This is a genomic window from Pseudomonas lactucae (assembly GCF_036688725.1).
GTDB classification, from domain to species: Bacteria; Pseudomonadota; Gammaproteobacteria; order Pseudomonadales; family Pseudomonadaceae; genus Aquipseudomonas; species Aquipseudomonas lactucae.
In genome coordinates this window covers 57,672-288,357 of sequence record NZ_JAQQPT010000001.1, presented here as the reverse complement: position 1 = coordinate 288,357, position 230,686 = coordinate 57,672, and the positions used below count along the sequence as shown (strand labels likewise).

General features: G+C 61.8%; 199 protein-coding genes, 2 tRNA genes, 1 pseudogene and 1 riboswitch (2 of these 203 only partly in view). Of the genes and pseudogenes, 108 read left to right on the top strand and 94 right to left on the bottom strand.

The window, feature by feature from the left end:
* The 3 genes from V6M90_RS01250 to V6M90_RS01240 all read right to left on the bottom strand — a co-directional run.
* On the bottom strand, positions 1-227 hold the beginning of the coding sequence (locus V6M90_RS01250; RefSeq protein ID WP_078731217.1) for an SPOR domain-containing protein. It extends 475 nt beyond the left edge of the window; the window shows 227 of its 702 coding nt (coding positions 1-227); the start codon lies at positions 225-227; its stop codon lies beyond the left edge, outside the window.
* A 1-nt stretch (position 228) separates the two neighbouring features.
* Positions 229-1,965: an arginine--tRNA ligase gene (gene argS, locus V6M90_RS01245; RefSeq protein WP_141063074.1), complete on the bottom strand. Its 1,737-nt coding sequence runs from the start codon at positions 1,963-1,965 to the stop codon at positions 229-231.
* A gap of 217 nt (positions 1,966-2,182) precedes the next feature.
* Positions 2,183-4,402: a primosomal protein N' gene (locus V6M90_RS01240; RefSeq protein ID WP_003171212.1), complete on the bottom strand. Its 2,220-nt coding sequence runs from the start codon at positions 4,400-4,402 to the stop codon at positions 2,183-2,185.
* Between the two features lie 227 nt (positions 4,403-4,629).
* On the opposite strand from V6M90_RS01240, the gene rpmE reads away from it, so the two are divergent.
* The 3 genes from rpmE to V6M90_RS01225 all read left to right on the top strand — a co-directional run bounded on the left by rpmE (position 4,630) and on the right by V6M90_RS01225 (position 7,137).
* Entirely contained in the window at positions 4,630-4,866 is a 237-nt protein-coding gene (gene rpmE, locus V6M90_RS01235; RefSeq protein WP_003237330.1) for a 50S ribosomal protein L31, read from the top strand.
* A 14-nt stretch (positions 4,867-4,880) separates the two neighbouring features.
* The gene (locus tag V6M90_RS01230; RefSeq protein WP_332845971.1) at positions 4,881-5,690 is read left to right on the top strand and encodes a thermonuclease family protein; all 810 of its coding nucleotides are present in this window, start codon (positions 4,881-4,883) and stop codon (positions 5,688-5,690) included.
* A gap of 178 nt (positions 5,691-5,868) precedes the next feature.
* Positions 5,869-7,137, top strand: coding sequence for a malic enzyme-like NAD(P)-binding protein (locus tag V6M90_RS01225; RefSeq protein WP_027605010.1), 1,269 nt, complete (start codon positions 5,869-5,871; stop codon positions 7,135-7,137).
* Positions 7,138-7,272: 135 nt separating this feature from the next.
* On the opposite strand, the gene V6M90_RS01220 is transcribed toward V6M90_RS01225, so the two are convergent.
* Entirely contained in the window at positions 7,273-9,732 is a 2,460-nt protein-coding gene (locus V6M90_RS01220; RefSeq protein ID WP_370694840.1) for a penicillin-binding protein 1A, read from the bottom strand.
* Between the two features lie 219 nt (positions 9,733-9,951).
* On the opposite strand from V6M90_RS01220, the gene pilM reads away from it, so the two are divergent.
* The 10 genes and pseudogenes from pilM to hemE all read left to right on the top strand — a co-directional run bounded on the left by pilM (position 9,952) and on the right by hemE (position 24,406).
* Positions 9,952-10,605, top strand: a complete 654-nt coding sequence (gene pilM, locus V6M90_RS01215) for a type IV pilus biogenesis protein PilM (protein ID WP_332845970.1) — start codon at positions 9,952-9,954, stop codon at positions 10,603-10,605.
* Positions 10,602-11,156, top strand: a complete 555-nt coding sequence (locus tag V6M90_RS01210; protein WP_042944063.1) for a PilN domain-containing protein — start codon at positions 10,602-10,604, stop codon at positions 11,154-11,156. The genes pilM and V6M90_RS01210 overlap by 4 nt, the downstream gene beginning before the upstream one ends.
* Positions 11,153-12,124: a pilus assembly protein PilP gene (locus V6M90_RS01205; RefSeq protein WP_332845969.1), complete on the top strand. Its 972-nt coding sequence runs from the start codon at positions 11,153-11,155 to the stop codon at positions 12,122-12,124. Before V6M90_RS01210 ends, V6M90_RS01205 begins: the two co-directional genes overlap by 4 nt.
* Before the next feature lie 148 nt (positions 12,125-12,272).
* Positions 12,273-13,520: pseudogene (locus V6M90_RS01200) on the top strand (type IV pilus secretin PilQ); the annotation flags it as partial.
* Between the two features lie 4 nt (positions 13,521-13,524).
* Entirely contained in the window at positions 13,525-14,043 is a 519-nt protein-coding gene (gene aroK, locus V6M90_RS01195) for a shikimate kinase AroK (protein WP_003171222.1), read from the top strand.
* A 115-nt stretch (positions 14,044-14,158) separates the two neighbouring features.
* Positions 14,159-15,259, top strand: a complete 1,101-nt coding sequence (aroB, locus tag V6M90_RS01190; protein ID WP_003171223.1) for a 3-dehydroquinate synthase — start codon at positions 14,159-14,161, stop codon at positions 15,257-15,259.
* Between the two features lie 10 nt (positions 15,260-15,269).
* On the top strand, positions 15,270-16,832 hold the full coding sequence (locus V6M90_RS01185) for an SPOR domain-containing protein (protein ID WP_003171224.1): 1,563 nt from the start codon (positions 15,270-15,272) through the stop codon (positions 16,830-16,832).
* 354 nt (positions 16,833-17,186) lie between these two features.
* A complete protein-coding gene (gene gltB / locus V6M90_RS01180; protein ID WP_332845968.1) occupies positions 17,187-21,632 on the top strand; it encodes a glutamate synthase large subunit in 4,446 nt (1,481 codons plus the stop codon).
* A gap of 32 nt (positions 21,633-21,664) precedes the next feature.
* Complete coding sequence (locus V6M90_RS01175; protein ID WP_003171228.1) at positions 21,665-23,083, top strand: FAD-dependent oxidoreductase; 1,419 nt, start codon at positions 21,665-21,667, stop codon at positions 23,081-23,083.
* A 255-nt stretch (positions 23,084-23,338) separates the two neighbouring features.
* Positions 23,339-24,406, top strand: coding sequence for a uroporphyrinogen decarboxylase (hemE, locus tag V6M90_RS01170; RefSeq protein WP_003171229.1), 1,068 nt, complete (start codon positions 23,339-23,341; stop codon positions 24,404-24,406).
* 59 nt (positions 24,407-24,465) lie between these two features.
* Here the strand turns inward: hemE and V6M90_RS01165 are convergent, their stop codons facing one another.
* Positions 24,466-25,692 carry an MFS transporter gene (locus V6M90_RS01165; protein ID WP_408637266.1) on the bottom strand — a complete coding sequence of 409 codons (1,227 nt, stop codon included), beginning with the start codon at positions 25,690-25,692 and terminating at the stop codon, positions 24,466-24,468.
* A 170-nt stretch (positions 25,693-25,862) separates the two neighbouring features.
* On the opposite strand from V6M90_RS01165, the gene V6M90_RS01160 reads away from it, so the two are divergent.
* Positions 25,863-26,756, top strand: coding sequence for a LysR family transcriptional regulator (locus tag V6M90_RS01160; RefSeq protein ID WP_141063068.1), 894 nt, complete (start codon positions 25,863-25,865; stop codon positions 26,754-26,756).
* An 87-nt stretch (positions 26,757-26,843) separates the two neighbouring features.
* On the top strand, positions 26,844-27,227 hold the full coding sequence (locus V6M90_RS01155; RefSeq protein WP_332845966.1) for a type II toxin-antitoxin system PemK/MazF family toxin: 384 nt from the start codon (positions 26,844-26,846) through the stop codon (positions 27,225-27,227).
* Positions 27,228-27,443: 216 nt separating this feature from the next.
* Here the strand turns inward: V6M90_RS01155 and V6M90_RS01150 are convergent, their stop codons facing one another.
* From V6M90_RS01150 to V6M90_RS01055, 20 genes are all read right to left on the bottom strand, one after another.
* The gene (locus V6M90_RS01150; RefSeq protein WP_141063066.1) at positions 27,444-27,896 is read right to left on the bottom strand and encodes a hypothetical protein; all 453 of its coding nucleotides are present in this window, start codon (positions 27,894-27,896) and stop codon (positions 27,444-27,446) included.
* Between the two features lie 26 nt (positions 27,897-27,922).
* Positions 27,923-29,149 carry a beta-ketoacyl-ACP synthase gene (locus tag V6M90_RS01145; RefSeq protein ID WP_141063065.1) on the bottom strand — a complete coding sequence of 409 codons (1,227 nt, stop codon included), beginning with the start codon at positions 29,147-29,149 and terminating at the stop codon, positions 27,923-27,925.
* On the bottom strand, positions 29,149-29,877 hold the full coding sequence (locus V6M90_RS01140) for a 3-ketoacyl-ACP reductase FabG2 (RefSeq protein WP_003171236.1): 729 nt from the start codon (positions 29,875-29,877) through the stop codon (positions 29,149-29,151). The genes V6M90_RS01145 and V6M90_RS01140 overlap by 1 nt, the downstream gene beginning before the upstream one ends.
* A complete protein-coding gene (locus V6M90_RS01135; RefSeq protein ID WP_003171237.1) occupies positions 29,874-30,335 on the bottom strand; it encodes an ApeP family dehydratase in 462 nt (153 codons plus the stop codon). Before V6M90_RS01135 ends, V6M90_RS01140 begins: the two co-directional genes overlap by 4 nt.
* Entirely contained in the window at positions 30,332-31,498 is a 1,167-nt protein-coding gene (locus V6M90_RS01130; RefSeq protein ID WP_003171238.1) for a beta-ketoacyl-[acyl-carrier-protein] synthase family protein, read from the bottom strand. Before V6M90_RS01130 ends, V6M90_RS01135 begins: the two co-directional genes overlap by 4 nt.
* Positions 31,495-31,977, bottom strand: coding sequence for a hypothetical protein (locus V6M90_RS01125; RefSeq protein WP_003171239.1), 483 nt, complete (start codon positions 31,975-31,977; stop codon positions 31,495-31,497). Before V6M90_RS01125 ends, V6M90_RS01130 begins: the two co-directional genes overlap by 4 nt.
* A complete protein-coding gene (locus tag V6M90_RS01120) occupies positions 31,974-32,708 on the bottom strand; it encodes a class I SAM-dependent methyltransferase (RefSeq protein ID WP_332845965.1) in 735 nt (244 codons plus the stop codon). The genes V6M90_RS01125 and V6M90_RS01120 overlap by 4 nt, the downstream gene beginning before the upstream one ends.
* Entirely contained in the window at positions 32,705-33,952 is a 1,248-nt protein-coding gene (locus V6M90_RS01115) for an NAD(P)/FAD-dependent oxidoreductase (protein ID WP_078823001.1), read from the bottom strand. Before V6M90_RS01115 ends, V6M90_RS01120 begins: the two co-directional genes overlap by 4 nt.
* Positions 33,953-33,985: 33 nt before the next feature.
* Complete coding sequence (locus V6M90_RS01110) at positions 33,986-36,298, bottom strand: MMPL family transporter (RefSeq protein WP_042944071.1); 2,313 nt, start codon at positions 36,296-36,298, stop codon at positions 33,986-33,988.
* Complete coding sequence (locus tag V6M90_RS01105; protein ID WP_003171243.1) at positions 36,288-36,878, bottom strand: outer membrane lipoprotein carrier protein LolA; 591 nt, start codon at positions 36,876-36,878, stop codon at positions 36,288-36,290. The genes V6M90_RS01110 and V6M90_RS01105 overlap by 11 nt, the downstream gene beginning before the upstream one ends.
* Positions 36,875-37,300, bottom strand: coding sequence for an acyl-CoA thioesterase (locus V6M90_RS01100; RefSeq protein WP_003171244.1), 426 nt, complete (start codon positions 37,298-37,300; stop codon positions 36,875-36,877). The genes V6M90_RS01105 and V6M90_RS01100 overlap by 4 nt, the downstream gene beginning before the upstream one ends.
* A complete protein-coding gene (locus V6M90_RS01095; RefSeq protein ID WP_332845964.1) occupies positions 37,293-38,834 on the bottom strand; it encodes an HAL/PAL/TAL family ammonia-lyase in 1,542 nt (513 codons plus the stop codon). The genes V6M90_RS01100 and V6M90_RS01095 overlap by 8 nt, the downstream gene beginning before the upstream one ends.
* Positions 38,818-39,753 (bottom strand): LpxL/LpxP family acyltransferase, encoded by a 936-nt coding sequence (locus tag V6M90_RS01090; RefSeq protein ID WP_305428302.1) that lies wholly within the window; start codon positions 39,751-39,753, stop codon positions 38,818-38,820. Before V6M90_RS01090 ends, V6M90_RS01095 begins: the two co-directional genes overlap by 17 nt.
* Entirely contained in the window at positions 39,750-40,484 is a 735-nt protein-coding gene (locus V6M90_RS01085; protein ID WP_332845963.1) for a glycosyltransferase family 2 protein, read from the bottom strand. Before V6M90_RS01085 ends, V6M90_RS01090 begins: the two co-directional genes overlap by 4 nt.
* Before the next feature lie 167 nt (positions 40,485-40,651).
* On the bottom strand, positions 40,652-42,322 hold the full coding sequence (locus V6M90_RS01080; RefSeq protein WP_003171250.1) for an acyl-CoA synthetase family protein: 1,671 nt from the start codon (positions 42,320-42,322) through the stop codon (positions 40,652-40,654).
* Positions 42,319-42,864, bottom strand: a complete 546-nt coding sequence (locus tag V6M90_RS01075) for a COG4648 family protein (protein ID WP_003171251.1) — start codon at positions 42,862-42,864, stop codon at positions 42,319-42,321. The genes V6M90_RS01080 and V6M90_RS01075 overlap by 4 nt, the downstream gene beginning before the upstream one ends.
* Positions 42,861-43,115: an acyl carrier protein gene (locus V6M90_RS01070; protein WP_003171252.1), complete on the bottom strand. Its 255-nt coding sequence runs from the start codon at positions 43,113-43,115 to the stop codon at positions 42,861-42,863. The genes V6M90_RS01075 and V6M90_RS01070 overlap by 4 nt, the downstream gene beginning before the upstream one ends.
* 9 nt (positions 43,116-43,124) lie before the next feature.
* Entirely contained in the window at positions 43,125-43,400 is a 276-nt protein-coding gene (locus V6M90_RS01065; RefSeq protein WP_141063061.1) for a phosphopantetheine-binding protein, read from the bottom strand.
* Positions 43,378-44,190, bottom strand: coding sequence for a lysophospholipid acyltransferase family protein (locus tag V6M90_RS01060; RefSeq protein ID WP_003171254.1), 813 nt, complete (start codon positions 44,188-44,190; stop codon positions 43,378-43,380). Before V6M90_RS01060 ends, V6M90_RS01065 begins: the two co-directional genes overlap by 23 nt.
* A complete protein-coding gene (locus V6M90_RS01055; RefSeq protein WP_003171255.1) occupies positions 44,166-44,885 on the bottom strand; it encodes a beta-ketoacyl synthase chain length factor in 720 nt (239 codons plus the stop codon). The genes V6M90_RS01060 and V6M90_RS01055 overlap by 25 nt, the downstream gene beginning before the upstream one ends.
* Positions 44,886-45,212: 327 nt before the next feature.
* On the opposite strand from V6M90_RS01055, the gene V6M90_RS01050 reads away from it, so the two are divergent.
* A complete protein-coding gene (locus V6M90_RS01050; RefSeq protein ID WP_003171256.1) occupies positions 45,213-45,983 on the top strand; it encodes a ParA family protein in 771 nt (256 codons plus the stop codon).
* Positions 45,984-46,336: 353 nt separating this feature from the next.
* Positions 46,337-46,570 carry a DUF6124 family protein gene (locus V6M90_RS01045; RefSeq protein ID WP_332845962.1) on the top strand — a complete coding sequence of 78 codons (234 nt, stop codon included), beginning with the start codon at positions 46,337-46,339 and terminating at the stop codon, positions 46,568-46,570.
* Between the two features lie 119 nt (positions 46,571-46,689).
* Here the strand turns inward: V6M90_RS01045 and trxC are convergent, their stop codons facing one another.
* On the bottom strand, positions 46,690-47,124 hold the full coding sequence (gene trxC, locus V6M90_RS01040; RefSeq protein ID WP_003171258.1) for a thioredoxin TrxC: 435 nt from the start codon (positions 47,122-47,124) through the stop codon (positions 46,690-46,692).
* Positions 47,125-47,205: 81 nt separating this feature from the next.
* Here trxC and V6M90_RS01035 point away from each other — a divergent pair, with 81 nt between their 5' ends.
* Entirely contained in the window at positions 47,206-47,607 is a 402-nt protein-coding gene (locus V6M90_RS01035; protein WP_332845961.1) for a helix-turn-helix domain-containing protein, read from the top strand.
* Between the two features lie 86 nt (positions 47,608-47,693).
* Here the strand turns inward: V6M90_RS01035 and V6M90_RS01030 are convergent, their stop codons facing one another.
* The 6 genes from V6M90_RS01030 to V6M90_RS01005 all read right to left on the bottom strand — a co-directional run bounded on the left by V6M90_RS01030 (position 47,694) and on the right by V6M90_RS01005 (position 56,211).
* Positions 47,694-47,930, bottom strand: coding sequence for a hypothetical protein (locus V6M90_RS01030; protein WP_305428306.1), 237 nt, complete (start codon positions 47,928-47,930; stop codon positions 47,694-47,696).
* Positions 47,927-49,090 (bottom strand): MFS transporter, encoded by a 1,164-nt coding sequence (locus V6M90_RS01025; protein WP_332845960.1) that lies wholly within the window; start codon positions 49,088-49,090, stop codon positions 47,927-47,929. The genes V6M90_RS01030 and V6M90_RS01025 overlap by 4 nt, the downstream gene beginning before the upstream one ends.
* Positions 49,091-49,121: 31 nt before the next feature.
* Complete coding sequence (locus V6M90_RS01020) at positions 49,122-49,397, bottom strand: hypothetical protein (protein WP_141063058.1); 276 nt, start codon at positions 49,395-49,397, stop codon at positions 49,122-49,124.
* Positions 49,398-49,520: 123 nt separating this feature from the next.
* A complete protein-coding gene (gene selO / locus V6M90_RS01015) occupies positions 49,521-50,984 on the bottom strand; it encodes a protein adenylyltransferase SelO (RefSeq protein WP_332845959.1) in 1,464 nt (487 codons plus the stop codon).
* 48 nt (positions 50,985-51,032) lie between these two features.
* A complete protein-coding gene (mscK, locus tag V6M90_RS01010) occupies positions 51,033-54,416 on the bottom strand; it encodes a mechanosensitive channel MscK (protein WP_141063056.1) in 3,384 nt (1,127 codons plus the stop codon).
* A gap of 52 nt (positions 54,417-54,468) precedes the next feature.
* Entirely contained in the window at positions 54,469-56,211 is a 1,743-nt protein-coding gene (locus tag V6M90_RS01005) for a potassium/proton antiporter (RefSeq protein WP_078823016.1), read from the bottom strand.
* Positions 56,212-56,570: 359 nt separating this feature from the next.
* Here V6M90_RS01005 and V6M90_RS01000 point away from each other — a divergent pair, with 359 nt between their 5' ends.
* Together V6M90_RS01000 and V6M90_RS00995 are read left to right on the top strand one after the other, a co-directional pair.
* On the top strand, positions 56,571-56,801 hold the full coding sequence (locus V6M90_RS01000; protein WP_042944076.1) for a hypothetical protein: 231 nt from the start codon (positions 56,571-56,573) through the stop codon (positions 56,799-56,801).
* On the top strand, positions 56,798-57,088 hold the full coding sequence (locus V6M90_RS00995; RefSeq protein ID WP_003171269.1) for a cell division protein ZapA: 291 nt from the start codon (positions 56,798-56,800) through the stop codon (positions 57,086-57,088). The genes V6M90_RS01000 and V6M90_RS00995 overlap by 4 nt, the downstream gene beginning before the upstream one ends.
* On the opposite strand, the gene V6M90_RS00990 is transcribed toward V6M90_RS00995, so the two are convergent.
* A complete protein-coding gene (locus tag V6M90_RS00990; protein ID WP_003171270.1) occupies positions 57,085-58,887 on the bottom strand; it encodes an acyl-CoA dehydrogenase in 1,803 nt (600 codons plus the stop codon). The two genes, V6M90_RS00995 and V6M90_RS00990, sit on opposite strands and share 4 nt — an antisense overlap.
* A gap of 166 nt (positions 58,888-59,053) precedes the next feature.
* Positions 59,054-63,007, bottom strand: coding sequence for a trifunctional transcriptional regulator/proline dehydrogenase/L-glutamate gamma-semialdehyde dehydrogenase (putA, locus tag V6M90_RS00985; protein ID WP_141063054.1), 3,954 nt, complete (start codon positions 63,005-63,007; stop codon positions 59,054-59,056).
* A gap of 29 nt (positions 63,008-63,036) precedes the next feature.
* Here putA and V6M90_RS00980 point away from each other — a divergent pair, with 29 nt between their 5' ends.
* The 4 genes from V6M90_RS00980 to V6M90_RS00965 all read left to right on the top strand — a co-directional run bounded on the left by V6M90_RS00980 (position 63,037) and on the right by V6M90_RS00965 (position 67,917).
* Positions 63,037-63,378 (top strand): hypothetical protein, encoded by a 342-nt coding sequence (locus V6M90_RS00980; protein ID WP_332845958.1) that lies wholly within the window; start codon positions 63,037-63,039, stop codon positions 63,376-63,378.
* 93 nt (positions 63,379-63,471) lie between these two features.
* Positions 63,472-64,956 carry a sodium/proline symporter PutP gene (gene putP, locus V6M90_RS00975; protein WP_003171272.1) on the top strand — a complete coding sequence of 495 codons (1,485 nt, stop codon included), beginning with the start codon at positions 63,472-63,474 and terminating at the stop codon, positions 64,954-64,956.
* Positions 64,957-65,160: 204 nt separating this feature from the next.
* Positions 65,161-67,176: a type VI secretion system Vgr family protein gene (locus tag V6M90_RS00970; RefSeq protein WP_003171273.1), complete on the top strand. Its 2,016-nt coding sequence runs from the start codon at positions 65,161-65,163 to the stop codon at positions 67,174-67,176.
* Positions 67,177-67,191: 15 nt separating this feature from the next.
* Positions 67,192-67,917, top strand: a complete 726-nt coding sequence (locus V6M90_RS00965) for a DUF4123 domain-containing protein (RefSeq protein WP_332845957.1) — start codon at positions 67,192-67,194, stop codon at positions 67,915-67,917.
* On the opposite strand, the gene V6M90_RS00960 is transcribed toward V6M90_RS00965, so the two are convergent.
* Positions 67,903-69,180 (bottom strand): O-acetylhomoserine aminocarboxypropyltransferase/cysteine synthase family protein, encoded by a 1,278-nt coding sequence (locus V6M90_RS00960; RefSeq protein WP_003171275.1) that lies wholly within the window; start codon positions 69,178-69,180, stop codon positions 67,903-67,905. The two genes, V6M90_RS00965 and V6M90_RS00960, sit on opposite strands and share 15 nt — an antisense overlap.
* 174 nt (positions 69,181-69,354) lie before the next feature.
* Here V6M90_RS00960 and V6M90_RS00955 point away from each other — a divergent pair, with 174 nt between their 5' ends.
* The gene (locus V6M90_RS00955; protein ID WP_141063051.1) at positions 69,355-70,191 is read left to right on the top strand and encodes a 23S rRNA (adenine(2030)-N(6))-methyltransferase RlmJ; all 837 of its coding nucleotides are present in this window, start codon (positions 69,355-69,357) and stop codon (positions 70,189-70,191) included.
* A gap of 38 nt (positions 70,192-70,229) precedes the next feature.
* Here the strand turns inward: V6M90_RS00955 and msrA are convergent, their stop codons facing one another.
* The 4 genes from msrA to aceE all read right to left on the bottom strand — a co-directional run bounded on the left by msrA (position 70,230) and on the right by aceE (position 78,249).
* Positions 70,230-70,877: a peptide-methionine (S)-S-oxide reductase MsrA gene (gene msrA / locus V6M90_RS00950; RefSeq protein WP_003171278.1), complete on the bottom strand. Its 648-nt coding sequence runs from the start codon at positions 70,875-70,877 to the stop codon at positions 70,230-70,232.
* 72 nt (positions 70,878-70,949) lie between these two features.
* Complete coding sequence (locus V6M90_RS00945) at positions 70,950-73,643, bottom strand: putative bifunctional diguanylate cyclase/phosphodiesterase (RefSeq protein WP_003171279.1); 2,694 nt, start codon at positions 73,641-73,643, stop codon at positions 70,950-70,952.
* 317 nt (positions 73,644-73,960) lie between these two features.
* Positions 73,961-75,592, bottom strand: a complete 1,632-nt coding sequence (gene aceF, locus V6M90_RS00940) for a dihydrolipoyllysine-residue acetyltransferase (protein ID WP_003171280.1) — start codon at positions 75,590-75,592, stop codon at positions 73,961-73,963.
* Positions 75,593-75,603: 11 nt separating this feature from the next.
* Positions 75,604-78,249, bottom strand: coding sequence for a pyruvate dehydrogenase (acetyl-transferring), homodimeric type (gene aceE / locus V6M90_RS00935; RefSeq protein ID WP_003171281.1), 2,646 nt, complete (start codon positions 78,247-78,249; stop codon positions 75,604-75,606).
* A gap of 383 nt (positions 78,250-78,632) precedes the next feature.
* Between aceE and glnE the strand changes: the two genes are divergently transcribed.
* From glnE to V6M90_RS00860, 16 genes are all read left to right on the top strand, one after another.
* Positions 78,633-81,572 carry a bifunctional [glutamate--ammonia ligase]-adenylyl-L-tyrosine phosphorylase/[glutamate--ammonia-ligase] adenylyltransferase gene (gene glnE, locus V6M90_RS00930; protein ID WP_332845956.1) on the top strand — a complete coding sequence of 980 codons (2,940 nt, stop codon included), beginning with the start codon at positions 78,633-78,635 and terminating at the stop codon, positions 81,570-81,572.
* A 54-nt stretch (positions 81,573-81,626) separates the two neighbouring features.
* On the top strand, positions 81,627-82,661 hold the full coding sequence (gene waaF / locus V6M90_RS00925; RefSeq protein WP_141063048.1) for a lipopolysaccharide heptosyltransferase II: 1,035 nt from the start codon (positions 81,627-81,629) through the stop codon (positions 82,659-82,661).
* A 1-nt stretch (position 82,662) separates the two neighbouring features.
* Positions 82,663-83,724: a lipopolysaccharide heptosyltransferase I gene (gene waaC / locus V6M90_RS00920; protein ID WP_003171285.1), complete on the top strand. Its 1,062-nt coding sequence runs from the start codon at positions 82,663-82,665 to the stop codon at positions 83,722-83,724.
* Positions 83,724-84,848: a glycosyltransferase family 4 protein gene (locus tag V6M90_RS00915; protein WP_003171286.1), complete on the top strand. Its 1,125-nt coding sequence runs from the start codon at positions 83,724-83,726 to the stop codon at positions 84,846-84,848. Before waaC ends, V6M90_RS00915 begins: the two co-directional genes overlap by 1 nt.
* Entirely contained in the window at positions 84,845-85,651 is an 807-nt protein-coding gene (gene rfaP, locus V6M90_RS00910; RefSeq protein ID WP_078731283.1) for a lipopolysaccharide core heptose(I) kinase RfaP, read from the top strand. The genes V6M90_RS00915 and rfaP overlap by 4 nt, the downstream gene beginning before the upstream one ends.
* Entirely contained in the window at positions 85,651-86,385 is a 735-nt protein-coding gene (locus tag V6M90_RS00905; protein WP_003171289.1) for a lipopolysaccharide kinase InaA family protein, read from the top strand. The genes rfaP and V6M90_RS00905 overlap by 1 nt, the downstream gene beginning before the upstream one ends.
* Complete coding sequence (locus V6M90_RS00900; RefSeq protein WP_003171290.1) at positions 86,382-87,134, top strand: lipopolysaccharide kinase InaA family protein; 753 nt, start codon at positions 86,382-86,384, stop codon at positions 87,132-87,134. The genes V6M90_RS00905 and V6M90_RS00900 overlap by 4 nt, the downstream gene beginning before the upstream one ends.
* Complete coding sequence (locus V6M90_RS00895) at positions 87,134-88,573, top strand: lipopolysaccharide kinase InaA family protein (RefSeq protein WP_332845955.1); 1,440 nt, start codon at positions 87,134-87,136, stop codon at positions 88,571-88,573. Before V6M90_RS00900 ends, V6M90_RS00895 begins: the two co-directional genes overlap by 1 nt.
* Positions 88,574-88,660: 87 nt before the next feature.
* On the top strand, positions 88,661-88,768 hold the full coding sequence (locus V6M90_RS30030; RefSeq protein WP_408637264.1) for a YceK/YidQ family lipoprotein: 108 nt from the start codon (positions 88,661-88,663) through the stop codon (positions 88,766-88,768).
* Between the two features lie 147 nt (positions 88,769-88,915).
* Positions 88,916-90,673 carry a carbamoyltransferase family protein gene (locus V6M90_RS00890; protein ID WP_141063045.1) on the top strand — a complete coding sequence of 586 codons (1,758 nt, stop codon included), beginning with the start codon at positions 88,916-88,918 and terminating at the stop codon, positions 90,671-90,673.
* Positions 90,657-91,787 carry a glycosyltransferase gene (locus V6M90_RS00885; RefSeq protein WP_003171294.1) on the top strand — a complete coding sequence of 377 codons (1,131 nt, stop codon included), beginning with the start codon at positions 90,657-90,659 and terminating at the stop codon, positions 91,785-91,787. Before V6M90_RS00890 ends, V6M90_RS00885 begins: the two co-directional genes overlap by 17 nt.
* Complete coding sequence (locus tag V6M90_RS00880; protein ID WP_003171296.1) at positions 91,787-92,683, top strand: GNAT family N-acetyltransferase; 897 nt, start codon at positions 91,787-91,789, stop codon at positions 92,681-92,683. Before V6M90_RS00885 ends, V6M90_RS00880 begins: the two co-directional genes overlap by 1 nt.
* Positions 92,680-94,077 carry a PIG-L deacetylase family protein gene (locus V6M90_RS00875; RefSeq protein WP_305428315.1) on the top strand — a complete coding sequence of 466 codons (1,398 nt, stop codon included), beginning with the start codon at positions 92,680-92,682 and terminating at the stop codon, positions 94,075-94,077. Before V6M90_RS00880 ends, V6M90_RS00875 begins: the two co-directional genes overlap by 4 nt.
* A gap of 11 nt (positions 94,078-94,088) precedes the next feature.
* On the top strand, positions 94,089-95,045 hold the full coding sequence (locus V6M90_RS00870; RefSeq protein WP_332845954.1) for a glycosyltransferase family protein: 957 nt from the start codon (positions 94,089-94,091) through the stop codon (positions 95,043-95,045).
* A 41-nt stretch (positions 95,046-95,086) separates the two neighbouring features.
* The gene (locus V6M90_RS00865) at positions 95,087-95,851 is read left to right on the top strand and encodes a glycosyltransferase family 2 protein (RefSeq protein ID WP_332845953.1); all 765 of its coding nucleotides are present in this window, start codon (positions 95,087-95,089) and stop codon (positions 95,849-95,851) included.
* Between the two features lie 39 nt (positions 95,852-95,890).
* Entirely contained in the window at positions 95,891-96,988 is a 1,098-nt protein-coding gene (locus tag V6M90_RS00860; RefSeq protein WP_003171301.1) for a glycosyltransferase, read from the top strand.
* Here V6M90_RS00860 and V6M90_RS00855 read toward each other — a convergent pair.
* Entirely contained in the window at positions 96,977-97,543 is a 567-nt protein-coding gene (locus V6M90_RS00855; RefSeq protein ID WP_003171302.1) for a BUD32 family EKC/KEOPS complex subunit, read from the bottom strand. The genes V6M90_RS00860 and V6M90_RS00855 overlap by 12 nt on opposite strands.
* Positions 97,544-97,691: 148 nt before the next feature.
* On the opposite strand from V6M90_RS00855, the gene V6M90_RS00850 reads away from it, so the two are divergent.
* From V6M90_RS00850 to V6M90_RS00835, 4 genes are all read left to right on the top strand, one after another.
* A complete protein-coding gene (locus tag V6M90_RS00850) occupies positions 97,692-98,870 on the top strand; it encodes an O-antigen ligase family protein (protein WP_141063041.1) in 1,179 nt (392 codons plus the stop codon).
* Positions 98,871-98,878: 8 nt separating this feature from the next.
* A complete protein-coding gene (gene msbA, locus V6M90_RS00845) occupies positions 98,879-100,687 on the top strand; it encodes a lipid A export permease/ATP-binding protein MsbA (RefSeq protein WP_332845952.1) in 1,809 nt (602 codons plus the stop codon).
* 120 nt (positions 100,688-100,807) lie between these two features.
* Positions 100,808-102,232 (top strand): bifunctional D-glycero-beta-D-manno-heptose-7-phosphate kinase/D-glycero-beta-D-manno-heptose 1-phosphate adenylyltransferase HldE, encoded by a 1,425-nt coding sequence (gene hldE / locus V6M90_RS00840; protein WP_078823040.1) that lies wholly within the window; start codon positions 100,808-100,810, stop codon positions 102,230-102,232.
* Entirely contained in the window at positions 102,225-103,160 is a 936-nt protein-coding gene (locus tag V6M90_RS00835; protein WP_003171311.1) for an NAD-dependent epimerase/dehydratase family protein, read from the top strand. The genes hldE and V6M90_RS00835 overlap by 8 nt, the downstream gene beginning before the upstream one ends.
* 62 nt (positions 103,161-103,222) lie before the next feature.
* Here the strand turns inward: V6M90_RS00835 and V6M90_RS00830 are convergent, their stop codons facing one another.
* From V6M90_RS00830 to V6M90_RS00815, 4 genes are read right to left on the bottom strand one after another with little or no spacing between them, the layout of a single operon-like run.
* Positions 103,223-104,182 (bottom strand): metal ABC transporter ATPase, encoded by a 960-nt coding sequence (locus V6M90_RS00830; protein ID WP_332845951.1) that lies wholly within the window; start codon positions 104,180-104,182, stop codon positions 103,223-103,225.
* A 41-nt stretch (positions 104,183-104,223) separates the two neighbouring features.
* Positions 104,224-105,036 carry an aldo/keto reductase gene (locus V6M90_RS00825; RefSeq protein ID WP_078823042.1) on the bottom strand — a complete coding sequence of 271 codons (813 nt, stop codon included), beginning with the start codon at positions 105,034-105,036 and terminating at the stop codon, positions 104,224-104,226.
* Entirely contained in the window at positions 105,033-106,202 is a 1,170-nt protein-coding gene (locus tag V6M90_RS00820) for an NAD(P)/FAD-dependent oxidoreductase (protein WP_003171316.1), read from the bottom strand. The genes V6M90_RS00825 and V6M90_RS00820 overlap by 4 nt, the downstream gene beginning before the upstream one ends.
* A gap of 54 nt (positions 106,203-106,256) precedes the next feature.
* Positions 106,257-106,592, bottom strand: coding sequence for a DMT family transporter (locus V6M90_RS00815; RefSeq protein WP_003171317.1), 336 nt, complete (start codon positions 106,590-106,592; stop codon positions 106,257-106,259).
* A gap of 103 nt (positions 106,593-106,695) precedes the next feature.
* Between V6M90_RS00815 and V6M90_RS00810 the strand changes: the two genes are divergently transcribed.
* Both V6M90_RS00810 and waaA read left to right on the top strand, forming a co-directional pair.
* On the top strand, positions 106,696-107,586 hold the full coding sequence (locus V6M90_RS00810; RefSeq protein ID WP_003171318.1) for a LysR family transcriptional regulator: 891 nt from the start codon (positions 106,696-106,698) through the stop codon (positions 107,584-107,586).
* 23 nt (positions 107,587-107,609) lie between these two features.
* Positions 107,610-108,887 (top strand): lipid IV(A) 3-deoxy-D-manno-octulosonic acid transferase, encoded by a 1,278-nt coding sequence (gene waaA, locus V6M90_RS00805; RefSeq protein WP_042944083.1) that lies wholly within the window; start codon positions 107,610-107,612, stop codon positions 108,885-108,887.
* A 14-nt stretch (positions 108,888-108,901) separates the two neighbouring features.
* Here the strand turns inward: waaA and V6M90_RS00800 are convergent, their stop codons facing one another.
* Positions 108,902-110,341, bottom strand: a complete 1,440-nt coding sequence (locus tag V6M90_RS00800) for a TolC family outer membrane protein (protein WP_078731301.1) — start codon at positions 110,339-110,341, stop codon at positions 108,902-108,904.
* A gap of 196 nt (positions 110,342-110,537) precedes the next feature.
* Positions 110,538-110,643, top strand: a riboswitch (TPP riboswitch).
* A 149-nt stretch (positions 110,644-110,792) separates the two neighbouring features.
* On the opposite strand from V6M90_RS00800, the gene thiC reads away from it, so the two are divergent.
* Together thiC and cytX are read left to right on the top strand one after the other, a co-directional pair.
* Positions 110,793-112,682 (top strand): phosphomethylpyrimidine synthase ThiC, encoded by a 1,890-nt coding sequence (gene thiC, locus V6M90_RS00795; RefSeq protein WP_141063036.1) that lies wholly within the window; start codon positions 110,793-110,795, stop codon positions 112,680-112,682.
* A 160-nt stretch (positions 112,683-112,842) separates the two neighbouring features.
* The gene (cytX, locus tag V6M90_RS00790; protein WP_305428320.1) at positions 112,843-114,132 is read left to right on the top strand and encodes a putative hydroxymethylpyrimidine transporter CytX; all 1,290 of its coding nucleotides are present in this window, start codon (positions 112,843-112,845) and stop codon (positions 114,130-114,132) included.
* Here the strand turns inward: cytX and V6M90_RS00785 are convergent.
* Positions 114,101-114,838 (bottom strand): RsiV family protein, encoded by a 738-nt coding sequence (locus V6M90_RS00785; RefSeq protein WP_078823049.1) that lies wholly within the window; start codon positions 114,836-114,838, stop codon positions 114,101-114,103. The genes cytX and V6M90_RS00785 overlap by 32 nt on opposite strands.
* A 192-nt stretch (positions 114,839-115,030) precedes the next feature.
* On the opposite strand from V6M90_RS00785, the gene V6M90_RS00780 reads away from it, so the two are divergent.
* The 8 genes from V6M90_RS00780 (at position 115,031) to V6M90_RS00745 (ending at position 123,883) form a co-directional block, all read left to right on the top strand.
* The gene (locus V6M90_RS00780) at positions 115,031-115,648 is read left to right on the top strand and encodes an NUDIX domain-containing protein (RefSeq protein ID WP_003171322.1); all 618 of its coding nucleotides are present in this window, start codon (positions 115,031-115,033) and stop codon (positions 115,646-115,648) included.
* Complete coding sequence (locus V6M90_RS00775; RefSeq protein WP_332845950.1) at positions 115,639-116,088, top strand: DUF1249 domain-containing protein; 450 nt, start codon at positions 115,639-115,641, stop codon at positions 116,086-116,088. Before V6M90_RS00780 ends, V6M90_RS00775 begins: the two co-directional genes overlap by 10 nt.
* 97 nt (positions 116,089-116,185) lie before the next feature.
* Entirely contained in the window at positions 116,186-117,001 is an 816-nt protein-coding gene (cpdA, locus tag V6M90_RS00770; RefSeq protein WP_003171324.1) for a 3',5'-cyclic-AMP phosphodiesterase, read from the top strand.
* Between the two features lie 97 nt (positions 117,002-117,098).
* Positions 117,099-117,707: a YqiA/YcfP family alpha/beta fold hydrolase gene (locus V6M90_RS00765; RefSeq protein WP_003171325.1), complete on the top strand. Its 609-nt coding sequence runs from the start codon at positions 117,099-117,101 to the stop codon at positions 117,705-117,707.
* 54 nt (positions 117,708-117,761) lie between these two features.
* Positions 117,762-119,666 (top strand): DNA topoisomerase IV subunit B, encoded by a 1,905-nt coding sequence (gene parE / locus V6M90_RS00760; protein WP_003171326.1) that lies wholly within the window; start codon positions 117,762-117,764, stop codon positions 119,664-119,666.
* The gene (locus tag V6M90_RS00755; protein ID WP_332845949.1) at positions 119,666-120,661 is read left to right on the top strand and encodes an esterase-like activity of phytase family protein; all 996 of its coding nucleotides are present in this window, start codon (positions 119,666-119,668) and stop codon (positions 120,659-120,661) included. Before parE ends, V6M90_RS00755 begins: the two co-directional genes overlap by 1 nt.
* Before the next feature lie 73 nt (positions 120,662-120,734).
* Positions 120,735-122,999 (top strand): DNA topoisomerase IV subunit A, encoded by a 2,265-nt coding sequence (parC, locus tag V6M90_RS00750; protein ID WP_003171328.1) that lies wholly within the window; start codon positions 120,735-120,737, stop codon positions 122,997-122,999.
* 176 nt (positions 123,000-123,175) lie between these two features.
* Positions 123,176-123,883 carry a PqiC family protein gene (locus V6M90_RS00745; RefSeq protein WP_078731308.1) on the top strand — a complete coding sequence of 236 codons (708 nt, stop codon included), beginning with the start codon at positions 123,176-123,178 and terminating at the stop codon, positions 123,881-123,883.
* Between the two features lie 145 nt (positions 123,884-124,028).
* Here the strand turns inward: V6M90_RS00745 and V6M90_RS00740 are convergent, their stop codons facing one another.
* The gene (locus V6M90_RS00740; RefSeq protein ID WP_003171330.1) at positions 124,029-125,525 is read right to left on the bottom strand and encodes an AhpA/YtjB family protein; all 1,497 of its coding nucleotides are present in this window, start codon (positions 125,523-125,525) and stop codon (positions 124,029-124,031) included.
* A gap of 133 nt (positions 125,526-125,658) precedes the next feature.
* On the opposite strand from V6M90_RS00740, the gene serB reads away from it, so the two are divergent.
* Positions 125,659-126,873, top strand: coding sequence for a phosphoserine phosphatase SerB (serB, locus tag V6M90_RS00735; protein ID WP_003171331.1), 1,215 nt, complete (start codon positions 125,659-125,661; stop codon positions 126,871-126,873).
* A gap of 68 nt (positions 126,874-126,941) precedes the next feature.
* Here the strand turns inward: serB and asd are convergent, their stop codons facing one another.
* Genes asd through V6M90_RS00720 form a run of 3 tightly spaced genes read right to left on the bottom strand, consistent with a single transcriptional unit; the run spans position 126,942 to position 130,226 of the window.
* Complete coding sequence (asd, locus tag V6M90_RS00730; protein ID WP_003171334.1) at positions 126,942-127,802, bottom strand: archaetidylserine decarboxylase; 861 nt, start codon at positions 127,800-127,802, stop codon at positions 126,942-126,944.
* A gap of 15 nt (positions 127,803-127,817) precedes the next feature.
* Positions 127,818-128,633: a rhodanese-like domain-containing protein gene (locus tag V6M90_RS00725; protein ID WP_141063035.1), complete on the bottom strand. Its 816-nt coding sequence runs from the start codon at positions 128,631-128,633 to the stop codon at positions 127,818-127,820.
* A gap of 57 nt (positions 128,634-128,690) precedes the next feature.
* Positions 128,691-130,226, bottom strand: a complete 1,536-nt coding sequence (locus V6M90_RS00720; RefSeq protein WP_332845948.1) for an HDOD domain-containing protein — start codon at positions 130,224-130,226, stop codon at positions 128,691-128,693.
* A gap of 167 nt (positions 130,227-130,393) precedes the next feature.
* Between V6M90_RS00720 and motA the strand changes: the two genes are divergently transcribed.
* Together motA and motB are read left to right on the top strand one after the other, a co-directional pair.
* Entirely contained in the window at positions 130,394-131,245 is an 852-nt protein-coding gene (motA, locus tag V6M90_RS00715; protein ID WP_003171338.1) for a flagellar motor stator protein MotA, read from the top strand.
* Positions 131,246-131,248: 3 nt separating this feature from the next.
* A complete protein-coding gene (gene motB / locus V6M90_RS00710) occupies positions 131,249-132,268 on the top strand; it encodes a flagellar motor protein MotB (protein WP_003171339.1) in 1,020 nt (339 codons plus the stop codon).
* A gap of 60 nt (positions 132,269-132,328) precedes the next feature.
* On the opposite strand, the gene V6M90_RS00705 is transcribed toward motB, so the two are convergent.
* Both V6M90_RS00705 and rsgA read right to left on the bottom strand, forming a co-directional pair.
* Entirely contained in the window at positions 132,329-132,724 is a 396-nt protein-coding gene (locus tag V6M90_RS00705; RefSeq protein ID WP_042945566.1) for a type II toxin-antitoxin system PemK/MazF family toxin, read from the bottom strand.
* 286 nt (positions 132,725-133,010) lie between these two features.
* Entirely contained in the window at positions 133,011-134,042 is a 1,032-nt protein-coding gene (rsgA, locus tag V6M90_RS00700; protein WP_003171340.1) for a small ribosomal subunit biogenesis GTPase RsgA, read from the bottom strand.
* 109 nt (positions 134,043-134,151) lie between these two features.
* Between rsgA and orn the strand changes: the two genes are divergently transcribed.
* Positions 134,152-134,694, top strand: coding sequence for an oligoribonuclease (gene orn, locus V6M90_RS00695; RefSeq protein ID WP_003171343.1), 543 nt, complete (start codon positions 134,152-134,154; stop codon positions 134,692-134,694).
* A 172-nt stretch (positions 134,695-134,866) separates the two neighbouring features.
* Entirely contained in the window at positions 134,867-135,484 is a 618-nt protein-coding gene (locus V6M90_RS00690) for a trimeric intracellular cation channel family protein (protein ID WP_175404229.1), read from the top strand.
* Here the strand turns inward: V6M90_RS00690 and queG are convergent.
* Positions 135,481-136,545, bottom strand: a complete 1,065-nt coding sequence (gene queG, locus V6M90_RS00685) for a tRNA epoxyqueuosine(34) reductase QueG (protein ID WP_332845947.1) — start codon at positions 136,543-136,545, stop codon at positions 135,481-135,483. The genes V6M90_RS00690 and queG overlap by 4 nt on opposite strands.
* 63 nt (positions 136,546-136,608) lie before the next feature.
* On the opposite strand from queG, the gene V6M90_RS00680 reads away from it, so the two are divergent.
* The 12 genes from V6M90_RS00680 to V6M90_RS00625 all read left to right on the top strand — a co-directional run bounded on the left by V6M90_RS00680 (position 136,609) and on the right by V6M90_RS00625 (position 150,960).
* A complete protein-coding gene (locus V6M90_RS00680; RefSeq protein ID WP_003171348.1) occupies positions 136,609-137,469 on the top strand; it encodes an NAD(P)H-hydrate dehydratase in 861 nt (286 codons plus the stop codon).
* Positions 137,457-137,927, top strand: a complete 471-nt coding sequence (tsaE, locus tag V6M90_RS00675) for a tRNA (adenosine(37)-N6)-threonylcarbamoyltransferase complex ATPase subunit type 1 TsaE (RefSeq protein WP_003171349.1) — start codon at positions 137,457-137,459, stop codon at positions 137,925-137,927. The genes V6M90_RS00680 and tsaE overlap by 13 nt, the downstream gene beginning before the upstream one ends.
* A gap of 15 nt (positions 137,928-137,942) precedes the next feature.
* Positions 137,943-139,364: an N-acetylmuramoyl-L-alanine amidase gene (locus V6M90_RS00670; RefSeq protein WP_003171350.1), complete on the top strand. Its 1,422-nt coding sequence runs from the start codon at positions 137,943-137,945 to the stop codon at positions 139,362-139,364.
* A complete protein-coding gene (gene mutL / locus V6M90_RS00665) occupies positions 139,364-141,283 on the top strand; it encodes a DNA mismatch repair endonuclease MutL (protein WP_141063031.1) in 1,920 nt (639 codons plus the stop codon). The genes V6M90_RS00670 and mutL overlap by 1 nt, the downstream gene beginning before the upstream one ends.
* Positions 141,283-142,254: a tRNA (adenosine(37)-N6)-dimethylallyltransferase MiaA gene (gene miaA, locus V6M90_RS00660; RefSeq protein WP_305428322.1), complete on the top strand. Its 972-nt coding sequence runs from the start codon at positions 141,283-141,285 to the stop codon at positions 142,252-142,254. Before mutL ends, miaA begins: the two co-directional genes overlap by 1 nt.
* A 94-nt stretch (positions 142,255-142,348) precedes the next feature.
* On the top strand, positions 142,349-142,609 hold the full coding sequence (hfq, locus tag V6M90_RS00655) for an RNA chaperone Hfq (protein ID WP_003171355.1): 261 nt from the start codon (positions 142,349-142,351) through the stop codon (positions 142,607-142,609).
* A 12-nt stretch (positions 142,610-142,621) separates the two neighbouring features.
* Positions 142,622-143,923 (top strand): ribosome rescue GTPase HflX, encoded by a 1,302-nt coding sequence (gene hflX / locus V6M90_RS00650; RefSeq protein WP_332845946.1) that lies wholly within the window; start codon positions 142,622-142,624, stop codon positions 143,921-143,923.
* Between the two features lie 96 nt (positions 143,924-144,019).
* Positions 144,020-145,195, top strand: a complete 1,176-nt coding sequence (gene hflK, locus V6M90_RS00645; RefSeq protein ID WP_003171357.1) for an FtsH protease activity modulator HflK — start codon at positions 144,020-144,022, stop codon at positions 145,193-145,195.
* A complete protein-coding gene (gene hflC / locus V6M90_RS00640; RefSeq protein ID WP_003171359.1) occupies positions 145,195-146,061 on the top strand; it encodes a protease modulator HflC in 867 nt (288 codons plus the stop codon). Before hflK ends, hflC begins: the two co-directional genes overlap by 1 nt.
* A 293-nt stretch (positions 146,062-146,354) precedes the next feature.
* Positions 146,355-147,542, top strand: coding sequence for an ATP phosphoribosyltransferase regulatory subunit (locus V6M90_RS00635; protein ID WP_003171360.1), 1,188 nt, complete (start codon positions 146,355-146,357; stop codon positions 147,540-147,542).
* Positions 147,543-147,596: 54 nt separating this feature from the next.
* Positions 147,597-148,886, top strand: a complete 1,290-nt coding sequence (locus V6M90_RS00630; protein ID WP_003171362.1) for an adenylosuccinate synthase — start codon at positions 147,597-147,599, stop codon at positions 148,884-148,886.
* 139 nt (positions 148,887-149,025) lie between these two features.
* The gene (locus V6M90_RS00625; protein WP_305428323.1) at positions 149,026-150,960 is read left to right on the top strand and encodes a methyl-accepting chemotaxis protein; all 1,935 of its coding nucleotides are present in this window, start codon (positions 149,026-149,028) and stop codon (positions 150,958-150,960) included.
* A 75-nt stretch (positions 150,961-151,035) separates the two neighbouring features.
* Here V6M90_RS00625 and V6M90_RS00620 read toward each other — a convergent pair whose 3' ends face one another.
* The 4 genes from V6M90_RS00620 to V6M90_RS00605 form a co-directional block, all read right to left on the bottom strand.
* Entirely contained in the window at positions 151,036-152,601 is a 1,566-nt protein-coding gene (locus V6M90_RS00620) for an ABC transporter permease (RefSeq protein WP_332845945.1), read from the bottom strand.
* Positions 152,601-153,626, bottom strand: coding sequence for an iron ABC transporter substrate-binding protein (locus V6M90_RS00615; protein ID WP_332845944.1), 1,026 nt, complete (start codon positions 153,624-153,626; stop codon positions 152,601-152,603). Before V6M90_RS00615 ends, V6M90_RS00620 begins: the two co-directional genes overlap by 1 nt.
* A gap of 145 nt (positions 153,627-153,771) precedes the next feature.
* Positions 153,772-153,858 (bottom strand) — tRNA-Leu (locus V6M90_RS00610).
* 153 nt (positions 153,859-154,011) lie between these two features.
* Positions 154,012-154,098, bottom strand: a tRNA-Leu gene (locus V6M90_RS00605).
* A gap of 224 nt (positions 154,099-154,322) precedes the next feature.
* Between V6M90_RS00605 and rnr the strand changes: the two genes are divergently transcribed.
* From rnr to dnaB, 7 genes are all read left to right on the top strand, one after another.
* Entirely contained in the window at positions 154,323-156,953 is a 2,631-nt protein-coding gene (rnr, locus tag V6M90_RS00600; protein ID WP_332845943.1) for a ribonuclease R, read from the top strand.
* The gene (rlmB, locus tag V6M90_RS00595; protein ID WP_332845942.1) at positions 156,950-157,711 is read left to right on the top strand and encodes a 23S rRNA (guanosine(2251)-2'-O)-methyltransferase RlmB; all 762 of its coding nucleotides are present in this window, start codon (positions 156,950-156,952) and stop codon (positions 157,709-157,711) included. Before rnr ends, rlmB begins: the two co-directional genes overlap by 4 nt.
* A 309-nt stretch (positions 157,712-158,020) precedes the next feature.
* The gene (rpsF, locus tag V6M90_RS00590; RefSeq protein ID WP_003171371.1) at positions 158,021-158,443 is read left to right on the top strand and encodes a 30S ribosomal protein S6; all 423 of its coding nucleotides are present in this window, start codon (positions 158,021-158,023) and stop codon (positions 158,441-158,443) included.
* A 29-nt stretch (positions 158,444-158,472) separates the two neighbouring features.
* Positions 158,473-158,703, top strand: coding sequence for a 30S ribosomal protein S18 (gene rpsR, locus V6M90_RS00585; RefSeq protein ID WP_003171373.1), 231 nt, complete (start codon positions 158,473-158,475; stop codon positions 158,701-158,703).
* Positions 158,704-158,739: 36 nt separating this feature from the next.
* Complete coding sequence (locus tag V6M90_RS00580; protein WP_003171374.1) at positions 158,740-159,633, top strand: YybS family protein; 894 nt, start codon at positions 158,740-158,742, stop codon at positions 159,631-159,633.
* An 18-nt stretch (positions 159,634-159,651) separates the two neighbouring features.
* Entirely contained in the window at positions 159,652-160,098 is a 447-nt protein-coding gene (gene rplI, locus V6M90_RS00575; RefSeq protein WP_003171376.1) for a 50S ribosomal protein L9, read from the top strand.
* 110 nt (positions 160,099-160,208) lie between these two features.
* Positions 160,209-161,606 carry a replicative DNA helicase gene (gene dnaB / locus V6M90_RS00570; protein ID WP_042944101.1) on the top strand — a complete coding sequence of 466 codons (1,398 nt, stop codon included), beginning with the start codon at positions 160,209-160,211 and terminating at the stop codon, positions 161,604-161,606.
* Between the two features lie 5 nt (positions 161,607-161,611).
* On the opposite strand, the gene V6M90_RS00565 is transcribed toward dnaB, so the two are convergent.
* Positions 161,612-165,613, bottom strand: a complete 4,002-nt coding sequence (locus V6M90_RS00565; RefSeq protein WP_332845941.1) for a dermonecrotic toxin domain-containing protein — start codon at positions 165,611-165,613, stop codon at positions 161,612-161,614.
* Between the two features lie 182 nt (positions 165,614-165,795).
* Here V6M90_RS00565 and V6M90_RS00560 point away from each other — a divergent pair, with 182 nt between their 5' ends.
* The 6 genes from V6M90_RS00560 (at position 165,796) to V6M90_RS00535 (ending at position 176,617) form a co-directional block, all read left to right on the top strand.
* Positions 165,796-168,099 carry a YgiQ family radical SAM protein gene (locus V6M90_RS00560; protein ID WP_078823065.1) on the top strand — a complete coding sequence of 768 codons (2,304 nt, stop codon included), beginning with the start codon at positions 165,796-165,798 and terminating at the stop codon, positions 168,097-168,099.
* 160 nt (positions 168,100-168,259) lie between these two features.
* Positions 168,260-169,183 carry an NAD synthetase gene (locus tag V6M90_RS00555; RefSeq protein WP_141063025.1) on the top strand — a complete coding sequence of 308 codons (924 nt, stop codon included), beginning with the start codon at positions 168,260-168,262 and terminating at the stop codon, positions 169,181-169,183.
* Positions 169,176-169,625 (top strand): hypothetical protein, encoded by a 450-nt coding sequence (locus tag V6M90_RS00550; RefSeq protein ID WP_141063024.1) that lies wholly within the window; start codon positions 169,176-169,178, stop codon positions 169,623-169,625. Before V6M90_RS00555 ends, V6M90_RS00550 begins: the two co-directional genes overlap by 8 nt.
* 176 nt (positions 169,626-169,801) lie before the next feature.
* Entirely contained in the window at positions 169,802-173,092 is a 3,291-nt protein-coding gene (locus V6M90_RS00545) for a transglutaminase family protein (RefSeq protein ID WP_141063023.1), read from the top strand.
* Between the two features lie 148 nt (positions 173,093-173,240).
* Positions 173,241-175,727: a circularly permuted type 2 ATP-grasp protein gene (locus tag V6M90_RS00540; protein WP_003171383.1), complete on the top strand. Its 2,487-nt coding sequence runs from the start codon at positions 173,241-173,243 to the stop codon at positions 175,725-175,727.
* Positions 175,727-176,617, top strand: a complete 891-nt coding sequence (locus tag V6M90_RS00535) for a transglutaminase family protein (RefSeq protein ID WP_003171384.1) — start codon at positions 175,727-175,729, stop codon at positions 176,615-176,617. The genes V6M90_RS00540 and V6M90_RS00535 overlap by 1 nt, the downstream gene beginning before the upstream one ends.
* A 46-nt stretch (positions 176,618-176,663) precedes the next feature.
* Here V6M90_RS00535 and V6M90_RS00530 read toward each other — a convergent pair whose 3' ends face one another.
* Positions 176,664-176,846 (bottom strand): hypothetical protein, encoded by a 183-nt coding sequence (locus V6M90_RS00530; protein WP_003171385.1) that lies wholly within the window; start codon positions 176,844-176,846, stop codon positions 176,664-176,666.
* A 332-nt stretch (positions 176,847-177,178) separates the two neighbouring features.
* Between V6M90_RS00530 and azu the strand changes: the two genes are divergently transcribed.
* Entirely contained in the window at positions 177,179-177,625 is a 447-nt protein-coding gene (azu, locus tag V6M90_RS00525) for an azurin (protein WP_332845940.1), read from the top strand.
* Positions 177,626-177,699: 74 nt separating this feature from the next.
* Here azu and nadE read toward each other — a convergent pair whose 3' ends face one another.
* The 3 genes from nadE to V6M90_RS00510 form a co-directional block, all read right to left on the bottom strand.
* On the bottom strand, positions 177,700-178,527 hold the full coding sequence (gene nadE / locus V6M90_RS00520) for an ammonia-dependent NAD(+) synthetase (RefSeq protein WP_003171387.1): 828 nt from the start codon (positions 178,525-178,527) through the stop codon (positions 177,700-177,702).
* Positions 178,528-178,530: 3 nt separating this feature from the next.
* On the bottom strand, positions 178,531-179,745 hold the full coding sequence (pncB, locus tag V6M90_RS00515; protein ID WP_003171388.1) for a nicotinate phosphoribosyltransferase: 1,215 nt from the start codon (positions 179,743-179,745) through the stop codon (positions 178,531-178,533).
* 131 nt (positions 179,746-179,876) lie between these two features.
* Positions 179,877-180,767: a LysR family transcriptional regulator gene (locus V6M90_RS00510; protein WP_003171390.1), complete on the bottom strand. Its 891-nt coding sequence runs from the start codon at positions 180,765-180,767 to the stop codon at positions 179,877-179,879.
* 154 nt (positions 180,768-180,921) lie between these two features.
* Between V6M90_RS00510 and amaB the strand changes: the two genes are divergently transcribed.
* From amaB to V6M90_RS00470, 8 genes are all read left to right on the top strand, one after another.
* The gene (gene amaB, locus V6M90_RS00505) at positions 180,922-182,412 is read left to right on the top strand and encodes an L-piperidine-6-carboxylate dehydrogenase (RefSeq protein ID WP_078731334.1); all 1,491 of its coding nucleotides are present in this window, start codon (positions 180,922-180,924) and stop codon (positions 182,410-182,412) included.
* Between the two features lie 124 nt (positions 182,413-182,536).
* A complete protein-coding gene (gene amaA / locus V6M90_RS00500) occupies positions 182,537-183,820 on the top strand; it encodes an L-pipecolate oxidase (protein WP_332845939.1) in 1,284 nt (427 codons plus the stop codon).
* Between the two features lie 374 nt (positions 183,821-184,194).
* A complete protein-coding gene (locus V6M90_RS00495; protein WP_003171394.1) occupies positions 184,195-185,331 on the top strand; it encodes a branched-chain amino acid ABC transporter substrate-binding protein in 1,137 nt (378 codons plus the stop codon).
* A gap of 140 nt (positions 185,332-185,471) precedes the next feature.
* Complete coding sequence (locus V6M90_RS00490; RefSeq protein ID WP_010213575.1) at positions 185,472-186,386, top strand: ABC transporter permease subunit; 915 nt, start codon at positions 185,472-185,474, stop codon at positions 186,384-186,386.
* A gap of 3 nt (positions 186,387-186,389) precedes the next feature.
* Positions 186,390-187,667: a high-affinity branched-chain amino acid ABC transporter permease LivM gene (gene livM, locus V6M90_RS00485; RefSeq protein WP_003171396.1), complete on the top strand. Its 1,278-nt coding sequence runs from the start codon at positions 186,390-186,392 to the stop codon at positions 187,665-187,667.
* Entirely contained in the window at positions 187,664-188,539 is an 876-nt protein-coding gene (locus V6M90_RS00480; RefSeq protein ID WP_003171398.1) for an ABC transporter ATP-binding protein, read from the top strand. The genes livM and V6M90_RS00480 overlap by 4 nt, the downstream gene beginning before the upstream one ends.
* Positions 188,536-189,252 carry an ABC transporter ATP-binding protein gene (locus tag V6M90_RS00475; protein ID WP_003171400.1) on the top strand — a complete coding sequence of 239 codons (717 nt, stop codon included), beginning with the start codon at positions 188,536-188,538 and terminating at the stop codon, positions 189,250-189,252. Before V6M90_RS00480 ends, V6M90_RS00475 begins: the two co-directional genes overlap by 4 nt.
* Positions 189,253-189,965: 713 nt before the next feature.
* A complete protein-coding gene (locus tag V6M90_RS00470) occupies positions 189,966-190,730 on the top strand; it encodes an SDR family oxidoreductase (RefSeq protein ID WP_003171401.1) in 765 nt (254 codons plus the stop codon).
* A 55-nt stretch (positions 190,731-190,785) separates the two neighbouring features.
* On the opposite strand, the gene V6M90_RS00465 is transcribed toward V6M90_RS00470, so the two are convergent.
* The 5 genes from V6M90_RS00465 to ureE all read right to left on the bottom strand — a co-directional run bounded on the left by V6M90_RS00465 (position 190,786) and on the right by ureE (position 194,469).
* A complete protein-coding gene (locus tag V6M90_RS00465; RefSeq protein ID WP_332845938.1) occupies positions 190,786-191,895 on the bottom strand; it encodes an AGE family epimerase/isomerase in 1,110 nt (369 codons plus the stop codon).
* Positions 191,896-192,067: 172 nt separating this feature from the next.
* Positions 192,068-192,640 (bottom strand): HupE/UreJ family protein, encoded by a 573-nt coding sequence (locus V6M90_RS00460; protein WP_003171405.1) that lies wholly within the window; start codon positions 192,638-192,640, stop codon positions 192,068-192,070.
* A gap of 23 nt (positions 192,641-192,663) precedes the next feature.
* Positions 192,664-193,278: an urease accessory protein UreG gene (ureG, locus tag V6M90_RS00455; RefSeq protein WP_017526387.1), complete on the bottom strand. Its 615-nt coding sequence runs from the start codon at positions 193,276-193,278 to the stop codon at positions 192,664-192,666.
* 19 nt (positions 193,279-193,297) lie between these two features.
* Positions 193,298-193,972 carry an urease accessory protein UreF gene (locus V6M90_RS00450; protein ID WP_141063021.1) on the bottom strand — a complete coding sequence of 225 codons (675 nt, stop codon included), beginning with the start codon at positions 193,970-193,972 and terminating at the stop codon, positions 193,298-193,300.
* Complete coding sequence (ureE, locus tag V6M90_RS00445) at positions 193,969-194,469, bottom strand: urease accessory protein UreE (protein ID WP_332845937.1); 501 nt, start codon at positions 194,467-194,469, stop codon at positions 193,969-193,971. The genes V6M90_RS00450 and ureE overlap by 4 nt, the downstream gene beginning before the upstream one ends.
* Before the next feature lie 275 nt (positions 194,470-194,744).
* On the opposite strand from ureE, the gene V6M90_RS00440 reads away from it, so the two are divergent.
* Entirely contained in the window at positions 194,745-195,251 is a 507-nt protein-coding gene (locus V6M90_RS00440; RefSeq protein WP_003171414.1) for a C40 family peptidase, read from the top strand.
* A 4-nt stretch (positions 195,252-195,255) separates the two neighbouring features.
* Here the strand turns inward: V6M90_RS00440 and V6M90_RS00435 are convergent, their stop codons facing one another.
* Both V6M90_RS00435 and V6M90_RS00430 read right to left on the bottom strand, forming a co-directional pair.
* Positions 195,256-195,888, bottom strand: coding sequence for a TetR family transcriptional regulator (locus tag V6M90_RS00435; RefSeq protein WP_003171415.1), 633 nt, complete (start codon positions 195,886-195,888; stop codon positions 195,256-195,258).
* A gap of 150 nt (positions 195,889-196,038) precedes the next feature.
* A complete protein-coding gene (locus V6M90_RS00430; protein WP_305428331.1) occupies positions 196,039-196,527 on the bottom strand; it encodes a hypothetical protein in 489 nt (162 codons plus the stop codon).
* Positions 196,528-196,873: 346 nt separating this feature from the next.
* Here V6M90_RS00430 and V6M90_RS00425 point away from each other — a divergent pair, with 346 nt between their 5' ends.
* Positions 196,874-198,943: an AsmA family protein gene (locus tag V6M90_RS00425; protein ID WP_332845936.1), complete on the top strand. Its 2,070-nt coding sequence runs from the start codon at positions 196,874-196,876 to the stop codon at positions 198,941-198,943.
* A gap of 55 nt (positions 198,944-198,998) precedes the next feature.
* Here the strand turns inward: V6M90_RS00425 and V6M90_RS00420 are convergent, their stop codons facing one another.
* Positions 198,999-199,529, bottom strand: a complete 531-nt coding sequence (locus tag V6M90_RS00420; RefSeq protein WP_003171419.1) for a ferritin-like domain-containing protein — start codon at positions 199,527-199,529, stop codon at positions 198,999-199,001.
* Between the two features lie 176 nt (positions 199,530-199,705).
* On the opposite strand from V6M90_RS00420, the gene V6M90_RS00415 reads away from it, so the two are divergent.
* Positions 199,706-200,596 (top strand): esterase/lipase family protein, encoded by an 891-nt coding sequence (locus V6M90_RS00415; protein WP_332845935.1) that lies wholly within the window; start codon positions 199,706-199,708, stop codon positions 200,594-200,596.
* Between the two features lie 16 nt (positions 200,597-200,612).
* Here V6M90_RS00415 and V6M90_RS00410 read toward each other — a convergent pair whose 3' ends face one another.
* Positions 200,613-201,509: a DMT family transporter gene (locus V6M90_RS00410; RefSeq protein WP_141063018.1), complete on the bottom strand. Its 897-nt coding sequence runs from the start codon at positions 201,507-201,509 to the stop codon at positions 200,613-200,615.
* 119 nt (positions 201,510-201,628) lie between these two features.
* On the opposite strand from V6M90_RS00410, the gene V6M90_RS00405 reads away from it, so the two are divergent.
* Both V6M90_RS00405 and V6M90_RS00400 read left to right on the top strand, forming a co-directional pair.
* Positions 201,629-201,928 carry a PsiF family protein gene (locus V6M90_RS00405; protein WP_003171425.1) on the top strand — a complete coding sequence of 100 codons (300 nt, stop codon included), beginning with the start codon at positions 201,629-201,631 and terminating at the stop codon, positions 201,926-201,928.
* 162 nt (positions 201,929-202,090) lie between these two features.
* Positions 202,091-203,104 carry an AI-2E family transporter gene (locus V6M90_RS00400; protein WP_003171426.1) on the top strand — a complete coding sequence of 338 codons (1,014 nt, stop codon included), beginning with the start codon at positions 202,091-202,093 and terminating at the stop codon, positions 203,102-203,104.
* A 42-nt stretch (positions 203,105-203,146) separates the two neighbouring features.
* Here V6M90_RS00400 and V6M90_RS00395 read toward each other — a convergent pair whose 3' ends face one another.
* Positions 203,147-203,416, bottom strand: coding sequence for a hypothetical protein (locus V6M90_RS00395; protein WP_198140471.1), 270 nt, complete (start codon positions 203,414-203,416; stop codon positions 203,147-203,149).
* Between the two features lie 458 nt (positions 203,417-203,874).
* A complete protein-coding gene (locus tag V6M90_RS00390) occupies positions 203,875-205,143 on the bottom strand; it encodes an Hsp70 family protein (protein WP_003171428.1) in 1,269 nt (422 codons plus the stop codon).
* A gap of 240 nt (positions 205,144-205,383) precedes the next feature.
* On the opposite strand from V6M90_RS00390, the gene V6M90_RS00385 reads away from it, so the two are divergent.
* Positions 205,384-206,328: a DnaJ C-terminal domain-containing protein gene (locus V6M90_RS00385; RefSeq protein WP_078823085.1), complete on the top strand. Its 945-nt coding sequence runs from the start codon at positions 205,384-205,386 to the stop codon at positions 206,326-206,328.
* Between the two features lie 82 nt (positions 206,329-206,410).
* Here the strand turns inward: V6M90_RS00385 and ureC are convergent, their stop codons facing one another.
* The 18 genes from ureC to V6M90_RS00295 form a co-directional block, all read right to left on the bottom strand.
* Complete coding sequence (gene ureC / locus V6M90_RS00380; RefSeq protein ID WP_003171431.1) at positions 206,411-208,111, bottom strand: urease subunit alpha; 1,701 nt, start codon at positions 208,109-208,111, stop codon at positions 206,411-206,413.
* Between the two features lie 116 nt (positions 208,112-208,227).
* On the bottom strand, positions 208,228-208,533 hold the full coding sequence (locus V6M90_RS00375; RefSeq protein WP_003171432.1) for an urease subunit beta: 306 nt from the start codon (positions 208,531-208,533) through the stop codon (positions 208,228-208,230).
* Entirely contained in the window at positions 208,530-209,063 is a 534-nt protein-coding gene (locus V6M90_RS00370) for a GNAT family N-acetyltransferase (RefSeq protein WP_332845934.1), read from the bottom strand. Before V6M90_RS00370 ends, V6M90_RS00375 begins: the two co-directional genes overlap by 4 nt.
* Positions 209,064-209,068: 5 nt before the next feature.
* Complete coding sequence (locus tag V6M90_RS00365; protein ID WP_332845933.1) at positions 209,069-209,581, bottom strand: GNAT family N-acetyltransferase; 513 nt, start codon at positions 209,579-209,581, stop codon at positions 209,069-209,071.
* A 9-nt stretch (positions 209,582-209,590) separates the two neighbouring features.
* Positions 209,591-209,893 carry an urease subunit gamma gene (ureA, locus tag V6M90_RS00360; protein WP_003171437.1) on the bottom strand — a complete coding sequence of 101 codons (303 nt, stop codon included), beginning with the start codon at positions 209,891-209,893 and terminating at the stop codon, positions 209,591-209,593.
* Positions 209,894-209,974: 81 nt separating this feature from the next.
* Positions 209,975-210,814, bottom strand: a complete 840-nt coding sequence (locus tag V6M90_RS00355; protein WP_332845932.1) for an urease accessory protein UreD — start codon at positions 210,812-210,814, stop codon at positions 209,975-209,977.
* 31 nt (positions 210,815-210,845) lie between these two features.
* On the bottom strand, positions 210,846-211,544 hold the full coding sequence (gene urtE / locus V6M90_RS00350; protein WP_003171441.1) for an urea ABC transporter ATP-binding subunit UrtE: 699 nt from the start codon (positions 211,542-211,544) through the stop codon (positions 210,846-210,848).
* A 111-nt stretch (positions 211,545-211,655) separates the two neighbouring features.
* Positions 211,656-212,489 carry an urea ABC transporter ATP-binding protein UrtD gene (urtD, locus tag V6M90_RS00345; protein WP_176156592.1) on the bottom strand — a complete coding sequence of 278 codons (834 nt, stop codon included), beginning with the start codon at positions 212,487-212,489 and terminating at the stop codon, positions 211,656-211,658.
* The gene (gene urtC, locus V6M90_RS00340; protein ID WP_305428335.1) at positions 212,486-213,553 is read right to left on the bottom strand and encodes an urea ABC transporter permease subunit UrtC; all 1,068 of its coding nucleotides are present in this window, start codon (positions 213,551-213,553) and stop codon (positions 212,486-212,488) included. Before urtC ends, urtD begins: the two co-directional genes overlap by 4 nt.
* Positions 213,553-215,055 carry an urea ABC transporter permease subunit UrtB gene (gene urtB, locus V6M90_RS00335; RefSeq protein ID WP_332845931.1) on the bottom strand — a complete coding sequence of 501 codons (1,503 nt, stop codon included), beginning with the start codon at positions 215,053-215,055 and terminating at the stop codon, positions 213,553-213,555. The genes urtC and urtB overlap by 1 nt, the downstream gene beginning before the upstream one ends.
* Before the next feature lie 155 nt (positions 215,056-215,210).
* Positions 215,211-216,476, bottom strand: coding sequence for an urea ABC transporter substrate-binding protein (urtA, locus tag V6M90_RS00330; RefSeq protein WP_003171445.1), 1,266 nt, complete (start codon positions 216,474-216,476; stop codon positions 215,211-215,213).
* 212 nt (positions 216,477-216,688) lie between these two features.
* Positions 216,689-218,065, bottom strand: a complete 1,377-nt coding sequence (locus V6M90_RS00325; protein WP_141063013.1) for a PepSY-associated TM helix domain-containing protein — start codon at positions 218,063-218,065, stop codon at positions 216,689-216,691.
* A gap of 138 nt (positions 218,066-218,203) precedes the next feature.
* Entirely contained in the window at positions 218,204-220,270 is a 2,067-nt protein-coding gene (locus tag V6M90_RS00320; protein WP_332845930.1) for a TonB-dependent copper receptor, read from the bottom strand.
* 93 nt (positions 220,271-220,363) lie between these two features.
* Positions 220,364-220,771, bottom strand: coding sequence for a DUF2946 domain-containing protein (locus tag V6M90_RS00315; protein ID WP_003171451.1), 408 nt, complete (start codon positions 220,769-220,771; stop codon positions 220,364-220,366).
* 11 nt (positions 220,772-220,782) lie between these two features.
* Positions 220,783-221,265, bottom strand: coding sequence for a copper chaperone PCu(A)C (locus V6M90_RS00310; protein ID WP_003171453.1), 483 nt, complete (start codon positions 221,263-221,265; stop codon positions 220,783-220,785).
* Positions 221,266-221,312: 47 nt separating this feature from the next.
* Positions 221,313-221,708 (bottom strand): DUF2946 domain-containing protein, encoded by a 396-nt coding sequence (locus V6M90_RS00305; protein WP_003171455.1) that lies wholly within the window; start codon positions 221,706-221,708, stop codon positions 221,313-221,315.
* A 96-nt stretch (positions 221,709-221,804) separates the two neighbouring features.
* Positions 221,805-222,092, bottom strand: a complete 288-nt coding sequence (locus V6M90_RS00300) for an addiction module antidote protein (protein WP_078823097.1) — start codon at positions 222,090-222,092, stop codon at positions 221,805-221,807.
* Positions 222,093-222,095: 3 nt separating this feature from the next.
* Positions 222,096-222,398: a type II toxin-antitoxin system RelE/ParE family toxin gene (locus tag V6M90_RS00295; protein ID WP_003171457.1), complete on the bottom strand. Its 303-nt coding sequence runs from the start codon at positions 222,396-222,398 to the stop codon at positions 222,096-222,098.
* Positions 222,399-222,917: 519 nt separating this feature from the next.
* Here V6M90_RS00295 and V6M90_RS00290 point away from each other — a divergent pair.
* On the top strand, positions 222,918-223,169 hold the full coding sequence (locus V6M90_RS00290) for a DUF6124 family protein (protein ID WP_332845929.1): 252 nt from the start codon (positions 222,918-222,920) through the stop codon (positions 223,167-223,169).
* A gap of 128 nt (positions 223,170-223,297) precedes the next feature.
* Here V6M90_RS00290 and V6M90_RS00285 read toward each other — a convergent pair whose 3' ends face one another.
* On the bottom strand, positions 223,298-224,017 hold the full coding sequence (locus tag V6M90_RS00285) for a cobalt-precorrin-6A reductase (RefSeq protein ID WP_332845928.1): 720 nt from the start codon (positions 224,015-224,017) through the stop codon (positions 223,298-223,300).
* Positions 224,014-225,219: a precorrin-6y C5,15-methyltransferase (decarboxylating) subunit CbiE gene (gene cbiE, locus V6M90_RS00280; protein ID WP_332845927.1), complete on the bottom strand. Its 1,206-nt coding sequence runs from the start codon at positions 225,217-225,219 to the stop codon at positions 224,014-224,016. Before cbiE ends, V6M90_RS00285 begins: the two co-directional genes overlap by 4 nt.
* A gap of 38 nt (positions 225,220-225,257) precedes the next feature.
* Between cbiE and cobG the strand changes: the two genes are divergently transcribed.
* From cobG to V6M90_RS00255, 5 genes are all read left to right on the top strand, one after another.
* Complete coding sequence (gene cobG, locus V6M90_RS00275) at positions 225,258-226,604, top strand: precorrin-3B synthase (RefSeq protein WP_141063009.1); 1,347 nt, start codon at positions 225,258-225,260, stop codon at positions 226,602-226,604.
* Positions 226,597-227,223 (top strand): precorrin-8X methylmutase, encoded by a 627-nt coding sequence (locus V6M90_RS00270; protein ID WP_078731372.1) that lies wholly within the window; start codon positions 226,597-226,599, stop codon positions 227,221-227,223. Before cobG ends, V6M90_RS00270 begins: the two co-directional genes overlap by 8 nt.
* Positions 227,223-227,954, top strand: a complete 732-nt coding sequence (locus V6M90_RS00265; RefSeq protein WP_141063008.1) for a precorrin-2 C(20)-methyltransferase — start codon at positions 227,223-227,225, stop codon at positions 227,952-227,954. Before V6M90_RS00270 ends, V6M90_RS00265 begins: the two co-directional genes overlap by 1 nt.
* Positions 227,954-229,591 carry a precorrin-3B C(17)-methyltransferase gene (gene cobJ, locus V6M90_RS00260; RefSeq protein WP_332845926.1) on the top strand — a complete coding sequence of 546 codons (1,638 nt, stop codon included), beginning with the start codon at positions 227,954-227,956 and terminating at the stop codon, positions 229,589-229,591. Before V6M90_RS00265 ends, cobJ begins: the two co-directional genes overlap by 1 nt.
* Before the next feature lie 236 nt (positions 229,592-229,827).
* Positions 229,828-230,595, top strand: coding sequence for a hypothetical protein (locus V6M90_RS00255; RefSeq protein WP_141063006.1), 768 nt, complete (start codon positions 229,828-229,830; stop codon positions 230,593-230,595).
* On the opposite strand, the gene V6M90_RS00250 is transcribed toward V6M90_RS00255, so the two are convergent.
* Positions 230,592-230,686, bottom strand: partial view of a MarC family protein gene (locus V6M90_RS00250; protein ID WP_003171467.1) — the end only. 502 nt of this gene lie beyond the right edge of the window; 95 of the gene's 597 nt are visible here — the last part of the coding sequence; its start codon lies beyond the right edge, outside the window — the gene reads right to left on this strand; the stop codon is at positions 230,592-230,594. The genes V6M90_RS00255 and V6M90_RS00250 overlap by 4 nt on opposite strands.

Here is a 230,686-nt window from a genome sequence, read left to right as displayed (position 1 = left end):
CTTGGCGCAGTCTTGTTGGCTTCGGCAATTTTGCTGGCTTTCTGCTGTTCCTGCTTGACCCGTTTGACGTCATCGCCCTGGCCCGGATCCAGCTTCATCAGAAACACCACAAACGCACCGACCGTGAGGCCGATAGCCATCCACAACCAGCCTGGGATCGGCTTCTTCGCCGGGGCCTGGTAGCGGCTGGCGCCGCGCTTGGGTGCAGGTTTTTTCTTGGCAGCCAACTTACATACGCTCCAGAGTTTCCAGGCCCAACAGTTCCAGGCCTTGCTTGAGGGTCCGTCCGGCCAGTGCGGCGAGGCGCAGGCGACTCTGCTTTTGGGCTTCGTCGTCGGCGGTGAGGATCGGGCAGTTCTCGTAGAAGCTGGAGAACAGGCCGGCGACTTCATACAGGTAGGTGCACAGGATATGCGGCGTGCCTTTCTCGCCGACGCTGTTCAACACTTCGCCCAATTGCGCCAGTTTGGCGGCCAATTCCTGTTCGTGGGGCGCATCCAGCACGATCCGGCCTTCGACTTCGCTGAAGTCCTTGCCCAGCTTGCGGAACACACCGGCCACGCGGGTGTAGGCGTACAGCAGGTACGGCGCGGTGTTGCCTTCGAAGTTGAGCATCAGTTCGAAGTTGAAGCTGTAGTCGCTGGTGCGGTGCTTGGACAGGTCAGCGTATTTGACTGCGCCGATGCCCACCACGCGGGCGATGTTGCGCAGGTCGGCCTCGGCCAGTTCCGGGTTCTTTTCCTTCACCAGGTTGTAGGCGCGGTCCTGGGCTTCGTTGAGCAGGTCGATCAGTTTGACCGTGCCACCGTCGCGGGTCTTGAACGGGCGGCCGTCGGCGCCGTTCATGGTGCCGAAGCCCATGTGCTCCATGTGCATCGGGTGGGTGACGAAGCCCGCACGGCGCGCCACTTCGAACACTTGCTGGAAGTGCAGGGCCTGGCGCTGGTCGACGAAGTACAACGCACGATCGGCCTTGAGCACGCCGCTGCGGTAACGCACGGCGGCCAGGTCGGTGGTGGCGTAGAGGTAGCCGCCATCGGCCTTGACGATGATCACCGGCAGCGGTTCGCCGTCGGCGGTCTTGAATTCTTCGAGGAACACGCACTGCGCGCCGTTGCTCTCGACCAGCAGGCCCTTGGCCTTGAGGTCGTTGACCACATTGATCAGGTCGTCGTTGTAGGCGCTTTCGCCCATTACGTCGGCCATGGTCAATTTAACGTTGAGCAGCTCGTAGATTTCCTGGCAATGGGACAGCGAGATATCGCGGAAGCGGTTCCACAGCGCCAGGCATTCGGCGTCGCCGGCTTGCAGCTTGACCACCAGGCCACGGGCGCGGTCGGCGAAGTCTTCGGATTCGTCAAAGCGCTTCTTGGCGGCGCGGTAGAAGTTCTCCAGGTCCGACAGCTCGTTGCTGGTGATCGGGTTCTCTTGCAGGTACGCCATCAGCATGCCGAACTGGGTGCCCCAGTCGCCGACGTGGTTCTGGCGGATCACGCTGTCGCCGAGAAACTCCAGCACCCGCGCCACGCCGTCGCCGATGATGGTGGAACGCAGGTGACCCACGTGCATCTCTTTGGCCAGGTTCGGCGCCGACAGGTCGACGACCACGCGCTGCGCTTCGCCGGCCTTGCGCGCGCCGATTTTGGCGTCGGCCAGGGCGGCGTCCAGGCGCGACGCCAGGGCCTGGGTGTTCTGGAAGAAGTTGATAAAGCCAGGGCCGGCGATTTCGGCCTTGGTCACACTCTCGTCGGCCGGCAGTGCGGCAATGATTTTTTCCGCCAGGTCGCGCGGCTTCATGCCGGCCGGCTTGGACAGCATCATCGCGATATTGCTGGCGAAGTCACCGTGGGTCTTGTCGCGGGTGTTTTCCACCTGGATCGCCGGCGTCAGGCCTTCAGGCAACACACCTTCGTTGACGAGATGGGTGAGGGCTTGTTGGATCAGCTGGCGAATGGTGTCTTTCATGGTGTTCTCTTTCGACCGCAAGCGGCGGCGCGCGATGCGCAGGTGGAAAAACTGGGCATTATCCGTGGCGAGGGCGGGCTTGCCAACCTTCGTCGGATCTCTACAGACGATTAACCTGTGGCGAGGGAGCTTGCTCCCGCTGGAGTGCGAAGCGCTCCCAAAAACTTGGGGCCGCTACGCAGCCCAGCGGGAGCAAGCTCCCTCGCCACAGGGAAATTCAATACAAATCTACCGGGTCCACATCCAACGACCATCGCACCTGTCGCCCGCTGGGCATTTGCTCCAGAGCAAGCAACCAGCTACTTAATAACCGATGCAGCGGCGCACGCGAGGTGGCTTGTAAAAGTAGCTGAGCGCGGTACCGCCCGGCGCGGCGTTCCATGGGCGCGGGTACCGGGCCGAGGAGTTCGATGCCGCTCAGACCCAGTTCGCCGAGCAAACGTTCGGCGGCGCTGCATGCTTCATCCAGGAACGCTTCGGCCTGCCCGGGTTTATGGGCTTCGGCGCGCAGCAAGGCCAGGTGGGAAAAGGGTGGCAGGCCCGCGGCACGGCGTTCGCTCAATGCCTGTTCGGCGAAGGCAAAGTAGCCCTGTTCGGTCAGTTGGATCAGCAGCGGGTGGTCGGCCAGGTGCGTCTGGATAATCACCTTGCCCGGCTCTTCGGCACGCCCGGCACGCCCGGCGACTTGCACGATCAACTGCGCCATGCGCTCGCTGGCGCGGAAGTCGCCGGAGAACAGGCCGCCGTCGGCATCCAGGATCGACACCAGCGTCACCCGGGGAAAGTGGTGCCCTTTGGCGAGCATCTGCGTGCCCACCAATATGCACGGTTGGCCTTTCTGGATAGTGGCGAACAGTTGGTTCATCGCATCCTTGCGCGAAGTGCTGTCGCGGTCGACCCGCAGCACCGGGTAATCCGGAAACAGAATGCCCAGGCGCTCTTCGGCGCGCTCGGTGCCCGCGCCAACCGGGCGCAGGTCGACCTTGCCGCACTGCGGGCAGTGGCGGGGCACGCGCTCCACATGGCCACAGTGATGGCAGCGTAACTCGCCGTAGCGTTGGTGCACGGTCATGCGCGCGTCGCAGCGCTCGCATTCGGACATCCAGCCACAGTCATGGCACAGCAGCGTCGGCGCAAAGCCGCGACGGTTGAGAAATACCAGGACTTGCTGGCCGGCGGCGAGGGTCTGGCCGATGGCCTGTTGCATCGGCCCGGAAATACCGCTGTCCAGCGGACGGCTTTTTACGTCCAGGCGCAGGAAGCGAGGTTGTTTGGCGCCGCCGGCGCGCTCATTCAGGCGTAGGAGCCCGTAACGGCCGGTGTAGGCGTTGTGCAGGCTCTCCAGGGATGGCGTGGCCGAGCCCAGCACAATCGGAATGTCTTCCTGGCGGGCGCGCACCAGCGCCAGGTCGCGGGCATGGTAGCGCAGGCCTTCCTGCTGCTTATAAGAACCGTCGTGTTCTTCATCGATGATGATCAGCCCGGGATTTTTCATCGGGGTGAACAGCGCCGAGCGGGTGCCGATAATAATGTCGGCCTCGCCATCGCGTGCCGCCAACCACGACTCCAGGCGCTCGCGGTCGTTGACCGCCGAGTGCACCAGCGCGATGCGCGCATTGAAGCGCTGCTCGAAGCGCGCCAGGGTTTGCGGGCCGAGGTTGATCTCGGGGATCAGCACCAGCGCCTGTTTGCCGGCCTGCAAGGTTTCGCGGATCAACTGCAAATACACTTCGGTCTTGCCGCTGCCGGTGACGCCCGCCAGCAGGAACGCGTGGAAACTGTCGAAACCTGCGCGAATCGCCTCATACGCAGCGCGTTGCTCGGGGTTCAGCGGTAACTCCGGCTGGGCCAGCCAATGTTCGTGGCGCGGATCGGGAGCATGCTTGCGAATTTCAACCTGTACCAAGCCCTTGGCCAGCAGCAGGTCGAGGCTGTCTTTGCTCAGCATCAGCTTGCTCAACAGCTGATGCGCCACGCCGTGAGGGTGCTGGGCCAGGGTGGCCAGGGCTTCACGCTGGCGCGGGGCACGGGCGATGCGCGGGTCATCGAGGCTGGCGCCGGGCACGCTCGACCAGAACCGTTCCTGACGCGCTTCGGCCAGCTCGCCCTGGCGCAGCAGTACCGGCAGGGCCCAGCTCAAGGTGTCGCCGAGGCTGTGCTGGTAATACTGAGCCGTCCACAGGCACAGCTTGAACAGCGCGGGCGGCAGGGGGGGCGTGGCGTCGAGCATGGCCAGGGCGGGCTTGAGTTTATCGGCGGGCACTTCGCTGTGGTCGGCGACTTCGATCAGGATGCCGATCATTTCCCGTCGGCCAAACGGCACGCGCACGCGCATGCCCGGCTGCAATTGCGCCCGCAGCACGCCGGCCGGGGCCCGGTAATCGAACAGGCGGCGCAGGGGCGAAGGCAGGGCTAGGCGCAAAATGGCGTCGGGCACGCGGGGAGATCTCATAGTAAAGACAGGGGTGGCGCAGGGGCGCGAGACTAGCAGACGAGGGGAGTGTTGGGTATGCCACGGTTTTCTGATGAAAGGTGCTTTTATGTGGATACGAGAGAGGTGTCGCCGCTTGCGCGATTGAAAAGGTCTGGTAGAATCCGCGGCCTAATTACGTGCGGTATTCGACAATAGTGTCGAGTGGCGGCACGCTAGCCCGAGGAAGTGCCATGAAAGCCGATATCCATCCAGCGTACGAAACCATCGAAGTTACCTGCAGCTGCGGCAACAAGTTCGAAACTCGCTCGAACCTGTGCAAGCCACTGGGTACTGACGTATGCAACGAGTGCCACCCGTTCTACACCGGTAAGCAGAAGACTCTGGACACCGGCGGCCGCGTACAGCGCTTCGCAGATCGCTTCGGTGCTTTCGGCAAGAAGCCGGCTGCTGCTACTCCAGCAGAGTAAGGCTCGAAAGCCTTATGGGCTTTTGCCAGCTGTTAAAAAAGGCGTCCCTTGCGGGCGCCTTTTTTGTGCCCGCGATTTGGCTGTCGGCCGCCCAGGCCGAAGTATTTTGCCCCGCGCCTGCTGGCCTGGCCCAGGTCGAGGTGCAGCGGGTGGTGGATGGCGACACGGTGCGCCTCAAGGATGGCCGCAGTGTGCGCATGATCGGGCTCAATGCGCCGGAAACCGGCAAGAAAGGCCGTACCGACGAGCCTTTTGCCGTCGCCGCCCGCCAGCGTCTGCAGGCGTTGGTGCAGGCCAGCGGCGGTCGCGTGGGATTGTTGCCGGGGCGGGAGCGTCAGGATCACTACGGGCGCACCCTGGCCCACCTTTATGGCGCCGATGGCGAGAACCTGGAGGCGCAATTGCTGGCCGAAGGCCTGGGATTCCAGGTCGGCGTCGCTCCCAATGTCGACCTCGCCACCTGCCAGCAGGCCGCTGAAGACAGCGCCCGCTCGGCGCGCCTGGGCGTATGGCGGCAATCGCCGGTGCAATCCGTGGCGCAGCTGCGCCAGTCCGGCTTTGCCCTGGTCAGCGGCCGTGTGAGCCGTATCGAACGTAATCGCGGCGGAATCTGGATCGAATTGCAGGGCGCAGTGGTATTGCGCATTGCGCCCGACCTGGCCCGTCAATTCGACAGCGGCCTGCTCAATGGTCTGCAAGGCAAGAAAGTCGAGGCGCGTGGCTGGGTGCAAGATCGCGCCAAACGCGGTGGCCGCAAAAGCGACCAGGCGCGTTGGTTGCTGCCGCTGACGGATCCCGGCATGCTCAAATCGATAGATGAATAAAAAATTGTAGACATTTTTTTATTCGATTGTGAACAGTTAAGCCCTTGTATCCCGTGGCCTTAGACCAAAGTACGGCGCTGCGGGGCCTTGACACCTGTGACTGCCCAGTCTTGTAGGGGCTTTACGACACGCGTATCCTCGGCGGTCCGTCGACCAACAGTAAAAGCGGAATGCCGATATGTCTGATTTGAAAACTGCCGCTCTCGAATATCATGCCCATCCTCGTCCAGGTAAGCTGAGTGTAGAGCTCACCAAAGCCACTGCCACTGCTCGCGACCTGTCGCTGGCCTACAGCCCTGGTGTTGCCGAGCCCGTACGCGAAATCGCCCGCGATCCAGAACTGGCGTACAAGTACACCGGCAAAGGCAACCTGGTTGCAGTGATTTCCGATGGCACCGCGATTCTCGGCCTGGGCAACCTCGGCCCATTGGCGTCCAAGCCAGTCATGGAAGGTAAAGGCGTGCTGTTCAAGCGCTTCGCCGGCATTGACGTTTTCGACATCGAAGTCGACTCCGAAAGCCCACAGGCTTTCATCGACACCGTCAAGCGCATCTCCATCACCTTCGGTGGCATCAACCTGGAAGACATCAAGGCACCTGAGTGCTTTGAGATCGAAAAGGCCCTGATCGAGCAGTGCGACATTCCGGTATTCCACGATGACCAGCACGGTACTGCAATCGTTACCGCCGCCGGCATGATCAACGCACTGGAAATCGCCGGCAAAACCCTGGCTGACGCCAAGATCGTCTGCCTGGGCGCCGGTGCTGCCGCGATCTCCTGCATGAAGCTGATCGTGAGCATGGGCGCCAAGCTTGAGAACATCTACATGGTCGACAGCAAGGGCGTGATCCAGTCCGAGCGTACCGATCTGAACCAGTACAAGGCGATGTTTGCCCACCCGTCGTCCAAGCGCACCCTGGCTGATGCCCTCAACGGTGCAGACGTGTTCGTCGGCCTGTCCGGCCCGAACCTGCTCAGCGCCGAAGGCCTGAAGTCCATGGCGGCCAACCCGATCGTGTTCGCCTGCTCCAACCCTGATCCGGAAATCGCCCCGGAACTGGCCCACGCCACCCGCGACGACGTGATCATGGCCACCGGCCGCTCGGACTACCCGAACCAGGTCAACAACGTTTTGGGCTTCCCGTTCATCTTCCGTGGTGCCCTGGACGTTCGCGCCAAGCGTATCAACGAAGAGATGAAAGTCGCTGCCGCCAATGCCCTGCGCGAACTGGCCAAGCTGCCGGTGCCACAGGACGTGTGCGACGCCTACGGTGGCGCCAAGCTGGAATTCGGTCGTGAGTACATTATTCCGAAACCGATGGATAAGCGCCTGATCACCCTGATCTCCGACGCCGTGGCCAAAGCCGCGATCGAGACCGGTGTGGCCACCCTGCCGTATCCGAAGAACTACCCGCTGCAAAGCGTGGATGATGTGTTCAACGGCTAAGCCGTAGACCCATAAAAAAACCCGGCTCGGAACGCCGGGTTTTTTTATGGGGAGTTTCAAGCTGCAAACGGCAAGTTCAAGAGCAGCACATCACCGTTCTCAACTCGCCGCTTGTAGCTGACAGCTTGCCGCTCTCTAAAAGAGATCGATCGGCGCGGCCTCGTCCGCCGGCAACGGGCTGCCCGGTACCGCGCCATTGCCCAATTCATTGACCGACGGCGGCGTGTCTTCGCTCTTGAACAGTTCGAAGTACGCGTTCGGCGTGCTTGGAGAGGCTGCACGGCCACTCACCGGGTCGATTCGCAGGCTGAGGATGCCTTCCGGCTCCGGCTGAGTGTGCAGCGGCTTGTCCTTCAGGGCTGCGCCCATGTAGCTCATCCAGATCGGCAGTGCGACGGTGCCACCGAATTCACGGCGGCCGAGGCTTTCCGGCTGGTCGTAACCGGTCCACACGGTGGTCACGTAGTCGGCGTTGTAGCCAGAGAACCAGGCGTCCTTGGATTCGTTGGTGGTACCGGTCTTGCCTGCGATATCCGCGCGGCCAAGGGCCAGGGCGCGGCGGCCGGTGCCTTTCTTGATCACGTCTTCAAGGATGCTGTTGAGGATATACGTCGTGCGGCCATCCACAATGCGCTCGGCAACGGCCGGTGCTTGCGGTTCGGTCGGGGCGGCCGCTGTGGTCGGCGCGGTACCTGGCGTCGGCTCAATGGTAATGCCGCCATTGCTCGGCGCCGCCAGGCCATCGGTGGCCGCCATGCCGTTGACCACATCGCCCGGCACCCGTGGCGGGTTGGCGGTGAACAGGGTATCGCCGTTGCGGCTTTCGATCTTGTCGATCAGGTACGGCGAGATCTTGTAGCCGCCGTTGGCAAAGGTGCTCCAGCCGGTGGCGATTTCCATCGGCGTGAGCGTCGCGGTGCCCAGGGCCAGCGACAGGTTCGGCGGCAGGTCCGACTTGGCGAAGCCAAAGCGCGTGATGTAGTCGATGGTCTTGCCTACGCCCATCGCTTGCAGCAGGCGGATCGACACCAGGTTACGCGACTTGTACAGCGCCTCGCGGATGCGGATCGGGCCGAGGAAGGTGTTGGTGTCGTTCTTCGGACGCCAGACCTTGTCCAGGTACTCATCGACAAACACGATGGGTGCATCGTTGACCAGGCTGGCGGCGGTGTAGCCGTTATCCAGCGCCGCGCTGTAAATGAACGGCTTGAAGCTCGAACCCGGCTGGCGCTTGGCCTGGGTGGCGCGGTTGTAGTTGCTCTGCTCGAAAGCGAAGCCGCCGACCAGGGCACGGATCGCACCATTTTGCGGGTCGAGGGAGACCAGTGCGCTCTGGGCCATTGGCACCTGGCTGAATTTGAGGCTGTCGTCCTTCTGGCGTTGCACGCGGATCAAGTCACCCACTTGGGCGACGTCAGCCGGCTGCTTGGGCATCGGGCCCATGCTGTTGGTGTTCAGGAAGGGGCGGGCCCACTTCATGCTGTCCCAGGCCACACGGGCTTCGCCGGTGCGGGTGAGTACTTGCACGCCGTCTTTGTTCACCTGGGTCACGATGGCCGGCTCCAGGCCACTGATTGCGCGCTGCTTGCCCAGTTCGGCGGTCCAGGCGCTGAGGGTCTTGCCCGGCAGGCGTGATTCCGGGCCGCGATAACCGTGACGCTGATCGTAGGCGATCAGGCCGGAATGCACCGATTCATTGGCGATTTCCTGCAGGTTGCTCGGAACGGTGGTGGTCACACGGAAGCCTTCGGTGTAGGCGTCGCTGCCATAGCGGCCGACCATTTCGGCGCGGGCCATTTCAGCGATATACGGCGCGTTCACTTCCGGCGTCGGAACGTGATAGCTGGCATTCAACGGCTCGGCCACGGCACTTTCATAGGCGGCCTGGTCGATCTTGCCCAGCTTGTACATGCGCCCCAGGATCCAGTCGCGCCGCTCTTTGCTGCGCGCCGGGTTGGCCAGGGGGTTGAAGCGCGAAGGGGCCTTGGGCAGGCCGGCGATCATCGCCATCTGCGCCAGGCTGGCGTCGCGAATGGACTTGCCGTAGTACACCTGGGATGCGGCTTCGATGCCATAGGCGCGGTTACCCAGGTAGATCTTGTTGACGTACAGCTCAAGGATCTCGTCCTTGGTCAGCTGGCGTTCGATCTGCAGGGCCAGCAGGATCTCGGTGGCTTTGCGCGAAAAACTGCGCTCGCTGGTGAGGAAGAAGTTCTTCGCCACCTGCATGGTGATGGTGCTGCCACCGGACTGGATGTGTCCGCTCTTTACCAACTGCGTGGCGGCGCGCACCAGGCTGCTGGGGTCGACGCCATAGTGGTTGGCGAAATTATCATCTTCGGCCGACAGCAGGGCGCTGATGAAATTGGGCGGAATGTCGGCAAAACGGATCGGTGTGCGGCGCATTTCGCCGAACTCCGCGATCAGCTTTTCATCGCTGCTGTAGACCCGCAAAGGAATCTGCAACTGGATACTTCTAAGGGCCTCTACCGAGGGCAAACCCGGACTAAGGTAGAGGTAGGCCCCGCTGAGCACGAGCAGCAGCCCGCAGACGATGGCGACAATGGAGTACCCGAAAAACTTCAGCAGACGAATCAAGGCTTTTGGATTTCCAGAGAAAAGAATGGGTTAGGCGTCGGGGCATGCATGGCGAACGATGGATCAACCCGAGCTGCAGATAAAAAGCGGGAAAAAACGCTGGGCATTAAAGCATTTTCGGCTCGGGGCGTCATGCATGGCTCCCCGACATGTCGACCGAATGCACGGTGCCGGCGGCAATCAGGCGGTATGACAGGGAAAGGGTTAGGGAGTTTTATGGTAAAGGGATTTTTCAGGCGAAAAGCCGATACCTTGCTGGGTATCGACATCAATGACACCAGCCTCAAACTGGTCGAACTCGGGCGTTCAGCTGCGGGTTACAGCATCCAGGCCTATGCGACGCAGGATCTGCCGGCCCATTCGGTGGTCGACGGCGCAGTGCTCGACATCGACGGGGTGGCGCGCGCGCTGACCGCTGCTTTGTCGAGGCTGCAAAGCCCGGCGCGTGGTGCGGCGGTAGCGGTAACGGGGCCTTCGGTCATCACGCGAGTGGTCGAACTGCAGGCTGGGCTCAATGACGACGAGATGGCCTGGGTGATCCAGATGGAGGCTGAGCAATACATTCCTTACGCGTTGGATGACGTGGCCATCGACTTCCAGGTACAAGGACGCTGCGCCCAAAACCCGGCGCGGGTCGAGGTATTGCTGGCGGCCTGCCTGAAGGCACAGGTCGAATCCCGCGAGGCGGTTTTGGCGCTGGCGGGGCTGGTGCCGCGGGTGGTCGACATTGAAGCGTTTGCATTGGCGCGCGCGAGCGGTCAGGATTTCGTCAGCTTCACGCCGGGCCGTCGAGTTGATAGCGCACAGTGGGCCGTGGATATACAAGGGATGGGAGTTGCGTGCGGGCTGGCCCTGAGGAGTTTCGCTTGAAGACACGAATCAATCTTTTGCCCTGGCGCCAGGCGCTGGCGGAGCGGCGGCGCAAGTACTTTCTGGCGTTGTTGCTGGCGTTCGCCTGTGTGGCGCTGGCGGCGGTGTGGCTGGCGGACCAGGTGATCGATCGGGCGATTGACCGGCAAGTGACGCGCAACGACCATTTGGACAGAGGGGTCGCCACGCAGGACCAGCGCATCAAGACCATCGATGACTTGCAGGAGCAGAGCCAGCAACTGGCCGAGCGCATGAAGGTCGTGCAGGATCTGCACGATGCCCGTTCCTCCGGTGCCCAGCTGTTGGATCAATTGGCGCGAGCGGTACCCGATGGCGTGCATCTGCACGAAGTGGTGGCCAAGGGCGACACGCTGAGTATCAGCGGCAGTGCCGAATCCAGCCAGGATATCGCGCAGCTGATGCGCCGCCTGGAAACTGCGCAGGGGCCAGGTGCCGCCCAGCTGCGGCATGTCCGAACCGAAGCGGCGCGCGGCGGCAATGAATTCCAACTGATGGTGCGCCATGGAGAATCCGCCGAGGCCCAGCCATGAGCCTGCCCAGGCTCTACTTTTCCGCGCTTGCTCACAACGCTTCACAATGGCCCTTGCCCGGCAAGGTTCTGGCCGGCTGTGCGCTGGCCGGCCTGGTGCTGCTGGTGGGTGATCTGGCGTACCTGAGCCCTGCGCGCGAGCGCTTGCACCAGGCACAAGCGCGGGAAATGACGCTGCAGCGCCAACTCGCGGAAAAAACGCTCCAGGCGGCGGGTCTGGAGGCGCTGGCTCGTCAGCTACAGCTGATGCAGGGCAAGTCCGACGGGCTGTTGCAGCAGTTGCCCGGCAGGTCCGAAATGCCTCGTCTGCTCGAAGACATCGCGCGGTTGGCGTTGGCCAATGGCGTAGTGGTCGAAAGTGTCACGCCGCTGGATGAGCAGCCTCGGGCGCTGTACGTCGAGCAACCCGTGCAGGTCAACGCTAGCGGCGCCTATCACGACCTGGCAATGTTCGTCAGCGGCCTGGGTGGTCTTTCCCGGATCGCCACGGTGCATGACGTTGCCCTGCGCACTGAGGGCACGTTGCTTCGGCTTGAACTGGTGACCAAGACCTATTGGCATACGCAACCGGTTGCCCGGCTGGGCGAGCCGGCCATGCAGGGGCAGCGCTTTGTCTATGCGGCTGGCGGTCTGCGTGACCCGTTCCAGCCACTTGCCCTGCAGGTGGTGCATGCCCTTGGGCGGCCGGCCCGCGCGCCGGACCTCTCGCGTACGCGTGGAGCCCTGGAAAACCTGGCGGTGGACCGTTTCCAAATGGTCGGCACGCTGTCACGTGGGGCGCGCGCCTATGCACTGTTGCGCGCGGCATCAACGGTACACCGCCTGGCGGTCGGTGATTATCTGGGGCCTGATCATGGCCGCGTCACCGCCATTCATGATGGCCATATCGAACTGGTCGAATCGTTTCCCGATGAACAGGGCGCATGGCTGGAGCGCTCGCGAATCCTCGTGTTAAACGTCAACTCTTAACGGAATCAAGCAAATGAAAAGGACTTTCCTGTCCTTCGGTGTGGCGCTATGGATAGCGTTCACGGCACCGATGGCTGCCGCTGTGCCCAATCGTGTGGATCTGATCCAACTGCCGGCCCCCGGCCGTGCGATGTCGGACGGCTATGCCGGCGACACATTGAATCTCAATTTCCAGAACATCGAGTTGCGCGCCGTATTGCAACAGATTGCCGATGTCGCGGGCCTCAACCTGGTGGCCAGCGATGATGTGCAGGGGACGATCACCTTGCGTCTGAAGGACGTGCCCTGGGACCAGGCGCTGGATCTGGTGCTGCAGGCCAAGGGCCTGGATAAACGGGTGAAGGCCGGTGTCTTGCTGGTGGCGCCCGCCGAGGAACTGGCCGCTCGCGAACTGCTGACATTGGAAGCACGCAAGCAGATGGCCGACCTGGCGCCGTTGCGCCGGGAGCTGTTGCAGGTCAACTACGCCAAGGCGGCGGACCTGGCCAAGCTGTTTCAGTCGATGACAGGGTTTGAAGGCGCCACCGACGAACGCGGCTCGGTGGCGGTGGATGACCGCACCAACAACATCATCGCCTACCAGACCAGTGAGCGGCTTGAGGAGCTGCGGCGGATAGTGGCGCAACTGGATATCCCCGTGCGCCAGGTGATGATCGAGGCGCGGATCGTCGAGGCCAATGTCGACTATGACAAAAGCCTGGGCGCACGCTGGGGCGGCGCGATCAACCGTGGCAACTGGGCCGCCGGCGGTATCCGCAAGCCTGTGCCGGACGGTGAGGCGCCGCCGGAAAACCTGCCCAGCTCGCCGTTTGTCGACCTGGGTTCGCTCACCGGCACCTCCGGCCTGGGCATTGCCTACATCACTGACAACCTGCTGCTGGACTTGGAACTGACGGCCATGGAGAAAACCGGCAACGGTGAAATCGTCTCGCAGCCCAAGGTGGTCACCTCCGACAAGGAGACCGCACGCATCCTCAAGGGCACCGAAATTCCCTATCAGGAGTCCACCTCCCAGGGCGCCACCTCCGTGTCGTTCAAGGAGGCCTCGCTGTCCCTGGAGGTTACCCCGCAAATCACCCCAGACAACCATGTGATCATGGTGGTCAAAGTCACCAAGGATGAGCCTGACTACCTGAACAAACTCAACGATGTGCCGCCGATCAAGAAAAACGAGGTCAACGCCAAGGTGCTGGTCAAGGATGGCGAAACCATCGTCATCGGCGGGGTTTTCTCCAATACCCAGAGCAAAGTGGTAGATAAAGTGCCATTTTTGGGCGATGTGCCGTATCTTGGCCGCCTTTTCCGGCGCGATGTGCTGGCGGAGAAAAAATCCGAGCTGCTGGTATTCCTGACTCCGCGTATCATGAATAACCAGGCGATTGCTGTGAGTCGTTGATTCTGTGCGAAATTTGATTCTTGTAGGGCCGATGGGGGCTGGAAAAAGCACCATCGGCCGTTTGCTGGCCAAAGAGTTGCGCCTGCCGTTCAAAGATTCCGACAAGGAAATTGAATTGCGCACGGGTGCCAATATCCCATGGATCTTCGATAAAGAAGGCGAACTGGGCTTTCGTGACCGCGAGCAGGCGATGATCGCCGAGCTGTGCGGCTGCGACGGCGTGGTATTGGCCACTGGCGGTGGCGCGGTAATGCGCGATGAAAACCGTCGGGCGCTGCATGCCGGCGGACGGGTGGTCTACCTGCATGCGTCGGTCGAACAACAGGTGGGCCGCACCGCCCGTGATCGCAATCGCCCGTTGTTGCGCACGGCCAACCCGGAAAAAACCTTGCGCGACCTGCTGGCGTTGCGCGATCCGCTGTATCGGGAAATCGCCGATCTGGTGGTGGAAACCGATGAGCGGCCGCCCCGGATGGTGGTTCTCGATATCCTCGAGCGTCTGCAACGGCTGCCACCCCGTTAAAGCCAGGCCCGAAATGCGCTATTCTCGGCGGCGCGCCATGACCCTGTGAGGTGTGGCGTAGAGCCATCAGGCAGCGGACGTTGCCGACCGTCAACTATCTCTAACGCGGGGACACATGCAGACACTTAAGGTCGATCTAGGCGAGCGTAGCTACCCGATCCACATTGGCGAAGGTCTGCTGGACCAGCCCGAGTTGTTGGCGCCGCACATTGCCGGGCGACAAGTGGCGATCATTTCCAATGAAACGGTCGCGCCACTGTATCTTGAGCGTTTGAGTCGCAGCCTGGCGGCCTACTCGGTGATCTCCGTGATTTTGCCCGACGGCGAAGCCCACAAGAACTGGGAAACCCTGCAACTGATTTTTGATGGCCTGCTGACGGCACGTCATGACCGGCGTACCACTGTGATCGCCCTGGGCGGCGGTGTGATCGGCGACATGGCCGGTTTTGCGGCGGCTTGCTACCAGCGTGGCGTAGACTTTATCCAGGTGCCGACCACCCTGCTGTCCCAGGTCGATTCGTCGGTGGGCGGCAAGACCGGCATCAACCACCCGCTGGGCAAGAACATGGTCGGTGCGTTCTACCAGCCGCAGGCCGTGCTGATCGACACCGCGACCCTCAACACCCTGCCACCGCGCGAGCTGTCGGCCGGTCTGGCGGAAGTCATCAAGTACGGGCTGATCTGCGATGAGCCGTTCCTGACCTGGCTCGAAGAGCACGTGGATGCGCTGCGCAACCTCGACCAGGCGGCGCTGACCGAAGCCATTTCCCGCTCCTGCGCCGCCAAGGCGCTGGTGGTGAATGCAGACGAACGGGAGTCCGGCGTACGGGCTACCCTGAACCTGGGGCATACCTTCGGCCATGCGATCGAAACGCACATGGGCTATGGTGTGTGGTTGCATGGTGAGGCCGTGGCGGCTGGCACGGTGATGGCATTGGAGATGTCGCACCGCCTGGGCTGGATCAGTGCCCAGGAGCGTGATCGTGGTATCCGCCTGTTCCAGCGCGCCGGCTTGCCGGTTATTCCGCCGCAGGAGATGACCGAGGCGGACTTCCTCGAGCATATGGCGATAGACAAGAAAGTGATCGACGGTCGACTGCGACTGGTGTTGCTGCGCCACATGGGCGAAGCGGTGGTGACCGACGATTATCCGAAAGAGATTTTACAGGCCACGCTGGGAGCGGATTACCGCGCCCTGGCCCAGCTTAAAGGTTAATAAGATCGCGATGACTAGTTTGCATGCCGACGAGGCGTTCCTCGGCCATTACCACCTGAGCCACGACCCTTTTGCGCCACGGGTGCCTGGCTTCAAATTTTTCCCGGCCCAGCGCAAGCCAGTGCTGGGGCAACTGCATCACCTGGCGCGCTACAGCCAATTGCTGCTGGTTGTGACCGGTCCGCTGGGCAGCGGCAAGACCTTGCTGCGCCAGGCCCTGGTGGCCAGCACCAACAAGCAGTCAGTACAGAGCGTGGTGGTGTCGGCCCGTGGCGTCGGTGATGCGGCGGGCGTATTGGGCCAGGTTGCCCAGGCTCTGGATGTGGCCAATGCCGAGCCGAATGCGATCCTCAAGCAAGTGGTGCAACTGGGCCTGACCGGCCAGGAAGTCTACCTGCTGGTGGATGACGCCGAGCAGCTCGACGAATCGGCCCTGGAAGCGCTGCTGGCGCTGGCGGCGGGTACGCCCGAAGGCCGTCCGCACGTATTCCTGTTCGGTGAATCATCGCTGATCGCCGATCTTGAGCAATTGAGCGGCGATCAGGAGCTGTTCCACGTCATCGAATTGCAGCCGTACGAAGAGGACGAAACCCGCGAATACCTGGCTCAACGCCTCGAAGGCGCCGGGGCCGGTATCGAACTTTTCTCCGCTCAACAGATCTCTGATATTCACGACAGCGCAGGCGGCTGGCCCGGCACCATCAACCAGGTTGCCCGCGATGCGATGATCGAAGCCATGATTGCCAGCCGCTCTGCGGTCAAGCGTCCAAAGATGGGGTTCACTATGCCTAAGAAGCACGTATTGGCGATTTCCGCTGTTGTCGTGGTCGCTGTAGCCGCTGCCTGGTTGATCCCGGGTCGCAACAAGGCACCGACCACCGCCGGCGCGCCAACCGAACAGGCGCAGTTGCCACTGGGCAAGCCTACTCCTAACGTTGAGTTCGCCAACTCCGGCCAACCCACCAACCTGCCAATGGTCGGCCAGCCGGTGATGCGCGGCCCGCTCGCCGAAGAAGCCGGTGGCATCGCCGAGGGCGACGACGGCGTGCCGGTGGAAGGCTCCAGCGCCACCCCGCCGACCGTGACCACCACCGCGCCGCCTGCGGGCGTGCCAGCGGGTCAACCGGCCGCCAAGCCAGTGCCGGCGCAGACACCTGCACCGACGGTCGCGACCGCCAAGCCGGCACCGGTTGCCAAGCCTGTGGCACCGGCTCCCGCCGCCAAACCGGCGCCTGCGGCCAAGCCTGCGGAAAAACCGGTCACCGTCGCCAAGGCCGGCGCTGCTGGCGGTAGCTGGTACGCCAGCCAGCCAAGCGGCAACTTCGTGGTGCAGATCCTCGGCACCAGCTCCGAAGCCAACGCCCAGGCGTTCGTGAAAGAGCAGGGCGGCGAGTACCGTTATTTCAAGAAAGTGCTCAACGGCAAGCCTCTCTACGTGATCACCTACGGCAACTTCGCAAGCCGCGCCGCCGCCGATTCTGCGATCAAAGCCTTGCCAGCGAAGGTTCAGGCTGGTAAACCTTGGCCTCGCACTGTCGCCAGCGTTCAACAAGAACTCGCGACAACTCGCTGAAGATCCGGCGGCCTTACCCAGGCCGCCCTCCCGGCACCTCAAAATTAAAACCGCAAGTGCGTGCGACCTCTACAGGCCGCGCGCTTTGTGGTGTCTGCGTCATAGTAGCTTTTGAGTCGTAGCGGTCAGAATTAAAAAAGTTTTGACTAGCACAGCATATCGCTTTAAACCTTTCATAAATGCGACATAGATTTGCGACATTTCGTCGCTAAATTTGTGAGCCTCTGTGTCGGTGTGTACAATGACCTCCCTTTTGCCCCCGCTAAGCCGGCGTACGTTCGGCGTGGAAGGTAACCGGTTGAATTGAAAAGAAATTTGCCTCGTTATAAGAGGCAGCCTGGTGAGAAAGTGTCTATGAAAGCAGGTCTGTACCAACCCGATGAATTCAAGGATAACTGCGGTTTCGGCCTGATAGCCCATATGCAGGGCGAGCCCAGTCATACCCTTTTGCAAACGGCCATCGAGGCCCTGACCTGCATGACCCACCGCGGTGGGATCAACGCCGACGGCAAGACCGGTGATGGCTGCGGCTTGCTGATTCAAAAGCCCGACCTGTTCCTGCGCGCAGTCGCCAAAGAGCATTTCGCGATCGACCTGCCCAAGCAGTACGCCGTGGGCATGGTGTTTTTCAACCAGGACCCGGTCAAGGCCGAAGCCGCTCGCGAGAACATGAACCGCGAGATCATCGCTGCCGGCCTGCAACTCGTCGGCTGGCGCAAAGTGCCGATCGACACCAGCGTCCTCGGCCGCCTGGCCCTGGAGCGCCTGCCGCAGATCGAACAAGTGTTCATCGCGGGCGACGGCCTGAGCGATCAGGACATGGCGATCAAGCTGTTCACTTCGCGTCGTCGCTCGTCCGTGGCCAACGCCGCCGACACCGACCACTACATCTGCAGCTTTTCCCACAAGACCATCATTTACAAAGGCCTGATGATGCCGGCGGACCTCACCGCCTTCTATCCGGACCTGAGCGATGAGCGCCTGCAAACCGCGATCTGCGTGTTCCACCAGCGCTTCTCCACCAATACCCTGCCGAAATGGCCGCTGGCCCAGCCGTTCCGCTTCCTCGCCCACAACGGCGAGATCAACACCATCACCGGCAACCGCAACTGGGCCGTGGCCCGTCGCACCAAGTTCGCCAACGATCTGATGGACCTGGAAGAGCTCGGCCCGCTGGTCAACCGCGTGGGTTCCGACTCCTCCAGCATGGACAACATGCTCGAACTGATGGTCACCGGCGGCATCGACCTGTTCCGTGGCGTGCGCATGATCATTCCGCCTGCGTGGCAGAACGTCGAGACCATGGACCCGGACCTGCGTGCCTTCTACGAGTACAACTCGATGCACATGGAGCCGTGGGACGGCCCGGCCGGCGTGGTCATGACCGACGGTCGCTACGCGGTGTGCCTGCTCGACCGTAACGGCCTGCGCCCGGCGAGATGGGTCACCACCACCAACGGCTTCATCACCCTCGCGTCGGAAATCGGCGTGTGGAACTACCAGCCCGAAGACGTGATTGCCAAAGGCCGTGTCGGCCCAGGCCAGATCCTTGCCGTGGACACCGAAACCGGGCAGATCCTCGACACCGACGCCATCGACAACCGTTTGAAGTCACGTCACCCGTACAAGCAATGGCTGCGCAAGAACGCCCTGCGCATCCAGGCAACCATGGAAGACAACGACCACGGTTCGGCCTTCTACGACATCGACCAGCTCAAGCAGTACATGAAGATGTACCAGGTCACGTTCGAAGAGCGCGACCAGGTGCTGCGTCCGCTTGGCGAGCAAGGCTACGAGGCGGTCGGCTCCATGGGCGACGACACGCCGATGGCCGTGCTGTCCCAGCGCGTGCGCACGCCGTACGACTATTTCCGCCAGCAGTTCGCCCAGGTGACCAACCCACCGATCGACCCGCTGCGCGAAGCCATCGTGATGTCCCTGGAAGTGTGCCTCGGTGCCGAGCGCAACATCTTCCAGGAATCGCCTGAGCATGCTTCCCGCGTGATCCTCAGCTCGCCAGTGGTTTCCCCGGCCAAGTGGCGCTCGTTGATGAACCTGGATCGCCCAGGCTTCGACCGCCAGATCATCGACCTGAACTACGACGAGAGCCTCGGCCTTGAGGCCGCGGTGCGCAACGTCGCCGACCAGGCCGAAGAAGCCGTGCGCGCCGGGCGTACCCAGATCGTGCTGACCGACCGCCACATCGCGCCGGGCAAGCTGCCGATCCACGCCTCGCTCGCCACTGGCGCGGTGCACCACCGCCTGACCGAAAAAGGCCTGCGCTGCGACTCCAACATCCTCGTCGAAACCGCCACCGTCCGCGACCCGCACCACTTTGCGGTGTTGATCGGCTTCGGCGCTTCGGCGGTGTACCCGTTCCTCGCGTACGAAGTGCTGGGTGACCTGATCCGTACCGGTGAAGTACTGGGCGACCTCTACGAGGTGTTCAAGAACTACCGCAAGGGCATCACCAAGGGCCTGCTGAAGATCCTGTCGAAGATGGGCATCTCTACCGTTACCTCGTATCGCGGTGCGCAACTGTTCGAAGCCATCGGCCTGTCCGAAGAAGTCTGCGACCTGAGCTTCCGTGGCGTGCCAAGCCGCATCAAGGGCGCGCGTTTCGTCGACATCGAAGCCGAACAGAAAGCCCTGGCAGCCGAAGCCTGGAGCGCGCGCAAGCCGATCCAGCAAGGCGGCCTGCTCAAATTCGTGCACGGTGGCGAATACCACGCCTACAACCCGGATGTGGTCAGCACCCTGCAAGCCGCTGTGCAGCAGGGCGACTACGCCAAATTCAAGGCCTACACCGCGCTGGTGGATAACCGCCCGGTGTCGATGATCCGCGACCTGTTCAAGGTCAAGACCTTGGACACACCGTTGGCCATCAGCGAAATCGAACCGCTGGAATCGATCCTCAAGCGCTTCGACTCCGCCGGTATTTCCCTGGGCGCCCTGTCGCCGGAGGCACACGAAGCCCTGGCCGAAGCCATGAACCGCCTGGGTGCGCGTTCCAACTCCGGCGAAGGCGGCGAAGACCCCGCGCGCTACGGCACCATCAAGAGCTCGAAAATCAAGCAGGTCGCCACCGGTCGTTTCGGTGTGACCCCGGAATACCTGGTCAACGCCGAAGTGCTGCAGATCAAGGTCGCCCAGGGCGCCAAGCCCGGTGAAGGCGGCCAGCTGCCAGGCGGCAAGGTCAACGGCCTGATCGCCAAGCTGCGTTATGCGGTGCCGGGCGTGACCCTGATTTCGCCACCGCCGCACCACGACATCTATTCGATCGAAGACTTGTCGCAGCTGATTTTCGACCTCAAGCAAGTCAACCCGCAGGCGCTGGTCTCGGTGAAACTGGTGGCGGAAGCCGGCGTGGGCACCATTGCCGCCGGTGTGGCCAAGGCCTATGCCGACCTGATCACTATCTCCGGCTACGACGGCGGCACCGGCGCTTCGCCGCTGACCTCGATCAAGTACGCCGGTGCGCCATGGGAACTCGGCCTGGCCGAGACCCACCAGACCCTGCGCGGCAACGACCTGCGCGGCAAGGTGCGGGTACAGACCGACGGCGGCCTGAAAACCGGCCTCGACGTGATCAAGGCTGCGATCCTCGGCGCCGAAAGCTTCGGCTTCGGCACCGCGCCGATGATTGCCCTGGGCTGCAAATACCTGCGCATCTGCCACCTGAACAACTGCGCCACCGGCGTCGCGACCCAGAACGAGAAGCTGCGCAAGGATCACTACATCGGTACCGTCGACATGGTGGTGAATTTCTTCACCTACGTCGCCGAAGAGACCCGTGAGTGGCTGGCCAAGCTGGGTGTGCGTTCCCTCGAAGAGCTGATCGGGCGTACCGATCTGCTGGAAATCCTCGAAGGCCAGACCGCCAAGCAGCATCACCTGGACCTGACGCCGCTGTTGGGCAGCGATCACATCCCTGCCGACAAGCCGCAGTTCTGTGGCGTTGAGCGCAACCCGCCGTTCGACAAAGGCCTGCTGGCCGAGAAGATGGTCTCGATGGCCGGTTCCTCGATCAGCGACGCCAGCGGTGGTGAATTCGCCCTGGATATCTGCAACTGCGACCGTTCCATCGGCGCACGCGTCTCCGGCGAAATCGCGCGCAAGCACGGTAACCAAGGCATGGCCAAGGCACCGATCACCTTCCGCTTCAAGGGCACTGCGGGCCAGAGCTTTGGCGTGTGGAACGCCGGCGGCCTGCACATGTACCTGGAAGGCGACGCCAACGACTACGTGGGCAAGGGCATGACCGGCGGCAAGCTGGTGATCGTTCCGCCTAAAGGCAGCGTGTACAAGACCCAGGACAGTGCCATCATCGGCAACACCTGCCTGTACGGCGCCACCGGCGGCAAGCTGTTCGCCGCCGGTACCGCCGGTGAGCGTTTCGCCGTGCGTAACTCCGGTGCCCACACCGTGGTGGAAGGCACTGGCGATCACTGCTGCGAGTACATGACCGGGGGCTTTGTCGCGGTACTGGGCAAGACCGGCTACAACTTCGGCTCGGGCATGACCGGCGGTTTCGCCTACGTGCTCGACCAGGACAACACCTTCGTCGACAAGGTCAACCACGAGTTGGTCGAGATCCAGCGCATCAGCGGCGAAGCCATGGAGTCCTACCGGAACCACTTGCAGCACGTGCTGGACGAGTACGTCGAGGAAACCGGCAGCGAATGGGGTCGTAACCTCGCCGAGAACCTCGATGATTACCTGCGTCGTTTCTGGCTGGTCAAGCCCAAGGCTGCCAACCTGAAATCGTTGCTTTCCAGCATCCGTGCCAACCCGCAGTGATATGCGCCTGAAGAGTTTGATGAGGTTTTAACATGGCTGAACGTCTGAATAACGACTTCCAGTTCATCGATGTCGGGCGCAAAGATCCGAAGAAGAAACTGTTGCGTCAACGCAAGAAAGAGTTCGTGGAAATCTACGAACCCTTCAAACCCCAGCACTCGGCCGACCAGGCCCACCGCTGCCTGGGGTGCGGTAACCCGTATTGCGAATGGAAGTGCCCGGTGCACAACTTCATTCCCAACTGGCTCAAGTTGGTGGCCGAGGGCAACATCCTCGCGGCCGCCGAGCTGTCGCACCAGACCAACACCCTGCCGGAAGTCTGCGGCAGGGTTTGTCCCCAGGACCGTCTGTGCGAGGGTGCGTGCACCCTCAACGACGGCTTCGGCGCGGTGACCATCGGTTCGGTGGAGAAGTACATCACCGACACCGCGTTCGCCATGGGCTGGCGCCCGGACATGTCCAAGGTCAAACCGACCGGCAAGCGTGTCGCAATCATCGGCGCAGGCCCTGCCGGCCTGGGTTGTGCCGACGTGCTGGTGCGCGGCGGCGTGACCCCGGTGGTGTTCGACAAGAACCCGGAAATCGGCGGCCTGCTGACCTTCGGCATCCCCGAGTTCAAGCTGGAAAAAACCGTACTGAGCAACCGTCGTGAAGTGTTCACCGGCATGGGTATCGAGTTCCGTCTCAATACCGAAATCGGCAAGGACATCACCATGGAGCAACTGCTCGCCGAATACGATGCCGTGTTCATGGGCATGGGCACCTACACCTACATGAAAGGCGGTTTTGCCGGTGAGGACCTGCCGGGCGTGTATGACGCGCTCGACTTCCTGATCGCCAACGTCAATCGCAACCTGGGCTTTGAAAAGTCGCCGGAAGATTTCGTCGACATGAAAGGCAAGAAGGTCGTGGTGCTCGGCGGTGGCGACACCGCGATGGACTGCAACCGCACCTCGATCCGCCAGGGTGCCAAGTCGGTGACCTGTGCCTACCGTCGTGACGAAGCCAACATGCCCGGCTCGCGTAAAGAGGTGAAGAACGCCAAGGAAGAAGGCGTGAAATTCCTCTACAACCGCCAGCCGATCGCGATTGTGGGTGAAGACCGCGTCGAAGGCGTGAAGGTGGTCGAGACCCGTCTCGGCGAACCGGATGCCCGTGGCCGTCGCAGCCCCGAGCCGATCCCGGGTTCCGAAGAGATCATCCCGGCCGACGCCGTGGTCATCGCCTTCGGTTTCCGCCCAAGCCCGGCGCCGTGGTTCGAGCAATTCGAAATCCAGACCGACAGCCAGGGCCGCGTCGTCGCCCCGGAACAAGGCCAGTACAAGCACCAGACCAGCAACCCGAAAATCTTCGCCGGTGGCGACATGGTGCGCGGCTCTGACCTGGTGGTGACGGCGATCTTCGAAGGCCGCAATGCCGCCGAAGGGATCCTGGACTATCTGCAAGTCTGACCCCGATCCCGGGTTGAAATGGGTTTAAAGTGTGGGAGGGGGCTTGGCCCGATAGCGGTGGTTCAGTTAAAGATACTGAGACTGACACACTGCAATCGGGGGCAAGTCGAATCGTCGCACCGCCCCTCCCACATTTGATTTGCAGCGCTTTCATGTCCGCGACAAATTGACCCGATAGACAAAAGGCACGGCTCACTCCGTGCCTTTTGCGTCGCGCTCTGAGAAAATGCCCGCACTTTTTTTGCGGATGCCGACATGACTGCCCTCAAGAACGACCGTTTCCTTCGTGCCCTGCTCAAGCAACCCGTAGACGTCACGCCCGTATGGATGATGCGTCAGGCCGGTCGCTACCTGCCGGAATACCGCGCCAGTCGCGCCCACGCCGGCGATTTCATGAGCCTGTGCATGAATCCGGAGTTCGCCTGCGAAGTCACCCTGCAGCCGCTGGACCGCTACCCGCAGCTGGACGCGGCCATCCTCTTCTCCGATATCCTCACCATCCCTGACGCCATGGGCCAAGGCCTGTACTTCGAGACCGGCGAAGGCCCGCGTTTCAAGAAGGTCGTCAGCACCCTGGCCGATATCGAAGCCCTGCCGATTCCCGATCCGCACAAAGACCTCGGCTACGTGATGGACGCCGTGAGCACCATTCGCCGCGAGCTGAACGGCCGCGTGCCGCTGATCGGTTTCTCCGGCAGCCCCTGGACCCTGGCCACCTACATGGTCGAAGGCGGCTCGTCGAAAGACTTCCGCAAGACCAAGGCCATGCTCTACGACAACCCCCAAGCCATGCACCTGCTGCTCGACAAACTGGCCCAGTCGGTCACCGCTTACCTCAACGGCCAGATCATGGCCGGCGCGCAAGCCGTGCAGATATTCGACACCTGGGGCGGCAACCTGTCGGCGGCAGCGTACCAGGAGTTTTCCCTGGCCTACATGCGCAAGATCGTCAGCGGCCTGATCCGCGAACACGAAGGCCGCAAAGTGCCGGTCATCCTGTTCACCAAGGGCGGTGGCCTGTGGCTGGAGAGCATTGCCGACGCGGGTGCCGATGCACTGGGCCTGGATTGGACCTGCGATCTGGGTGAGGCCCGCCGTCGTGTCGGCAACCAGGTTGCGCTACAAGGCAACATGGACCCGACCGTGCTCTACGCCAAGCCGGAAGCGATCCGCGCCGAAGTCGGGCGCATCCTGGCCAGCTATGGCAAGGGCACCGGGCATGTGTTCAACCTGGGTCATGGCATTACGCCGGAAGTGAACCCGGAGCATGCGGGCGCGTTCCTGCGTGCGGTGCACGAACTGTCCGCGCAATATCACGAATAAAACACTGATCAAAAATGTGGGAGGGACTTGCCCCCTCCCACATCAAAAGCAAAATCGCGTCAGGCCTTCACATGCCCCAACGGCGGCAACTTCGCCAGTCTCAACGCCACCATCAGCGCGCCAATCAACAACGCCACGATAAACCCGCCAATCCCATTCCACCCGGCCAAGTGCCAGAAAAATCCGCCCGCCGTCCCGGCAATACTCGACCCCGCGTAATAGCTGAACAGGTACAACGATGACGCCTGCCCCTTGGCTTTCAGCGCACGGCGGCCGATCCAGCTGCTGGCTACCGAGTGGGCGCCGAAGAAGCCGAAGGTGAACACCAGCATGCCGGGTATCACCAGCCACAACGGCGTGAAGAGGGTCAGCGCCATACCGCAGAGCATCAGCACGATGGTCGCCCACAGCACGCGACGGCGGCCTAGGCGGTCGGCGAGGGAGCCGATCTTGGCTGAGCTGTAGATGCCCGACAGGTACACCAACGACAGCAGGCCGACCGCGGCCTGGCTCAGGTCGTAGGGGGCGGCCAACAGGCGATAGCCGATGTAGTTGAACAGGGTCACGAACGCGCCCATCAGCAGGAAGGCTTCGAGGAACAGCCACGGCAGGCCCGCGTCCTTGAAGTGCATGACAAAGCCGTCCAGCAGGCTGCGCGGCTTGAGGCTGCGAGCGCGGAAGTTGCGCGATTCGGGGAGGATCTTCCAGAACACCGTGGCCGCGATCAGCGCCAGCGCGCCGATGATCAGCATTGCGGTGTGCCAGCTGACGAAGTCGATCAATACACCGATGATCAGGCGGCCGCTCATGCCGCCAATCGCGTTGCCGCCGATGTACAGGCCCATGGCCAGGCCGATGTGTTGCGGGTGGATCTCTTCGCTGAGATAGGTCATCGCCACGGCAGCCAGGCCGCTGAGCGACAGGCCCACCAGTGCACGCATCAGCAGGATTCCTTCCCAGGACGGCATCAGGCCGCTGGCAATCGTGGCCAGCGCTGCGCAGAACAGCGCAGCGACCATCACCGGTTTGCGCCCCAAGGTGTCGGAAATCGGCCCGGTGATCAGCAAGCCCAGGGCCAGCATCGCAGTAGCCACCGACAGAATCAGGCTGCTTTGCGCCGCATTGATGGCAAACTCGTGGGACAGCGCGGGCATCATCGGCTGCACGCAATACAGCAGGGCAAAGGTGGCAAAACCGCCGGAGAACAGCGCCAGCACGGTACGCATGAACATCGGCGTGCCTTTTTCGATGAACTCGTCATTGAGCTGAGCCACCACCTCATCCAGTGCGGTGGGCGGGACTTCTTGAGCAAGTGAAGCGGCGGCAGATTTCACGGGGACCTCGGGAGCAAAGCCTGGCAGGGCTGGCAATGCAAAAAAGAATATAGCTGGCTAATGATTCTTTCCAATATATTGTTCGACCTGTTTGATAGCTTTTGCGACCTAATGGGGTTTACATGGAATTGCGTCATCTGCGGTACTTCATCGCCGTCGCCGAAGAGCTGCACTTTGGTCGCGCCGCGCAGGTGCTGGGCATTTCGCAACCGCCACTGAGCCAGCAGATCCAGGCGCTGGAGCAGGAGGTGGGTGCGCGGTTGTTCGAGCGTACCAATCGTCGGGTTGAGCTGAGTGAGGCAGGGCGCCTGTTCCTGCACGAAGCGCGGTTGGTGCTGGCCCAAGTGGATAAGGCGTCGGATGTAGCGCGGCGCGCACAGTTGGGTGAGTTGGGGGAGTTGAAGATTGGCTTCACCTCTTCCGCACCGTTCAACGCCAGTATTCCCCAGGCGATCTTTGCGTTTCGCCAGGCCTTCCCGGCGGTGCACCTGAACCTTCAGGAAATGAGCAGCACCCAAGTGGCTGAGTCGCTGGTGGATGAGTCGATCCAGGTGGGGTTGATGCGGCCATTGCCGCTGCCGGATTCGTTAAGTGTGATCGAGCTGATGCGCGAACCCTTGGTCGCCGTATTGAACGCCGGTCACCCGCTGGTGGAAGGCAGCGACGGTGGCCTGTGTCTGCGGCAGTTGGCTGACGAGCCTTTTGTGTTTTTCCCACGTAGCTACGGTAGCGGCCTTTATGCCCAACTGCTCAGCCTGTGCCGCGACGCTGGCTTCAGCCCGCACTTCGCCCAGGAAGCAGGAGAGGCGATGACTATCATCGGCCTGGTGGCGGCGGGGCTGGGCGTGTCGGTGCTGCCGGCCTCTTACCAGCGCATTCGTATTGATGGGGTGGTGTATCGTACTTTGCTGGACCCGGAGGCGGTGACCTCGGTGTGGCTGGTACAGCGCAAGGGCGTTCAGACGCCGATGGCGAAGGCGTTTGTGGAGTTGTTGACGCGTAAGGCAGGGGTGTAGGCATCGTCACATATCAGGTAACGCAACCGGCTTAGTTATTCGCTGGAAACTTGCGCAAAATCGCCTTTTTACAAGCGAGTGATATGGATGGCACTTCTGTATCAGCCCAAGGAGGGCAGCGTGTCGATTTGTGATTTCCGAGGCTATGAGGTCCCGGAAATCATCAAGATCCGGCCGGTTATTGTGATACGTAAGCACCGAACCAATAAGTTGCTGGTGACGGTTGTTCCTCTGAGTACGACTGCTCCGCAAACGGTGCTGGCGCATCATTTACAGCTCGACAGTCATCTTCAAGGCGCGAGCCCGATCTGTTGGGCGAAATGCGACATCGTAGCGACCGTTAGTCTGGGGCGACTCGATAGAATTAAAAGCAAAGACCGGCAGGGCAAACGAACTTACAAAATTGCGGAGCTTTCCCATGAGCAGTTTTCAGCCGTAAAGGTGGCAGTACGTAGTGCTTTGGGGGTGTGATGAGCTGAGCGGTGCACGAACGGCACTTTGCCACGTGTTGCAGGAGAGCTGATTTCAGGCATACTGCCCGAGTTCCCGAAAGGGGCTTGTGAGACTCTGAGGATCCTGGGCAACCAGCCGTCGCAGAGCCAGGCAGGAGGCGGCGATGACAAGCCAACCTGTTTGTGAAGAGGGCGCCGAAAGGCGCCCTTTGTCGTTTCTGAAGGATTGAACGCCTCAGTTCTGCTTGGACGTCCCGGTCTGCTCAAACAATTGCGCCGCCGAGCCCTGCTCGCCACTCACGCCATTGCTGCGCAAGCCGGCCATGATGTCGCTGTCCAGGTTGTTCACCCAGCGGTTGTAGTTGCGATGGATCTTGCCGTCCTTGTAGCCCAGCGCACGGCTGTCGCGGTAGGTGATGGCATAGCTGTTGCGGGTATAGCGGATGTCGATGGCCGCGTAGTACTGGTTACGCACGGTGATTTCGGCCTGCACCAGTTGCGGGCTCAGGCGCTGTACGGTCCACTCGCGTTTTTGCAGGGCGTTGACGATGACCTGTTTCATTTTTTCTTCGCTGACCTGGGTGTCGGCCTGCAGGTCGTGCTGGGTGTTGAGCACGGGTTTGCTGGTGCAACCGGCTGCGGTCAGCAGGGCCAGGGTGATCAGGGTGGCGCGTAGCAAGGAAGACATTCCGTATTCTCCAATCGATTAAAAAGTCAGGACCAGCGGCGGAAAATCAACGAGGTGTTGACGCCGCCAAAGGCAAAGTTGTTGTTCATCACGTAATCGTGGTGCATCTGGCGAAACCCACCTTGCAGGTAATCCAGCTCACCGCATTGCGGGTCGACTGAATCCAGGTTGAAGGTGTGCACGTACTGGTCGCGGTTCATCATCTCGATGCTGAACCACGACTCCAACGCCCCGCATGCGCCCAGGGTGTGGCCGAGGAAACTTTTTTGCGAGCTGATCGGCATATGGGGGCCGAACAGACTGCTGGTGGCCAGGGTTTCGGCGATGTCGCCCTGGTCGGTGGCGGTGCCGTGGCCATTCACGTAGCCGATGGCGGACGGCTCAAGCCCGGCATCTTCGAGGGCCAGCTCCATGGCGCGGCGCATGGTTTTCTGTTCCGGACGGGTGGTGTGTTGGCCATCGGCGTTGCTGCCGAAGCCGACAAGCTCTGCGTGGATATGCGCACCACGGGCCAGGGCATGCTCCAACTCTTCCAGCACCAGCATGCCGCCGCCTTCGCCGATCACCAGGCCATCGCGGCCGCTGTCGTAGGGGCGTGGGCTGGTCTGCGGTGCGTCGTTTTTCAGGCTGGTGGCGTAGAGCGCGTCGAACACCATGGCTTCGGTGGGGCACAGTTCCTCGGCGCCACCGGCGAGCATCAGCGGCAGGCGGCCGAACTTGATCGCCTCGTAGGCGTAACCGATGCCCTGGCTGCCGCTGGTGCAGGCGCTGGAGGTGGGGATCAAACGTCCGGTCAGGCCAAAAAAGATGCTGATATTCGCCGCCGTGGTGTGCGGCATCATGCGCACATACGAGTTGGCGTTGAGCCCCTCGGCCACCGAGTTGAGCAACATATTGCCGAAGGCCTTGATCTCGTCGGTGCTGCCGGTGGACGAACCACAGGCCACGCCCATGCGCCCGTCCTTGATCGACTCGTCACCGAGCAAGCCGGCGTCCTGCAACGCCCGCTCCGCCGCCCACACCGCCAGGCGCGAGACACGGCCCATGCTGCGCAGTTGCTTGCGCGTCCAGTGCGCCGGCACCACGAAATCATCGATCGGCCCGGCCAGGCGCGTGTTCAGTTCGGTAAACCGATCCCACTCGTCCATGCGCCGAATGCCGCTGCGGTTGGCGCGAAAGTTGGCCGAGATGGTGGCCCAATCGCCGCCCAGGGAGGTGATGCCGGCCATGCCGGTGACGACTACGCGCTTCATCAGCACAGGCCCCCATTCACCGCCAACACCTGGCGAGTGATATAGCCGGCTTCGGCCGACATCAGGAAATTCACCGCACCGGCGACTTCTTCCGGGGTGCCCATGCGCTGCGCCGGGATCATCTTCATCAGTTCTTCCACCGGTACGTTTTCATCCAGCATCGCGGTATCGATCAAGCCGGGTGCTACGCAGTTGACGGTGATCTTGCGCTTGCCCAGTTCGATGGCCAGGGCCTTGGCGGCGCCGATCAGGCCGGCTTTGGAGGCGCTGTAGTTGACCTGGCCACGGTTGCCGATCAGCCCGGAAACCGACGTGATGCACACGATACGCCCTGCGGCACGACGCCGAATCATCGGCATCATCACCGGGTGCAGTACGTTGTAGAAACCGTCCAGGTTGGTGCGCATCACCACGTCCCAATCGTCGTCCGACAAGGCCGGGAACGCGCCGTCGCGGGTCAGGCCGGCGTTGAGCACTACGCCGTAGTAGGCGCCATGTTGCTCCACATCAGCCTCAAGGATTTCTCTGCAAAGGGCGCGATCCGCCACGTCGAATTGCAGCACCCGCGCCTGGCGTCCCAGGGCCTCGATTTCGACCTGTACCGCGTCGGCTTCGGCGCGCCCACTGCGGCAGTGCAGCACGATGTCATGCCCGGCCTGGGCCAGGCGCAGTGCGATGGCGCGGCCGATGCCACGGCTGGAGCCGGTGACCAGTACGGATTCAGTCATGACGTTTGGTCCTTCGATTCAGCTAAATAGTTGGCCGCCTGGGGCGGTCGAAATACGTTCAAGCGCGCACTGGCCTGGATACCGCTGCCGGTGAGGTGGCATTCGAACACACCCATGCCGTTGTCGTCTTCCAGGGAGCGCAGGCCGTGGATGGTCAGCTCGGCGCCGGCGGGAAAGTGCGCCACGTTGCACTCGAACTTGCGGGTGCCCAGCAGGAAGCCCAGTGCCACGGCTTCGCCTTTGCGGCGCGCATGGCAACCGGCGTAGGCGGCGACACTTTGCGCCATCAACTCGATGCCGACCCATGCCGGCAGGCTGCCGTCGGCGGCGTTGAACAGGCCGCCGGGCTTGATGGTGGTGCGGGTGCGGATCTGCTCTTCATCGAACGACAGCACCTGGTCGATCAGGATCATGTCGCCCGCATGGGGCAGCAGTTCGGCGAGTGGCCAATCGATCATGGGGCCTCTCCGATAATCAGGCTGACATTATTGCCGCCGAAGGCAAACGAGTTGCTCATCAGGCAGGGTTTTTCCAGGGTGTCGCCCAGGCGCGCCCAGTGCAAGGCGGGCAGCGCGGGGTCGGGCTCGCCGTCCCACACGTGGGGCGGCACCCGGCCGTGGGCCAGGCTCAGCCAGCAGAACGCCGCCTCCAAGGCACCGGCCGCGCCCAGGGTATGGCCGCTCATGGGTTTGGTCGATGAGCAGGCCACGCCGTCGGGGAACAGGCTGGCGACGGCCAGGCTTTCCATGGCGTCGTTGTGCTGGGTGGCGGTACCGTGCAGGTTCAGGTAGCCGATCTGCCCAGGCACCCGGTTCGCGCAGGCCAAGGCCTTGCGCATCGCCTGCAACGCGCCCTTGCCGGTGGGCTCGGGCGCGGAAATATGGTGAGCGTCACAGCTGGCGCCACCGCCCAGCAAGGCCACGGGCGCCGGCTCGCGGCTCATCAGAAACAGGACCGCCGCTTCGCCGATATTGATGCCATCGCGGTTCGCCGAAAATGGATTGCAGCGCGTGTTAGAGACCGCATCCAGTGCGGTAAACCCGTTCAGCGTGAGCTTGCACAGGCTGTCGACGCCGCCGCAGATCACCGCGTCGCACACGCCCAGGTCGAGCAGGCGCTGGGCGCTCATCAAGGCACGGGCGCTGGAGGTGCAGGCGGTGGAGATCACATAGGCCGGACCGCTCAGTTGCAGCCAGTCGGCGAGGAAGTTCGCCGGGGCGCTGAGTTCCTGTTGCTGGTAATCGTAGCCGCCAGGGAACCGCTGTTCCCGCAGGTACTGGGCGATGCCGCGACTGGCTTCGTCGATGCCCGAGGTGCTGGTGCCCAATACGACGCCGACCCGCGAGGCACCGTAGGTGTGGATGGCCTGGCGAATCTGGCCCTCGATCTGCAGCGCAGCCTCCAGCAGCAACTGGTTATTGCGGCTGCTCTGCTGGCCAAGCTCCGGCGGGATGGTCGCCAGTTTGCCGTGCACGCCGGCCACCGGCAGTACGCGCTCCGGCACCCAGCCACTTTCGGCGCGCATGCCCGAGCAATCGCCGGCAAACAGGCTGCGGCTGACATCCGCCTGGCCACGGCCGAGTGCGCAGATCACCCCAAGGGCATTGAGGTACGCGGTCATCGGCTGGCCCCAAGCGGTGTAATGCGATAACGCAAGGGCTGCCCGGTCATGTTCACGCTGAACACTTCTGAGGATTGGTAAACGATCTGCCAATGGCCCGGCAACGTACGCGTCAGGTCCATCGCCTGGGCGCTGGGGTAAAGCGCGCGTACCTCATCCGCCGAGGTCAGGGCAAACAGCAGCGCGGCGAACAGCTCGCGTGCCTGGGGGTTGGGCGGCAGCAAACCGTCTGCTTGCCACTGGCCATCGACCAGCTTCTGCCGGGCCTGGGGGATGCCCAACGGGTCCATCATCGACCAGCGGACCGCGCCATCTTCGCGCTGGATCACCAGCAGCCAGTCCTGGCTCTGGCCGTCCGCCAGGCGCTGCACATGCAATTGCATCGGCAAGGCCAGGGCCGGTGTTCTTTGCGGCAGAGGCGGCTGGCTGGCGCAGGCGCTCAGCAGCAACAGGCAACCGAGCAGCAACCCGCGAGTCATGGTGCGGCGCTCCGCAGGGGTTTGCGCGCTACGCAGTTGACCAGGGTTTCCTCACGCTGGCCCACCGGTTTTGGCTGACGCAGGCCCCAGCGCTCGAGCAGGCCGAAATCGGTGGCGCGGCTCCACCACAGATACGGGTATGAGACGTTCTGCGCGGCGAACTCAAAGCCCTGCTCGCGAAGCATCTGCAGGTACGCTTCGGCGCTTTTCTGCACATGCATGGGGTGACGGAACAGCCAGCGAATCACCCAGGTGTCGATATAGGCTTCGGTGGACTCGGCAAACAGCAAGTAGCCGCCGGGCTTGAGCACCCGGTAGAACTCCTGCAATGCGCGGTGCTGCTCGACCAGGTGGTGGAAGGTCTGGTGACAGAACACAATGTCGACGCTGGCATCGGGCAGGTCCAAGGTGGCGCAATCGCTGCCGATCAGCTCGACGGCCAGGTGTTGGCGGGTCGCTTCCTCCCGGCTCATCTCCAGGCTGTGCGGGTCGGCGTCCACGCCGATCAGGCGCCCAGGCGCGAACACCTGCTGCAGCAGCTTGAAGGACTTGCCCTGGCCGCATCCGGCGTCCAGCAGCGCCGGCGCGTCTGGCAGGGGCTCGCTGAACAGGCTGCGCAGGTCGTTGATCGCCACGCGCAACACATGATGCTGCCAGGTGTGGCTGCGCAGGAACCAGAAGCCGAATCGGGTTTCTTCGACGTAGTTTTTACTCAGGTACCGGGACGTCATACCGGTTCACTCGCACAAATCTGCGACAACATCCGCAGCCGCCGCTTGGGCTCGCTGACGAACGGATTGCGTTCGTCCCAGGCGTAGCCGGCGAGGATCGAGCTGATCATGGTCTTGATCTCTGGCGAGCCGCCTATATGGAAAATCACGTCCTGGAAGGTGCCCGCGTACCAGCCTTCGACGTAGCAGCGGAAGGTGTCGACGCCGCGTTTCAACGGCTCGGCAAACTCGGTTTGCCAGTCCACGGTTTCGCCTTTGAGCTGACGGTCCAGCAGGCCCGCGGCCATGCTCGCCGAACGCATGGCGATGGTCACGCCGGACGAGAACACCGGGTCGAGGAATTCCGCCGCATTGCCCAGCAGCGCGAAGCCCGGGCCATGCAGGGTTTTGACGTTGGCCGAGTAGCCGCCGATGGTGCGCGCCGGGGTGTCCCACACAGCATTTTGCAGCACGCCGGCCAGGCTCGGGGTTTCGTCGATAAAACCGCGCAGGCAGGCGTCGAGGTCGGTGTCACGACCGTCGAAATGCTCCTTGGCCGCGACCACCCCCACCGAGCAGCGGCCGTTGCTGAACGGGATGGTCCAGAACCAGATATCGCGCTTCGTCGGGTGAGTGGTGACAAGAATCTTGCTGCGATCGAAGCCCGGGTGTTCGATGCGGTCTTCAATGTGGGTGAACACCGCCTGGCGTACCGGGAAGTTCGACGGCGCTTCCAGGTCCAGCAGGCGCGGCAGCACGCGGCCGTAACCGCTGGCGTCGAGCACGAACTTGGCCTTGAGGTGGTACTCGCTGCCGTTCTCACGGCGCACGTGCAGGTAGCGGGTTTCGCCCTTGAGGTCCACGCCGACGATGGTCTGGCCGTAGCGAATCTCCACGCCTTGCAGCGCGGCCTGGTCGGCCAGCAACTTGTCGAACTCACCGCGCTGCACCTGGAAGGTCGTCGGCTTGCCGTTACTGAAGGTGTCGCTGAAATCAAAGGCGTTGTAACGCTCGCCCCAGGCGAACGCCGCGCCGGTTTTTACCTGGAAGCCCGCCGCCTGCACAGCGTCGAGCATGCCCGCTTCTTCGATAAAGTCGATGCAGTGGGACAGCAGGCTTTCGCCGATCGAGAAGCGCGGGAAATGCTGGCGCTCGATGATCAATACATCATGCCCTTTACGCTTGAGCAGCGCGGCGGCGATGGCGCCGGACGGACCGGCACCGATCACCACGACCTGGCGGCGTTCCATTTCAACTATGGGCACGAGGGCTCCTTGCCGCATGGGCGATAATCAGATTCATAAGGCGTGTTTGCGATGACCGGCCCAGGGCGCCAGCATAAAGCTGAACGCCAGGCCCAGGCTCACCGATAAACCGAAGTTACTCACCGCCGGGGTAGTGGACACCGCCAGCAGGCCGAACGACAACCACGTCGTCAGCGCCGCCAGCAGCGTCCCCAACAGGCTGACAGCAGCGCCGCCAATCTGTTCACGCATCAGGATCGCGTAGTCGACGCTGATCGCCGTGACCAGCAGTAAACCGAACAGGCTGAACAACGTCAGCGGCTGGCCCAGCCAACCCAGGCTCGCCAGGCTGCACAGCGCGGCCAGCAAGGGCAGGGCAACGATGCGCAAGGCGCCGCTGAAGCCAAACGGCAGAATCAACAGCAGCACGATCAACCCACACGACATCAGTTTCAATTCGGCGGCGCTGATCTGCGTGGCGGCGAAGACGCGGTTCAAATCACCGAGGCGATCGACCAACTGCACGCCGGGCAAGTCCACCGCCTGCACGCGCAGCAGCGCCGGGTTGTTCAAACCTTGCAGGCTGACCATTGCCGCCACGCCGCCGTCCACCGGGCCGAGCCACAGCGTGCGCCAGGGTTCGGCCAACGGACCTGCCAGCGCGGCGTCGATGTCTTCGGTGGGCAACGCTTGCAGATGTGCGACTTCGGCTTGCAGGGCGCTGGCCGGTACGCCGAGGTCCAGCAACGGCTGCCAATGCGGCGCGAGTGTGTTCAGGGCATCGCGCAGCTGTTGCTGCTCGGCCGGCAGGTTGACCAGTTGAGTGAGCGCCAGGTAACCCTGGAGCTTATCCATGTTCACCAATTGATCCAGGCGCTGGCCCAAGGCACGTTGGCGCTCCAGCAACTGTTGCGGGTTCTCGGCGCGCACCAGGAAGAACTGGCTGGTGGGCTGGAACCCGGTAATGCGCGCCACGGCCTGGGCTTCTTGCAGCAATTGCGGCGGTGCGCCGATCCACTGGCGGATATCGTTTTTGCTGTTCAACTGCCACAGGCCACCGGCGCAGAACAGCAGCACCAGCGCCAGCAACACCGGGCTGGGGACGCGCTTGAGTAAGGCCTCACGCAGCAACCACAGGCATTCGGCGATACGCAACGGCCATTGTGCCGGGCGCAGTTCGACACCCTTGAGCAGCGCCGGCAACAGGCACACGGCGCACAGGTAGGCACCGGCCAGGCCGGCGGCGGAGAACACGGCGATTTGTGTCAGCGCCGGGAACGGCGTCCAGGCCAGCGCCAGGTAACCGATGCAACTGGTGGCCAGGCTCAGGCTCAGCCCCGGCAGGGTCAGGCGCAACGCCGGCCAACTGCGCCACGGCTTGAGGCTCCAGCTTTTCGACAGGTAGTGCAGCGGGTAATCCACCGCCACGCCGATCAGGCTGGAACCCAGCACCAGGGTCATCACATGCATATGGCCGAACAGCGCCACGCAGGCCACCGCGCCAAACAGCATGCCCACCAGCACCGGCACGAAGGCCAGCAACACCCGCCAGCGGCGGAACGCCAGCAGCAGCAATACCAGGATGCCCACGGTCGCGCCGCCGCCGACCCAGGTCATTTCCCGGGTCGCCTGCCGCTGACCGTTGGCCGCGTAGAGCAAACCGCTGGCCGCCAGCAGCTGTGCGCCTTGCTGGCCGGCTTGTTCGCGACTGGCCTGAAGCAAATCCGCCACCTGCAGCGGCAGTTTCATATCGAAGGCATTGCCGGTGGTGCGCGCGCGCAACAGCACCCAGCTTTTGCCGTCGGCATCGGCGATCAATGCACCGCTGCCGATATCCAACTGCACCGCGCCGCGTTGCGGCTGGCTGTTCTGGATGCGCCCGGTCAGGCCCAGCCAGTCCTCCTGGCTCGGCACCAGGCTGAAGCCGGTGAAGGGGTCGAACAATGACTGTACGCGTTGCTGGATAAACGCGTCGGGCTGTTCGATCAGTTGCTCGCGGTCCTTGGCCGAGAGCATTGCCAGGCGGCCGCGCAGCAATTGTTCGCGCAGTGCCGGCAGGTCGGCCTGCAGGTTCCACTGCACCTTTTCAAACACGCCACTGGCCTGCCAGCGCTCACCCAGTTGTTGCGCCACGGCCACCGCTTGCTGGCGGTCGGTGTGCCCCACCAGCACCAGCATCTCGCGGTTGAGCGGCTCCTGCATGCGCTGTTCGGCCAGCAGCTCCAGGGCATCCGGCGTGCTGCCCGGCACCAGCTCCATCAGGTTGGCCGACAGCGGCGCGCCATGGCGCCATTGCCAGCCGGCCAGGGCCAGCACCGCCACCAGCAGGATCAGGAACAGGCGCGGCAACAAGCGCTCACTGGGCAAAGTCGTGTTGCTCCGCTTCACTTAACGGTTGCTCGGCGGTGCTGTCCTGCATGCGCAACAGGGTGCTGTCGCCCTGGGTTTCCAGCAGTTCGATACTGTGCACCAGCGCGCCACCGTCGATATTGATCTGGTTGAACACCTGTTTGAGCAACATCGAACGCGGGATCAGCGTGAGCTTCCACTGCGTGGCCTCGCCCTGCAGTTGCAGTTCGAAGTCACGCTGCAAGCCGCTGCTGTCGCCCTGCAGCACGGCGAGGAACAAACGATTCTGCTCGGCCCCGGCGCTCTTGTTCGGCAGCAGTTGCCAGCCGTTGGCGTCACGGCGGGCGATACCCTGGGCGCTGATGCGGTAGTCCTGTTGCAACGGGGTCTTGAGCAACCACAGCAGGCCGTGGTCCTTGGCGAGGACAAAGGTGCCCTTGCTGACCAGCGGCTGCGGTAGCGCGCGCAGGTGTTTTTCCTGGGTGAAGCTGCCGTGGATGACGCTGGGTTTGGCTAACTGGTCGCTCAGTTGTTGCAGGTCGAAGGCCTGGGCTTGAAGTGACAGCAGCAGTGCGCCGAGGAAGGTGATCAGTTTCATGACAAGGCCCTTTCGACGGCATCGATGAACACTTTGGGCGAGGCCAACTGCATCTCGCGGCTGGCGATCTCGACCGCCACTTGCACGGTGCTGGCGCGTGTCAAGCGTTCGCCGCTGGCCAGGTCCGTAATCAGGTAGTTGACCTTCAAGCGGTTCTCCCACTCCACCAGACTGGCGCGCACGTTGATCGTCTGGCCGAAGGTGGCGCCGCGCACGTAGCGCAGTTGCATGTCGATCACCGGCCAGGCGTAGCCGGCTTCGAGCATCGCCGTGTAGTTGTGGCCGATCTTGTCCAGCAGCGCGCAGCGCGCCACTTCCAGGTATTTCACGTAATGCCCGTGCCACACCACGTTCATGGTGTCGATATCAAAAAACGGCACGAGGATTTCGGTGTCGCTGTGCAATACGCCTTGGCTACGCATGCAGCCTCCAGTGTTGGTCGGCGATGCGTTGCAGGCACAGGCGCAGTTCGCCTTCCAGGGCGCGGTCTTCGATCACCGGTGGGAAATCCTTGGCCAGTGCTGCGTGCATTGCGGCCAGTGCGGGCGGTAACGGGCGCGGGTCCTCGGCCTGGGCGCGTAGCCACACACCCTGGTTGGCGGCGAGCAAGGTGGCGGCGGCGACCTGCTCGGTCAACTCCAGCACGCGGATCGCATCGCGGGCGGCGATGGTGCCCATGCTGACTTTGTCCTGGTTATGGCACTCGGTGGAGCGCGAGAACACGCTGGCCGGCATGGTGTTTTTAAGGGCTTCGGCAGTCCAGGCACTGGTGCCGATCTGCACGGCCTTGAAGCCGTGGTTGATCATTGCGCGGTCGGCCGGGGCGCCCGACAGGTTGCTCGGCAGGCCGTGGTTGTAGCGCACGTCCACCAGCAGCGCGAGCTGGCGATCCAGCAGGTCGGCGACGTTCGCCACCAGGGTCTTGAGGCTGTCCATGGCAAAGGCGATATGCCCACCGTAGAAGTGCCCGCCGTGCAGCACGCGCTCTTCTTCAGCGTCGATGATCGGGTTGTCGTTGGCGCTGTTCAATTCGATCTCAATGAAGGACCGCAGCCAGTTCAGGCTGTCAGCCAGCACACCGAGCACGTGGGGCGCGCAGCGCAGCGAGTAGCGGTCCTGCAAGCGGTGCAGCGGCGCGGTGGGCGCGTCGATGGCCAGGTCCTGGCGCAGCCACGCGGCGACTTGCATCTGCCCCGGGTGCGGCTTGGCGGCGAACAGGCGTTCGTCGAAATGTTCCGGGTTGCCTTGCAGCGCCACCACGTTGAGCGCGGTGATGCGTGTGGCCAGTTGCAGCAGGTAATCGGCGCGGGCGAAGGCCAGGCAGGCGAGGCCGGTCATTACGGCGGTGCCATTCATCAGCGCGAGGGCTTCCTTGGGGCGCAATACCAGCGGCGTCCAGCCGAGTTCACGGTGCACATCCGCGGCCTGGCGGCGCTCGCCACGGAACATCACTTCGCGCTCGCCGGACAGTGTCGCGGCCACGTAGGACAGCGGCGTCAAATCACCGCTGGCACCCACCGAGCCCTCTTCCGGGATCAGCGGCAGTACATCATGCTCAAGGAAGGCATGCAGACGCTCCAGCAGTTCCACGCGCACCCCGGACACGCCGTGGCACAGCGACTGCAACCGCGCGGCGAGCACGGCGCGGGTGGCTTGGGCATCGAGCAGCTTGCCCAACCCGCAGCCGTGGAAGGTGTACAGGTGACGCGGCAACGCTTCGACGTGCTGCAACGGCACCGCCACCACGCACGAGTCGCCGTAGCCGGTGGTCACGCCGTAGATCACGCCTTCCTTGTCCAGCAGTGAGTCGAGGAACTGCGCGCCCTTGGCAATGCGCTGGCGATACGCGGCATCGCCCTGCAACTGCGTGGGCGCCTGACGGTTGGCCAGGGCCAGCACGTCTTCGATGCGCAGAGGGCGTTCGCCAAAGGTTACCGGCTCAAGATGCGTCGTCATCGGTCTTCCAGAAAGGGTAAAAGTTGAACCATTGTTGAGGCGCTTGCAGGCAGAACTGGCCCAGGCGAGCGGCGTAGCGCGCGGTCCACTGAGCGATCACCTGTTCGCGGGTGCTGCGCTTCCATTCGATCGATTCGGCAAACGGCTCGATGGTCAGGTGATAACGGCCCTGCCGCTTGAGGCACATCAGCAGGTTCACCGGGCATTTGAGCAGGCCGGCGAGCAGCCACGGCCCTTGGGGGAACGCCGCAGCATGCCCGAGGAAATCCACGCGCACCGTGCGACCGCCATGCAGCGGCACGCGGTCACCGGCAATCGCCAGCCATTCGCCGTCGTCCAGGCGCTGGCTGAGCAGCAGCATGGTGGCCGGGTCCAGCTCGCTGACCTGGATCAGGCGTAAATGGGTCGCGCCGGCTTCACCGAGCAAGCGGTTGAACCGTTCGGCATGCTTGGTGTGCACCAACACATTCATGGTCACTTGTTCGCCGATCTCCGCCAGCGCACGACACACTTCGAGATTGCCCAGGTGTGCGCCGACCAGCATCTGCCCGCGCCCGCCACGCAGTTGCCCGCGCAATTTGGCCGGGTCGTTGATTTCGATCTGCTCGATGCGCAGCTTGCCGTTCCATACGTCGAGCTTGTCGAGCAGGGTGTCGGCGAAGGCCATGAACTGGCCGAAGACTTTGCGCTGGTTCGGGCGCAGCTCGTCGCGCCCGCTCCACTCGGCCAGGCGCCGCTGGTAGTCCCAGGCGCTCTGGCGCGCGGCACGGCCGAACAGGAAAAAGTACAGCACGATGCCATACAGCACCGGGCTCAGCAGCCGGCGGCCGAGGACCTTGGCGGCCACGGCGGTGAGCTTCATCAGCAGGTAGCTGCCGCGTTCTTCGCGGTCGGCCCAGTGCTTGGTGCTGTCGTTCATGCCTGCCACCGTCGCCACAGGATCATCGGCGCGCGGATCAGCATGCCGAAGAACAGCCGAGTGTGCATGGCCGAGATGCGTACGTTGTCGCGCAACAGCCGGAAATGCGACAGGCCGTCGGCGGGGTAGTGCACCTGCGTCGGCAGCCAGCGCATCGGCTGATTGCGCCAGGCCAGGCGTACCAGAATGTCCGAGTCGAAGTCCATGCGCGTGCCGATGTAGGCCGAGTCCATCAGCGCCAGCACCGGCACCAGCGGGTACACGCGAAAGCCGCACATCGAGTCGCGGATCTGCAGCGAAAGCGTGTTGATCCACACCCACACGTGGGTCAGGTAGCGCGCGTACAGGCGGCCTTTGGGCACGCTGTCGTCGTATTCGGGATAGCCGCAGATGATCGCGTCGGCGTGTCGGCGCGAGGTGTCGATAAAGGTCTCGACTTCGCGCAGGTCATGCTGGCCGTCGGCGTCCACTTGCAAGGCGTGGCTGTAGCCCAGGCGCGCCGCTTCGCGAAAACCGGCCATTACGGCGGCGCCCTTGCCTTGGTTGTGGGGCAGGGTCAGCAGGGTGACGTTATCCAGGGTTGCCAGTTGCGCCAACACCGCCGCGCACGCCGGGCTGCTGCCGTCGTCCACCAGCAGGCACGGCAAGCCACTGGTCAACAGGCTGCTGACCACGGCGGGCACGGAGGCCTCGTGGTTGTAGACCGGGATCAGGGCGCAGGGGTTATGCATGATGGACCTTCTCAAGATTACCGCTCACCTTGTGGCGAGGCAGCTTGCTCCCGCCGGGCTGCGCAGCAGCCCCCATGCAGGCGACCGAAATACTCTTGGGAAGATGCAGTGCCTGGGTTGGGAGTGCTGCGCACTCCAGCGGGAGCAAGCTCCCTCGCCACAAGAGCTTATGCATGCGCGGTCACCAATTGGATCCGGCCACTGGAGCAGGCGGCAACGCCGTTGCGGTAGGCGAAATACAACTTGCCGCGTTCGCGGTCGAAGCGCAGGTGCAGTTCAACGGTGTCGCCGGGGCGCACCAGTTGCTGGAACTTGAGCACTTCCATGCCGGCAAAGGTCGTGGGCAGATCAAGCAGTTGCTGGCCCAGGTTGAACGCCCATTCCACCTGCACCACGCCCGGCAGCACCGGGGTGACCGGGAAGTGCCCGCTGAAGTAGGCCAGGTCCGGCGGAACGCTGAGTTGCAAGGTCCATTCGCCATCGGTTTCGGCCTGCTCCAGCACTTCCGGCGCCTTGGGCCGTGGTGCCAGCAACAGGGCTTCGATATCGGCCTGGGGCAGTTTGCCCTGGGCATTCAGCGGCAGTTGGCGCAGCAGACGCCAGCGACGCGGCAGCGCCAGGGCTTCGCAATGTTGGCTCAGGTGCTGGCGCAGGGACTGGGTGAGGCTGCGCCGGCCCTGGTTGCGCAGCGCATGCAGGCCTGCGGCGCTCAATACCACCAGCGCACCGAGGGAGGCGCGGTTTTCCTGCACCACGCCCAGGCGCGTTTCAGCGACCCACGGGTGAGTCATCAGCGCCTGTTCGAGCATGGGCAGGGAGATGCGTTTTTCTTCCAGCTTGACGATGCGATCCAGGCGGCCGAGCAGTTCGAAGCGGCCATCGGCATGGATGCGCGCCGCATCGGCGGTGTGCTCGATATGCCCGGCGGGCAGGTAGGGCGAAGCGATGCGCAGGGCGCCGTCGGCATCCTGGCTCAGTTGCACATCGGCAAACGGCTGCCAGGGTTGCGCGCCTTGGCGCCAGGCGATACCGCCAGTTTCCGAGCTGCCGAGGATTTCCGTCGGCCATTGGTGCAAGCGATCATACAAGCTGCCGGCCGCTTCGATCGGCAGCGCGCCACCGGAGGAAAACACCCGTGACACCTGGCTCAGCGCGGGCCAGTCGAGGTTGTCGCCCATGCGCTTGAGCAGCGCCGGGCTCGCCACCCAGGCGAACTGCGCGTGCTCGCGGCTGGCGCGTTGCAAATCTTCGGGGAAGGCCAGTTGCTTGCGCACGAAGGTGCGCCCGGCACATAGCGGCCACAGCACGCGGAACAGCAGACCATAGATATGCTGGGTGGCGACACTGCCGATGATGCACGCATCCTTGAGGTCGGCGCCCCACAGCGTCTCAAGGGCTTGAACTTCGTTGGCCAACTGGCGCAGGGTCTTGTCGATGCGCTTGGGTTCGCCGCTGGAGCCGGACGTACACAGGCTTAGTTGGCAAGTGTCGAGGTCGAGCGCGGCCGGGCTCAAGGGGGCTTGATACAACACCTCCAGGTCTGCCGTTTCCGTCAACCAGGCGTCGACGGCATCGGCCCAGCGTTGGCGGGTTTGCGCTTGCAAATCGGCGGGCAGCAGCACGCTGACCCCGGCCCGCCAGGCCCCCAGCAGGGCGATCGCCAGGCTGCCGGCATCTTCCAGGTACACCGCCAGGCGCTGAATGCCGCGCGCTTGCAGGCCGGCCGCCAGGCTCAGGGAATATTCCCACAGCTGGGCGTGATTCATCGCAGGCTCGGTCGTGACCCTGCGTTGTTGCAGCGGCTCAAGCAGCAGGTGCTCAAGTTTCAACCCATTCATACGCGGCCTCGAACCCTTTGTCGTACCAGCCATTCCACGGCAAACAACAGCCCCATCAGCCCGTAGGCGATCAGGCCGTTGTACAACGTCCACCAGCTCAGCGGCGCCCACAGGGTCAGGGCGGCGGCGAGCAGGCCATTACACAGAAAAAATACGCTCCACACCACGGTGACCCGGCGCGTATACACCACCGCATTCGCAGGCAGGTTCGGTTCAGTCATGCGGGCCAGGCGTTCGACCATCGGCGGGCCGTATTTCAGGCTCAGCCCAAACAGCGCCAACATGAACGCACTGACCAGGCTCGGGTACCAGCGCAGCAGATGCGGGTTATCGAACCAGGCCAGCAACAGGCAGAACACGATCACCGCCAACGCCATCCAGCGGCTGCCGGGGCGGCGTGCGCCGGTGAAGGCGCGCAACAGCCACAGGCTGCCCAGCAACAGGCCGAATTGCCATGGCGCAAAGTGTTCGGTGCCGTAATACACCGCAAAGGGGTACAACAGCCCCGCCAACAACAGGCCAAGGCCGATCAGCCGGCTCATGCGGCGGGCTGGACCAGACGGTACACCGCCTCAACCACGTCGTTCACAGTGCGCACCGCCTTGAACTCTTCGGCGGCGATTTTCTTGCCGGTCTGGCGCTTGATATGGTCGATCAGGTCCACGGCATCGATGCTGTCGATTTCCAGGTCCTGGTACAGGTTGGCGTCAAGGGTGACGCGCTCCTGGGGCAGTTCAAACAGTTCCACCAAGGCATCGCGCAGGGTGTTGAAAATATCGTCACGAGTTTGCATGGTCCGGTCTCAAGCTGCCTGTCTGGCCGTGACGAACGCCGCAAGGCTGGCCACGTTGGTGAAGTGATTGCGTGTGTCCTTGGCGTCGGCATCGATCTTGATGCCGTACGTTTTCTGGATTGCCAGGCCCAGTTCCAGGGCGTCTACCGAATCCAGGCCCAGGCCTTCGCCGAACAGGGTTTGGTCGCTGCCGATGTCGTCGGGGCTGATGTCCTCCAGGCCCAGGGCCTCGATGATCAGCATCTTTATGTTGTGCTCAAGGTCAAGGCTGTGTTGGTCGCTCATCTTCGGCGAGCTCCTTAATAAAATAGTCATGCAGGTAATCGTTGAGCTTGCGTGAGGCCTGGGGCGCGGGCCCCAGTGTTGCGAACGCCTGTGGTTCTATATCGGCACCCACGCGCAAACTGAAGTGAAAACGGCGTTTGGGGATGCGATACCAGGGTTCGGCCTTGGTCAGCGTGGTGGGGCTGACCTTGATCACCACGGGGGTGATGATTGTCGCACCCCGCAGTGCAATGGCGGCGCCACCGCGATGAAAGGCAGGCGCCGCGCCGGGTGTGGTGCGAGTGCCTTCGGGGAAAATGATCAAGGTCTGGCCCGCGCGCAGGGCGTCTGCAGCGGCATCGAGCATGTCCGCGCTGCCGTCATTGCTGATGTAGCCTGCGTCGCGCACCGGGCCACGCATGAATGGGTTTTGAAACAGGCTCTGCTTGACCACGCAGTTGGTCTGGCGCATCAGGCCGATCAGGAACACGACGTCGATCAGCGATGGATGGTTGGCGATGATCATCTGGCCGGGGCGACCGAGCTTTTGCGCGCCTTCAACGCTGTAGGTCAGCACACCGGCACGAAACATCATGCGGATAAAGAACCAGAACAGTTTGCTGATGGTGTGGCGGACACGCCGTTGATGTTTTTCCGCGCTGCCCGGCAGGCAACTGAGTAATGGAAATACCAGCAAACGCAGGCACAGCCCACCGAAGCCGAACAGCGTGAAGCTGGCGGCGGTGGCGAACAGGCGCCAGTAATAGGCGTCCCGTGGTTTGTCGGTCAGGCCTTGCGTTGCCAGTTCCATACGCGGTTCTTCCAGGCATGTTGGCAGGCGCCCTGTTCGGTGAGCAGGGTGCGCAGCAGGTTCAGGGCGTGGGGCCACTGGGTTCGAGTGGGTTGGACAGTGCCGGGGGTGAGTTCCAGTTGCCACTCGTCGCCTGATGTCAGCAGCAGGCCAAGGGCGTAGGGGAAGGGCACATCGACGATCCAGTTGGCATAGGCTTCGGGTGGTTGTTCTTCGGTGATCACCAGCAATACCGCGGGCGCGCCTTCGTTGAGCAGCGCCGCGGCCTCAAGCACGCCGTGTTCCAGGCCGTCGCCGGCGGCGGCGAGGGCAGTCATTTCGCTGGTTTCATTGCGCAGGATCGACCACAGGCCAATCACCGCGTTGTGCACCGACAGGCTGAACTGGGTCGGCGACAACGGCTGGTCGTTGGCCAGATCGCTGAGGATGTCGAGGGTGCGCGGGGTTTCGCCATGCCGGGAAATAAACACCAGCGGCAGATCCGCCAAGCCCTCGGCCAGCGGCCAGCCCACGCTGAAGGCCATGCGCGCCAGACGGCTCAGGCGGCGGCGCTGCATGGCTGGCAAGAACGACACGTCGGGCGAGGCTTCGCTGGCGGGCAGCGACACCGGGGCCTGGCACCAGGCGTGCCAGTCGTCCGCACTCTCCAGGCCAGGGGCCCAGGCGCGCCATTGGGCGATGTTGAAGTTGATCACTGAGAAGTTATCCCGCCCCTGCGGGCTTCCATGTGCAGCGTTTGGCCCCGAATACCGGGACAGGGAGCAATCGCCGAATGGCGCGCATTATCCCGGTGCCGTGGGGTTCTAGCAAACTTTGGTAAATAATTGTTCACGGCTGATTACAAAATAGTGGGAGGAATTTACAGATTGTCCTTTACCCAAGGTCGGGTTGGATTGTCGGACCGTTCCTGTTCACCTGTACGTGACCTGACTTTATTGCAGCGATGCATCGATGAACGAGGTAGCTAACAGGCGCTTTTGCCCTCTACACTCGGACAATTATTGATACACGGAGGTTTTTCCATGCGGCGTGTGGTGTTCAATCAGAAAGGCGGCGTGGGCAAGTCCAGCATCGCCTGCAACCTGGCGGCGGTCAGCGCCAGCGAAGGCTATCGAACCCTGTTGGTGGACCTCGATGCACAAGCCAATTCTACCCAGTACCTCACCGGGTTGACCGGCGACGACATCCCCATGGGGATCGCGGATTTTTTCAAGCAAACCCTGTCTTCCGGGCCGTTTTCGAAGAAGAACAAGGTGGATATCTACGAAACGCCGTTCGATAACCTGCATGTGATTACCGCCACGGCGGAATTGGCTGACCTGCAACCCAAGCTTGAGGCCAAGCACAAGATCAACAAGCTGCGAAAGCTGCTCGATGAGCTGGGCGAGGATTACGACCGAATCTATCTGGACACGCCTCCAGCGTTGAATTTTTATGCGGTTTCGGCGTTGATTGCCGCTGATCGCGTGTTGATCCCCTTTGATTGCGACAGTTTCTCGCGCCAGGCGCTGTATGGCCTGCTGGCGGAAATCGAAGAGTTGAAGGACGACCATAACGAAGGCCTGGAAGTGGAAGGCATCGTGGTCAACCAGTTCCAGGCCCGTGCGAGCCTGCCGCAACAGATACTCGATGAACTGATTGCCGAAGGCCTGCCGGTGTTGCCGGTGTACCTGGCCAGTTCGGTGCGCATGCGCGAGTCGCACCAGGAGAGCAAGCCGCTGATCCACCTGGACCCACGGCATAAGCTGACGCAGCAGTTTGTGGAGTTGCATAACCTGCTGGAAAACGGCTGATTTGGCCGACGACACAAAAACCTGTGGGAGGGGAGATGGATTTGTCCCACAGAAGCTGTAGGAAGGGTCTGGCAATAGACCCTGTGCCTTGTCTCAATGCCTACAGCTAAGCCAGAATCGGCCGGCTTGTGCGTCTGGATGGGCTTCTCTTAAGGTTCTCCGGTCACTGAATGTTCAGTGATCGGGTTTAGTAGCCCTTCAGACAAAGTAGGTGCACAGCTTGATGGTGGCTGTGCGCAGGGCACTTGCGGGTGCGCCGGTCTTTGCTTTGTTCTCCGGTCTACTAACCTGCGTACAGCCGCCACCCTTTGTTTAGTAGCAAAAGGTCGAGGCCCTATCAGAGAACAAAGAACATGTTTGAAGCTCATTCGAATCTTTTCACCGTTGCACCCAACCTCCCCACCGAAACCCTCATCCTCAACAGCTACGAAACCTTCTCTTCCGTGAGAACCCTATTGCTCAACCTGTCCAACGACCTCAGCGGCGAACACCGCGATGTGGCCTTGGCCATCCACCAATTGAGTGAGCTGGGCATCATGCTCGTCGGCCAGATGATGGACCGCGAAACGCCGCTATCCCCACGGTAAAACGCGGTCAAAATGTGGGAGGGAGCTTGCTCCCGATGGCAGAGTGTCAGGCACTTATGTGTCACTGATACACCTATGCCGGGAGCAAGCCCCCTCCAGCACTGTTCTCAGGGTCCGGGTTACACGCCCTGGCTACGCAACCAACTCATCAACTGCGGCAACGGAAACGCCCCGCTCTGGCGCGCCACTTCGCGGCCATTCTTGAACAGAATCAAACTGGGGATCGAACGAATCCCCAATTGTCCCGACAACTGCTGGTTGGCCTCACTGTCGAGCTTGGCCAGCCGGCACTTGCCCGCAAGCTGCCCAGCCGCCTGTTCAAACACTGGGGCAAACGACTTGCACGGCCCGCACCAGTCGGCCCACACATCCACCAGCAACGGCAGGTCGCCCTTGATCTGGCTGGCGTAGTCGCCTTGTTTCAATTCAAAAGGTTTGTTCAGCAACACGGGTTGCTTGCAACGCCCGCACTTGGGCGCGTCACCCAGACGTTCGTCGGGGATGCGGTTGAGGCCGTTGCAGTGAGGGCAGGGGATTACAAGAGGTTCGGACATCCGGGGCTCCTGGGGGTGGCCAATGGATTCAATCTGGAGTCGACAACAAGATTTATCAAGATCAGATCAAAAGGATGAAGCATGAACGACGATCTAAAACTGGCTATTGAATACTGGCCCTTTGTTTCTCCGTTGTTAAGCAGGCCTCGAACTGAGCACGACTATGACGCTTTGGTCGCGGCACTCGATAAATTACTGGATATCGTGGGCGAAGACGAAGCTCACCCACTAATGGGGCTGGTGGATATTATTGGTGACTGGATTGAAGGCTACGATCATGAGCACTGGCCGATGCCGGTTGCCAGTGGTGTCGATGTGTTGCGTTCAATGATGCGAGAGCACGGTCTGACCCAGAGCGATTTGCCGGGAGTTGGTCCGCAGTCCGCTGTTTCTGAAATCCTTAGCGGTAAACGTCGACTCAACCTGCATCAGATTCACTGGCTGGCTGAGCGCTTTGGAGTGTCAGTGGAAACCTTTATCTAGATGAGGCGCCTGTGAATAAATAAACACAGGCGTCGTCCACTACCCCTGCGTTATCGATCTGTGTATTGGAAAGCACCGCCTCGTACTCAAAACCGCAACGTTGCGCCACCTTGAACGGTTTTGAAGTTATCCACAGCCGTTTGCATATTGGCGCGGGCATCTTCCAAGCGGTTGCTGCCGTTGGCCCACGCCAGAAAGTCGGTATGGGGCTGGCTGAAGTAGACGATCAGCCGGTGCATGTCAGCGGCTTTATCCAGCACCGGCGCCAGGAGGCGCAAGCGGGTGTCGCTTATTAGTTTTGTCGGGATGTCGGAACATTTCATGGTGCGGCTCCTTGCGAAGGACAATTCGATACACCGGGGTGAATAAAATTGAGCAGTAGGAGCCCCAGTGCGCATACACCCAGGACAAGCATCAATATAAAAAATAATGACGCATGCATCTGAGCGCCCAACCCTGTGGTCAATCCAGCGGTGGCGACTGTGACGCTTCCAAACACAGCCGAGGCTCCAGCTTGCTGCGAAGGTGCTACGTCTAGTGCACGGGCAATGGTTAACGGCAGCAGAATGCAAAAGGCGAAACTGGTCGACGCAGCGGCAAACAGGTACAGGCTCAAATCGTATTGAAACCATGCCGCAACCATTCCTATGGCACCTAGGCCCTGAACGAGCAAGCCCACTTTGAGACGCTGCGCCTCGGTAAAATACGCGACCGCTTTGCCTGCGGCAAAAAATGCCGAAGCAACCAGCGCTGCCCAGGCTGAAAGGATCGCCCCAATGGTCGATGTAGATAACTGAAATACACCGTCAAGGATGAATGCCTTGCTGAGGTTTAACGGGGTAAAGGCGCTTTGAATCAATATGCCCATCAGCAATGCGCTGACGAACCTCGACTGCCTCCAAAGGGCGGTAGCTGCAGTTGAGCCGAGTGGATTCCTGGGCTCTTCTGTGCGCTGGAAGAAAAGCCAGAGGCTGACAACTAGAAGCCCTCCCGCCAGCGTGCCCATTACCCCTCTCCAACCCCAGGCTGAGGCTGAAAGCATCAGTACCAGCGGACCCAACGCAGCAAGTACGCTGATGCCGACGTACAGGTAAGCCGTCGTACTTTGAAATTTCGTCTGACCCAGGTGCTGGTGAAGCCATAAGCGCGAGGCTGTAGTTGCCAGGGCGTTGGCCGCAAACATTGCAATAAGGGCGATTGAAAGCATCGAGCGGCTTGCGGTGAAAGTCGTCGCCAAGCATAAAAGCGCAACCAGTGTTGAGCCGGTGGCTAGACTGAGTGAGGCGCCTGCTCGGTTGATTAAAGGCGTTGAGAGCAACTGACTCAAGGCGAAAACAGCGAGGCAAAGAGCGAGCATGCTTTGAAAGTAAGCCGCCGACACATTCAGGTCTTGGGCTATAAACGGGGAAAGAGGGACCAAAGCATCGAATACAACAGCGCTGATCAGTGTTCTGGCCATTACTACTTTAAGGGCTGTTGTCACTGGGTGATGCTCCAATCCCTCCGTGTCATTGCTACGTGTTCACTGCGCGTAGAGTAGTGATTGGCTCGTTAGCCTCAGCTCTGGCCTGGCTGCCTTCGAGCCATAGCGTTATCACTTCCCTGTGCTGTGGGTATCGCTCGATCAAAAACAGCTCAAGTTCCTTCCAAGCGCGCTGCTCCAGCCAATGGTTGACTTGGGACAGCTCGCGATGAGGAAAGGACAGGTCCATATGTAGACGAACAGCGGAATATTTATCGGGTGTAGCGTGATCGCACACCGATTCCAGGTTCGGAACATCGACGCCCATGACGCACCTCCGTATTTCATATCTGCTTAAGGTTTGTTGCGTGGTTGCAACAAGGCGACCTTAAGGCGAAGCGATGTTCAATGATGTCAGGCGCGTCCGGTTTTTATTTCTGGATATTTCCCGTCACGACGAACAACTAATCTCCAAATGCTTGCCCCAATCCGGCGGCCGCTGTGCGTATTGCTCCATTCCCGCTTGTTCCTCAAACGGCTTGGAAAGGACCTCATGCAACCGCCGCACTTCGCTGTAATCGCCTGACTCAGCAGCGGTGATAGCGTTCTGTGCCAGGTAGTTGCGCAGGATGTACAACGGGTTGACCGCGTGCATCCGCTCACGGCGCTGCACTTCGCTGTATTCCCCGTCCCGTGCGACACGTTCCTTGTACTGCTCGGCCCAGGCATCAAACCCGGCCCTATCGACAAAGTCATCGCGCAGCCGTGCCACGGCCAACGCCGCCGATTCATCCCCCAAACGGCGGAAGAACAGCGTGTAATCCACGCCACTGTTCTGCATCAGCTTGAGCAGGCGCTCCACCAATTTCTGGTCGTCTTCTTCGGCCGTGGTCAGCCCCAGGCGGCGGCGCATCAGGTCCAGGTAGTGGGCCTGGTAGAACGGCAGGTACAGGCCAAGGGCTTCCTTCAAGGCGTCGACGCTGATAAACGGCGTGAGCGCCTGGGCCAACGCGCTGAGGTTCCATTGGCCGATGGGCACCTGGTTGCTGAAGGAGTAACGCCCCTCGTGATCCGAATGGTTGCAGATGAAGTGCGCGTCGAAATCATCCAGAAACGCATACGGCCCGTAGTCGAAGGTGATGCCGAGGATCGACATGTTGTCGGTGTTCATCACGCCATGGCAGAAACCGTAGGCCTGCCACTTGGCGATCAGTTCGGCGTTGCGCTCGACGATTTCGCGGAACATCGCCAGATACGGCTCGGGCTGTTCGCGGCATTCGGGGTAATGCAGGTTCAAGACGTGTTCGGCCAGTTCGGCCTGCTGTTCGGATTTCTTGGTGTAGTAAAAATATTCGAAATGTCCGAAGCGGATATGGCTGGGCGCCAGGCGCAACACCATCGCGCCGCGCTCCTGTTTCTCGCGCCATACCGGCGTGCTGGAGCCGATCACGCACAAGGCGCGGCTGGTGGGAATACCCAGCGCATGCAGCGCTTCGGAGGCGAGGAATTCACGAATCGAAGAGCGCAGCACCGCGCGGCCATCGCCCATCCGCGAGTACGGGGTCATCCCGGCGCCCTTGAGGTGCAGGTCCCAATGTTCGCCGGCTTCGTTATACACCTCGCCCAGCAGCAACCCACGGCCATCGCCGAGTTGCGGGGTGTAGCCGCCGAATTGATGCCCGGAATAGACCATCGCGCGCGGCTCGGCTTCGGCCCACAGTTTGTGACCGCCAAACAGCTCGGCGAATACCGGCGTTTCAGCCACCGCCGGGTCGAGGTCGAGCAGGGCCATGGCGGCCTCGCTCGCCACGACAAGGCGCGGCTCATCGAGGGGGTCGGGCAGGACGTGGGTTGAGAACGCGTCGCCCAGGCGTGCGAAGCGGTTGTCGAAGGTCAGTTCGTCGAGGGCTTTCACCGGCCATCTCCAGCAGAATGTCCGAGCATTCTGCTGGGGATAGGCGCGTTAGTCGAGTTTGCTCGGTGGTGGCTCCGGTGCATCCGCGACTTTTCCGGCAGGCGGTTCGGGTGCGTCCTGCTCCTGGGTGGGGCCGGCGATGGTCTTGCGATCATCCTCGACCGGGACCAGTTTGTACTCTTGGCCGTGCATGTTCTTGAGGTACACCTCCATCTGTCGGAACGAGATGTTGATGTGCTGCTTCTTGAATTCACGGTTGATGTAGCGGTTGACCTCGTCCAGCACCGGGTTGCGGTCACCCAGGTCACGTACGTGCATGCGCAGTTCGTGGTCGAGGGTGCTTTCGCCGAAGTTGAGGAAGTACACGTGAGGCTCGGGGTCTTTGAGCACCCGTGGGTTTTCCCTGGCAGCCTTGAGCAACAATTCCTTCACCAGGTCCAGGTCGGAGCCGTAATCCACGCCGAGTTTGAGGGTGACGCGGGTGATGGTGTCGGTCAGCGACCAGTTGATCAGTTGCCCGGTAATGAACGTCTTGTTCGGGACAATAATGTCCTTGCGGTCGAAGTCGGTGATGGTGGTGGCGCGGATGCGGATCTTGCTCACCGTGCCCGACAGGTTGCCGATGGTGATGGTGTCGCCGATACGCACCGGGCGTTCGAACAGGATCATGATGCCGGAGATGAAGTTGGCGAAGATCTCCTGCATGCCGAAGCCCAGGCCCACCGACAGCGCGGCCACCAGCCATTGCAACTTGTCCCAGCTCACGCCGAGGGTGGACAGCGTGGACACAAAACCCACGCCGGCAATCACGTAGGACAGCAACGTGGTGGTGGCGTAGGCGCTGCCCTGGGCCAGGTCGAGCTTGGACAGCACCAGCACTTCCAGCAAGCCGGGCAGGTTGCGCGCCAGGGCGAAGGTGATGCCGATGATGATCAGCGCGCCCAGAAAGTCGCCGATGCTGATGGGCACCATGCTGATATTCGCACCGGTACCGCTGGTGTATTCGTACAGCGTGACGTTATCCAGGTAGGAAAACACTGAGATCAGGTCCGACCACACCCAGTACAGCGCGGCGATAAAACCGCCGAGCAGGGCCAGGCGGATCAGGCGCAAGGATTGTTCATTGACCTTTTCGATGTCCAGGGTCGGTTCTTCAACCACTGCTTCACCTTCACCGGCTTCCTTGGCTGCCTGGCGTTTGGCCAGGGCGCGCGCGTAGGCCAGGCGCCGTGCGGCGACGCTCAGCCAGCGCACGAAGGTGGCTTCGGCCACCAGCCAGAACATCAGCAGGTACAGGGTGTTGATCAGACGGTCGCTGAGCTTGAGAGCGGTGTAGTAGTAGCCGAAGCACACGGCGATAAACAGTGCGACGGGCAGCGCGGTAAACAGCAGGCCCATGGCTTTACGAAACAGTGAGGCTTTTTCGTGGGTAGGGCTGTTCAGCAACAGGCGGCCCAGCAGCCAAGCCATCAGCGCATAACAGGTCAGCACCACGCCGATGCCCAGCACGTCATCGGCCAGCGCCGCCGGCTGATGCTCGGCAACCGCCACCACGGCGACCAGGGCCAGTACCACCAGCCCGAGCTTGCGCACCCAGCCCTGGAGGAATTCAACCTGGGGTTTTTCCCAGCGAAAATGCAGTTCGGCCACGCCACCTGGGGCGAGAATCCGGTAGGCGGTGTAGAACACCAGCCACGCCTGGGCCAGTTGCAGCAGGGCGGAACCCAGGTTGGCGTTTTGCCCGCGGGCGTCGATCTGCAGCGCATAGCCGCACAAGGCCAGGCCCAGGGACACCGGCAGGGCCAGCAGGATATTGATCAGGATGGCCTGCGGCGTGTGCCACTGGCTGTCGCGCTTGAAGTGGCCGATGTCCAGGTGAACCTTGCTCAACCGCTGGTACAGCGCCTTGCGTCGCCACAGCAGGGCGCCGATCAACAGCAGCAACGGCAGGAACAGCAGCGGGCGCTGGGTGAGGCCGTCATACAGTTCGCTGACGCTGGAGGCCCACGGCAGGCTGGTGACTTGCTTGCTCAGATGCGCCGGCACCGTTTCCAGCCATTCTGTGTCCAGCGGCTTGTTGCTGGGGATCCAGAACATCTGTTCATCGAGCGTCGCGCGCAGGGTGGTGGCGGTGCTCAGCAGTTGTTTCTGGTTCAGTTGCAGGGTGATGGATTCGTTGAGCAGCGCGCTCAGCTCACGGCTCAGGCGCTCCAGCAAGTCACTGCGGGTAATCGCCAGTTCCAGCAAGGTGCGGCGCAGTTGCGGGGTCACGTCATCCGGCGGCTGGTTGGCCAGCAGGTTATCCACATAAGCGCTGGGGGAGCTGATCAACTCGCGTTTCTGGTTGACCTCGAACTGGTACAGGCGAATGTTGGCGATGTCGTCGGCCAGGTCGCGATCCACCGTGAGGCGCGGCAGTGCCTGTTTTTGCTTATACAGAATCTTGGAGAGCAGCAGGCTGCCCCTGAGCACGTTGATCTGGTCGTCCAGTGCCGCGTCGTTCTGGGTCACCGTGTCCAGTTGCTGCTTGGTCTGCAGGTTTTTCTGGGTCAGCTCGTTGAGCCGGTCGGTGCTTTTGAGCAGGTAGTCGGAGAGCTTCAGGTTCTCTGCGCTTTCCGTGGCCAGGATGGCGCTGCCGCCGGACTTCTGCGCCTCGATGGACTGCTGCGTGACTGTCTGCTGGGACTGGGCCAGGCGTTTCTGGTTGATCAGGTTTTGCAGGTCCTGGATCTCTTGTTCCAGGCGCGCGGCTTTTTCCTGGATCAGGTCGTGCTGGCTGTTGCCCAGGTCTTGCAGTTGACTGTTGCCGGCCAGTTCCTGGCGGCGCAGCGGGATCAAGGCGTTGAGGGCTGCCAGCTCGGCGTTCAACTGGTTGCGTTGGTCGCCGCTGAGGGTTTTGCCATTGTCCTTGCCGGCCTTGAGGGTCGCGTTGATCTGCAGGATGCGCGCCTGGCTGCTGCTGATTTCGGTCTGCGCACGCTCGGGGCGGGTCTGCGCGGCGATGGTCATGCTGTTGGCGTCGGCCAGCTCTTTTTGCAGGTCGCCTTGCTGGGTGCTGCGCTGCACCAGCAGTTGTTCCAGCTGCGGTATCGGCAGCGTCGCGTAACGCTGGGCTACCGGGATGACTTTGGTGGCCTTGAGCCGGGTCAGCTCGCGCTGGTTTTCGCTGGTCTGGCGCGGGGCATCTTCCAGCTGGCGCTTGACGTCGGCGAGACGCTGTTCGTAATCCTGCTGGTTGCCCAGGTACGTCAGGGTCTGCTGCAGGATGGTTTGCAGCGCCTTCATGTCGGCGTCGGGCAGTTTGCGGTCGGGCAGCTTGTCCAGGGTTTGCTGGATGGCGTCGGCGCTGGGCGGGTCGGCGGCGTAGACGTTGCCGACACAGAGAGTCAGGCCCAGCAGGGCGGTGGCGAGAAATGTGCGCAGGGTTGGCATAGAGACCGATTGAGCAAGGTGAAGAGTCGGGAGCGTGGCGTCGCTCCGCAGTTTAGAGGAAGAGTCCGGGGCCCGGGCGACTTCCTTCGGGGAATCTGACGCCCACTTTGCCGATCTTGTTCCCGTCCATGACCGCGACGGTCCAGATGGTGTTGTTCCACTCCACCTGGTCGCCGACCACCGGCGCGCCGCCAACTTTCTGGGTGATGAAACGGCTCAACGGCATGTCCGGGTCGATCCCTTCGAGCTTGAGGCCATACAATGCCGACACCGCGCCCAGCTGGGCGTCGCCTTCGAGGACGAAGTCGCCGAAGAAGCGCAGATCGAGGCCGCGTTGCGGTGCCTGGCTGAACAGTTTGCCCAGGGCCGGCAGGTTGTGTTCGTGGCCGATCACGCAGAGCAGATCGTCGACTTCCAGCACCGTACTACCCGACGGATGGAGCAGTTGCTGACCACGGAACAGGGCGGCGATACGCGTGCCTTCGGGCATTTTCAGCTCGCGCAGGGCCGCGCCGATGCACCATTTTTCCGCGCCCAGGCGGTAGACGAACAGTTCCCACTCACTGGTGACATGCACTTCCAGGGCGGAGCGGGAGATCGGCGCGGGGTCCGGCGGTACCGTGACCTTCAACAACTTCGCCACCCACGGCAGGCTTGTGCCCTGCACCAGCAGTGACACCAGCACGATAAAGAATGCCAGGTTGAAATACAGCTGTGCATGGGGCAGCCCGGCCATCAGCGGGAACACTGCCAGAATGATCGGCACCGCGCCGCGCAGGCCGACCCAGGCGATAAAGGCTTTTTCGCGGCCGTGGAACGCTTTGAATGGCAGCAGGCCGACCAGTACCGACAGCGGTCGCGCAAACAGAATCATCCACAGCGCCAGGCCCAGCGCCGGCAGGGCGATTGGCAGCAAATCATGGGGGGTGACCAGCAGGCCCAGCACCAGGAACATGCCGATCTGCGCGAGCCAGGCCATGCCGTCGAGCATATGCAAAATGCCATGACGGCTGCGCACCGGGCGGTTGCCGATCACCAGGCCGCACAGGTACACGGCGAGGAAGCCGCTGCCGTGCAGGGCGTTGGTCAGGGCGAACACGAACAGGCCGCCGGCGATCACCAGGATCGGGTAGAGACCGTTGGCCAGATTGATGCGGTTGACCATCTGCAGCATCAACCAGCCGCCGCCGAGGCCGACGATGCCGCCGATGCCGAATTCGCGCACCAGATGGGTCAGCAGGCTCCAGTGCAGGCCGGTCTGGCCGCTGGCGAGCATGTCGATCAGGGTCACGGTGAGGAACACCGCCATCGGGTCGTTGCTGCCGGATTCAATTTCCAGGCTGGCGCTGACCCGTTCGTTCAGGCCCTTGCCGCCGAGCAGCGAGAACACCGCCGCGGCGTCGGTGGAGCCGACGATGGCGCCGATCAGCAAACCCTGGATGATGTTGAGATTAAACAGCCACGCCGCCGCCATGCCGGTGAGGCCGGTGGTAATCAACACCCCCACCGTGGCCAGCGACAACGCCGGCCAGAGCGCCACGCGAAAACTCGCTACCCGGGTGCGCAAGCCGCCGTCGAGCAAAATCACGGCCAGTGCCAGGTTGCCCACCAGGTAAGCGGTCGGGTAGTTATCGAAGATGATGCCGCCACCATCGACACCGGCCAGCATGCCCACGCCCAGGATGATCACCAGGATCGGGATGCCCAGGCGCGACGAAAGAGAACTCACCAGAATGCTCGCACTCACCAGCAACGCGCCGATCAAGAACAGGCTGTTGATGGTCGTCGCATTCAAAGGCAGTACTCCATAAGCAAACAAGACAGGGCGCAGGCTGACCATGCAGTCTGCGTGCCAGCGATTCTAACCTGTTGAATTGCTGCGCTGTCAAAAAGCTTTTCCTGATTCGCATGGATCCAAATGTGGGAGGGGCAAGGCCCTCTGGCACATTTTTAACTGAGTACAGTCAGTTGGAGACGCAAGCGCCCGACCAGGGGTTTTACGGTTTCAGGAACCAGATGGGGGAAATGCAGTCACTAAGGCTCGAAAGTGTGGCCCGGCCCTTAAAAAGCGGGCCGCGCGCCGGGGATAACCCTGGCATCCGAGGTGATTTTTCTTTATCGTCACCGCCCTTTGAAAAAGCCAGAGAAATCAAAATGTTAGAAGCATCCCTCAGCCAATTGGAACAACTGGTCAACGACCTGGTACAGCAAAACCAGGACCTGTTGGGCGCCAATCAATCCCTCAAGGCCGAACTCGCCAGCGCCAAGGATGAGAACGACAGCCTGCAACTGAGCCTGATGGAACAGGAAGAGAAGCACGGCGCCACCGCGGCGCGTATTCAGGCGTTGGTTGAGCGCGTGAGCGCAGGTCCTGTCAGCGCATGAATGAAGGGATAAAGGTCGTTTCGATTCTCGGAGAGGATTACTCGATCAAGGCGCCGGTCGGGGAAGATAAAACCCTGATGCACGCCGTGACCATGCTCAAGGCTTCCCTGGCCACCACCAAGAAAAAGTACCCGACCCTGATCGGTGACAAATTACTGGTGCTGGCGGCGCTGAACCTGTGCGCCGAGCAGATCGAAATGCAGCAGGCCCATCAACAGGAACTCGACCGTTACCAAGAGCAAGTCAGCGCCACGGTCGAAGTGATTTCCAAGGCGATCCAGCCTTAGAACCACGCATCCTGCATCCCCAGGCACGTATCATCACGTGCCTCCAGAATCGCCAGTTCATGATGGCAGCCCGGTACTTCCCAGGTCAGGAAGTAACGGGCGGCCTGGAGTTTGCCTTTATAAAAGGCCACATCCGCCGCATTGCCCAAGGCCAGCCCTTCTTCGGCGTGAATTGCCTGTTCCAGCCAGCGCCAGCCAATCACAGTGTGCCCGAACACCTTCAGATACAGCGCCGAGTTCGCCAGGCTGCTGTTGACCTGGCCTTGGGCGAGATCCGTCAGCAGTCCCAGTGTGACGTCCTGCAGGCGCGCCACCAACTGTTCCAGAGGTGTTCTCAAGGCTGTGAGTGATGGGTATTTCTGTGCCCGCGCAGCGGTTTCGGCGATCAGGCGGATCAGTTGCTTGAGCCCCGCGCCACCGTTCTGCGCCAGTTTGCGCCCGAGCAGGTCCAGGGACTGGATGCCGTGAGTGCCTTCATGAATGGGGTTCAGGCGGTTGTCACGGTAGTACTGCTCCACCGGGTATTCTCGGGTGTAGCCGTGGCCGCCGAGGATCTGGATCGCCAGTTCGTTGGCCTTGAGGCAGAACTCGGACGGCCAGGATTTGACGATGGGCGTGAGCAGGTCGAGCAGTTCGTGGGCCTGCTTGCGCTCGGTTTCGGTGTCCAGCGTGGTGGTGTCGTCGAACAGCCGTGCGGCGTACAGGCCCAGGTCGAAGGCGCCCTCCACGTAGGCTTTTTGCGTGAGCAGCATGCGTTTGATATCGGCGTGCTGGATGATCGACACCGGCGCGGTGGCGGGGTCCTTGCTGTCGGGCAGGCGGCCTTGCGGGCGTTCGCGGGCGTATTCCAAAGAATACAGATAGCCGGCATAACCGAGCATCACCGCACCCATGCCGACGCCGATACGTGCCTCGTTCATCATCTGGAACATGCAGCTCAGGCCCTGATGCGGCTTGCCCACCAGATAGCCGACGCAGTTACCGTTATCGCCGAAATTCAGCGCGGTGGACGTGGTGCCCCGCCAGCCCATCTTGTGAAACAGCCCGGCCAGCAGCACATCGTTGCGCGCGCCGAGGCTGCCGTCATCATTGACCAGAAACTTGGGCACGATAAACAGCGAGATACCCTTCACCCCGGCCGGTGCATCCGGCAGTTTGGCCAACACCATGTGCACGATGTTTTCCGATAGCGGATGGTCGCCGCCGGAGATGAAGATCTTGTTGCCCTTGAGCCGATAGGTGCCGTCAGCCGCAGGTTCTGCGCGTGTACGAATATCCGACAGGGATGAGCCCGCGTGGGGCTCGGTCAGGGCCATGGTGCCGAAGAAGCGACCGTCGATCATCGGTTGCAGGAAGCGCTGTTTCTGCTCTTCGGTGCCGAAGCTTTCGATCAGGTTGGCCGCGCCCATGGTCAGGAACGGGTAGGACGTGGACGCCGCGTTGGCTGATTGGAAGTGTGCGAAACACGCCTGGGACAGCAGGGTGGGCAACTGCATGCCGCCCGCGTCGAAACTGCGCGCAGCGTTGAGGAAACCCGCTTCCAGAAACGCATCCACGGCCGGCTTGACCTCAGGAATCAGAAGGGCCTTGCCGTCCTCGTAGCGCGGTTCATTTTCGTCGTTCTTGCGGTTGTGCGGCGCGAAGTACTTTTCGGCGATGGAGCGCGCGGTGCTGATGGCCGCATCGAAGGTTTCGCGGTTGTGCTCGGCAAACCGTTCGCGCTGGGTCAGGCCCTCGGCATCGAGGACTTCGTACAGCTCGAAAGCCAGATTGCGGGAACTGAGCAGCGTCTCGGACATGGCGGATTACCTTTAGAAAAGTATGCCGCAGTCTAGGAGCGCTAATAAAAACGGGGAAGGAAGATAGATGGGGGTGATGGGGCGGCACAAGTTGCAAGCTTCAAGCTACAAGTAAGAGCGCGATGCTTTTACTTGCAGCTTGTAGCCTAAAACTTGCCGCTGCTGCTTAACCGATGGTCATCAGGCTGGCGTTACCACCCGCTGCCGCCGTGTTAACACTCAACGCCCGCTCAATCACCAGGCGCTCCAGTGCAATCGCTGTCTCACCTTGCGACAAACCATGCACGCCAACAATCGCACCGCCACGCTGGGCCACTTGTTTGCACACCGCGCGCAGTTGGTCGGAATCGCCGTGGTGCAGGACGGCGTCGAACACCACCTCGTCCTTGGTCCAATCGGCCACGCGCTGGATCTTCGCCTGAATCTCCTTCGGCAGGCGTGGGAACACTGCCTTGGTCAGGTCGGTTTCCGGCCATACCGCTGAGCCACCGACCGCCAACACCGCGGCCAGTTGGGTCAACAGGTCGCCTTCCACTTCCGCCAGGCACAGCACGTGCTCGCGGGGCAGGATGGCGTAGCTGTTGCGCTCGCCGGTCGGGCCGGCCAGTTGGCGGGTGATACCGCTTTGCGATTGCGCGGCGAATTGAGTGCACAGGGCGCTCAGCTCGCTGAACTTATTGCTGTCGGCCCAGGTTTTCAGGGCGGTCAGCGGTTGGCTCATGGCGTCGCGCAGGCGCACGTCCGGAGCGGCCAGTTTGTCGCCGCGTACGAAGGATTGCTCGATCGCATCGGTAGGACGGGTCGACAGCAGGCGGTACAGGTACAGCGGACCACCGGCTTTCGGACCCGTGCCCGACAGGCCTTCGCCGCCGAACGGCTGCACGCCGACCACGGCCCCAACAATGTTGCGGTTGACGTAGACGTTGCCGGCATTGACGTTGTCGATCACCTTGGCGATGGTCTCGTCGATGCGGGTATGCACGCCCAGGGTCAGGCCATAGCCGGACGCATTGATCTGGCCGATCAACTGGTCGATCTCTTTACGCTTGTAGCGCACCACGTGCAGCACCGGGCCGAAGATCTCGCGTTGCAGCTCGTCGAAGCTTTCCAGTTCGATCAGGGTTGGCATGACGAAGGTGCCGCGCTTGATCTCTTCACCGTCGGCAATCGCCACTTGGTAAACGTTGCGGCCTTTGTCGCGCATGGCCTGGATGTGTTTCTCGATGCCGGCCTTGGCTTCGGCGTCGATCACCGGGCCGATGTCTACCGACAGGCGCTCCGGGTTGCCCAGGCGGCATTCAGCCATGGCGCCCTTGAGCATTTCGATGACGCGGTCGGCCGAATCTTCCTGCAGGCACAGCACACGCAGGGCCGAGCAACGCTGGCCGGCGCTGTCGAAGGCCGACGACACCACGTCGATGACCACTTGTTCGGTGAGTGCCGAGGAGTCCACGATCATGGCGTTCTGGCCGCCGGTTTCGGCGATCAGCGGGATCGGACGGCCCTGTGCATCCAGGCGGCCGGCGACATTGCGTTGCAGCAGGCGCGCCACCTCGGTGGAGCCGGTGAACATCACACCTTTGACGCGGTCATCACCCACCAGGCGGGCACCGACGGTTTCGCCCTGGCCCGGCAGCAGTTGCAGCACGCCTTCCGGAATGCCGGCTTCCAGCAGGATGCGCACGGCCTGGGCCGCTACCAGCGGGGTTTGCTCGGCAGGCTTGGCCAATACCGGGTTGCCGGCCGCCAGCGCAGCCGCCACCTGGCCGCTGAAAATCGCCAGTGGGAAGTTCCACGGGCTGATGCAGACCACCGGGCCCAACGGGCGGTGGGCATCGTTGGTGAAATCGTTGCGTGCCTGTACCGCGTAGTAGCGCAGGAAGTCCACGGCTTCACGCACTTCGGCGATGGCGTTGGCGAAGGTCTTGCCGGCTTCGCGAGCCAACAGGCCCATCAGTGGCTGGATCTCGCCTTCCATCAGGTCGGCGGCGCGTTCCAGGATCGCGGCGCGTTCGGCGGGCGGGGTGGCCTGCCAGATCGGGCCCGCATTGATGGCGCACTGGATCGCGTTGTCGACGTCTTCGACGGTGGCTTCCTGTACCTGGCCGACCACATCACGCAGGTCGGATGGGTTCAGCACTGGCGTCGCCGCTTGTTCGCTGGCGTCGCAACCAAGCATCGGCGCGGCTTTCCAATGGTTGTGAGCGGTGGCCAGCAGGGCGCAGGACAGCGACGCCAAGCGGTGTTCGTTGGCCAGGTCGATACCGGCCGAGTTGGCGCGGTCGCTGCCGTACAGGTCGCGCGGCAATGGGATGCGCGGGTGTGGCAAGCCGAAGCCGCCTTCCTGCGTGGCCATTTGCTCGATGCTGGCTACCGGGTCGGCCACCAGTTCCTGGATCGAGATGGATTGGTCGGCGATACGATTGACGAACGAGGTGTTGGCGCCGTTTTCCAGCAGGCGACGTACCAGGTACGCCAGCAGCGTTTCGTGGGTGCCGACCGGTGCGTACACGCGGCACGGACGGTTCAGCTTACCTTCGGAAACCTTGCCTACAACCTGCTCGTACAACGGCTCACCCATGCCGTGCAGGCATTGGAATTCGTACTGGCCGGGGTAATAGTTCTGACCGGCGATATGGTAGATGGCCGACAGGGTATGGGCGTTGTGCGTGGCGAACTGCGGGTAGATGACTTCCGGCACCGACAGCAGCTTGCGTGCGCAGGCGATGTAGGACACGTCGGTGTACACCTTGCGGGTATAGACCGGGTAGCCTTCCAGGCCTTCGACCTGGGCGCGCTTGATTTCGCTGTCCCAGTACGCGCCCTTTACCAGGCGGATCATCAGGCGGTGGCGGCTGCGGCGAGCCAGGTCGATCACATAGTCGATCACGTACGGGCAACGCTTCTGGTATGCCTGGATCACGAAACCGATGCCGTTCCAGCCGGTCAGTTGCGGCTCGAAGCACAGGCGTTCGAGCAGGTCCAGGGACAGTTCCAGGCGGTCGGCTTCTTCGGCGTCGATGTTCAGGCCGATGTCGTATTGCTTGGCCAGCAGGGTCAGGGACAGCAGGCGCGGGTACAACTCATCCATCACGCGTTCGTACTGTGCGCGGCTGTAACGCGGGTGCAGGGCCGAGAGTTTGATGGAGATGCCCGGGCCTTCATAAATCCCACGGCCATTGGAGGCTTTGCCGATGGAGTGAATGGCTTGTTCGTACGAGGCCAGGTACTTCTGGGCGTCGTGTTCGGTGAGCGCGGCTTCACCGAGCATGTCGTAGGAATAGCGGAAGCCCTTGGCTTCAAACTTGCTCGCATTGGCCAGGGCTTCGGCGATGGTTTCGCCGGTGACGAACTGCTCGCCCATCAGGCGCATGGCCATGTCGACGCCCTTGCGGATCATCGGCTCGCCGCTCTTGCCGATGATGCGGCTCAAGGACGAGGTCAAGCCTGCTTCGTTGTGCGTGGCGACCAGTTTGCCGGTCAGCAGCAGGCCCCAGGTGGCGGCATTGACGAACAGCGACGGGCTGTTGCCCAGGTGCGGCTGCCAGTTGCCGGTGCTGATCTTGTCGCGGATCAGCGCGTCGCGGGTGCCCTTGTCCGGGATGCGCAACAGCGCTTCGGCCAGGCACATCAGCGCCACGCCTTCCTGGGATGACAGGGAAAATTCCTGCAGCAGGCCCTGAACAATACCGGCACGGCCGCCGGCGCTCTTCTGGTTGCGCAGTTTTTCGGCAATGGTGGCGGCCAGCTTGTTGGTGGCTTCGGCCATTGGAGCCGGCAGGCGGGCCTGCTCGATCAGCATCGGCACCACTTCCGGTTCCGGGCGGCGGTAAGCGGCGGTGATCGAGGCGCGGAGCACCGATTGCGGCAGGATGCTCTCGGCGAACTCAAGGAAGCACTGGTGTGCATGGTCGGCCTGGACCTCGCCCGCATCGTCGGCGTCCTTGCTGCTCAAGCCATTGAGCTCGTTCAGGGTTGCACCACCCTCGAGTTTCTCCAGGTAATTGAAAATCGCCTGCTTGATCAGCCAGTGCGGCGTGCGATCAATGGAGGTCGCGGCAGCCTTCAGGCGTTCGCGGGTCGGGTCGTCGAGTTTGACCCCAAGGGTGGTCGTCGCCATTTTCTTATCCTCATGGGTGCCACTACCGAGTGGCATTAGCTGGCGGCAAGATTAGCTTTGCCCATGAAGAGGTGCAACCGGGTGCAACCTTTTTTATGCATGAAATTTTCGACGTTCATCCGAAAAAAATTTCCCGCCAGCGGAATACGCTTTGCGCTGGTGCGTTTGCTTCTGAGATCGGCTGTTCTTGCTCCGAAAAGGAGCAAAAACACAGCGTTTGGTCGAATTCACATCCGGGTGCAACTTATTCGCAAGAAACAGGTTGCACCTTATTTGCTTTGTTGAATAGCATTCGTGCCCAAGGTGCAACCATCCTGAAAGCCGGGGGGGTTCATCGGCTGACGGCTTTCCTGGGGAAACGTCAGTCATAAATGCGCGGCACGCAGGTTCGTTTACCCAGCTATACAGTGGGTGGCGTCCGACAGACCGCTGCCACATAAAAACAATGCCAGGGCGTCACTCTTATGAGCGTTAGTAACCCAACCCTGATCACGTTCGTGATCTATATCGCAGCAATGGTGTTGATCGGCTTGATGGCCTATCGCTCCACCAACAACCTTTCCGATTACATCCTTGGCGGTCGCAGCCTCGGTAGCGTGGTGACAGCCTTGTCCGCCGGTGCTTCCGACATGAGCGGCTGGTTGTTGATGGGCTTGCCGGGCGCGATCTACATGTCCGGCCTGTCGGAAAGCTGGATCGCCATTGGCCTGATCGCCGGCGCCTACCTCAACTGGCTGTTCGTGGCCGGTCGCCTGCGGGTACAGACCGAGCACAACGGCGACGCCCTGACGCTGCCTGACTACTTCTCCAGCCGTTTCGAAGATAAAAGCGGCCTGCTGCGGATCATTTCGGCCATCGTGATCCTGGTGTTCTTCACCATCTACTGCGCTTCCGGCATCGTGGCCGGCGCCCGCCTGTTCGAAAGCACCTTCGGCATGTCCTACGAGACCGCGCTGTGGGCGGGGGCTGCGGCGACCATTGCCTACACCTTTATCGGTGGTTTCCTGGCCGTGAGCTGGACCGACACCGTACAAGCCACGCTGATGATCTTCGCGCTGATCCTGACGCCGATCATCGTATTGCTGGCCACCGGCGGTGTGGACACCACGTTCCTGGCGATTGAAGCCAAGGACCCGACCAGCTTCGACATGCTGAAAAACACCACCTTCATCGGCGTCATCTCGCTGATGGGTTGGGGCCTGGGTTACTTCGGCCAGCCGCATATCCTCGCGCGTTTCATGGCGGCGGATTCGGTCAAGTCGATCGCCAACGCGCGTCGTATCTCCATGACCTGGATGATCTTGTGCCTGGCCGGTACCGTGGCGGTAGGTTTCTTCGGTATCGCCTATTTCTCGGCGCACCCGGAAGTGGCAGGTCCCGTGACCGAAAACCCTGAGCGTGTGTTTATCGAACTGGCCAAAATCCTCTTCAACCCATGGGTCGCCGGTGTGCTGCTGTCGGCTATCCTCGCGGCTGTCATGAGTACCCTGAGCTGCCAGTTGCTGGTGTGCTCCAGCGCTCTGACCGAAGACTTCTACAAAGCCTTCCTGCGCAAGAACGCCTCTCAGCTTGAGCTGGTGTGGGTCGGTCGTCTGATGGTGCTGGTGGTTGCCCTGATCGCCATCGCCATGGCCGCCAACCCGGAAAACCGCGTGCTGGGCCTGGTGAGTTACGCCTGGGCCGGTTTCGGCGCTGCGTTCGGCCCTGTGGTGCTGATCTCGGTGATCTGGAAAGGCATGACCCGTAACGGCGCGCTGGCCGGTATCCTGGTGGGTGCGATCACTGTGATCGTGTGGAAACACTTCTCGCTGCTGGGCCTGTACGAAATCATCCCAGGCTTCATCTTCGCCAGCCTGGCGATCTACTTCGTGAGCAAGATGGGCGCACCGACGGCCGGTATGGTCGAGCGCTTTGATGCTGCGGAAAAAGACTACAACCTCAACAAGTAATTCGCCGGGCGTTAAGTGCCGGTTGAGTTGAAAGAAGGCCCGCGTCCTACGGATGGCGGGCCTTTTTTTGGGTGTGATTTGGGAATGGCTTGAAGAAGATTCAGGCGCCTGCGTGTAGGGTTTTACTGATTTGTCTGGGGTGTGCTCAGCGGGGCGCGGCCGTGAGGCAGAATCTGTCGCCCACCCCTCGCAGAGAAACACCGGATGTTCGCTCCTGCCAATCAAAGCGCCTTTACCCTGACCCTCGACGGTGTGCCAAGCGAACTCAAGGTCTTTGAGTTCCAAGGCACCGAAGCCATCAGCCAACCCTATCGTTTTGACCTGGAGCTGGTCAGCGAACAGCCTGACCTTGATCTGGACGGCTTGCTGCATCGCCAGGTCTACCTGGGTTTCGATAATCAGGGCCATGGTGTGCATGGCCTGGTCCACCGCGTAGCGCAGGGCGACTCGGGGCGGCGCCTGACCCGCTATCAGATCAGCCTTGTGCCGCAGCTGGCGTACTTGATGCACAGCAGTCACCAGCGGATTTTCCAGCACAAGACGGTGCCGCAGATCGTTGCGCAGGTGCTGGTGCAGCAGGGGATTCTGAGTGACCAATTCGATTTCCGCCTGAGCGGTACTTACCCCGAGCGCGAATATTGCGTGCAGTTCGGCGAGACCGATCTGGCGTTCATTCAACGGCTGTGTGCCGAGCTGGGCATTCATTACCACTTTCAGCATTCGCCCGATGGGCACCGGTTGGTGTTCGGGGACGACCAGACGGTATTTGCCCAGGCCGATCAGCCCACCCCTTACATGCCGGGTTCCGGGATGGTGGCGGATACCCCGGCAATCAAACGTTTTGCGGTGCAGTTGGAAACCCGTGCGACCGCCGTCAGCCTGCGCGATTACGACTTTCGTAAACCTGACCTGGTGCTGGAGAGCGGCGTTGCCGGCGACCCGTTGCCACAGCTTGAAGAACAGGTGTACCCCGGTCATTTTTCTGATCGCGCCCATGGCAAATATCTCGCGCAACGGGGGCTGGAGCGACGTCGGAGTGACTATCGAATCGCCCGTGGCAACGGTGATGAGCCTGCATTGAGCAGCGGGCGGTTCCTCAGGCTGGCCGGGCACCCGCGCGAGCAATGGAATGACGTGTGGCTGGTGACCCATGTTGCTCACGAGGGCCGGCAACCCCAGGTATTGGAAGAGGCGGTCACCGAGGTTGCCGGTGGGGATTCTCGTCAAGGCTATCGCAATGAGTTCGTCGCTGCGCCGTGGGATGTGATCTTTCGTCCATCCATGCCCGAGCAGGCGCGACCGACCCTTTCGGGTTATCAGAATGCGGTGGTCACCGGGCCTCAGGGCAGCGAGATTCATTGCGACGAGTACGGGCGGGTCAAGGTGCAATTGGCCTGGGACCGTGCCGGGGAGCGCAACGACCATTCCAGTTGCTGGCTGAGAGTTGCCAGCGGTTGGGCGCATGATCGTTACGGCGCAGTGTTGCTTCCCCGGGTCGGCATGGAGGTATTGGTGGGCTTCGTCAATGGCGACCTGGACATGCCGCTGGTGATGGGTTGCCTGCCCAACGCGGCCACTGCCGTGCCACTCGATCTGCCGGCGGACAAGACCCGCAGCATTTTCCGCAGTCAGAGCAGCCCCGGTGGTGGCGGCTATAACGAGCTGCGTATTGAAGATCGTAAGGGTGCTGAGGAAATCTACCTGCGTGCTCAGCGCGATTGGACCCAGCATGTGTTGCGTGACCAGCAGGTGCAGGTCGATAACCAGCGGCGGGTGAGGGTCGGCGGTGAATCGCATCATGAACTGCAGGGCGAAGAACAGCGCATCACCCATGGCAATCGCCTGACCGAACTCAAGCAGGACGATCACCTTGTAGTAGGTGGTTCGCAGCAGATGCGCGCCGGGCGGACCATTCGGATCGGCGCCGGGCAAAGCGTGGTGATCGATGCGGGCGCCAGCGTGACGGTTCAGGCTGGCGGTCAGTCGATCACGCTGTCGGCGGGTGGGATCTTCAGCAGCGTGCCGATTCAGCTGGGCAGCGCACCGGCTCCAGTCGCGTCCCCGTTGATGCCGGGAGTGAAGGAAAAATTGCTGGCGGTCATTCCTGCCCCGTTGAGTGGGGTGCAGGTGGCCAGCCTCAAGCGCAGTGCGCCGTTTTGCGAAGAGTGCGAGCGCTGTAAGAACGGGCAGTGCGATCTCCCCCATTCCATTCAACCCTAAAAGGAATTTACTTTGATGTCTCAGCCCTTGTCCCCCGGCGCCTGGCTTGCACAGTCGCCTTTGCTGCCCAATCAAAAGCTCTTTGTGGTGCTGAGCGGTGCCAGCGACGCCACACCGCTTGCCGCCTGGCAAACCACGGAAACGGGAATGCCACCCCAATCGATCTGGGCCGATACAGCTTATGCACAATGGGATGAGGTGATGCCTTACGTGGGGATCGTCGAGCCCGGCAGTGCCTTCCTTGACTGGGTCGCAGCCACTGAAGCCACGGATTGGGGCTGGCTGGCGGTATCGTCCAGTCCGCTGGAAACCGTCGTTGCTCACCTGCAAGGCCTGACCAAGGTGCTGCTTCCCGATGGACAGGATGTGTTTTTACGCTTCTGGGATGGGGCTCAATTTCTGCCGATCGTGCAACACCTGGGCGACGAGGCGGGTGAGTTGTTGCCGATGTTCCAACGCTACCTGATCAATGGCCGGCCACTCACGGTGGCGACGGCGCCAGTCACTGCGGCCAAGGCCAGCCCTTGGTGGCACGTGCCCGTATCGTTACTCGAACACCTGGCAGAGCAATCACCGCAAACCCTGATCGACAATCTGCTGCAATGGCTGCAAGAGCAGCGTCCCGACCTGTACACCGCGTTCACGCCGGCGACCTTGCAGCATAAGGTCGCCTACTTTGTGCGCAGGCCGGCTATCAGTCATGGAACCCTGGCCGACTACCTCGCCTCAGAGTCGCGTTGAGCCCAGTGCCTGCTGCAGGTCATCGATCAGGTCTTCAATTGCCTCGATGCCCACCGAGAGGCGAATCATCTCCGGTTTCACGCCGGCCTTGGCTTGCTCTTGCTCGTTCATTTGCCGGTGGGTCGTGGACGCCGGGTGGCAGGCCAGGGATTTGGCATCGCCGATATTCACCAGGCGCTTGAAGATTTGCAGCGCATCGTAGAAGCGCACGCCGGCATCAAAGCCGCCCTTCAAGCCAAAGGAGAGGATCGCCGAGGGTTTACCCTGCAGATATTTTTGCGCCAGTGCGTGATGCGGGTGGTCCGGCAGCCCGGCGTAGCTGACCCATTCCACGGCCGTATGGCCTTGCAGGAACTGCGCGACCTTCAACGCGTTCTCGGTGTGGCGTTCCATGCGCAGGGCCAGGGTTTCCAGGCCTTGCAGCAGCAGGAACGCATTCATCGGCGCCAGCGCCGCGCCCGTGTTGCGCAGCGGCACGGTGCGGGCACGGGCGATGAAAGCGGCAGGGCCGAATTTTTCGGTGTAGACCACGCCGTGATAGGCCGGCTCCGGGGTGTTGAGGCCGGGGAATTTCTCCGGGTATTGGGCCCATGGGAAAGTGCCGCTGTCGACGATCACGCCGCCCAGGGAGTTGCCATGGCCGCCGATGTATTTGGTCACCGAATGCACCACGATGTCGGCGCCGAACTGGATCGGCTTGCACAGGATCGGCGTGGCCACGGTGTTGTCCACCATCAACGGCACACCACGGTCGTGGGCTACATTGGCCAAGGCTTCGAGGTCGACGATATTACCCGCCGGGTTGCCGATGCTTTCGCAGTACACCAGCTTGGTGTTGTCGTCGATCAGTTCAGCGATGGCCTCGGCCGAGTCGTCGCGGGCGAAACGCACATCCACACCAAAACTGGGCAGCAGGTGGGCGAACAGGGTGTAGGTGCCGCCGTAGAGCTGCGGGGTGGTGACGATGTTGTCGCCGGCCCGGGTGAGGGTCTGGATCGCATAGTGGATCGCCGCGCTGCCGGCTGACACGGCCAGGCCTGCGATACCGCCTTCGAGGGCGGCGAGGCGCTGCTCCAGCACATCGTTGGTGGGGTTCATGATGCGCGTGTAGATATTCCCGGGCACGTCGAGGTTGAACAGGTCGGCACCGTGCTGGGCGTTATCGAATTCGAAGGCGACGTTCTGGTAGATCGGCACCGCGACGGCCTTGGTGGTCGGGTCCGACTTGAAGCCGTGGTGCAGCGCGATGGTGGCGTCTTTCATGATGGTTGTTGACCTCCCTGGAGAATGGATGGCCACAATAAATCCGCCCAGGCACCGCCATTTAGATTTTTTTCAGCCGGCTTTCTGTGTTTAGGGCATAAGCACCGCCCGACACGCAGCCCTGCACCTTTGCCCGTGTAGAAGGTAAACTTCGCCCCCTGCGCAGGAGCAACCATGAATTATCGTCACGCCTTTCACGCCGGCAACCACGCCGATGTCTTCAAACACCTGACCTTGACCCGCCTCATCGCCTTGATGTCGCGCAAGGAGCAGCCGTTCGCCTATCTCGACACCCATGCCGGGATCGGTCTGTATGACCTGCAAGGCGACCAGGCCAACCGCACGGGTGAATACCTCGAAGGCATCGCCCGTCTGTGGGATCAGGACGACCTGCCGCCGTTGACCGCCGACTACATGCGCGTGCTGCACGAGATGAACCCGGATGGCCTGTTGCGCTACTACCCAGGCTCGCCGGAGCTGGCGCGGCGCCTCACGCGTCCTCAAGACCGTGTGTTGCTCAATGAAAAACACCCCGAAGACGGCGTGCTGCTCAAGGACAACATGAAGGGCGACCGCCGGGTCAAGGTGCACCTGGGCGAAGGCTGGCATGTGCCGCGCGCCTTGTTGCCGGTGCCGGAAAAACGCGCGTTGATGCTGATCGACCCGCCGTTCGAAAAGCTCGACGAAATGCAGCGTTGCGCCGCGTCCCTCAAGGAGGCTGTCAGTCGTATGCGCCAGACCGTCGCGGCGATCTGGTACCCGGTGAAGGACCAGCGCATGCTGCGCCGCTTCTACCAGGACCTGGCCGGTACCGGCGCGCCGAAATTGCTGAGGGTGGAATTGCTGGTGCATCCACTGGACACGCCCAACACCCTGACCGGCTCGGGCCTGGCGATTGCCAACCCGCCGTGGGGCCTGGAGGAGGAGTTGCGTGAGCTGCTGCCGTGGCTGTCCAGGAAGCTGGGCCAGACCCAGGGTGGGTGGCAGATGGATTGGTTGATCGCTGAATAACGCCTGGCGCCCCTCCCACATTTTGATTTGCGTCGGCTTTAGATCGGGCACGTCACGCCAGTACCGCCGATCCCGCAGTAGCCCTGCGGATTCTTCGCCAGGTACTGCTGGTGGTACGCCTCGGCGAAGTACACCGTCGGTGCTTCGTCTATTTCAGTGGTGATCTCGCCCAGGCCAGCCTTGCTCAGTTCTTGCTGGTAAGCCTCGGCACTGGCCTTCGCCGCCGCCAACTGTTCCGGCGTGGTGGCATAAATCACTGAGCGGTACTGGCTGCCGATATCGTTGCCCTGGCGCATGCCCTGGGTCGGGTTGTGCAGTTCCCAGAACATTTTCAACAGGTCTTCGTATTTCACCTTGGCCTGGTCATACACCACCAGCACCACTTCGCTATGACCGGTCAGGCCGGAGCAGACTTCTTCGTAGGTCGGGTTCGGCGTGAAGCCGCCGGCGTAACCCACCACGGTGCTGACCACGCCATCGCGCTCCCAGAATTTGCGCTCAGCGCCCCAGAAGCAGCCCAGGCCGAAGATCGCAAAACCGACGTCGTCGAGGAACGGGCCCAGCAGCGGGTTGCCGTTGACGAAGTGCGTTTCGGGCAGGGTCATCGGCGTTTCACGCCCAGGCAGCGCTTGTTCTTGAGTAGGCAGCACGTTTTTGTTCACCAGAATTTCCGAGCGCAAGACCATGATCAGTCCTCTCGTCAGGTTGAGTTAGCAGTAAAAGTCAGACAACCAGTGTGCCCGAGTGTTACAGCGCTGTCAGGCGATTGGCCCGCGCGGGTAACGTTTGAGCATTTTCAGCAGCTCCGCGCCGGGGATTGGCCTGTCGAACAGGTAGCCCTGGCCTACGTCACAGCGATGCCGGCGCAGGAACGCCAGTTGTTCGGCGGTCTCAATGCCTTCGGCCACGACCTTGAGCTTGAGGTTGTGAGCCATGGCGATTACGGCCGAGGTGATTTCCATGTCGTCCTGGTTGTCCGGGATCTCATGGATAAAGCTTCGATCGATCTTAATGATGTCGATGGGGAATTTTTTCAAGTAGCTCAGCGACGAGTAACCGGTGCCGAAGTCGTCCATGGCCAGGGTCAGGCCAAAGCTCTTCAACTGGTCCAGTTGCAGGCGCGTGTCTTCCGTGGCTTCCAGCAGCAGGCCTTCGGTGAGTTCCAGCTCGAGCAGGTTCGCCGGCAGGTCTTCTTCCTTGAGGATCGCGGCAATCGACGCCACCAGGTCCGGGTCGGAGAACTGCTTGGGCGACAGATTGATTGCCACCTGCAGGTTGCCCATGCCGGCGGCGCTTAGCCGCTTGCTCATGCGGCAGGCCTGGCGCGCGATCCATTTGCCGATGGGGATGATCAAGCCCGTTTCTTCGGCCACGCTGATGAACTGGTCGGGGCGGATCATGCCCTTCTCCGGGTGGTTCCAGCGCAGCAGCGCCTCCATGCCCAGCAAGCGGCCGCTGCGCAGGCACAGCTTGGGCTGGTAGAACACGTCCAACTCGTTCTGGGTGAGGGCGCGGCGCAGGTTGTTTTCCACGAACAGCTTGTAGCTGGCCTCGGCGTTCAGCGCTTCGGTAAACACCTGTACCTGGTGTTTGCCGTTGGCCTTGGCCTTATGCAGCGCCAGGCCGGCGTTGCGCATCAGGGTTTGCGGGTCGCGGCCATGCAGCGGTGCGCAGGCCAGGCCCACGGAACCGGTGACGCTGATCAATTGGTTGTCGACGAACATTGGCTTGTCGAGGGTCGCCAGCAGTTGACTGGCGACTTGCTGGCCACTTTCCAGGTCGGTGTCGTCGAGCAACACCGCAAACTCATTACTGGCAAAGCGCGCCAGGCTGCCGCCGGTACTCAGGCTGTTGCGCAGGCGTCGGGCCAGGCTGATCAGCAGCTTGTCGCCGGTCTGGTGGCCGAGGCTGTCGTTGATGCGCTTGAAGTTGTCGATGTCCACCAGCAGCAGGCTGATCGGGCTGTCGCTGTCGCGGGCAAAGCGTTCGTCGAGGTTGCGGATAAACGCCGGACGGTTGCCCAGGTTGGTCAGGTTGTCGGTATAGGCCAGACGCTCTATGCGCTGCTGGGCCAGCTTGGTCTGGGTGATGTCTTCGTAGATGCCGATGTAGTGCGTCAGCTCGCGGTTATCGCCATACACCTTGGAGATCGACAGCTGGCCCCAGTAAGGTTCCAGATTTTTACGCCGACTCTTGAACTCACCCTGCCAACTGTTGCTTTTGGCCAGGCTCGACGGCGCGTCGAACAGCAGTTCGCTGAGATTCTCCAGCGCCGGTAATTGCGCCAGGCGGTGGCCGTGGACTTCTTCGGCGCTGTACTGGGTGATCGCGGTGAAACTCGGGTTGACGTACTCCACCACGCCGTCGCAATTGACCAGCAGAAAGGCGTTGGCGCTTTGCTCCACCGCACGCTGGAACAGGTGCAGGGCGCTGGTGGCGGTGCGCCGGTTGTGATTGTTGATCACCTGCGCAAACTGGTCTGCCAGCTCGCCGGCAAAGGCAATTTCATCTGCCTGCCAGTCGCGTGGGCTGCCGGCTTGTTCCAGGCACAGCACGCCGACCACATGGCCGTCCACGCGGATACTCGCGTCGAGCACGGCGTGGATGCCTTTGGCGCGTAGGTGTTCGGCCATTTCCCGGGTGCGCGGATCGCGCAGGGCATGGTTGGCGTCGATGGCGCGGCTGGCGTGCAGGGCTTCCAGATAGTCCGGGAAACAGCTGGCATCGATGGCGTCGGGCAGATGGTATTTCTGGTCGGCGCGGTGGTACGCCGAGATCGGCACCAGGTGCTGGCCTTCGAGGTTCCAGATGCTGGCGCAGTCAATCTGGTAGATGTCGCAGGCGCTGCGGGTAATCAGCTCGGCGGCTTCCTGCAGCGAATTGTTTATGGTGTAGCGCTGGCGGGCCAGCAGGAGGATCAACTCCTGCTGCGCGCGCACCCGTTCCAGGTGCTGCAACTGTTCCCGCTGGGCGCGCTGGTTGAGTTCGAGGGCAATTTGCAGGCGGCTGTTCTGGTTCTCCAGGTCCGCGGTGGGAGCTGGCGAGGGCAATTCGCTGAACAGGCCGTCGACCACCATCAGGTAGCCGCGCAGCAGATGGCGATTGTGTTGTTTGTAGGCCTCGCCCATTTCCAGCAGGCTCAGGGGGCCGTCGTTGGTGTGCAGGGTGTAGCGCACCAGGTAGTGAGGGCTCTGGGTCAGTTGCTGCTGGATGGTGTCGTGCAGTTGATAGCGCGCCTGGGGCTCCATCAGGCTGGCGTAGGGTGTGCCCAGCAGCGCGCACAGCTCGACCGCCGACAGGCCGAATTGGCGCTCGCAATTGGGGTCCAGGTAAAGAAGGGCCCAGCTCGCCTCATTAAGCCGCTCGAAGCGCAGCATACCGAGGCGCGAAGGCACCGGTAACTGCGTCACTACCTCGGCCGCCATTCGGGCGACATCGGGCTGGCTTTTCATGGGGGGGAACTCACTTGAAATAACGCGCACGGCGCCGGGCTCACGCCCTCTTTTCTGCTGCCTGCGGCAAGGTTGCATCATGCAGCGCGGACTGACAAGAGAGGATGAAGGCTAAGTGCTATAAGGGTGTTATCGGCCGCGTGGGGGATTTCTGTAGGTGCGCTGACAGAAGGTGTACAAACCTGTTCGGTTTGTCCAGTTTCTGGTGGCTGAAAGAGTAAAAAAAGCCCCGCCAATTGGCGGGGTTGAGGTACGAGCGTGGCGCTCGGAAATCGATGCAACCGGGCCTCCCCGGTGAAAGGGAGGCCCGTAGTTGCTTACAGCAGGATGGTGCGGATGTCGTTCAGCAGTTGGCTCAGGCGCTGGGTAAAGCGCGCAGCCGCCGCACCGTTGATCACACGGTGATCGTAGGACAGCGACAGAGGCAGCATCAGCTTCGGCTGGAACGCTTTACCGTCCCAGACAGGCTGGATGGTGGCCTTGGATACACCCAGGATTGCCACTTCCGGCGCGTTGACGATTGGTGTGAAGCCAGTGCCGCCAATGTGACCGAGGCTGGAGATGGTGAAGCAAGCGCCCTGCATGTCGTCCGGGGTGAGCTTCTTGTCGCGGGCCTTGGCAGCCAGCGCAGCCGCTTCGGCAGCCAGTTGCAGCAGGTTCTTCTGGTCAACGTTCTTGATGACCGGGACCAGCAGGCCATCCGGGGTGTCGACGGCAAAGCCGATGTGCACGTACTTCTTGCGAATGATCGCTTTGCCGCTTGGCGCCAGCGAACTGTTGAAGTCCGGCAGCTCCTTGAGCAGGTGCGCACAGGCTTTGAGCAGCAGCGGCAGTACGGTCAGTTTCACGCCAGCCTTTTCGGCCACGGCTTTCTGCGCAACGCGGAAAGCTTCCAGGTCGGTAATGTCGGCCTGGTCGAACTGAGTCACGTGCGGGATGTTCAGCCAGCTGGCGTGCAGGCCTGCCGCGCCGATTTGCATCAGGCGGGTCATCGGCACTTCTTCGGTTTCGCCGAAGCGGCTGAAATCCACGGTGCGGATCGGCGGAATACCCGAGCCGCCGGTTGCAGCGCCGGCCGCCGGGGCTTCCTTGGCTTTCTGCATCATGGCTTTGACGTAGACCTGCACGTCTTCTTTCAGCACGCGACCGTGTGGGCCAGTGGCCGATACAGCGTTGAGCTCGACGCCGAATTCACGCGCCAGTTGGCGTACAGCCGGGCCGGCGTGAACCTTGGCACCGCTTGGTGCTGGAGCGGCAGGGGCCGGTGCGGCTTCGGTTTTTGCAGCAGGCGCAGGGGCGGCAGCGGCTGGAGCCGCTGGCGCCGCTTCAGCCTTGGCCGCCGCCGGAGCGGGAGCCGCGGCAGGCGCAGCGCCTTGTACTTTCAGCTTGAGAATGAAGTCACCGGTGCCGACTTCGTCTTCCAGCTTGACTGCAATGCTTTCCACCACGCCGGCAGCCGGCGATGGGATTTCCATGGAGGCCTTGTCGGACTCCAGGGTGATCAGCGACTGGTCGGCTTCGACGGTGTCGCCGACCTTGACCAGCAACTCGATGATCTTGGCCTTGCCTGACGAACCGATGTCCGGGACGTGAATGTCCTGGACGGTGGCGGCGGCAGGTGCGGCGGCCGGGGCTGGGGCCTCGGCAGCAGGTTTTTCAGCAACAGGTGCTGGTGCGGCAGCAGGAGCGGCGGCCGCAGGCGCCGCATCGGCGGCACCTTCGATTTCCAGCTCAAGCAATTCGTCGCCTTCTTTCAGGCGGTCGCCCAGCTTCACTTTCAGGCTCTTGACCACGCCGGCCTTGGGAGCAGGGATTTCCATGCTCGCCTTGTCCGATTCCAGGGTCAGGATGCTCTGGTCGGCTTCGACTTTGTCGCCGACCTTCACAAACAGCTCGATTACTTCACCTTCACCGCTGCCGATGTCAGGTACGCGAATGAGTTCGCTCACAAAAAGTCTCCTCAGCAGTCCAGTGGGTTGCGTTTTTCCGGGTTGATCCCGAACTTGACGATAGCGTCAGCCACCACCTTGGGTTCGATCTCACCACGGTCAGCCAAGGCTTCCAGGGCTGCCAACACCACAAAGTGACGGTCGACTTCGAAGAAGTGACGCAGCTTCTTGCGGCTGTCACTGCGGCCGAAACCGTCGGTGCCCAGGACTTTGAATTCCTTGGACGGGACCCACTGGCGAATTTGTTCAGCAAACAGTTTCATGTAGTCGGTGGAAGCAATGACCGGACCTTTACGGCCGTTCAGGCATTCTTCGACATAGCTCAGTTGTGGCTTCTGACCAGGGTGCAGGCGGTTGTTGCGCTCCACGGCCAGGCCGTCGCGACGCAGTTCGTTGAAGCTGGTAACGCTCCACACGTCGGCGCCGACATTGAACTCGTCGCGCAGGATCTTCGCCGCTTCACGCACTTCGCGCAGGATGGTGCCGGAGCCCATCAGCTGTACGTGGTGCGCCGCTTCCTTGGTGTCTTCCTCGAGCAGGTACATGCCCTTGATGATGCCTTCTTCCACGCCGGCCGGCATGGCTGGCTGCTGGTAGGACTCGTTCATCACGGTGATGTAGTAGAAAACGTCCTGCTGCTCTTCGGTCATCTTCTTCATGCCGTCCTGGATGATCACCGCCAGCTCGTAGCCGTAGGTTGGATCAAAGGTGCGGCAGTTCGGGATGGTGGCAGCCAGGATGTGGCTGTGACCGTCTTCGTGTTGCAGGCCTTCGCCGTTCAGCGTGGTTCTGCCTGCGGTACCGCCGATCAGGAAGCCACGGGTACGGCTGTCGCCGGCTGCCCATGCCAGGTCGCCGATACGCTGGAAACCGAACATCGAGTAGAAAATGTAGAACGGCAGCATCGGCTGGTTGTGGCTGGAGTACGACGTACCGGCTGCGATGAAGGAGCTCATGGCGCCCGCTTCGTTGATGCCTTCTTCGAGTATCTGGCCCTTCTTGTCTTCCTTGTAGAACATCACCTGGTCTTTATCGACTGGCTCGTAGAGCTGGCCGACGGAGGAGTAGATGCCCAACTGGCGGAACATGCCTTCCATACCGAAGGTACGGGCTTCGTCCGGGATGATCGGGACGATGCGCGGGCCGATTTCCTTGTCCTTGACCAACTGCGCGAGGATCCGCACGAAGGCCATGGTGGTGGAGATTTCGCGGTCGCCCGAGCCGTCCAGGATGGCCTTGAGCGTGCTCAGGTCCGGGGTCGGTACGCTGAAGCTGTTGGCGCGGCGCTGTGGCACGAAACCGCCCAGTGCGGTACGACGCTCGCTCAGGTAGCGGGCTTCGGCGCTGTTTGGCTCCGGCTTGAAGAACGGCAGGTTCTCCAGCTCTTCGTCCTTGACCGGGATGTCGAAGCGGTCGCGGAACAACTTCAGGCTGTCGACGTCGACTTTCTTGGTGTTGTGCGCGGTGTTCTTCGCTTCGCCGGCACCGGTGCCATAACCCTTGATGGTCTTGGCCAGGATAACGGTCGGTTGTTCCTTGTGGTTGACCGCTTCGTGGTACGCCGCGTAGACCTTGTACGGGTCGTGGCCGCCACGGTTGAGCTTCCAGATCTCGTCGTCGGACAGGTCGGCAACCATCGCCTTGAGTTCAGGCGTGTTGAAGAAGTGTTCACGCACGAACGCGCCGTCTTTGGCTTTGTAGTTCTGGTACTCGCCGTCGATGACTGCGTCCATCCGGCGTTGCAGGATACCGTCGACATCCTTGGCCAGCAGTGGGTCCCAGAAACGGCCCCAGATGACTTTGGTCACGTTCCATTGCGCGCCGCGGAACACGCCTTCGAGTTCCTGGATGATCTTGCCGTTGCCGCGAACCGGGCCGTCGAGGCGCTGCAGGTTGCAGTTGATGACGAAGATCAGGTTGTCCAGCTTCTCGCGGCCAGCCAGGGAGATGGCACCCAGGGATTCCGGCTCGTCGCACTCGCCGTCGCCCAGGAAGCACCAGACTTTCTGCTTGCCTTCAGGGATGAAACCACGGGCTTCCAGGTACTTCATGAAGCGTGCCTGGTAGATCGCTTGAATTGGACCCAGACCCATGGATACGGTCGGGAACTGCCAGAAATCAGGCATCAGCCAAGGGTGCGGATAGGACGACAGGCCCTGACCGTCGACTTCCTGGCGGAAGTTGTTCATTTGTTCTTCGCTGATGCGACCTTCCATGAACGCACGGGCGTAGACGCCTGGCGAGGTGTGGCCCTGGAAGTAGATCAGGTCGCCGCCGTGTTCGTCGGTCGGGGCCTGGAAGAAGTAGTTGAAGCCGATGTCATACAGGGTTGCGCTGGAGGCGAAGCTGGAGATGTGACCGCCCAGGTCAGAATCTTTCAAGTTCGTGCGCATTACCATCGCCATGGCGTTCCAACGTACCAGCGAGCGAATGCGGCGTTCCATGAACAGGTCGCCAGGCATGCGTGCTTCGTGGGTAACGGGGATGGTGTTGCGGTATGGCGTGGTGATGGCGTAGGGCAGTTGCGAGCCGCTGCGGGTCGCGAGTTCGCCCATACGGGTCATCAGGTAGTGAGCACGGTCTTCGCCTTCTTTGTCGAGAACCGATTCCAGGGCGTCCAGCCATTCCTGGGTTTCGACGGGATCGAGGTCTTGCATGGCTTGCTCCAGGGCGGAAAGGCTACCAGAATCGGTTGCCTGAAGTTTGCGACTGGCCTTGTGGGCAGACGACATAAATTCTTGGATGGCCGAAGGTTGCTTCGGCGTCCTGTAGTTTTACTACAAATCGTCGGCCATTTCAGCCTTTCGAATGTATATACGAGTAGTAAAACTACACAAGACTGAGCGGATTGCTCGGTCTGGCTGGTGAGCATAATCGTTATTGTTGATCTTTTGCGAACAAGAAAAGGTATGGATTTAATGTTGCCTGCCAAAAATTATGAATTTTCAGCTATTTATAACCTTTGTTCGACAGTCCGTCACCGAACGTGGTTCCTGCGTTCACAGCTACACGCCATCTACGCGCCGAACAAGGATAGACCATGAGCCTTCCAACGCTGGCCGACTTGCCTGCCATTCTTCTTCCCATTGCCCAGCGTGCCGAGCAGTCATTTCGTGACGCCGTGGCCACGCTGGACGACGATCATGGCCTTTCTGCGTGGACGCCGCAACGGTGGGCCGACTTCGCCCGCGTGTGCGGCGCCAGTGATTTCGTCATTGAACAGAGTGTTCGTGACCCTTTGATGTTGCTCGAACTGGTCGCCTGGGGCGAACTGGACCGTGGCTTCGCCCCGGGCGAACTGTGCGGGCAAATCGCCGGTGCCGTGCAACAGGCTGAAACAGAAGAGCAACTGGGTCGCCTCTTGCGGCGCCAGCGTACTCGCCAGCAGGTGCGCATCATCTGGCGCGACCTGACGCGTCAGGCCGACCTGGTGCAAACCTGTCGTGACCTCTCCGACATGGCCGACGCCTGCATCGACCAGGCCTACCACTGGCTGTACCAGCGCCACTGCGTGCAGTTCGGCACGCCCACCGGTCGGCGCAGCGGCGAGCCGCAGCACATGGTCGTCCTCGGCATGGGCAAGCTCGGTGCGATGGAGCTGAACCTGTCATCGGATATCGACCTGATCTTCGCCTACCCCGAGGGCGGTGAAACGGTGGGCGTGAAACGCTCGCTGGATAACCAGGAATTTTTCATCCGTCTTGGTCAAAAACTGATCAAGGCCCTCGATCCGATGACCGTCGACGGCTTCGTGTTCCGCGTCGATATGCGCCTGCGTCCCTACGGTTCGGCCGGTGCGCTGGTGCTCAGCTTCAATGCACTGGAGCAGTACTACCAGGACCAGGGCCGCGACTGGGAACGCTACGCCATGATCAAGGCGCGCGTGGTTGCCGGTGATCAGGTAGCCGGTGCGCAGTTGCTGGACATGCTGCGGCCGTTCGTCTATCGCCGCTATCTGGACTTCTCCGCGATCGAAGCGCTGCGCACCATGAAGCAGCTGATCCAGCAGGAAGTGCGGCGCAAAGGCATGGCCGACAACATCAAGCTGGGCGCGGGCGGCATTCGCGAGGTGGAGTTCATTGCCCAGGCGTTCCAGCTGATCCACGGCGGCCGCGACCTCAGCCTGCAGCAGCGGCCATTGCTCAACGTGCTCGGCACCCTCGAAGGCCAGGGCTACCTGCCGCCCGCGGTGATCGCCGAGCTGCGCAACGGCTATGAATTCCTGCGTTACACCGAACACGCGATCCAGGCGATTGCCGACCGACAGACGCAGATGCTCCCGGACGGCCCGCAAGACCAGGCGCGCATTGCCTTTATGCTGGGCTTTGCCGATTGGTCGGCATTCCATGAGCGCCTGATGTACTGGCGCGGTCGGGTGGACTGGCACTTCCGCCAAGTGATTGCCGACCCCGATGAAGAAGAGGGCGAGGAGAGCGAATTGGTCGTGGGCGGCGAGTGGTTGCCGCTGTGGGAAGAGTCGCAGGATGAAGACGCCGCCTGTCGTCAATTGACCGAAGGGGGGTTCAGCGATGCGCCCAAGGCCCTCAAGGCCCTGGCCGGTTTGCGTGGCAGCCCGCAGTTGCGCGCCATGCAACGCCTGGGGCGCGAGCGGCTGGACGCGTTTATCCCGCGCCTGCTGGCCCAGGCGGTTGAGCATGCCGATCCGGACCTGGTGCTGGAGCGCGTATTACCCTTGGTCGAGGCCGTCGCCCGTCGTTCCGCTTACCTGGTGCTGCTCACCGAAAACCCGGACGCCCTGCGTCGCCTGTTGACCCTGTGCGCCGCCAGCCCGTGGATCGCCGAGCAGATCACGCGTTTCCCATTGCTGCTCGACGAACTGCTCAACGAAGGCCGCCTGTTCAAGCCGCCGCTGGCCCCGGAACTGGCCGCCGAACTGCGCGAACGCCTTACACGCATCCCCGAGGATGACCTTGAGCAGCAGATGGAAGCGTTGCGTCACTTTAAGCTCGCCCACCGCCTGCGCGTGGCCGCCTCGGAAATCGCCAGCAGCCTGCCGTTGATGAAGGTCAGCGATTACCTGACCTGGCTTGCCGAAGCCATCCTCGAACAAGTGCTGGCCCTGGCCTGGCGCCAGACCGTGGCGCGCCATGGCTCGCCGCAACGCCTGGACGGCACCCTGTGCGATCCTGGATTCGTCATTGTCGGTTATGGGAAAGTCGGCGGGATCGAACTGGGGCATGGTTCGGACCTGGACCTGGTGTTTATCCACGATGGCGATCCCCATGCTGAAACCGATGGGGCCAAGCCCATCGATGGCGCGCAATTCTTCACCCGTCTGGGCCAGCGCATCATTCATTTGCTGACCACTCAGACCAACTCGGGCCAGTTGTACGAAGTCGACATGCGCCTGCGACCATCCGGTGCTTCCGGTTTGCTGGTGAGTTCCCTTGGCGCCTTTGAGCGGTATCAGGAAAACGAAGCCTGGACCTGGGAGCATCAGGCCCTGATACGTGCGCGGGTGTTGGTCGGCAGTCAGGATGTGGGCCAGGCCTTCGAGCAGGTTCGGGCCAAGGTGTTGGGGCGTGAACGCGACCTGGCGAAGCTGCGCCAGGAGGTCAGCGAGATGCGCGCCAAGATGCGTGACAACCTGGGTACCAAGGGCACGGCGGCCGGTACCGGCGCCAATGCCTTCGAAGCGACGACGGTGTTCGACCTCAAGCAGGACGCCGGAGGTATCGTCGATATTGAATTTATGGTGCAATACGCCGCTTTGGCGTGGTCTGCGCAACATCCATCGTTGCTGCGCTACACCGACAATATTCGCATTCTGGAAGGCCTGGAGCAGGTGGGGTTGATGCCCGCCGCCGATGCCCATCTGCTGCGCGAGGTGTATAAGGCCTACCGTTCCGCCGCGCATCGACAGGCTTTGCAAAACGAGGCCGGTACGGTGCCCGGTGATCAGTTCGCTGACGAACGGCGACAAGTGATGCGTATCTGGCAGACGCTGGGGTTGAGCTGAAACACTATTAGGGCGGGGAGGCATAAGCCTCCCCGCATCGTTTGTGGAAACTACATGAATATTCTGATCGTTGGGCCCAGTTGGGTCGGTGACATGGTGATGGCACAGACACTGTTCCAGTGCCTGCGCCAGCGCCATCCAGACTGCCAGATCGACGTGCTCGCCCCCGAGTGGAGCCGGCCGATCCTTGAGCGCATGCCGCAAGTGCGCAAGGCCTTGAGCTTCCCGCTCGGCCACGGCGCCCTGGAGCTGGCAACGCGCCGTCGCATCGGCAAATCCCTGGCCGGCCAGTACGACCAGGCGATCCTGCTGCCCAACTCGCTCAAGTCGGCGCTGGTGCCGTATTTTGCCGGCATCCCCAAGCGCACCGGCTGGCGCGGCGAGTTCCGCTACGTGCTGCTCAACGATGTGCGCACGCTCGACAAAGCGCGCTACCCGCTGATGATCGAGCGCTTCATGGCCCTGGCCTACGCGCCGGGTGCCGAGTTGCCCAAGCCGTACCCACGCCCGAGTTTGCAGATCGACCCGCTGACCCGCGATGCGGCGCTGGCCAAGTTCGGCCTGAGCCTGGATCGCCCGGTGTTGGCGTTGTGCCCCGGTGCCGAGTTCGGCGAGTCCAAGCGCTGGCCGGCGGAGCACTATGCCAAAGTCGCCGAGACGAAGATTCGCGAAGGCTGGCAGGTGTGGCTGTTCGGCTCGAAAAAAGATCATCCGGTGGGTGAAGACATTCGTCAGCGCCTGATCCCCGGCCTGCGCGAAGAGGCCGTCAACCTCAGTGGCGACACGTCGCTGGCCGAGGCCATCGATTTGCTGTCCTGCGCTGATGCGGTGGTGTCCAACGACTCCGGCCTGATGCACGTGGCAGCGGCGCTGAATCGCCCGCTGGTGGCGGTATATGGCTCCACCTCGCCAGGCTTTACTCCGCCGTTGGCCGACCAGGTCGAAGTGGTGCGCCTGGGCCTCGATTGCAGCCCGTGCTTTGACCGTACCTGCCGTTTCGGCCACTACAATTGCATGCGCCAGCTGTTGCCGCAGCCGGTGAACGAGGCTTTGCAGCGGTTGCAGGGCACTGTGGTCGAGGTTAACTGAGTTGCGGGTACTGGTAATCAAGACCTCATCCCTGGGCGATGTGATCCATGCATTGCCGGCACTCACCGACGCGGCGCGGGCGATCCCCGGCATTCAATTCGACTGGGTGGTGGAAGAGGGCTTTGCCGAAATTCCCACCTGGCACCCGGCGGTGGACAAAGTGATCCCGGTGGCGATTCGCCGCTGGCGCAAGAACCTCTGGCAAACCCTCAAGAACGGTGAGTGGCGGCGCTTCAAGCAGCAAGTCCAGTCGACCAAATACGATCTGGTGATCGATGCCCAGGGCCTGCTCAAAAGCGCCTGGCTGACTCGCTACGTGCGCGCGCCGGTGGCGGGTTTCGACAAAAGCTCCGCCCGTGAACCGCTCGCTGCGCGTTTCTATTCGCGACGCCTGGCCGTGGCCCGTGGGCAGCATGCGGTGGAGCGTCTGCGCCAATTGTTCGCCGTGGCGCTGGGGTATGACTTGCCCAAAGGCCTGGGCGACTACGGCTTGAGCACCGACAAGCTGCTCGGCCTGCCGCCCAAAAAACCATTTGTGCTGCTATTGCACGGCACCACCTGGGACACCAAGCACTGGCCCGAAGCCTACTGGCGCGAGCTGGCCGAGCGCATGGGGCGGCTGGGCGTGGACGTAAAATTGCCCTGGGGTAACTCCGCCGAAAAGGCCCGCGCCGAACGCCTGGCCCAAGGCCTGGACAATGCCGAAGTGTTGCCCAAGCTCAACCTGGCCGGTGTGGCCCGCGTACTGGCCGGTGCCCGTGCCTGCGTAGCGGTGGACACGGGTCTTGGTCATTTGGCCGCCGCATTGGATGTGCCGACCATTTCCCTGTTCGGCCCCACCAATCCCGGCCTGACCGGTGCCTACGGCAAGGGCCAGATTCACTTGGCCAGCGACTGGTCGTGCGCGCCGTGCCTGCAAAAGCACTGTACCTATCAACCGACGGCCGACGACCTGCGTCGGTTCGACATCAAGCGCGAGTCGCCCCTGTGCTTCACGCGCCTGAATCCTGAGCGTGTGGCCAGCCGACTGAGCACGTTGTTATTGGCTGAGGAGCTGCACTGATGCAACTGGCTTTTGTTCTGTACAAATACTTTCCCTTCGGTGGCCTGCAGCGTGACTTCATGCGCATCGCCCTGGAGTGTCAGCAGCGCGGCCATCAGATTCGTGTGTACACGCTGATCTGGGAGGGCGATATCCCGCCCGGTTTCGAAGTGCTGGTGGCGCCGGTCAAGGCGTTCCTCAATCATCGGCGCAACGAGAAACTCAGTGCGTGGATGGAAGCCGACCTGGCCAAGCGCCCGGTGGATCGTCTGATCGGCTTCAACAAAATGCCCGGCCTGGACGTGTACTACGCCGCCGATGGCTGCTTTGAAGACAAGGCGCAAAACCTGCGGCATTCGCTGTACCGCTATTTTGGCCGCTACAAGCACTTTGCCGACTACGAACGCGCAGTGTTCGCCAAAGACGCCAAGACCGAAGTCCTGATGATTTCCGAAGTGCAGCAGCCGCTGTTCATCAAACACTACGACACCCCGCTGGAACGCTTCCACCTGCTGCCGCCGGGTATCGCCCAGGACCGTCGCGCACCGCCGAACGCGGCCGAGATCCGCGAAGGGTTTCGCAAGGAATTCAACCTCGGCGATGACGACCTGTTGCTGGTGCAAATCGGCTCGGGCTTCAAGACCAAGGGCGTCGACCGCAGCCTCAAGGCTGTGGCCGCCTTGCCCGCGGAACTGAAGAAACGCACCCGTCTGTTTGTAATCGGCCAGGACGACCCCAAAGTATTCCAATTGCAGAGCGCCACGTTGGGCTTGGGCGATAACGTGCAGTTCCTCAAGGGACGCAGCGACATTCCGCGTTTCCTGCTGGGCGCCGACCTGTTGATCCACCCGGCGTACAACGAAAATACCGGCACCGTGTTGCTCGAAGCCCTGGTGGCCGGCCTGCCGGTGCTGGTCTCGGCGGTGTGTGGTTATGCCCATTACATCAATGAGGCCGACAGCGGCCTGGTGCTGGATGAGCCGTTTGAACAAGCGCAGCTCAACGGCTACCTGGTACGTATGTTGAGTGACGCTGCACAGCGCGCGGCCTGGAGCCGCAATGGGTTGGCCTTCGCCGAGACGGCCGACCTCTACAGCATGCCGCAGCACGCTGCGGATGTGATTCTGGCGGAGCCAAAACCATGAAGTTGATGCTTGCCGAACCGTTCAAGACCCTCTGGGCCGGGCGCGATGCGTTCGCCGCCGTCGAGGCGCTGGAAGGCGAGGTGTACCGTGAACTCGAAGCGCGTCGCACCTTGCGTACCGAGGTGGATGGCCGTGGCTATTTCGTGAAGATTCACCGTGGCATCGGCTGGGGCGAGATCGTCAAGAACCTGGTCACCGCCAAACTCCCGGTATTGGGCGCCGGCCAGGAATGGCTGGCGATCCAGCGCTTGCAGGCATTGGGTGTGCCGACCATGACCGCGGTGGCTTATGGCGAGCGCGGCAGCAACCCGGCCGATCAGCATTCGTTCATCGTCACCGAGGAGTTGGCGCCCACCGTCAGCCTGGAAGATTTCAGCATCGACTGGCGCAAACAGCCGCCCGAGCCACGTCTCAAGCGTGCGCTGATCGCCGAAGTGGCGCGCATGACGGGCATGATGCATCGCGGCGGGGTCAACCATCGCGACTGCTACATCTGCCATTTCCTGTTGCACACTGACACGCCGGTGACCGCCGACCACTTCAAACTTTCGGTGATCGACCTGCACCGCGCCCAGACCCGCGACAAGATCAGTCATCGCTGGCGCGACAAGGACCTGGCCGCGCTGTACTTCTCGGCGCTGGACATCGGCCTGACCCGCCGTGACAAGCTGCGCTTTCTCAAGGGCTACTTCCAGCAGCCGTTGCGCCAGATCCTGGCCGAAGAAAGCGCGTTGTTGCAGTGGCTGCAAGCCAAGGCCGACAAGCTCTACGCACGCAAGCAGCGATATGGAGATGCGCTCTGATGGCGGGTTGGATCCTGGAACCTGCGTACGCCAACCTGGCGGATGATTTCGGCAGCCTCGAAGCGGTGTTCGCCCTGCAAGGCGAGCGCCTGACCCGCGACCCGTTGTCGGAGGTGATCCGGGTGCAGCGCGGTGGGGTCAATTACTACGTCAAGCGCTACGTCGGCGCCGGCAAGGGCCTGCGACGCTACCTGGGCAAGCCGCGGGTCAAGTCCGAATGGCAGAACCTCAAGCGCTTCGCCAAGTGGGGCATACCCACCGCCGACGTGGTGGCCTGGGGCCTGGAGCGCAACGGCCTGGCCTATGACCGTGGCGCGATGATCACCCGCGAGTTGCCACGCACCGAAGACCTCTCGGTGCTGGCCGAGCACCGCGATGCGCGCCTGCGCGACCCCAAATGGGTCGATGCGGTCAGCCGCCAGCTCGCCGAATACACGCGCACCATGCACGATCATCGCTTCACCCATAACGATTTGAAGTGGCGCAACCTGCTGGTCGATGATCAGTCGACTCTGTATTTGATCGACTGCCCCAACGGCGATTTCTGGCGTGGTTTCTGGCTCAAATACCGCATCACCAAGGACCTGGCTTGCCTGGACAAAGTGGCCAAGTATCACCTGTCGGCCACCCAGCGCCTGCGTTTCTACTTGCAGTACCGTGGCAGTCGGCACCTGAGTGATTCGGACAAACGGCGGATTCGCCACGTGGTGAAGTTTTTCGAGGGGCGCGAATGAGTGATTTTCTGGCGGCTGAAGACCGTGCCGTGCTGGAGCGTAACGGCCTGGCGACATTCGACGCGCTGTGGGCCAAGCAACTGGACGCCGTCGACGAGCCGAACACCAGTCGCGGCGGTTGGAGCAGTGTGTTCCGCCTGGAGATAGAGGGCCACGGGTATTACCTCAAGCGCCAGAGCAACTACCTCACCCGCAGTCTGCACCGGCCGTTGGGCGAGCCGAGTTTCTCCCGCGAATTTCGCAATATCAGCCGTTATCGCACGCTGGGCATCCCGGCTCTGCAGGCGGCGTTCTATGGCGAACGCAAGGTGGCTGGCGAACACCGCGCGATGTTGCTGACCCGTGCCCTGGATGGCTGGAACGACCTGGATTCGGTGCTGGAGCAATGGCCGCAACTGAGCGACGCCCAACACCGGGCCATCCTGCTGGCCTGTGGCCGGCTGGCGCGCCGGCTGCATGGCGTGGGCCAGGTGCATGGCTGTTTTTACCCCAAGCATATTTTTTTGCAGGCGACCGGTGACGGTTACGCCGCGCAGTTGATCGACCTGGAGAAAACCCGCCCGTTGCTGTTCGGCTGGCGTGACCGGGTCAAGGACCTGGAGCCGCTGTTGCGCCGCGCACCGCAGTGGTCGAACGCGCAGGTGCGCCAATTGCTGGCGGCTTATCTCGACCAGCCTGAAGACAGTCCGCTGGTCGCCACCTGGCTGCAGCGCCTGACGAAGCGGCGTAGCCACAAGGAGAACCGCTGATGCGCCTGTCCGAGCTGAAAAAGGCCGGCCGCACCCTGAGCCTGCCCCTGACCCTCGACCTTGCGGACGCCGTCGGCCCCGGCCAGTTGCAACTGCTGAGCCTGTTGCGTGTATTGCCGGGCGAGCGTTACGTGGGCGCGGCGGTCTGGCGCGGGCGTGCGGTGCTGGCCAAGTTATTGGTGGGCAGCAAGGCCGCGCGGCATTTTCAGCGTGAACTCACGGGCGTGCGCCTGCTGGCCGAACACGGCCTGACCACCCCCCGGTTGCTCGCCGATGGCTTGCAGGAAGGCGAGGGCGGTTGGTTGCTGTTCGAGTTCCTCGAAGGCGCCGAAAGCCTGGCCGATGCCTGGCAGGCCGTCGAAGCGCTGCCGCCGCTGGCCGACGAACAAACCGCGGTGCTCGCCGAAGCGCTGGGTGCGATCGCGCAGATGCACAGCAAAGGGCTGTGGCAGGAAGACCTGCATCTGGACAACCTGCTGCGCCAGGACGGCAAGCTGTACTTGATCGACGGTGCGGGCATCCGTGTCGAAGAAGCTGGTAAACCGCTGTCGCGCAACCGAGTACTGGAAAACCTCGGCGTGTTTTTCGCCCAATTGCCGAAAAACCTCGAGCCGTTTACCGAGGAACTGCTGGTGTATTACCTGCTCGGCAACAGTGAGCACGCGTTGCCGCTGCAAGCGCTGGAAAAACAGGTGCGCAAGGTCAGTGCCTGGCGCTTGAAGGACTTTTTGAACAAGGCCGGCCGTGAATGCACGCTGTTCAGCGTAGTGCGCGGTGCGTTTGGTTTGCGCGCGATTCGTCGCGAAGAAGAGCCTGCGATGCTGCCGGTGCTGGAACAGGCCGATGCGCTGCTCGACCGCGGCCACCTGTACAAGACCGGCGGTGCCGCCAGCGTGGCCAAGGTCGAGGTGGCCGGTCGTCCGTTGGTGATCAAGCGTTACAACATCAAGGGGTTCGCCCATTGGCTCAAACGCTTCTGGCGCCCAAGCCGCGCCTGGCACTCCTGGCGTGAAGGCAACCGCCTGGCGTTCCTGGGTATCGCCACGCCCAAGCCACTGGCCGTATTGGAAAAGCGCGTTTTCTGGCTGCGCAGCCGTGCCTACCTGATCACCGAATACCTGCCGGGCCCGGACATCATCGAGCGCTTTGCGCCCTACATCGACAACGGTGACGTGCCGGAAAGCGAATTGCTGGCCCTGGACCACCTGTTTGCCCAACTTATTGGCGAGCGCATCAGCCATGGGGATTTCAAGGGCCACAACCTGTTCTGGCACGAGGACCGTTGGGCGCTGATTGATCTGGATTCGGTCTGTCAGCACAGCTCAGCCGCCAGTTTCGCACCGGCGTATGCCAGGGATCGGGCGCGGTTCATGCGTAACTGGCCGCAGGACAGTGCGTTGTACCAACTGATTGATCAGCGGTTGCCCAGGCAAGTGTGATGGTTCCCCGTGCTTCACGTGAGAGGCCTGTATTGATCGTTCCCACGCGCGCGTGGGAACGATCGTATTACCGGATTCATTCCCGGCGTGCCCTGGGCCGTTCTCGACTTGCCTGTCTCCGGCGTCCTCGACACGCTCATTCTCCCCTATACGATCTACCGGCAAAGTGCCCACGGCAGCCTTGAACTCCGTTAGTTCCTAATGGCTTGCCGCTTGCCGCTAACAGCTTTCGTCTGCTTTTAAGCTATAATCCCGCCCTTTAGCTGTTTCCTGCCCAGGCGGGAAGCACACTTTTTTCAGGCGCGACCCGCCTGCATGCAGACTAAAAGAGGCTAGACCCCTGTGGCATTGACGATTCTTGGCCTGTCCGGCGCCCTTAGCCATGATCCTTCCGCAGCCCTGTATATCGACGGCAAGCTGATCGCGGCCGCCGAAGAAGAGCGCTTCGTACGCGACAAACATGCAAAGAACCGCATGCCCTACGAGTCGGCGAAGTTCTGCCTGGAACAGGCCGGCATCAAGCCTTCCGACGTTGACGTGGTGGCGATCCCGTTCGCTCCGATCAGTCTGTTCGGCGAGGCGCGCTGGCACTACGCCAAGCGTTACTGGTATGCCCCGGACCGCGCCCTCGACGCGATCCTGATGGGCAACCGTCGCTACAAGCGCTACCGCAACAAGATCGTCTGGTGCCTGGAGCAACTGGGCTTCGATCCGAAGAAAATCAAGATCGAACCGGTTGAGCACCACCTGGCCCACGCCTCCAGTGCTTACCACTGCTCGGGCTTCCAGGAAAAAACCGCGATCCTCGGTATCGACGGTAAGGGTGAGTACGCCACCACGTTCTTCGGCTACGGCGAAAACGGCAAGATCCACAAGATCAAGGAATTCTACGACCCGGACTCCCTCGGCGGCCTGTACGGCGCGATCACCGAGTTCCTCGGTTTCGAGATGCTCGACGGTGAGTTCAAGGTCATGGGCATGGCGCCGTACGGCGACGCCAGCAAATACGATTTCTCGCGCCTGGCTTCGTTTGAAAACGGCGAACTGGTGATCAACACCGACTACGCCAACGTCATCGGCCTGCGCCGCTATAAAGAAAAGGGCAAGGGTTTCTACTTCTCACCAAAACTGATCGAGTGGCTGGGGCCCAAGCGCGAAGGCGATATCGCCGACGAACCCTACATCCATTATGCCGCCAGCATGCAAGCCTTGTTCGAGAAGCTGGCCCTGCAGATGATCGACCACTACCTGGGCGACATCCTCAAGGACACCGGCAAACTCGCCTTCGCCGGCGGCTGCGCGCTGAACGTCAAGTTGAACCAGAAGATCATTGCCCGCGACGACGTCAAGGAGCTGTTCGTGCAGCCGGCGTCCGGTGATGCCGGCACCGCCGTCGGTGCGGCTGCCTATGTGTCGCATGCCCGTGGTGTACCGGTGGAGAAGATGGAACACGTCTATCTCGGCCCGTCCTACAGCAACGAGGATGTGATCGCCGCGTGCGCCAGGCACGAGAGCAAGCCGAACTGGCGCAAGATCGAGAACATGCCCCAGCGCATCGCCAAGATCATGGTCGACGGCAACCCGGTGGCCTGGTTCCAGGGCCGCATGGAGTTTGGCCCGCGTGCGTTGGGCGGTCGTTCGATCATCGGGTGCCCGAGCGCAACCGGCGTTGCGGATCGCATCAACCACCAGATCAAGTTCCGCGAGCGCTGGAGGCCTTTCTGCCCGTCGATGCTCGACACCGTGGCCCCGCAGATGATCAAGGTCGATCACCCTGCGCCGTTCATGACCTTCACCTTTGAAGTCGCCGAAGAATGGAAGGCCCGTGTGCCGGAAGTGGTCCATGAAGATGGCACCTCCCGCGCCCAGGTGCTCAAGCGCGAATACAACCCGCGTTACTACGACATGATGAAAGAGCTCGAAGTGCTGACCGGCAACGGCGTGTCGCTGAACACCTCGCTCAACCGTCGTGGCGAAGCGATGATCTGCTCGCCGAAAGACGCGCTGGACATGTTCTTCGGTTCCGACCTGCAATACCTGATCATGGAAGACATCCTGGTCGTCAAAGACGGCGTGGACCCTTATGACGCGCTCGGCTGACCGCCACGTCCTGCAGTTCTGCCACGGTTATGACGGGCCGTTCCTGGACTGCGCGCGGCAATACGCCAGTTTGTTCGCAGGCACAGGCTACAAGGTGACCACGGTGTTTCTCACCGGGGTCGCCGATCCGCGTGTCGCCGCCGGCTGTGCCTCGGACGAGGTGTTGTTCATGGAATTCAGCTCCAAGGCCATTCGTGGCCTGAAGCTGGGCGCCATCCGTGAACTGCGCAGGATCGCCGCATCGCGCAATTTCAGTCTGTGTATCGCTCACCGCTTCAAGCCGATCTACATCGCCTTGCTCGGCACGCGCCTGCCGGTGATCGGTGTGCATCACGCCTTTGGTGATTATCAACGCGGCAGCCGCAGGTTGTTTGCCGGGATTTTCCGCAAGCGCCTGAGCCTGCTGGGCGTATCCGACGCGGTGCGTGACGACATGCGCCGCTGCCTGCCGGCGTGGCCTGCGGCGCGTATCCAGACCTTGTACAACCGTATCGATGTTGACGCGTTACAGGCCATCCAGGCACCTGTGGACCAAGCGCGTGATGCCTTGGGGCTGTCGCCGGATGAATGGGTGATCGGCAATGTCGGCCGCCTGCACCCGGACAAGGACCAGTCCACGCTGCTCAAGGGCTTTGCCCTGGCGTTGCCGCATTTGCCGGCGCAAAGCCGCCTGGCGATCCTCGGCACCGGGCGTCTTGAACAAGCGCTCAAGGATCAGGCGCGTGAGTTGGGGATAGCCGACAAGGTGCTGTTCCTTGGCCAGGTGCCGGATGCGCGCCGCTATTTCCGCGCGTTCGATGTGTTTGCCCTGAGTTCCGACCATGAACCGTTCGGCATGGTGCTGCTCGAAGCCATGGCGGCCGGCGTGCCGTTGCTGGCTACGGCCTGTGGCGGGGCGAAAGAAGTGGTCGAAGGCGTGGGTATCCTGTTTCCCTTCGGCGACGCCGAGCACCTCGCCCAGGGGCTGCGGCACCTGGCGGCCATGGATCGGCAGCAGCAACGCCAGTGCGCCGAGATGATGCTGGAGCGCCTGCGCACGCAGTTCTCGGATCAGGCGGTACGCGATACCTTCTGGCAACTGCCGCACGTTATTGAACTGACCGCGGGGGCTTGATGCTCAATCGATTCCAAGGCTGGCGCGAGCGGGGCTGGTCCGTCGTCGACGCACCGGCCTACAGCGAGGCATGGCAGCGTTTTGGCGGCAGCGTCGCGACCCATCCGCAGGTGATCGAGCGCCTGGCCGGGCTGGCCGATATCCCGGTGCGTTACCTGGCCTGGGAGTCGGGCGGGGAACGCCAGGCCTGCATCGCCACCTGGGGCCGCGACCTGGCGCTGTCCAAGGATGTCCTCAAGAAAAACGGCAAGAAAGGCCTGTTCGACCTGGGTAATGCCGAGTTGATCCTGCCGGCCGCCGCCAATGCCCAGGTGCCGTTGCGGCATCGGGCGCGCTACCTGTCGACCTTGAACGAAGGCCGTTTCAGCGGTCTCAGGCCCCAGGCCGAGCAGTTGGCCATGGCCCGCACTCCGGAAGAGCTGTCGAAGAAGTTTCGCTACAACCAGCGCCGCGAACTGCGCCTGCTGGAAGAGGCCGGCGGTGTGGTGCGGCCGGTGAGCGAGTTTTCCAGTACCGAGCTGGCGGCCATCTATTGCGATCTGTTCCTGCGCCGCTGGGGCTTTGTCGCCACGGGCGCCGAGCACATGGCCGAGGTAATCGAGCTGCTGCGCGAGTGGCTGATCGGTTCGGTCATCTTCCTCAACGACGCACCTATTGCGGTGCAGTTGGTGTACCGGGTCGAGTCGCCCGAGTGGATCAGCGTGGAGTACGTCAACGGTGGCGTCGACCCCGAGACCCGTGCGTTCAGTCCGGGCAGCGTGTTGAGCTTCCTCAATACGCAGAGCGCTTGGGAACAGGCCCGCGAAGTCGGCAAACCGCTGCGCTTTTCCTTCGGGCGCGCCGACCGTGAATACAAGGACCGTTGGTGCAACGCTGTACCGGTGCTGAGCGTATGAGCCGCAAACAGCAGTTGCTCAAGCGCCATCGGCGTAATAAGCGGGTTGGCCTGCTGATCGGTCTGTTGCTGCTGGTGATCATCGGTGTCTGGGTGGCCTGGTGGTTGCCGTTTGTCCTTGGCGTGCTGGCCTGGGTCGCCCATGAGGCCTGGTTTGCCGACCACCTGTTTTATGCCCCTGGCGAAGACTATCAATACCGGTTTGCGGCGGACGCCGAGGTGGCCGGGGTTCGCTTTGAAGGCGGGCGACTGCTGGCGGACCAGCCCTTGGCGGCCGATGCGACTCTGGTGCTGGCCGTTAAAATCAAGGGCGGCTGGCTGGGGCGTTTTTTCGACCCCGTCGTTGAGGTTTCGGGAGGCGACAGCCCGGATCGCCAGGCATTCGAGCGCGGCGTGAACGGTGTGCGTTACCTTAACCTCAGTGGCTTGGCGCCTGTGCTGATGGCGGGTGAGCTGCGGTTGCGCGGGCGGTTCTGCAGCGTGCAGGGCACACCAAGGCTATGGGCCTGGCGCCATCCGGATTACTCGGCGCAGCGCGTGATGGTGATCGCGCCCCATGCCGACGATGCGGAACTGGCCGCGTTCGGTTTTTACAGCCAGGCGCAAGCGCCGTGGATCGTGACCCTCACGGCCGGTGAAATCGAAGCCGAGCACTATCGGCACATGGGCCTGGACCCGGTCGAAGCCTCGCGGCTCAAAGGTCGCTTGCGTGCCTGGGACAGCATCGCCGTGCCGCGTTGGGCCGGGGTGCCCGAGGCGCAGTGTGTGCAGTTGGGCTACTTCTGCCTGCAACTGCCGGCGATGCGCGCTACGCCGGATCAGCCGGTTGCTTCACGGGAAGCCGACCTGACGGATATTCGTTTGTTTCGCCAGTTCAATCCGTTCCCCTTGCCGGCGGATCAAGACGGCTTGCCGACCTGGAACAACCTGCTGGCCGATCTTCGCCAGTTACTGTTGACCGCACGCCCCGAGGTGATCGTATTGCCTCATCCGATCCTCGACCCACATCCGGATCACATCTGCGCGCAGCAGGCCGTGATGGAGGCGTTGGCGGGGTTGGAGTGGCAACCGGCGACTGTCCTGGGTTACGCCAATCACCTGCATGACAACGACCGCTGGCCCATGGGCGACGCCGGCACCGGTATCGCCTTGCCGCCGCAGTTCGACGACGCGCTTGAGTTACGTCCGTGCAGCCTGCCGCTGTCGCTGGCGCAGCAGCGCGACAAGGCCATGGCGCTTGGCATGATGCACGACCTGCAACCCCCAGCGCCGTTCAAGCGCCGTGTGCGGCGCTGGCTGCAGCGCGTATTGGCGGGGCGGTCGCGGTCGCCGTATGGTGAGAACGAGTTTTTCCGCAAGGCCGTACGACGGCATGAGTTGTTCTGGCGTTTGTGAAAGGAAAAGTCATGAGAGTTTTGTTTCTGGTCCAGAAAGAACAGCGCGCCATTCTGGATCGCTTGTACGACGGCATTGCCGAACACTGCGAATGCGATACCCGCTGGTTGAGCAGTGACGAGCAACGCAACCTGCGCGGATATTTCCGGCGTGAAGTCGATGTGAGCCGCTATGACCGCATTGTGTTCTTCCTGCGCTTCAAACAGGAGATTCGCCAGGCCGGTTTTATCCGCACCATCCCGAACCTGGTGATCCTCGAACACGATGCCTATCAGAACTACATTCCGTGCAAATACACCGGCAAGTTCAGTGCGCACTACCGCCGCTTGCCCTGGGCGCGGGTGATCAGCTCGGGGTACATGGTCACCGAGCGCCTGCGCGCCGAAGGCTTCGACGCGGTGTTCGTGCCCAAGGGCTACGACCAGGCACTGCTGCAGCCACAGGATCGTGAGCGGGACATGGAACTGGCGTTTGTCGGCAGTACCAACAGCGTGGCCTACAGTGGTCGCAAGGCGTTGCTCGATGAGCTGGCCAAGGTTGAACCTTTGGTGGTGACGCGCACCAAATCCGGTGAGGAATACTGCGCGACCCTCAACCGCATCCGTTTTTTCGTCAGTGCCGATGTGGGCATGGGCGAATACATGATCAAGAATTTCGAGGCCATGGCCTGCGGCTGCGTGTTGCTGGCATTTGACCAGGGCGCGGCGGAAAACGCGGCGCTGGGTTTCAAAGACATGGTCAATGTGGTGTTCTACAAGGACATCCCTCAATTGCAGGAAAAGCTCGCGATCTTGCGCGCCAACCCGCAGTTGGCCGCAGACATTGCGCGCAGCGGGCAAACGCTGGCTGTGAGCGAGTTCAGTTTTGCACGTATTGGCCAGCGCATTGTCGAGGCACTTGCTCCCCCGCTGCGGGCGCGTGCTCCATTGAGCTTGATGGAAAGGCTGCGCCTGAAACTGGGCATGTGATTAAGGCCAAATGACGGCCATATAATATTATCGAGGCTTGGATGCAATTCTCAGATCAGAGCGACATAACGCTTGTCGTCACCAGTTGCGGCCGTTTCGATTTGTTGAAGCGCACGCTTGAGAGCTTCGACCTGTTCAACACGGCGGATATCCGTGAAGTCCTGATTACCGAAGACGCCGGTGACGACGCGGTACGTCTGGCGATTCCCGAACACTGGCGCAGCCACTGCACTTTTTTCGTCAACCGGCCAAAGCTTGGGCAACTGGCATCCATCGACCTGGCTTACGCGTCGGTCAAGACGGCCTACATCTTCCATTGCGAGGATGACTGGGCGTTTTATCGACCGGGTTTTGTCGAGGACTCCAAGACGGTACTGGAGCAGCGTCCCGATATTCTCCAGGTCTGGTTGCGCAACTATGTGTACGACTTGCAGGTGCACAGCCCCTATATTCATCTGGGGCCGCGCGAAGTGATCGGCGGGGTGCCGTGTTATCCGTTGCTGTCCGACAAGCCCGAGTGGCAGGGGTTCTCGCTGAACCCTGGCCTGCGGCGGATCAAGGAGTACCGCTTGTGCGCACCCTATGCGGGGTTCGCGGGCGAGAAGGGGCTTTCCAAGCGTTACGCACAGTTGAACCTGGCGGCCGTGACCCTGGAAGGCGATGCGGTCCTGCATACCGGTTTCGGTTTGCATGTGTCGACGGCGGAAGAGCGCTTGACCAAAGCGCGACGCAAGCGGCGAGAGCGGATCAAGCTGGCGGTCATGCTGGTCCTTGGGGTCGGCATCGGTTGGTTGATCCATCTGTAGACCCGATTAGTCATACCCACGCCGCATAAGGTTTTTTTGATGAGTATCCTCAACGTCATGTGGGCTGGTGGTACTGCATTTGCTTCGGTGCAGAAGGTTCATCAGCAAATACTGTCCCACGCAGACAGCGGCGTACCTGTGCACACCTGGTTGCTTCAAGGCCGCGCGACCGACAGTGAGGGCCTGGTCGAACAGGCCGTGGAGTGGAACCTTTCCTCTGCGAGGCTCAAGGGGCGGCACCTGTGGAAGTTGCTGATGCCCTGGATGCGCGCACGTTTCCAGAAGGCCTTGCCTGAGGACGTGCAGGTTGTACTGCTTGACGGCATCGGTGTCGCACGCGTGCTTTTACCGGTACTCAAGCGTTTGCCGCACGTGCGCGCTGTGGTGATCTTTCATGGCGCCACGCGTTTGCGCCGCGCTGATCAACAACTGGTGGCGCAGTTTCCCGCGTCGCAACTCACGCTGGCCGCAGTGTCGCAGACCCTGGCCGACGCCCTTGAGCGTCATCTGCAGCGGCCGGTGGCGGTGTTGCGCAGTGCCTTCGACCCTGCCGCTTTCCGAGCGGCGGCGTTGTCCCGCGAACAGGCGCGAACGCGTCTGGAGTTGCCGTTGACGGGCTCGCCGGTGCTGGGCGCGGTCGGTCGGTTGGTCGAGGGCAAGGGGTTTGCGTGTTTGCTGGAGGCCTTTGCCGGTGTGTCGGCCGATAAACCGCACGCACGCTTGGTGATCATTGGCGAAGGGCCGGCTCGGGAAGCGCTTGAGGCGCGTATCGAGCAGCTTGGTTTGCAGGGCAAGGTGACGCTTGCGGGGCACCTGCCTGAGGCGGCGACCCTTTACCGGGCGTTTGACTGGGTGGCGATTCCGTCAACCGAAGAGGGCTTGGGACTGATCCTGCAGGAAGCGGTGATGGCCGGCGTTCCCGTGCTGACCAGTGAACTGGCGGTGTTCCGCGAGCAACTGGGGGACGCCGGCTGGTACGCCCCCGCCGATGATGCAGCCGCGTGGGGCGACCTTATGGCGCGTGCGTTCGCGACGTCCGGTGCGCAGGTCGTCGAGGCTCAGTCACGGGTGCTGGCACCGGACCAGGCCTGGGACGAGTTCACACAGACTACCCGGCGGCTGTTCTCATGCCGCTAGCAGCGCTTGCTCCAATGCTTGCATTGGAAAGCGTTCGTTCAGCTTCTCACGAGCAATATAGCGTGCGAAGTGTTGCAGGTTGCGCCGCGCGAGTTCCGGGTTCAGCGGCGCGCGCAGAAAACGCATGTCAGCCACGTCGATCAGGCCCATCTCGTTATCGGGCGTGACCACGATGTTGCCCAGGTGCAGGGAGCGAAAGTAGATCCCCGCGCCGTGCAGGCGGCGAATAAGCGCCACCAGCGGGTCGAGGTTCGTCTGCCAGTCAAAACCTTCCTGATTGGAAATCTGGCGCAACGTTTCCCCTGGCAACGGGCGATACAGCACGGCCGTCATGCCGGGAGCTGTCAATTGGTAGAACGCCAGTACGGTCAAGGTGGGAATGCCGCGCTGCTGCAATTGCGCCACGTTGTCGATGAACCGTTTGGAGTAGGGGCGAAACAGCGCGGACGAAAACAGACGCTTGCGGCGAAACAGTTTAAGGATATTCCCGTCGGTCAGCAGGTAGACTTTGGGGCCGTAGCTGTCCTTTTCGAGGATTTTGGCACCGTCAATCATCGCGTTTAAATCGGCTTGGGGAAGCCTTGAACATTGCATCGTCGGAAAGCCTTGTGGGAGTCGCGGGCACAGTGATCGGCAATAATGCCGAAAGTTTTGAGTTTTAACCATGCCGGGGTGGCAGGTTGAACGTATTCAGGAGCGGGTGATGCAGGCAAGTCGTGGGGCGCAGGTATGGATGATTTTGGGGCTGCTTTGGTTTTTGCTGGCAATTGCCTTCGCACCGACCAACAAGCTTTATCAACAAGGGCTGACACTGTTTCTCTGGTTGCCGGCCATGGTGTTTGCCTGGGCGGCGCGAGAACGACTCAAGGAGGTCTGGCGTGAACAGCGCTGGCTGTGCGTGATGGTGGTGTTGCTGGCGGCCTGGGGCATGATCAGCCTGACATGGACCAACGCCCACGACCCTTCGCGCGAGGCCAAGCGCCTGTTGTATATCGGCGTGTTCCTGCTGTTTTTCCCGGTGTTTGCCTGTGGCCGAACCGAGCAGGTCATCCGCGTGATGCAATGGGGCGGTGCTGGCCTGGCGTTGTCGTCATTGGTGGCGATCATCAAGTTCTACGGCCTGGAGCACAACGTCTGGTACGCCCGCCTCGAAGGCCTGGGTGAGTTGTCCCATCCGATCCTGGGCGCCTATGTGATTGGCGTGGCGGCGGTCTGGCTGCTGCATTGGATGCCGCGTGGCCGCTGGATGCAGGTGGGCTGGGCGCTGGCCATCGGGCTTCTTGGGCTGTTCGTGGTGCTGAGCCAAAGCCGCGGCGCGGCACTGGCGTTGTTGTTGACCATCGTCGCCATGCCCGCCTGGTGCCGCGACCGTCGCTCCAGCGTGATTGCCATTGGTGCGGCGGTGGCGGCGCTGGCGGTGTTCTTCGCCATGCAGTCGTTGATGCTGTCCCGTGGCGTGTCCTACCGGCCACAGATCTTCATGGCGGCCATGCAGATGATCAGCGAGCGTCCCTGGACCGGGCTGGGCCTGGGCGGCGAGTACAGGGTGTTTGCCGATGACCTCTATTTCGATCACTCCCACAACCTGTTCACCCATGTGACGATCGAGCTGGGCCTGCCGGGCCTGCTGCTGTGGTGCTGCCTGTGGTTCGGCGTGCTGTGGCAGGCCTGGAAGGCGCGCGACACGCTTTACGGCAAGGGCGTGATCGGCGTCTGGGTGTTCTCGTTCCTGGCCATGCAGTTCGATGCCGCCAGCCTGACCGGTACGCCACGGGCCGAGTGGTTCATCTCCTGGCTGCCGATCGCGCTGGCCAGTGTTTTGGTCTGGGCTCGGGCCAAACCCGACGCTTGTGATAAAGTTCGCGTCCCATCCCATCAGTGAGCTTGACCATGAGTGACGCCCCGCCCAAAGCGGACCAGGAGTCCAGCCTGAAAATCTATCTCAGGCTGCTGGGCTATGTGAAACCCTACATCGGCATGTTCTTGCTGAGTATCGTGGGCTTCGTGATCTTTGCGTCCACCCAGCCGATGCTCGCCGGGATCCTCAAATACTTCGTGGATGGCCTGAGCAATCCCGACGTGGTGTTCATGCCCAAGGTCCCGTTGTTCAAGGACTTGAAACTGCTGATGGCCGTGCCGTTGCTGATCATCCTGATCGCTGCGTGGCAAGGGCTGGGTTCCTTCCTGGGCAACTACTACCTGGCCAAGGTGTCCCTGGGCCTGGTGCATGACTTGCGCGTGCAGTTGTTCAACAAGCTGCTGGTGCTGCCCAACCGTTATTTCGATACCCATAACTCGGGGCATCTGATTTCCCGTATCACCTTCAACGTGACCATGGTCACCGGCGCGGCGACGGATGCGATCAAGGTCGTGATCCGCGAGGGCCTGACGGTGGTGTTCCTGTTCGGCTACCTGCTGTGGATGAACTGGAAACTCACCCTGGTGATGCTGGCGATCCTGCCGCTGATCGCGATCATGGTCGGCAGCACCAGCAAGAAATTTCGCAAGCAGAGCAAGAAAATCCAGGTGGCGATGGGTGACGTGACACACGTGGCCTCGGAAACCATTCAGGGTTACCGCGTGGTGCGCAGCTTCGGTGGCGAAGGCTATGAAGAGCGCCGCTTTGCCGCCGCCAGCCAAGGCAACACCGACAAGCAACTGCGCATGAACAAGACCGGCGCGGTCTACACCCCGATGCTGCAACTGGTGATCTACACCGCCATGGCCACGCTGATGTTCCTGGTATTGCTGCTGCGCGGCGACGCCACGGCCGGTGACCTGGTGGCCTACATCACCGCGGCGGGCCTGTTGCCCAAGCCGATCCGCCAGCTGTCCGAAGTCAGCTCGACGATCCAGAAAGGCGTGGCGGGTGCCGAGAGCATCTTCGAGCAGTTGGATGAAGAGCCTGAGGTCGACACCGGCACAGTTGAGCGTGACCGCGTCAGCGGCCGCCTGGATGTGCGCAACCTGAGCTTCACTTACCCGGGAACCGAACGCGAGGTGCTCAAGAACATCTCCTTCAGCGCGGAGCCGGGGCAGATGATCGCCCTGGTCGGGCGCTCGGGCAGCGGCAAGTCGACACTGGCCAGCCTGATCCCGCGTTTCTATCACCACGAAGCAGGCGAAATCCTTCTCGATGAGGTGGAAATCGAAGACTATCGCCTGCGCAACCTGCGTCGGCATGTGGCCCAGGTGACCCAGCATGTCACCCTGTTCAACGATACCGTGGCCAACAACATCGCCTACGGCGACCTGGCCCACGCACCGCGTGCCGACATCGAAAAAGCCGCCGCCGATGCCTACGCCATGGACTTCATCGCCGAGTTGCCCAAAGGCCTGGACACCGAAGTCGGTGAGAACGGTGTGTTGCTCTCCGGTGGCCAGCGCCAGCGCCTGGCAATCGCCCGCGCACTGCTCAAAAACGCGCCGCTGCTGATCCTCGATGAGGCGACGTCGGCGCTGGATACCGAGTCCGAGCGACATATCCAGGCGGCGTTGGACAAGGTCATGAAAGGGCGTACCACCCTGGTGATCGCGCATCGCTTGTCGACCATCGAGAAGGCCGACCTGATTCTGGTGATGGATCACGGCGAAATTGTCGAGCGTGGGACACATGTCCAATTGCTGGCCATGGGCGGCTACTACTCGCGCCTGCACGCCATGGGGCTGGATGAACCGGCCACCCAAAACATCACTTGACGCGCCGGGGCGTGCAACGCGCCCCGTGTTTCTGAAAACAGGGTGAACGCGCCGGAGTTGGGCGGCGCTCACCCTGTGCTAATATCGCGCCCCTGTTCATTTTTTGTAGTGGGTTGCTCCATGAAGTTGTCCATGCCGCGATTCGATCAAGCCCCTGTCTTGGTGGTCGGCGATGTCATGCTCGACCGTTACTGGCATGGTGGTACCTCACGGATTTCCCCTGAGGCGCCGGTACCGGTAGTCAAGGTCGAGCAAATCGAAGACCGTCCAGGCGGCGCTGCCAACGTTGCCCTCAACATCGCCGCTCTCGGTGCCCCGGCCTCCCTGGTGGGGGTGACCGGCGACGATGAAGCCGCCGACAGCCTGGCCAACAGCCTGCGCGGTGCCGGCGTGCGTGCGCTGTTCCAGCGCATTGCGCACCAGCCGACCATCGTCAAGCTGCGGGTCATGAGTCGCCACCAGCAATTGCTGCGTATCGATTTCGAAGAACCTTTCGCCACCGACGCCCTGGTCCTCAGTGAGCAGGTCGACGCGCTGCTCGAAGGCGTCAAGGTGCTGGTGCTGTCCGATTACGGCAAGGGCGCGTTGAAGAATCACCAGATGCTCATCCAGGCCGCCAAGGCCAAGGGCATTCCGGTGCTGGCCGATCCCAAGGGCAAGGACTTCTCGATTTATCGAGGCGCCAGCTTGATCACGCCGAACCTCAGCGAGTTCGAAGCCATCGTTGGCGGGTGTGCCGACGAGCATGAGCTGGTGAGCAAAGGTGCCGCGTTGATGGCCGATCTCGACCTCGGCGCCCTGCTGGTGACCCGTGGCGAACACGGCATGACCCTGCTGCGTCCCGGTCACCCGGCGATGCACCTGCCGGCACGTGCCCGTGAAGTGTTCGACGTCACCGGCGCCGGCGACACCGTGATTTCCACCCTGGCCGCCTCCATCGCGGCCGGCGAAGAACTGCCCCACGCCGTGGCCCTGGCCAACCTGGCGGCGGGCATCGTGGTCGGCAAGTTGGGTACTGCGGCCATCAGCGCGCCCGAACTGCGCCGGGCCATCCAGCGCTCCGAAGGCTCGGAGCGCGGTGTGCTGACCATCGAGCAACTGCTGCTGGCGATTGACGATGCGCGCGCACACAACGAAAGCATTGTGTTCACCAATGGTTGCTTCGACATCCTGCACGCCGGGCACGTGACGTACCTGGAGCAGGCTCGCGCCCAAGGCGATCGCCTGATCGTTGCGGTCAACGACGACGCATCGGTCAGCCGCCTGAAAGGGCCGGGCCGTCCGATCAACAGCGTCGACCGGCGCATGGCCGTGCTGGCCGGGTTGGGGGCGGTGGACTGGGTGATCAGTTTCCCTGAAGGCACGCCGGAAAACCTGCTGGCCCAGGTCAAGCCGGACGTGCTGGTCAAAGGCGGCGACTACTCCGTCGACCAGGTGGTCGGCGCCGATATCGTCAGCGCCTACGGCGGCACGGTCAAAGTGCTGGGCCTGGTTGAGAACAGCTCGACCACGGCGATTGTCGAGAAGATCCGCAACAATGAGTAAGGCTGAACCACGGGTTCTGATCACCGGCGGCGCGGGCTTTATTGGCTCGCACCTGGTCGACGCGTTGCTCGCCAATGGCTATGCCGTGCGTGTGCTGGACAACCTGTCGACGGGCAAGCGCGGCAACCTGGCGTTGGATAACCCGCGTGTCGAGCTGATCGAAGGTGACGTGGCCGATGCCGAGCTGGTGGCGCGTGCCGCCGTCGGCGCGATGGCCGTGGTGCACCTGGCGGCGGTGGCGTCGGTGCAGGCGTCGGTGGATGACCCGGTCAGCACGCACCAGAGCAATTTCGTCGGCACCCTGAATGTCTGCGAAGCCATGCGCAAGGCGGGCGTCAAGCGCGTGGTGTATGCGTCCAGCGCCGCGGTGTACGGCAACAATGGCGAAGGTGCTTCCATCGATGAAGAGACCACCAAGGCACCGTTGACGCCCTATGCGTCGGACAAACTGGCCGGTGAGCACTACTTTGATTTCTACCGCCGCCAGCATGCTCTGGAGCCGGTGATCTTCCGCTTCTTCAATATCTTCGGGCCGCGCCAGGACCCGTCATCGCCGTACTCCGGTGTGATCAGCATCTTCTGCGAGCGGGCTCGGCAGGGCTTGCCGATTGCCGTGTTTGGCGATGGCGAGCAGACCCGTGACTTCATGTACGTGGAAGACCTGGTGGACGTATTGGTGCAGGCCATCGAAGCGCCGGATGCACCTTTGGGCGCGATCAACGTAGGCTGGAACCGCACCACCACGCTCAAGCAGGTGTTGCAGGCCTTGGAAGACGCGCTGGGCGCGCTGCCTGTCGTGACCTACGGGGCTGCGCGTTCGGGGGACATCCGGCATTCGCGGGCGAATAACCAGCGGTTGTTGGCGAGTTTCACGTTGCCGGAACCTACGCCGTTGAAGGTCGGGCTGGAACGATTGCTTAACGGCTGACCGCGATCCAACTGTGGGAGGGGCACGCCACCTCCCACAGTTGGGTCCTGGTCCATCAGTCTTTAGCCCTTGGCCTTTTTCTTCGGCACAATCTTGCGCAGTACCCGCCGTGCCAAACCCTTCAATTTCGATTCTTTCTCAGGCTCCGCCAGCCCTTGCTGCCTCAGCCAGTCCTTCCAGCGAATACGTTCCTCGCGTACCAGCCAGCCTTCCTGCTGGGCGAAGCTTTCTGCCAGATACAGGCCCCGTGTGCTGGCCGGGTACAGCTGGTCTTTCTTGACGGTGTAAAGCTCCGGCAGGGGCTGGCCATCTTTGAGCGGCATCAGGTACAGGTCCGGCCGCTTGCGATCAAGGCGCGCTACCAACTGGTCGCCCTCCAAGCGTTCGTCCACATGGAACAGGCTCAAGGATTTGGCTTCCTTGGGCACTTCCAGGCGCAGGTCATAAATCAGTTGCAGCGATGCCGTGGGTAAATGCACGTAGGCCCGTGGCCGCTCGATCAATTGGGTGGTGGCGCAACGCACCGGGCGGGCCGCGCCAGACAGCGGGCTCAAGCGAAACGGCAGCGCTTCGCGGTAATGCAGCGCGGCGGAGTAGGGCGCGGGTAGCCAGGTGTCATTGAAGCGTCCGCCAAGCCAACCTTCGGGCGTTTCCAGCAGGCACTCCTCGGCAATTTCCTGAATGGCGGTGTGCAGCGGCAGGTTCAGTTCATGGGCCGGGACGTAGCCGGAGATCAGCTTGAGCACCACATCGCCACGGTCCTGGCGACGCTGGCGCACCAGTACCCAGTAGTCGCGATTTTGCCAGTGCAGGGTCAGTCGCACCGACACGCCGAGGTTTGCCAGTTCAACGGCGAAGCGTTCAGGGTCTGGCACGTCGACCGGCTTGCGCCGTTGCAGGGTCTGGGCGAAGTTGAGCGGCATGCCCACGCCTTGGTAGCTCAGGCCTTCGGGTGTGGCTTCGACGTGCAGCGGCAGTGTTTTGAAGTTGCTCGGGTTTTTTCTAATGAGCGTTCGCGGCATGTCGGCTCCTTTGTGCGACGGGGTCGGCCGCGTCGGCGGCATCAGAGTTGACGAATGACCTTGGCGGCGGTTGCCACGTTATGGGCCAGGTGCAGCGGATTGATGGTCCCGACAATAGCACTGGCAACGCCCGTTTGCGCAAACAACAGCATGAAACTGGCGTGTATTGGATCCATTCCAGGCTCCAGGCAGACATGGCCGCTGGCCAGCGCCTTTTTGACCAGAATGCCCTTGCCATGGGCCGCCGCGTAATCAATGACGGCTTTCTCGGCCTGTTCGTTCAAATTGTAGGTGACCATCGCGCAATCACCCTGCTCCAGCGCCTTCACGCCGCCTTCGACGGTTTTGCCGGAGAAACCGAAACCACGAATCTTACCCTCTTGCTTCAACTGCGCCAGGGTTTGGTAAACCTCGCAGTCGTTGAGGATATGCAGGTCGTTGCCGTCGGAATGCACGAGCACCAGGTCGATAAAATCCGTTTCCAATCGTTTCAGGCTGCGCTCGATCGACAGGCGTGTATGGGCAGCGCTGAAATCGTGGCGGGACACGCCATCGTCGAACTCTTCTCCGACCTTGCTGACGATCACCCAGTCCTTGCGCTGGCCGCGTAACAGCGGCCCCAAGCGTTCTTCGCTGCGCCCGTAGGCAGGCGCAGTGTCGATCAGGTTGATGCCCAGTTGACGTGCCTGGCGCAGCAGCATCCGCGCTTCATCGTCGTCGGGAATCTGGAAGCCGCTGGGGTACTTCACCCCTTGGTCGCGGCCCAGCTTCACGGTGCCCAGGCCGAGTGGCGAAACCAGCAGGCCGGTACTGCCCAGGGGGCGATGCAGGTCGTGCAAGGTCGGCAGGCTCATGGCAACAGTTGCTCCCAAGCCGGTACGCCGATGGTGGGTTTTGGCAGGTCGGGTAGCGGTGTTGTTACGCTTGGGTGGATGCCGTCACGTTCGAGGCTGTTGATCACTCGATCGGCGAAGTCCGGCGCCAGGGCCAGCTTGGTCGGCCAGCCCACCAGCAGGCGGTCGTTTTCAGCGAGGAAAGCGTTGTCGGGACGGCTCAGGCCCGACTGCAGCGGTTCGGCCCGTTCGACGCGCAGGGTGGTCCACTGAGTCTGGCTCATGTCGATCCACGGCAGCAGTTGCGCCAGTTCTCTGCGCGCGGTGGCGATTTGTTCGTCGGGGGTGCGCGCCACACCGTCGGCCTCGGCGATATCGCCGCCCATGTACCACACCCAGTTGCCATCGGCCGCGGGGTGAGTGGTCACGGTCAGGCGCGGTTTGGTGCCGCCACCCAGGCAGTGAGCGTACAACGGCTTCAGGCCTGGGCCTTTGGCGATGATCATGTGCAATGGGCGGGTCTGCATGGCCGGCTGGCTCAGGCCCAGGGCGGCCAACACGTCGGCGGTGCCGCCGCCGGCGCTCAGTACGATGCGTTGGGCGCGGATCTCGCGGCCATCGACCTTCAAGCCTACCAAGGTGTCGCCTTCGCGCAGCGGTTCGATGTGTTGCCCGGCGAGCAGGCCGTCACCGGCCAATTGCGCCAGGCGGTTGATCACGCTGGGCACATCCACCACCAGTTCCGCCAGGCGATACACCTTGCCCTTGAAGCGGCGGTCCTGCAGTGCCGGCGGCAAATCGTCGCCCTTGACCTGGTCGACCCGGCCGCGCACGGCCTTGCTCGCGAAAAAGCTGGTGAGGTTGCCGGCGAGCGTGCCAGGGGACCACAGGTAATGGGCCTGGGACAGCACGCGCACGCCGGACAGGTCCAGCTCGCCGGTACCGGCCAGGGCTTCGCGCCAGCGGCGCGGCATATCGGCAATCGCTTCGGAGGCGCCGGTGAGGGCGCCATGCAGGGCGTATTTCGCGCCACCGTGAATGATGCCCTGGGACTTCACGCTCTGCCCGCCACCCAGGGTGGCGCTTTCCACCACGACCGTGGAAAAGCCCTGGCGGCGCAGGCGCGCATTCAGCCAAAGGCCGGCAACCCCAGCGCCGACAATCAGAACGTCGGTGGAAATAGACATGCGCGCGGGACCTCTGGCGTAGAAAAAGGGACGCTAGTATAGCGCGCTGCTTTTCTAGTGCCCGGCGGTTTTCGAGAACAGCTGAATCACCACAACGCCCAGCACAATCAGGCCCATCCCCAGCATTGCCGGCACGTCGAGCTTTTGCCCGTAGATAAACAGCGCCGCGATGCTGACCATCACGATCCCCATCCCGGCCCACACCGCGTAGGCCACGCCCACCGGCACGGTACGGACCACCAGCGTCAGCATCCAGAAGGCCACGCCGTAGCCGACGATCACCAACAGCAGCGGGATGGGTGTGCTCCAGCCTTTGATGGCTTTCATGGAAACGGTGGCGATCACTTCCGAGCAAATGGCAATGGCCAGGTAGTAGTAAGCGATGTTCATGGCGTTGTTCCTCGGTGTAGAGCGCTTTGATATGGCCGCTATTCTAGAGGTTGCTCAGATGCGGTAAAGTCATTACCTATCCGAATTGAAGATAGGTTGTGGCATGAGCGTACAGTGGAACCTGGAGCAGATGCGGCTGTTTGTGAGTGTTGCCGAGCAGCGCTCGTTTTCGGCGGTGGCGCGCGGGCAGCACAAGGCCCAATCGGCGGTGAGCAATGGGATTGCCTTGCTGGAGGCCGACTTGGGCGTGAGCCTGTTTGACCGTAGCAGCGGCCGTCAGCCCCGCCTGACCGAAGCCGGAGCCGTGCTGCTCGAAGAGGCCAGAGAAGTGTTGCGCCAATGCGAGCGCCTCAACGGCCGGGCGCTGTCGTTGATGCGCGGCGAAGAAGCCTGCCTGCGCCTGGCCCAGGACGAGGCGATGCTGTACCAGCCGGTACTCGACAGCCTGGATGCCCTGGCCGGGAAATTTCCGAACCTGGAGGTGCAGCTTTCCAGCGCCGCACAGGGCGATGTCGCCCGCAAGCTGGTGGAGCGCAAGGCTGACCTGGGCATGTTGTTCTATCACGACCAGATCCCGGAAGCGCTGGAGCGCAGGGTGGTGGGCAGTGTCGAGATGGTCACCGTGTGCGGGCGCAACCACCCCTTGGCGGCGCGAAATACCGTGGATTGCCAGCGCCTGGCGCAGTTTCGGCAGTTGCTGATGTCGACCCAGACCAGCGTTTACCCCGGTAGCGAAGCCGCCAGCCCACAGGTGTGGCGTGCCGACAGCTTCTATGTACTGGCCGAATGGTTGATGCGCGGCCTGGGCTGGGCCTGGTTGCCTCGGCATGTGGTGCAGTACCCCGCCTATCAAGACCACATGGTCGAACTCGACAGCGAATGGACGCCGCCGGCGCTGGTGGTCGAGTTGGTGTGGCGCCGCGACGAGCCCCTCGGCCCCGCCGCACAATTTCTCGCCCAACGTTTTGCCGAGTGCCTGCGGGCCATTGACTGAAAAAGCCGATAAACTCCGCCGCCATGAATAGAACTCTCTACAGCTGTCTGTTTTACCTGGCGCTGCCGTTGGTGGCTTTACGTCTATGGCTGCGCGCGCGCAAGGCACCGGCTTATGCCAAGCGTGTCGGTGAGCGGTTTTCCTACGGCTTGCCGGCCATGCAGCCTGGCGGGATCTGGGTGCATGCCGTGTCAGTGGGCGAAAGCATTGCCGCAGCGCCCATGATCCGTGGGCTGCTGGAACGGTATCCACAGCTTCCAGTAACCGTCACCTGCATGACGCCCACCGGTTCGGAGCGTATCCAGGCGTTGTTCGCCAATGAGCCGCGTATCCAGCACTGCTATTTACCCTATGACTTGCCTTGCGCCGCCAAGCGTTTTCTCGACCACGTGCAGCCCAGGCTTGCGGTGATCATGGAAACCGAGCTGTGGCCCAACCATATCCACGCCTGTGCCCGGCGCAACATTCCGGTGGCGCTGGCCAATGCGCGGCTGTCGGCGCGTTCGGCCAAGGGGTATGGGCGGTTTGCCAGGCTGACGGCGCCGATGCTGGCGCAAATGAGTTTGTTCGCCGTGCAGACGCAGGCCGAGGCCGAGCGTTTCCTGAGCCTGGGCGCCCGGCCGGAAACGGTGGAAGTGACGGGCTCGATCAAGTTCGACCTGACCATCGACCCGCAACTACTGGAGCGGGCCGCCGCCTTGCGCGAGCAGTGGGGCGCCAGCGAGCGTCCGGTGTGGATCGCCGCGAGTACGCACGAGGGTGAAGATGAGGTGGTGTTGGCGGCGCATCGTCAGCTGCTCGCCAACTATCCCAATGCGTTGCTGATTCTGGTGCCGCGTCACCAAGAGCGCTTCGGGCCGATGTTCGAGTTGTGCGAGCAGCAGGGTTTTGCCACGGTGCGCCGTTCCACGGGTGAGCCTGTGAACGCGGGCACCTCAGTGTTGCTTGGCGATACCATGGGCGAACTGCTGTTTCTGTACGCCCTGGCAGACAGCGCCTTCGTCGGCGGCAGCCTGGTCGCAACCGGCGGGCATAACCCATTGGAGCCGGCGGCACTGGCCAAGCCGGTGATCATGGGGCCGCATGTATTCAACTTCCTCGAAATCACCGCAATGCTGCGTGACGCCGGGGCGTTGCGCGAAGTGGATGACGCCGACGGGCTGGCCGAAGCCGTGCGGCAGCTGTTCGAGCTGCCGCAGGACGCCCGCAGGATGGCGCAGGCGGGGCTTAAGGTGATGCAGGCGAACCAGGGCGCGCTGAAGCGGTTGTTGGATGGGCTAGGCAGACTGCTAAGTCGCTGACTGTGGGAGGGTGTTCAGTAGCCTGGGCGAGCCTTGAGCTGTTCGGCCGCGGCTTTGGCCAGGTCCGGTGGCAGGAAGTCCTTGTCCGGGTTGTAGTCGGCCTTGAGGTAGCGTGCCAGGTCCTGCAGGTCCCCCGGATTCAACGTACCCGCCGCCTGCTTCAAGCGCAGGTTATCGAGGATGTAGTCGTAGCGGCTGTTGTTGTAGTTGCGCACCGACGCGTACAGCTGGCGCTGCGAGTCGAGCACGTCGACGATGTTGCGCGTGCCCACCTGGTAACCGATTTCCGTGGCTTCCACCGCGCTCTGGTTGGAGATGATCGACTGCCGGCGCGCCTGCACCTGCTCCACATCGGTGTTCACCGCGCGGTGCAGGTTGCGGGTGTTTTCCACCACCTGGCGGCGCAGGCCTTCGCGTTGCTGCTCGGTCTGGCCCAGGCGCGAGTAGGATTCACGCACCTGCGAACTGGTCAGCCCGCCGCTGTAGATCGGGATGCTCAGGCGCAGGCCGATGGTGCGTTGTTCCACATCACCACGATACGGCGTGCCGAAGGCATTCGGGTTGCTGAAGCCGAGGGCGTCGTTATCGCCTTTTTCATACTGCGCCACCGCGTCCAGGGTCGGCGCATGCCCGGCCTTGCGCTGCTTGAGGGTTTCTTCGGCGGCGGTCACGGCGTAGTTGCTGGCGAGCAGGTTCAGGTTCTGGCGGCCGGCGGTTTCAACCCAGGCCTTGGCGTCGTTCGGCAGCGGTGGCAATACCGGCAGCGTATGGACAATGCCCTGAATCGAATTGTATTGCCGGTTGGTCAGGGTGATCAGCGCTTCGAAGGCGTCTTCCACCTGGCGCTGCGCAAGGATGCGGTTGGCCCGTGCGGTGTCGTAGCTGGCCTGGGATTGCAGCACGTCGGTCTTGTCCGACAGGCCCACGTCGAAGCGTTCGTTGGATTGGTCCAATTGACGCTTGAAGGCATTTTCTTCGGCCTTGGTAGAGGCCAGGTTGTCCTGGGCGCGCAGCACGGCGAAGTAATTTTCGGCGCTTTGCAGGATCAGGTTCTGTTCGGTGGCCGACAGTTGCAGCGCGGCCTGTTCGTTGACGGCTTCGGCGGCTTGCAGCTGGAACCAGCGGTCGGCGCGAAACAGCGGCTGGCTCAGGGTGGCGCGCCAGGAGTGCGCATCGCGGTTGGCGGTGGCCGCGGGTGTGTCGATCTGGGTACGCACATTGTTGATATCGGCACCCCCCGACAGATTCGGCAGCAAGCCGGCACGGGCCTGGGGCACTACTTCCTTTTGCGCGCCGTACTGGGCGCGCGCGGCGGCCAGGTCGGCGTTGTTGTCGACGGCCTCCTGGTAGACGCTGACCAGATCGGTTCTGGCGGACAAGGGCGCTTCAGCTGCCCAGACCATTCCGTTGGTCGCACAAGACACGGCAACAGCCAGTGAGAGTTTGCGCAGCATGAGGCGATCCCTAGTATGAATATTACGATGATAATTTAGCGCTCAAGGCTACGGCTGGCCAATCCTGGCGTCAAGCATTGAGGCAGCACACGAGTGTAGTGGTGAGATCCCGGCGCAACAATCCTGTAATCACGCCATTCATCACGCTGAATGCACCGCCGTTGGCAATTTGCCCCCACCCTGGTCTAGACTGGCCGGGTTCTTGTCGGGGTGCCTTGTTGGAAGGCTGAGATCGGTAAATACCGGATCCCGTTGAACCTGATCAGGTTAGCGCCTGCGTAGGGAACAAGATTTCTCGTCACCCGGCGAGTCCTCTTGTGCTTCGTCCGGGATGCTGTTCGACAATCGAACAGTCCTCTTGTATTGAGCACAGCACTGCTTCCAGTGCGTCCGTCCGTCTCAGGTTCGCTCCGACAACAATCCACCGCCTGGATAAGTTGGAGAGCCCGTGATGAGCACAAAACCAAAAAACACCGTGCATTTGAGTGAGTCGGCCAAGGTCGACGCAGGCTCTGTGCAACCCTTTACCCGCTCGCAAAAAATCTACGTACAGGGCACTCGCCCGGATATCCGCGTGCCGATGCGCGAAATCAGCCTGGATGTGACGCCTACCGATTTCGGCGGTGAGATCAACGCGCCAGTGGTGGTGTATGACACCTCCGGCCCCTACACCGACCCCAACGTGATCATTGACGTGCGCAAAGGCCTGGCCGATGTGCGCTCACCCTGGATCGAAGTGCGTGGCGACACAGAGCGCCTGCCTGGCCTCACTTCGCACTTCGGCCAACAGCGCCTGAGCGATGCCGAACTGACCGCCTTGCGTTTCGCCCACGTGAAAAACCCGCGCCGCGCCAAGGCCGGTGCCAACGTCACCCAGATGCATTACGCGCGCAAAGGCATCATCACCGCCGAGATGGAATACGTCGCCATCCGCGAAAACATGAAGCTTGAAGAAGCCCGCGCCAGCGGCCTGCTCGACCAGCAACACGCTGGCTACAGCTTCGGCGCCAGCGTGCCGAAAATCATCACCCCCGAATTCGTACGCGAAGAAATCGCCCGCGGCCGCGCGATCATCCCGGCCAACATCAACCACACCGAACTGGAACCGATGATCATCGGCCGTAACTTCCTGGTGAAGATCAACGGCAACATCGGCAACAGCGCCCTGGGTTCGTCCATCGAAGAAGAAGTGGCGAAACTCACCTGGGGCATTCGCTGGGGCTCGGACACGGTGATGGACCTGTCCACCGGCAAGCACATCCACGAAACCCGCGAGTGGATCATCCGCAACTCGCCGGTGCCGATCGGTACCGTGCCGATCTACCAGGCCCTGGAAAAGGTTGGCGGTGCCGCCGAAGACCTGACCTGGGAGCTGTTCCGCGACACCCTGATCGAACAGGCCGAGCAGGGCGTCGACTACTTCACCATCCACGCCGGGGTCCTGCTGCGCTACGTGCCGCTGACGGCCAAGCGCGTCACCGGTATTGTTTCTCGTGGCGGTTCGATCATGGCCAAGTGGTGCCTGGCGCACCATAAAGAGAACTTCACCTACACGCATTTCGACGAAATCTGCGAAATCATGAAGGCCTATGACGTCAGCTTCTCCCTCGGCGACGGCCTGCGCCCCGGTTCGATTGCCGACGCCAACGACGCCGCGCAATTCGGCGAGCTGGAAACCCTCGGCGAGCTGACCAAGACCGCCTGGAAGCACGACGTGCAAACCATGATCGAGGGCCCCGGCCACGTGCCGATGCAACTGATCAAGGAGAACATGGACAAGCAACTGGAGTGCTGCGACGAGGCGCCGTTCTACACCCTCGGCCCGCTGACCACCGACATCGCGCCGGGCTACGACCACATCACCTCCGGTATCGGTGCGGCGATGATCGGCTGGTTCGGCTGCGCCATGCTCTGCTACGTCACGCCCAAGGAACACCTGGGCCTGCCGAACAAGGATGACGTAAAGACCGGCATCATCACCTACAAGATCGCCGCCCATGCCGCCGACCTTGCCAAAGGCCACCCAGGCGCGCAGATCCGCGACAACGCCTTGAGCAAGGCGCGCTTCGAGTTCCGCTGGGAAGACCAGTTCAACCTCGGCCTGGACCCGGACACCGCGCGTTCCTATCACGATGAAACCCTGCCGAAGGATTCGGCCAAGGTCGCGCACTTCTGCTCCATGTGCGGGCCGAAGTTCTGCTCGATGAAAATCACCCAGGAAGTGCGCGAGTACGCGGCCAACCAGCGCATTGATGCGGTGGATGTGGACGTGGCCAAGGGCTTGGCGGAGCAGGCGCAGCGGTTCAAGCAGGAAGGTAGTCAGCTGTACAAGAAGGTCTGATCCAGAGACAGGCGGTGCCTGTACCGCCGTCATCGGGGGCAAGTCGAATCGTCGCACCGCCCCTCCCACATTTTGAATTGCGAACACATTCAAGTGTGGGAGGGGCCTTGCCCCCGATTGCTATCTCCCAAACAACAAATGTTCCTCAGAGACAACACCCTTGAACATTCAACCCAGCACCTACTCCCCCGACATCGCGGTGCCTGCTGACAAACGCGTCTTCGGCGCCCGCGACCTGTTCTCCCTGTGGTTTTCCCTCGGCATCGGCCTGATGGTCCTGCAAACCGGCGCTTTGCTCGCGCCGGGCCTGGGCCTGTCCGGCGCCTTGCTGGCGATTTTCCTCGGCACGCTGGTGGGCGTGCTGTTGCTGGCCGCCGTCGGCGTGATCGGCAGTGACACCGGCCTGTCCGCCATGGCCGCGCTCAAGCTCAGCCTCGGCGCAAAGGGTGCCAGCCTGCCGGCGCTGCTGAACCTGCTGCAACTGATCGGCTGGGGCTCGTTTGAAATCATCGTCATGCGCGATGCCGCCAGCCTCCTGGGCGCGCGGGCGTTCAGCGATGCCAGCCTGATGGCCAGCCCGTTGGTGTGGACGCTGTTTTTCGGTGGCTTGGCGACGTTGTTGGCGGTCAGTGGCCCACTGACCTTCGTGCGCCAGATTTTGCGCAAATGGGGCATCTGGCTGCTGCTCGGCGCGTGCCTGTGGTTGACCTGGAACCTGTTCGCCAAGGCTGACCTGGCCGCGCTCTGGGCCCAGGCCGGTGACGGTTCGATGCCGTTTGCGGTGGGCTTTGATATTGCCATCGCCATGCCGCTGTCGTGGTTGCCGTTGATCGCCGACTACTCACGTTTCGGCAAACGCGCCAAAAGCGTGTTCGGCGGCACCGCGCTGGGGTTCTTTATCGGTAATTTCTGGCTGATGAGCCTGGGCGTGGCCTATACCCTGGCGTTTGCGCCGAGCGGTGAGGTGAATGCGCTGTTGCTGGCGCTGGCCGGCGCGGGCCTGGGGATTCCGCTGTTGCTGATCCTGCTGGATGAGTCGGAGAACGCGTTTGCCGATATCCACTCGGCGGCGGTGTCCAGCGGGATTCTATTGCGCTTGAAGGTCGAGCACCTGGCGTTGGCAATTGGCGTGATCTGCACCTTGATCGCCTGTTTTGCCCCGTTGGCGCAGTACCAGAACTTCCTGCTGTTGATCGGTTCGGTGTTCGCGCCGCTGTTCGGCGTGGTGCTGATGGATCATTTCGTCCTGCGCCGCCGTGGCCAGGGCGTGCTCACCGGCCTGCGTTGGCCGGCGCTGCTGGCCTGGTTGGGAGGCATCGCCACCTATCATCTGCTGGCCAACCTCTACCCGGATGTTGGCGCAACCCTGCCGGCGCTGGTGCTGGCAGGGCTGTTGCAGTTCATCCTGGGTCGGGCCTTCAGCGGCGTGCGGGCACCAGCTCAGGCCTGAGGATGCCGTCGAGGCGCGAGTAGGGGATCTGCAACTCGACATGGCCCAGGGCGTACGGCGCGATGGTGGTGGTGGGGTACTTGAGGATCACGCCACCGTAGGTCAGCGCCACGTTCGGGGTTTTCTGGAAGGGGTATTTTTTGACGAATTCCGCTTCCAGGCTCAGGCGGGTGCTGATCAGCCAGCTGTTATGCGCCACCTGGGCGGCTTTCCAGAACGCGTCTTCCTTGCCCGGCAGCAGCATGTCGGTGAGTGACAGGGCCTTTTGCTGCTGGCGCGAATAGTTGATGAACGCGCGGCCCGGCTCGCCATGGGTGGCGCCCTGGTCCAGATAGCTGGACAACTCGATGATCACCAAGCCGTCATGCTGCTCACGTACTTTGGCCTGCAAGTACATGCTGTTGTTCGGCGCGGCGGTTTTCAGGAATTGCTCGCGATACGTCTCCAGGCTGGTCGGCAGCGGGTTGGCGCCGGTCATTTCCAGCAGGCGCTGTTCGATCAGCGCGTCCAGCTTGGGTTCCTTGGCAAAGTGCACGGTGTCGATATTCACCAGCGCGCAATCGGCGCTGGCACAGCCCGGCCGAGTTTGTTCGGTGGTGTCACGGGTGGCCTCCAGCGGGGTGCGCCAGCTGGGTTGGAACAGGCTTTGACAGGCGCCGAGGGTTAGGGCGATGCAGGTCACGGAGGCGATTTTTAACAGCGACATGGAAGTCCTTCGTCTATCGATAAGAGCGAAATTGTGCAGCTTCGACTACCGGCAAGGCAGTCAGTTCGCCACTAAGCTCATTAGAGTGAATTTGACGCCCGCCGTCTATCCCGGCAACCGGAAAGGGGCTGCGCCAAGGGGCAGGAGCGCGTTAGGATGGCGCGAATTGCCCAGGCATAACGAGGAAGGGATATGACGGACTTTGCAAAGTCGACGCCGAGCACGATTGAAATCGTTCAGCGCGAAAATGCCTACAAGGGCTTCTACAAGCTTGATCGCGTGCAACTGCGTCACGAGAAATTCGACGGTGGCATGAGCCGGGTGATCAACCGTGAAGTCTTCGTCCGTCATGACGCCGTGTGCGTGCTGCCCTACGACCCGCAGCGTGATGAAGTGGTGTTGATCGAGCAGTTCCGCATAGGCGCCATGGGCCGTACCGATAATCCGTGGCTGGTGGAAATGGTCGCCGGCCTGATCGACAAGGACGAAGAACCGGAGGAGGTTGCACACCGCGAAGCCGAGGAGGAAGCTGGGCTGACCTTCTCCGCGCTGTGGCCGATCACCAAGTATTTCCCGTCGCCCGGCGGCAGTACCGAATTCGTGCATTTGTTCCTGGGTCGTTGCGACAGCTCGGGGGCAGGCGGCGTCCATGGGTTGGAAGAAGAGGCAGAAGACATCCGCGTGACGGTCTGGGCATTCGAAGACGCCCTGCAAGCTGTGCGCGACGGCAGGATTTCCAACGCAGCCAGCATTATCGCCCTGCAATGGCTTGCGCTTAATCGCGCGGAAGTGAGGGGGTTATGGCAGTAAAGGCACGGGAACGTTATCGAGTCGACCTGATCGGGCTGCAAGCGGCCTGCGAGGCCAACTATGCGCGGCTGATGCGCCTGCTGCCCGACATGCGCCACGCGCCCGAGGCGCGGCGCATCGGAGTGACCCACGGCGATCAGATGCTCGGCGTGCTGGCCCTGGAAGTCATCGTCAATTGCCCGTACACCACCACCTTGCGCGTGCGCCAGGAGCACAGCCTGCCGTGGCTGCCGGTGCCGCAACTGGAAGTGCAGGTGTATCACGACGCGCGCATGGCCGAGGTGATCAGCGCCGAACATGCGCGGCGCTTTCGCAGCATCTATCCTTACCCGAATGTGTTCATGCTCCAGCCCGATGAGAAAGCACAGCTCAATGTGTTCCTCGGTGAATGGTTGAGCCACTGCCTGGCCTTGGGCCATGAGTTTGAAGTCGTGCGCTAGATGTGAACTGCGTTTGCTTCCCTGGGTTTCCTCTTTGTGTCCTGCCCCAGCATAATCACGCCACACCTCCATTTTGTGATTGCCTTGGGAGAACGCCTTGCCGAGCGTATCCGTCGTGAACCCCGATGCACCGGTATTGCTGGTGCAACTGTCCGACAGCCATTTGTTTGCCGAGGCCGACGCTGTGCTGTTGGGCATGAATACCCGTGAGAGCCTGCGACGGGCGGTCGAGTTGGTGCGCGAGCAGCAGCCGCAGATCGACCTGGTGCTGGCTACGGGCGATTTGTCCCAAGACGGTACGCTGGCTTCCTATCAGCGGTTTCGCGAGATGACCGCGCTGCTCGACGCCCCGGTACGCTGGATTCCCGGCAATCACGATGAACCGCAGATCATGGCGCAGGCCGCCGTGCACAGCGACCTGCTGGAGCCGGTGGTGGATGTGGGCAACTGGCGCATTACCCTGCTCGACTCCGCTGTGCCGGGCTCGGTGCCGGGCTACCTGCAGGATTCACAGTTGCAATTGCTGGCCCAGGCGTTGAGCGAAGCGCCTGCTCGCCATCATCTGGTGTGTTTTCACCATCATCCGGTGTCCATCGGCTGCGCATGGATGGAACCCATCGGCCTACGCAATCCGGATGCTTTGTTTGCCGTACTCGACCGTTTTCCCCAGGTGAGGGCAGTGCTCTGGGGCCATGTGCACCAGGAAATCGACCGCGAACGCAACGGCGTGCGCCTGCTGGCGTCGCCATCGACCTGCATCCAGTTCGCGCCGGGCAGTGAAGACTTCAAGGTCAGCGAGCAGGCGCCGGGGTATCGCTGGTTGCGTTTGCATGCCGACGGGCGGTTGGAGACGGGCGTGGAGCGGGTCCAAGGCTTCGCCTTCACCGTGGATTACGGCAGCAACGGCTATTAATGTGGGAGGGGCTTGCCCCCGATGGCGTTGTATCAGTCACACAGGGCTCCGATCCCTGTAAACTGCGCCCTTTTGGCGCAAGCACGGAGAGCCCGGCATGTCCGCTTCGATCCTGTACATCCATGGTTTCAACAGCGCGCCGGCGTCCAACAAGGCCAGCCAGTTGATCCGCGTGATGGACGCCCTCGGCCTGGCCGACCAACTGCGTGTGCCGGCCCTGCATCACCATCCCCGTCAGGCGATTCCTCAGTTGGAAGACGCGATTGCGCAACTGGGCCGGCCACTGCTGGTCGGCAGCTCGCTCGGCGGCTACTATGCAACCCATCTTGCCGAACGCCATGGCCTCAAGGCGCTGCTGGTCAACCCGGCGGTGAGCCCCCATCGGATGTTCGACGGTTACCTGGGCACCCAGAAGAACCTCTACACCGATGAAAGCTGGGAGCTGACGCATGATCATGTGACGGCGCTGGCCGAGCTGGAAGTGCCGGCCCCCCAGGATGCCGCGCGTTATCAGGTGTGGTTGCAGACCGGGGATGAAACCCTGGATTATCGCCTCGCCCAGCAGTATTACCGGGCCTGTGCCTTGCGTATCCAGGCCGGTGGCGACCATGGTTACCAGGGGTTCGCCCAGCAATTGCCGGCGCTTCTGAGCTTTGCCGGCATTGGCGCGGATCAGTACCAATCCTTCGATTTTTCGGCACTGTAATCGCCTTGGAAATCGCAGGTCACTTTTTAATCGAACGACTCACGACGAGACCCCATGGCCACTCCCAGCGCTAGCTCTTATAACGCCGACGCCATCGAAGTCCTCTCGGGCCTCGACCCGGTGCGTAAACGCCCCGGCATGTACACCGACACCAGTCGGCCGAACCACCTCGCCCAGGAAGTCATCGACAACAGCGTCGACGAAGCCTTGGCCGGGCACGCCAAGTCGGTGCATGTCATTCTTCACGCTGACCACTCCCTGGAAGTGTCCGACGACGGTCGCGGCATGCCGGTGGACATTCACCCGGAAGAGGGTGTGTCGGGCGTCGAGCTGATCCTCACCAAGCTGCACGCCGGCGGCAAGTTCTCCAACAAGAACTACCAGTTCTCCGGCGGTTTGCACGGCGTGGGTATTTCGGTGGTCAACGCCCTGTCCACCCTGGTGCGAGTCAAGGTCAAGCGCGACGGCAACGAGTACGAGATGACCTTCGCCGATGGCTACAAAGCCACCGACCTGCAGGTGATCGGCACCGTTGGCAAGCGCAACACCGGCACCAGCGTGTACTTCGCACCGGACCCGAAATACTTCGATTCGCCGAAATTCTCCATCAGCCGCCTCAAGCACGTGCTCAAGGCCAAGGCCGTGTTGTGCCCGGGCTTGCTGGTCACCTTTGAAGACAAAGGCACTGGCGAAAAGGTCGAGTGGCATTACGAAGACGGCCTGCGCTCTTACCTGGAAGATTCGGTCAGTGACTTCGAACGCCTGCCCAACGAACCGTTCTGCGGCAGCCTGGCCGGTAATAAAGAAGCTGTCGACTGGGCGCTGCTGTGGTTGCCCGAGGGCGGCGACAGCGTGCAGGAAAGCTACGTCAACCTGATCCCCACGGCCCAGGGCGGTACCCACGTCAACGGTTTGCGCCAGGGGCTGCTGGATGCCATGCGCGAATTCTGCGAATACCGCAGCCTGTTGCCGCGTGGCGTGAAGCTGGCGCCGGAAGACGTGTGGGAGCGCATTGCGTTCGTGCTGTCGATGAAGATGCAGGAGCCGCAGTTCTCCGGCCAGACCAAGGAGCGCCTGTCGTCCCGCGAGGCCGCCGCGTTTGTGTCCGGTGTGGTCAAGGACGCCTTCAGCCTGTGGCTTAACGAGCACCCGGAACTGGGCCTGGCCCTGGCGGAGCTGGCGATCAACAACGCCGGCCGTCGTCTCAAGGCCAGCAAAAAGGTCGAGCGCAAACGCATCACCCAGGGCCCGGCACTGCCCGGCAAGCTGGCTGACTGCGCCGGACAGGATCCGATGCGTTCCGAACTGTTCCTGGTGGAGGGTGACTCTGCCGGTGGTTCCGCCAAGCAAGCGCGGGACAAGGAATTCCAGGCGATCCTGCCGTTGCGCGGCAAGATCCTCAACACCTGGGAAGTCGATGGCAGCGAAGTGCTGGCCAGCCAGGAAGTGCACAATATCGCCGTGGCCATCGGCGTCGACCCTGGCGCGGCGGACATGACGCAACTGCGCTACGGCAAGATCTGCATCCTCGCCGACGCCGACTCCGACGGCCTGCACATCGCGACTTTGCTGTGCGCGCTGTTCGTGCAGCACTTCCGTCCGCTGGTGGATGCCGGTCACGTCTACGTCGCCATGCCGCCGCTGTACCGCATCGACCTGGGCAAGGAGATTTTCTACGCCCTGGACGAAGCCGAGCGCGATGGCATCCTCGACCGCCTGGTGGCCGAGAAGAAACGCGGCAAGCCGCAAGTCACGCGATTCAAGGGCCTGGGCGAGATGAACCCACCGCAGCTGCGTGAAACCACCATGGACCCGAACACCCGGCGCCTGGTGCAGCTGACACTGGAGGACTTTGCCGCCACTTCGGAAATGATGGACATGCTGCTGGCGAAGAAACGCGCGCCTGACCGCAAGTCCTGGCTGGAGTCCAAAGGCAACCTGGCCGAGGTGCTGGGTTGATGCGCAGCGGTTTCGCCCTGGCGATACTGTTGTTCTGCGCCTTGGAAACCGCCCCGGTGGTCGCCGAGCCCAAGACCGAGCTCAGCTTGATCGCCGAGCACCCGGTGGAGGGCATGCGTGGCGGTAACCTGTCGGGCCTGGCCTTGTGCGGTGATGAGTTGTGGGCGGTTTCTGATCGTGATGACGATCAGATTTACCTTCTGGATACCCGTACAGCAACCTGGCAGGCCCAGGCACTGAACATCGATGTGCCGCCGGTGCCGGAGTCCGGGCTGCCCTGGGGCTTGCGCTCGCGCACCAAGGCTGCCTCGTTCGTTCGAGGCGGGGACCTGGATTTTGAAGGCATCACCTGCGATGCCGTGGGTAACCGCTACATCGTCAGCGAAGCCCATGCGGCGGTGCTGCAGGTACCGATGGCCGGCGCGCCGCAGTGGCTGAAAATCGCCCCGGGCATGGTGCGTGAAGCCCGCGCCAGTGGCCTGTTACTGCACTTCAACGCGTTGTTCGAAGGCGTGGCGATCAACCCTGAGGGTAACCAGATCTGGCTGACGGCCGAACGTGAGCGGCGCGGGCTCGTCTCGATCAAGCGCCCGCAAAGCCTGTGGGATTGCGACGGTCCATGCGTATTGCTGAGCGAGGCGGGGATTGAAATGCAGCCTGGTCAGATGCCCAAGGCCAAGGCCATCTCCAGGAATTTCTCCGATGTAGCGCTGTTCAAGGGCAAGTTGTTCACCCTTGAGAGCAGCCAGTACCAACTGTGTCGCCGCGATGCCGTGACCGCTGCGGTGGAGCGGTGCTGGTCGTTTGCCGCCGACATGCTCGCACCCCAACGCCAATATGATCAGCCCTACGGCCTGGCCGAGGCGCTGGTCATTGATGACGGCGGTGCCTGGATCGGCCTGGACAACAACTTCGGCCCACGCGCCGATGGTGAAAAACGTCCAATGGTCTACCGTTTTGCCGCCCCGGCCGGTGGCTGGGGCGCCCAGCCATGAGCCATCCCTTTTTTGACACGACCCGGCACAGCGGCATTTGCGCTGCGCCTGACCAAACATTGATGAGGCCCGCATGAGTGACATCCTCGCAGACAGCTTAGATGGCGTAGAGCGCCGGTCGCTGGCTGACTTCACCGAAAATGCCTACCTCAACTACTCCATGTACGTGATCATGGACCGTGCCCTGCCGCATATCGGCGACGGCCTCAAACCCGTGCAACGGCGCATCATCTACGCCATGAGTGAGTTGGGCCTGGACGCCGATTCCAAGCACAAAAAGTCGGCGCGTACCGTCGGTGACGTGTTGGGTAAATTCCACCCCCACGGCGACTCGGCGTGCTACGAAGCCATGGTGCTGATGGCCCAGCCGTTCAGCTACCGCTACACGCTGGTGGATGGCCAGGGCAACTGGGGTGCGCCGGATGATCCGAAGTCCTTCGCCGCCATGCGCTATACCGAGGCGCGCCTGTCGCGTTATTCGGAAGTTCTGCTGAGCGAGTTGGGACAGGGCACCGCCGACTGGGGCCCGAACTTCGACGGCACGCTCGACGAACCCCTGGTGTTGCCTGCACGTTTGCCGAATATCCTGCTCAATGGCACCACCGGCATCGCTGTCGGCATGGCGACTGACGTGCCACCGCACAACTTGCGCGAAGTCGCCACGGCCTGCGTGCGCCTGCTCGATGAGCCAAAGGCCACCGTCGAACAGCTGTGCGAGCATATCCAGGGCCCGGACTATCCGACCGAAGCGGAAATCATCACGCCGCGCGCCGACCTGCTGAAAATGTACGAGACCGGCAAGGGCTCGGTGCGCATGCGCGCCGTGTACCACGTCGAGGATGGCGACATTATCGTTACCGCACTGCCGCACCAGGTGTCCGGTGCCAAGGTGCTGGAGCAGATCGCCGCGCTGATGCAGGCCAAACCGTCGAAACTGCCGCAGGTCGCCGACCTGCGTGACGAGTCCGACCACGAAAACCCCTGCCGTATCGTGATCATCCCGACCAACAGCCGGGTCGACCACGAAGTGCTGATGCAGCACCTGTTTGCCAGCACGGATCTTGAGTCCAGCTACCGAGTCAACATCAACATCATCGGGCTCGACGGCAAGCCGCAGTTGAAGAACTTGCGCAACCTGCTGGTGGAATGGCTGGCGTTCCGGGTGCAGACCGTTCGTCGCCGCCTGCAATTCCGTTTGGACAAGGTCGAGCGCCGCCTGCACCTGTTGGACGGTTTGCTGATCGCCTACCTCAACCTGGATGAAGTGATTCACATCATCCGCACCGCCGAGCACCCGAAAGCCGAACTGATCGCGCGTTTCGAGCTGAGCGAGATCCAGGCTGACTACATCCTCGACACCCGTCTGCGTCAGTTGGCGCGGCTGGAAGAAATGAAACTGCGCGACGAACAGGACGCGCTGCTCAAGGAACAAGCCAAGCTGCAAGCCCTGCTGGGCAGCGAGGCCAAGCTGAAAAAGCTGGTGCGCAGCGAGCTGATCAAAGATGCCGAAACCTACGGTGATGATCGCCGTTCGCCTATCGTTCAGCGTGCAGAGGCGAAAGCGCTGACGGAAACCGAGCTGCTACCGAACGAGAAAATTACCGTCGTTCTGTCGGAAAAGGGTTGGGTTCGCTCCGCCAAAGGGCATGATATTGACGCCACCGGCCTTTCCTATAAGGCCGGCGATGGCTTCAAGACCGCAGCGGCCGGGCGTTCCAACCAGTTTGCGGTGTTTATCGATTCAACTGGACGCAGCTATTCGGTGCCGGCGCATACGCTGCCGTCTGCACGAGGGCAGGGCGAACCCCTGACCGGGCGGCTCACGCCGCCGCCGGGGGCGAATTTTGAATGTGTGTTACTGCCCGACGATGATTCGCTGTACGTGATCGCGTCTGACGCGGGCTACGGCTTTGTGGTCAAGGGTGAAGACCTGCAGGCCAAGAACAAGGCGGGCAAGGCGTTGTTGAGCCTGCCGAACAACGCCAAGGTGATCCTGCCACGGCCGGTGGACGACCGTGAGAGCAATTGGCTGGCGTCGGTGACCACCGAAGGGCGGCTGCTGGTGTTCAAGATCAGTGACTTGCCGCAACTGGGCAAAGGCAAGGGCAACAAGATTATTGGTATCCCTGGTGAGCGCGTGGCCAGTCGCGAAGAGTACGTGACCGACATTGCGGTGATCCCGGAAGGCGCGACCCTGGTGCTCCAGGCCGGCAAGCGCACGCTGTCATTGCGCCCGGATGACCTTGAACACTACAAGGGCGAGCGTGGCCGGCGCGGTAACAAACTGCCTCGGGGCTTCCAGCGGGTGGATGCCTTGTTGGTGGAAACGCCGGTTTAAGGCGTACTAGAGGGCTCGATCTACGATTTAACCCGTAGATCGACGCTTTGGCGCTGGAGTCATGGCGCATATTCACGGATGATATGGCCTTTCCAGCGCCGGCGTGGCCGAGCGTATTTAGGTTATTTTTAGTATTACATTGTGGTTCGCCTTGTGGCAGCCACCTGGATGGGATGATGACTGCTCCACGCCTTCCTTTTATTTTCATGCTCGCTGGCCTACTGGGGCTGGCGGGTTGCAGCACGCACCAACCGGTGTCGCTGTACCAGCTGGACAGCGGAAGTCCGGCACAGCCAGAACAAGCTGCCGGCATGGCCGTCCTGCTGGGACCGGTGGTCGTCGCGGACTACCTGCAACGCGAAACCCTGCTGCAGCGTCAGAGTGACGGCAGCCTGCAAGGTTCAACCGATGGCCGTTGGGCGGGCAGTTTGTCGTCCGATATCAACCAGTTGGTCTTGCGCCAGGTAGCTGGCCATCTCGATAGCCAGCGCGTCGTCCTCGCGCCCGCACCGACTGGTTTCAGCCCGGATGTGCAGGTGCTGTTGACCATCACCCGGCTCGATTCCGGCAAGTCGCAACCGGCGATCCTCGACGCGCAGTGGCGCCTGATCGACCGTCGCGGCCAGGTGCGTGATAACCGCATCGTGCACCTGCAGGAAGAGCATACCGGGACTACCGCGTCCCAGGTCCAGGCCCAGGGCGTGCTGTTGCAGCATCTGGCGCAACAGTTGTCGGTGGCCCTCAAGCCACTGGCCAACCAGCCGCCGATTGCCGAGGCGCCGCGCAAGCAAGCCCCGGCGCAGGCCAAGCCGGCCGCACCGCAAAGGCCAAAAATGCCAATGGCTGCACCGATTCGTACGGATATGGAAGTGTTCAGGTTCTGACCTGAAACGCAGACAAAAAAAGGCCCGCTGACTCAGCGGGCCTTTTGTTTGTGTACGATTTACTTAAGGCTTGTGGAATCCAAAGGTGGGAGGTGCGGTGCGACGATTCGACTTGCTCCCTCCCACATTGGTCCTTCATTGCGCTTCAGGGCTTGCGGGTCTCATGCATCCGCGCCAACTGCCGCTCCAGCATCGACGGATACGGCTCCATCAAACGCTCCACACAGCTGGCGCCTTCAGGGCTGGCAATCGGGCGGATGCGCGCGCGTTGGCGGATCAGCGTGTCTTCGCTGATCTTGCGCTCTACCAGTAGCAGATTGCGGCTGTGCTGGGACAGCGCCAGGGCGTCCTGGGCGATCTCGGTGAGCAGCAGGTCTATCTGGCTCATGCCAAACAGGTCATCGCCCACGGTCAGCCCAAGCTGCAATTGCAAGGTGATGCCGCTGTCGGCCACTTCAATCTGCAGGGCATGGCCCAGGGCGCGCAGCAGTTCGCCACAGCAGATGGCGTTGGTCAGGTAGTCCTCACCGCTGTCTTCACTGTGAAACAGCATCAGCGTGCTGCCATCGTTGAGGGTATGCAGTTCGCTCTGGTACAGCGAGGCGGCCTGGTCGAGGCAATCGCGGTAGCGCTCGAGCAATTCGGTCAGGCGGGCGCGGGGCAGGCGCCGCAGTTGGTCCTGGGCCCCCAGTTGCACAGCCAGTACGGCACTGTACTGGGGTTCGGTGCTCTTGACCGGCAGCGGTTTGGGGGCGACAGCCGGCGCGCTGGCCGAGGTGTCGCGCAGGTCGGCGAACGGGTCTTCATCGTCCGGCTCGTCCTCTTCGGCCTTGAACGCCTTGCGCGTAGCGGGCTTCAAGCCGGCCACCGGAGCGTCCTCTACCTCAAACGCTTCGTCGTAGTCGCCGTCATCGAACTCGGGCTCGGGTTCTACCTCAGGCACCACCGGCTCCGGAGCGAAACTGGCATGGAGCTGGCGGGCGAGGTCGCCGATTTCATCCTGGCGATCGGTGGCCGGGGTGTGTTCGTCGATATCCCGCAGCCAGATGCGCAGCTGCATCAATGGCGTGGAGATATGCCGGCCCAGGCGCAGGCTCAAGGCCAGGGCCAATGCCAGCAGGATCGCGCTGAGGATGCCCATGCTCTGCAGGCTGATGGTCATCGGCTGCTGGAACTGCTGCATGTCGAGGCTGATGCGCAGTTGACCGGCTTTAACATCCTGGAAGGTAATGTTGCTCTGATACAACCCTTCGGCTTCACCCAGCAGGCCATTCTTCGGGCGCTGCCCGGCTTCGGCCATGATGCGGTTGTCCACGCTGTAGATGGCGGCGTGGGCCACCAGCGGGTTCTTGGTCAGGTTATTGAGCAGCACGTTGAGGCTGAGGATGTCATTGGACACCAGCAACTCAGTCGCCGAGGTGGCAGTCTGGGTGGTCAGGCTCTCGCCCAGGGCGTCGGCTTGCTCATGCATGGCCTGCTTGAACTGCAAACCCATCACACAGGCGTAGATCACCAGGGCCAGGGCGACCAGGATCACGTTATGGCTGGCGATGCGTAATGCGATCGGTACACGGCGGTGGCGCAGTGCCCGGAAGATCAGCAGGAAGAAGTTATCGGTTTTTACTGGCGTGGGCCGGTTCACTTGAGCTCGGCTCTTGGTCCGTGAAGTTGACGCGCAGTATAGCGACAGGCCTAACACCGGCAAAGCGCTGGCTGTGCCCGATGGTCACTGAAAGTGGGTAGAATGCGGTTTTTTTCCAGCCTGGGGGTGCGCCTTGCGCGAAATTGTCCTGATTAACATCACCGGGGAGGACCGCCCGGGTCTTACCGCCGCCATTACCGGTGTCCTGGCCCAGGGTGGTGTGAACATTCTCGACATCGGCCAGGCCGTGATCCACGACACGCTATCGTTCGGCATCCTGGTGGAAATTCCCAGCACCGAGCAGGCCTCGTCCGTGCTCAAGGACATTCTGTTTACCGCGTACAAACTCGATCAGCAGGTGCGTTTCACCCCGGTGTCCGAACAGGATTATCGGCATTGGGTGGCCGGTCAGGGCAAGAAACGCCACATCGTCACCCTGCTGACGCGCAAGGTCACGGCTGAACAGCTGCAGCGCGTCAGCTCGATCACCGCGCACTACGGTTTGAATATCGACCATATCGACCGTCTGTCGGGCCGCATGCCGCTGGACACACCGGCTGATCAAGGCAAGGGCTGCATCGAGTTCTCCGTGCGCGGTGAACCGGCCGATCCGCAAGCCCTGCGCGCCGAGTTTCTCAGCGTGGCCCAGGAGCTGAACGTCGATATCGCCTTCCAGGAAGACTCGCTGTTCCGCCGTAACCGTCGCCTGGCGGTGTTCGACATGGATTCCACGCTGATCGAAGCCGAAGTCATCGACGAACTGGCCAAGGCCGCCGGGGTGGGCGAGCAGGTGTCAGCGATCACCGAGCGCGCCATGGCCGGCGAGCTGGATTTTCGCGCCAGCTTCAAGGAACGCCTGGCGTTGCTCAAGGGCCTGGATGTGAGCGTGCTGGATTCCATCGGTGCATCCCTGCGCCTGACCGAAGGCGCCGAAACCCTGTTCGCCGAACTCAAGCGCCTGGGCTACAAGACCGCGATCCTGTCCGGTGGCTTCACCTACTTCGCCAAGCAATTGCAGGCCAAGCTGGGTATCGACTATGTGTTCGCCAACGAACTCGAAGTGGTGGACGGCAAAGTGACTGGCGTAGCGGTGGAGCCGATTGTCGACGCCCAGCGCAAGGCGGACCTGCTGAAGGAATTGGCTCACAAGGAAGGCTTGCGTCTGGAGCAGACCATTGCGGTCGGCGACGGAGCGAATGACTTGCCGATGCTGGCGATTGCCGGGTTGGGCGTGGCGTTTCGCGCCAAGCCACTGGTCAAGCAATCGGCGAAGCAGGCGATTTCAACCCTGGGGCTGGATGGCGTGCTTTACCTGCTGGGCTTTCGCGACCGCGACGGTCAGTTGTAACTGAAGAAATGCAGTAAAAAAATGTGGGAGCAAGCCTCCTCCCACATTTGATCCTTGCAGTTTTCAGATCAGGCTTTAGGCAACGCGATACCCTGGCCCATCTGCACAGGCGAACCGGCCACCAGTTCTTCGGCCCACTTCACCTGATCCGGCCCGAACAGCACGATTGCGGTCGAACCCAGCTTGAAGCGTCCCAACTCTGCACCCTTTTCCAGATGAATCGGCGCACGCGCGGCTTCGTCGTAACGGAAGGTTTTCAGCTCGCGTTTCGGCGGCGTGACCAGGCCAGCCCACACGGTTTCAATCGACGCCACAATCATCGCACCCACCAGCACCACGGCCATTGGGCCGCGTTCGGTGTCGAACAGGCAGACAACACGCTCATTGCGCGCAAACAGTTCCGGTACGTTTTCGGCGGTGGTCTGGTTGACCGAGAAAATCCGTCCTGGCACGTAGACCATTTCGCGCAAGGTGCCGGCCAATGGCATGTGCACGCGGTGATAGTCCTTCGGTGACAGGTAGATGGTGGCAAAATCGCCGCCCATGAACGGTGCCGCCACGGCCGCATCGCCACCCAGCAATTCCAGCACGCTGAAACTGTGGCCCTTGGCCTGGAACACACGCCCGTGCTCAATCGGACCCAGCTGGCTGACCGCGCCATCGGCAGGGCTCAGCACCGCGCCTGGGGTTTGATCCAGCGGGCGCGCGCCGTCCTTGAGGGCGCGGGTGAAGAAGGCGTTGAAGTGCTCGTACGCGGTCACGTCTTCCACCAGGGCCTGGGACATGTCCACTTGATAGCGCTTGGCGAACCAGGTGGTGAACGCGTTCTTGAACCAGCGTACGCGGCACTCGGCAATGCAGCCGGCCAGGCGCGACAGCAAATGGTGCGGCAGCAAGTACTGGCTGAGGATAAACAACTGCTTTTTCATAACTGTCCTTAAACCTTAAATCTCAACGGGGGTATCGGGGTGGTTGCCCCATTCGCCCCAGGAACCGGCATAACCTTTGACTCGCGGATAACCGAGCGCCTTGGCCACCAGGTAGGTGAAGCCAGAGCGGTGGTGAGTCTGGCAGTGGGTGATGATTTCTTTGTCGCGGGTCAGCCCGAGGTTTTCGAGGATCTGCGGCATGTCGCGACGGATGCGCAGGCTGCGCGCCTTGTCCATGCCGGCGGTCCATTCGAAGTTCACGGCGCCGGGGATGTGCCCGCCCTTGGCGGCAAGCACCTTCTCACCGGAGTATTCCAGCGGGCCGCGTGCGTCCCAGATGCCCAGGTCGGCGGCGCCGAGACGGCTTTGCAGGTATTCGCGGGTGGCGGTGGGGCCGTCGTGCAGCGTGAGGCTGACCGGGCCGCCGTGCGCGGCCGGTACGTCGGTCGACACGGGATGCTCAGCGTCCAGCCAGGCCAGCAGGCCACCGTCGAGGTAGTGGTATTTCTGGTGACCGATCACGTCGAGCATCCAGATAAAACGCCCGGCCCAGCCGCCGCCTTCGTCGTCGTAGACCACGTACGTGGCGTCGGGTGTGTGGCCCAGTTCGCCGAAGAGTTTTTCCAGGTCGGCCTTGTGGGGCAGCAGGCCGGGTGCCGGCGGCTGGCCCAGCTGGGTGCGTTTGGGGTCAACGAAATGCGCGCCGGGGATATGTCCTTCGGCGTAGCGGGCGGCGCTGGTGAGGTCCACCAGAATCAGGTGTTCGGCATCAAGGCGACCGATCAGGTCGCTGGATTCGATCACCAGCGGCAAGCCAGAGAAGTCAGGCATGTGAGGTCTCCTGGGCACAAATGTTGGCGATAAAGGAGGGCGATTGTAGCGCAAGCATCAGACGCTGCGGTTGGTAAAGCAGTGCAGGGCTTTTTCGATGCATTGGGCGGTTTTGCCGAAGGCCTGCACGGTGGTTTCCGAGAACGGTCCGCCGCCCTGGTCGGCCACCATCAGCATGACCACCTTGCCGTTGCAGCTCAGCGAGCGCAGCAGCAGGTGTTCACCGTTGAACAGGCGACGCAGGATCGGCGGCAGTAAGGCCGAGAACTGGGCATGGTTATCCGGGGTGAGGCGTACCTGGGCGGACTTTTCCAGCAGCCGCTGCAACAGCGTGCTGTTGACCGCGTCCAGGCTCAGGTTGGCGGCGTCCTTCGGCAGGCCGTCGACCTGATGCACACGCAAGGTGCTCTGGGCGCGGTCGGTCATCAGCAGCATGACCCGCTGCATGCCGCTGGCCACCAGGGCTTCCTTGGCGCAAGTAGTCAGGTGCATGGCGTTGGCAAAGCGGCTTGGCTCTACCAGCAGTTCGGTGCAGCGCTTGCGCCAGATCGCCAGTGCCTCGGCGGTAGGTGGTGCTGCCGGCAGCAGGCCGCGATGAATCTTCTGTACATGCCATGGCCAGATCAACGACAGCGCCGGGTGCCAGAGGTCGGGCATCAGGGTGGTGCGGGCGCTGGTCACGGCTTGTTGATGGGAATGTTGCTGCACCTCGGCCAAGGGCTGTTGCAGGTACAAAGCGGTCAGGTACTGCCAGCGCTGGGTGTGCGGGCAGGTCCAGGATTCCTGGGCGGACATCGCCAGGCCGTTGGCCAGCAGCACGGTATTGGCCGGCTGGTTCAGCCAGCGGCGCAGGTTGGGTTCGGCGTCGAGCAGTTGCTGGTGGCGCAGGGCGTCGTCCTCGCGGGCGATATGCAGCGCTTTGACCAACAAACGCTGTTCGCTCTGCATCAGCGTATAGCCTTGCGAGACCCAGATCGGCAGGTGCCAGGCGTCGCTCATGCCCAGGCACAGGTCCAGCAGACGCACGCCGAACAGCTCCTGCTCGACCTTGCGTGCCGACTCGCCCTTGTGGATGACGCGCAGCTCCCATTCTTCCAGCAACTTGGGATAAGCCACGGCCATCGGCCACAGCGGCGACAGAAACAGCAGGCTGCCCCAATGAATGTCCTGCCAGAGTCGCGCCAGGCGGTTGCCGAACAAACCATTGGCTTGCTGTGACGCGTGTTGGCTCACCAGCAATAACTGGCGCAGCGCCACGGGAATCTCATGGGCCGGCACCGAGGGCAGGCGCGCCAACAGTTCTTCGGCGCGCTTGAGGCCCAGGCGGTTGAGCGCCACTTCGAGGTTTTCAGCCGGTTCCGCCAGGCTGCCATGGGTGTGGCTGTTGGCCTCGCGCATCACACTGAGCACCAAGGCGGGGCTGTTTTGCATCAGTTCGGCAATATCTCGCAACGAACTACGGTTGTCGCGGATTGCCTTGCACACGCGGTCGTGGCTGGCCTGGGGAACAGGCAGCAACACCTCGTCCAGGCGCTTGATCCAAGCGGCGAGAGAGAAAGGTCTTACAGGTGGGACTGTCGTTTCATTTGCCATGATTGGGGCGCGATCATCACTTGCGGTCAACACGCCCGGAGCGGGCCGAACTGGCTTTTCGCCTTAACGGCCTATAGTCTGGCGCAGTTTTGCCGATAAGTAGAACAAGAGTTTTTCAGTTCCCCCAAATATGTCCATGAACCCGACGGCGCAAGTACTCATCTCCTATGGCTAAAATTATCGGCATCATCGTCGTCTTCGCGAGCGTGCTCGGCGGGTACGTCCTGTCCCACGGTAAAATTGCGGCACTGATCCAACCTTTTGAGGTGATGATTATTGGTGGTGCGGCGTTGGGTGCTTTCCTGCAGGCCAACCCCGGCTACATGACCATGCACGTGATCAAAAAATCGCTGAGCATGTTCGGCTCGCGCTTCACCCACACCTTCTACCTGGAAGTGCTGGGCCTGGTGTACGAGATCCTCAACAAGAGCCGCCGCGAAGGCATGATGGCCATTGAGGCCGACATCGAAGACGCTGCGGCCAGCCCGATTTTCGCCAAGTACCCGGCGGTGCTCAAAGACGAGCGCATGACCGCTTATATCTGTGATTACCTGCGCATCATGTCGTCCGGCAACATGGCTCCCCATGAGCTTGAAGGCCTGTTCGACATGGAGCTGTTCAGTCTTAAAGAGGAACTGGAGCATCCGTCCCACGCCGTGACCGGCGTCGCTGACGGCATGCCCGGTTTCGGTATCGTTGCGGCGGTACTCGGTATCGTGGTGACCATGGCTTCCCTGGGCGAGGGTGACCAGGCGGCCATCGGCATGCACGTCGGTGCGGCCCTGGTGGGGACCTTCTTCGGTATTCTCGCGGCCTACGGCTTCTTCGGCCCGCTGGCGACCTCCCTGGCCCACGACGCCAAGGAAGAAATCAATCTGTACGAGTCGATCAAGGCCAGCCTGGTGGCATCCGCTTCCGGCATGCCGCCATCGCTGGCGGTGGAGTTCGGTCGCAAGGTCCTGTACCCGAAGCATCGCCCAAGCTTCGCCGAGCTGGAACAAGCGGTTCGCGGTCGCTAAGCCATGGAAAACAACCAGCCGATAATCATCAAGCGCGTCAAGCGCTTCGCTGCGGGGCACCACGGTGGCGCCTGGAAGATCGCCTTCGCCGACTTTGCCACGGCGATGATGGCGTTCTTCCTGGTGCTGTGGCTGATGTCTACGGCCACGCCTGAACAGAAGATCGCCATTGCCGGCTACTTCAAAGACCCGATTGGCTTTTCGGAAAGCGGCACGCCCTTTGTGATCGACCTGGGCGGCTCGCCTGAATTGGCGCCTGAGCGCACCATCAACCCCGAGGTCAAGACCGAAGCGCCCCAGGAAAAAATCCCGATCGAACGCGATACCGTCGAGACCATGGCCGAGCAGGTCGAGCAGGAGCGCCTTGAGCTGCTGCTGCAAGAGTTGCAGAACAAGGTCGAAGAAAATCCGCAGATGATGAAGTTCAAGGATCAGATTTCGTTCGAGATCACTCCGGAAGGCTTGCGCATCCAGATCACCGACGCCGCCAACCGGCCGATGTTCGACTCTGGCAGCGCCCGCTTGAAACCGTACTTCGAAGACATTCTGCTGGCCATGGCCGACACCATCAAGACGGTGCCGAACAAGATCAGCATCAGCGGCCACACCGACGCCAAGCCGTATGCAGGCCAGGGCGACTTCGGCAATTGGGAGCTTTCGGCCAACCGCGCCAACGCTGCGCGCCGTGCACTGGTGGCCGGTAGCTACCCGGACCCGCAGGTCGCTCGCGTGGTGGGTTTTGCCTCCTCGCAGCTGTTCGATCACAAGGATCCGTTCAACCCGGCCAACCGGCGCATCGACATTGTCGTGCTGACCAAAAAGGCCCAGCGCGCGATTGAAGGCGATCAGCCGCCGCCACCGCAGCCAACCCCAGGTGCCGGTGCGCCAGGCGAAGTGCCTGCCGACCCGAACGCGATCCCGCCGGGGCAGGAGCCGTTGCCGGCCCACGAGCTGCGGCAGAAGCTGAACCTGTTTGATGATGGTGGGGTGAAAGACCCTACGGTGCCTGGGACAGGTTCTTAAGTCATCATCTCCGCACTTCTTCAACAAAAACGCCCCGACTGATCGGGGCGTTTTTTTTGGTCAAAGCGGAAGGTAGGCCTTAACACCACTGATCACACCCTGCATGTCATTGGTGCACAGGCGGGGCACGAAATACTCTCGCCCTTTGGACCGGGTTTTTCTGTGGAGTTTATCGAGACGCTCGAAGCTGACCGTGTAAATCATGTCGCACTTCACCCACAGCTCTTTATAACCATCGGATTGAAGTGGATTGGTACGTAGCAAATGATGCCAGTCATGCTGGATGTCAGGGGCGGTAGATGAGATGGGCACCACGGTGCAGAGTTTGCGATTGTGAGTTGCGGTAGGAGAAATCACGACGACTTTACGTATCTTCAGCATCTCCGGTGCCACGAAGCCTCGGGTGAAGTCGCAGAGAAGAACGTCGCCTTGTTTGGGGTGATAGTAGAGAGCCAATCGTGAATGTCCCACAAAAAGCAAAGCCGCCCGAAGGCGGCTTCATTCGACACGCAGTTGAGCTTGCTTCGCCCCTTCTGCGCCGCTGGATCAACCCCGAAAGGGACCCAGACTCCTGCCAGCTTTCGCTGGTGACGGAGTGATTATGAGCATCATAAATTCCGAATTCAAGCGGGCTTGTGTCGACGAGCCACCCAGTTGTGCTGAATTCTTGATGCCAACTCCCATTAATTCAATGGAGTAGGGCGCTTTGCACTGTAATTTATAGGTATCAAGAGATGCCCTGTCAGTAACTGCTCTCCGGCAAACTCGCAATAATCGACCGATAGCTGTTCATCCGCTGCTGCTGCACGCGGCCGTCTTCCAGGGCCTTGAGCAAGGCGCAGCCTGGTTCGCGGTCGTGTTTGCAGTCGCGGAAGCGGCAGGTGCCGATCAGGTCGTTGAACTCGATGAAGCCCGCCTCCACATCGCTGCGGCTGACGTGGCCGAGGCCGAATTCACGAATGCCCGGGGAGTCGATCAACTCGCCGCCGCCGGGGAAGTGGAACAACCGCGCCGTGGTCGTGGTGTGGGTGCCCTGGCCGGACAGTTCCGACAGCGGGCCTACGCGGGTGTCGACTTCCGGCAGCAGGCTGTTGACCAGCGACGATTTGCCCACGCCGGACTGCCCGACAAACACGCTGATACGCCCGTCGAGCTGCTGTTGCAGTTGTTCCATGCCATTGCCGTGATGGGCCGAGACTTCCAGCACCGGGTAGCCGAGGGTGCGGTAGACCGCCAGCAGCGCATTTAGCGCCGGAGCGTTCTGCTCGTCGATCAGGTCGAATTTGTTCAGCAGCAACAACGGGCGGATGCCGGCATGCTCGGCGGCCACCAGGTAGCGGTCGATCAGGTTGGCGTGCGGCTCGGGCAGTGGCGCGAACACGATCACGATCATGTCGACGTTGGCTGCCACCGGCTTGAGCTGGCCGCGGCTGTCGGGCCGGCGCAGTTCGGTGGTGCGCGGCAACTGGGCGACGATCACGCCGATGCCCTGGTTGCCGGCACGCCATACCACTTTGTCGCCGGTCACCAGCGCAGGCAGGTTGGCGCGCAGGTGGCAACGGGACACTGAGCCCGCGAGTTCGCCTTCCAGTGCCTCGACTTCGACCTGCACCCCGAAGTGCGCGATCACCAGGCCCGTCTGTTCGGGGCCAAGGTCGCCGCCTTCAAGCGCTTCCACGGCGGAGGATTCACGTTTGGCGGCGCGCGCGGCGCGTTCACCTTGAATCTTTTCGATGCGCCAGTTTTGGCGACGATTGAGCTGGCGTTTGGCCATTGGTGTTCCGTGTCGATAATGCAAAGGTTTGGGTAAAACGGTCGCGAGTCTAGCACGGCCCCGCCTGCTAAACTGCGCAGCTACGCCAAGGTGCCAAGAGAATCAAGCCATGCAAAACCCACAGAACCTGATTTGGATCGATCTGGAAATGACCGGTCTGAACCCCGACACCGACGTCATCATCGAGATGGCGACCATTGTCACCGACAGCAACCTCAACACCTTGGCTGAAGGTCCGGTGATCGCGATCCACCACAGCGACGCGGTGCTGGCCACCATGGACGAGTGGAACACCCGCACCCACGGCAATTCCGGCCTGACCCAGCGTGTGCGCGACAGCCGTATCAGCATGGCCGAGGCCGAAGCCGAAACCATCGCCTTCCTGGAAAAGTGGGTGCCCAAGGGCAAATCACCAATCTGCGGCAACAGCATCTGCCAGGATCGTCGCTTCCTTTATACCCACATGAAGGGGCTGGAAAGCTACTTCCACTACCGCAACCTGGATGTGTCGACGCTTAAGGAGCTGGCCGCACGCTGGGCGCCTGAGGTCAAAGACAGCTTCCATAAAGGCAGCACTCATTTGGCGCTGGATGATATTCGCGAGTCGATTGCCGAGCTGCAGCATTACCGCAAGCATTTCATCAAGGCTTGAAACGGTTTCTTACCGTGTCCGGGCTTCCTGTGGTGAGCGGGCTTGCCCCGCGCTGGGCTGCGTAGCGGCCCCACTGCCGTTGCCGCATTTCTCCCTATAGATATCATCGCCAAGTATTTGGGGCTGCTGCGCAGCCCAGCGCGGGGCAAGCCCGCTCACTACAAGGATCGCCATCATGTTGCTGATGCTCTACCTCATCGCCATCACCGCTGAAGCCATGACCGGTGCCCTCTCTGCGGGGCGTCGCGGCATGGACTGGTTCGGCGTGGTGCTGATCGCCTGTGTGACGGCTTTGGGGGGCGGTTCGGTGCGCGACGTGTTGCTGGGGCATTACCCGCTGACGTGGGTCAAACACCCTGAATACCTGGTGCTGACCTCGGTTGCGGCGCTGGTGACGATCTTTGCCGCGCCGCTGATGCGCCACCTGCGCTCGCTGTTTCTGGCGCTGGACGCCGTTGGTCTGGTGGCCTTTACCCTGATCGGCTGCATGACTGCCCTGGAAATGGGCCACGGCATGCTGGTGGCATCGGTCAGCGGCGTGATCACCGGGGTGTTCGGCGGGATTCTGCGGGATATCTTCTGCAACGACATTCCGTTGATCTTCCGGCGTGAGCTGTACGCCAGCGTGTCGTTCCTCGCGGCGTGGTTCTATTTGCTCTGTCTTTATCTGGAACTGCCCAGTGAGCAAGCGATTCTGCTGACCTTGTTCAGCGGCTTTCTATTGCGCCTGCTGGCGATCCGTTTCCACTGGGAAATGCCCAAGTTCGTCTACAACGACGACGTGCACTAGCGCGTGGCGTGCTGGTTCAGCGCCCACTCCACATGTTCGCGTACCAGCTCCGACGGGTAATCCCGGCGCGCCTTCAAGGCTTCCAGCACCACAATGCTCGACGGTGCATTGCCCAGGCCCACCGCCAGGTTGCGCAGCCAGCGCTCGTAGCCGGCACGGCGCAAGGGCGAGCCTTCGGTGCTGCTGAGGAATTTATCCTCGTCCCACATAAACAATTCGGCCAGTTCCGCGTTATCCAGGTTATGCCGTGGCTTGAAATCGCCCTCGGCGGTGGATCGGGCGAAACGATTCCACGGGCAAACGATCTGACAGTCATCACAACCGAATACACGGTTGCCGATCAGGGCGCGCAGGTCTTCAGGGATCGCGCTCTTCAATTCGATGGTCAGGTAGGAAATACAGCGCCGGGCGTCCAGCACGTAGGGGCCGACGAAGGCGTTGGTCGGGCAGATGTCCAGGCACGCGGTGCAGCGGCCGCAATGTTCAGTGCTGTGGGGCTCATCAAGCGGCAGCGGTAAATCGACAAACAGTTCACTCAGGAAGAAATAACTGCCGGCCTTGCGATTGAGTACCAGGGTGTTTTTACCGATCCAGCCAAGGCCCGCCTGTTCGGCAATGGCTTTTTCCAGCACGGGCGCGCTGTCGACAAAGGCACGAAAGCCAAACGGGCCGATTTGCGCCTGGATGCGGTCGGCCAGTTGCTGCACGCGCTTGCGGATGAGCTTGTGGTAATCGCGGCCCAAGGCGTAGCGAGAGATATAGGCTTTTTCCGGCTGGGCCAACAATTGCGCCATGTGCGTGTCGCCGGGCAGGTAGTCCATGCGCAGCGACACCACGCGCAAGGTGCCCGGCACCAGTTCTTCGGGGTGGGAGCGTTTGCTGCCGTGGGCGCCCATGTAATCCATCTCGCCGTGGTAACCCGCGTCGAGCCAGCGTTGCAGGTGCTGTTCATGCTCAGCCAGGTCAAGGCCGCTGATGCCGACTTGTTGAAAGCCCAGCTCGCGGCCCCAGTCTTTGATCGATTGGGCGAGGGCGGGCAGATCGAAGGTAATAGCGGGCATGAGACAGGGGAAACCACAGGTTAGATGCGTATAATTCTGCCAGACATCGGAGCTTGAAGACGCATGCCTCAGACAAAACACCCAATAACTGACGTTCAGCCGCTGTTGTTCGGCCATTTGCCGCAACTGGCTGCACGTTCCCCCAGTGCCCATAAAGGCCAATTCGGCCACCTGCTGGTGGTCGGCGGTGACCATGGTTTTGGCGGCGCGGCATTGCTAAGCGCCGAAAGCGCCTTGCGCAGCGGTGCCGGCATGGTCTCGTTGGCGACCCGGCCCGAAAACGTGTCGGGGGCACTGGCAAGACTGCCGGAAGTCATGACGGTCGGCGTGAGCTCGGCCAACCAATTGATGGGCCTGCTGGAAAAAATCTCGGTCATCGTCATTGGTCCAGGCCTGGGCGAGGCGTCCTGGGGTAAAAGCCTGTTGTCAGTCGCCGCCAATGCGCGTCAGCCGCAAGTGTGGGACGCCGATGCGTTGAATCAGCTGGCAACCGGCAGCGTGAGCCTTCCAGCCAATTGTGTGATTACACCGCATCCGGGCGAGGCCGCGCGCTTGCTGGGCATTTCGACAGCCGAGGTTCAGGCTGACCGTCTTAAGGTGGCGCGCGCGTTGAGCCAGGCATTTAATGCAGTGGCTATTCTCAAGGGGGCTGGCAGTTTGATTGCAAGCCCGGATGGACGCGTTTCGCGGTGTGATCAAGGCCACCCGGCGATGGCGACGGCGGGGCTGGGCGATGTGCTGGCCGGCCTGGTGGGTGCGTTGCTGGCCCAGGGCATGCCCGCCTATGAGGCAAGCTGCCTGGCGGTTTGGGTGCATGCCACGGCGGGAGAGCGCCAGGGCACCTTGGGTCGCGGCTTGGCGGCCAGTGACCTGATACCTGCCATTCGTCAATTGTTGGAGGAGCAGTCTCCGTGTCTGAAGTAATCCTTTTCCTGGCCGATGAAGACACCATGGTGGCGTTTGGTCATCGTCTTGCGTGGGCCACACAGGGTCGGGGGCTGATCTTTCTCGAAGGCGATTTGGGGGCGGGCAAGACCACGCTGTCACGCGGGATCATCCGCGGGTTGGGCCATGCCGGGGCGGTGAAAAGTCCGACATTTACCTTGGTCGAACCCTATGAGATCGGCGACCTGCGCGCTTTTCACTTTGACCTCTATCGGCTGGTCGACCCCGAAGAACTGGAGTTCATGGGCATCCGTGATTATTTCGAGGACGATACGCTGTGCCTGATCGAGTGGCCAAATAAAGGCACAGGCTTTTTGCCAAAGCCGGACCTGACCATTACCATTACGCCGCATGAGCACGGACGTCAGCTGAAGTTGTTGCCCCAGAGCTCGCGCGGTGAAACGTGGTGTGTGGCTCTGGCATTGGAATTCAAATAATTGGTGGGGTTAGGTATGCGCTTTCGCGCGTTGGTTGCTGTCGTAGGGGTGTTGCTTGCGGCAATGACTGTCAATGCTCTGGCTGCTTCACAGGTGAAAAGTGTGCGCCTGTGGCGAGCACCGGATAACACGCGACTGGTGTTCGACCTGTCTGGCCCGGTCCAGCACAGTGTTTTTACCCTCACGGCGCCTGATCGCCTGGTCATCGACATTAACGGCGCGACCCTGGCCGCGCCGTTGAAGGTGTCCACGGCCAACACCCCGATCACCTCTATGCGCTCGGCCCAGCGCACGCCGACCGACTTGCGGGTGGTCATCGACCTGAAAAAGGTGGTGACGCCGAAAAGCTTCTCCCTGGCCCCGAATGCCCAGTACGGAAACCGCCTGGTGGTCGACCTGTTCGACAACGCCGCCGATGCCGCACCGCCGCCTGCGCCGACTCCGAGCGTGGCGACGGTGCCGGCCGTGCCGGTCAACCCGTCGCAGCCCCAGGTCAAATTGCCGCCGCCGCCACCGGCGCCGGCCGGCAAGCGCGACATCATCGTAGTGATCGACGCCGGCCATGGCGGTGAAGACCCGGGCGCCTCCGGCTCGCGCGGCCAGCATGAAAAAGACGTGGTGCTGGCCATCGCCCGCGAGCTGCAGCGCCAGGTCAACGGTATGAAAGGCTACCGCGCCGAACTGACCCGTACCGGCGACTACTTCATTCCGTTGCGCGGCCGTACCGAAATTGCGCGCAAGAAGGGCGCCGACCTGTTCGTGTCGATCCACGCCGATGCCGCGCCCTCCAGCGCTGCGTTCGGTGCCTCGGTGTTTGCCCTGTCGGATCGCGGCGCGACGTCCGAGACCGCCCGTTGGCTGGCCGACAGCGAAAACCGTTCCGACTTGATCGGCGGCGCCGGTAACGTGTCCCTCGATGACAAGGACAAGATGCTCGCCGGGGTATTACTCGATCTGTCGATGACCGCCTCGCTGACCTCCAGCCTGAACGTGGGTCAGAAGGTCTTGAGCAATATCGGCCGCGTTACATCGTTGCACAAACAGCGTGTGGAGCAGGCCGGGTTTATGGTGCTGAAATCGCCGGACATCCCCTCGATCCTGGTGGAAACCGGCTTTATCTCCAACGCCAACGAAGCCTCCAAGCTGGCCAGCGCCAGCCACCAGCAGGCGTTGGCGCGCTCCATCAGCGCCGGCGTGCGCCAGTTCTTCCAGCAGAACCCGCCGCCGGGCACTTACATCGCCTGGCTGCGTGATTCCGGCAAAATCGCCCAGGGCTCGCGTGACCATCGCGTCCAGCCCGGCGATACCCTGGCGATGCTGGCGGTGCGCTTCCAGGTGTCGGCGGCGACCTTGCGCAGCGCCAACAATCTGCAAACCGATGAATTGAAAGTCGGACAGGTATTGACCATCCCTGGCACTGAATTGGCGGCACAATAATGAGCGAATCAACCTTGGATAGCGGGTCGCGCATCGAATTGCTCAGCCCGCGCCTGGCTAACCAGATCGCTGCGGGTGAGGTGGTCGAGCGTCCCGCATCGGTGATCAAGGAGCTGCTGGAAAACAGTATCGACTCCGGCGCCAAGCGCATCGATGTCGACGTGGAGCAGGGCGGCGTCAAGCTGTTGCGCGTGCGCGACGACGGCAGCGGCATCTCTTCCGATGACCTGCCGCTGGCCCTGGCCCGCCACGCCACCAGCAAGATCCGCGACCTGGAAGACCTTGAGCGGGTGATGAGCCTGGGTTTTCGCGGTGAAGCTCTGGCGTCGATCAGCTCCGTGGCGCGCCTGACCCTCACCTCGCGCACGCGCAACGCCGAGCAGGCCTGGCAAGTGGAAACCGAGGGCCGTGACATGGCGCCTCGGGTCCAGCCGGCGGCGCACCCGGTGGGCACCTCGGTGGAAGTGCGCGACCTGTTCTTCAATACGCCGGCGCGGCGTAAATTCCTCAAGGCCGAAAAAACCGAATTCGATCATCTGCAAGAAGTCATCAAGCGCCTGGCCCTGGCGCGTTTCGACGTGGCGTTCCACCTGCGCCATAACGGCAAGACCATCCTCAGCCTGCACGAAGCCCATGACGAGGCCGCGCGGGCTCGTCGTGTGTCGGCGATCTGCGGCGCGGGCTTCCTGGAGCAGGCGCTGCCGATCGAGATCGAACGCAATGGCCTGCGTCTGTGGGGGTGGGTCGGGTTGCCGACGTTCTCCCGAAGCCAGGCGGATTTGCAGTACTTCTTCGTGAACGGCCGCGCGGTGCGCGACAAACTGGTGGCCCACGCGGTGCGCCAGGCGTATCGCGATGTGCTGTTCAATGGGCGGCATCCTACGTTCGTACTGTTTTTCGAGGTCGACCCTGCCGTGGTCGACGTCAACGTGCACCCGACCAAGCACGAAGTGCGCTTTCGTGATGGGCGCATGGTGCACGACTTCCTGTATGGCACCTTGCATCGCGCTCTTGGCGATGTGCGCCCGGATGATCAGTTGTCGGCGCCGATCGTGACCGCGGTGGTGCGCCCCAGCGGCCCCGAGGCCGGAGAGTTCGGCCCCCAGGGTGAAATGAGCCTGGCGGGCAACCTGCTGCAATCACCAGCGCCACAGCCTTCCTACTCGTCGACGCCGGGCTCCGGCTCGGGTGCGGGTTATCAATACCAATACACTCCGCGTCCGCAATCGACCGTACCGGTAGCCGAGGCCCAGGCGGCCTATCGGGAGTTCTTCGCGCCGCTGCCAGGGGCTGAGCCAGGTGCGGCGGTGTCCTTGCCGGAAGGCGGCGGGGACATTCCGCCGTTGGGTTATGCGCTGGCGCAGCTCAAGGGTATTTATATCCTCGCGGAAAACGCCCACGGCCTGGTGTTGGTGGATATGCATGCCGCCCACGAGCGAATCATGTACGAGCGCCTGAAGATCGCCATGGCCAGCGAAGGTCTCAGCGGCCAACCGCTGCTGGTGCCGGAATCCCTGGCGGTCAGCCAGCGTGAAGCCGATTGCGCCGAAGAACACCACGACGTATTCCAGAAACTGGGCTTCGAACTGCAACGCCTCGGGCCGGAAACCCTGGCGATTCGCCAGATTCCCGCCTTGCTCAAGCAAGCCGAAGCCAACCGGCTGGTGGCTGATGTGCTGGCGGACCTGATGGAGTACGGCACCAGTGACCGTATCCAGGCGCATATCAACGAATTGCTCGGCACCATGGCCTGCCACGGTGCCGTTCGCGCCAATCGCCGCCTGGCCCTGCCGGAAATGAACGGTTTGCTGCGAGACATGGAGAACACCGAGCGCAGCGGCCAATGCAACCATGGTCGACCAACCTGGACCCAGATGGGCCTGGACGATCTGGACAAACTGTTCTTGCGCGGCCGTTGATGAGTGCCTCGCCCCCCGCGATCTTCCTGATGGGCCCCACGGCCGCGGGCAAGACCGACCTGGCCATCGAACTGACCAAGGTGCTGCCGTGCGAGCTGATCAGTGTCGACTCTGCCCTGGTTTACCGGGGCATGGACATCGGCACGGCCAAGCCTTCCAGAGCACTGCTGGCCCAGCATCCGCACCGCCTGATCGACATCATCGACCCGGCCGAGAGCTATAGCGCCGCGGATTTTCGCAGCGACGCCCTGGCCGCCATGGCCGAAATCACCGCGCGGGGCAATATCCCGCTGCTGGTGGGCGGCACGATGCTCTACTACAAGGCTTTGCAGGAAGGCTTGGCCGACATGCCGGCCGCCGATGCCCAGGTGCGCGCCGAACTCGAAGAAGAGGCTGCACGCCTTGGCTGGCAAGCCCTGCACGACCAATTAGCGGCGGTGGACCCGGTATCGGCGGCGCGCATTCACCCCAATGACCCCCAGCGTCTCAGTCGCGCGCTGGAAGTCTGGCGTGTCAGCGGTCAGACCATGACTGAACTACGCCTGAAACAAACTGCGCAAAGTGCTGACGCAGGCGCATCTGGACAGTCACAATTGCCCTATACTGTGGCAAATCTGGCGATTGCTCCGGCAAATCGCCAGGTGCTGCACGAACGAATTGCACAAAGATTCACAATTATGTTGGAACAGGGGTTTATCGACGAGGTCGTAGCACTGCGTTCACGAGGTGACCTGCATCCAGGGCTGCCTTCGATACGTGCTGTAGGCTACCGCCAAGTCTGGGATCATCTGGATGGCAAGCTGACGTCAGCCGAAATGCAGGAGCGCGGCATCATTGCCACGCGCCAATTGGCAAAGCGCCAGTTCACCTGGCTGCGCAGCTGGAGCGATTTGCACTGGTTGGACAGCCTGGACAGCGACAATCTGTCACGCGCCTTGAAATACTTGGGAACGGTCTCCATATTGAGCTGAGTCCTTGCAATTGCCGTCTATCCTTGGGGGTGTGACGGCCCTGAGCTACCTATTTTCCGATTTTTTATTATTGATCCTTAAAGGAGTGCGGCACATGTCAAAAGGGCATTCGCTACAAGACCCTTACTTGAATACTTTACGTAAAGAGAAAGTGGGGGTTTCCATCTATCTGGTCAACGGTATCAAGCTGCAAGGCACGATCGAGTCGTTCGACCAGTTCGTGATCCTGCTGAAAAACACCGTCAGCCAGATGGTCTACAAGCACGCTATCTCGACAGTCGTCCCTGTTCGTCCAATCCGTCTGCCTAGCGCAGCAGGTGATGATGCAGCTGACGCTGAGCCAGGTAACGCCTGATAGGAGTCTCCTTTGTTCTTTGAGCGCCACGGTGGTGGTGAGCGAGTGATCCTCGTTCACTTGGATGGACAGGACCCTGAGGCGCGCGAAGATCCGCAGGAGTTTCAGGAGTTGGCAAATTCGGCCGGCGCCGAGACCGTTGCGTTTTTTAACGTGCCGCGTCATTGGCCAACCGCCAAATTTCTGATTGGCAGCGGCAAGGTCGAGGAATTGCGCGACCTGGTCCACGCCGAAGAAGCCGATCTGGTGATCTTCAATCACACCCTCACGCCCAGTCAGGAACGTAACCTCGAACGTGTTTTCGAGTGTCGCGTGATCGACCGTACCGGCCTGATCCTCGATATTTTCGCCCAGCGCGCCCGGACCCATGAAGGCAAGCTCCAGGTTGAACTGGCCCAGCTTGACCACATGAGCACCCGGCTGGTTCGCGGCTGGACTCACCTTGAACGTCAAGGTGGCGGTATCGGCATGCGCGGCCCGGGTGAAACCCAGCTTGAAACCGACCGGCGCCTGCTGCGGGTTCGCCTGCGCCAGATCAAGGGCCGCCTCGAAAAAGTACGCAGCCAGCGCGAGCAATCGCGACGCGGCCGTTCGCGTGCGGATATCCCGACCGTGTCCCTGGTGGGCTACACCAACGCCGGCAAGTCCACGCTGTTCAACAACGTGACCAAGTCCGATGTGTATGCGGCCGACCAATTGTTCGCCACCCTCGATCCGACCTTGCGCCGTCTGGACATCGACGACCTGGGGCCGATTGTCCTGGCCGATACCGTGGGTTTCATCCGTCACCTGCCCCACAAGCTGGTCGAGGCATTTCGGTCTACGCTCGAAGAGTCGAGCAATTCCGACCTGCTGTTGCACGTGATCGATGCGGCTGAGCCGGATCGCATGTTGCAGATCGAGCAGGTGATGGTGGTGCTGGGCGAGATTGGGGCCCAGGACTTGCCGATCCTCGAGGTCTATAACAAACTCGATTTGCTTGAAGGCGTTGAGCCACAAATCCAGCGCGACGAGAACGGCAAGCCCCAGCGGGTATGGCTGTCGGCGCGCGATGGCAGTGGTTTGGAGCTGCTTGAACAAGCCATTGCCGAACTGCTCGGCAGCGATTTGTTCGTCGGCACCTTGCGCTTGCCTCAGCGTTTTGCTCGACTGCGTGCACAGTTTTTCGAGCTGGGCGCGGTACAGAAAGAAGAACACGACGAAGAAGGTGTCAGCTTGCTGGCCGTTCGATTGCCGCGCTCGGAACTGAATCGGCTGGTCAGCCGTGAAGGTGTGGTTCCGGCAGAGTTCATCGAACAACACACTTTGCAATAAAAGCCTCCGAAAGCGGTTGTGCCGCAGTAGCAGGCATTCTGTAGCATTGGTCGGCGCGCCGTGGGTGCGTCTTTGCTTTATCAGATGGAGAGCGCTATGGCTTGGAATGAGCCGGGTGGCAACTCGAATAATCAGGATCCTTGGGGTGGTAAACGCCGCAATAATGGCGACCGCAAGGGGCCACCAGATCTCGACGAGGCCTTCCGAAAGCTGCAGGAAAGCCTGAATGGGTTGTTCGGTGGTGGGAAAAAACGCGGTGGTGACGACGGCGGTCGCACAAGCAAGGGTGGCGGCTACGGCCTGTTGGGCCTGGGTCTTGTCGTGCTGGCGGCCGTCTGGCTGTACAGCGCTGTCTACGTAGTCGACGAACAGGAGCAGGCCGTGGTGCTGCGCTTCGGCAAGTACTACGAGACGGTCGGTCCGGGCCTGAACATCTACTTCCCGCCGATCGACAAGAAGTACATGGAGAACGTCACGCGTGAGCGTGCCTACACCAAGCAGGGCCAGATGCTGACCGAAGACGAGAACATCGTCGAAGTGCCGCTGACCGTGCAGTACAAAATCAGCAACCTGCAGGACTTCGTGCTGAACGTTGATCAGCCGGAAATCAGCTTGCAACACGCAACCGAAAGCGCCCTGCGCCACGTGGTGGGTTCCACCGCCATGGACCAGGTGCTGACCGAAGGTCGTGAATTGATGGCCAGCGAAATCAAGGAGCGCCTGCAACGGTTCCTCGATACCTATCGCACCGGTATCACCGTCACCCAGGTAAACGTACAGAGCGCAGCGGCACCGCGTGAAGTGCAGGAAGCCTTCGACGACGTGATCCGCGCCCGTGAAGACGAGCAGCGTTCGCGCAACCAGGCGGAAACCTACGCCAACGGCGTCGTGCCGGAAGCGCGTGGTCAGGCCCAGCGCATCCTTGAAGATGCCAACGGTTACCGCGACGAAGTGGTCTCCCGCGCCAAGGGTGAGGCGGATCGTTTCACCAAGCTGGTAGCCGAGTATCGCAAGGCCCCTGAAGTGACTCGTGAGCGTCTGTACCTGGACACCATGCAGGAAGTCTTCAGCAACACCAGCAAGGTCCTCGTGACCGGCAGCAAGGGTGGGCAGAACAACCTGCTGTACCTGCCGCTGGACAAGATGATCGAAGGTGGTCGTAGCAGCTCCAGCGCACCGTCCGCCGGCTCCAATGCCGCTGCCAACGAAGCGAGCGCCCGTGCGGCCGCTGACTTGCTGCAACAGCAAACACGTACCAGGGAGAGTCGTTGATGAGCAATAAATCGCTGACCGCCCTGATTGTGGGCGTCGTCGTGGTCATCGCTGCCTGGAACTGCTTCTACATCGTGGCTCAGACCGAGCGCGCGGTGCTGCTGCAATTCGGTCGCGTGGTCCAGGCGGACGTCCAGCCGGGCCTGCATGTGAAAGTCCCCTACGTCAACCAGGTGCGCAAGTTCGACGCCCGCCTGATGACCCTGGATGCACCGACACAGCGTTTCCTGACCCTGGAAAAGAAAGCCGTGATGGTTGACGCCTACGCCAAGTGGCGCGTCAAGGATGCCGAGCGCTTCTACACCGCGACCTCCGGTCTCAAGCAGCTTGCCGACGATCGCTTGTCGCGTCGTCTCGAGTCGGGCCTGCGCGACCAGTTTGGTAAGCGCACCCTGCACGAAGTGGTCTCCGGTGAGCGTGATGCGCTGATGGCGGATATCACCCGCTCGCTGAACACGATGGCGGAAAAAGAGCTGGGCATCGAAGTGGTCGATGTTCGGGTCAAGGCCATTGACCTGCCCAAGGAAGTGAACCGCAGCGTGTTCGAGCGTATGAGCACCGAGCGTGAACGTGAGGCCCGCGAGCATCGCGCCAAGGGTAACGAGTTGGCTGAAGGTATCCGCGCGGATGCCGACCGTCAGCGTCGTGTACTGCTGGCAGAAGCGTATCGCGAGTCTGAAGAGACCCGTGGTGATGGTGATGCTCAGGCGGCGGCGATCTACTCCAAGGCCTACGGCCAGGACCAGGAGTTCTACGCGTTCTACCGTAGCCTGCGTGCCTACCGTGAAAGCTTCGCGAACAAAACCGACGTCATGGTGCTGGACCCAAGTAGCGATTTCTTCCGCTACCTGGAAAAATCCAAGTAATCAGCTCGTCACTGTGTAGGACACACTCCGTCGGGCGGCTAAAACGCCTGGCGGGGTGATCCTTTCAGAAAACGGGTGTATGATGCGGCAGCCGGGAAATTCCCGGCTTTTTTGCGTCTGCATGTTTGATTTGGCAGGCGTGACAGGTTTTTCGAGGAAAGTGCCCGACGAGGCCGGTGACAGGTCGTTCGTCACGTCGCTCTTGCGCGTGGTTTATGCAGGCTGCGGGTATTTTCTGCTTCACTCAAGGCTCGGCCGAGGGCTGGCCGCCCGGATCATAGGGGAATGGCGTAATGGCAACGGTAGACCGCTGGCTGCTGCCAGATGGCATCGAAGAAGTACTGCCACCGGAGGCTGCGCGCATTGAAGTAGCGCGTCGCCAGGTGTTGGATCTGTTCCAGAGCTGGGGTTACGAGTTTGTCGTGACCCCCCATATCGAGTACCTGGAATCCCTGCTGACCGGTGCGGGCCAGGACCTGGATCTGCGCACCTTCAAGGTCATCGACCCGCAATCGGGCCGGCAAATGGGTTTTCGTGCCGACATCACGCCGCAAGTGGCGCGTATCGATGCGCACACCCTGCGTCGCGAAGGCCCGAGCCGCCTGTGCTACGCCGGCAGCGTACTGCACGCCCAGCCGCGTGCCTTGTCGTCGTCCCGTAGCCCGATCCAGTTGGGTGCGGAGTTGTACGGCGACGCCAGCCCGAGCAGCGACGTTGAAGTGATCAGCTTGATGCTGGCCATGCTGCAACTGGCTGATGTACCGGATGTTCACATGGATCTGGGTCACGTCGGCATTTACCGTGGCCTGGCGCGCGCCGCCGGTTTGTCCGGTGAAGTGGAGCAACAGTTATTCGATGCCCTGCAACGCAAGGCGATCGATGAAGTCATTGCCCTGACCGAGGGCGTGCCTGCCGACCTGGCCGGCATGCTGCGGGCGCTGGTCAACCTGTGCGGTGGTCCTGAGGTGCTGGTCGCTGCCCGTGAGCGCCTGGCGAATGCGCCGGCGCCAGTGTTGGCGGCATTGGACGACGTGCTGGCGATTGCCGAGCGGTTGTCCGCGCGTTTCCCGCAGCTGCCGTTGTACTTTGATTTGGGCGAGCTGCGCGGTTACCACTACCACACGGGTGTGGTGTTCGCGGTGTTCGTTCCGGGTGTTGGCCAGGCCATCGCTCAAGGTGGTCGTTATGACGATATCGGTGCCGACTTCGGTCGTGCGCGTCCGGCCACTGGTTTCTCCACCGATTTGAAAACCCTGGTGACCCTGGGGCGTGCTGAGGTCGAGCTGCCGTCTGGTGGCATCTGGATGCCCGACAGTACGGACGCAGCACTCTGGCAGCAGGTGTGCCAGTTGCGCAGTGAGGGTCAGCGTGTTGTCCAGGCTTTGCCTGGCCAGCCATTGGCCGCCGCCCGTGAAGCGGACTGCGACCGGCAATTGATTCTGCAGAACGGGCTTTGGCAAGTATCGCCACTGGCTTCTTGAGTTTTCCTGCCGGCCATCGCCGGCACCAAGTTTGCGCGAATGAGGACAAGTGTTATGGGTAAGAATGTCGTAGTCCTGGGCACCCAATGGGGTGATGAGGGCAAAGGCAAGATCGTTGATCTGCTGACCGAACATGCTGCCGCCGTAGTGCGCTACCAAGGTGGCCACAACGCTGGCCACACCCTGGTCATCGATGGCGAAAAAACTGTCTTGCACCTGATCCCGTCGGGTGTCCTGCGCGAAGGCGTGCAGTGCCTGATCGGCAACGGCGTGGTGGTTGCGCCGGATGCCCTGCTGCGCGAGATCACCAAGCTGGAAGAGAAAGGTGTGCCGGTGCGCGAGCGCCTGCGTATCAGCCCGTCCTGCCCGCTGATCCTGTCCTTCCACGTGGCGCTGGACCAGGCTCGTGAAAAGGCGCGTGGCGAGTTGAAGATCGGCACCACCGGTCGTGGCATCGGCCCGGCCTACGAAGACAAGGTTGCGCGTCGTGGCCTGCGTGTGGGCGACCTGCTCAACATGCCGCGTTTTGAAGACAAGCTGCGTGAACTGGTGGATTACCACAATTTCATGCTGGTCGGTTACTACAAAGAGCCGGCCATCGAATTCGACAAGACCCTGGCCGAGTGCAAGGAATACGCTGAGCTGCTCAAGCCGCTGATGCTGGACGTGACCGCCGAGCTGCACGACCTGCGTCGCGCCGGCAAGGACATCATGTTCGAAGGCGCCCAAGGTTCGTTGCTGGACATCGACCATGGCACCTACCCGTACGTGACCAGCTCCAACACCACCGCTGGTGGCGTGGCGACCGGTTCGGGTGTGGGCCCGATGTTCCTGGACTACATCCTGGGCATCACCAAGGCTTACACCACTCGTGTCGGTTCGGGTCCATTCCCGACTGAACTGTTCGACGACGTCGGTGCGCACCTGGCTAAACAAGGCCACGAATTCGGCGCGACCACTGGCCGTGCTCGTCGTTGTGGTTGGTTTGACGCCGTTATCCTGCGTCGCGCTATCGACGTGAACAGCATCTCGGGTATCTGCCTGACCAAGCTGGACGTGCTCGACGGCCTTGAAGCCATCAACATCTGCACCGGCTACAAAGATGCACAAGGCAACGCTGTTGCGCCGACCGACGCTGACAGCTACGTGGGCCTGCAGCCGGTATACGAAGAAGTGCCGGGCTGGACCGAATCGACCGTGGGTGCCAAGACCCTGGAAGAGCTGCCTGCCAACGCTCGTGCTTACATCAAGCGCGTTGAAGAGCTGATCGGTGCGCCGATTGACATTATTTCGACGGGGCCGGACCGCAACGAAACTATCGTTCTGCGTCATCCGTTCGCTTAATAAGCTGTTGATGTAAAAAGAAAAGGACTCCTTCGGGAGTCCTTTTTCGTTTGTATTCGCCAAGCGGCACGACCCTTGCTGTGTTTCCTTCTTTCGCGGTGCTATCAAATTACTGGCACCCGTGGTGGAGGGATTACCGATGTCTGCCGTTCTCTCATTGTTACAAAGCCGTCTGTTGCGGCCGGTGTTCGTTACCCTTGGTATCGCCCTTTTGGTGCAAGTGCTGGTGGCGGTCGCGCTGACCCGGAGCACGGTCACTGCGCTGGAAGCCGATTTAGGCGCGCGTCTGGGTGTGGATAGCCAGAAATTGTCTGGCGAGTTGGCGCAGGCCGGCAAGGAGGTCACGTCGAGCCTGGACAACTTGTCCGCCAGCACACGCCAGCGTCTGACCGCCGGGCTTTCCTCGCGTCTGCAGGAAGAGCAGAAACAACTGCGCGCGACCCTGGAAAAAGACCTGCAAGACTCCGCCAACGATATGGCGCAACTGCTCGCCTCGGTGGCACCGCGCGCCATGTGGGACAGCGATGTCCCGACGCTGTCTGAGTTTGCCCGGCGTGCCCAGCGCAATCCCAACGTGCTGTTTGTGGTCTACGACGACGCTGCGGGTGAGCACTTGACCCGTTACCTGAACCGCGAAAACCCGATCAACAAGGCGCTGCTGGAAAAAGGCCAGGGCGACCGCGCCTTGGACAAGGTCCTCAATGCCGCGAGGCATGATCCCTCGGTGTTCTACGTCGAGGCATCCATCAGCCCCAATGGCGTAGAAATCGGCAAAGTGCTCATGGGCGTGTCGACCGCATCGGTCGAGGCTGACCTGCAGGCGCTGGACAAGCGTTTTGCCGCGCTGATCGCCAGCGGTGATCAACTGGTGGGCGACAGCCTCAAAGGCGCCGCCGCGGACAGTGCTGCCGCCATGGGCGCCCGCCTGCAATCGGCGCAAGCCACCGCCACTCAGATGACCGCCAACACCACTGGCGCCGTGCAAGAGGCCGCCGGCACTTTGCGCTGGCGTATCGGCATGGGCCTGGCGGCCGTCGGTTTTGGTGTGTTGCTGCTGATCGCCGTTGTGCTGGGTCGTCGTGTGGTCAATCGCCTGAAACTGCTGATTGCCGCCATGGACGACCTGGCGGCGGGCGAGGGCGATCTCACCAAGCGTGTGCAGATCAGCAGCAAGGATGAAATCGGCGACATGGCCTCGGCGGTCAATCGCTTTGTGGATAAGTTACAACCGATCGTGCGTGAGGCGGGCGATGTGGCCCAGCGTACCGGCGTAGAGATCGGCGCCATGACGTTGCGCAATGCCGGCGCCGATGCGGCGGCAGGCCTGCAGCGTGATGAAGTGGCGGAAAGCTTGCGTGCACTCTCGCAAATGGCCGACGAAGCCCAGGCTGAAAGTCATGCCATGCAGGCGGCCTTGCAGCAGGTGGTTGATATTCGCCAGGCCACGGATGAGAACGCGCGTACCTCGGCCGAGGTCGGCAGTTTGATCGAGGCATTGGCGGGGCAGGTCCAGGCGGGTTCGCAGGTCATCGAGCGTCTGGCTCAGCAGAGCGAACAGATCGAGGTGGTGCTGACAGTGATTCATGGCATCGCCGAGCAAACCAACTTGTTGGCCCTCAACGCCGCCATCGAGGCGGCACGCGCCGGTGAAACCGGGCGCGGCTTTGCGGTGGTGGCGGACGAGGTGCGAGCGCTGGCCAGCAAGACTCAAAGTTCCACGGGTGATATCCAGGCGCATATCGTCGCGTTGCAGCAGGGCGCGCGTGAGGCGGTGGAGACTATCGGCAAAGCCGGGCGCCAGGCCAGCGAGGGCTTGTTGGTGCTGCGCGACAGCGTGCGCTTGCAGCAGACGGTACAGGCGTCGGTGGAGCAGGTTCATGCCGCAATCGGCCTGGCGACGCGAGCGGCCGAGCATCAAGCCCAGGGCGCACATGCGGTGCGTGGGCGGGTCGAGGTGATCCATGCCCAGGCTGAGCGCGCTGCGCAGGCGGTGGTCGAGACGACCGCCAGTGGCAAGGTGCTCGATGGCTTGGCGGCGCAGTTGAAGGCGAGTTTGGGGCAGTTTCGGGCTTAGCGTTGTCTGTCTGGCCTCATTGGGAGCAAGCCCCCTCCCACAAATGTGGGAGGAGGCTTGCTCCCGATAGCGATGTCAGCGACTCAGATACATCCGAGTTGTTAACAGATAGACCGGCAACCCCGACACCAGAATCAACAACGCCGCATAAGGCGCTGCCGCCGCAAATTCCACATTCGACGTGTGCGCCCACACCGCCGTCGCCAGGGTGTTCAGCCCGGTCGGGCTGAGCAGCAGCGTGGCGGTCAGCTCCTTCATCGCATCCAGAAACACCAGCGCAAACGCCGCGCCCAGCGCCGGGAAGATAATCGGCAAGGTCACTCGGCAAAACGCACTGAACGACGTTGCCCCCAGCGTGCGTGCCGCCTCTTCCAGCTGCGGTGCCGCCTTGTTCAGCGCCGTACGAATCGGCGCCTGGGCCAGCGGCAAAAACAGCAGCGCATAGGCAATCAGCAACAGCGTCGAGGTCTGGTACAGCGCCGGCACGTAATGCAGCGCGAAATACACCAGCGTCAATGCAATCACCAGGCCGGGCAGGGCATGCAGCAGATACGGCAGGCGCTCGGCCCAGATCGCCAATTGGCCTTTGTAACGCACCACCAGCAGCCCGACCGGCACCGCCAGTACCAGGCACAACGCCGCCCCGCCGAGTGACAATGCCAATGAGGAAAGCAGCGCCTCGCTGATCTCGGCCACCGGGAACGCCGCCGACGAACCGACCGCCAACCAGTAAGCGAGCATCCCCAGGGGGACGCCGCTGCCAATGATTGCCAGTGCAAGGCAATACATCTGACCCAATAACGCCCACTTGCCCAGTTTGACCTGCCCGGCATGCCGCGCCGCGCCCTGGCCGATACGTACATGGCGGCCCTTGCCGCGCAGGCGCAGCTCCAGCCACAGCAGGGTCAGGCACATCACCAGCAATACCGCCGAGAGCATCGCGGCATTGGCATTGCTGAATTCCAGTTCGAATTGCTGATAGATCGCTGTGGTGAAGGTTTGCAGGCCGATGATCGACAAGGCGCCGAACTCGACCAGCATGTGCAGGGCTATCAGCAATGCCCCGGCCAACAGCGACGGCCACAGCAATGGCAGTGTGATGCGCCAGAACACGCCCCAGCGGTTCAGACCCAGCGTGCGGGCGGATTCTTCAAGGGAAGGGTCAAGATTGCGCAATGTCGCCGCCACCGGCAAAAACACCAGCGGGTATTTGGACAGGCTCATCACCAGGATCGCGCCGCCCAGCCCTTCGAAATGGGCGCTCAGCGACACCCAGGTAAAGCTGCTGACAAACGCCGGTACCGCAAACGGCAGGCACAGGATCACGCCCCAGATACGCCGCCCCGGCAGGTTGCTGCGCTCCAGCAGCCAGGCCAGTGATAGCCCGATCACGCAGCAGGCCACCGTTACGCCGATCATCAGCGCCAGGGTGTTGCGCAGCAGCCCGAATACATAAGGCCGCCACAACAAATGCACCGCCTCTGCCCAGCCGGCCTGCCAGGCTTTGAGCCCGACATAGACCAGCGGCAGCAGGCTCAAGCCCACCAGGAACAGGACCGGAAACAGCAGCCAGATGGAAGGACGTTTGCGCCGAAGGCTAAAACTTCCGCGCAGGGCGAGGGCGGGCAGCGATGGGGTCATCAGTTCAAGCCAACGTCACGTTCCAGATCCAGCGCTTCTTCGGCGTTGCCCAGGTCCGCAGGCGTAACGTTTGGCGGCTGCAGCTCGCTGAACGGCTTGAGGCCACGGTTGGATTCCATGCCTTTGCGCAGCGGGTATTCCGCCGAGGTGTTGGTGATTACGCGCTGGCCTTCTTCGCTGGTCATGAACGCCAGCAGTTGCTGGGCTTCCTTGGGGTGCTTGCTGGATTTCAGTGCGGCGGCGGACGACACCGTGATCAGGCCGCCAGCGTCGCCGTCCCTGAAGTAGTGCAGTTGCGAGTCCAGGTTGGTTTTTTCTTTCTTCAGGGCGAACCAGTAATAGTTGTTCACCAGCACGGTGGCCACTTCGCCGTTCTCCACGGCTTTGAGGGCCACCATGTTGTTGCTGTACACCTTGCCGAACGCGCGCAGACCGGTGAGCCATTCTTCTGCGGCTTCACGGCCGTGCAGCTTGATGATTGCCACGGCTTGTTCCTGGAATGCACCGCTGGTCGGGACGAAGCCGACTTTGCCTTGCCACTCGGGGGCGGCAAAATCCAGCACCGACTTGGGCAGGTCTTTCTCGGCAATCAGTTTCGGGTTGAACGCCACCACGCGAGTGCGTGCGGTCACGCCCATCCAGTCACCGTTGCGGCCGACGTAATCCTTGGGCAGCACATCGAGGGTGCCGGCGTCGATCCTGGCGAGCAGGCCTTGTTCGCCGAGTTTGTTCAGCGGTGGCGATTCTTCGGTATAGATCACGTCGGCGGGCGAGCGATCACCTTCTTCGACGACTTGGCTGGCCAACTGGTTGCTGCTGCCTTTGCGCACATTGACGTGGATGCCGGTCTTGGCTTCGAAGGCCTTGGCGAGTTCGTCGCCGACCTCTTTGTGTTGGCCGTTGTACAAGGTCAGGGAAACCTTGTCGGCAGAATAGGCGGCGGGCGAGAGCAGGATCAGGCCCAGCAGAGTGATGGTCAGGCCGCGCAGAACGGAGGTCTTGAGATGGGTGTCGCGGATCATCATCCGGGGTTTTCCTCACTTGAGATGCAACAAATCATTGCAAGGATAAACGATAAAGTTTCTCAGGTGCGGTATGGCGGCCGATGCGGGTAGGGTTTTTAAACCCTCGGAAACGAAAAAACCCGCTTTCGCGGGTTTGATCTGAATTTGGTGCCCAGGAGAAGACTCGAACTTCCACGACCTTGCGATCACCAGCACCTGAAGCTGGCGTGTCTACCAATTTCACCACCTGGGCATTATCAAGCAACGTTGCCGCTGTTGATGGGGCGAACTATACGGCGGGCTTTTTGATCTGTAAACCCCTGATTCAAAAAAATAAATCGAGATTCCCGTTAAAAATCAAAGGCCTGAAACGAAAAAACCCGCTTTCGCGGGTTTGATCTGAATATGGTGCCCAGAAGAAGACTCGAACTTCCACGGCCTTGCGGCCACCAGCACCTGAAGCTGGCGTGTCTACCAATTTCACCATCTGGGCAGTATCTTCAACGTTGCCGTCGTCGATGGCGCGCACTATACGGAGTGGAATTTTGGCTGTAAACCCCTGGCATTAAAAAAGCCTGGAAAATTTCGCCAATGGTCGCGCAAGGTGCGCGCCGAGGGCGATAAAGGGCTTTTAAACGCTTGTTGATACCTGAAATTTCCCGTTTCAATACGCGTATGCCAAACTAACCCGCATATAGACAAGGTGAAAACTCTCTAATGGCCGATTGGCAGTCCCTCGATCCCGAGGCCGCTCGTGAAGCGGAAAAATATGAAAACCCTATTCCTAGCCGCGAACTGATCCTGGCGCATCTCGCCGATCGGGGCTCGCCTGCTAGCCGCGAGCAGTTGGTTGAAGAGTTCGGTCTGACCACCGAAGACCAACTCGAAGCCCTGCGCCGCCGTTTGCGTGCCATGGAGCGCGACGCTCAGCTGATCTACACCCGTCGTGGCACCTATGCGCCGGTGGACAAGCTTGATCTGATCCTCGGCCGCATTGCCGGTCATCGTGACGGCTTCGGCTTCCTGATCCCGGACGACGGCAGTGACGACCTGTTCATGAGCCCGGCGCAAATGCGCCTGGTGTTCGATGGCGACCGTGCCCTGGCACGCGTTTCCGGCCTGGACCGTCGCGGTCGCCGTGAAGGCGTGATCGTTGAAGTGGTGTCCCGTGCCCACGAGTCCATCGTCGGTCGGTACTTCGAAGAAGGCGGCATCGGCTTTGTGGTCCCGGATAACCCGAAGGTGCAGCAGGAGGTGCTGATCACCCCGGGCCGCAATGGCGCCGCCAAGGTCGGTCAGTTCGTCGAGGTGAAAATCACCCACTGGCCAACCGCGCGCTTCCAGCCGCAGGGCGATATCGTTGAAGTGGTAGGCAACTACATGGCGCCGGGCATGGAAATCGACGTGGCGCTGCGCACCTACGATATTCCTCACATCTGGCCTGATGCCGTGCTCAAGGAAGCCGCCAAGCTCAAGCCGGAAGTCGAAGAGAAGGACAAAGAAAAACGCATCGACCTGCGTCATCTGCCGTTCGTCACCATTGACGGCGAAGATGCTCGCGACTTCGACGATGCGGTCTACTGCGAAGCCAGGCCCGGCAAGCTGCGCCTGTTCTCCGGCGGCTGGAAGTTGTACGTGGCGATTGCCGACGTCTCCAGCTATGTGAAGATCGGTTCGGCCCTGGATAACGAAGCCCAGGTGCGCGGCAACTCCGTGTACTTCCCTGAGCGCGTGATCCCGATGCTGCCTGAGCAGCTGTCCAACGGCCTGTGCTCGCTGAACCCGAAAGTCGACCGTTTGGCCATGGTCTGCGAGATGACCATCTCCAAAACCGGCGAAATGACCGATTACCAGTTCTACGAAGCGGTGATCCACTCCCAGGCGCGCCTGACCTACAACAAGGTCAGCACCATCCTGGAAACGCCGAAGACCAGCGAAGCCAAGGCCCTGCGTACCGAATATGCTGGCGTGGTGCCGCACCTCAAGCAACTGTACTCGCTGTACAAGGTGTTGCTGGGGGCTCGTCACGTGCGTGGCGCGATCGACTTCGAGACCCAGGAAACCCGGATTGTCTTCGGTTCCGAGCGCAAGATCGCCGCGATCACCCCGACGACCCGCAACGATGCGCACAAGCTGATCGAAGAATGCATGCTGGCGGCCAACGTGGCCACTGCGGAATTTCTCAAGAAACACGAGATTCCTGCCTTGTACCGTGTGCACGACGGCCCGCCGCCGGAGCGCCTGGAAAAACTGCGCGCCTTCCTCGGTGAGCTTGGCCTGTCCCTGCATAAAGGCAAGGAAGGTCCGACGCCGAAGGACTACCAGGCACTGCTGGCCAGCATCAAGGACCGTCCGGATTACCACGTGATCCAGACCGTGATGCTGCGTTCCCTGAGCCAGGCGGTGTACAGCGCCGACAACCAGGGCCACTTCGGCCTCAATTACGAAGCGTACACTCACTTCACCTCTCCGATCCGTCGTTACCCGGACCTGCTCACGCACCGCGCGATCCGCAGCGTGATCCATTCCAAGCAGAACACCCCGCACGTCAAACGCGCCGGTGCCATGACCATTCCGAAGGCACGGATCTATCCGTACGACGAAGCGGCCCTGGAACAGCTGGGCGAGCAGTGCTCCATGAGCGAGCGCCGCGCCGACGAAGCCACCCGCGACGTGGTGAACTGGCTCAAGTGCGAATTCATGAAGGACCGTGTCGGCGAATCGTTCCCAGGCGTGATTACCGCCGTGACCGGCTTTGGCCTGTTTGTCGAATTGACCGACATTTACGTCGAAGGCCTGGTGCATGTCACCGCATTGCCAGGCGATTACTACCACTTCGACCCTGTGCATCACCGCCTGGCGGGCGAGCGCAGCGGTCGCAGCTTCCGTCTGGGCGACACAGTGGAAGTGCAGGTCATGCGCGTCGATCTCGACGAGCGCAAGATCGACTTCGGCATGCCTGACAAACCCGCTGAATCGCCCAATAGCCGAAAAAAACGTGGCAGCGAAACCGCCGCGCCGGCGACCAAGGGCAAAGGTACGCCTGCAAAAACCGCAGAGCCTGAACCCGCCAAGGCCGCTCGCCGCTCGTCTGCCAAAGACAAGGCGCCCGAAGCCTACCGACCAAGCGATGCCGCGGCAAAAAATGCCGAGCTGCGCAAGAGTCGCGAGTTGAAGCAGCAGTTGCTCAACGAAGCCAAAAGCGGTGGTAAAGCGGCGTCTGGGGGAAAGTCCCACGGGGCGGAAAAGCCGTCGAGCAAGCCAAGTAAACACCGTAAAGGCCCGCCCAAAGCGGGTTCGGCTCCCGCGAAAAGCGGCGGGTCGCGCAAACCTAAGGCCAAGCCATGAGTCTGGAAAAAATCTACGGCGTACACGCCGTAGAAGCACTGCTGCGTCACCACCCTAAACGCGTCAAGCAAGTGTGGTTGGCGGAAGGTCGCAGCGAGCCGCGCGTGCAAGCGCTGGTTGAACTGGCCACCCAAAACAAGGTTGCCATCGGCCAGGCCGAGCGTCGTGAAATGGACGTATGGGTCGAAGGTGTTCACCAGGGCGTGGTCGCGGATGTCAGCCCGAGCCAGGTCTGGGGCGAAGCCATGCTCGACGAGCTGCTCGACCGTACCGAAGGCGCGCCACTGTTGCTGGTGCTGGACGGCGTCACCGACCCGCACAACCTCGGCGCCTGCCTGCGCTCGGCCGATGCGGCCGGTGCGCTGGCGGTGATCGTGCCGAAGGACAAGTCGGCTACCTTGACGCCAGTGGTACGTAAAGTGGCCTGCGGTGCGGCGGAAGTGATTCCGCTGGTGGCCGTGACCAACCTGGCGCGCACGTTGGAGAAACTCCAGCAGCGCGGCCTGTGGATTGTGGGCACGGCGGGAGAGGCCGAGGTCAGCATTTATGACCAGGACCTCACCGGCCCGACCATCCTGATCATGGGCGCTGAAGGCAAAGGCATGCGCCGTCTGACCCGTGAGCATTGCGATTACCTGGTGCACCTGCCGATGGCCGGTAGCGTCAGCAGCCTGAACGTGTCGGTGGCGACCGGCGTGTGCTTGTTCGAGGCCCAGCGTCAGCGTGGCGCCAAGGCCAAGGCCAAGGCCAAGAAGTAATTCTGAGCTGGCATAGAACCAAAATGTGGGAGGGGGCTTGCCCCGATAGCGGCATGTCATTCAACAACTGTGTTGAATGAGCCACTGCTATCGGGAGCAAGCCCCCTCCCACATTTGTTTTTGTGGTGTGTGGAGATTGTTCAAATAATCACCAATCACCTTGCGCCCTTTCTTCCCCTTCTCTACAATTGCGCCCCTTGCCCACCTGGCAGGCACGCATGTGCCTCCCCTGCGGCAAGATCCATAAGTGTCATTCACTCCTTGTCTGACCGTTTTTGAGCGGCAGGCTACAACCCGTAAGGAGCATTCATGCGTCATTACGAAATCATCTTTTTGGTCCACCCGGATCAAAGCGAGCAAGTCGGCGGCATGGTTGAGCGTTACACCAAGCTGATCGAAGAAGACGGCGGCAAAATCCACCGTCTGGAAGATTGGGGCCGTCGTCAACTGGCCTACGCAATCAACAATGTTCACAAGGCTCACTACGTGATGCTGAACGTTGAGTGCACTGGCAAGGCCCTGGCCGAGCTGGAAGACAACTTCCGCTACAACGATGCAGTGATCCGTAACCTGGTCATCCGTCGCGAAGAAGCCGTTACCGGCCAATCCGAGATGCTCAAGGCTGAAGAAAACCGCAGTGAGCGCCGTGAGCGTCGCGACCGTCCTGAGCACGAAGGCGCTGATAGCGCTGACAGTGATGACAGCGACAGCAGCGATAACGCTGACGAGTAATCCACGGACCTTATTAAGGAGCCTATCAAATGGCACGTTTCTTCCGTCGTCGTAAGTTTTGCCGCTTCACCGCTGAAGAAGTGAAGGAGATCGACTACAAAGATCTCAACACTCTGAAAGCCTACGTATCCGAGACCGGCAAAATTGTTCCAAGCCGCATCACCGGTACCAAAGCTCGTTATCAGCGTCAGCTGGCCACCGCTATCAAGCGCGCCCGCTTCCTGGCCCTGCTGGCCTACACCGACAGCCACGGCCGCTGAGACCGGGCAGTCGACAAGTAGTAAAGGATTGAATGCATGCGCGCCTTAGCTGAGTTCATCATGCGCGGTCGTATGCAGGCCACTCTGGTAGTGGCTGGCTGTGCGGCATTGCCGCTGCTTTATTGGTTGGGTGCTGCCGCAGGTTGCCTTGTGCTGCTGCGGCGCGGTTTGCAGGACGCCGTTGGTGTCCTCGCCCTGGGATTGCTGGCCGCTTTGTTCTGGTGGCTGAAGCTGGATGAGCCCAAGGTACTTCTGGTACTGCTGGGGTCATCGAGCCTTGCGTTGGTTCTGCGCGCAAGTGAGTCCTGGGTCCGTACGCTGCTGGTCAGCGTGGCATTGGGGTTGGTGTTTTCGCTGTTGATTGACGCGGCTTTCCGCCCGCAAATCGAGGTGGTGGCGCAGGAGATCGTCAAGGTCCTGCCGCTGGCCCTCGGGGAACTCTACCAGCAGCTTTCGGTAGATGAGCGAGCGCGTCTGGCAACACTGATTGCACCGGTCCTGACCGGCCTTATGGCGGCAATAATGCAGGTCGTCAGCGTGCTGAGCCTGATACTTGGGCGTTATTGGCAGGCGTTGTTGTACAACCCGGGTGGTTTTGGTCGCGAATTTCGCAGTATCAGAATCCCCGTGGGCCCGGCGATGTTGCTGCTGGCATTGATGGTTGTCGGACCGAATCTCGGTCCACAGATGGCCTTTTTGATGCTGTTTTGCAGCGTACCGCTGGTGTTTGCCGGATTGGCCCTGATTCATGGGCTGGTCGCGCAGAAGCGCCTGGCCAAGTTCTGGCTGGTGGGGTTGTACGTCACGATACTGCCGTTCATGCAGCTGATTTATCCGTTACTCGTGGTGATTGCCATTGTCGACGGCCTGATTGATTTTCGCGGACGTCTGGCGTCGAAAGATGCCGATGGCGCGAACGGTGAAGGTTAAAAGTTAGAGGATTTTCACATGCAACTGATCCTTCTGGAAAAAGTCGCCAACCTGGGCAACCTGGGCGACAAAGTAAACGTTAAGGCCGGCTACGGTCGTAACTACCTGCTGCCATACGGCAAAGCCACCGCTGCAACCGCTGCCAACCTGGCTGCGTTTGAAGAGCGTCGTGCCGAGCTGGAAAAAGCCGCAGCAGACAAGAAAGCCTCGGCTGAAACGCGCGCTGCCCAACTGGCTGAGCTGGAAGTGACTATCACTGCCACCGCCGGTGACGAAGGCAAGCTGTTCGGTTCGATCGGTACTCACGACATCGCTGATGCACTGACCGCCTCCGGCGTTGAAGTGCAGAAGAGCGAAGTTCGTCTGCCGAACGGCACCATCCGCAACGTAGGCGAATTCGACGTAGCCGTGCACCTGCACGCCGAAGTTGAAGCCACCGTACGCGTTGTCGTGGTAGCAGCTTAAGCAGCACCTAACTGACTGGCACCTCGTGTGCCAGGCGGTTAACATCGGGCACGATCCTGTTTACAGGTCGTGCCTTTTGTTTTTCTACAACCCCCAAATTCCAAGTGGCCATGAACGATATTTCAGCTCCTGAGCAATACGATCTGCAAACCGCTGCCCTGAAGGTGCCGCCGCACTCCATCGAGGCCGAACAGGCCGTGCTCGGTGGCTTGATGCTGGACAACAACGCCTGGGAGCGCGTGCTGGATCAAGTCTCGGACGGTGACTTCTATCGCCATGACCACCGCCTGATCTTCCGCGCCATCGCCAAACTGGCCGACCAGAACTCGCCGATCGACGTAGTGACGCTGGCCGAGCAGTTGGACAAAGAGGGTCAAACCTCCCAAGTCGGCGGCCTGGGCTACCTCGGCGAGCTGGCGAAAAATACGCCCTCCGTCGCCAACATCAAGGCCTATGCCCAGATCGTTCGTGAGCGCGCCACCCTGCGCCAGTTGATCGGCATCAGCACCGAAATCGCCGACAGTGCCTTCAACCCCGAAGGCCGCACCGCTGCCGAGATCCTTGACGAGGCCGAACGCCAGATTTTCCAGATCGCCGAAGCGCGTCCGAAAACCGGCGGCCCGGTCAGCGTCAACGACCTGTTGACCAAGGCCATCGACCGCATCGACACGCTGTTCAATACCGACGCCGCCATTACGGGTATTTCCACCGGCTACACCGACCTGGACGAGAAGACCAGCGGCTTGCAGCCGTCTGACTTGATCATCGTCGCCGGCCGTCCGTCCATGGGTAAGACCACCTTTGCAATGAACCTGGTGGAAAACGCCGTGTTACGCAGCGACAAGGCGGTACTGGTGTACTCCCTTGAGATGCCAGGTGAGTCGCTGATCATGCGTATGCTCTCGTCCCTCGGGCGAATCGACCAGACCAAGGTGCGTTCCGGCCAGCTGGAAGACGACGATTGGCCGCGCCTGACCTCGGCGGTCAACCTGCTCAACGATCGCAAGCTGTTTATCGATGACACCGCCGGCATCAGCCCGTCGGAAATGCGTGCGCGTACCCGCCGCCTGGTGCGTGAGCACGGCGAGATCGCGCTGATCATGATCGACTACCTGCAATTGATGCAGATCCCCGGCTCCAGCGGCGACAACCGTACCAACGAGATTTCCGAGATCTCGCGTTCCCTCAAGGCCCTGGCCAAGGAATTCAACTGTCCGGTGGTGGCGCTTTCCCAGCTCAACCGCTCTCTGGAACAGCGCCCGAACAAGCGCCCGGTGAACTCCGACTTGCGTGAATCCGGCGCGATCGAGCAGGACGCCGACGTGATCATGTTCGTGTACCGCGACGAGGTGTACCACCCCGAAACCGAACACAAGGGCATTGCCGAGATCATCATCGGCAAGCAGCGGAACGGCCCGATCGGCTTTATCCGGCTGGCGTTCATCGGTAAATACACACGCTTCGAGAACCTGGCGCCGGGTAGTTACAACTTTGATGACGACGAATAAGCTGCTCAGCGCGGAAAAATCGCTCTGATCGTTGCTTCGTCGTATTGGTAGTTCCAACGCAGCTCGGTGGCGGCGGGTATATCTTCAGTGGCGAACAGCGCGGTCAGAATCGCCTTTTCCTGAGGGTTTTGGCCGACCTGGGTCATTACCCAAAATTGCGCCGCCTCGGCGTTGTAACCGGTGGCCGCCTGCCTGACCGGCTGCCCGTTTTCATATTCAAAAATCGTATTGATTCTGGACAGGATGTTGTCTCCCGATAGCACGGGTTGCATGCTCGGGGCGTGGGGTGTGATTGGTTGCATGATTTTGATCTGCATCAAATAAGGGTCTTGCCGTGCTCGGGCAATCTGAAATGGCAACACCCCTCCACCATAAACACCCAGAGGCTCGCCTTTGCTGATCGGGCGTCTGCTGACCACGGTAGCCTCGCCGATCATGACGGCCTCCGGTGCAAATTTTTGATGAGCCGCAGTGAAGGTCACGAGCTCCAACTTGTCTTCATAAAGGCGTGCGACGTCTTCAAAACCTTCCCAGCGGATATAAGGCCGAAGTACGTCGCTCTTTCGCACCTCGCCAGTGCTCAACGATCTCGAGTGGCTTTGTATTTGTCTGATGCGCATGGGAAGGCCCTGTTCATCACGCAGCGGGTAGCGCCCATTGTTGGCGCGGTCGTAGAGGCGGCGGTGGTTCTGACTGTACTGATAGCCACGCATCGAGCGCATATACGCTGACTCAGCGGCGCTGTAGCGCGGTTCCACCGTGCCCTCTGTAGCGGACTCATACTCGCTGGCAGAGGACTCGGCGGAGATGAAGTCATTGCTGCCGGTATCCATGGATTCGTCCGGGGAGGACGGCAGTTCTTTCAGGCCTCCCAGCAGCGCACCGTTGACCGGATCTATTTCCCAGCCGCCGCCGGGTTTGCGGCGCACATAAGGCTGGTAAGCCCTGAATCGGCTGCGGGCGTCGATCAATCGCCAGTCTGATCCATCGGGTTTGATTTGAAAGTAAGCGCCCTGTTCCTGTACGTAATAACGATAGCTGCCGTCCGGTTGCGCGGGGCTTTGATAGGTCCCGTCAGCGCGCAGTGCCAAACCCTGGGGTGGGGCGGAGTCTGCGAAAAGCGGATCGAAAGGCCGACCCTCGCTGGCGACCGCTTGCGGGCGGTTGATCGCTGCACGCAAAGGTGGGGCTTTGACCTGCGACTGCGAGCAGGCTTTGCGCACGGCTTCACGCAAGTCTTTAGCCCCAGATTGCTTGAGCAGATTCTCGCGTTCGGTGTCGGACAATGTTTGATCAACGGCGTCAAAGAGCGTCGCCGGTTCGTGCAGGCGGTTTTTGGTTGCGCCGTCGTAGGTCGCGTAAAGGCCCCGCTCCATGACCAGAATGTGGTGGGTAGCAGCGCCTTTGTCGCCGATGCGGTACAGCAACTGGCCGTTGCTCTGGTTGACCTCGATCTGCCGAAACGGCGGCCAGCCGGGCAACTGCTCCAGACTATGCAATATCAGCGGCAGGCTGTCGGGATTGTTCATCGAGTCCAAATAGACGCCTTCGTAGGTCGCACGGTTGCGAGCATTGCCAACGTACTGCTCGGCTTCCCAGCGCTGCAAGGGGCTCAGCGTTTTTTCGCGGTGCAGACGGGCTCGCTCTTGTGGAGCCAGCACGGCAGCCATCTCCTCAAGATGGCTTTTCGAAAGCTCGGGAACGAGTGCGCGAATATCGGTTTGAATCGGGTCGTTTGTCTTGTCATTGATCGACTTGAGCCAAGTAAACAAGGGTTGATGCCGGGTCTGCGCAGTGGCCTGAAGGTTCCTCGCCAGGTTCTCCACTTTGGTCAGGTATGTCAGGTAGAGACTGGGCATCAGCCGGTTGAATTCGGATTGTGACAACTGTTGTTCCAAGGCGTGCAGCAGTTCGCCTTTTCTGAAGCGTGCTTCTGGGATCCGTATTTCAATCGGGCCGGTGCCCTGACTGATCAGCACGTTTTGCTGTTCATCGACGATTTTCAGCGTGCGATTCGTTGGCCAGTCACGCAGTGAACACACCAGGTAGAGCTGAATGAAAGGTGAGTGTGGCGTCACGCTCGTACCTTCGGCGCGGTTCAGATCGAAATCCTGGATTTCCTGTTGCAGGTTGAAGTGCTTGACGGTGGTACGCAGCGCCGGCGGGGGGCGTAGGACATCCTGATGGACCTCGCGCAGGGCAGTCGTGTCGACGCCGCCAATCAACAAAATCGGCTCGACCATGGGCTGCTTGATATTCGCGGCGTCGGGGCCCAGCCGTTTTATCAGCTTGAGGTCGTCCCAGTCCTGCGAGGTTTCGTGGGCATGGCGCCAGCCGCCAACACCGTTGCTGAGCAATGGCGGCTTGTAAGCTTGCGGGTCGGTAGGGTGAGGCAATTCCCACTGGCCGCCCTTAGCGGTTTGTTGTACGGCGTGAATGCCATCATCGATTTTTAGAAACTGCTGTTGTTTATGCCGGTAGATGCCCTGGCTATCGGCGGCAAGCCCCTCCGGAAGCGTCGTCGGGTGCAGGTAGGGGGCCAGGTCAGGTTTCCAGAGACGATAGCCTTTATTGCGCAAGTGGACTTTCACCAGCCCTGCGGTAAACCCCGTGGCTTTGATGGCGCCGGCCGTGACCACGGCCTGGGCGACGGCATCCACCACATCCAGAAGGTCATTCAAGGCCTCGTCGCTGTCGCCGCGGCTCCAGGCGGCAAAACCGTTATAAACGCTATGAATCAGTTGGCCGGCCGTGACGACCAGCAACACTTCCCCGACGATGGGGATAAATGAAGCCGCGAACAACAGCAGTGACTGGCCCAAGTCTTTCCAGCGTTGCAAACGCTTTTGCCGGCTGAGGATATCGATATCGGCGGTGGAGACTGCCAGGATGCGCGCATCGTTTTTGATCTGTGCGATACGCTGACGGGCCATGGCCTGGAACACGTTGCCCTGGATGGGCGTGAGCGTCACCGGTTCATTCAGGCGGGCGCACGCGCAGACCACTGGCTTTCCGATCAGTTGCCCTTTGTCGATCCAGTCAATCCCTCCCTGCTTCAGGGCCAGCAACGTGCCTTGATGCTGCAAGGGGACCAGGCGATTGAAAAACACCAGGTACTCGGGATCGCTCAAGCGCGAAACCAATGTTTGCTCGACCTCGTGCAGTGAACGGTACGCAAGAAAGGGCGTAATCGGATCTTCCGGGACATATAGCAGGTATTCGTTGACGTGCTTGCTTGCATGGATCATCAGCACATTGGGCAGCACCACACCACCGAGGGTCAGGTGGCTGCACGGCAGATCCACGTGATTGCCTGTCTGTTGCAGGCTCTGCAGGTGTGCGTAGAGTCGGGTGTTTAAATGCCCCTTCATATAACTGATGTTCAGTGCGACGCCGAAGGCCAGCCGGTCATTCTCACTGAACAAGCCAAGCACCGTTGCGGCGGTGCGCTTGCTGCCAGGCGTGGGGGCGGGTTCAAGCACGTCAGTCAGGTGTTTCAGGTACTTGCCACCGATATCCAGTTCGCGACACGCAGTGGCGAAATCCGTTGGTGCAAGCATGCTCAGTGTTCGGCCGCTTTCAGTAAGGTTATAAAGACCGGAGCCTTGTTCCATGCCCTCTTTTTCGGCTTCAGAGGCTTCAAAATTTTGCAGGGCTGCTTCCAGCAAGTTTTGTTCAGTGGTCCTCGCGTGGTTTTTTATCAGGCCCAGTAAATGACTGTTCTTCCATTCGCGCACTAACAGGGATGTTTCATCCTTCAGGAACAAGGAGAATTGTGTGTCGATGAGATCGCGTATCAATGGACGAGCGTAAGCTTCGGGGCTTTTCAGTTCGTCCATGAGCGCTTTGAGCGTGTGCCGGGCCTGGTTGCTGGCAATCAGTTGTCGACGCAATTGCTGGCGAGATTCCAACGACGCTTCGCTGAGCCAGTACGGCAATTGCGTGTCGATGAAGTCTTTGTGAAGGCTAAGGGTGGGTGTTGCAACCTGTGTGTCTGGGTGATTCATGAGTGGGCCATGCAGAGCAGTGATCGATCGTCGGTAGCCTACTCACGATTTTTTTGAACAATGCCTAGCCCGGTAGCCCCTGAGTGCGCTGAAAATAGAAACCCACCACCACCGTCGGAATTGGTCAAATTTTGTGCTATATTTCGCGCCCGCGATTTTTCATCTCAACACCGGTCACCGTCATGCAAACAGCCAAGCCGTTATTTGACTATCCCAAGTACTGGGCCGAATGTTTCGGCCCTGCACCATTCCTGCCGATGAGCAGGGAGGAGATGGATCAGCTTGGCTGGGATTCATGCGACATCATTATCGTCACCGGTGATGCCTACGTTGACCATCCGTCGTTCGGCATGGCGATCATCGGCCGGCTGCTGGAGTCCCAGGGCTTTCGCGTCGGGATCATTGCGCAGCCGAACTGGCAGTCCAAAGACGACTTCATGAAGCTTGGCGAGCCGAACCTGTTTTTCGGCGTCGCGGCCGGCAACATGGACTCGATGATCAACCGCTACACCGCCGACAAGAAAATCCGCTCCGACGACGCCTACACCCCTGGCGGCATGGCCGGCAAACGCCCGGACCGTGCGAGCCTGGTGTACAGCCAGCGTTGCAAGGAAGCCTACAAGAACGTGCCGATCGTGCTTGGCGGCATCGAAGCCTCGCTGCGCCGTATTGCCCACTACGACTACTGGCAGGACCGTGTGCGCAACTCGATCCTGATCGACGCCACCGCCGATATCCTGCTGTACGGCAACGCCGAGCGGGCCATCGTCGAAGTCGCCCAACGCCTGTCGTGGGGCCACAAGATCGAAGACATCACCGACGTGCGCGGTACTGCGTTCATTCGCCGTGACACGCCGGCGGGCTGGTACGAAGTGGACTCCACGCGCATCGACCGTCCGGGCAAGATCGACAAGATCATCAACCCGTACGTGAACACCCAGGACACCCAGGCCTGCGCCATCGAGCAGGAAAAGGGACCGGTCGATGATCCGGAAGAAGCCAAGGTCGTACAGATCCTGGCCAGCCCGCGCATGACCCGCGACAAGACCGTGATCCGCTTGCCGTCGGTGGAAAAAGTCCGCGGTGACGCGGTGCTCTACGCCCACGCCAACCGCGTGTTGCACCTGGAAACCAACCCAGGCAACGCCCGCGCCCTGGTGCAGAAGCACGGTGAAGTGGACGTGTGGTTCAACCCGCCACCCATTCCCATGACCACCGAAGAAATGGACTACGTGTTCGGCATGCCCTACGCGCGAGTCCCGCACCCGGTGTATGGCAAGGAGAAAATCCCGGCCTACGACATGATCCGCTTCTCGGTGAACATCATGCGCGGCTGCTTCGGCGGCTGCACTTTCTGCTCGATCACCGAGCACGAAGGCCGCATCATCCAGAACCGTTCCGAAGAGTCGATCATTCGCGAAATCGAAGAGATCCGCGACAAGGTGCCGGGCTTCACGGGCGTGATCTCCGACCTCGGCGGCCCGACCGCGAACATGTACCGCATCGCCTGCAAGAGCCCTGAGATCGAGTCGGCGTGTCGCAAGCCGTCGTGCGTGTTCCCCGGCATTTGCCCGAACCTGAACACCGACCACTCGTCGCTGATCCAGCTGTACCGCAGCGCCCGTGCTTTGCCGGGTGTGAAGAAGATCCTGATCGCGTCCGGCCTGCGCTACGACCTTGCCGTCGAGTCGCCGGAATACGTCAAAGAGCTGGTCACCCACCACGTCGGTGGCTACCTCAAGATCGCCCCGGAACACACCGAGGAAGGTCCGCTCAACCAGATGATGAAACCGGGCATCGGCAGCTATGACAAGTTCAAGCGCATGTTCGAGAAGTACACCAAGGAAGCGGGCAAGGAGCAGTACCTGATCCCGTACTTCATCGCCGCCCACCCCGGCACCACCGATGAAGACATGATGAACCTGGCCCTGTGGCTCAAGGGCAACGGCTTCCGCGCCGACCAGGTGCAGGCGTTCTACCCGTCGCCGATGGCCACCGCCACCGCGATGTATCACTCGGGCAAGAACCCGCTGCGCAAGGTCACCTACAAGAGTGACGCGGTGACCATCGTCAAGAGCGAGGAGCAGCGCCGTCTGCACAAGGCGTTCCTGCGTTACCACGACCCGAAAGGCTGGCCGATGCTGCGTGAAGCACTGACCCGCATGGGCCGCGCCGACCTGATCGGGCCGGGCAAAGACCAATTGATCCCGTTGCATCAGCCGAGCACCGACAGCTACCAGAGCGCCCGTCGCAAGAACTCGACGCCGGCCGGCAGCCACAAGGTCGCCAAGGAAACGACGACCAAAATCCTCACCCAGCACACCGGCCTGCCACCCCGTGGCAGCGATGGCAGCAACCCGTGGGACAAGCGCGAACAAGCCAAGGCCGCCGCGCAGGCGCGTAACAAGCAGGCGGCCAAAGAGCGCAGCGATGCGGCCAAGGGCAAGGGCGGCAAGCCAGCGCGCAAGCCGGTTGTGCCGCGTTGATCGTCGCTTGAATATGCAGAACGCCAGCCTTGAGCTGGCGTTTTGCTGTGTGGCGAGTGGGTTGCCTGTTTGCTAATGTGGCGCCCATTAGATCGCTATCGGGGGCTTGCTCCCGATAGCGTCAGTCCAGTCACCACCCCCTTCAAGGAAGAGCACCCCAATGAGCAACCCCCTGCTCAACATCGGCATGGACTCCAACCGCTCCCAGTTCCTGGCGCGCCAGCGCATCGAAAGCCAGATCAACCTGCCGCGCCTGTTTGCGGCCATTGATGCCGATCCGGCCATCGTAGGGGCGGGCGTCGTGTATATCGATGCCGAGTTCAACGTGGTCACGCTGCGTGAGTTCCAGCCGATCTGCAGCATTGCCCCCAAACGCATTATTTTGCGTGAAGCGCAGAAGTACATTGCCCCGGCGCAGTTTGCGCAACAGGTCCAGGACAACCCTCGCGAATCGCGCCTGGTGGGAGAGGCGATCAACACGTCCCTGTCCTGCGCAGGCGCGATCATCGGTTGGATCGTCGTGCTCAGCGGTACCGTCGCCGTGCCGTTCACGGCGGGCGCCAGCAGCGTGATCACGGCCATCGGCTATACCGCCGCCACGGCCAGCACACTGCAGTGTTTTGCCAGTGGCTATCGCGTCAGCAATGAGATCAGTGACCCCTCTAAAAACGACAAGCTCGACAGCTCGGATTGGTATCAGTACACGATGATCGCGCTGGATGCGGCGTCGTTGATCGGGGTCGGCGCATCGACGTTGACCACGGTAAAGCTGGTGCGGATGAACCAGGCCGCCACGGGCAAAAGCGTGCGGGACGTATTGCGAGGCTTGACCCGGCAAGAGCGCGCCAAGCTCACGAAGGAGCTGCTCAGCATCCAGGACCCGCGCATGACCGCCAAAATGCTCAAGTTGAAGCAACTGTCCGGCGAGGCGACCAAGCGTTTCACCCCCGCCCAGGTCAAGCATGCAACGGTGACCCAGATACAGGATGCCCTGGGCGCGGCCATCGGATTCACCGGCAGTGCAATCTCGGGGAATGTGCGCACCATTGCCGTGGGACTGTATGAGGAAATGAGCAATGAATGAGCTACCCGGTATTCGCAGTTTTCTGGCGCAGTACTTTCCGGTCTTCATGGGCGCGATTTTCGCGGCGGTGTTCAGCCTGGTGTTTGCGGTGCCACTGATTTTCGACAGTTATTTCCCGCGCTTGCCGATGGACGACAACCTCAAGTATTCCTTTCTGGGTGGCCTCGCGCTGACGTGGGGCATCGTGCAGTGCAATTTCATGATCGCGCGCGGGCGGCCGCAATGGGTATGGCCGCTGGTGATATTGCTTGCGCTCTGTGTTCTGGTGGTGCTGCCCACCATCGCGTTTGGTCCGCATCCGCTTTCCTATGGCTTGAGCCTGCTGTTCCCGCTGCTGGGGTTGCTGCTGCTCAACAGTAAACGTCACCGCGAAATGCGCCAGAAACTCGTTGAAGTGAGGCGGCTGCGCCAAGCCATCATCGCAACACACAAAGCACGCTAGGTGGGTAGATTCGCCACCCTGCGCCACAAATATGTGCAGCTCTTGCACCACGGTACGTACATTGGCGCCGTTTTGGTGCTCTACTGCACCGGGTCTTACGATAAAGCGCAATGACCTCCGCTCTGGCATAAGTCTTGCGCACGTTGTATCCATGCCCTGGCTCGCAGGAGGCCGCCGTGTCGATTCATGTCGCGTTGCACCACGTTACGCATTACCGCTACGACCGCGCTGTTGAACTCGGCCCACAGATCGTGCGTTTACGCCCGGCGGCCCATAGCCGTACGCGGATTTTGTCCTACGCACTCAAAGTGCTGCCCGAACAGCACTTCATCAATTGGCAGCAAGACCCCCAGGGCAATTACCTGGCGCGCCTGGTGTTTCCGGAAAAGACCGATGAACTGCGTATCGAAGTCGACCTGGTCGCCGAGATGGCGGTGTTCAACCCGTTCGACTTTTTCCTCGAGCCCTACGCCGAGAAAATCCCCTTCAGCTACGCCGCCGATGAGCAGCGCGAGCTGGCGCCGTACCTGGAAACCCTGCCGCTGACGCCTAAATTCGCCGCCTACCTGGCCGGTATCGACCGTACGCCGTTGCCCGCCGTGGATTTCCTGGTGGGTCTCAACCAGCGCCTGGCCGCCGATATCGGCTATTTGATCCGCATGGAGCCGGGCGTGCAAACCCCGGAGTTCACGCTGGAAAACGCCTCCGGCTCGTGCCGCGATTCGGCGTGGTTGCTGGTGCAACTGTTGCGCAACCTGGGCTTGGCGGCGCGGTTTGTGTCCGGCTACTTGATTCAGCTGACCGCCGACGTCAAAGCCCTCGACGGCCCATCCGGTACTGAGGTGGACTTCACCGACCTGCACGCCTGGTGCGAAGTGTATTTGCCCGGCGCCGGCTGGATCGGCCTGGACGCCACGTCCGGCTTGTTTGCCGGTGAAGGGCATATCCCGTTGGCCTGTAGTCCTGACCCATCGTCCGCCGCACCGATCAGTGGGCTGGTGGAACCGTGCGAGTGCGAATTTACTCACGAAATGTCGGTGGAGCGGATCTGGGAAGCCCCTCGGGTGACCAAGCCCTACACCGAGGAACAATGGCTGGCGATCCAGGCCCTGGGCCGACAGATCGATGGCGACCTGCTCAAGGACGACGTACGCCTGACCATGGGCGGCGAACCGACCTTCGTGTCCATCGACGACCCCGACGGCGCCGAGTGGAACACCGCCGCCCTCGGCCCGGACAAGCGTCGCCTGTCGGCCGAGCTGTTCCAGCGCATGCGCCAGCACTATGCGCCCAAGGGCCTGGTGCATTTCGGCCAGGGCAAGTGGTACCCCGGCGAACAACTGCCGCGTTGGTCGCTCAACTGCTATTGGCGCCGCGACGGCGTGCCGATCTGGCACAACAGCGCGTTGATCGCCGATGAACAGCAGGACTACGGCGCCGATGGCGTGATGGCCGGGCGTTTCCTGGCCAGCGTCGCCGAGCGCCTCAAGCTGCCGGCGCGCTTTGTATTCCCCGCGTTCGAAGATAATTTCTACTACCTGTGGCGTGAAGGCGCGCTGGCGCAAAACGTCACCGCCCAGGACCCGCGCCTGAGCGACGATCTGGAGCGCGCGCGCCTGCGCAAAGTATTCAGCCAGGGCCTGGATAAGGTCATCGGCCAGGTACTGCCGCTGGCGCGCACGGCGGCCAATGACCGTTGGCAAAGCGGCCGCTGGTACCTGCGCGACAACCACTGCCGCCTGGTGCCGGGAGATTCGCCGCTGGGCTATCGCCTGCCGCTGGCCTCGCAACCGTGGGTGACGGCGGCGGAATATCCGTTCGTGCACCCCACCGACCCGAATCAGGAGCAGCCGGAGCTGCCCACCACCGCGCAACTGCAAAGCCACGGTGAGCCTGCTCCCAGTGAAGACCGCGTGCCGCAGGTGGACGAATCCGCCGATTGGCTGACCCGTACCGCGTTGTGCGCCGAAGCACGTGAGGGCCGGCTGTACTTGTTCATGCCGCCTCTGGAGCGCGTTGAGGATTACCTGGAACTGGTGGCCGCCATTGAGGCCACCGCCGAAGAGTTGCATTGCCCGGTGTTGCTGGAAGGCTATGAGCCGCCGTTCGATATGCGCCTGAGCAACTTCCGGATTACCCCGGACCCAGGTGTGATCGAGGTCAACGTGCAGCCGTCCGCGACCTGGGACGAGTTGGTCGAGCGCACCGAATTCCTCTACGAAGAGGCCCGGCAAACCCGCCTGACCACTGAAAAATTCATGATCGACGGGCGCCACACCGGTACCGGTGGCGGTAACCACTTTGTGCTCGGGGGCGCCACGCCGAAGGATTCGCCGTTTCTGCGTCGCCCCGACTTGCTGCGCAGTTTGATCAGCTACTGGCATAACCACCCATCGCTGTCCTACCTGTTTTCCGGCCTGTTTATCGGCCCGACCTCCCAGGCGCCACGGGTGGATGAAGCACGTAACGATGCGTTATATGAGCTGGAAATCGCCTTCGCACAGATGCCCGCCCCCGGCGAAGAATGCCCGCCGTGGCTGGTAGACCGCCTGTTGCGCAACCTGCTGATCGACGTGACGGGCAACACCCATCGCGCCGAATTCTGCATCGACAAGCTCTACTCGCCCGACGGTGCCACAGGCCGCCTGGGCCTGCTGGAGCTGCGCGCCTTTGAAATGCCGCCCCACGCGCGTATGAGCCTGACCCAGCAACTGCTGCTGCGGGCGCTGGTCGCGCGTTTCTGGCGTGAACCCTATGCACCGCCAAAACTGGCGCGCTGGGGCACCGAACTGCATGACCGCTTCCTGCTGCCGCACTTTATCGAGCAGGATTTCGCCGACGTCATCGTCGAACTCAACGCCGCCGGCTACCCGCTGCGCGCAGAATGGTTTGCCGCGCACCTGGAGTTCCGTTTCCCCAAGGTGGGCGACTACGCCGTCAACGGTATCGAACTGGAGCTGCGCCAGGCCTTGGAGCCTTGGCATGTCCTGGGCGAGGAGGGCGCGGTAGGCGGTACCGTGCGGTATGTGGACTCGTCGCTGGAACGCTTGCAAGTCAAACTCAGCGGCCTGCCGCCGCAGCGCTACCTGCTGACCTGCAACGGTATTGCAGTGCCGCTGCAACCGACCGGTCGCGTGGGTGAGTTTGTCGCCGGTGTGCGCTACCGCGCGTGGCAACCGGCCAACTGCCTGCAACCGACCATTGCGGTGCACGCGCCGTTGGTGTTCGACCTGCTGGACACCTGGATGCAACGTTCGCTGGGCGGCTGTCAGTACCACGTGGCGCATCCGGGCGGGCGCAACTACGACAGCTTGCCGGTGAACGCCAACGGCGCTGAGAGCCGGCGGCAGGAGCGGTTTTTCCGCTTGGGGCATACGCCTGGAAAACTGCCGGTGCCAAACCTGGAGATTAATGACGAGCTGCCGATGACTCTGGATCTACGACGTTTCTCCAATAAAAAAGACTGAATGCGATTTCACTGGGCCCCTGGGCTTTTGTGGTGAGCGAGCTTGCCTCGCGCGGGGCAAGCCCGCTCAACACAAAAGCCCGGCGACACAGGGGATTTGCAGTGTTTGTTGAGTTAATCTGAGCCCCTTTGCCTCTGCCGAGCGTTCCATGTCCGACTTGCTCGACCGTTACCCGCTGACCACGGGGACTTATCACGAACTGCTGGACGACAGCGGCGCCGTGCGTGCCCATTGGCGGCGCCTGCTCGATCACCTGCAGCGCAGCACCCCGGCGCAACTGGCCCAGCGCCAGGCGCTGCTGACGCGGCAGATCCAGGAAAACGGCGTGACCTACAACGTCTACGCCGACCCCAAGGGCGCCGACCGCCCGTGGGAGCTGGATTTGCTGCCCCACGTGCTGGCCGCCGATGAATGGCAGCAGTTGTCCGCCGGGATCGCCCAGCGTGCGCGCCTGCTCAATGCCGTGCTCGCCGATCTCTATGGCCCGCAGCGCCTGATCAAGGAAGGCTTGCTGCCGGCGGAACTGGTGTTCGGGCATAACAATTTCCTGTGGCCGTGCCAGGGCATCCAACCGCCCGACGGTACTTTTCTGCACCTGTACGCCGTGGACCTGGCGCGCACCCCGGATGGTCGTTGGTGGGTCACCGCCGACCGCACCCAGGCGCCGTCGGGCGCCGGTTATGCGCTGGAAAACCGTACCATCGTGTCCCGCGCCTTCCCGGACCTGTACCGCGACTTGCAGGTGCAGCACCTCACCGGGTTCTTTCGCACACTCCAGGAAACCCTGGCCCGCCAGGCGCCGAGCGACAACCAGCCGCCGCTGATCGTGCTGCTCACCCCTGGCCGCTTCAACGAAAGCTACTTCGAACACCTCTACCTCGCCCGCCAGCTCGGCTACCCACTGGTGGAGGGCGGCGACCTGACCGTGCGCGACAGCACCGTATTCCTCAAGACCCTCAGCGGCCTGCGCCGGGTGCACGCGATCATGCGGCGCCTGGACGACGACTTCTGCGACCCGCTGGAGCTGCGCACCGACTCGGCCCTGGGCGTGCCCGGCCTGCTCGATGCCGTGCGCCAGGGCAATGTGCTGGTAGCCAATGCCCTGGGCAGCGGCGTGCTGGAGTCCCCGGGCCTGCTGGGCTTTCTGCCCAAGATCAATGAATTCCTGTTCGGCGAAGCACTGATCCTGCCGTCCATCGCCACCTGGTGGTGCGGTGAAGCGCCGGTGCTCGCCGAAGCCCTGGAGAAACTGCCTGAGCTGCTGATCAAGCCGGCATTCCCGTCGCAGAGTTTCGCCCCGGTGTTTGGCCGCGATTTGAACGATGAGCAACGCCAGGCCCTGGCCGAACGCATGCGTGCGCGGCCCTACGCCTACGTCGCCCAGGAATTGGCGCAACTGTCCCAGGCGCCGGTGTGGCACACCGTGGATGACCACCTGCAACACCGCGCCATCGGCATGCGCGTGTACGCCGTGGCCAGCGCCGAGGGCTACCGCGTGCTGCCCGGCGGCCTGACCCGCGTGGCGGCCGAGGCCGATGCCGAAGTGGTGTCGATGCAACGCGGTGGCGCAAGCAAAGACACCTGGGTGCTCGGCGAACGCGCACCGGGCAGCGAGCAGTGGCGCGCGCAGCGCACGATTGGTGCCCATGACCTGGTGCGCCGCGATCCTTATCTGCCGTCGCGCGTGGTAGAGAACCTGTTCTGGTTCGGCCGTTATTGCGAGCGCTGCGATGACAGCGCACGTTGGCTGCGTATCGTGCTGGCGCGCTATGTCGATGGTGACGACCCATTGGCGTTGCAGGCGGCGGTGGAGTTGGGTGAAAACCTGCGTCTGTTGCCGGAGGAAGACGAGCTGCCCGAACGCCTGATGGCGGCGTTGCTCGGCGATGACTGGCCGCAAAGCCTGCGCGCCAACCTGCAGCGCTTGCAATGGGCGGCGTCCCAGGTGCGGGGCAAGTTGTCCCGAGAGAACTGGCAGGCCCTGGTCGAGCTGCAACGCGAAGCCATGGAGCTGGAGCGTGAAAGCCCGGACTTTGGCGAGTTGCTGGATTTCCTCAACCGCCTGGTGATGTCCCTCGCGGCGTTGTCCGGCTTTGCCCTGGACGACATGACTCGCGACGAAGGCTGGCGTTTCCTGATGATGGGCCGGCGTATCGAGCGCCTGCAATTTCTGAGCGGCAGCCTCGCGGCGTTCCTGCGCGGCGTGGCGGTATTCGATCAGGCGGGGCTGGACTGGTTGCTGGAGCTGGGCAACAGCAGCATCACCTATCGCTCGCGCTACCTGGCGGTGCCGCAGTTGATTCCGGTGCTCGACCTGTTGCTGCTCGACGAGCAGAACCCCCATGCGGTGCTGTTCCAGCTCAAGCTGGTGAGCCGTACCCTGCGTCGTCTCAACGATGACTTCGGCGTGCCCCGCGAGACTGGCCTGGCGCCCTTGGTGGAGCGCCTGGCGCGTTTCGACCTGGGTTGCCTGGAGAACGGACTGTTCGGCGAAACCAGCGTGCGTGCCGCACTGGATGGCCTGGCCGACCTGCTGCAAGCGGTGGCCGATGAAAGCGGGCAAGTGTCGGATCGCCTGGCGCTGCGCCATTTTGCCCACGTGGATGATGTCAGCCAGCAAACGGTGTCGGTGTAATGAGCGCGCGCTACCAGATTTTTCACGATACCCATTACCACTACGACAGTCCGGTGTCCCTGGCCCAGCAGCTGGCGCATTTGTGGCCACGGCCATGTGCCTGGCAGCGCTGCACCTCGCAACAGCTGGAGATCAGCCCGCAGCCATCGTCGCGACGCGATGAGCTGGATGTGTTCGGCAACCCGATCACGCGCCTGGCCTTCGAGCGGCCCCACGATGAGTTGTTGGTCAATGCCGGGTTGACCGTGGAAGTGCTGGCACGGCCGCTGCTGGACTTCCAACAGTCGCCGCCCTGGGACCGGACGCGAGACAGCCTGACCTACAGCAGCCAGGCAATGACCCCTGAGCGGATCGAAGCGTGCCGCTATCGCTTCGAATCCCCCTACGTGCACCTGAAGAAAACCTTCGTCGAGTTCTCCGAAAGTTGTTTCCCGCCCGGCGAGCCGTTGTTGCTTGGCGTGCAGGCACTGATGGAAAAAATCTTCAGTGAATTTACCTTTGATGCCGAAGCCACCCAAGTCGCCACGCCGTTGGTGGAAGTGCTGGAACGCCGCCGTGGCGTGTGCCAGGACTTCGCCCACCTGATGCTCGCCTGCCTGCGTTCGCGAGGCCTGGCGGCGCGTTATATCAGCGGCTACCTGCTTACCCAGCCACCGCCCGGCCAGCCACGACTGATCGGCGCCGATGCGTCCCATGCGTGGGTTTCGGTGTTTTGCCCGGTGGCGGGCTGGGTGGATTTTGACCCGACGAACAACGTACAGCCGGCACTGGAGCACATCACCCTGGCCTGGGGCCGGGATTTTTCCGATGTGTCGCCGTTGCGGGGGGTGATTCTGGGGGGAGGGAGCCATGACCCGGAAGTGCGGGTGACGGTGATGCCGCTGGAGTAGCGGTGGATTGTGGTGAGCAGGGCGCGCCTGCTCACCACAAAGGAAATTATTCAGCCGGATCTTTTGGTGCTTCAGTCTCGTCGCTCGTTTCTTCTGCATCGACGTCCGGGTTCAGTGCGCCGGCTTCTTCATCGGCAGCGGCTTTCTTGCGTTGCAGCTTTTCCTCTTTCTTCTGTTCCTTGGCCAGGTCTCTCTGACGTTTGGCGAAGGAGTAATTGGGTTTGGCCATGGGCGATCCTCTAGGGTCGAAGGTGAGGGTGGCGGCGCGCGGCTGCCTTGGGTCGCTATGGTAGCAGCTTAGCAGCGCGCTTGGCCTTCACTTACCGCAGGCATACGCGGCCAACAGGCCGTTGAAGAATTGATTGAAGGGCATGGCTCGGGCTCCAGTGGGTGATGGGGCCGATCATAGGCGGGTGCTGCGACTTTGGCTGGTAGATTGTGTTGATAAGTCTGATAGCCTAAAGTTGTATACAATTTGTTGATTCAGATCATAAGAACTCAAGCCCGTATGAGGCACCCTTACCGCAATCCGCGTTTTTAAACCCTGCCTTGGAGATTCACATGTTTGCGAAAATCTTTGCTGTTTCCCTGCTGACTCTGGCGAGCGGCCAGTTGCTTGCTGCAGAGTGCAAGGTCACCGTCGACTCCACTGACCAGATGTCCTTCAACACCAAGGAAATCGTGATCGACAAGAGCTGCAAGACGTTTACCGTGAACCTGGAACACTCGGGCAGCTTGCCTAAAAACGTCATGGGGCATAACTGGGTGCTGACCAGCGCTGCCAACATGCAACTGGTTGCGACTGATGGCATGGCTGCTGGCATCGACAAGAATTACCTGAAAGAAGGCGACGACCGCATCATCGCCCACACCAAGATCATCGGTGCCGGCGAGAAAGATTCGGTGACCTTCGATGTAGCGAAACTGGCCGCCGGGACGGACTATGCGTTCTTCTGCTCGTTCCCAGGCCACATCTCGATGATGAAAGGCACTGTGGTCGTCAAATAAGACCGCGTTATCGTTTATCGGGGGCTTGCCCCCGATAGCTAACTGACAGTCAACATAAAACTATCTGACTCACCTCAAGGCGCAAACGGCATCACCCGCTTGTGCTCAGTCTTGCGATACGTGTCGCAGATAATCCTGAACGCTTCCTCACGCACCGGTTCACCCTGCAAAAAAGCATCGATCTCGGCATAGGTCACGCCATGTGACGCCTCGTCCGGCTTGCCCGGCGACAGGTCTTCGAGGTCGGCCGTCGGCACCTTCTCCACCAACGACTCCGGCGCGCCAAAATGGCGTGCGATTGCGCGCACCTGGTTCTTCACCAACCCGCTCAGGGGCGCCAGATCGCACGCGCCATCACCGAACTTGGTGAAAAAACCCATCACCGCTTCCGCCGCATGATCAGTCCCGATCACCAGCCCACCGGCGGCGCCGGCAATGGTGTACTGCGCCACCATGCGCATGCGCGCCTTGGTGTTGCCCAGCACGAAGTCACGGGACACTGCGGCCTTGCCTTCAAACGCCGCCACCTCATTGGCCAGGGATTTCACCGCCGGGCCGATGTTCACGGTGTGGCGCTCGTCCGGGTCGATAAAGTCCACCGAGGCCTGGGCGTCGATTTCGTCGAACTGGGTTTCGTAGGGCAGGCGCACGGCGATGAATTTATACGCCGCATCACCGGTACGGGCGCGCAGTTCCTGCATGGCGCGCTGGGCCAACAGGCCGGCGGTGAGGGAGTCGACACCGCCGCTGATGCCCAGTACCAGGGCCTTGAGGCCCGAATTGCGCAGGCAGTCCTGGATAAAGGTCACGCGCCGGGCCACCTCGGCTTCAAGGGCGGCCTGGTCTTTGAATGGCGCTTGCACCTTGAGCTGCTGCGCAATCTCACGCTGTACGGCTTGCATGATTCACTCCTTGCTGGAAATGGCAGGTACTTTGAAAACGTGACGTAAATAGGCGACAAAATTCGGGTCGGTGCAGTGGGTCTTGCCCGCTTCATCAGAGATTTTCGCGACGGGCTGGCCATTGCAGGCGGTCATTTTAAGCACGATGCTCATCGGTTCCACGCCTGGAATATCGCAGGTCAGGTTGGTGCCGATGCCGAAGCTCACATTAATGCGGCCACGCAACGCGCGGAAAATCTCCAGGGCCTTGGGCAACGACAGGCTGTCGGAAAACACCAACGTCTTGCTCATTGGTTCGATACCGAGCTTGTGGTAATGGGCGATGGCTTTTTCGGCCCACTGCACCGGGTCGCCGGAGTCGTGGCGCAGGCCGTCGAACAGCTTGGCGAAGTACAAGTCGAAATCGCCGAGGAACGCATCGGTGGTGATGCAATCGGTCAGGGCGATGCCCAGCAGGCCACGGTATTCGCGGACCCAGCAGTCGAGGGCGGCGATCTGGCTGTCGATCAGGCGTGGGCCGAGTTGCTGGTGGGCCATGATCCACTCATGGGCCATGGTGCCCAGGGGTTTCATGTTCAGCTCGCGGGCCAGGTGTACGTTGCTGGTGCCGACAAAGCGCCCGGGGAAGTCGTGCTTGAGCACATTGACCACCTCCTCCTGCACCCGGTACGAAAAGCGCCGGCGCGTGCCGAAGTCGGCCACTTGCAGTTCCGATAGTTCATCGCTGCCGGCATTCGCGGTCAGCCAGTCGAACTTGCGGTACAACTGCTCGCGGGCCTGTTCGAGGATCACGGTCTGGTAGCGGTAGCGGTTGCGCACTTCGCTGACGATGGCCAGCAGCGGTACTTCGAACAGGATCACATGCAGCCACGGCCCACGCAGGCGGATAAACAGCTCGCCGTTCTCGATGCCGGTCTGCACATAGCGCAGGTTGAAGCGAAACAGCCCCAGAAAGCGCAGAAAATCCGGCTTCATAAAACTGATGCGTTCCAGGAACCCCAGCTGGTCCGGGCTCAGGCTCAGCTCGGCGAGGCGCTCGATCTGGTAGCGGATCTCCGCCAGGTACGGGCGCAGGTCTTCGCTGTTACGGCAACGAAACTCCCATTCAACTTCCACGTTGGGGTAGTTGTGCAGCACCGCCTGCATCATGGTCAGCTTGTAGAAGTCGGTGTCGAGCAGGTTCTGCACGATGCGATCGGCAAACACACTCTCGCTCATAACGGGAATCTCCAGACGGGTCGGCGATGGCGCCGGCCTTTACGCGCAATTGAGGAAGGTGGCTAGTGGCGCATAGACCTGTGGGGTTTTGCCAGTGATTTTTTCGCCAAAGCTACTGACGCTATCGGGCACTAAATAACCTGAGCCATCATCCACTTCACAAAATCGCGCACCTTGGGCACTTCCGCCGAATGCTCCGGATACGCCAGGTAGTAGGCATCCTGGCTCGGCATCGCATGCTGCCAAGGGATCACCAACTTGCCGTCGGCCAGTTCTTCTTCCACCAGGAAGCGCGGCAGCAGCGCCACGCCACACCCCACCTGTGCCGCACGAATGCACATATAGAACGTATCGAAACGCGGCCCATGGTAGCTGTGTTCGGTCTGGTAACCCTGGCTGGCGAACCAGTCGTGCCAGCCCTGGGGGCGCGAGGCGTTTTGCAGCAACACCAACTCGCTCAACTGCGTGGGGTCCGTCAGCGGCTTGGCCGGCAGGCTTTCCGGTGCGCACACCGGCACCAGTTCTTCGCTGAACAGCTTCAAGCTCTCGGTGCCGGGGCGTGACCCCTGGCCAAAATAGAAGGCCAGGTCGGCCTTGCCCTGCAGCAATTCGTCCGGTTCCTGCTCGTTACACAGGTCCAGGTGGATCTGTGGGTGGCGCAGGCGCCAGCCCTTGAGGCGCGGCACCAGCCAGCGTGCGCCGAAGGTGTAGGGCGTGGACACGCGCAGCACTTCGGTTTCGCCGCCGTAGGAGCGCAGGTAATGGGTGGACATCTCCACCTGGGTGAGGATCTTGCGCACTTCCACCAGGTACAAATCGCCCGCCGGAGTCATTTGCAGGCGGCGACGCACGCGGCGAAACAACAGGTGTTGCAGCAACTCCTCCAACTGCGCCACTTGTTTGCTCACCGCGCTCTGCGTGAGGTTCAGCTCCTCGGCGGCGCGGGTGAAGCTCAGGTGGCGGGTGGCGGCTTCGAAACACTGCAGGGCGGTGATCGAGGGCAAATGTCTTTTGTTCAGCACGGCGTGCCTCTTTTTATGCTTTGCATGAATAAACGGAATGATATCTCGCCTAATCGTCGTTTGTTGGCAAGTCTTGGGCCAGCTACAAATAAGGTCTGGATCGCCGTGCGTGTTGCGGCGCGATTTTTTGTACGCAGATTTGAAGGAGTGACCCATGGTTGCCGCATTGCTTGATCGTCTCGGGGTAAACCCGGCCCTGTACCAGGCGGGTAAACAGCCCGTGCATTCGCCGATTGACGGCAGCCGGATCGGCAGCGTGCACTGGGAAGGCGCCGCCGAGGTGGAACAACAGGTCAGTCGCGCCGAGCATGCATTCGAGGCCTGGCGCAAAGTGCCGGCCCCACGTCGTGGCGAGTTGGTACGGCAATTGGGCGACATGCTGCGTGAATACAAGGCCGACCTGGGCGAGCTGGTGTCCTGGGAAGCCGGCAAGATCACCCAGGAAGGTCTGGGTGAAGTACAGGAAATGATCGACATCTGCGACTTCGCGGTCGGCCTGTCGCGCCAGTTGTACGGCTTGACCATCGCCTCTGAGCGCCCGGGCCACCACATGCGTGAAACCTGGCACCCGCTGGGCGTGGTCGGCGTGATCAGCGCCTTCAACTTCCCGGTCGCGGTGTGGGCGTGGAACACCGCCCTGGCCCTGGTGTGCGGCAACGCCGTGATCTGGAAACCGTCGGAAAAGACCCCGCTCACCGCCCTGGCGTGCCAGGCGCTGTTCGAGCGCGTGCTGAAGAACTTTAACGATGCCCCGCAGTACCTCAGTCAGGTGATCATTGGTGGTCGCGATGCCGGCGCTGCGCTGGTGGATGACCCACGCGTAGCGTTGATCAGCGCCACCGGCAGCACCCGCATGGGCCGCGAAGTCGCACCGAAAGTCGCCGCGCGTTTCGCCCGCAGCATCCTCGAACTGGGCGGCAACAACGCGATGATCCTCGGCCCAAGCGCCGACCTGGACATGGCCGTACGCGCCATTCTGTTCAGCGCCGTCGGCACCGCCGGCCAGCGCTGCACCACCTTGCGCCGCCTGATCGCCCACGAGTCGGTCAAGGAAGAAATCGTCACGCGCCTCAAGGCGGCCTACGCCAAAGTGCGCATCGGCCACCCGCTGGAAGGCAACCTGATCGGCCCGCTGATCGACAAGCACGGCTTCGACAACATGCAGGACGCCCTGGCGCAAGCCTTGAGCGAAGGCGGCAAGGTGTTCGGCGGCAAGCGCCAACTGGAAGACACCTTCCCCAATGCCTACTACGTGTCGCCGGCGATTGTGGAGATGCCCGAGCAAAGCGACGTGGTGTGTACCGAGACCTTCGCGCCGATCCTGTACGTGGTCGGCTACACCGACTTCGCCGAAGCCCTGCGCCTGAACAACGCTGTACCGCAAGGCTTGTCATCGTGCATCTTCACCACGGATGTGCGTGAAGCCGAGCAGTTCATGTCGGCGGTGGGCAGTGATTGCGGCATCGCCAACGTCAATATCGGCCCGAGTGGCGCGGAAATCGGCGGCGCGTTTGGCGGTGAGAAAGAGACCGGCGGCGGGCGTGAGTCGGGCTCGGATGCGTGGCGTGGGTATATGCGTCGGCAGACCAATACCGTGAATTACTCGTTGGAGTTGCCGCTGGCGCAGGGCATCACTTTCGACTGATCCCTCAAGTCGGAGTGAGATCAAAATGTGGAGGGGCGGTGCGACGATTCGACTTGCTCCCTCTCACATACGATCGCATTGCACATCAGGATTGTTGTTTGTTGGGTCTCATCGGAGTCTGGCAATGGCACTACGCGAAACATGTTTGTGGGAGCACCTCACCCCCAGCCGGCCGGACCGTACCGCGCTCAAGGGTGAGGTCAACGTGGATGTGTGCGTGATCGGCGCCGGCATCACCGGTTTGTCGGCGGCCATTCATTTGCTGGAACAGGGTAAAAGCGTCGCCGTGCTCGAAGCCCATCGCACCGGCCATGGTGGCTCGGGGCGCAACGTCGGGCTGGTGAACGCCGGGCTGTGGATCCCGCCGGATGACATCGAAGCCGGTTTCGGCGAAGCGGTGGGCAGCCAGCTCAACCGCATGTTGGGCGCGGCGCCGTCGTTGGTGTTCAGCCTGATCGACAAGTACAACATCGATTGCCAATTGCGCCGCGAGGGCACGTTGCACATGGCGCACAACGCCCGTGGCGAGGCGGATTTGCGCAGCCGTGACGAACAATGGAAACGCCGTGGCGCACCGGTGGAACTGCTCACCGGCCAGGCCTGCGAGCAGGCCACCGGCACGAAAAAGATCGCCGCCGCCTTGCTGGATCGACGTGCGGGCACGTTGAATCCAATGGCCTACACCTCGGGGCTGGCCACGGCCGCCGTCGGCCTTGGCGGGCAACTGTTCGACCATTCGCCCGTCACTCAACTCGAACGCCAGGGTTCAAACTGGTCGGTGCAGACTGCCCAGGGAGCAGTGCGAGCCGCACAGGTGGTCATCGCCTCCAACGCCTACACCGAAGGCGAATGGACCGACCTGCGGCGTAACTTTTTCCCCGGTTATTACTATCAGGTCGCGTCGGCACCGCTGACCGACGACGCCGCCAGACAAATCCTGCCTGGCGGCCAGGGATCGTGGGACACGCGTCAGGTATTGAGCAGCATCCGCCGCGACGCCGATGGTCGTTTGTTGCTCGGCAGCCTGGGCAACGGCAACCAGAAGCCGGCCTGGTTCCTCAAGGCGTGGGCCGATCGGGTGCAGCAGCACTATTTCCCGTATCTCAAATCGGTGCAGTGGGAATACACCTGGACCGGTTGCATTGCCTTCACCCCCGATCACTTGATGCGTCTGTTCGAGCCGGCGCCGGGCCTAGTGGCGGTCACCGGTTATAACGGGCGGGGCGTGACCACCGGCAGTGTGGTCGGCAAGGCGTTTGCCGACTATCTGTGTCACCAGAATCCCCAGGCGTTGCCGATTCCGTTCGCGCCCATGCAACCTTTGGCCGGCGTGGGTCTGCGTAGCTGTTTGTATGAGGCGGGATTCTCGCTGTATCACGCCGGGCAATGCCTGCGAATCGTGATCTGATCAGCGAAATACCGCGCAAAAGACCGCATCCCGTGCGCGGGCGCCTAATCTGTATTGGTGCAAGTCGTAGCAGTCGCGCACTGTAAATGTGCAGTTCCGTTACGCATGTTGTAACAAGTGCAGGAACAGTCGTTTATGCATCCGGTTGCAGGTGCGACCCGCAAGGGTTGTGCTTTTTATGGCTGCCGGTTGCACCTTTGTGAGCTAGAGGGTTGCACGTACTGGCAAGCGGCAGCGAAACGCCTGTAATAACAATGACACCGTGTCTTTTTGAAGAATAAAAACGTACTGGCACGACGCTTGCTCTGAGCTTTCGGTGAAAGGTTTGAATGCAAGTTGTCGTGCCAAAAATCAAAAATATCGGAGCACCACTCATGTCCCAGACGTTTTACAAGAAAGGTTTTCTGGCCCTCGCCGTTGCAGCGGCGCTGGGTGTTTCTACGTTTGTTCAAGCTGATGTGAAGATTGGCGTGGCGGGGCCCATGACGGGCGCCAACGCGTCGTTCGGTGAGCAGTACATGAAGGGTGCCCAGGCGGCAGCCGAAGTCATCAACAAGGCCGGCGGCATCAACGGTGAGAAAGTCGTGCTGGTGGCCGGCGACGACGCCTGCGAACCCAAGCAGGCCGTGGCCGTGGCCAACCGTCTGGCCGACCAGGACAAAGTGATCGGCGTGGTCGGGCACTTCTGCTCGTCCAACACCATCCCGGCCTCCGAGGTCTACGACGAGGCGGGCATCATCGCGATCACCCCAGGCTCCACCAACCCACAAGTGACCGAGCGCGGCCTCGGCGCCATGTTCCGCATGTGCGGGCGTGACGACCAGCAAGGCATCGTCGCCGGCGACTACATCGTCGACGTGCTCAAGGGCAAGAAAGTCGCGGTCATCAACGACAAGGACACCTACGGCAAAGGCCTGGCCGACGCCACCGCTGCCCAGTTGACCAAGCGCGGCGTCAAACCGGTGCTGGAAGAAGGCCTGACCCGTGGCGAGAAAGACTTCAGTGCCCTGGTCACCAAGATCCGCTCCCTGGGCGCCGACGTGGTGTACTTCGGTGGCCTGCACCCGGAAGCCGGTCCACTGGTCCGCCAGATCCGTGAAGCAGGCCTCAAGGACGTCAAGTTCATGTCCGACGACGGTGTTGTGACCGACGAACTGGTGGCCACCGCCGGCGGCGCGCAGTACGTCGATGGTGTGTACATGACCTTCGGCGCCGACCCGCGCCTGCTGCCGGACAGCAAGGCCGTGGTGGAAGAGTTCCGCAAGGCCGGTTACGAGCCTGAAGGCTACACCCTGTATGCCTACGCCTCGTTGCAGGCCTTGGCCGCCGGTTTCAACGGCGCCAAGTCCAACAAGGGCGAAGACGCCGCCAAATGGCTGAAGGCTCACCCGGTCAAGACCGTGATGGGCGAGAAGACCTGGGACGCCAAGGGTGACCTGAAAGTGTCCGACTACGTGGTTTACCAGTGGGATAAAGAAGGCAAATACCACCAGTTGGAAAAGCAGAAGTAAGCACAAGCACTAGAGATCCAATGTGAGAGGGGGCTTGCCCCCTCCCATATTGGGACAGTGTGGTTATTGAGATCTGTCTTTTCCTCCAGAAGCGCCGCACACCCACCGGTGTGCAGGTGCTCACCGCGTGAGATTGCGTTATGGATGGTATTTTCCTGCAGCAACTGGTCAACGGCCTGACCCTCGGGTCGGTCTATGGCCTGATCGCCATCGGCTACACAATGGTCTATGGCATCATTGGCATGATCAACTTCGCCCACGGCGAGGTTTATATGATTTCCGCTTACCTCGCGGCGATCAGTCTGGCACTGCTGGCTTACTTCGGCATCGAATCCTTCCCGCTGCTCATACTCGGCACCCTGATCTTCACCGTGGTCGTCACCGGCGTGTACGGTTGGGTCATTGAACGGGTCGCCTACAAACCGCTGCGCAACTCCACCCGACTGGCACCGCTGATCAGCGCCATCGGTATCTCGCTGATCCTGCAGAACTACGCACAGATCGCCCAGGGCGCCAAGCAACAAGGCATCCCGACCCTGCTGGCCGGGGCCTGGCGTGTCGATATCGGCAGCGGGTTCGTCCAGCTCACCTACACCAAGGTGTTCATTCTCGTGGCGGCGTTCGCCGGCATGGCCTTGCTCACCTACGTCATCAAGTACACCAAGCTCGGCCGCATGTGCCGCGCCACCCAGCAAGACCGCAAGATGGCTTCGATCCTGGGGATCAACACCGACCGCGTCATTTCCTACGTGTTCGTCATCGGTGCCGCCATGGCCGCGTTGGCCGGCGTGCTGATCACTCTCAACTACGGCACCTTCGACTTCTATGCCGGCTTCATCATCGGCATCAAGGCATTTACCGCTGCGGTACTCGGCGGCATCGGCTCCCTGCCTGGGGCGATGTTGGGCGGGATCATCCTCGGTATCTCCGAGTCGTTGTTCTCGGGGTTGATCAACTCTGACTACAAAGACGTGTTCAGTTTCTCCCTGTTGGTGGTGATTCTGATTTTCCGTCCCCAGGGCCTGCTTGGTCGCCCACTCGTGGCGAAGGTGTAAAACATGTCTGCTGCCAAACCTATCGATATCAAGAAAAGTGTCGTCGATACGATCCTTGCCGGGCTGATTTCGTTGATCGTGTTCGGTCCGATCGTCGGCGTGGTCCTCGACGGCTACAGCTTCAACCTGGAACCGGCCCGCGTGGGCCTGCTGGTCGCCATCGTGATGGTCGGCCGCTTTGCCATGAGCCTGTTCCTGCAAACCCCCAAGGGCGTGAAGATCCTGCAGGGCTTCGAGAGCAGTGGCTCCGGCGTGCACGTGCTGGCACCGGACTACAAATCGCGGCTGCGCTGGATCATCCCGGCGCTGATCGTGATCGCCATCGTGTTTCCGATCTTCGCCAACAAGTACCTGCTCACCGTGGTCATCCTCGGCCTGATCTACGTACTGCTGGGCCTGGGCCTGAACATCGTGGTCGGCCTGGCGGGCCTGCTCGACCTGGGTTACGTGGCGTTCTATGCCATCGGCGCCTATGGCCTGGCGCTGGGCTACCAATATCTGGGCCTGGGCTTCTGGACGGTGCTGCCATTGGCGGCCATCGCGGCGGCGCTGGCGGGGTGCATACTCGGGTTCCCGGTGTTGCGAATGCACGGTGACTACCTGGCCATCGTGACCCTGGGCTTCGGTGAAATCATCCGCCTGGTGCTCAACAACTGGCTGTCGTTCACCGGCGGGCCGAACGGTATGCCGGTGCCCTCGCCGACCTTCCTCGGGCTGGAGTTCGGCAAGCGTGCCAAGGATGGTGGCATTCCTTTCCATGAGTTCTTCGGTATCGATTACAACCCCAACATCAAGTTCATGTTCATCTATATCGTGCTGTTCCTGGTGGTGCTGGCCGTGCTGTACATCAAGCACCGCCTGACGCGCATGCCGGTCGGCCGCGCCTGGGAAGCCCTGCGTGAAGATGAAATCGCCTGCCGTTCCATGGGCCTGAACCACGTACTGGTCAAGCTCTCGGCGTTCACCATCGGTGCCTCCACCGCCGGTTTGGCCGGGGTGTTCTTTGCCAGCTACCAGGGGTTCGTCAACCCGTCGTCATTCACCTTCTTCGAGTCGGCGCTGATCCTGGCCATTGTGGTACTGGGTGGCATGGGATCGACCGTCGGTGTGGTGATTGCGGCGTTCGTGTTGACCGTGGCGCCGGAACTGCTGCGCAGTTTCAGCGAATACCGTGTGCTGCTGTTTGGCGTGCTGATGGTGGTGATGATGATCTGGCGGCCACGCGGCCTGATACGGATCAGCCGGACCGGGGTGACGCCGCGCAAAGGAGTGGCACCATGAGCAAGGAAATCGTGCTGTCCGTGGAACACCTGATGATGCACTTCGGTGGCATCAAGGCCCTGAGCGATGTGAGCCTCAAGGTCGAACGCAACTCGATCTTCGCCCTGATCGGCCCCAACGGCGCCGGCAAGACCACCGTATTCAACTGCCTTACCGGCTTCTACAAAGCCAGTGGCGGCAAGATCGAACTCAACGTGCGCGGCAAGCAGACCAATGTGATCCAACTGCTTGGCGAACGCTTCCGGGCCACCGACTTCGTGTCGCCGAAAAGCTTTCTCAGCCGCGTGTACTACAAGATGTTCGGTGGCACCCACCTGGTCAACCGCGCCGGCCTGGCGCGCACGTTCCAGAACATTCGCCTGTTCAAGGAAATGTCGGTGCTGGAAAACCTGCTGGTGGCCCAGCACATGTGGGTCAACCGCAACATGCTGGCCGGCATCCTCAACACCAAGGGCTATCGCAAGGCCGAGAGCGACGCGCTGGACTGCGCGTTCTACTGGCTCGAAGTGGTCGACCTGGTGGACTGCGCCAACCGCCTGGCCGGTGAGCTTTCCTACGGCCAGCAGCGCCGCCTGGAAATCGCCCGCGCCATGTGCACGCGGCCGCAGATCATCTGCCTCGACGAGCCCGCTGCCGGCCTCAACCCCCAGGAAACCGAAGCCCTCAGCGCGATGATTCGCCTGCTGCGCGACGAACACGACCTCACGGTGGTGCTGATCGAACACGACATGGGCATGGTAATGAGTATTTCCGACCACATCGTGGTGCTGGACCACGGCAACGTGATCGCCGAAGGCGGGCCGGATGCAATCCGCAACGACCCGAAAGTGATCGCCGCCTACCTGGGCGCGGACGAAGAGGAGCTGGTATGAGCGCACCTATCCTCGAAATCAAGGACCTGGACGTGTTCTACGGCCCGATCCAGGCCCTGAAAAAAGTCTCGCTGCAGATCAACGAAGGCGAAACCGTCAGCCTGATCGGCTCCAACGGCGCGGGCAAATCCACCTTGCTGATGTCGATCTTCGGCCAGCCGCGGGCCGAGTCGGGGCAAATCATCTACAACGGCGTCGACATTACCCACAAGTCATCCCACTACATCGCCTCCAACGGTATTGCGCAGTCGCCGGAAGGGCGGCGGGTGTTCCCCGACATGACCGTCGAGGAAAACCTGCTGATGGGCACCATCCCGATTGGCGACAAGTTTGCCAGCGAAGACATGCAGCGCATGTTCGAGCTGTTCCCGCGCCTCAAGGAACGGCGTAACCAGCGCGCCATGACCATGTCCGGCGGCGAGCAGCAAATGCTCGCCATCGCCCGCGCGCTGATGAGCCGACCCAAGCTGTTGTTGCTGGACGAACCGAGCCTGGGGTTGGCGCCGATCGTGGTGAAACAGATCTTCGCCACCCTGCGCGAACTGGCATCCACCGGCATGACCATCTTCCTGGTGGAACAGAACGCCAACCACGCGCTGCGCCTGTCGGATCGGGCATATGTGATGGTCAACGGCGAGATTCGCCTCACCGGGACTGGCAAGGAGCTATTGGTGAACGAGGAAGTGCGCAACGCCTACCTCGGCGGTCACTGATCTCAAACTTTGTCGCATTATCCTGTGGGAGGGGCGGTGCCCCTCCCACATTTATTTTTGGCGACTTTCCAAATTGTGGAAAACAAATCCGGCTACCTCCCAAAGCGCGACATATAGCCGCCGCAAATCCCTGTTTTGTCACCGTTTTGACTTGTCCCCATCCGCTGTGGAACCGGCTGTGGGTAACGTGGGAGTAGCTGGCTGAACGCCTTTAAAACCGTGGCTTACAGCGCGACGGTTGTTTTTTGATCAGCGACTTTTTCGCGACCGCCCAAGGGGTTTGTCAACCTGTTTAAAGACACAGGTATATGACCGGAATATGTCTGTTCAGCCTGTGGATAAGTCTGTGACTAAACTCTGGAAAGACCGCCGCAGAGGCCGGAATGACTGGCCTGGAGCCATCGTCTGAATTTCCACGCCATCCATGGGCCTACATACGCCCCCGCCAAGGTCAAGCAAAAAACTTTCTAAAATCGCCTGCAAGCCTTGTGAATAGAGGCCTGTGTGGTTTTGCACTTGCCCCCAAAGACTGTGGGCGCAGTTGTGGATAACCTGCGTGCATATCGCTACACGCCACGGTTTATATGGCTTTGCCCTGCATGGTTAAAAAGTGATCAGTCCGGCGTAAAGAAGTGCGCACAGCGGTTGCCGCGACGGCGGGGTAAGGGCATTCTGCTGGCAACTTTTTTCCCGATGCCCGCAAGGAGAACACCATGTCCAACACGCTGTTTATTACTGGCGCCACTTCAGGTTTCGGCGAAGCCTGCGCCCGTCGATTTGCCGAGGCCGGCTGGAAACTGGTGCTCACCGGCCGTCGTGCCGAACGCTTGAATGCGCTGGTCGAAGAGCTTTCCAAGCAGACCGAAGTGCATGGCCTGGTGGTGGACGTGCGTGACCGCAAGGGCATGGAAGACGCCATCGCCAACCTGCCGCCGTCGTTCGCCACCCTTCGCGGGCTGATCAACAATGCCGGCCTGGCCGTGGGCACTGACCCGGCGCCCAAGTGCAGCCTCGACGATTGGGAGACCATGGTCGACACCAACATCAAGGGCCTGCTGACCACCACCCATCTGCTGCTGCCGCGCTTGATCGCCCACGGCCGTGGTGCCGGCATCATCAACCTGGGCTCCATCGCCGGCAGCTACCCGTACCCGGGCAGCCATGTGTATGGCGGCTCCAAGGCGTTCGTGAAGCAATTTTCGCTGAACCTGCGGTGTGACCTGCAAGGCACCGGCGTGCGCGTGACCAACATCGAGCCGGGCCTGTGCGAGAGCGAGTTTTCGCTGGTGCGCTTTGGTGGTGACCAGGCGCGCTATGACGCCACTTATGCCGGTGCCGAGCCGATCCAGCCGCAGGACATTGCCGACACGATATTCTGGGTCATGAACACGCCGGCGCATGTGAATATCAACCGCTTGGAGCTGATGCCGGTGAGCCAGACCTGGGCTGGGTTCGCCATCGAACGTGGGGCCAAGTAGGGCTTTAGATCGAATCGTTGCCATCGGGGGCTTGCCCCCGATGAGGCCCTGAAGATCACCCGAGATGCCGGATCAGCCCCTGATAGCAGGTCGCCAAATGATACGGCGTGGTCGACGGCATATCCCGCCGACTCACCTTGCCATTGGCATCCAGGCATTCATGCCAGCCTTGCTCATGCAGGAAATGCTGTTGCAGCGCGAGCAATTGGCGTTGCAACACCGCCTCACTGCCAGGCCGCAAGGTCAACGCCCGCAGGTATTCGGCCTGAGCCCAGATCCGTTGAGTACCGTCGCGCATGCTGCCATCGAGGGCGAGCATGCCGCTGACCGCACCGCTTGACTTATCCACGCCCGTTTCCTCGGCGTAGGCAAACGCCCGTGTCAGCGAGGCATGCAGCGCTGTGCCGCGCAGCACCGCCGACGATTCCAGCAAAAAGAACCACTCGAACTGATGCCCCGGTTCAAACCAGTTATCCACAGCGCCCAGCGGTTTCTCCATCATCACGCCGTGCTGGCGATCAATGAAGCGCTGCTGCATGGCCGTCGCCAGGTTGAGCAGGGCGGCCTGCACGTCGGCGTCTTCCCGTACGGCGAGGGTGGCGAGGAAACCTTCGGCCAGGTGCATTAATGGGTTTTGCAGCGGGCCCGACTTGAGGGACGACCAATTGCGCTCCAGCACGGCCTCGTACAGGCCATCGCCGGTGGCGAAACGCTGGGCCACCACTTCCAGGGCGGCATTGAGCACCGACTCTACCAATGGCTCACGCACCTTGGCCCAGTAATGGGCGCAGGCAAAGATGATGAAGGCGTGGGTGTAGAGGTCTTTGCGTTTGTCCTGCGGCTGCCCGGCCGGGTCGATGCTGTAGAACCAGCCGCCGTGCTCGGCGTCATGGAAGTGCCGTTGCAGGGAACGGAACAGCGCTGCGGCGCGTTCTTCGGCGAACGCGGCCTCCGGCTCGCCGATCAGGCTGGCGAACAGGTACAACTGCCGGGCGCAGGCCATCGCGCGGTAGCGTTGTGGGGGCAAAGGCCGGTGATCGGCATCCAGCGCCTCGTAGGGCAGTGCCAGGTCGGCATTCCAGCCCGGGCCCTGCCAGAGCGGCACGATCAGCGTGTGGAAGTGCGTGAGCACGGTATTCAAGGCAGGCGGGGAAGCGATGGGCATTGGCTGGCGTCGTCACGGCAGGGGTGTTTGCCGCGCATGGTAGCAGGCTTGGGAACAGTGGTGTCTGTGTGACCGCTATCGGGAGCAAGCCCCCTCCCACATTCAGACTTGTGAACACAGTACAAATGTGGGAGGGGCTTGCCCCCGATGAGGCCCTCCACTGCGCCGCGAATCAGCCCGCCAGCAACCAAGCCCCAGTCACCGCCGAAGCCGCCCCAGCCACCCGCACCAGCGGCGCCGCAGCCGCCGGCAGCCAACGCACCAGCGCATAACCCGCCGCGTGCAATACCGCAGTCGCACCGACAAACCCCGCCGCATACGTCCAAGGGCTGGTCATGTCCGGCAGCTCCAAGCCATGCGCCACACCGTGGAACAGCGCAAACAACGCCGTCGCGCCCACCGCCATGAACAATGGCGGGCGCACCGCCAGCGCCACGGCCAGGCCCAGGGCCAGCACCGAGGCGGCAATCCCGCTTTCCAGCGCCGGCAACGCCAGGCCTTCAAAGCCCAGCATGCCGCCGATCAGCAGGGTGCCGACAAAGGTACACGGCAGCACCCAGCGGGCAGCGCCTTTTTGCTGCGCCGCCCACAGGCCGACCGCGAGCATGGCCAGCAAATGGTCGATGCCGCCCAGTGGATGGCTGATACCGGCCACCAGGCCGTTGTCGCCGTGGCCCGGATGAGCGAAGGCCAGGGCCGGGGTGAGCAGCAAGGCAGCGGCTGCGAAGAGTTTTTTGAGGCTCATGAGCAGATTCCTTATGGGTTGATTTATGCGGCGGTCAGCAAGCCCTGGCGTTCGATAAAGGCGACGATGTCATCCAGTCCTACGCCGGTTTTCTGGTTACTGAACACAAAGGGTTTGCCGTTGCGCATGCGCTGGGTGTCGCTGTTCATCAGTTCCAGCGAGGCGCCGACCAACGGCGCGAGGTCGATCTTGTTGATCACCAGCAGGTCGGATTTGCAGATTCCCGGGCCGCCCTTGCGCGGTAGCTTGTCACCGGCCGACACATCGATCACATAGATGGTCAGGTCGGACAGTTCCGGGCTGAAGGTCGCCGACAGGTTGTCACCACCAGACTCCACCAGGATCAGGTCCAGGCCGGGGAAGCGGCGGTTGAGCTGGTCCACCGCCTCCAGGTTGATCGAGGCGTCTTCACGGATCGCTGTGTGCGGGCAGCCGCCGGTTTCCACGCCGATGATGCGCTCCGGCGCCAGGGCCTCGTTGCGTACCAGAAAGTCGGCGTCTTCGCGGGTATAGATGTCGTTGGTCACCACCGCCAGGTTGTAGCGGTCGCGCAAGGCCAGGCACAGGGCCAGGGTCAGTGCGGTCTTGCCGGAGCCGACCGGGCCGCCGATGCCGACGCGCAGAGGTTGTGTGTTCATGTGCTTCTCCAAAAAGGTCTTAGGAACGGAACAGGCGGCTGTACTGGCGCTCATGGGCCATGCACGCCAGGGACAGACCGAAAGCGGCGCTGCCCAGATGCTGAGGGTCGATGCGAGCGGCATCCTGCTGGGCTTGTTGCAGCAGCGGCAGCAGTTCGCTGGTCAGCCGCTGGGCGGCCTGCTGGCCCAGGGGCAGGGTTTTCATCAGCACGGCCAATTGGTTTTCCAGCCAGCTCCACAACCAGGCGGCGAGGGCGTCATCGGGACTGATGGCCCAGGCACGCGCGGCCAGGGCCCAGCCCAAGGCGAGATGCGGCTCATGGCGTTGTTCAAGAAAGCTGCGGGCTGCGTCGTCCAGTTCCGGCAAACCATTGAGCAACTGCTGCAGGGAATAGCCCATCTGGCGGCTCTCCTGATACAGCTCGCGGGTTTCGCGGCTGGCTTGATGCGCTTGGCACAGTTGCGCCAGCGCCGGCCAATCCTGCTCCGCCGCGGCGCGACAATGGGCAAGCAACAACGGCGCCTCGAAACGCGCAAGGTTGAGCAGCAGCTGGTCGCTGATCCAGCGGCGGGCACTGGCCGCATCATTCACGCGGCCATCGTCCACCGCCATTTCCAGGCCCTGGGAATAGCTGTAGCCGCCAATCGGCAATTGCGGGCTGGCCAGACGCAGCAGCGCCCAGGCTGGGTTCATACCCGCACGCCGAACTGATGCAGCTTGGGCGGATAGTTGAAGTCTTCATCGCCATGGCGCGAATGATGATGACCGCCGCCATAGGCGCCGTGTTCCGGCTGGAATGGCGCTTCGAGGGTTTCGGTATGGGCGCCCAGCTGTTCGAGCATGGCTTTGAGCACGTAATCATCAAGCAGGCGCAACCAGCCATCCCCGACCTGCAACGCCACATGGCGGTTGCCCAAGTGATAGGCCGCACGGGTCAGTTCAAAGGCGTTGGCGCAGGTGACGTGCAGCAGTTGTTCAGGCCGGGCGCACACGCGTACGACACGTCCGTCTTCAGCTTGTAGGAATTCACCATCATGCAGCGGTGGCTGACCGCGTTCCAGGAACAGACCGACGTCTTCACCGTCGGCACTGAAACAGCGCAGGCGGCTTTTGCTGCGGGCCTCGAAATTCAGCAGCAACTCAGCGGCCCAGAGGGGTTGGGGGGCGATTCGGCGGTGGATCACCAGCATCAGGAAGCTTCCAGCTATGAGCGATGAAACAGCTAGAGCAAGGGGCTTGCCAACCGTGCCGGGGTACCGCAAACGCCTGTGGATAAGCGCGTTGATGCCACCAAACAGGGCGCGGGAAATTTCTGGCGTGAACCAGATTGGTGCGCCAAGGCCTGCGATGCACTCCCTGTGGGCGTTTCGGATATTTCCTACACCTACTCAGGATTTCGCGTTCAAACCCTTGCCCAGCCGATCATTAGTCTGTGCGCCGTGTTTAACCCACTGCGACGTTCATCATGATCAAGTCATTTCTCTATCTCATCCTGGCCAGCCTGTCTTTCGTCGTTACCTCGGCGTCGGCTACCTATCAACCTCGCGCCGACTTCGGCTCCTCGCTGCACAGCCTGCCGTCGTCTTCCATCGACGACGTGATCGACCGCGCGCACGAGTTGCTGGGCACGCCTTACAAGTGGGGCGGCAATTCGGTGGAGCAAGGGTTCGATTGCAGCAGCTTGCTGGTCTACCTGTTCAAGACCCAGGCCAATATCAAAATCCCGCGAACCACGGCGGCAATGCACCGGTCAACGGCCGCCACCATCAAGCGCAGCGCGCTCAAGCCCGGCGATGCGGTGTTTTTCAAGGGGAACGGACGCGGTCAGGTCAGCCATGTCGGCCTTTATATTGGCGAGGGTAAATTCATCCATTCGCCGCGTACCGGCAAAAACGTGCGTATCGATTCACTGAGCAATAGTTACTGGAACAAGCACTACACCACCGCCAAGCGTTTTCATACGCAGGGCTGATCGACTATTCGGTGCTGCCCAGGCCCTGCCAATGCTTGAGGCCGATGAAGATAAACCGCAGTTGCTGGGTGATTTTTGCCTGGGGCGTGAGGTGGGCAGGCAGGGCGTGAGGCGGTGGGTCGATGATGTCGGGGAGGGTGGCGAACACGCTTTTGACGATCAGGTCGGCCATCACGTGCAGGCCGTCGGCATTCAGGTGCTGCAGCTTGGGCATCAACGTCAGGTCGGCGGCGAGGTCGCGGGTGATGTCCTCGCGCAGGGCGGCGATGGCCTGGCGCACGGCCAGGCAGCCGCCGTATTGCTCGCGGGCCAGGAACAGGAACTGGGAGCGGTTGGCCGACACCACATCGAGAAAGATCCGCACCGAGGCGTCGATAATGCCGCCCATCACGAATTCGTTGTGGCGCACCAGGCGAATCGTGGCGCGGAAGGTCTGCCCGACCTCACTCACCAATACCAGGCCAAGCTGGTCCATATCGGCAAAGTGTCGGTAAAACCCGGTGGGAACGATGCCGGCCGTCTTCGCCACTTCACGCAGGCTCAAGCTGCCAAACCCACGGCCACACTCCATCAAATGGCGGGCTGCGTCCATCAGGGCGAGGCGGGTCTGTTGCTTTTGTTCGGCGCGGGGCAGCATGGGCGGGCGAGCTTTGTGGTCAAGTACAGCGACGCACTCTAGCAAAACCGCTTCGCTGGCGTCGAACTTGGCGGGTGGAGACGTGACGCTTACTGCAAAAAGTCAAAAGCCCGATCGACTGATCGGGCTTTTTTCTGGGCCACCACAGGGTTAGCTCTGTGCTTGATGCATTTCTTCCAGGCGGTCGGCACCACCTTCGGCAACGGCATTGCGTTCCAGCAGACGATCGGCACCCCCTTCGGCGACAGTGTTGCGTTCTTGCAGACGGTCGGCCCCCCCTTCGGCGACAGTGTTGCGTTCTTGCAGGCGGTCGGCACCACCCTCGGCGACAGTGTTGCGTTCTTGCAGGCGATCAGCGCCACCTTCAACCAGGCCTTTCTGTTCCAGGCGGTTACGGCCGTTTTCGGTCACGCCTTCGGCATAAGCACGTTTGTTGGCGCGGTCCGAACCACTTTCAGCGACGGCGCCTTTGGCGTAGTCACGGTTCTCATCTTCTTGCGAGCCGCTGCGAGCCAGGGTCTGGTTGAAGTGCGCGGCGTCGGCTTTGACTTGTGGGGTGACTTGTTCGGCGGCTGGCAGGGCAAAGGCACTGGAAGCCAGGATGGACAGTAGAACGGTAGCGAGTACTTGGCGTTTCATGATGGGTTGCTCCTTGGGAGGGCGATAAAGTGGGTACGGGGCTAATGCTACTCTCGATAAGTCGATATAAAAGTTCATAAACACAATGGTAATAATCAACAGAATTGATTGTTCCCGCCGGAGGCTCTAGCACGCGCCTCTCAAGCACGCGGTTTTGCACCGGGGTGGGTATTTTCGAAACGCGCCCGGGTAACAATGGTGCGCCGTTGATGATTGAATGTGTCTGGTCGATCAGGAAAATGGCTTTTTGCGATTAAATTGACCGCAGGGCTAAACCCCCAGGCGGTTTGCCAGTCGTACCCTTATGAACAGTCGTTCTGCTAGCCGTGTTGAGGAGCTTTGTGCAATGACGCGCACCCGTAAAATCGTTGCCTGGATCTGCGCCAGCTTCGTTCTGTTAATCGCTGTCGCCGTGTTGTTCCTGGTGTTTTTTGATTGGAATCGCATCAAGCCGCCCCTCAACGCCAAAGTCTCCGAAGAGCTGCATCGTCCGTTCGCTATCAATGGCGACCTCGCCGTGGTGTGGCGGCGCGAGCCCGATGAAGGCGGCTGGCGCGCCTGGGTGCCGTGGCCTCACGTGATTGCGCAAGACCTGACCCTGGGCAACCCCGACTGGTCGAAAAAACCGCAGATGGTCACGCTCAAGAAAGTCGAACTGCGTATTTCACCCCTGGCCCTGCTGGTGCAGCGCGTTGTCATCCCGCGTATCGACCTCACCGAGCCGAGCGCCGAGTTGCAGCGCCTGGCCGACGGCCGCGCCAACTGGACCTTTGAGTTCGATCCCAAGGACCCGGGCGCCGAGCCTTCCAGCTGGGTGGTGGACATTGGTGCCATCGGCTTCGACAAGGGGCATGTGACGCTCGACGACCAAACCCTCAAGACCCAACTCGATGTGATCGTCGACCCGTTGGGCAAACCCATCCCCTTCGGTGAGATCGTCGGCGACGCCGATGCCAAAAAGGCCTTGGAAAAAGGCGCCGCGCCGCAGGACTACGCGTTTGGTCTCAAGGTCAAAGGCCAGTACCACGGCCAGAAACTCGACGGCGCCGGCAAGATCGGCGGCCTGCTGGCCCTGCAGGACGCGGCCAAGCCATTCCCGCTGCAGGCCCAGGTGAACATCGCTGACACCCGCATCGCTCTGGCCGGCACCCTGACCGACCCCCGCAACCTTGGCGCCCTTGACCTGCGCCTGAAACTGGCAGGCGCAAGCCTGGGCAACCTGTACCCGCTGACCGGCGTGACCCTGCCGGATTCGCCGGCGTATTCCACCGATGGTCACCTGATCGCCAAATTGCACGAAGCCGATGGCGCGTCATTTCGCTATGAGAATTTCAACGGCAAGATCGGCAACAGCGACATCCACGGCAACCTCGCCTATGTCGCCAGCCAGCCACGGCCCAAACTCAGCGGCGCGCTGGTGTCCAACCAGTTGCTGATGGCTGACCTTGCGCCCCTGATCGGTGCCGATTCCAACGCCAAGCAAAAGGCCCGTGGCGGAGCAAGCAAACAACCGGCGACCAAAGTACTGCCGGTGGAAGAGTTCCGCACCGAGCGTTGGCGTGACATGGATGCCGACGTGGAATTCACCGGCAAGCGCATTGTGCACAGCGCCGACTTGCCCTTCACCGATCTCTACACGCACTTGGTGCTCAACGACGGTGAGCTGAGCCTTGTGCCCCTGCGCTTCGGCGTGGCCGGTGGCAAGCTCGATGCGCAGATTCGCTTGAACGGCCGCATCACACCGATGGAGGGCCGCGCCAAACTCACCGCGCGTAACTTCAAGCTCAAGCAACTGTTCCCGACCTTCGAGCCCATGAAGACCAGCTTCGGTGAACTCAACGGCGACGCCGATATTGCCGGGCGCGGCAACTCCGTCGCGGCGCTGCTGGGCAGCTCCAACGGTGACCTGAAGATGCTGATCAACGACGGCGCGATAAGCCGGGGGCTGATGGAAATCGCCGGTCTCAACGTGGGCAACTACGTGGTGGGCCGCCTGTTCGGCGACAAGGAAGTGAAGATCAACTGCGCCGCCGCGGACTTCGGCATCAAGACCGGCCTGGCAACCACGCGGCTGTTTGTGTTCGATACCGAGAACGCCATCATCTACATCGATGGCACGGCGAACCTGGCCACCGAGCAACTGGACCTGACCATTAACCCCGAGTCCAAGGGCTTTCGCCTGTTTTCGCTGCGCTCGCCGCTGTACGTGAACGGGCCGTTCATCAAGCCCAATGCCGGGGTCAAAGCCATTCCATTGGCGCTGCGAGGCGCAGGCATGGTGGCGCTGGGCGTGATTGCCGGGCCTGCCGCTGGCTTGCTTGCACTGGTCGCGCCCAGCGGTGGAGAGCCCAACGAATGCGCGCCGCTGCTGCAACAGATGAAGGAAGGCAAGGCGCCGAAAACCGTGAAGGGCTGACTGACGAAACACAGATTCAACTGTGGGAGGGGCAAGGCCCCTCCCACCTCAGGAGTTACAGATCCTGCAGGATGTCCGCCATGTCATCGGCGTGTTCTTCTTCCTGGGCCAGGATGTCTTCGAAGATGCGACGGGTGGTCGGGTCTTTGTCACCGATGTACTGGATGATCTCGCGGTAGCTGTCCACCGCGATGCGCTCGGCCACCAGGTCTTCGTAGACCATTTCCTTCAAGGTATTGCCCGCGACGTACTGCGCGTGGGAGTTCTTCGACAGCAGGTCGGGGTTGAATTCCGGTTCACCGCCCAGTTGCACGATGCGCTCGGCCAGTTTGTCGGCGTGCTCGGCTTCCTGGGTCGCGTGTTCCAGGAACTCATCTGCGGCGATGCCGGCCTTGAGGCCGTTGGCCATGAAGTAGTGACGCTTGTAGCGCAGCACGCAGACCAGCTCGGTGGCCAGCGACTCGTTGAGCAAGCGGATGATTTCCTGGCGGTCGGCGTCGTAACCTTCGGTCACGGCGCCATTTTCGACGTTCTGGCGGGCGCGGCTGCGCAGGGTAGCAACGTCGGTCAATTGGGCTTGAGTCATTTCAATCTCCTGGGGCTAATCCGGTTTTACGCCACGCTCTGCCGGCGTGATCGCTCCAGGTTGTGAGTCTTGCGCACAGCAAAAAGTTTTATTGGATTTAGCCGCATGTGTCATAAGCGCGTCGTGCGCGGCGGCTACGCTGCACTCATCCTTTTGTGATCAAGGACGTTCGCTTCATGGCGCAGTCGTCAGCCACGCGTTATCCCCTGGTGCTGGTGCCCGGCATGCTCGGCTTCGTGCGCCTGGGGTGGTTTCCCTATTGGTACGGCATTGTCCCGGCGCTGCGAGCGGGTGGGGCGCAAGTGTTTCCCGTGCAGGTGGCGCCGCTGGATTCCAGCGAAGTGCGCGGTGAGCAGTTATTGGTGCAGATCGAGCGCATTCGCCTTGAGACCGGCGCCGACAAGGTCAACCTGATCGGGCATAGCCAGGGCGCGCTCACCGCGCGTTACGCGGCGGCCAGACGCCCGGAGTGGGTGGCGTCGGTGACGTCGGTGGCCGGACCCAACCACGGTTCTGAGTTGGCGGACCATATCCATGCCCATTACCCCGTCGACGGCGCCAAGGGTCGCCTCATGAGCGCGCTGTTTCATCTGGTCGCCTGGGTGATGGGCGTGCTGGAAACCGGCTATCGGGGGCCGCGTTTCAAGGCTGACCTGCGCGCCTCGCACCTGTCGCTGACGCGCGAAGGCGTGGCGCTGTTCAATCGCCAGTACCCCCAGGGCTTGCCCGAGACGTGGGGCGGGCAGGGCGCCGAGCTGGTCAATGGCGTGCGCTATTACTCCTGGTCCGGCACGTTGCAGCCGGGCATCACCGACCGTGGCCGCAACCTGTTCGACGGGACCAACCGCAGCTGCCGTTTGTTCGCGCGCAGTTTTGTGCGCGAAAAAGGCCAGTGCGACGGCATGGTCGGGCGCTACAGCTCACACCTGGGGCGGGTGATTGGTGATGACTATGCGCTGGACCATTTCGATATCGTCAACCAGTCCTTGGGGCTGGTGGGCAAGGGCGCCGAGCCGATTCGCCTGTTTGTGGAGCATGCGCAGAGGTTAAAGGCCGCCGGGGTGTAGCAGGAACACCGTGTCATCATTCATCGCAGGCACGCCTGACCTTGCGGCCAACCGGCGTCGTCCAGCGCTCCGACAGAATCACCCCGCCCAGGGTCAGCAAACCGCCCACCAGGTGATACAACGCTAACGCTTCTTTCAACACGACCGCCGCAATCAGTGCGGTTATCAACGGTAGCAAGTTGAAAAACAATGTGGTGCGGCTTGGTCCCAACGTCTTCACCGAATGCATCCAGGCCAACGGCGCGAGCATCGAGGCCAGCAGGCAGGCGTACAGCACCAGCGGGATATTCGCCCAGCCCAGACCGGCTTTGGCCGAAAACAGGAACAGCGGAAACAGCACCACCACCGCCACCAGTATCTGCAGATACAGCAACACCAGCGGCGGCAGGCGCAGTTGCCATTTTTTCAGCAGGGTGCTGTAGACCGCGTAGGCGAGGGTTGCCACCAGCATCATGCCGTCACCCAGGTTCACCCCATGTTGCAGCAACCCGCCCAGGCTGCCGGCTGACACCACCACGGTCACGCCGGCAAACGACAGCACGGCACCGGTGAGGGCGCCGAAGGTCAGGCGCTGGCCGAGGCTGATGATCGCCGACGTCAGCGCCATCAACGGCATCAATGACAGGATGATGCCCATGTTGGTGGCGCTGGTCAGCGACGCGGCGTAATACGCCAGGCTTTGGTAAACGGCCATGCCCAACACGCCGAGGATGACGATCCTGCCCAGGTTCGGGCGAATCTGCGCCCAATGGGCGATCACCGGCTTGAGCATGAATGGCGTGAACAGCAATGCTGCCAGCAGCCAGCGATAAAAACCGATCTCCGAGGGGAAGATCGAGCCCACGGCCAGTTTGTTGACCACGGTGTTGCCGGCCCAGATAAAAATGGCCAGCAAGGGATACGCGTATTGCATGACATCGCCATACAGAGGAATGAGCGGGGATTATCCTCTCTTCGCGGGAAGGTGTAACAGGATTTGGCTACACTCTCGAAAGGCCACGCCCCTCGGCGTGGTAACCGGGAGAAAACTCCATGAAGATGCTGCGTATACCGTTGTTGATGATGGGCCTGTTGCTGTGTTCCCAAGGCTTCGCCGCCACCGCCCAGCAAAACAAAATGACCACCTGTAATGCCGAAGCCACCACCAAGACGCTCAAAGGCGACGAGCGCAAGGCCTTCATGAAGACCTGCCTGTCGGCCCCGGCGGCCAATGACGCCAAGACCCTGACGCCGCAGCAGCAGAAAATGAAGGATTGCAACGCGTCGGCGAAAACCAAGGCGTTGGCCGGCGATGCGCGCAAGACATTCATGAGCACCTGCCTCAAGGGCTGACCCCGATTTAGCAGGCGCTGGAAAACAAGTGTGGGAGCAAGTCGAATCGTCGCACCGCCCCTCCCCTCCCACACTTGATCGCATTCGCACCTTCAGCTCTCGCTTGATTTCTGGAACGCTGGCAGACTGCCCATCCTTTAACGCCGTTCGTTTTGAGGCTGTATGCCAACGTTTCCTCAGCGTCATGTGTTGTTGCTGGCCAGCTACATCATTATTTTCGGCGGATTGCTGCTGGTCCTGCCGCTCAAACTACTGCCCAGCCTGTTGGCCGGCCTGTTGGTCTATGAACTGGTCAACATGCTCACCCCCCAACTGCAACGGCTGATCGAAGGCCGCCGCGCGCGCTGGCTGGCGGTGGCGTTGCTCGGTACCCTGATTGTCAGTGTGCTGGCCCTGATCTTCGCCGGTGCCATCAGCTTCCTGCTCCACGAAGCGGAAAACCCTGGCGCCTCCCTCGATAAGTTCATGGGTGTGGTCGACCGCGCCCGCGGCCAGTTGCCGCCGTTCCTCGACGCCTACCTGCCCGCCAGTGCCGCGGAATTTCGCGTGGCCATCGGCGAGTGGCTGAGCAAGCACCTGAGTGAACTGCAATTGGTCGGCAAAGACGCCGCGCACATGTTCGTCACCCTGCTGATCGGCATGGTGCTCGGTGCGATCATCGCCCTGCAACGCATCCCCGACCTGACAAAACGCAAGCCCCTGGCCGCCGCGCTGTTCGACCGTCTGCACCTGCTGGTCCAGGCCTTTCGCAACATCGTCTTCGCGCAAATCAAGATCGCCGCGCTCAACACCGCATTCACTGCGATATTCCTCGCCGTGGTGCTGCCGCTGTGCGGCATCCACCTGCCCCTGACCAAAACCCTGATCGTACTGACCTTCCTGCTCGGCCTGCTGCCGGTGATCGGCAACCTGATGTCCAACACCCTCATCACCATCGTCGCGCTGTCGCTGTCGATCTGGGTGGCGGTGGCGGCATTGGGGTATTTGATCGTGATCCACAAAGTCGAGTACTTCCTCAACGCACGCATTGTCGGCGGGCAGATCAGTGCCAAGTCGTGGGAGTTGTTGTTGGCGATGCTGGTGTTCGAAGCCGCATTCGGCCTGCCGGGGGTGGTGGCTGGGCCGATTTATTATGCGTATTTGAAGAGTGAGTTGAAGCTGGGTGGGATGGTTTGATCGTGTTCAGGCAGGGCGGCTGAAAAGCCACCCTGTTTGCGCTTAGGCCGCTTGCGAACTTAGCTTGCGGCCAATCACATCCATCAAATCGCACCCATCCCGCAAGGGAATGGCCAGCAGTTGTGCGAAGTCGTGGAGCACGACGGCATCACTGCTGAGTTCTTCTCTAAAGGCGATGTTTTCCAGCAATTGAGTTACCGCACGAATGCGGTAGGCAGCGGCGTCGAGAAGGACATCGACTGGGGCTTGGGTGTCGATGGTTAGAGCGGGGATGGTGCAGTCGTGGCCGGTTAGGGGCATGTAGCGATTCATACGTGAAACTCCGTGGACTAAGAGGAGCCCCCACTCATTGTCGCCAAACAATAGGGTGGCAGCTGTACGCAGGTTGGCGAACCGGTCCACGGGGACGGCAGACCCGAAGGTCTCCCGCGCACAGCCGCCATAAATACGGCTTTGCGGGTACAAAAACGCCTGCCAACGAAGCAGGCATTTTTGAACGTGGATGCAGGTCGCCAAACCTGGTCGCCATGAGGGCGACGACCGGACTATAAGCTTCATCATGGAAATCGTGCAAGGCGCAGGGCGTGTTGGTTACAACATTCCAAAGTAAGTTCTGTGCAGGCAGGTTTTGGGGCTGCTGCGCAGCCCAACGGGAGCAAGCTCCCTCGCCACAAAGGGGGAACGGTGGTGACTCAGGATTTGGTGTACATACGTCAAAAATGTGGGAGCAGGCAAGCCAGCTCCCACATTTGATTTATGGTGTTTGGACGTCAGCAGCCGTACCGCTTGCTCGCTTCAATCGCCAACCCGCTACCAATACTGCCAAAGATATTCCCTTCCACATGCCGCGCATTCGGCAGCATCGCCGCGATGCTATGACGCAGCGCCGGGATGCCGCTGGAGCCGCCGGTAAAGAACACCGTGTCCACCTGCGCCACGCTCACCGAAGCGTCGTTGAGCAACTGCGTCACGCTGTTGCGCACGCGTTCGAGCAAGGCGTCGATGGACGACTCGAACAACGCCCGGCTCAAATCCACGCTCAGGCCTTTTTCGATACGGTCCAGTGGCACATGACGATTGTCTTCGTGGGTCAGCTGGATCTTGGTTTCTTCAACTTCCATGGCCAGCCAGTGCCCGGCGCGTTGTTCGATCAGCTTGAACAGGCGATCGATGCCGCCGGTGTCTTCGATGTCGTAGCGCATGCTGCCCAGGGCCAGCTGGGATTTTTGCGAGTACACCGAGTTGATGGTGTGCCAGGTGGCCAGGTTCATGTGGTGGCTGGTGGGCATGTAGGCGCCGCTTTTCATGCGGCTGCCGTAGCCGAACAGCGGCATCATGCCTTGCAGGCTGAGCTGTTTATCGAAGTCGGTGCCGCCGATGTGTACGCCGCCGGTGGCGAGGATGTCGCTCTGGCGGTTGTCGTTGTGACGGCGGTCCGGCGACAGGCGCACCAGCGAGAAGTCGGAGGTACCGCCGCCGATGTCGACGATCAGTACCAGCTCTTCTTTTTCGATGGTGGACTCATAGTCGAACGCCGCGGCAATCGGTTCGTACTGGAACGAGATGTCCTTGAAGCCGATCTTGCGCGCCACGTCGACCAGGGTGTTTTCCGCTTCCTGGTCGGCCATCGGGTCGTCATCGACGAAAAACACCGGGCGGCCCAGTACCACTTCCTCGAACTCACGGCCGGCGTTGGCTTCGGCGCGGCTCTTGAGCTGGCCGATAAACAACGCCAGCAGGTCGGTGAACGGCATCGCCGTACCCAGTACGCTGGTGTCGTGCTTGATCAGCTTGGAACCCAGCAGGCTCTTGAGCGAGCGCATCAAGCGGCCTTCGTAGTTTTCCAGGTACTCGTGCAGCGCCAGGCGACCGTACACCGGGCGACGCTCCTCGAAGTTGAAGAACACCACTGACGGCAAGGTGATCTTGTCGTCCTCCAACGCAATAAGCGTCTCCTGGCCGGGGCGGATCCAGCCGACGGTGGAGTTGGACGTGCCGAAGTCGATGCCGCAGGCACGGGCCGGGGATGGGTTTTTCATGTCTATCGGGTTCCGGTCGAAAAACGGCCGCGCAGTGTATGTCAGTCGAGGGCGGATGCGTAGGCCGACCATCCGTTAAATCGTGCTTGAAAGCGCAGGATTCGCCCCCACATCTGGTGCATACGGCGAGCGCCGATAACACTTTGACGTATCCCCTCCGGCCACAAGACTCAACAGGTGCAAACCATCGCACCTTGTGCCCAGGGCTCTGCGATCTTGATAAAGGAAGGTGAAACCCCGATGGATTTCAAAGATTACTACAAGATACTTGGCGTCGAGCCATCGGCCGACGACAAGGAAATCAAAGCGGCCTACCGCAAGTTGGCGCGCAAATATCACCCGGATGTCAGCAAGGAAAAAGACGCCGAAGCCAAGTTCAAGGACGCGTCCGAAGCCTACGAAGCGCTTAAAAGCGCCGACAAGCGCGCCGAGTACGACGAACTGCGCAAATACGGTCAGCACGGTCAGCCGTTTCAGGGACCACCGGGCTGGCAGAGCCGTGGCGGCTTTGGTGGGGGTGGCGGCGGTGAGGATTTCTCGGACTTCTTCAGCTCGATCTTCGGTGCGCGCGGCGATGCCTTTGGTGGCGGTCAGCGCCGTCCTGCCGGGCGTAAAGGCCAGGACGTGGAGATGCAGCTGTCGGTGTTTCTCGAAGAGACGCTGTCGAGCGAGTCCAAGCAGGTGACCTTCCAGGTGCCGCAATACGATGCCTCGGGCCGGCATGTCAGCAACACCACCAAGAGCCTGAACGTGAAGATCCCCGCCGGCGTGGCCGACGGCGAACGCATTCGCCTCAAGGCCCAGGGCGCACCGGGCATCGGTGGCGGCGCGAATGGCGACCTGTACCTGATCATCAAGTTTGCGCCGCACCCAAAATTCGAAGTGGACGGCGAAAACCTGATCATCAACCTGCCGCTGGCACCCTGGGAATTGGCCCTGGGCACCGAAGTGGCCGTGCCGACCCTGACCGGCAAGATCAACCTCAAAGTGCCGGCCGGCAGCCAGAACGGCCAACGCATGCGCGCCAAGGGCCACGGCTTGCTGAACAAGCAAGGCGAGCGCGGGTTTCTGTTCGTGCAGCTCAAGGCGGTGATGCCGAAAAACAGCGATGAAGAAGTCAAGGCGCTGTGGCAGGAACTGGCCAAAAAGGCCGCGTTCGATCCCCGCGAGGCCTGGAACCACTAATTGCCCGGCAGCCTCCCGCGTGCGGCAGATAGGCCCTGCCGCAAACGGGCGGTGAATAAGCTTTTGAGCTTCATTCACCTCGTCAGAACAAAAAGTACCGCTGCGCCATCGGCAATACCTCGGCCGGTTCGCACCACAGCAACACGCCGTCGGCCTTGACCTGATACGTCTGCGGGTCCACCTCGATATCCGGTAAATAATCGTTGTGGATCAAGTCGGTTTTCTGCACGTCGCGACAGCCTTTGACCACCGCGATCTGCTTTTTCAAACCCAGGGCTTCGGGCAGGCCCGCGTCCGCTGCGGCCTGGCTGATAAAGGTCAGGCTGGTGGCGTGCAGCGAACCGCCGAAGCTGGCGAACATCGGGCGGTAGTGCACCGGTTGCGGCGTCGGGATCGAGGCGTTGGCGTCGCCCATCAGGCTTGAAGCAATCGCGCCGCCCTTGAGGATCAGGGTCGGCTTGATGCCGAAAAATGCCGGACGCCACAGCACCAGGTCGGCCCATTTGCCCACTTCGATGGAGCCGACGATATGGCTCACACCGTGGGTGATCGCCGGGTTGATGGTGTACTTGGCGATGTAGCGCTTGGCGCGGAAATTGTCATTGCCGGGGCCGTCGCCGGGCAGGGCGCCGCGCTGTTTCTTCATTTTGTCGGCGGTCTGCCAGGTGCGCGTGATCACCTCGCCCACGCGCCCCATGGCCTGGCTGTCCGAGCTGATCATCGAGAACGCGCCGAGGTCGTGCAGGATGTCTTCGGCGGCGATGGTCTCGCGGCGGATGCGGCTTTCGGCGAAGGCCACGTCCTCGGCGATGCTCGGGTCCAGGTGATGGCAGACCATCAACATGTCCAGGTGCTCGTCGATGGTGTTGCGCGTGAACGGCCGCGTCGGGTTGGTGGAGCTGGGCAGCACATTGGGGAAGCCGCAGGCCTTGATGATGTCCGGCGCGTGGCCGCCACCGGCGCCCTCGGTATGGTAGGTGTGGATGGTGCGGCCCTTGAGCGCGGCGAGGGTGGTTTCGACGAAACCGGACTCGTTGAGCGTGTCGCTGTGGATCGCAACCTGCACGTCGTATTCGTCGGCGACGCTCAGGCAGTTGTCGATGCTGGCCGGCGTGGTGCCCCAGTCTTCATGCAGCTTCAGGCCAATGGCACCGGCCTTGACCTGTTCGATCAACGGCTCGGGCAGGCTGGCGTTGCCTTTGCCGGTAAAACCGATGTTCATCGCGAATGCATCGCTGGCCTGGAGCATGCGCGCCAGGTGCCATGGGCCTGAGGTGCAGGTGGTGGCGTTGGTGCCGGTGGCGGGCCCGGTGCCGCCGCCGATCATGGTGGTGACGCCGCTGGTCAGCGCTTCTTCGATCTGCTGTGGGCAGATGAAATGCACATGGCTGTCGATGCCGCCGGCGGTGAGGATCATGCCTTCACCGGCAATCACTTCGGTGCTGGCGCCGATGGCCATGGTCACGCCCGGTTGAATGTCCGGGTTGCCGGCCTTGCCGATCGCGTGGATGCGCCCGTTCTTCAAGCCGACGTCGGCCTTGACGATGCCCCAATGGTCGATGATCAGCGCGTTGGTGATCAGGGTGTCGACCACTTCGTGGGCGAGCAACTGGCTCTGGCCCTGGCCATCGCGGATCACCTTGCCGCCGCCGAATTTGACTTCTTCACCGTAGACGGTGAAGTCCTGCTCGACTTCGACGAACAGCTCGGTGTCGGCCAGGCGCACCTTGTCGCCGACGGTGGGGCCGTACATGTCGGCATATGCCTGACGGGTGATTTTCATAACCTCGGTCCTCGGATATGAGCTGCAAGTTATTAGCTGCAAGCTTCAAGTAAAAGCAAATGGGGCGCCGCGAGCCGCTTTTTCTTGCAGCTTGCGGCTGATAGCTTGCAGTCGACCTAAAGCTCGCCCATGACTCTTCCCGCAAACCCATAAACTCGCCGCAACCCGCTCAGGTCGACGAGCTCGACAGTCCTCGCCTGCCCCGGCTCAAACCGCACCGCCGTCCCCGCCGGAATATTCAGGCGCATGCCCCGGCTGGCGGCACGGTCAAACTCCAGTGCGTCATTGGTCTCGAAAAAATGGTAATGCGAACCCACCTGGATCGGCCGGTCGCCGCTGTTGGCCACGCTGAGGGTGAGGGTACGGCGGCCGACGTTGAGTTCGATCTCGCCAGGCTGGATCCGATATTCGCCAGGAATCATGCAGGTTGCCCCAGGGTCTTGAAGTAGATGGCGGTCGGGCTGTAGCGCCCGTCCGGGCTTTGGCAGTAATCGGGCAGTTCACCGATCTTGGTGTAGCGCAGCGCCTGGTAGAAAGCTTCGGCGCCGGAGCCGGCTTCGGTGTCCAGGTACAGCAGGCCGAGCTTGTGCTGGCGCGCGGCGAGTTCCAGGGTGTGCATCAATTGCTGGCCCAGGCCATGGCGACGGGCGCTGCTGTGCACCAGCAGTTTTTGCACTTCGGCGCGGTTCAGGCCATTGGCTTTCTGGCACAGCGCCAATTGCACGCTGGCCTGCACCTGCTCGTTACGCACCACCACCCACAGCAACAGGCTGGCGTCTTCGAGACTCGCCTGCACGCCGCTCAAGTAGGCGCGGGCCTGGGCTTCATCGAAGTCGGCCATGAAACCCACCGAGGCGCCATGCTTGACCGCGTCCAGCAACAGCTCGATCAACCCCTGGCGGTAATGGGCAAAGCTCTCGGCATTGACTCGACGCAGTTGCGCAGTGCTCATCGCTGTTACTCCTGGGGCGGTTCGGCGCCCGGGTTCAGGGCCAGTTGCATAAAGGTCAGGTCCAGCCAGCGGCCGAACTTGATGCCCACTTGCGGCATCTGCCCGGTGATGATGAACCCCAGGCGCTCATGCAGGCGGATCGAGGCCTGGTTGCCGCTTTCGATGGCGGCGACCATCACGTATTTGCCGCCGCTGCGCGCGCGCTCGATCAACACCTGCATCAAGCGCGGGCCCAGGCCCTTGCCGCGTTGGTCATTGCGCACGTACACCGAGTGCTCGACGCTGTAGCGAAAACCTTCGAAGGGCCGCCAATCGCCGAACGAGGCGTAGCCGGTGACTGCATCGTTTTCCACCGCCACCAGGATCGGGTAGCCCAGGGCCTGGCGCGCGTTGAACCATGCCAGGCGGTTGGCCAGGTCCACCGGTTGTTCGTTCCAGATCGCCGTGGTGTTGCGCACCGCATCGTTGTAGATATCGCGAATGGCGGGAAGGTCCTTTTCGGTTGCATCACGAATCATGGCCGGGCCTCAGGCAATCGGTTGGTGGACGGTGACCAGCTTGGTGCCGTCGGGAAAGGTGGCTTCCACCTGGATGTCCGGGATCATTTCCGGGATGCCTTCCATCACCTGCTCGCGGCTGAGCAGGGTGGTGCCGTAGTGCATCAGGTCGGCCACCGTGCGGCCATCGCGGGCGCCTTCCATCAGCGCCGCGGAGATGTAGGCGATGGTTTCCGGGTAGTTGAGCTTCACACCACGCGCCAGGCGGCGCTCGGCGACTAAGCCTGCGGTGAAGATCAGCAGTTTGTCTTTTTCCCGTGGGGTGAGGTCCATGGTTCAAGGTCCTTTAAATGCATTCTTAAATACAATGGAGATCCCTGTGGGAGGAGGCTTGCCCCTCCCACATTTTGATCTTCATGTGCTCCAGATTCGTGGTGAAACAGCTTCCCGGCCTAACACTGCCGGCCGCAACAGCCGCCATAAATCAATCAACCAGCCCCGCGCCAGCAGTGCTTCACCGGCCAGGCAGCGCGCGACCAGCAAGCCCGGCAGTTGGGTCAAATCGCCGCGCACGGTGTTCGGCAGCGAGCGGCATTTTTCAAGCAATTCAGGGGCGATTTCGCCGGTCACCAATAGCGTGGCAAACACCGGCTGCCCATCCAGGCCGATCGGCGAATCCAGCAAGCCGTCGCCGCCGACAATGCGCTGGCGTTCGTGCCAGAGCAACTGGCCGTCGCGGCGGATATCCAGATGGGATTGAAAATGGCCAAGGTCGAAGCGCTCGCCACTGGCTGGGCGACCCAGGGCGACCACGTCCCAGTAGAACAGGCGGGCGTCGCCGTGCAGGTCGATGCGTGTGGTGAGTTCGGCTTGAGCGGCGCTGAACACGATGGTTTCCTGGGGTAGCCACTCCAGCGTGGCGCCCGCTGCGACGCTCAGCTCGAGTTGCTGATACGCCGGGCCGCCGGCGCGGTACCACTTGGCCGCGCCGGGGCTGGTCAATTGGACCCAGGCACCCTCGGCGACATCGGCGCTGATGTCCAGGCGATCCCCGCCGGCAATGCCGCCGGGTGGGTGCACGATGATGTGCTGGCACACCTCGGGGCCTTCGGCGTACAGGTGCTTTTGCACGCGCAGCGGGCCGAGGTGGCGGCGCATTACCGGGCGCGTGGTGTCGCCGAAACGTGCGTAGCCGAGTTCCAGCGCGGCGTGCCAGCTGGGGGTGAACAGGGCAGGGGAAACGGGCAGGTTCATGGTTATGGGCTTATCGTCAGGACGCTACAGATTAGATCGTTACGAGGCCGCGTACACCGTCGCTGTGCATATTTTCGCCACGGCCCTGCTGCACGATTTCACCCCGCGACATCACCAGGTACTGGTCGGCCAGTTCGGCGGCGAAGTCATAGAACTGCTCCACCAATAGAATCGCCATGTCACCGCGTGCCGCGAGCTTCTTGATCACCGCGCCGATTTCCTTGATCACCGAGGGCTGGATGCCTTCGGTGGGTTCATCGAGGATCAACAGGCGTGGGCGGCTGGCCAAGGCGCGGCCGATGGCCAACTGTTGCTGCTGGCCGCCGGACAAGTCGCCGCCGCGCCGATGCTTCATCTGCAGCAACACCGGAAACAGATCGTAGATGAACGCCGGCACTTCCTTGGCTTCGGAGGCAGGGAAACGCGACAGGCCCATCAACAGGTTTTCTTCCACCGTCAGCCGCCCGAAAATCTCGCGGCCCTGGGGCACGTAGGCGATGCCCGCGTGCACGCGCTGGTGCGGCTTGAAACCGGTGATGGCGCGACCTTCCCAATTCACCGCGCCTTCCTTGGCCGGCAGCAAACCCATCAGGCACTTGAGCAGGGTGGTCTTGCCCACGCCGTTACGGCCGAGCAGGCAGGTCACTTCGCCAATCTTCGCGTCAAACGACAGCCCGCGCAGGATGTGACTACCGCCGTAGTATTGGTGCAGCTTGTCGACTTGCAGCATTCTCAAAACCTCCTCAAATCGTGCAAGTATCCAGGCTTTTGTGGTGAGCAGGCTTGCCCTGCGCGGGGCAAGCCCGCTCACCACAAAAGCCGGCGCCTACATAAAGCTTATTCAGCGGCCGAGGTACACCTCGATCACGCGCTCGTTTTCCTGCACCTGCGCAAGCGAGCCTTCAGCCAGCACGCTGCCCTGATGCAACACCGTCACATGGTCGGCAATCGAGCCGACAAAGCCCATGTCGTGTTCCACCACCATCAACGAATGCTTGCCCGCCAGGCGCTTGAACAGTTCGGCGGTGAATTCGGTTTCGGCGTCGGTCATGCCCGCCACCGGTTCGTCCAGCAGCAACAGTTGCGGGTCCTGCATCAGCAGCATGCCGATTTCCAGGAACTGCTTCTGGCCGTGGGACAGCAGGCCGGCCGGGCGATGCACCGACGCGGTAAGACGGATGGTGTCGAGCACTTCATCGATACGGTCTTTCTGTTCGCCGCTCAGGCGTGCACGCAGGCTGGCCCATACCGACTTGTCGGTCTTCTGCGCCAGCTCCAGGTTTTCGAACACGCTGAGGGCTTCGAACACCGTGGGTTTCTGGAACTTGCGGCCGATGCCGGCCTGGGCGATCTGCACTTCGCTCATGCCGGTCAAGTCCAGGGTTTCGCCAAACCAGGCATTGCCGTGGCTGGGCCGGGTCTTGCCGGTGATCACGTCCATCAGCGTGGTCTTGCCCGCGCCGTTGGGGCCGATGATGCAGCGCAACTCACCCACGCCGATATACAGGTTGAGGTCGTTGAGCGCCTTGAAACCGTCGAAGCTGACGCTGATGTCTTCCAGGGTCAGGATCGTGCCGTGACGCGTGTTGAGGCCCTTGCCCGCGGCCTGGCCGATGCCGATCGCATCGCGGCCGCTGCCTGCATCGAAGATAGGTTCAAGCATGACGTTCCTCATTTCTTCAGCAGGCCGATAACGCCCTTGGGCAGGTACAGGGTGACGATGATGAACAGCGCCCCGAGGAAGAACAGCCAGTACTCCGGGAAGGCCACGGTGAACCAGCTCTTCATGCCATTGACCACTCCGGCGCCGAGCAACGGGCCGATCAGCGTGCCGCGCCCGCCCAAGGCCACCCACACGGCGGCTTCGATGGAGTTGGTCGGCGACATCTCGCTGGGGTTGATGATGCCCACCTGCGGCACATACAACGCCCCGGCCAAACCGCACAGCACGGCGCTCAACACCCACACGAACAGCTTGAAACCACGCGGGTCGTAGCCGCAGAACATCAGGCGGTTCTCGGCATCGCGCAGCGCGGTCAGCACGCGGCCGAACTTGCTTTGCGCCAGGCGCCAGCCGATATACAGGCTGGCCACCAACAGCAGTACCGTGGCGGTAAACAGCACCGCGCGGGTGCCCGGTTCGGTGATGCCGAAGCCCAGGATGCTGCGAAAGTTGGTGAAGCCGTTATTACCGCCAAAGCCGGTTTCGTTGCGAAAGAACAACAGCATCCCGGCGAAGGTCAGGGCCTGGGTCATGATCGAGAAATACACGCCCTTGATCCGCGAGCGGAAGGCGAAGAACCCGAACACCAACGCCAGCAACCCCGGCGCCAAGACCACCAGGCACAAGGCCCAGAGGAAGTGATCGGTGCCGGCCCAATACCAGGGCAGTTCGGTCCACGACAGAAACGTCATGAACGCCGGCAGCTCACTGCCAGCGGCCTGGCGCATCAGGTACATGCCCATCGCATAACCGCCGAGGGCAAAAAACAAACCGTGGCCGAGCGACAGCATCCCGGCGTAGCCCCACACCAGGTCCAGGGCCAGCGCGACGATGGCGTAGCAGAGGATCTTGCCCACCAATGTCAGGGTGTACGCTGATACGTGCAGCGGGTTTTCCGGCGACAGCAGCGAGCACAACGGCAAGGCCAGCAGCAGGGCCAGGATGACCGTGCCGACGGCAATCGTCGCCTTGGGGCCGGCCTTTCGCGCGGCCGTAAGCATCAATGGCTGGTTCATCAGTCGATCACCCGTCCTTTCAGTGCGAAGAGTCCCTGCGGGCGTTTCTGGATAAACAGAATGATCAGCGCGAGGATCAGGATCTTGCCGAGCACGGCACCGATCTGCGGCTCAAGAATCTTGTTGGCGATGCCCAGACCGAAGGCCGCCGTGACGCTGCCGGCCAACTGGCCGACACCGCCGAGCACCACCACCAGGAACGAGTCGATGATGTAGCTCTGGCCCAGGTCCGGGCCGACGTTGCCGATCTGGCTCAGCGCCACGCCGCCCAGGCCTGCGATGCCGGAGCCGAGGCCAAAGGCGAGCATGTCCACGCGCCCGGTAGGCACGCCGCAGCAGGCCGCCATGTTGCGGTTCTGCGTGACCGCGCGCACGTTGAGGCCCAGGCGCGTCTTGTTCAGCAGCAGCCAGGTCAGCACCACCACGAACAGCGCGAAGGCGATGATCACGATGCGGTTGTACGGCAGCACCAGGTTGGGCAGCACCTGGATGCCGCCGGACAGCCATTGCGGGTTGGCCACTTCAACGTTCTGTGCGCCGAACACCAGGCGCACCAGTTGGATCAGCATCAGGCTGATGCCCCAGGTAGCCAGCAGGGTTTCCAGGGGGCGGCCGTACAGGTGACGAATCACCGTGCGCTCCAGCGCCATGCCGATGGCGGCGGTGACAAAAAACGCCACCGGCAGCGCAATCAGCGGGTAGAACTCGATGGTCGCGGGTACGTAGCGCTGCATCAGCAACTGCACCACATAGGTCGAGTAGGCGCCGAGCATCAGCATCTCGCCGTGGGCCATATTGATCACGCCGAGCAGGCCGAAGGTGATCGCCAGCCCCAGCGCCGCGAGCAACAGGATCGAACCCAGCGACATGCCGCTGAAGGCCTGGCCGAGGATCTCGCCCAGCATCAGTTTGCGTTTGACCTGGGCCAGGCTGGTCTCGGCGGCGGTGTGCACGCCGGCATCGGTTTCGACACCGGGGGCGAGCAGGGCTTCCAGGCGCGTGCGCGCCAGCGGGTCACCGGTGCTGCCGAGCAAGCGTACAGCGGCCAGGCGCACCACGGGGTCGGGATCGACCAGTTGCAGGTTGGCCAGGGCCAGGCTCAGGGCCGTGTGCACGCCTTCATCGGTTTCAGCGGCGACTTGCTGGTCGAGGAATTTAAGTTGCGCCGGTTGCGCGCTCTTTTGCAGGGTTTGCGCAGCCGCCAGGCGCACCTTGGGGTCAGCGGCGAGCAATTGCTGGCTGGCTTGTACGTTGTCGATCAAGCCACGCAGGCGGTTGTTCAGGCGTACGGTCTTGGTTTCACCGTTGAGCGTGAGCTGACCTTGTTGCAGGGCGTCCACCAACTCGATGCGCGCCGGGTCGGGCTGGGCGGCCCAGTCCTGGAGCAGCTTGGCTTGTTGCGTCGGGTTGGCGGCCAGGAAGTCTTCGGCGTCGCCGGCATGTACCGCCAAAGGCAGCAATAGCAGGGCCGTGAGGATGAAACGGTGCAGGGCAGTGGGCATAACAGGTTGTCCTGATCTTGCGGGGGACAGTGTGGGAGGGGCGGTGCGACGATTCGACTTGCCCCCGATGGCGGTGCATCAGTCAGCACATGCAGTGCCTGACACTCAGCTATCGGGGGCAAGCCCCCTCGCACATTTTTGATCTGTCGTGAGACTTAGTTGCTCTTCACCGCGTAGTCCGGCTTTTTGTCATTCCCCGGAATGTACGGGCTCCACGGCTGCGCGCGGATCGGCTCCTGGGTCTGCCACACCACCGAGAACTGCCCGTCGGCCTGGATTTCACCGATCATCACCGGCTTGTGCAGGTGGTGATTGGTCTTGTCCATGGTCAGGGTGAACCCCGACGGCGCGGCGAAGGTCTGGCCGGCCAGCGCTTCACGCACTTTGTCGACGTCGGTGGACTTGGCTTTTTCCGCCGCCTGCGCCCACATATGGATGCCCACGTAGGTGGCTTCCATCGGGTCGTTGGTCACCGCTTTGTCGGCGCCCGGCAGGTTGTGTTGCTTGGCGTAGGCTTTCCAGTCGGCGACGAATTTCTTGTTCACCGGGTTCTCCACCGACTGGAAGTAGTTCCACGCGGCGAGGTTGCCCACCAGCGGTTTGGTGTCGATGCCGCGCAGTTCTTCTTCGCCCACGGAGAACGCCACCACCGGTACGTCGGTGGCCTTCAGGCCCTGGTTGGCCAGCTCTTTGTAGAACGGCACGTTGGAGTCGCCGTTCACGGTGGAGATCACCGCGGTCTTGCCGCCAGCGGAAAACTTTTTGATGTTGGCCACGATGGTCTGGTAGTCCGCATGGCCGAACGGGGTGTAGACCTCTTCGATGTCTTTGTCCGCCACGCCTTTGGAATGCAGGAACGAACGCAGGATCTTGTTGGTGGTGCGTGGGTACACATAGTCAGTGCCCAGCAGGAAGAAGCGCTTGGCGCCGCCGCCTTCTTCGCTCATCAGGTACTCCACCGCCGGGATCGCCTGCTGGTTCGGCGCCGCACCGGTGTAGAACACGTTCGGCGACATCTCTTCGCCTTCGTATTGCACCGGGTAGAACAACAGGCCGTTGAGTTCTTCGAACACCGGCAACACGGATTTGCGCGACACCGAGGTCCAGCAGCCGAACACCACGGCGACCTTGTCCTGGGTCAGCAACTGCCGGCCTTTTTCGGCGAACAGCGGCCAGTTGGACGCCGGGTCGACCACCACCGGTTCAAGCATCTTGCCATTCACCCCGCCCTTGGCGTTGATCTCGTCGATGGTCATCAACGCCATGTCCTTGAGGGACGTTTCGGAGATGGCCATGGTGCCGGACAACGAGTGCAGGATGCCGACCTTGATGGTCTCGGCGGCCTGTACGGTCCAGGTCAGGCCCATGGCGACGATGGATGCCGACAGGGTGAAAGCCTTGATCAAGCTGCGACGCTTCATTGGTGTGTTCTCCGTGAACCCGGTGTTGTTGTTGAGTAGCGCGAGGTTGATCAGGGCGTTTGCAAGGGTTGTGCCTGCTCCGTGGCAGGCGTGTGCGGCGCCGCTTTGAGCGCCTGGTGATATGCGAGCAAGCACCGAAATGGCGCCACAAATGCACGGCGGTGCGTGGGCGGCACCGTCGCGGTGCGTGGAGGGTGCGGCGCTGATGAACGCTAAGCAGGTGTGCTATCCCTTTGGCTGAACAACCGCGCCAATACCAGGCGGTCCATGACCCATACCAACACCAGCGAGGCGCCGACCAGGGGGAACACAATCGCCAACCCGAGCATGATCACCATCGCGGTTTTCCACTTTGGCAGGTCATGGCGCAGCGGCGGCACACCCAGGCCGCCATTGGGCCGGCGCTTCCACCAGATCACCACGCCACTGACCGCGCTGAGCAGGATCATCAGGCAGATCAGCAGCACGATCAGCTGGTTGACCCAGCCGAACATCTTGCCTTCGTGCAGCATCACGCCGGTCTCGGTGGCGCGGGCGACGAGGTTGTAGTGTTCCCAGCGCACGTCGGCCAGGACCTTGCCGGTGTACTGGTCCACGTGCAGGGTGGCGTCAAAGCGCGGGTCGTCGGCGAACACGGCAATGGTGAATACGCCGTCGGCGGTGGTGGGGAAGGTGATGCTGTAGCCGGGCTCGACCTTGCGGGCGGTGGCCAGGTCCACCACCTGTTGCAGGCGTAGGGTGGGCGCGGCGGGGGCCGAGTGCATCGCGCCGTGGTTCATGTGTTCGGCATGGTCGCCGGACATCGGCATCGGCGTGTTTTCCATGGCCCAGGGCACGGTCTGTTGCGTTGCGGTGTTGAGGACGCGGGCCTGCTGATCGGACTGTGGCACGTCGTTCCACATGGCGGCCGGAAAGCGGTTCCACAGGTCGGCGTATTGCTTGCCCCAGAAGCCGGTCCAGGTCATGCCGCTGAGCAGCATCACCAGCAAGAACGCCGCGCCCCAGAAGCCGGCGACGGCATGCATATCGCGCCAGAACAGCCGGCCACGGCTGTTAAAACGTGGCCACAACACCCCCCCCGAAGACTTGCCGCGCGGCCACCACAGGTACAGGCCCGACACGACGAGCATCACGCCCCAACCGGCGGCGAGTTCCACCAGTCGGTCGCCGACGGTGCCAATCATCAGCTCACCGTGCAGTGCGCGGGCGATGGCTTGCAGGTTGTATTTCGCGTCCTGCTCGCCGAGCACGGTGCCGCGGTAGGGATCGACGAACACCGTGATTTCGCGGCCGCCGTTGTGCATCACAAATTGCGCGCTGCTGGTGGCGTCGGCGGGTGGCAGGTATTTGCTGATTGCGCCTTGGGGGTAGGTCGCCTTGGCGCGTTGCAGTTGTTCGTCGGCGCTCAGTGCGTGTTCGGCGGCGGGGACGGTCAGCAGGTGGCCGTACATCAGTGGGTCGAGCTGCGGTTTGAACAGGTAGATGATGCCGGTGATTGCCAGCAGCACCATGAAGGGGGCGACGAAGAGGCCGGCGTAGAAGTGCCAGCGCCAGGCCAGGTTGTAGAAGGAGATTTTTTGCTTGTTCATCAAGGATGCTCCGCAAAGCTTAAATTTTTGTAGTGACTCAGGCCGCCATCGGGAGCAAGCCCCTTCCCACATTTGAATGCGTTCACATATCAAAATGTGGGAGGGGCGGTGCGACGATTCGACTTGCTCCCGATGCTTTTAGAAGCTCATGTCCACCTTGGTCCAAAGGGTCCGCCCCGGCTCCTTGATGGCCTGCGGGTCGTTGGCCGGGTAGCCGAACCCTGCATTGCCCGCCAGGTTCAGGTGCTCGGCGTAGGCTTTGCCGAACAGGTTGTCGACGCCGGTGCTGACCTTGAAGTTTTTATTGATGCGGTACGCCGCGTTCAGCGAGAACACGCCAAAACCGCCGCTCTTGTCGTAGTCCTTGCCGACCACGTTGCCCTTGTTCGGGTCGATACGGTTTTGCGCGGCCACCACGCGCCACAAGGCACCGGCGCTCCAGTCGTCTTCGCTGTAGGTGAGGCCCAGGCGTGCATCCAACGGCGGCATTTGCGGCAGGGGGTTACCGTCGCTGCTGTTCTTGCCCCAGGCGTAGGCGAGAGTGGCGTCGGCTTTCCAGTGGCGGGTCAGCGTGTACGCTGCACCGAGTTCGCCGCCCATGATGCGCGCGTCGACATTGCGCGCCTGGGAGGTGGTGCCCATCATTCCCGGTCGGTAGTCGAACAGGATGAAATCGCGCACCTGACCGACATAGCCCGAGGCCCAGGCTTCGAGGTTGTCGGTTTTGTACTGCGCGCCGAAGTCCAGTTGGGTAGTCTTCTCCGGCTTCACGCCGTCGAAGGCATTCACTGAGCCGGCGGCGCCAGTGTTGGGGGAGAACAGCTCCCAATAATCCGGGAAACGTTCGGCGTGGCCCAGGCCGGCGTAGAGGGTGGTGGGGCTGTCGGCCAGGTCGTGTTCGTAGCGCACAAAACCCGAGGGCAGGGTGTCGGCGCGGGTGTCGTCGGCGGTCGGATTAGGGCGTGACATCATTCCCGAGCCCGTGCGTTGACGAAAATCCTTGGCCGAGGCGCGGTCCAGGCGCGCGCCGCTGATCAGGCGGTCGCGGTCGGCGGCGTACCAGGTCAGTTCGCCGAACACGCCATAGTTGTGGAAGTTGGCGTCCTTGGTGCGCGGCAGGTCCTTGTAGGTGTCGATGCCCATGCTGCTGCGTGCGCGGTGTTCGTTGGTCTGTGCATCCAGGCCGCCGATCAATTGCAGGTCGGCCCAGCGCCAGGTGGCCTTGACCCGCGCACCGAGGGTGCGGCGGTCGACGTTGGAGGCCATCGGCCCCGCCATCATCCCGGTGCCCGAGGGCGTGCGCAGGCTGTAGTTGTCCATCACATGGTCGGCGTAGTTGTAGTAGATCTGGGCTTCGACCTTGTCCAGCACCTCGCCGATATTGGATTTTTCGAAGCGCAGGCCGAGGCTTTCGCGCAGGAACTGCGAGCCGTCCATACCGCGCCCGGCGTAGCGCGCTTCGCCGTCGCCACGGCCGGCGGTGAGTTCCAGCAGGGTGTCGGCGTCCGGGGTGAACCCCACCGCCACGTCGCCGTTCCACTTGTCGTAGCGCGAGGCGACGGTGTCATTGTTGCCGTCCTTGTAATCGTCGGCGTGGGCCTGGTTGCCGATCACCCGCACATAGCCCAGCGGCCCGCCGGCGGCGGCGTCGATGACCTTGTCGAAACGTCCGTTGGAGGCGGCCAGCACACTCGCATTGAGCCGTGTCCCCAGCTCACCGAAGTGTTGCGGCTCACGCTCGAACAGGATCGTGCCGGCCGAGGCGCCGGGGCCCCAGAGTACGGTTTGCGGGCCCTTGATCACCGTGAGGGTGTCGTAGGTTTCCGGGGAAATGTACGAGGTGGGCGCATCCATGCGGCCGGGGCAGGCGCCGAGCATCATGCTGCCGTTGGTGAGGATATTCAGGCGCGAGCCGAACATGCCGCGCAGCACCGGGTCGCCATTGGTACCGCCGTTGCGCACCAGGGCGAAGCCGGGGATGGTCTTGAGGTAGTCGCCGCCATCGCTGGCGGGCACCGGTTGGCGCGGGTCCTTGGGGTTGGTGACCACGGTCAGCGGCGAGCTGGGGGCGATCGCGGTGATCACGGTGGGGCTCAGTTCGTGCTCATGCTCGTCGGCATGGACCTGGGGCGTCAGCAACGCGCCGCATAAAACGGCGAGCACGGGGGTACATCCCAATCGGGTGTCAGCAGAAAACCTGGACATGACAAATTCCATCAATCAATCGTAAACAACACGGCCAGCAGCCTGCGGCTGTCTGTCTAAAGTCGGCCGGGGTGAAGTAACGGTGTCAGGGGCTTACGCGATGATGGGCGGCGCGCGGCTGCGGGCGCCGGGGAAGATGCTCCGCCGGGCATGGCCCAAGCGGGTGGCGGGGGTGAGGGCGTTGGCCGGCGGCGGGGTACCGAGGGCCACGAATGACACACTGCCAGGCAGGGCGGGGCAACTGAACAGCAGGTCGCAATAACCGCACTTGGCCCAGAGTGCGTGGTGTTCGTCGGGGGCTTTAGGGTGATGACCTTCGCCATGGTCGTTCGGCATGTCCATGGACATGCTCATCGGCATCGACATACCGGCGTGATGGTTCATCGGCATCGCTTGGGAAATCAGCGGACCGATAAAGATCATCAGCATGGCGAACAGGCTGATCCAGCTGCCGCGCTTCACGCGGTGATGTGGAGAGAGCCTGGCGCGAGGGGCGCCCATTGGGTGTTGGCCTATTGAGCGTGCTTATGCTCGTGGGTGGCCATCGGCGGCACTTTTTGTACCGACACTTGCACCTCGACCTTGCCGGCTTTTTCGAAGGTCAGGGTCAGTGGGAACTGTTTGCCGTCGGCCAACAGGCTGCGGTCTTTTATGCCCAGCAACATCACGTGATAGGCCATGGGCGCAAAGGTCAACTCGCCCTTGGCCGGTACGGCGACATTGGGCACCTGTTGCATTTTCATCAGGTCACCCTGCATCACATGCTCATGCAGCTCTGCTTTCTGCGCCAACGGGGTTTCGGCGCTGAGCAGGCGATCCGGGGTGGCGCCGGTGTTATGAATCACAAAATACGCCGCGACGGTGGGGGCATTGGGCGGCAACGCCTGGGACCAGGGGTCGCTGACCAGCAAGTCGCCGGCCTTGTAGTCGTCGGCATTGGCAGCACTGAACACCGGCAGCAACAACGCGGCGAGAAGCAGGGAAGATTTGAGCATGGCAGTTCTCCAGAACGGTTCTAAACGCAGTTCACTTGCGAAGAAGATCAGACCGTTGGAGAGGCGCGGGGGTTGAGGCTCGGCCATTGCTGGCGCGGGGTTGGCGGCGCCGTTGACGGTGGCGGCAGGCTCTCGACCGCCTCGAACCGCGTGACGTACAACTGCGGCACATGCCCCGGCAACGCCACCAACGGCGCTCCGCCGGAGCAACACCAGCAATGCTGCATGGTGGAATGATCGTCCTGTTGCGGCGCCGGAATTTCCAGCTTGCCCAGGGCAATCGTTTTCAGGCTTGCGCCATTGGAAGAACAGAACCCGCCCCACATCAGTTGCTTGAGCGGGTCGTCCGTCTGCTGTATCGCACTGGCCAGCGGCATGGCAAAGGCGTTGAACAGCACTGCAAGGCAGGCGATCCAGGCAATTGCAAAGCGTTGACGGGCCATGGCGGACAATCCGTAGGGTTAAAGGCGCAGGCGGGTATTTAGCCTGATCGCAGGGGATAAGTAAAAAGGGGCGGTGTGGTTTGGTGTCGCAGTGGCTCAGACCGCCTTGGCGTGAAGCTTGAGGCCCAACGCCTTCATAACTTTCATGATAGTCGCGAACTCGGGATTGCCAGTGCTGGAGAGGGCTTTGTACAGACTTTCTCGTCCGAGGCCGGCGTCGCGGGCTATTTGGGTCATGCCTTGGGCGCGGGCGATATTGTTGAGCGCTGAGCGAATCAGCAATCCGTCACCGGCGTCCTCCTCGAAAGAAGCTTCGAGATACTCCGCCATGTCCTCAGGGGTCGTCAGATGCTCGGCTATATCGAAATCTTTAAATTGAGTCATGGGTCACTCCTTTTTCTCAAATTCATCGGCAATTTCTTTAGCGCGCTCGATGTCGCGTTTTTGCGTTGATTTATCGCCACCTATCAACAGTAGGTAAACCACCTCACCTATACGCTTGAAGTACACCCGGTATCCAGGGCCGTAGTGGATGCGCATTTCGGATACGCCATTTCCGACGTTTACGCAGTCTCCAAAATTGCCCATTCTTGCGTTATCCAATCTTGTCAGCACGCGTCCATGGGCGGGTTTACTGCGTAGCGAATAAAGCCATTCCTGAAACTCATCAGATCTCTTGAAGTGGATCATCTAGGATCGTATTCCTTGGGATACATGTTGGCAAGTTGCGATGCGCTGAAAAAGCAGGGCATCCCCATCGCGGGCGCCGGAGCAAAACCGCGAGAGGGGAGGTTAGGGCGGGAGCTTTTGGCTGAGCCAGCCAGCTTGTTCGGAAGTGTTTGTAGGGGGATTCGGCTTTCGGTGGTGAGGCCTGATAGGAGGCTGTTCGGCTGGTTATTCGTATAAACAGAAATTTCCGACAAGGATTTGAGGTTGTCCCTAGGACGCTTGATCTCTAGTCTCCGTACACCGCTGCAAACGCAGCGGTCGGGCGTCGCGGCCCGGTTTACCAATGCGCCTATGCGCCATTGTCCGCTTTCAGTTGGCGCTTTTTTATCGTCTACTGTGCGGCGTTATGGTGGCTGTGCGCGGGATACCTTCGGGTATGCCGGGTTCATTGGTAACCGGTCCGCGAACCTGCGTACAGCTGCCACCCTCTATCGCGTCGCGGCGATCAGTGGCAGCTCCACTTACCAATGGAACTTCACAATGATTAAACACACCCCCAATCCCCCCGTCCGGCTATTTACCGTGGTTGACGGATTCAGTACCGAAGACCTGCTGGTCAACCTTAGCGAAACACTGGCATCGGCCAACGCGCTTAGCTGTGACCTGGCGTTTGATTTGGAAGGCCCGAAACGAGAGGAGTTGCTCGGCGTTGCGCAGTTGATCGAGCTGGCGCAGTTGCTGGCGGATCGCGTGCATGATGGCGTCGGGCAGACGACAGCAGTGGCTGGATGACGCAGTTTTAAATGTGGGAGGGGGCTTGCTCCCGGCGGTGGATCAGTCAGTAAATCAGGGACTGATACACCGTAATCGGGAGCAAGTCGAATCGTCGCACCGCCCCTCCCACATTGGATCGGTGGTGTTCAGGGTGTGTGGATTGCCTGTAAGGCCGCCGACACGGTGAGGAACTCCCGGTCTACGCGCGCCAACACCGGCCGCTTCAACACCAACACCGGCACACCACGCTCCCGTGCCACTTCCAGCTTGGGTTCGGTAGCCGTACTGCCGCTGTTTTTGCTGATCAGCACATCAATCTTTCGTCGTTCAAACAACGCCCGTTCGTCCTCAATCAGAAACGGCCCCCGCGCCCCTATCACTTCACACCGTTCATTGCCCGGATACACGTCCAGCGCCCGCAATGTCCAGAACTGCTCGACGGGGACTTCATGGAGATGCTGCAACGGTTCGCGGCCCAAGGTGAACAGTGGCCGCTTGAAGGGTTTCAGTGCTTCGGTCAGCTCAGCCCAGTCAGCGACCTCTCGCCAATCGTCACCGGCCTGCGGTTGCCACGCCGGGCGACGCAATGCCCAGCACGGCACACCGCTCAACTGTGCCGCCTCGGCGGCATTGCGGCTGATCTGCGCGGCATACGGATGGGTCGCGTCGAGAATCAAGCTGATACCTTCATCGCGAACGAACTGCGCCAACCCCTCGGCACCGCCATACCCACCGACACGCACCTGGCAGGTGAGGTCGGTCGGCACACGGCCGACACCGGCCAGGCTGTAGATATGTTGCGGGCCTAATGTGCGGGCAATGGCCAACGCTTCAGTCACGCCCCCCAGCAACAGAATCCGTTTCATAGCGGCTTGACCATGTCCAACAACGTAATCGGCAACGCCTGGCGCCACGTATCAAACTCCCCCAACGGCTGCGCCTGGGCCACGTGGATGCGGGTCAGTTCGCCGCCATGTTGAGCGCGCCAGTTCATCAGGGTCATTTCGCTTTGTAGGGTCACGGCATTGGCGACCAACCGTCCACCGGGCCGCAATTGTTGCCAGCAGGCGTCGAGCACGCCGTCGCGGGTGACGCCGCCGCCGATGAAGATGGCGTCGGGTGTCGGCAGGCCGTGCAACGCGTCCGGGGCTGTGCCGCGAACCAGATGCAGGCCGGGCACGCCGAGGACGTCACGGTTGTGTTCGATCAGACCCTGGCGGCCTTCGTCGGCCTCAATCGCCAGTGCACGGCAACTGGGATGCGTGCGCATCCACTCGATGCCGATGGAGCCGCTGCCCGCGCCCACGTCCCACAGCAGTTCGCCTGGCATCGGCGCGAGGCGGGCGAGGGTCATGGCGCGCACATCGCGTTTGGTCAGTTGGCCGTCGTGCCGGAAGGCGGAGTCCGGCAGGCCGGCCAGACGCGACAGGCGTGGGGTGTCGCTGGAGGCCAGGCAATCGATGGCGACCAGGTTCAGATCGGCCGTGCTCAGGTGTTGCCAGTCGACGGCCAGGCCGTCGAGGCGCCGCTCGTTCGCGCCGCCCAAATGTTCAAACACCGCCAATCGGCTGGGGCCGAACCCCGCCTCTGTCAATAAAGCGGCAATCAACGCAGGGCTGCCACCGTCATTGCTCAGCACTAACAAGCGCACACCGCTGGCCAGGTGCGCATTGATTGCCGCGAAGGGCCGCGCCACCACGGATAATGTCACCACGTCCTGTAACGGCCAGCCCAAACGCGCGGCGGCCAGGGACACTGACGACGGCGCCGGCAAAATCAGCAACTCTTCAGCCGTGATCTGCCGCGCCAAGCTGACGCCCACGCCATAGAGCATCGGGTCGCCACTGGCCAGCACGCACACCGGTTCGCCGCGCTTTGCCAGCACCGGTTCCAGGGAAAACGGGCTCGGCCACAGCTGGCGTTCGCCACGAATACACACCGGCAACAGGTCCAACTGGCGCTGAGCACCTATAATCCGCGTGGCGCGCAACAGGGCGTGCCGGGCATTCCTGCCCAGCCCCTTGAAGCCGTCTTCACCGATGCCTACAACCGTCAGCCAGGGCGACATAGCAATTCCTTGAGCGACATCCGACGGGCAGGCTTTTCATGCCGCCGGACAAAGCAGGCATAATACCGCGCCTTTACCCGTCAACCGGTAGCCCCGTGAACCCAACGCCCGCTCTGAATACCTTGCGCCCCTCGGCTTGTCCGGGGTTGCTGCGTATCGTCCAGGCGTTGGACGGCGGCATTTGCCGGATCAAACTGGCCGGTGGTTCGATCAGCGCCGCGCAGGCGAACGCCGTGGCCGATGCTGCCCAAGCCTATGCCGGCGGGGTGATCGAGGCGACCAACCGCGCCAACCTGCAGATCCGTGGGATCGGCGCCGAGCAGGATGCTTTGATCGCAATGCTGCTGGCGGCTGGCCTGGGCCCGAACAACGCCGCCGGCGACGACGTGCGCAACCTGATGCTCAGCCCCAGCGCCGGTATCGACCCGCAGATGCTGTTCGACACCCGTCCATTGGCCGGGCAGATCCTCGCCACGCTGGAAAATCATCCGCGCTTTCATGCGCTGTCGGCCAAGTTCGCCGTGCAACTGGATGGCGGCGAGGCCCTGGCGATGCTCGAACATCATCATGACCTGTGGCTGTCGGCATTCGTGCGCAATGGCCAGACGTTGCTCGCGTTTGGCCTGGCGGGTTGTCCGGGCCTGGATGCGCCGTTGGCCGCCGTGCGATTGGACCAGGGGCACGCGTTGGTGGTGGCTGTCCTCGACGCGTTCCTTGAACTCGCCACCCCAGAGCAAACCCGCATGCGGCATTTACCTGTGGATAACATGCTGGGCCGCCTGAGCCTGCCGCTGCTGCCGATCGAAGGTTTCAAACGCCCGCCCAGCGGCGCTTTGCTTCACCTCGGCACTTATCCACAGGAACAAAAAAATCAATTCTATGTCGCCGCCGTCGCCCCCTTGGGCCGCCTGGATTCGATGATGCTCAAGGGCGCCGCACAGCTTGCCAGCGATTACGGTGACGGCACCTTGCGCTTCACCCCTTGGCAAGGCGTGCTGCTGCCCAATGTCGAAAAACCCCACGGCGTGACGGAACGCCTGGCGCAACTGGGCTTTCTCTGTTCAATCGACCAACCCCTGGCGCGCATGACCGCCTGCACCGGTTCGAGCGGCTGCGCCAAAGCGCTGGCCGATACCAAGGCCGATGCGGTGCAACTGGCTGCGTTGCACACGGGCTTCGACGTCCACCTGTCCGGCTGCCCGCGCTCCTGCGCCGCCGCGCACACCGCGCCGGTCACCTTGTTGGCGGTGAGCCCTGGTCACTACGACCTCTATTTTCGCGAGGCAGCCCAGCCCGGTTTCGGCCGGCTGCACGCGCGCAACCTTTCCATTGAAGCGGCGGGCGCCCTGTTGCGCGCTCGTCCACGGAGCAACACCAATGATTGATTACATCCGCGACGGTCAGGAGATCTACCGCAACTCCTTCGCCATTATTCGCGCGGAAGCCAGGTTGGAGCGTATTCCGGCCGACCTGGAAAAACTCGCGGTGCGGGTGATTCACGCATGCGGCATGGTGGATGCCATCGACGGCCTGCAGTTCTCCGAAGGCGCCGGCAAGGCTGGACGCGATGCTTTGGCGGCGGGCGCGCCGATCCTGTGTGATGCGCGGATGGTCTCCGAGGGCGTGACCCGCGCACGCCTGCCGGCCAATAACCCGGTGATCTGCACCCTGCGTGACGACAGCGTGCCTGAGTTGGCGCGGGAGTTGGGCAACACCCGCTCCGCTGCCGCCCTGGAGTTGTGGCGCCCGCATTTGGCAGGCAGTGTGGTGGTGATCGGCAATGCGCCGACCGCCTTGTTTTACCTGCTGGAAATGCTCGACGCCGGTGCGCCGAAACCGGCGTTGATCCTTGGCTTCCCGGTGGGTTTTGTCGGCGCCGCCGAATCCAAGGCGATGCTGGCGGCCGATAGCCGTGGCGTGCCGTTCGTGATCATGCAAGGCCGCCTGGGCGGCAGCGCCATGGCCGCGGCGGCAGTCAATGCACTCGCCACGGAGGTCGAATAATGCCTGCACGCGGACGTTTGATCGGCCTGGGCGTGGGCCCCGGCGACCCGGAGCTGATCACCCTCAAGGCCCTGCGCCTGCTGCGCGAGTCGCCGGTGGTGGCGTACTTCGTGGCCAAGGGCAAGAAGGGCAATGCGTTCGGCATCATCGAAGATCACCTGGTGCCGCAACAGACCCTGATGCCGCTGGTGTACCCGGTGACCACCGAAGCGCTGCCGGCGCCGCTGTCGTACGAGCAGGTGATCAGCGATTTCTACGACACCGCCAGCGTCGACGTGGCCGCGCACCTGGACGCCGGCCGCGATGTGGCGGTGATCTGCGAAGGCGACCCGTTCTTCTACGGCTCCTACATGTACCTGCATGACCGTCTGGCCGAGCGTTACGACGCCCAGGTCATCCCCGGCGTGTGCTCGATGCTCGGCGGCGCGTCGGTGCTCGGCGCGCCGTTGGTGTATCGCAACCAGAGCCTGTCGGTGTTGTCGGGGGTATTGCCCCATGACGACCTCAAGCGCCGCCTGGCGGATGCCGACGCCGCAGTGATCATGAAACTGGGCCGCAACTTCACCAAGGTGCGTCAGGTGCTGGAAGAACTCGGCCTGGCCGAGCGGGCGCTGTATGTGGAGCGCGCCACCATGGCCAACCAGAAGATCGTGCCGCTGGATCAGGTGGAGCCGATGTCGTCGCCGTACTTCTCGCTGATCATCGTGCCCGGTGAACGGTGGCAAGGGTGATGACTGCAGCGATTGTCATCCTGGGCCAGGGCAGCCTGGCGACGGCGCGCAAAATCCAGCAGGTGTATCCCGGTGCGGTGATTTACGGTTTGGCCGGGCGAGTTGAAGGTGCGGACCAGGCCTACAACGAATTCGGCGCTACCCTGCGCCGGTTGTATCAACAAGGCACGCCGCTGGTTGCCTTGTGCGCCGCCGGCATTGTGATCCGCACCCTGGCGCCGTTGCTGCTGGAAAAAGGTGAAGAGCCCGCCGTGCTGGCCGTGGCCGAAGACGGCAGCGCCGTGGTGCCGCTGCTCGGTGGCCTGGGCGGCGTTAACCGGATGGCGCGGGAAATCGGCGCTGCGCTGAATGTATCCGCTGCGATCACCACCAGCGGCGAGCTGCGTTTTGGCACCTGCCTGCTCAACCCACCCACGGGCTATGAACTGGCCGACCTGGAGCTGGGCAAGCGTTTCGTTTCCGACTTGCTGGCCGGCGAAAGCGTGCGCATCGAAGGCGCGGCGCCATGGTTGGAGCAAGCGAATCTGCCGCAGGACCGGCAAGCACGGTTGGCGATTCATGTGGGCAGCGCCGAGCGCGTGCCGGTGGCCAATGAGTTGCTGATCTACCCGAAGAACGTGAGTGTGACCTGCAAGCCGGGCGCGGATTTGGCCGAGCGCGTGCGGGCGGCGTTGCATGACGCGGGCATCGCTGTGCAATCTCTGGCGTGCCTGCTTGCCAGTGACACGAAAATGGCCGAGGCGTCGCTGCACGAAGCGGCATCGGCGCTGGCGGTGCCGCTGCGTTTTGCCCGCATCAGCCAAGACGCCGACATCGTGATTCACGTTGCCGAGCAACCGCTGGACCTGTCCCAGGTAGGGCGCCCGCGTGGCCGCCTCGCCGTGATCGGCCTGGGGCCTGGCGCGGCGGAATTGATGGTGCCGGCGGTCAAGGCCGAACTGGCGCGCTGCACCGATGTGCTGGGTTATGAGACCTACGTGCGCATGGCCGGGCCGTTCCGTGACGATCAAGTGCAGCATTGCACCGATAACCGCGAAGAAATGCAGCGCGCGCGCCATGCCTTCGAACTGGCCGCCACGGGCCGTTCGGTGGTGGTGGTGTCGTCCGGTGACCCTGGCGTGTTCGCCATGGCGGCGGCGGTGATCGAGGCGCTCCACGAGTCCAGCGACCCGGCCTGGCATCAGGTTGATCTGCAAATCCTGCCGGGCGTCTCGGCCTCGCTGGCCACTGCTGCCCAGGCGGGTGCGCCGTTGGGGCATGACTTCTGCGTGATGTCGCTGTCGGACAACCTCAAGCCCTGGTCAATCATCGAAAAACGCCTGGATCTCGCGTCCCAGGCCGACCTGGCCCTGGCGTTCTACAACCCGATCTCACGCGCGCGACCTTGGCAGTTGGGGCGCGCCCTGGAAATCGTCGCGCTGCACCGCGAGCCGCGGACACCGGTGGTGCTGGGCCGTGATATCGGTCGCCCGGGCCAGACCCTGCGTGTCACCACGCTGGGGCAACTGACCCCGGAACAGGTGGACATGCGCACCATGGTGCTGATCGGCTCGTCCACCACCTGCACGTTCCCGCGTGCCGGTGGCGGTGAGTGGGTGTATACGCCACGCTGGTACGGCGAAAAACCCGCGTCCTGAATACGCCCCGGCGACGGCTGGAAAGCTCCGAATGACGCAGTGATTGTGCTGCGCGTGTTCGGGGCTTTTTCTTTTTTGCGCGATGAAAACCCGAACGCTTGCAGCGACCCCGCGTGATTGCTGGAGGGCGCGATCCGGCGTGGTCGGCCAAGGCATGTTTGTCGCCTGGAAAGCTCGACTGCCCGTGGACTAGTGTGGAAAGCAGCCCCATGTGGGGTGTTTGTGGAGAACTGAACATGGAGCGACGTCACAGAAGGATCAACAACACGAAAAGGCGAAAACTGATTGCCGCGCACAAGCCGCCGGGTGCGTCGGCCGCTGTGCCGGCTGACACCGACGACAGCAATGCGGCCGTGGTCAACAACAGTGTCATGTCGTTTGCCGAGGGGGTGTCGGGCCTGAACCGGGAATACATTCGCAAAAGCTATTTGCTGGCCAGCAGTTATGTCAGCGATGTGTTGAATGTTAAGCGCGGTACCGAGGCCTGGTACGACGCGTTTATCAACGTGATGCTCAGCCTGGGCTGGCTGCCGCTGCGCAGCCGTTTCGAGCGGGTCTCGCGTTCGGGCAAGGGCCTGACGGTACAGGTGGCGGCATTGAACATCATCGCGGCGCTGTTGGCGTCGTCCTCATGGGCCGGGCCGCTGGTCAATGCGTTGCCTAAACTGGCGGCCGATGCGCTGGAGGCTTTGAAACAGCAGCCGGCGTCTCTGGCGTTGTTCAAGCGCAACACGACGCTGCACCAGGGCGGTGATTTTGGCCTGGCGTCCTGCGTCGAAGCGGATGGGGAATTGATGATGGTGCTGGTGACCTACAGCACCCAGGGCGTGAATAAACAGGTGGGGTTGCCGTTCCTGGAATGGGACAGCGCCTCGGTCGAGGCTTTCAGCGGGCAGACCTGCCTGGTGCTGAATACCTCGCTGGTCAACGAAAAAACCGTCCAGATGATGCGCGAAAGCGCGGGCGACAAGGTGCAACTGGCGATCGCCAAGTACCGTATCTAAGGCACCAGATAACCGCGCACGCCGGTAAAGATGATTTGCGCGGCGAGGGCGCACACAAACAGGCCCATCAGCCGGCTGACAATTTGCAGGC

What these genes read in the sequence shown, in the direction of transcription:
- argS (WP_141063074.1), bottom strand. Translation starts at nt 1,965, where the DNA reads ATGAAAGACACCATTCGCCAGCTGATCCAACAAGCCCTCACCCATCTC.
- rpmE (WP_003237330.1), top strand. Translation starts at nt 4,630, where the DNA reads ATGAAAGCCGATATCCATCCAGCGTACGAAACCATCGAAGTTACCTGC.
- V6M90_RS01230 (WP_332845971.1), top strand. Translation starts at nt 4,881, where the DNA reads ATGGGCTTTTGCCAGCTGTTAAAAAAGGCGTCCCTTGCGGGCGCCTTT.
- V6M90_RS01225 (WP_027605010.1), top strand. Translation starts at nt 5,869, where the DNA reads ATGTCTGATTTGAAAACTGCCGCTCTCGAATATCATGCCCATCCTCGT.
- pilM (WP_332845970.1), top strand. Translation starts at nt 9,952, where the DNA reads ATGGTAAAGGGATTTTTCAGGCGAAAAGCCGATACCTTGCTGGGTATC.
- V6M90_RS01205 (WP_332845969.1), top strand. Translation starts at nt 11,153, where the DNA reads ATGAGCCTGCCCAGGCTCTACTTTTCCGCGCTTGCTCACAACGCTTCA.
- aroB (WP_003171223.1), top strand. Translation starts at nt 14,159, where the DNA reads ATGCAGACACTTAAGGTCGATCTAGGCGAGCGTAGCTACCCGATCCAC.
- V6M90_RS01185 (WP_003171224.1), top strand. Translation starts at nt 15,270, where the DNA reads ATGACTAGTTTGCATGCCGACGAGGCGTTCCTCGGCCATTACCACCTG.
- gltB (WP_332845968.1), top strand. Translation starts at nt 17,187, where the DNA reads ATGAAAGCAGGTCTGTACCAACCCGATGAATTCAAGGATAACTGCGGT.
- V6M90_RS01175 (WP_003171228.1), top strand. Translation starts at nt 21,665, where the DNA reads ATGGCTGAACGTCTGAATAACGACTTCCAGTTCATCGATGTCGGGCGC.
- hemE (WP_003171229.1), top strand. Translation starts at nt 23,339, where the DNA reads ATGACTGCCCTCAAGAACGACCGTTTCCTTCGTGCCCTGCTCAAGCAA.
- V6M90_RS01160 (WP_141063068.1), top strand. Translation starts at nt 25,863, where the DNA reads ATGGAATTGCGTCATCTGCGGTACTTCATCGCCGTCGCCGAAGAGCTG.
- V6M90_RS01155 (WP_332845966.1), top strand. Translation starts at nt 26,844, where the DNA reads ATGGCACTTCTGTATCAGCCCAAGGAGGGCAGCGTGTCGATTTGTGAT.
- V6M90_RS01150 (WP_141063066.1), bottom strand. Translation starts at nt 27,896, where the DNA reads ATGTCTTCCTTGCTACGCGCCACCCTGATCACCCTGGCCCTGCTGACC.
- V6M90_RS01145 (WP_141063065.1), bottom strand. Translation starts at nt 29,149, where the DNA reads ATGAAGCGCGTAGTCGTCACCGGCATGGCCGGCATCACCTCCCTGGGC.
- V6M90_RS01140 (WP_003171236.1), bottom strand. Translation starts at nt 29,877, where the DNA reads ATGACTGAATCCGTACTGGTCACCGGCTCCAGCCGTGGCATCGGCCGC.
- V6M90_RS01135 (WP_003171237.1), bottom strand. Translation starts at nt 30,335, where the DNA reads ATGATCGATTGGCCACTCGCCGAACTGCTGCCCCATGCGGGCGACATG.
- V6M90_RS01130 (WP_003171238.1), bottom strand. Translation starts at nt 31,498, where the DNA reads ATGACCGCGTACCTCAATGCCCTTGGGGTGATCTGCGCACTCGGCCGT.
- V6M90_RS01125 (WP_003171239.1), bottom strand. Translation starts at nt 31,977, where the DNA reads ATGACTCGCGGGTTGCTGCTCGGTTGCCTGTTGCTGCTGAGCGCCTGC.
- V6M90_RS01120 (WP_332845965.1), bottom strand. Translation starts at nt 32,708, where the DNA reads ATGACGTCCCGGTACCTGAGTAAAAACTACGTCGAAGAAACCCGATTC.
- V6M90_RS01105 (WP_003171243.1), bottom strand. Translation starts at nt 36,878, where the DNA reads ATGAAACTGATCACCTTCCTCGGCGCACTGCTGCTGTCACTTCAAGCC.
- V6M90_RS01100 (WP_003171244.1), bottom strand. Translation starts at nt 37,300, where the DNA reads ATGCGTAGCCAAGGCGTATTGCACAGCGACACCGAAATCCTCGTGCCG.
- V6M90_RS01095 (WP_332845964.1), bottom strand. Translation starts at nt 38,834, where the DNA reads ATGACGACGCATCTTGAGCCGGTAACCTTTGGCGAACGCCCTCTGCGC.
- V6M90_RS01090 (WP_305428302.1), bottom strand. Translation starts at nt 39,753, where the DNA reads ATGAACGACAGCACCAAGCACTGGGCCGACCGCGAAGAACGCGGCAGC.
- V6M90_RS01085 (WP_332845963.1), bottom strand. Translation starts at nt 40,484, where the DNA reads ATGCATAACCCCTGCGCCCTGATCCCGGTCTACAACCACGAGGCCTCC.
- V6M90_RS01080 (WP_003171250.1), bottom strand. Translation starts at nt 42,322, where the DNA reads ATGAATGGGTTGAAACTTGAGCACCTGCTGCTTGAGCCGCTGCAACAA.
- V6M90_RS01075 (WP_003171251.1), bottom strand. Translation starts at nt 42,864, where the DNA reads ATGAGCCGGCTGATCGGCCTTGGCCTGTTGTTGGCGGGGCTGTTGTAC.
- V6M90_RS01070 (WP_003171252.1), bottom strand. Translation starts at nt 43,115, where the DNA reads ATGCAAACTCGTGACGATATTTTCAACACCCTGCGCGATGCCTTGGTG.
- V6M90_RS01065 (WP_141063061.1), bottom strand. Translation starts at nt 43,400, where the DNA reads ATGAGCGACCAACACAGCCTTGACCTTGAGCACAACATAAAGATGCTG.
- V6M90_RS01060 (WP_003171254.1), bottom strand. Translation starts at nt 44,190, where the DNA reads ATGGAACTGGCAACGCAAGGCCTGACCGACAAACCACGGGACGCCTAT.
- V6M90_RS01050 (WP_003171256.1), top strand. Translation starts at nt 45,213, where the DNA reads ATGCGGCGTGTGGTGTTCAATCAGAAAGGCGGCGTGGGCAAGTCCAGC.
- V6M90_RS01045 (WP_332845962.1), top strand. Translation starts at nt 46,337, where the DNA reads ATGTTTGAAGCTCATTCGAATCTTTTCACCGTTGCACCCAACCTCCCC.
- trxC (WP_003171258.1), bottom strand. Translation starts at nt 47,124, where the DNA reads ATGTCCGAACCTCTTGTAATCCCCTGCCCTCACTGCAACGGCCTCAAC.
- V6M90_RS01035 (WP_332845961.1), top strand. Translation starts at nt 47,206, where the DNA reads ATGAACGACGATCTAAAACTGGCTATTGAATACTGGCCCTTTGTTTCT.
- V6M90_RS01030 (WP_305428306.1), bottom strand. Translation starts at nt 47,930, where the DNA reads ATGAAATGTTCCGACATCCCGACAAAACTAATAAGCGACACCCGCTTG.
- V6M90_RS01020 (WP_141063058.1), bottom strand. Translation starts at nt 49,397, where the DNA reads ATGGGCGTCGATGTTCCGAACCTGGAATCGGTGTGCGATCACGCTACA.
- mscK (WP_141063056.1), bottom strand. Translation starts at nt 54,416, where the DNA reads ATGCCAACCCTGCGCACATTTCTCGCCACCGCCCTGCTGGGCCTGACT.
- V6M90_RS01000 (WP_042944076.1), top strand. Translation starts at nt 56,571, where the DNA reads ATGTTAGAAGCATCCCTCAGCCAATTGGAACAACTGGTCAACGACCTG.
- V6M90_RS00995 (WP_003171269.1), top strand. Translation starts at nt 56,798, where the DNA reads ATGAATGAAGGGATAAAGGTCGTTTCGATTCTCGGAGAGGATTACTCG.
- V6M90_RS00990 (WP_003171270.1), bottom strand. Translation starts at nt 58,887, where the DNA reads ATGTCCGAGACGCTGCTCAGTTCCCGCAATCTGGCTTTCGAGCTGTAC.
- putA (WP_141063054.1), bottom strand. Translation starts at nt 63,007, where the DNA reads ATGGCGACGACCACCCTTGGGGTCAAACTCGACGACCCGACCCGCGAA.
- putP (WP_003171272.1), top strand. Translation starts at nt 63,472, where the DNA reads ATGAGCGTTAGTAACCCAACCCTGATCACGTTCGTGATCTATATCGCA.
- V6M90_RS00970 (WP_003171273.1), top strand. Translation starts at nt 65,161, where the DNA reads ATGTTCGCTCCTGCCAATCAAAGCGCCTTTACCCTGACCCTCGACGGT.
- V6M90_RS00965 (WP_332845957.1), top strand. Translation starts at nt 67,192, where the DNA reads ATGTCTCAGCCCTTGTCCCCCGGCGCCTGGCTTGCACAGTCGCCTTTG.
- V6M90_RS00960 (WP_003171275.1), bottom strand. Translation starts at nt 69,180, where the DNA reads ATGAAAGACGCCACCATCGCGCTGCACCACGGCTTCAAGTCGGACCCG.
- V6M90_RS00955 (WP_141063051.1), top strand. Translation starts at nt 69,355, where the DNA reads ATGAATTATCGTCACGCCTTTCACGCCGGCAACCACGCCGATGTCTTC.
- msrA (WP_003171278.1), bottom strand. Translation starts at nt 70,877, where the DNA reads ATGGTCTTGCGCTCGGAAATTCTGGTGAACAAAAACGTGCTGCCTACT.
- V6M90_RS00945 (WP_003171279.1), bottom strand. Translation starts at nt 73,643, where the DNA reads ATGAAAAGCCAGCCCGATGTCGCCCGAATGGCGGCCGAGGTAGTGACG.
- aceE (WP_003171281.1), bottom strand. Translation starts at nt 78,249, where the DNA reads ATGCAAGACCTCGATCCCGTCGAAACCCAGGAATGGCTGGACGCCCTG.
- glnE (WP_332845956.1), top strand. Translation starts at nt 78,633, where the DNA reads ATGAGCCTTCCAACGCTGGCCGACTTGCCTGCCATTCTTCTTCCCATT.
- waaF (WP_141063048.1), top strand. Translation starts at nt 81,627, where the DNA reads ATGAATATTCTGATCGTTGGGCCCAGTTGGGTCGGTGACATGGTGATG.
- V6M90_RS00915 (WP_003171286.1), top strand. Translation starts at nt 83,724, where the DNA reads ATGCAACTGGCTTTTGTTCTGTACAAATACTTTCCCTTCGGTGGCCTG.
- rfaP (WP_078731283.1), top strand. Translation starts at nt 84,845, where the DNA reads ATGAAGTTGATGCTTGCCGAACCGTTCAAGACCCTCTGGGCCGGGCGC.
- V6M90_RS00905 (WP_003171289.1), top strand. Translation starts at nt 85,651, where the DNA reads ATGGCGGGTTGGATCCTGGAACCTGCGTACGCCAACCTGGCGGATGAT.
- V6M90_RS00900 (WP_003171290.1), top strand. Translation starts at nt 86,382, where the DNA reads ATGAGTGATTTTCTGGCGGCTGAAGACCGTGCCGTGCTGGAGCGTAAC.
- V6M90_RS00895 (WP_332845955.1), top strand. Translation starts at nt 87,134, where the DNA reads ATGCGCCTGTCCGAGCTGAAAAAGGCCGGCCGCACCCTGAGCCTGCCC.
- V6M90_RS00885 (WP_003171294.1), top strand. Translation starts at nt 90,657, where the DNA reads ATGACGCGCTCGGCTGACCGCCACGTCCTGCAGTTCTGCCACGGTTAT.
- V6M90_RS00880 (WP_003171296.1), top strand. Translation starts at nt 91,787, where the DNA reads ATGCTCAATCGATTCCAAGGCTGGCGCGAGCGGGGCTGGTCCGTCGTC.
- V6M90_RS00875 (WP_305428315.1), top strand. Translation starts at nt 92,680, where the DNA reads ATGAGCCGCAAACAGCAGTTGCTCAAGCGCCATCGGCGTAATAAGCGG.
- V6M90_RS00870 (WP_332845954.1), top strand. Translation starts at nt 94,089, where the DNA reads ATGAGAGTTTTGTTTCTGGTCCAGAAAGAACAGCGCGCCATTCTGGAT.
- V6M90_RS00865 (WP_332845953.1), top strand. Translation starts at nt 95,087, where the DNA reads ATGCAATTCTCAGATCAGAGCGACATAACGCTTGTCGTCACCAGTTGC.
- V6M90_RS00860 (WP_003171301.1), top strand. Translation starts at nt 95,891, where the DNA reads ATGAGTATCCTCAACGTCATGTGGGCTGGTGGTACTGCATTTGCTTCG.
- V6M90_RS00855 (WP_003171302.1), bottom strand. Translation starts at nt 97,543, where the DNA reads ATGATTGACGGTGCCAAAATCCTCGAAAAGGACAGCTACGGCCCCAAA.
- V6M90_RS00850 (WP_141063041.1), top strand. Translation starts at nt 97,692, where the DNA reads ATGCAGGCAAGTCGTGGGGCGCAGGTATGGATGATTTTGGGGCTGCTT.
- msbA (WP_332845952.1), top strand. Translation starts at nt 98,879, where the DNA reads ATGAGTGACGCCCCGCCCAAAGCGGACCAGGAGTCCAGCCTGAAAATC.
- hldE (WP_078823040.1), top strand. Translation starts at nt 100,808, where the DNA reads ATGAAGTTGTCCATGCCGCGATTCGATCAAGCCCCTGTCTTGGTGGTC.
- V6M90_RS00835 (WP_003171311.1), top strand. Translation starts at nt 102,225, where the DNA reads ATGAGTAAGGCTGAACCACGGGTTCTGATCACCGGCGGCGCGGGCTTT.
- V6M90_RS00830 (WP_332845951.1), bottom strand. Translation starts at nt 104,182, where the DNA reads ATGCCGCGAACGCTCATTAGAAAAAACCCGAGCAACTTCAAAACACTG.
- V6M90_RS00825 (WP_078823042.1), bottom strand. Translation starts at nt 105,036, where the DNA reads ATGAGCCTGCCGACCTTGCACGACCTGCATCGCCCCCTGGGCAGTACC.
- V6M90_RS00820 (WP_003171316.1), bottom strand. Translation starts at nt 106,202, where the DNA reads ATGTCTATTTCCACCGACGTTCTGATTGTCGGCGCTGGGGTTGCCGGC.
- V6M90_RS00815 (WP_003171317.1), bottom strand. Translation starts at nt 106,592, where the DNA reads ATGAACATCGCTTACTACTACCTGGCCATTGCCATTTGCTCGGAAGTG.
- V6M90_RS00810 (WP_003171318.1), top strand. Translation starts at nt 106,696, where the DNA reads ATGAGCGTACAGTGGAACCTGGAGCAGATGCGGCTGTTTGTGAGTGTT.
- waaA (WP_042944083.1), top strand. Translation starts at nt 107,610, where the DNA reads ATGAATAGAACTCTCTACAGCTGTCTGTTTTACCTGGCGCTGCCGTTG.
- V6M90_RS00800 (WP_078731301.1), bottom strand. Translation starts at nt 110,341, where the DNA reads ATGCTGCGCAAACTCTCACTGGCTGTTGCCGTGTCTTGTGCGACCAAC.
- thiC (WP_141063036.1), top strand. Translation starts at nt 110,793, where the DNA reads ATGAGCACAAAACCAAAAAACACCGTGCATTTGAGTGAGTCGGCCAAG.
- V6M90_RS00785 (WP_078823049.1), bottom strand. Translation starts at nt 114,838, where the DNA reads ATGTCGCTGTTAAAAATCGCCTCCGTGACCTGCATCGCCCTAACCCTC.
- V6M90_RS00780 (WP_003171322.1), top strand. Translation starts at nt 115,031, where the DNA reads ATGACGGACTTTGCAAAGTCGACGCCGAGCACGATTGAAATCGTTCAG.
- V6M90_RS00775 (WP_332845950.1), top strand. Translation starts at nt 115,639, where the DNA reads ATGGCAGTAAAGGCACGGGAACGTTATCGAGTCGACCTGATCGGGCTG.
- V6M90_RS00765 (WP_003171325.1), top strand. Translation starts at nt 117,099, where the DNA reads ATGTCCGCTTCGATCCTGTACATCCATGGTTTCAACAGCGCGCCGGCG.
- parE (WP_003171326.1), top strand. Translation starts at nt 117,762, where the DNA reads ATGGCCACTCCCAGCGCTAGCTCTTATAACGCCGACGCCATCGAAGTC.
- V6M90_RS00755 (WP_332845949.1), top strand. Translation starts at nt 119,666, where the DNA reads ATGCGCAGCGGTTTCGCCCTGGCGATACTGTTGTTCTGCGCCTTGGAA.
- parC (WP_003171328.1), top strand. Translation starts at nt 120,735, where the DNA reads ATGAGTGACATCCTCGCAGACAGCTTAGATGGCGTAGAGCGCCGGTCG.
- V6M90_RS00745 (WP_078731308.1), top strand. Translation starts at nt 123,176, where the DNA reads ATGACTGCTCCACGCCTTCCTTTTATTTTCATGCTCGCTGGCCTACTG.
- asd (WP_003171334.1), bottom strand. Translation starts at nt 127,802, where the DNA reads ATGAAAAAGCAGTTGTTTATCCTCAGCCAGTACTTGCTGCCGCACCAT.
- V6M90_RS00725 (WP_141063035.1), bottom strand. Translation starts at nt 128,633, where the DNA reads ATGCCTGACTTCTCTGGCTTGCCGCTGGTGATCGAATCCAGCGACCTG.
- V6M90_RS00720 (WP_332845948.1), bottom strand. Translation starts at nt 130,226, where the DNA reads ATGGCAAATGAAACGACAGTCCCACCTGTAAGACCTTTCTCTCTCGCC.
- motA (WP_003171338.1), top strand. Translation starts at nt 130,394, where the DNA reads ATGGCTAAAATTATCGGCATCATCGTCGTCTTCGCGAGCGTGCTCGGC.
- motB (WP_003171339.1), top strand. Translation starts at nt 131,249, where the DNA reads ATGGAAAACAACCAGCCGATAATCATCAAGCGCGTCAAGCGCTTCGCT.
- rsgA (WP_003171340.1), bottom strand. Translation starts at nt 134,042, where the DNA reads ATGGCCAAACGCCAGCTCAATCGTCGCCAAAACTGGCGCATCGAAAAG.
- orn (WP_003171343.1), top strand. Translation starts at nt 134,152, where the DNA reads ATGCAAAACCCACAGAACCTGATTTGGATCGATCTGGAAATGACCGGT.
- queG (WP_332845947.1), bottom strand. Translation starts at nt 136,545, where the DNA reads ATGCCCGCTATTACCTTCGATCTGCCCGCCCTCGCCCAATCGATCAAA.
- V6M90_RS00680 (WP_003171348.1), top strand. Translation starts at nt 136,609, where the DNA reads ATGCCTCAGACAAAACACCCAATAACTGACGTTCAGCCGCTGTTGTTC.
- V6M90_RS00670 (WP_003171350.1), top strand. Translation starts at nt 137,943, where the DNA reads ATGCGCTTTCGCGCGTTGGTTGCTGTCGTAGGGGTGTTGCTTGCGGCA.
- mutL (WP_141063031.1), top strand. Translation starts at nt 139,364, where the DNA reads ATGAGCGAATCAACCTTGGATAGCGGGTCGCGCATCGAATTGCTCAGC.
- miaA (WP_305428322.1), top strand. Translation starts at nt 141,283, where the DNA reads ATGAGTGCCTCGCCCCCCGCGATCTTCCTGATGGGCCCCACGGCCGCG.
- hfq (WP_003171355.1), top strand. Translation starts at nt 142,349, where the DNA reads ATGTCAAAAGGGCATTCGCTACAAGACCCTTACTTGAATACTTTACGT.
- hflK (WP_003171357.1), top strand. Translation starts at nt 144,020, where the DNA reads ATGGCTTGGAATGAGCCGGGTGGCAACTCGAATAATCAGGATCCTTGG.
- hflC (WP_003171359.1), top strand. Translation starts at nt 145,195, where the DNA reads ATGAGCAATAAATCGCTGACCGCCCTGATTGTGGGCGTCGTCGTGGTC.
- V6M90_RS00635 (WP_003171360.1), top strand. Translation starts at nt 146,355, where the DNA reads ATGGCAACGGTAGACCGCTGGCTGCTGCCAGATGGCATCGAAGAAGTA.
- V6M90_RS00630 (WP_003171362.1), top strand. Translation starts at nt 147,597, where the DNA reads ATGGGTAAGAATGTCGTAGTCCTGGGCACCCAATGGGGTGATGAGGGC.
- V6M90_RS00625 (WP_305428323.1), top strand. Translation starts at nt 149,026, where the DNA reads ATGTCTGCCGTTCTCTCATTGTTACAAAGCCGTCTGTTGCGGCCGGTG.
- V6M90_RS00620 (WP_332845945.1), bottom strand. Translation starts at nt 152,601, where the DNA reads ATGACCCCATCGCTGCCCGCCCTCGCCCTGCGCGGAAGTTTTAGCCTT.
- V6M90_RS00615 (WP_332845944.1), bottom strand. Translation starts at nt 153,626, where the DNA reads ATGATGATCCGCGACACCCATCTCAAGACCTCCGTTCTGCGCGGCCTG.
- rnr (WP_332845943.1), top strand. Translation starts at nt 154,323, where the DNA reads ATGGCCGATTGGCAGTCCCTCGATCCCGAGGCCGCTCGTGAAGCGGAA.
- rlmB (WP_332845942.1), top strand. Translation starts at nt 156,950, where the DNA reads ATGAGTCTGGAAAAAATCTACGGCGTACACGCCGTAGAAGCACTGCTG.
- rpsF (WP_003171371.1), top strand. Translation starts at nt 158,021, where the DNA reads ATGCGTCATTACGAAATCATCTTTTTGGTCCACCCGGATCAAAGCGAG.
- rpsR (WP_003171373.1), top strand. Translation starts at nt 158,473, where the DNA reads ATGGCACGTTTCTTCCGTCGTCGTAAGTTTTGCCGCTTCACCGCTGAA.
- V6M90_RS00580 (WP_003171374.1), top strand. Translation starts at nt 158,740, where the DNA reads ATGCGCGCCTTAGCTGAGTTCATCATGCGCGGTCGTATGCAGGCCACT.
- rplI (WP_003171376.1), top strand. Translation starts at nt 159,652, where the DNA reads ATGCAACTGATCCTTCTGGAAAAAGTCGCCAACCTGGGCAACCTGGGC.
- dnaB (WP_042944101.1), top strand. Translation starts at nt 160,209, where the DNA reads ATGAACGATATTTCAGCTCCTGAGCAATACGATCTGCAAACCGCTGCC.
- V6M90_RS00565 (WP_332845941.1), bottom strand. Translation starts at nt 165,613, where the DNA reads ATGAATCACCCAGACACACAGGTTGCAACACCCACCCTTAGCCTTCAC.
- V6M90_RS00560 (WP_078823065.1), top strand. Translation starts at nt 165,796, where the DNA reads ATGCAAACAGCCAAGCCGTTATTTGACTATCCCAAGTACTGGGCCGAA.
- V6M90_RS00555 (WP_141063025.1), top strand. Translation starts at nt 168,260, where the DNA reads ATGAGCAACCCCCTGCTCAACATCGGCATGGACTCCAACCGCTCCCAG.
- V6M90_RS00550 (WP_141063024.1), top strand. Translation starts at nt 169,176, where the DNA reads ATGAATGAGCTACCCGGTATTCGCAGTTTTCTGGCGCAGTACTTTCCG.
- V6M90_RS00540 (WP_003171383.1), top strand. Translation starts at nt 173,241, where the DNA reads ATGTCCGACTTGCTCGACCGTTACCCGCTGACCACGGGGACTTATCAC.
- V6M90_RS00535 (WP_003171384.1), top strand. Translation starts at nt 175,727, where the DNA reads ATGAGCGCGCGCTACCAGATTTTTCACGATACCCATTACCACTACGAC.
- V6M90_RS00530 (WP_003171385.1), bottom strand. Translation starts at nt 176,846, where the DNA reads ATGGCCAAACCCAATTACTCCTTCGCCAAACGTCAGAGAGACCTGGCC.
- azu (WP_332845940.1), top strand. Translation starts at nt 177,179, where the DNA reads ATGTTTGCGAAAATCTTTGCTGTTTCCCTGCTGACTCTGGCGAGCGGC.
- nadE (WP_003171387.1), bottom strand. Translation starts at nt 178,527, where the DNA reads ATGCAAGCCGTACAGCGTGAGATTGCGCAGCAGCTCAAGGTGCAAGCG.
- pncB (WP_003171388.1), bottom strand. Translation starts at nt 179,745, where the DNA reads ATGAGCGAGAGTGTGTTTGCCGATCGCATCGTGCAGAACCTGCTCGAC.
- amaB (WP_078731334.1), top strand. Translation starts at nt 180,922, where the DNA reads ATGGTTGCCGCATTGCTTGATCGTCTCGGGGTAAACCCGGCCCTGTAC.
- amaA (WP_332845939.1), top strand. Translation starts at nt 182,537, where the DNA reads ATGGCACTACGCGAAACATGTTTGTGGGAGCACCTCACCCCCAGCCGG.
- V6M90_RS00495 (WP_003171394.1), top strand. Translation starts at nt 184,195, where the DNA reads ATGTCCCAGACGTTTTACAAGAAAGGTTTTCTGGCCCTCGCCGTTGCA.
- V6M90_RS00490 (WP_010213575.1), top strand. Translation starts at nt 185,472, where the DNA reads ATGGATGGTATTTTCCTGCAGCAACTGGTCAACGGCCTGACCCTCGGG.
- livM (WP_003171396.1), top strand. Translation starts at nt 186,390, where the DNA reads ATGTCTGCTGCCAAACCTATCGATATCAAGAAAAGTGTCGTCGATACG.
- V6M90_RS00480 (WP_003171398.1), top strand. Translation starts at nt 187,664, where the DNA reads ATGAGCAAGGAAATCGTGCTGTCCGTGGAACACCTGATGATGCACTTC.
- V6M90_RS00475 (WP_003171400.1), top strand. Translation starts at nt 188,536, where the DNA reads ATGAGCGCACCTATCCTCGAAATCAAGGACCTGGACGTGTTCTACGGC.
- V6M90_RS00470 (WP_003171401.1), top strand. Translation starts at nt 189,966, where the DNA reads ATGTCCAACACGCTGTTTATTACTGGCGCCACTTCAGGTTTCGGCGAA.
- V6M90_RS00465 (WP_332845938.1), bottom strand. Translation starts at nt 191,895, where the DNA reads ATGCCCATCGCTTCCCCGCCTGCCTTGAATACCGTGCTCACGCACTTC.
- V6M90_RS00460 (WP_003171405.1), bottom strand. Translation starts at nt 192,640, where the DNA reads ATGAGCCTCAAAAAACTCTTCGCAGCCGCTGCCTTGCTGCTCACCCCG.
- ureG (WP_017526387.1), bottom strand. Translation starts at nt 193,278, where the DNA reads ATGAACACACAACCTCTGCGCGTCGGCATCGGCGGCCCGGTCGGCTCC.
- V6M90_RS00450 (WP_141063021.1), bottom strand. Translation starts at nt 193,972, where the DNA reads ATGAACCCAGCCTGGGCGCTGCTGCGTCTGGCCAGCCCGCAATTGCCG.
- ureE (WP_332845937.1), bottom strand. Translation starts at nt 194,469, where the DNA reads ATGCTGGTGATCCACCGCCGAATCGCCCCCCAACCCCTCTGGGCCGCT.
- V6M90_RS00440 (WP_003171414.1), top strand. Translation starts at nt 194,745, where the DNA reads ATGATCAAGTCATTTCTCTATCTCATCCTGGCCAGCCTGTCTTTCGTC.
- V6M90_RS00435 (WP_003171415.1), bottom strand. Translation starts at nt 195,888, where the DNA reads ATGCTGCCCCGCGCCGAACAAAAGCAACAGACCCGCCTCGCCCTGATG.
- V6M90_RS00430 (WP_305428331.1), bottom strand. Translation starts at nt 196,527, where the DNA reads ATGAAACGCCAAGTACTCGCTACCGTTCTACTGTCCATCCTGGCTTCC.
- V6M90_RS00425 (WP_332845936.1), top strand. Translation starts at nt 196,874, where the DNA reads ATGACGCGCACCCGTAAAATCGTTGCCTGGATCTGCGCCAGCTTCGTT.
- V6M90_RS00420 (WP_003171419.1), bottom strand. Translation starts at nt 199,529, where the DNA reads ATGACTCAAGCCCAATTGACCGACGTTGCTACCCTGCGCAGCCGCGCC.
- V6M90_RS00415 (WP_332845935.1), top strand. Translation starts at nt 199,706, where the DNA reads ATGGCGCAGTCGTCAGCCACGCGTTATCCCCTGGTGCTGGTGCCCGGC.
- V6M90_RS00410 (WP_141063018.1), bottom strand. Translation starts at nt 201,509, where the DNA reads ATGCAATACGCGTATCCCTTGCTGGCCATTTTTATCTGGGCCGGCAAC.
- V6M90_RS00405 (WP_003171425.1), top strand. Translation starts at nt 201,629, where the DNA reads ATGAAGATGCTGCGTATACCGTTGTTGATGATGGGCCTGTTGCTGTGT.
- V6M90_RS00400 (WP_003171426.1), top strand. Translation starts at nt 202,091, where the DNA reads ATGCCAACGTTTCCTCAGCGTCATGTGTTGTTGCTGGCCAGCTACATC.
- V6M90_RS00395 (WP_198140471.1), bottom strand. Translation starts at nt 203,416, where the DNA reads ATGAATCGCTACATGCCCCTAACCGGCCACGACTGCACCATCCCCGCT.
- V6M90_RS00390 (WP_003171428.1), bottom strand. Translation starts at nt 205,143, where the DNA reads ATGAAAAACCCATCCCCGGCCCGTGCCTGCGGCATCGACTTCGGCACG.
- V6M90_RS00385 (WP_078823085.1), top strand. Translation starts at nt 205,384, where the DNA reads ATGGATTTCAAAGATTACTACAAGATACTTGGCGTCGAGCCATCGGCC.
- ureC (WP_003171431.1), bottom strand. Translation starts at nt 208,111, where the DNA reads ATGAAAATCACCCGTCAGGCATATGCCGACATGTACGGCCCCACCGTC.
- V6M90_RS00375 (WP_003171432.1), bottom strand. Translation starts at nt 208,533, where the DNA reads ATGATTCCTGGCGAATATCGGATCCAGCCTGGCGAGATCGAACTCAAC.
- V6M90_RS00370 (WP_332845934.1), bottom strand. Translation starts at nt 209,063, where the DNA reads ATGAGCACTGCGCAACTGCGTCGAGTCAATGCCGAGAGCTTTGCCCAT.
- V6M90_RS00365 (WP_332845933.1), bottom strand. Translation starts at nt 209,581, where the DNA reads ATGATTCGTGATGCAACCGAAAAGGACCTTCCCGCCATTCGCGATATC.
- ureA (WP_003171437.1), bottom strand. Translation starts at nt 209,893, where the DNA reads ATGGACCTCACCCCACGGGAAAAAGACAAACTGCTGATCTTCACCGCA.
- V6M90_RS00355 (WP_332845932.1), bottom strand. Translation starts at nt 210,814, where the DNA reads ATGAACCTGCCCGTTTCCCCTGCCCTGTTCACCCCCAGCTGGCACGCC.
- urtE (WP_003171441.1), bottom strand. Translation starts at nt 211,544, where the DNA reads ATGCTGCAAGTCGACAAGCTGCACCAATACTACGGCGGTAGTCACATC.
- urtD (WP_176156592.1), bottom strand. Translation starts at nt 212,489, where the DNA reads ATGAGGAACGTCATGCTTGAACCTATCTTCGATGCAGGCAGCGGCCGC.
- urtC (WP_305428335.1), bottom strand. Translation starts at nt 213,553, where the DNA reads ATGAACCAGCCATTGATGCTTACGGCCGCGCGAAAGGCCGGCCCCAAG.
- urtB (WP_332845931.1), bottom strand. Translation starts at nt 215,055, where the DNA reads ATGCCCACTGCCCTGCACCGTTTCATCCTCACGGCCCTGCTATTGCTG.
- urtA (WP_003171445.1), bottom strand. Translation starts at nt 216,476, where the DNA reads ATGAAGCGTCGCAGCTTGATCAAGGCTTTCACCCTGTCGGCATCCATC.
- V6M90_RS00325 (WP_141063013.1), bottom strand. Translation starts at nt 218,065, where the DNA reads ATGAACAAGCAAAAAATCTCCTTCTACAACCTGGCCTGGCGCTGGCAC.
- V6M90_RS00320 (WP_332845930.1), bottom strand. Translation starts at nt 220,270, where the DNA reads ATGTCCAGGTTTTCTGCTGACACCCGATTGGGATGTACCCCCGTGCTC.
- V6M90_RS00315 (WP_003171451.1), bottom strand. Translation starts at nt 220,771, where the DNA reads ATGGGCGCCCCTCGCGCCAGGCTCTCTCCACATCACCGCGTGAAGCGC.
- V6M90_RS00310 (WP_003171453.1), bottom strand. Translation starts at nt 221,265, where the DNA reads ATGCTCAAATCTTCCCTGCTTCTCGCCGCGTTGTTGCTGCCGGTGTTC.
- V6M90_RS00305 (WP_003171455.1), bottom strand. Translation starts at nt 221,708, where the DNA reads ATGGCCCGTCAACGCTTTGCAATTGCCTGGATCGCCTGCCTTGCAGTG.
- V6M90_RS00300 (WP_078823097.1), bottom strand. Translation starts at nt 222,092, where the DNA reads ATGACTCAATTTAAAGATTTCGATATAGCCGAGCATCTGACGACCCCT.
- V6M90_RS00295 (WP_003171457.1), bottom strand. Translation starts at nt 222,398, where the DNA reads ATGATCCACTTCAAGAGATCTGATGAGTTTCAGGAATGGCTTTATTCG.
- V6M90_RS00290 (WP_332845929.1), top strand. Translation starts at nt 222,918, where the DNA reads ATGATTAAACACACCCCCAATCCCCCCGTCCGGCTATTTACCGTGGTT.
- V6M90_RS00285 (WP_332845928.1), bottom strand. Translation starts at nt 224,017, where the DNA reads ATGAAACGGATTCTGTTGCTGGGGGGCGTGACTGAAGCGTTGGCCATT.
- cbiE (WP_332845927.1), bottom strand. Translation starts at nt 225,219, where the DNA reads ATGTCGCCCTGGCTGACGGTTGTAGGCATCGGTGAAGACGGCTTCAAG.
- cobG (WP_141063009.1), top strand. Translation starts at nt 225,258, where the DNA reads ATGCCGCCGGACAAAGCAGGCATAATACCGCGCCTTTACCCGTCAACC.
- V6M90_RS00270 (WP_078731372.1), top strand. Translation starts at nt 226,597, where the DNA reads ATGATTGATTACATCCGCGACGGTCAGGAGATCTACCGCAACTCCTTC.
- V6M90_RS00265 (WP_141063008.1), top strand. Translation starts at nt 227,223, where the DNA reads ATGCCTGCACGCGGACGTTTGATCGGCCTGGGCGTGGGCCCCGGCGAC.
- cobJ (WP_332845926.1), top strand. Translation starts at nt 227,954, where the DNA reads ATGACTGCAGCGATTGTCATCCTGGGCCAGGGCAGCCTGGCGACGGCG.
- V6M90_RS00255 (WP_141063006.1), top strand. Translation starts at nt 229,828, where the DNA reads ATGGAGCGACGTCACAGAAGGATCAACAACACGAAAAGGCGAAAACTG.